This window comes from Altererythrobacter epoxidivorans, from assembly GCF_001281485.1.
Classification (GTDB): Bacteria; Pseudomonadota; Alphaproteobacteria; order Sphingomonadales; family Sphingomonadaceae; genus Erythrobacter; species Erythrobacter epoxidivorans.
The window spans coordinates 560,304-780,473 of sequence record NZ_CP012669.1 but is presented as its reverse complement, the minus strand read 5'-3'; the positions used below and the strand labels follow the sequence as shown (position 1 = coordinate 780,473).

Below are 220,170 nucleotides of genomic sequence, written 5' to 3'. Positions count from 1 at the left end.
AAGGCGCTGTGACAGAAGTTGAGGCTGCGCGGAAAGCGGTCGTCGAGGACGAGAAACTGGACGATCCCCCTTGCGTCGATCCGCCCGGCATTGAGCCAGCTGAAGACGCGGTCGCCTGCCACGGACCTGAGGACCTGGTCCCACTGCCCGCTGTCGAGCCGGGTGCCGACATATTTGAGCGATGGCAACAGCAGGAAGTACTTCATGTCGAGGATGCGCGCGGTGCTGTCGCCGCGTTCGAGGAAGGTGCCAGCCCGGGCGAAGTGATACCCTTCATCTCGAAGCATGGTGCTTTCCATCGCGCCATGAACCTGCGTGCCCGCAGCCCTGATCGTCTTTACGACTTCGCCGACATTGCTTTGCGAGACAGGGCGCGACAGCATCTTGTCGAGCCGCATCCAGTTTTCGTTGACCGCTTCCCACACACCGCTGCTGATCGCGGTGCGGACCATGCGCGCATTGGTGCGGACCGATTTGAACATCTCCCGCACGTTTGCGGGATTGTCCTTGTCGCGCAGGATGAAGTTCCACACCTGGATACCGGTATAGGTGCCGTTGTGTGCCTCGTAGGTCGCTTTCTGCCCTGCCGTCGCGATGACTGATCGCCATTCCTCTTCCGAGGTCATCAGGTCGCGCGTCAGCGCCATGCGCAGCGCGGCCTCCAGCATGCGGGCAGTGTTTTCCGCCCGCTCCAGATAGCGGAACATCCAGAACATGCCGTTTGCAGTCCGGCCTAGCATGGGCGTTCTCCGGCCATCATTCCTTCAGCACCCATGTGTCTTTCGTCCCGCCACCCTGGCTCGAATTGACGACCAGCGACCCCTTCTTGAGCGCGACCCGCGTCAGCCCGCCGGGCGTAATGTCCACCCCGTTCGGCGACATCAGCACGAATGGGCGAAGATCGACATGGCGCGGGGCCAGACCCTTCTTCGTGAAGATCGGACAGGTCGAAAGCGATAGCGTCGGCTGCGCGATGTAGTTCTGCGGCTTGGCTTCCAGCTTCTTGCGGAACTGGGCAATCTCCCGGCGTGACGCCGTCGGCCCGATCAGCATGCCGTAGCCGCCCGAACCGTGCACTTCCTTCACGACAAGCTCGGACAAATTGTCGAGCACGTATTTCAGGCTTTCGGGATCGGCGCACCGCCACGTTTCCACATTCGGTAAAAGCGGCTTCTCGCCGGTGTAGAACTCCACGATCTCGGGCATGAAGCTATAGATCGCTTTATCATCGGCGATGCCGGTGCCGGGGGCATTGGCGATGGTGATCCCGCCTGCCCGATACACGTCCATGATGCCCGGGATGCCGAGCACGCTGCCGGGATTGAAGGTCAGGGGATCGAGATATTCGTCATCGACACGGCGATACAGCACGTCGATCGGCTGGTACCCTTCCGTGCAGCGCATCTGCACCCGCCCGTCTACCACGCGAAGGTCGCTGGCCTCCACCAGCTCCGCGCCCATCTGGTCGGCCAGGAAGGCGTGTTCATAGAATGCGGAATTGTAGATGCCCGGCGTCAATACGGCGACCGTCGGATCGCTCTTCGCGCATTCCGGAGCGCATGCGGCAAGGCTTCGCGCAAGACGGCGAGGATAATCCGAAACGGTTTCGACAGGGACCCGGCTGAACAGCTCGGGAAACATCGACATCATCGTCTCGCGGTTTTCCAGCATGTAGCTGACACCGGAAGGCGTGCGGGCGTTGTCTTCCAGCACGAAGAAATCGTTCGGTCCGGTGCGGACGAGGTCGATGCCGACGATGTGCGTGTAAATGCCGCCCGGCGGATTGAGCCCCACCATGTGCGGCAGCCATGCCTCGTTGTCGCGCAGCAGGCGCGCAGGCAGGCGACCGGCGCGAATGATCTCCTGCCGGTGATAGAGGTCGTAGAGGAAGGAATTGATCGCGCTGACGCGCTGTTCGATCCCGCGGGTCAGGCGCCGCCACTCGCCAGCCGTGATGATACGCGGCACCATGTCGAACGGTATCAGCCGCTCCTCAGCCTCGTTCTCGCCATAGACGTTGAAGGTGATGCCGGTGCGACGGAAAGTCTCGTCAGCCTCTGCATCCTTGCGTTTCAGGTACCCTTTTTCCTGACCGTCGTACCATTCGCAATAGCCCGAATAGGCTTCACGCACGTCGCCATGTTCGTCGCGCATCTCGTCGAATTTGGCAGAGTCCCGATCCATTGATCCCCGAAAGCAAAATGCTGCACTGCAGCGCGAGAATACGCGCTTGGCCCATTAATGAAAGGGATTACTTGCGTTCGAGTTCCCGCAGCACCGCTCCAATGGCCTCCGGATCATAGGAAAAGCCGATATGCGTGCACCTCAAAGCCACGGCACGATCGCGTTCGTGACCGTGGCCGCACGCGCTTCGCGGCGCGATCACGCCATCGCGCGGGCTCCACAATGCGATGGTTTCAACAGGCGGCTTTTCCGCAAGATCGGTTTCTATCGGCGGACGATCGACGCTGTGCCCGGCAATGAACTGGTAGATACGCCAGACGTTATTCGCCCTCGGGTCACCGGAAAACGGCGAGCCCATGGTAATGACCTTCGACACAAGCGCGGGGTGGCGCTTGGCCAACTCACGCGCGAACAATCCGCCGAGGCTCCAGCCGAGCAATACCACCGGCTTGCCGCTGCGCCGCCGCAGATCGAGCAGTCGCCGCTCCAGCCGGTCCATCGTATCTTCCGAAGCACCCCAGTTGAAGCCAAGCCCCCAGCGCTTGGCCTTGTGACCAGCGCGCTCGAGCTGGCTCGCGAGATACCTCATGCGCACCGGATGCGTGGCAAATCCGGGTAGCACCATAACCGTCTGCGGATTGTCGGATTGCGGGATATCGATGGTCCGGAACGGGCGTCTTACCGGCTCCATGACAGCTTCCAGCTCGCCAGCGAACCTGCGCAGGCTGGGGCGCGGCACTTCGTATTCGACAACCTCCCGCGCAAGGGCAAAACGGCGTGCAAGTTCGCTGTCTGCCAGTGCAGCAGGCCGTTGAAAGATGCTGTTTGCGCGCGTCGCCATTACCCAACCAGACTGTAATCGAACTGCAATAAAGCTTCAGAGCTGTGAACGCCCACTGAAGCAAATGCATTCGGGTGCTGTCGGTTTCCGGTCGTATTGTCGCGGGTCGGGCTACATCCCGATTGTAACGCTCAACCGCAATCGCCGATGCGTTCGTGTGTCGTTTTCATCCGGATTGTGGAATCGCCCATGCCCGTCATATTGCCCTGCATCGTCATTTCCATGACCGAACGGGTCGGGGAGCCTTCGCCCTGGAGCTCCATTGTCATGGTGCCCTGCCCTTCCCCGGTGCAAGTCATCTTCGCGTCGATCGAACTACCATCGACGTCGAATTTGCTGAAGGTGCAATTGCTGTCCTTCTGGGACTGTCGCACGGTTTCCTCGAACCCTTTTTCGACGTCTTCCGGCTTCAGGCAGTATTCGTGGCTTTGCGATCCCATCATGTCGCGCATCATCGCCGCGGCCTGCGGCGGTGCGCCGGGAATGTCGATTTCAAGCACTTCCATGCTCACACGGTATTGCCCCGGCTCCGGCTTGATCGCGGCGCCTTCTGCCCGCTTTACAGCTTCTTCGACGCTGATTGCCTCGCCTTCGTCTGGGCTCACATCCGAAGCCTCTTCTCCGCAGGCGGCAAGTGCAAGGGCGGTCAAGGGCATGAGGAACAGCGGTGCGCGCATGAGAAATACTCCCGTTTGATTGCGCTAGCGTATCAGTGACTTGGCGAAGTGCCAACGCGACATTGCGAAGCCGCTATACGTGCCCCATATGTTCGCCCATGGCCGAACTCGTAATTCGCAGAGGATTGGAAGAACCGGACACTAGCGGTGCTTTCGTCCCTCACAAACCCGCTCGCCCGGACAAGTCGGACGGCGGACGTCGCTTCAAACTCGTTTCCGATTACGAGCCTGCCGGTGACCAGCCGACGGCGATTGCGGAACTTGTGGCTGCCGCCAAGGAAGGCGAACAGACGCAAACCCTGCTTGGCGTCACCGGTTCGGGCAAGACTTTCACCATGGCCAAGGTGATCGAGGAATTGCAGCGCCCAGCGCTGATCCTCGCTCCGAACAAGATCCTCGCCGCCCAGCTTTATGGCGAGTTCAAGAGCTTCTTCCCCGAAAACGCGGTCGAATATTTCGTATCCTATTACGACTACTACCAGCCGGAAGCCTACGTGCCGCGCTCGGACACCTACATCGAGAAGGAAAGCTCGGTGAACGAGGCGATCGACCGGATGCGCCACTCGGCAACCCGCGCCCTGCTCGAACGCGACGACGTGATCATCGTTGCGTCGGTTTCGTGCCTCTACGGTATCGGTTCGGTCGAAACCTATTCGGCCATGGTTTTCGACATCAAGAAGGGCGAGACGGTCGACCAGCGCGAGCTGATCCGCAAGCTCGTCGCCCTCCAGTACAAGCGCAACGATGTCGCCTTTGGTCGCGGCTCATTCCGTGTGCGCGGCGACAATCTCGAACTGTTTCCCTCGCACCTCGAAGATACCGCCTGGCGGATCAGCTTCTTCGGTGACGAGATCGAGGACATCAGCGAATTCGATCCGCTGACCGGCAAGAAGGGCTCTGACCTTGCCAAGGTGCGCGTCTATGCGAACTCGCACTACGTAACGCCCGGCCCGACGATGAAGCAGGCCAGCGAGGCCATCAAGTTCGAGCTGCAGGAACGCCTGAAGGAACTGCACGAGGAAGGCCGCCTGCTCGAAGCGCAGCGGCTGGAACAGCGCACCAATTTCGACCTTGAAATGATCGCTGCCACCGGCAGCTGCGCGGGGATCGAGAACTATTCGCGCTTCCTGACGGGCCGCCTGCCAGGCGAACCGCCGCCGACGCTGTTCGAATACTTACCCGAAAACGCACTGCTGTTCGTCGACGAAAGCCACCAGACAGTGCCGCAGATCGGCGCGATGGCGAAGGGCGACCACCGCCGCAAGCTGACGCTGGCCGAATACGGTTTCCGCCTGCCGAGCTGTATCGACAACCGTCCGCTGCGCTTCAACGAATGGGACGCAATGCGCCCGCAGACCTTCTGCGTTTCGGCCACGCCCGGCGGCTGGGAGCTGGAGCAGACCGGCGGTGTCTTCGCCGAACAGGTCATCCGCCCCACCGGCCTGATCGATCCACCGGTCGAAATCCGCCCGGTCGAGGACCAGGTCCAGGATTGCATCGAGGAATGCAAGAAGACGGCGGCGAAGGGTTATCGCACGCTCGTCACCACGCTGACCAAGCGGATGGCGGAAGACCTGACCGAATTCATGCACGAAGCAGGCGTGAAGGTCCGCTACATGCACTCCGACGTCGAGACGCTGGAACGTATCGAGCTGATCCGGGACCTGCGCCTCGGCGTTTACGACGTGCTGGTCGGCATCAACCTGCTGCGCGAAGGGCTCGACATTCCCGAGTGCGGGCTGGTCTGTATTCTCGATGCAGACAAGGAAGGTTTCCTGCGTTCGGAAACCTCGCTGATTCAGACCATCGGCCGCGCCGCTCGTAACGTCGACGGCAAGGTCATCCTCTATGCCGACCGGATCACCGGGAGCATGGAGCGCGCCATGGCCGAAACCGAGCGTCGGCGCGAAAAGCAGCGCGAATATAACGAGGAACACGGCATCACGCCGCAGACGATCAAGCGCCAGATCGCCGACATCGTCGCGCATTCCGCAGCAGCCGACAGCGTCACGATCGATACAGGTGATGACGAGCGCAACAACCTCGTCGGACATAACCTGCGTTCCTACATCGAGGATCTGGAAAAGCGCATGCGTGCAGCAGCAGCCGATCTGGAATTCGAAGAGGCAGGCCGCCTGCGCGACGAAATCCGCCGGCTCGAGAACGACGAACTCGGATTGCCCGAAGGAGAACACAAGGCACCGCGTGTCGGGCGATCTAACGAGGGAAAACCGGGTACCCGCAAATTGCGCTACGGCAAGAGCCAGCGCAAGTGGGGCAAATGATCCGCCCAACCGCGCTAGCGATTCCTTTCTGTCTTACGTTCCTTTCGCTGGCGGCATGCAAGCCGCCACCGACTGACGAGGCAGGTGCGCGCGGCGAACTGGTCGAGCAGCGCAAGGCCCCTTCCCTGCCAATCGATTCCCCTGACAGCAGCAGTGCCATCTGGGCTGCGAGCAAGGTCTCGGGACGCCTGCTGTATGGCAATCCGGGTGAAGCACCGATGCTGGCGGTTACCTGCAACGCAGATGACAATGCGCCGACGCTGACGATCACTCGCTACGTCCTCGCCGACAAGGGCGCGAGCGCACTGATGGCGCTGATCGGCAACGGCCACATCGCCCGCCTGCCGGTCGAGGCGACGCCGCGAAACGACTATTTCCTGTGGGAGGGCACCTTCCCCGCCGACGATCCCGATCTCGAAGTCCTGACCGGCCAGCGCGAAGTAACGATGACGATCCCCGGCGCAGGCATGGTCACGATGAACCCTGACGAAAAGCCGATCCTGCTGATCGAAAGCTGCCGGGCGCCTTTGCTCGAAAAGGACATCGAAGAGGAAGGCGACTTCGCGCTCGACCCTGACGTCGATGCGGACGAGGCGGATAGCGTCCTGAACTAGCGCTTGGCGCGCTCTACCAGCATGTCGCTCGTCAGAACCTGCGGCAGTTGTTCGCCGTCCGTGCCCGGCTCGTACCAAAGGTAGAGCGGCACTCCGGCGGCACCCTGTTCGTTCAGGAAGGTCGTGATTTCCGGATCCGGCCGCGTCCAGTCGCCAACCATGGCCACGACCCCTGCTCGCTCAAAGGCTTCGCGGGTGACTTCGCGCTCTATCGCGACGCTTTCGTTGACCTTGCAGGTCACGCACCAGTCGGCGGTGAACCAGAGGAATACCGGTTGCCCGCTCGCGCGCGCATCGGCCAGCGCATCCCTGCTGAATGGCACGGTTTCGATGATGGTGTCGCGGCTCGCCTGCGCATTCGCATCGTAGCTCGCCGGCAATGCGAACAGCCCGAAAATCAGGAAAGGTGCGGCGATCAAACCGAATGCGGGCCACGCCATCTTGCCGCTTCGCTGCAGGCGACCGACTACCATCAGCGCAATCATCAAACCGACCACGACGACCAGCGCGACAAGCGCGAAACCCTTGCCGCCCAGCCGCGCTGTTAGCCAGATCAGCGCGAGAGCCGTCAGCCCCATCGGAAAGGCCATCGCCTTGCGAAAACGCTCCATCCACGGACCGGGCTTGGGCAGCATTGCCCTCAGGCGCGGGACGAGACCGATCAGCAGGAAGGGCAGCGCAAGGCCGAAACCGAGTGCGGCGAACAGGACCAGTGCTTCCAGCGGAGGCAGCAGCAGGGCTGCACCAAGGGCGACCGCCATGAATGGGCCGGTGCAAGGTGTCGCCACGAAAGCAGCGAGCAGTCCTGTCGCGAACGCGCTCGCCGGGGCACCCTTGCGCGTGAAGGACAGTGACGGAAGCTCGAAAACTCCGGCGAAATTGGCGGTGATCGCAACCGCGAGCAGCATCAGCGCCACGACGACGCCGGGGTTCTGCAACTGGAATGCCCAGCCGACCTGTTCGCCAGCGGCCCTGAGCGCGAGGATCAGCGCGCCAAGTCCAACGCACGCCAGCACGACACCAGCAGTATAGGCGATGCCTTCGCGGCGCGCCTGGGCCTGGCTTTCACCCGCACGTGCCAGCGCCAGTGCCTTGATGCTCAGGATCGGGAAAACGCAGGGCATGATGTTGAGGAGCAGGCCTCCTGCAAGCGCACCGAACAACAGCACCCAGAGCGACGGCGTTTCGCTTTCCGAGCCCGCCATAATTCGAACGCCGCCGGTCGGCACCTCTCCCGCTTCTGCTTCGAAGCGGAAACCGAATTCTCCGAAAGAGAAGATCCCCGAGATGATCGGCGGTGGTTCATCTCCACCCTCCTTCAGCGGGATTTCCACGATGATTGTGTCACCGTCTCGATAGAAGCTTTGCGATGCGGCGTAATCGACGATGCGGACCTGCTCGATAAAGACATGCGGGGCGGCAGGTTCCATCGCCGCAGGCAGCGGAATTGCGATGCGCAAGTTTCCAGCGCGCGTTTCGAAACGACCAGCCTGATCGAGCGGCGGTGCGATTGCCGCGCGCCATTTTGCAAAGCGCGGCTCGGTTACCTCTGCTTTGTCTGAAACGCGCACGACTGCGCGCAAGGTCGCCCATTGCGGCACGCACAAGGTGTCGGAACAGGTGAGCCAATCCGCCCTGACAGATACCGGATAGCTTTCGCCGACCTTCGCCGATGGCGGAATTTCAAACGGGATCAGGACCGCGTGTTCGCCTTCGAACACATGGTTCATCAAATTCGCGACAAGCAGTTTCTGCGGCACCGGAAACTGCGGCGCACCAGCTTTCCAGCCCTCGGGAAGATTCCAGCTCAGCATCAGCCCCTGCCCGGCATCGCCCGGATTGGACCAGTAACCGTGCCAACCCTCCACCGGTTTGAAGTCGATGGCGGCCATGACCGAGGAACCGGGTCGCGTGGTTCCTTCGAACACGAGCTCGGCCGAACCGCGATCCATCTTCGCTTCGGGCAGTGATTGCGCGTGCGCCAGGCTGCCAATCAGCAGCATGAAAAACAAAAACAGCAACCGTGTTTGACGTATCGTGCTTGCGCGCATGGTGGCGGTGGCTCTAGTGCGCTGGTTCATGAGCGACAAGAACGATCTCCTGATCATCGGCGGCGGATTGGTCGGCATGACGCTGGCCCTCGCCGCGGCGAAGAAGGGTTTTTCCAGCCACGTCGTCGACATGGCCGATCCGGACTCCCTGACGAAAGACGGTTTCGATGGGCGCGCCTCCGCGATCTCGACCGCCAGCTGGAACCTGTTTCGCAATATCGGCATCGCCGACGCGCTGGAGCCATACGCATGCCCGATCGCGTCAATCGCAGTGACCGACCAGATGAAGCCCGGACGGCTCGATTTCACACCGGAACCGCACGAAGGTTCGCTTGGCCGCATGTTCGCCAACCGTCAGCTGCGCCTCGCCCTGTTTGAAGCGGCCCGGAACGAACCGCTGATCAACTGGCATGCGCCTGTGCAGGTGGTGAGCCGCGAGCGCGGCGAGTTCGGTGTCGCGGTAACGCTTGCGGATGGACGCAGGCTGGAAGCTGCCCTGATGGTCGGCGCTGAAGGACGTCGTTCGCCGACCCGCGACGAGGCTGGCCTGGTCATGGCGCATTGGGATTACAGCCATCGCGCGATGATCGCCGGGATCGATCACGAAAAACCGCACGACAATGTCGCCTGGGAAATCTTCTATCCGGCAGGCCCTTTCGCCCTTCTCCCGATGCTCGATGGGCCAGATGGCCAGCATCGCAGCGCACTGGTCTGGACCGTGGACGAAAAGGACGCGGCGGGCGTCATCGCCCTGTCAGACCGCGCCTTCACCGCCGAGGTGCAGAAACGCATGGGTGATATACTTGGCAAGGTGACGCTCAATTCGAACCGCACGTCTTATCCGCTCAGCTTCCAGCATACGGCGCGGATTATCGGGGAGCGGCTCGTCCTTGTCGGGGACAGCGCCCACGGGATGCACCCAATTGCCGGCCAGGGCCTCAACCTCGGCCTGCGCGATGTCGGTGCCCTGGTCGAGGTGCTGACCGAAACGCGGCGGCTGGGCCTCGACCTAGGTGATGCGCAGATGCTCAAGAGATACGAGGACTGGCGCGCTCTCGATGCCCTGATGGTCATGGGCGCAACCGACGGCCTGACGCGGCTCTTCGGCGTACCGGGCAGGATTGCTTCTGCGATCCGCAGGTTGGGAATGGCAGGGGTCCAGCGCTCTGGCCTGCTCAAGCACTTCTTCATGGACGAAGCGCGCGGCGTGTCCGGCGACCTTCCGGAAATGCTCCGCGCCTGATCGCGCCGGGGCTGGTGTTATTCTGAACCGGCCGGGCTGAGCTGGTCGATCGGATTTCCTGCGCCGTCGCGTAGCCTGCGCGGTTCGAGGACGGCTGCGGTTTCGATCAGGTCGAGCGCTTCCATCGCCTGTCCATAACGGCGCGCATCGGCGAGCCAGCTTTCAGCCTTGTCCGCGCCGGGAAGGTTCTGCACCTCTGCAATAGCGGAATCCACGCGGCCCGTTTCAAGGAACTGGCGCGCACGGTCGAGACGTTTTTCAGGCTGCGGCGAAGGCGTGCTTTCGCGGCGAACCACGAACAACTGGCCCAGTTCGCGCTGGATGTCGCCCCAGGAATCGACCTTGTCCGCCTTGCTGATTTCGGGGCCGAGGCCATCGAGACGAGCGAGCAACTGGTCCGAAGTGATCGGCTGGCGCGAGAATGTGATGATGGTGCGCACCGCATTGGGCAATGCGTCGCCGAACCTCAGGCGCAACTGGTCTGCAAGATATCCCAGCTCCGCACCACGCTCCACCGCGCGGCGGGTGGCGAATGCGATCAACAGGCCTTCGGCGCGCGCGGCATTTCCGGCGGCAGCCTGCGCTTGCAGGTCGAGCCGGGCAAGACGCTGCTCTGCTGCGGCCAGGCGCTGATCGATGCCGCCTTGCTGTTCCACTACCTGTTCGACACGTTCGGCGGCCTGTTCGGCAGCTGCGCTGGCCGAAGCAGACGGCGTGGGTAAAGGCGAATTGCCGCTAGTGGGCGACGCGCTGGGCGAAGCACCGGCAGGCGAGCTCAGCGCCCCCTGGTCCGTGCCGTTTTCAGAATTCCAGAAAAAATAGCCGACGACAGCCGCGCCAAGCAAGAATGACGCCGCTGCAGCACCAAGGATGGGCTGCAAAGAGGGCTTTTTACGGCGACTGCCGAATCTCGATTCCATTACCGTCCGTTCTGCGACCTTCGGCGCGCCTTCCCCTGCCAGCACGCTCTTTTGACGATTAATTGCACATCTCGCGCGCCAAAGCCAAGAGCGCAGCGTCGTTAGGCTCATTTGAGGGACGCATTTCTCCCCAGCCCTCCCCTGCGGCAGAAAGGATGCGCGGGCCGAGTGCGGCCAGCCTTATCGCACTCCTGTCGATGGAAAACCGGTCGCATTCTTCGGCAAAGTGGCGCGCAGACGCTGCCGAATGAAGGAGGACGACCGCCCCCTCTCTGAGGGTGCTTGCAAGCCGTGCCGACATGGGCAGCGGAGCAATGCGATAGGTCGCGATTTCTTGCACATCGACATGGCGTGGAGGCTGCAATGCGACGTTTTCCTCGCCGGAAAGGCGCAGGAGACGGCGCGCACGAGCAGGCAGGGAGTCCAGCACCGCTTGCAACCCGCCTGTGCCTGTAACCTCGATGTCGAAACCTGCCTCCCTTGCGGCTTCCGCAGTGGTTTCGCCGACAGCCAACACCGGCAGGGAACGCAGCACGTCCAGCGCTTCTCCCCCATGCCGGAACACATTGGCGCTGCCGATCAGAAGTCCGTCGAACTCGTTCGGGTCAGGCACCTGCCATCGGGTGGGCCCCACCTGCGAAAGGGGTTCGCCCGTTACCGCAAGGCCGGCCTCTTCCGCCGCCTCCAGCGTCGCTGTCAGCCCGGGTTCCGGACGGATCGCGACGACAGGCGTCACGTCGATCCATGACCGAAAACGGAAGCCATGCCAGCAGTGAGGCGGCCGAGAAGATCCTGCGCGAACGATTGCACCCAACCAAAATCTTCGGCGGTGCCGCGCGCCTCACCACGAATGGATTGCGAGCCATCCGGGCTGTAGAGCGTGCAGCGCAGGGTCATTGCCGCGCCTTCGCGGCTGGTGAGCATGGCGATGGGGCTGCGGCAATCCCCGCCTAGGCCGGCAAGCAACGCACGCTCTGCCAGCACCGCCTCGTGGCTTTCGCGGTGATCGATGGCGGCAAGCAGCGATTTCACGCGCTCGTCATCGGCACGGCATTCGATGCCGATCGCCCCTTGCTGCGGGGCCGGCATCCATTCCTCGGGATCGAGCCGGGTGCCGATGCCATGTTCGCCTAGCCGGGCAAGGCCCGCTGCGGCGAGAAGCGTGACATCCGCTTCGCCCGCTGCAAGCTTCGACAGCCGGGTTGCGACATTGCCGCGGAAATTGACGACCTCGCAATCGGGCCGGGCATTGAGCAATTGCGCCGCACGCCGCGGTGCGCTGGTGCCAATGCGGCTGCCGGGCAGGATCTGGCGGACGGAATGCGCACCGACCAGCACGTCCGCGACATCGGCGCGCGGCAGGATTGCGGCGATCAGAAGCTGTTCTGGACGGTGCGTCTCTACATCCTTCATCGAATGGACCGAGGCGTCGATCCGCCCTTCGCCGAGCCATTCGTCGAGTTCCTTGGTCCACAGTGCCTTGCCGCCGATTTCGGCCAGCGGCCGGTCGCGGATGCGGTCGCCCGATGCGAGAACGGGCACCAGTTCCACGGCGCTTTCGTCCCAGCAATGGGCGGCGCACAGGCGTTCACGCGTCTCGTATGCCTGGGCCATCGCAAGCGGTGACTGGCGCGTGCCAAGGCGCAGGATCGGTTCGGATGTAGTCTGATCTGGCATGGAGCGCTTGCCCTAGCTTCGCAAAGCCTTAAGGGAAAGCGCGATGACGTTGGTCTTGGGCATAGAATCCAGCTGCGATGAAACCGCAGTGGCGCTGGTCGATACCGACCGAACCATCGTGGCGCAGCGTATCGCCTCGCAAGAGGCGGAGCACGCGCCCTATGGCGGCGTCGTTCCCGAAATCGCCGCACGCGCCCATGCCGAACGGCTGGCACCGATGATCGAGGCGGTGCTCGGCGAAGCGGGCGTCAAGCTCGGCGATTGTGCCGCCGTTGCGGCAACAGCCGGCCCCGGACTGATCGGCGGCGTCATGGTCGGCCTCGTCAGTGCAAAGGCGCTTGCGATGGCTTCCGACGTTCCGCTGATTGCGATCAACCATCTCGAAGGGCATGCGCTCAGCCCGCGCCTGGCCGATCCGGATCTCGAATTCCCCTATCTTCTGCTGCTGGTTTCGGGCGGCCATTGCCAGATTCTCGCGGTCGAAGGCGTGGGCCAGTACCGCCGACTGGCGACGACGATCGACGACGCGCTGGGAGAGGCATTCGACAAGACGGCCAAGATCCTCGGCCTCGGCTATCCCGGCGGCCCGAAGGTCGAAAAGCTCGCGCTGGAAGGCGATCCGACCGCAGTGCCCCTGCCCCGCCCGTTGCTCGGCTCGAAAGAACCGCACTTCTCCTTTGCCGGCCTCAAGAGCGCGGTCCTCCGCGCCCACGAAACCGGCGAGCATTCGGCAGCTGACCTTGCCGCGAGTTTCCAGCAGGCCGCGATCGACTGCCTGATCGACCGTTTGAAACATGCGCTGGCAGAGAGCGGCGCCATGCCGAACCTTGTCGTCGCCGGTGGGGTCGCAGCCAATCGCCGCGTCCGCACCGCGCTGGAGGATTTCGCCCACGCGAACGCGATGGGCTTTTCCGCACCGCCCCTCGCCCTTTGCACGGACAATGCAGCGATGATCGCCTGGGCCGGGTGCGAGCGACTGCCGCTGGGCGAATTCGCCCCGCTCGACTTCGCAGCGAAGCCGCGCTGGCCGCTCGACCCTGACGCAGAACCTGCTCGCGGCGCTGGAGTAAAGGCATGACCGGAACGAAACCGCGCATCGGTGTCTTGGGCGCTGGCGCATGGGGCACCGCGCTTGCCCAGATGCTGGCAAGCGACGGGCGCGAAGTGCTGATCTGGGCGCTGGAGCCCGAACTGGTCGAGGAAATCAACGCCAAGCATTCGAACAGCCTTTACCTTCCATCGGCGAGCCTCGACGAAGGCATCAGGGCAAGCGGCGATCTCAAGGATTTCGGCGGCATCGACTGCATCCTCGCTGTCACGCCAGCTCAGCATCTCGGCTCCATTCTCGGCCAGCTATCGCATAGCCCCACCGACCTCGTCCTGTGCAGCAAGGGGATCGAGGCGGGCAGCGGCCGCCTGATGAACGAGGTCGCGAAGGATGCGCGTCCCGACAGCGCCGTTGCCGTCCTTTCCGGGCCGACTTTCGCACATGAGGTAGCAGCCGGTCTTCCGACCGCCGTCACGCTCGCATGCAGCGGCGGCGAAGACCAGTGGGCGCGGCTGTCGCAAGCCATCGCACGGCCGACGTTCCGCCCCTATTTCTCCGACGATGTCGCCGGGGCAGAGATCGGCGGATCGATCAAAAACGTGCTCGCGATTGCCTGCGGCGTGGTCGAAGGACTGCGACTGGGCCAGAACGCCCGCGCAGCTTTGATCGCGCGTGGATATGCCGAAATGCTGCGCTTTGGCGAGGCGATGGGCGCCCGCGCCGAAACGCTCGCCGGCCTGTGCGGCCTCGGTGACCTCGTCCTCACCTGCACATCCACTTCGAGCCGCAACTTCTCGCTCGGCAAGGCGCTCGGCGAAGGAAGCGATGCGAAGGCGCTGATGTCCGACCGCAGGACCGTGGCGGAAGGGGCTCATACGGCCCCTGTCCTGCGGCAGCTTGCACGCGACAGGCATATCGCCATGCCAATCGTCGATGCCGTGAACGATATTCTCGAAGGGTCCGATCCGGCCCATGTCGTCGCAGGCCTGCTTTCTCGCCCGCTAAAGGCTGAACAGGAATCCGCTGAGTGAGCGCCGCTGACAGCGACGAAGACCTTTCCACCATTGCCAAGGGTGGACGGCAGAACTTCCTCGGGTTCCTGCTGCGGCTCGTCGCGCGCCTGCCTTTCCTGTTCATAGCAGGGCGGCTTTACGGCATGGACACCGTCGGCCGGTTCGCATCGGCCCTCGTGGTCATCGAACTCGTCGCCCTGGTCTGCTCGATGGGGGAGAAGCGCGGCCTCGCCCAGCGCATCACCGATGGCGAAGGCGAACATCCGGCCAATCTCGTCTTCGACGGGATGCTGCTGGCATTGATCTTCTCTGGCATCGCTGCGGCGTTTTTCTGGCTCGTCCCCGCACCGATGTTTCCGAGCGGGCAATATACCGAACTCGACCGGCTGATCGTGCTTGCGATACCGGCCTATGCGCTGACCGAAATCGTCCTTGCAGCACAAGCCTACAAGCACGACATCGCCACCACCGTGCGTGCCCGCGCCATCGTCGAACCATGGACGATCTCGATCCTCGCCGGTGTCTATTTCTTCATTCCCGCCACTTCGGAAAGCGGGCTTTCGCTGGCCTATCTGACATCGATCTATGCCGGCCTGGCGGTCGGCCTGTGGTCGTTCCTTCGCAGTTACGGGCTGCCCAAGGATTGGCGGCCCAAACCGCGGTACATGGGCAAGATCACCTTGCGCGCCCTTCCCCTTGCGACCGCTGACGCAATCGAATGGGGCACGCGCCGCGTCGATATCTTCATCCTCGGCCTGTTTGCAGCGCCTGCCGCGGTCGCCGTCTATTACATGGCCCAGCAGATCGCGAGCCTGCCGCAGAAGCTCAAAACCAGTTTCGAGCCGATCCTGGGCCCGGTCATCACCAAGAACCTGAAGATCAAGAACTACGCAGCCATTGCCAAGCAGGTCTGCCAGGTCGGGTTCTGGATCATCGCGGCGCAGGCAGGGATCGCCCTTGCACTCGGCGTGCCGGGCGAAGCGATCATGGGCCTCATCGGCCCCGATTACGTCGGCGGGACCGGGGCGCTAGCCTTCCTGCTCGCGGCAGAGGTGGTCGCTGCCACTGCGGTCGTCTCGGAAGCAGTGCTGGTCTATGTCGCCCGCGTTCGGAACCTCTGGATTTCCATCGGCACCATCGCCTTGCAGGCGGTCCTCACCATCGTTCTGATCGAGGCGATGGTTGCAGGCGGTTATGGCGAACCGTTCAAGGCCGCCGCCGCGGCCATCGCGCTGATGACCGCGCTTGGCATTGCGAGCCTGATCAAGGCCTTCCTGCTTTCGCGCATATTGGGGCACCGGATCAACAACTGGCGCTGGCCGCTGGTCTGGGCGACGGCGCCTGCGGTCGTGGTCGGTTACCTCGCGACATTGCTACCCGAATGGGCCGAGCTGCTGTTCGGTATTCCGGCGATTCTCGCCACCTATGGCTTCGTCATCTGGCACCGTGGTTTCGGGCCGGAAGATCGCGTGCTTTTCCGCCGCAACGTCGCGCCCCAAGGGGAAGAAGCCGAGGCCTGACAAGCCCTTCCATTCGTCGCTGACAGAAAACGTTCAGTCGTTGTTCAGGGCCCGGGGCCATGTTTTGGCCCTGTCGCCGGACCGGTCTTTCTCTCCCCCGCCCACCGGCAGAGCGACATCGGGATAAGACGTAATAACATAACGCACCCGCGGGGACTGGAGGTTGATATGGAAGGGAATACAACAGTCGAAAGCGGTCGTCCGGCTGCAAAAATCGGAGTGGCCGCGGTGTCGCTGGCGGCATTGCTGCTCGCATCCTGTGCCAGCCAGAAGGATGGCGAACAGATCGTCGTAACCGGAAGCAAGGCCGAAACCGATTACGCCATGGCCGACGAAGCCATGATGCCACCGCCCCCGCCTCCGCCGCCTCCACCGGCCATGATGGCGCAATCCGTCGCCCCCTCTGCCGTGACACGCTCTTATGTCCCGCCGGTCGTCGTGCCGGGCCAGGACAATCGCGAACGTTATGACGGCGAGGAAGTATCGCCGGTGAAGATGGTCCAGGCAGAGCCCGTGTCGACCTTCTCTGTCGATGTCGATACCGGCGCCTATGCCAACACCCGCCGCTATCTGACGCAGGGCCAGTTACCGCCGCGTGCCGCGGTCCGCACGGAAGAGATGATCAATTATTTCCGTTACGATTATCCGCGTCCTTCCGATCGCAGCCAGCCCTTCAGCGTAACGACCGATGTCGCCAAGACCCCGTGGAACGATAACACCTACCTGATGCGGATCGGCCTTCGTGGGTATGATATTGCGCGCAGCGAACGGCCGCCGGCGAACCTCGTGTTCCTGATGGACGTGTCGGGTTCGATGAACAGCCCGGACAAGCTGCCGCTGGTGAAGACCGCGCTTGCCGGCCTCGCCGGTGAACTGTCGCCGCAGGACAGGGTTTCGATCGTCGTTTACGCCGGTGCCGCAGGGCTGGTGCTCGAACCGACCAATGACCCGCGCAAGATCAGGGCAGCCCTCGACAGCCTCGAAGCCGGCGGCTCGACCGCTGGCGGCGCGGGCCTGAAGCTCGCCTACCAGATTGCCGAGGACAATTTCATCAAGGGCGGCGTCAATCGCGTGCTGCTGGCGACCGACGGCGATTTCAACGTCGGTATTTCGGACCAGGATGCTCTGGTCGAAATGATCGAGGACAAACGCGACAGCGGTATCACGCTGACCACGCTCGGCTTCGGTACCGGCAATTACAACGAAGCGATGATGGAACAGATCGCCGACCACGGTAACGGCAATTACGCCTATATCGACAGCGCGCTCGAAGCGAAGAAGGTGCTGGGCGATGAAATGGCATCCACCCTCTTCACCATCGCCAAGGATGTGAAGATCCAGGTCGAATTCAACCCGGCCGTCATCAGCCAGTACCGCCTCGTCGGTTACGAGAACCGTGCCCTTCGCGAAGAAGACTTCGACAATGACAAGGTCGATGCTGGCGATATCGGCGCCGGGCACCAGGTCACTGCCATCTATGAAGTCGTTCCTGCCGGCACCAAGGGCTGGGTTTCGCCCCGCCGCTACGAGGACAAGCCTGCAGCGGCGGCCACGAGCAAGCTTGCCGAGGCCGCGCACGTCAAGCTGCGCTACAAGCTGCCGACCGGCACGACGTCGAAACTGATCGACTATGTCGTGCCCAGAAGCGCGCTCGCCAATGCGAAGGCCCCTCGCGGCGACTTTGCCTTTGCGACCTCCGTTGCCGCCTTTGCGCAATTGCTACGGAAAGACGAGCTCATGATGGGCTTCACCTTCGACGATATCGACCGTCTGGCAGGCAGCCAGACCGATTACTGGCGCCAGGAATTCCTGCGCCTCAACGATGTCGCGCGGTCGATGGATACGAGCCGCAACGGGGGCTGAGGTCACAACACCCCTTTTCGGATGGCCGTGCTCTGGCTAGGGCACGGCCATGTCCGTTCGCCCATCGCTTGCCATCATTGCCGGAGCCATCGTCAGCGGAGCCATCGCTGCAGCCGGAGCACGGCTGAGCGATGAGGGCTTTGTCGAACGCCTCGCCGAGAAGGCTGAGGCTGCAATCACAGAGGCCGGCGGGCGCGGCGTCACAGCCGATTTCACCAACGGCATGGGTTCGCCAACGCGCCACCCGCTCCTTTCTGGGGGCGAACAGCTGGACGAAGGCACGCGGGACAAGATCGCCAAATCGGTCGCCGCGATCCCGGGCGTCGGGGGGATCAGCTGGGCCGACGGAACCTTGCTGGCCGAAGCAGGCGACATTCCGATCTCTCCCCTTCACTGCCAGGACGATGTGAATGCGCTGCTGCGCGCCCGCACCATCAGGTTCGAGGAAGGGTCGAGCGCGATCGACCCGGCCAGCGGAGAGCTGCTCGACGAGGTCGCCGCCGCGCTCAGGCCATGCCTCGGCAGTATCATTTCGATCACCGGCCACACCGATGCGAGCGGACCCGAACCGGGCAATCTCGCCCTGTCGCGCGAGCGCGCCGAGTCCGTTCGCCTCGCGCTGATGAACCGCGGCATTCCCGCTGACGGGTTGCGCGCCGACGGCGTCGGATCGAAGGAGCCGGTCGAGGGTTTGCTTCCGGAAGACCCGGCCAACCGCCGGATCGATTTCGCCGTGGTCGCCACAACCCCGCTTCAACCCACACCGGTCGATACGCCCGGTCCGCGCTGACGGAAGGACACTAATATGCCGATCTGGGCCGAAGTCCTGTCACTCTCGCTGGCCGCCTATGGCACTGGCCTGGCCATCGCCTGGCTGATGTTCGGCCGCGACACCTCTACCAAGGAGTAACCTCCCCATGCCCGAACTCATCGAAGCCTACTGGCCGTACCTGCTCATCGCGCTGGCGATCGGCATTGCCGTGGGATGGTTCATCTTCGTCGCCAATCGCAAGACTTCGGTCACCGGGGAGCGCCGCGATGTGCTGGACGAAGGTGCGGACAGAGCGCAGCGCAACCAGGCCCTGATCGATGCTCCGCCCGCCGCCGCAAACCTTTCGAACCCTGCCAACACGCAGGAGGTCGCCCACGCGACTGCGACGACCGACGCTGAAGCCGGTGCACCGGTTATGCCGAGCGTTCCTGCCGAAAAACCGGTAGTTCACACAGAGCCTCAATCGGGCGGCGACGACCTGACGCGGATCAAGGGCCTTGGCCCCAAACTGGCCGCCATGCTCAACGGGCTCGGCATTTCCAGCTACAGCCAGATCGCGAACTGGTCGGAAGAGGAAGTCGACCGGATCGACAGCGAACTTGGGCGCTTCCAGGGACGCATTCGCCGGGACAGCTGGGTCGAACAGGCAAAGCTGCTGGCAGCAGGCGACGAAACGGGTTTCTCGGCAAAATTCGGCCAGAACGGCTGAATCGGCTCACATCCAGCCCCCGCGGAACGAAAAGCCGGTTGGCGCGTTAGAAGCCAATTGGTGGAAAAATCGCGGGAGGCTGGCCGGATGGGGCAAGCAAGAATACTCGTCGCTGAGGACGAATTCATAATCGCAGCGGATCTTTGTGAAACGGTCAAGGAGGCCGGTTTCAGCGTAGAGGGACCGCATGCCGATATTTCCTCCGCCATGCTCGCCTGCCAGAAATCGCGACCCGATCTTGCGATCCTCGACATCAGGCTCGACGACGGCATCGTGTACCCGCTGGCGCAGAAGCTGATGGACGACCACGTACCGGTGATCTTCCATTCCGGCCAGATTTCGGAAGACGAAGTCCGCAGCCGTTTCCCGGAAGCGCAATCGCTGCGCAAACCGTGTCCGCCCAGCGTGATGATCGATGCGGTCAACCAGGGACTGATAGAAGCACATTAGCACGAACGCAGGACGGGGGTTTTACACCCGCCTCTTCTTGCCTACGATCTCCCGATCTGGATTCCACGGATTGGAGAGTCTCCCATGCGTTTCAAATCGCTCGCCATCGCAGCTGCTTGCGGAATGGCTGCCGCCATCGCCGCGCCCACACCTGCACAGGCACAGGCAGAACCATTTATCGGACAGGTCACCGCCTTCCCCTATACTTTCTGTCCACGTGGATGGGCCGAAGCTGACGGCAGGCTGCTGGAAATCCGCACGAACACTGCCCTGTTCTCGCTCCTCGGCACAAATTACGGCGGCGATGGGCGCACGACTTTCGGCCTGCCCGACCTGCGCGGCAAGCTTTCGATGGGCAACGGAAACAAGTCGGTCGACCTCAAATATTGCATCGCGCTCCAGGGAATTTTCCCTTCCCGCAACTAGGCACTTGCCCGCGCGGGCAAGGTCGTGTCTGACGGTCTGCAACCGCCCCTTGCGAGCCGAACGCGTTGCTGCAAAGGGGACCGAGAAAACAAGTTGCAGGAGAAGCACGTGGCCGGAATGGTGCCGTTCAACTGGGAAGATCCCTTCGACCTCGAAAGTCAGCTGACCGAAGAAGAGCGCATGATCCGTGACGCGGCGCATGGCTTTGCACAGGACGAGCTGCAACCGCGCGTGATCAAGGCGTTCGCGGACGAAATCGACGCTCCCGAACTGTTCCCCCTGATGGGCCAGGCTGGCCTGCTCGGCGCGACCGTTCCCGAAGAGTACGGCGGTGCCGGCGCCAGCTATGTCGCCTATGGCCTGATCGCCCGCGAAATCGAGCGCGTCGATAGCGGATACCGCTCGATGGCATCGGTGCAGTCCAGCCTCGTCATGTATCCGATCCACGCCTACGGGTCGGAAGAACAACGCCAGAAGTATCTCCCCGGCCTCGCCTCGGGCGAACTCATCGGCTGTTTCGGCCTTACCGAACCCGACGCTGGATCGGACCCGGGCGGGATGAAGACCTACGCCAAGAAAGACGGTGACGGTTATTCGATCAGCGGATCGAAGACCTGGATTTCCAACGCCCCTTTCGCCGACGTGCTCGTCGTCTGGGCGAAGAGCGAGGCGCACGGAGGTGCGATCCGCGGCTTCGTGCTGGAAAAGGGCATGGAAGGGCTTTCGGCACCCAAGATCGAAGGCAAGATTTCGCTGCGTGCCAGCACCACCGGCATGATCATGATGGACGAGGTGAAGGTCGGCGCAGACGCGCTGTTGCCCAATGTCGAAGGTCTCAAGGGTCCGTTCGGTTGCCTCAACCGCGCCCGTTACGGGATCAGCTGGGGCGCGATGGGCGCGGCCGAGTTCTGCCTTCACGCCGCGCGCCAGTACGGCCTCGACCGCAAGCAGTTCGGGGTGCCGCTCGCATCGAAGCAGATCTACCAGCTCAAGCTGGCCAACATGCTGACCGATATCGCGCTGGGCCTGCAAGGCTCGCTGCGGGTCGGGCGCCTGATGGACGAAGGCAAGTTCGCCCCCGACATGATCTCGATCGTGAAGCGCAACAATGTCGGCAAGGCGCTCGATATCGCGCGCATGGCCCGCGACATGCACGGCGGCAACGGCATCAGCGAGGAATACCAGGTGATCCGCCACATGGTGAACCTCGAAACCGTCAACACCTACGAGGGGACGCACGACGTGCACGCCCTGATCCTGGGGCGCGGCATCACGGGCATCCCGGCTTTCTGATGCCGCCTTCCCGCCTCTCCCTGTCCTACAATGCCACTCGGTGGCATGTGGGCGGGATGAGGCGCAATCCGTTCCAGCTCGATGCGAACCTGTCGCAACAGCGATATGGAAACCGCGCTTTGCCGCCGTTTTTCACGCCACAGGACTGTGTTCCATGTGTTCCATCCAGTAGGATTTGGTCCTCAATCAGCGAAGCGGTAGGACCCGCAAAGAGTCACCCATGAAGCTCTATGGATATTTTCGCAGTTCGACCTCCTACCGCTTGCGCATCGCGCTCGAGCTGAAGGGCATCGAATACGAGAACATTCCGGTAAACCTGCTCGAATCCGAACAGAAGGGCGAAGGGTTCACCAGCCGCAACCCGTTTGGATCGGTCCCGATGCTAGAAGGCGGTGGGCGCGACCGGGCCCAATCGATGGCGCTGATCGAATGGCTGGACGAAGCCTATACCGAACGACCGCTGCTGCCTGCCGATCTGGAAGACCGCTATACCGCGCGCGAGCTGGCCTATGCGATTGCGACGGAACTGCACGCGCCGCTCAACCTGCCGGTGCTCAAGTACCTGCGCGATCCGCTGGGTCATTCGCAGGAAGAGGTCGGCGTATGGTACCGGCACTGGCTGTCGCGCACCCTCGATCCGGTGGAAGCCCGGCTGGCCCAGCTTGGCACCGGAGACTTCCTGTTCGAACGACCCGGTTTCTTCGAGGTCGTCCTGCTACCGCAAGTCTATAACGCCCAGCGCTTCGACTTCGATTTCAGTGACAAACCCCACATCACGCGCATCGAGCGGGCCTGTCTGGCCCTGCCCGAATTCCAGCGCGCCCACCCAGACAACCAGATAGACAGCCCGGAATATAACGGAGAGGCCCCCCGATGAAACTCGCCACACTCAATGACGGTACCCGCGACGGAAAGCTCGTCGTCGTATCGAAGGACCTGACCCGCTACTGCGCCGCAAGCAACATTGCGCCGACGCTGCAGGCTGCTCTCGACAACTGGACGGATGTCTCTCCGCTGCTGGAGGCGCTCGCTATCGATGTCGAACACGAAGCGGTGCCATGCGATCGCTTTCACGAACGCGAGGCGCATTCCCCCCTGCCCCGCGCCTATCAATGGGCGGACGGCTCTGCCTACATCAACCACGTCGAACTGGTGCGTAAGGCGCGCGACGCCGAGGTTCCGGAAAGCTTCTATCACGATCCGCTGATGTATCAGGGTGGCAGCGACAGCTTCCTCGCCCCGCGCCAGGACATTCCCTTGGGCGACGTCGCCTGGGGCTGCGACATGGAAGGCGAAATTGCCTGCATCACCGACGACGTGCCGATGGGCGTGTCGAAAGAGGACGCCGCCGATCACATCAAGCTGGTGATGCTGGTCAACGACGTGTCATTGCGCGGACTGATCCCGGGCGAACTGGCAAAGGGTTTCGGCTTTTTCCAGTCGAAGCCGGCGAGCGCTTTCAGCCCGGTTTGTGTCACCCCCGATGAACTGGGCGATGCATGGAAGGGCAGTGTCATACATCTGCCGCTGATGGTGGATTACAATGGCGAACCGTTCGGCCGTGCCAATGCCGGGGTCGATGCGACCTTCAGCCTCGCCGACCTGGTCGCCCATGCCGCCAAGACCCGCAATCTTGGCGCAGGGACGATCATCGGTTCGGGCACGGTATCGAACCAGGGCCCCGGCGGCGATCCGGGCAAGCCGGTCAGCGAGGGCGGACTTGGCTACAGCTGTATTGCCGAGATCCGCATGATCGAAACGATCTATGACGGCGCGCCGAAAACCCCCTTCATGAAGCCCGGCGACACTGTGCGGATCGAAATGCGCGACGAGCACAACCACTCGATCTTTGGGGCGATCGAGCAGCACGTGGTCGAGGCTTAGGCTTTCAGCCGCTCCGCATGCCACGCAATGTGGTCGGCCATGAAAGTCGAGATGAAGTAGTAAGAGTGATCGTATCCGTCCTGCATGCGGATGGTCGCATCGATACCGGCATCTTCGCACGCCTTGACGAGCCGGTGGGTCTGGAGCTGCTCTTCCAGGAAGTTATCCGCAGTCCCCTGGTCGACCAGCAGGTCCGGAACCCTCGCTCCGCCTTCGATCAGCGCAACCGCGTCGTATTCCGCCCAGGCAGCGCGGTCACTGCCGAGATAGCGGCCTAGCGCCTTCTCGCCCCACGGCACTTGGCTGGGCGCGACGATCGGTGCAAAGGCGCTGACCGCCTTGAACCGATCGGGATTGCGCAAGGCGATGGTCAAGGCGCCATGGCCGCCCATCGAATGGCCGGTGATGCCCTGGCGGTCCATGTCGACGGGGAAGTTCGCCGCGATGACGCCGGGAAGTTCGCTCTCGATATAGCTGCGCATCCGGTAATTTTCCGACCACGGCGCTTCGGTCGCATCGACGTAGAAGCCGGCACCTTTTCCGAAGTCATACTCGTCAGGGGCGTCGGGCACATCGTCCCCGCGAGGCGACGTATCGGGGGCAACGAAAATCACGCCGTGTTCGGCACATGCCGCGCGAAATTCGCCCTTCTCGGTCACATTGGCATGCGTGCAGGTGAGGCCTGAAAGGTACCAGACCACCGGCAGCTTCGACCCCTCCGCATGGTCAGGCACGAAGACCGAGAAAGTCATCTCGGTGCCGGTCTCAGCGGAGGAATGTTTATAGACACCCTGGGTCCCGCCGAACGCCTTGTTCTCACTCACTGTTTCGAACGTCATCATCTCACTTTCTTCGGTATTACGGCGACCAGAGCTTCGTGCCCCCAATGCCTGATCAAACGCAGGATGTCCTTGCCTGAAAGGCTGACGGTAGCGGTGTTGCGCAGCGGGTGCACATTAACGGTGTCGGCATCGGCCAGAACCTGATCCAGTACGCAGCGAATGCTGCCCGGCGCAGCATTGACCATCGCGAGTGGAGTTACCGACCCGGGCTTGATGCCGATCAGCCGCTCCATGTCCTCTGGCTTGCCGAAGCTGACCCGCTTGCAACCGATCGCCTCTGGCAGTGCTTTCAGATTCACGGGGTCTTCGGCAGGCACGGTGACCAGCCAGAAGTCGCCCGCTGTATCCTTCAGGAACAGGTTCTTCGTATGCGCGCCGGGAATGTCGGCCTTGATCGAACGGCTTTCATCGACGGTGAAGACAGCCTGATGCTCGAACAGCTCGTGCGCGATTTCGAGCGCCGAGAGATCGGACAACAGGCCTTCTTCGCCAGCAATCACTTGATCAGAAGACCACCACTGCGCGGATGCTTTCGCCCGAATGCATAAGGTCGAAACCCTTGTTGATTTCCTCGAGCGACAGGCGGTGCGTGATCATCGGGTCAATCTCGATCTTGCCGTTCATGTACCAGTCGACGATCTTGGGCACATCAGTCCGGCCCTTTGCGCCGCCGAAGGCCGTACCGCGCCAGTTGCGCCCGGTAACGAGCTGGAACGGACGGGTGCTGATCTCCTTGCCGGCTTCGGCGACGCCGATGATGATGCTGGTGCCCCAACCCTTGTGGCAACATTCCAGCGCATCGCGCATGACGTCGGTATTGCCGGTGCAATCGAAGCTGTAGTCGGCGCCGCCATCGAGCATATTGATCAGCGTTTCGACGACATTGCCGACTTCCTTCGGATTGACGAAGTCGGTCATGCCGAATTTCTCGCCCCATTCTTTCTTGGAATTGTTGATATCGACGCCCACGATCCTGCCGGCGCCCGCCATCTTTGCACCCTGGATCACGTTCAGGCCGATACCGCCAAGGCCGAAGACGACGACATTGTCGCCGACCTGCACCTTTGCCGTGTTTGTCACTGCGCCAACGCCGGTGGTCACGCCGCAGCCGACATAGCAGGTCGTATCGAAGGGCGCGTCTTCGCGGATCTTGGCAACCGCGATTTCAGGCAACACCGTGAAGTTTGAGAAGGTCGAGCAACCCATGTAATGGAAGATCGTCTCGCCCTTGTAGCTGAAACGGCTCGTTCCGTCGGGCATCAGGCCCTGTCCCTGTGTCGCGCGGATTGCGCTGCACAGGTTGGTCTTGCCCGAAAGGCACATCTTACACTGGCGACATTCGGGCGTGTAAAGCGGGATCACGTGATCGCCTGGCTTCACGCTGGTTACGCCAGGGCCGATTTCGCGAACGACGCCGCAGCCTTCATGGCCAAGGATCGAAGGGAAGATGCCTTCGCTGTCGAGACCGTCGAGCGTGTAAGCATCCGTATGGCAGATGCCTGTCGCCATGATCTCGACCAGAACTTCGCCCGCCTTGGGTCCTTCGAGGTCAACCTCGACGATTTCGAGCGGTTTTTTCGCTTCGAAAGCAACGGCGGCGCGAGTCTTCATGGCAATCTCCTGCTGGCTTGATGCCGCGCAGGCAGACAGCAGCGCTGCCGTTACGTCAAGCCCTAGAAACCAAGACTTTCTTTCACCGCAGCGTTGACGATTTTGCCCTGATGGACGTTGAGGCCGTTCATCAGATGCGGGTCTTCCTCGCATGCCGTGATGCCGCGATTGGCGAGCGCAAGGCCATAAGGCAGGGTCGCATTGTTGAGCGCATAACTGCTGGTGAGCGGCACGGCACCCGGCATGTTGGCAACGCAATAATGGATGACGCCCTCAACCTCGTAAGTCGGCTCCTGATGCGTCGTCGGGTGCGAAGTTTCGAAGCAGCCACCCTGGTCGATTGCAACGTCGACGAGGACAGCACGCGGCACCATCAACTTCAGCATGTCACGCGTGACGAGGTTCGGTGCCGATGCACCCGGGATTAGGACAGCGCCGACAACGACGTCGGCCTGGCCGATTGCGTCCTCGATAGTCGACATGGTCGAATAACGGGTCGTTACCCGGCCCTGGAACATATCGTCGAGCTGTCGAATGCGGTGGAGCGACTTGTCGAAGATTTCGACATTGGCGCCCAGCCCGACCGCCATTCGTGCAGCCTGTGTTCCCACGACGCCGCCACCGAGGATCACAACCTTTGCAGGAAGCACGCCGGGAACGCCGCCCATCAGCACGCCGCGGCCGCCATTGTGCGCCTTCAACGCCTGTCCTGCTGCCTCGATCGAGAGCCTGCCAGCAACTTCGCTCATCGGGGCGAGAAGAGGCAAACCGCCGCCCGGACCGGTGACGGTCTCGTAAGCAACCGCAGAGACACCCGAATTCATCAATCCGCGCGCCTGCTCCGGATCGGGTGCAAGGTGCAGATAGGTGTAGAGGATCTGGCCTTCGCGCAGCTGCACCCATTCGCTTGGCTGCGGCTCCTTGACCTTCACGATCATGTCCGCGCGCTCGAAAACTTCGGCCGCGGTATCCACGATCTCTGCGCCTGATGCCCTGTAAACGTCGTCCGATTTGCAGATACCTTCGCCCGCATTTGTTTCGACGATGACCTGGTGCCCGGCGGCGCAATACTCGCGCACGGCCTCTGGCGTCAGTCCGACGCGAAATTCGCTGGGTTTGATTTCCTTGGGAACACCGACAAGCATGACTATCTCCTGGGGGCTTTGGCGCGCCCTAGGCTATTGCAAAAGAGGTTACAATCGAAACTAACCCTTGCTTTCACAACTTGCCTTTGGTCTGACGACCGCCAAATACACACAGCAATTTTACGGCCACGAGAGCCAGGAGTTCCGCATGTCCAGCTATCCCGCACTCAAGATGCTCATCAACGGAGAATGGATCGCCAGCGGCGGCGAGGGTTCGATGGACGTCATCAACCCCGCGACCGAAGCTGTGCTGGGCCAGTGTCCCAAAGCCTCGAAGGAACAACTCGATGCCGCGCTCGCCGCTGCCGACGAGGGCTTTCGTGTGTGGAGCGCGAAGCCTGCTGCCGAACGTTGCGCCATCCTGCGCCGTGCCACCGCACTGATCCGAGAACGCAAGGAAGAGATCGCTCGCGTCATCACCGCTGAAATGGGCAAGCCTGTTTCGCAGGCGCTCGGCGAAGTCGCCAGCGCTGCCGAGGTGATCGATTTCCAGGCGGAAGAAGCAAAGCGTGCCGGTGGACGGATGATCCCGCCGCGCAGCCCGCAAATCCTTTCCCAGCAGGTCCACCACGTGCCGGTCGGACCGTGCGTGCTGCTGACCCCGTGGAATTTCCCGATCAACCTGCCCGCGCGCAAGCTTGGCGGTGCACTGGCGGCTGGCTGCTCGGCGATCCTCAAGCCTGCCGAGAACACGCCAGCCGCTGCACAGATGCTGGTCGAAGCGCTGGTGGATGCCGGCGTGCCGAATGGTGTCGTGAACCTGGTCCATGGCGACCCGGGCATGATTTCCGAGCATCTCATCAAGTCGGACGTGACACGCAAGGTGTCCTTCACCGGCTCGACCGCAGTGGGCAAGATGCTCGGAGCGCTGGCCGCACAGGGTATGAAGCGCTTCACGCCCGAGCTTGGCGGCCATGCACCCGTCATCGTGTCCGAAAATGCAGATTTCGCTCACGCCGTCGCGACCTGTGCGACGGTCAAGTTCCGCAATGCCGGCCAAGTCTGCGTGTCACCGACCCGCTTCCTCGTTGCGCGCAGCATGTACGACAAGTTCGTGGCCGAATTCACCGACCGCGTCCGGCAGATCCGCGTAGGTGACGCAGGTGTAGACGATACAGTGGACATGGGCCCCCTCGCCCATGCCCGCCGCGTCCCGGCAATGGATTACATCCTCGAAGACCTTGGCGGAAATCGCGGCGAAGTCGTGACCGGCGGCAAGCGGATCGAGGGCAAGGGATACTTCTACGAACCGACGGTCGTCGCCGGACCGGCCGCAGACAGTCGCCTGATGAACGAAGAACCCTTCGGTCCCGTCGCCGGCATCGTTCCGTTCGACGATCTCGAGGAGGCGGTCTCGATCGCGAACTCGCTTCGCTACGGCCTTGCGGCCTATGCCTTCACCGGGTCGCAGGACGAAAGCTACTACCTCGGCAAATCCTTGCGCGCCGGAATGGTCGCGATCAACCACCTGATCGTCGCATCGCCGGAATCGCCCTTCGGTGGTGTCGGAGACAGCGGCTTCGGGTCGGAAGGCGGCGTCGAAGGCTATCTCGGCTACACCGACACGAAATTCGTGACGGTCGCCAAGTCCCGCTGATCGCGGCGGCGCCCGATCAGTCTTTCGGGCGCTTTCGCTGCAGCCCGGTGCGCTTGCAGCTCGCGACGAGATCGCCGTGCTGGTTGAAGGCTTCGTGCTTGAAGGTGACGATCCCCGCATCGGGGCGTGACTTGGAATCGCGAAGCTCCAGCACTTCGGTCACGATGCGCAAGGTATCGCCATGAAACACCGGCTTCGGGAAGCGGACCTCGTCCCACCCGAGGTTGGCTACCGCCGTGCCCAGCGTCGTGTCTCCGACGCTGACCCCGACCATCAGGCCGAGCGTATAGACAGAGTTCACGATGCGCTGCCCGAACTCGGTGCCCTGCATGTATTCTTCATCGAGATGCAGTTGTGCCGGATTGTGGGTCATGGTCGTGAACAGCACGTTGTCCGTTTCGGTCACGGTCCTGCGGATCGCGTGATCGAACTTCATCCCGACGTGCATTTCGTCGAACCATACCCCTGCCATCGTTAGCTCCTCTGCTGGCGTTGAGCCGCCTGATGGCGAAGAACCCATGCCGGGCGCAAGCTATTCCTTCAGGTCACGGGGCGAGCCAGGCGCGGATGACCAGCCCGACCACGCCGAGCGCGGCGACGCTGCCTGCCCAGATCAACGCCATCCAGCCGAGCCGTTTCCACAGCGGAGCTTCTTTGGCGCTCAATGGTAACCCTCCTCGCCGACTTTCCCGCGGAAGACCCAATATGCCCAACCGGTGTAAGCGATGATCAGCGGCATCGTGATGCCAACGCCGATCAGCATGAAGATCTGGCTGCTTTCGGGCGCTGCTGCGTCCCAGATCGTCACACCGGGAGGCACGACATAGGGCCACATGGTCGCGCCCAGTCCCGCCATGCCCATGAAGAAGAGCGCAATCGACAGCCAGAACGGCTTTGAATGCCGTTCGACGCCAAGCGCGCGCAGGAGGGCGATTGCGACGACAGCCGTCAGTATCGGGACAGGTGCCACGAAATAGATCTCCGGTGCCGTCAGCCAGCGCTCGGTATATTGGGCATTGAGCACGACATTGTAGAGGCTGACCGCGCCCATCAGGATCAGGGTCGCCCACGCGGCTTTCTTGGCGAGCGAGCGTGCATGAGCCTGCCCTTCCCCGTCGAGCTTCCACACCAGCCATGTCGATCCGAGCAAGGCGTAACCGGCGACGGTCCCGATGCCCGTGAGCAAGGTGTATGGCGTCAGCCAGTCGAACCAGCTGCCCGCATAGGATCGGTCCACGACCTCGATCCCTTGCAGCAAGGCCCCCAGCGTCATGCCCTGCGCCATCGCCGCGACGAGGGAACCGCCGGTGAAGGCGGCATCCCACCACCGCCTGTGCCCTTCGTCACGCCAGCGATATTCGAAGGCGACGCCGCGAAAGACCAGCCCAAGCAGCATGGCGATGATGAGCGGATAGGTCGCCGGCAGGATGATCGCATAGGCGAGCGGGAAAGCTGCAAACAGGCCGCCGCCGCCCAGGACTAGCCAGGTCTCGTTGCCGTCCCAAACGGGCGCGATCGAGTTCATCGCCTTGTCCCGCTCCGGCCCCGCCTCGAATGTCGGGAAGAGGATGCCAATGCCAAGGTCGAACCCGTCCATGACAACATAGGCAAAAATGCCAAAGGCGATGATGAACGCCCAGACCACGGTCAGATCGATATTCATCGCGCTTCCTCCTCGTTCCGGGGAAGGACGTCCGGGTCTCCCGGATTCTGTGTCGGCCCAGGCGTGATCCCGGCCGTGCGGATCGGTCCCTTGTCTCCGCGCTTGACGCCCTTCTCGCCTGTTTGCGGGGCGGATTTCATAAGGCGCAGAATGTACCAGACGCCGACGCCGAAGACGGTGAAGTAAACCAGCACGAAGGCGAGTAGCGATGCACCGACTGCCGGCGCGTCGAGCGGACTAGCGGCATCGGCCGTGCGCAGGAGGCCGTAGATGACGTAGGGCTGGCGTCCGACTTCGGTAGTGATCCATCCGGCGATAACCGCGACAAAGCCCGCAGGTGCCAGCAGGATCGCCCCGCGATGGAGCCATTTCCAGTCGTAAAGCTTGCCGCGCATCCGCGCGAGCAGGCTCCAGGCGCCGATACCTAGCATGGCAAAACCAAGGCCGACCATGATGCGGAAGGACCAGAAGACGATACCGACGGGCGGTTCTTCATCGTCGGGTATCGTGTCGAGTCCGGCGAGGGGCGCATCGGCATCGTGCTTCAGGATCAGCGAGGAGGCTTTCGGAATCTCGATCGCATATTTGACCGTCTTTTCCTCGCTGTCGGGAATGCCGAACAGGATCAGCGGCGCACCGTCTGGATGGCTCTGGAAGTGTCCCTCCATCGCCATGACCTTTTGCGGCTGATGCTCCAACGTGTTCAGCCCGTGCATGTCGCCGGCAAAAATCTGGAGAGGCGTGACCAGCGCGGCCATCCACATCGCCATGCTGAACATCTTGCGAGCGTGAAGGTTGGTCCGGTCCTTGAGCAAGTGCCAGGCGCCCACCCCGCCGACGACGAATGCGGTGGTCAGATAGGCCGCCATGACTGTGTGAACCAGGCGATAGGGGAAGCTGGGATTGAAAACGATGTCCCACCAGCTTTCGCCGGGGAGGAACTGGCCGTTCTCTCCGATGATGTGACCGACCGGGGTCTGCATCCAGCTGTTCACCGACAGGATCCAGAAGGCGGAGACGAACGTGCCGAGCGCGACCATGAGCGTCGCTGTGAAGTGCAGTTTCCTGCCGACCTTGTTCATGCCGAACAGCATGACGCCGAGGAACCCAGCCTCGAGGAAGAAGGCGGTGAGAACTTCGTAAGCCATCAGCGGCCCGATGACGGGGCCAGCCTTGTCCGAGAATACCGACCAGTTGGTCCCGAATTGATAGGACATCACGATGCCCGAGACGACACCCATGGCAAAGGCGATCGCGAAGATCTTGAGCCAGTATTTGAACAGGTCGAGATAGAGCTGCTTGCCGGTCTTGAGCCAAAGGCCCTCCAGCACCGCGAGGTAGCTTGCAAGGCCGATCGAAAAGGCCGGAAATATGAAGTGGAAGCTCACCGTGAAGGCGAACTGGATCCGGGCGAGCAGCAATGCGTCTAGCTGGTCGAACATTGGGGCACCTTAATCGAGGCGGAAAGATTGATCGAACGCAAATTTGCGAAGACTTGTTCGATCCTGTGCATGCGTTGAAACGCCCGCTCCTTGGCGAAGCGGGCGTTCCGGGGGGATCAGGCGACCTTGGTGGTACGCAGGTAGGGCTTGATGGTCTCGAAACCCTGCGGGAAGAGTTCGCGGGCATCTTCATCGCTGATCGACGGCGGAATGATCACATCTCCGCCGGGTGTCCAGTTGGCCGGCGTCACAACCTTTGCCCTATCGGCAAGCTGAAGGCTGTCGATGACGCGCAGGATCTCGTCGAAATTGCGCCCCACGCTCATCGGATAGGTCATGACCAGCCGGATTTTCTTGGCAGGGTCGATGATGAAGACCGATCGTACGGCAGCGGTAGCGCTCTGGTCCGGGTGGATCATGTCATAGAGCTTCGCGATGCTGATATCGGGGTCGGCCAGGATCGGGAATTTCAGCGTGGTGTGCTGGGTTTCATCGACATCCTTGATCCATTCGAGATGCTCTTCGACGGTATCGGTCGAAAGGCCCAGCGGCTTCACGTTGCGCTTGTCGAACTCATCGGCGAGCTTCGCTGTCATGCCCATTTCGGTGGTGCAGACAGGGGTGAAATCGGCCGGGTGGCTGAAGAAGAAGACCCAGCTGTCGCCAGCCCATTCGTGGAGGTTGATCTCGCCGGCAGTGCTGTCGACGGTGAAGTTCGGCGCGGTATCGCCAATGTGGAGAGACATGAGGGATTTCCTTTTCGTTTTGCAGTTTTTTCGAGATTTCGAATGCGATCAGTGACTGCCCCGGCCAAAGCCCATGCCGCCCTGACCCATCGTGCCGCCCCGGGCGACGCAGCGCTCGAAAGCGGGAAGATGGCGCTCGCGAGAGGCCCACTGGAGCTTGGAGAGCGTTTCGCGCACGCTGTCGTCCTCGATCGTGGGAAGGAGACGGTCGTAGAGCGCAATATTCTCGATTTCCGCAGTCACGCCCTGCTCGCAGGCACCGAGCAGCGTTGCGGGCACTTCAAGCGTGCCAAGATACGGGTTCGCTTCAGGGTAGCTGACGCCGAGCCGGTCCATTTCCGCCTTCGCCATCGCGGCATGATGCCGTTCGGCCTCGATGATGTTGATGAAGGGCCGCGCTTCGCCATGATTGTCGATGACTGCCGCATAGATTGCTTCGGCACGATACTCGTCGTCGAGCGCGGTCAGGAGAGCCTGGGCATCGCCGTTCACTGCGGCTGCATTGGCCGGTGCCTCTACCCCCGGCGCGCCCGCGGTGGTGATCAGGGCCAAGGCTGCCAGTCCGGTATTTCTCAGATTTTTGCGGGTCATCGTCGGCCTCCTTTGCTGACAGACATCAACTAGGAGGCTGCGCCAAAGATAACCAATTCAATTATTCAATTACATATATCGAACATGCAGATTCCACTAACTGTTTGGGAGCAGCCGCGCAAAACTGGGCTATCGACGCGTAGACCCGCGGCGGGACAGTTATTCAAATCTGAAAGGTTGAGGAACGGTCAGGCGTCGATCTGCTCGGCAATCCTGCCTGCGATCTCGCCGTATCGGGCGGCAATTTCAGAACCCGGATCGGCGAGCACGATCGGTGTGCCCGTTTCTGCACGACGCATGATGACAGGGGCGAGCGGAATTTCTCCCAGCACCTCGATGCCCTTCTCCTTTGCCGTGGCAACTGCGCCGCCATGCCCGAAGATATCGTGCTTGCTGCCGCAATCGGGGCAAACGAACTGGCTCATGTTCTCGATCATGCCGAGGACCGGAATGCCGACCTGGTCGAACATGTCATACGCCTTGCGCGCATCGATCAGGGCGATGTCTTGCGGCGTGGAAACCAGCACGACGCCATCGATCGGGACGGTCTGGACCAGCGTCAGTTGGGCATCGCCGGTACCGGGAGGCAGGTCGACGACCAGCACGTCCAGATCGCCGTCGATGTCCCAGGCAACGCCTTTCAGCAATTGCTGCACTGCACCGATCACCATCGGGCCGCGCCAGATCGTGGCGCGGTCTTCAGGAACGAGATGCCCCATCGAAATCGCCCTGATCCCGTGACGCACGGCCGGCTCGATCCTGTCGTTTTTCGTGAAGCCGGGCTTCTCACCCGCCCCAAGCATCTTGGGAATGCTGGGACCGTAAATGTCGGCGTCCAGCACCCCGACGTTCAAGCCGCGCTGCTTAAGCGCGCAGGCCAGGTTGACGGCGGTCGTCGACTTGCCGACCCCTCCCTTGCCACTCGCGACAGCAATGATCGTCCTCACGCCTTCTAGCCGCTCGGGCGGCGGAGGTGCCGGAGGCTTCATGCCCATCGCAGGCGGGGGCCTGTTGTCGGCCTCTCCCGTAGGTCGATGTGCGGTCAGCACGGTGCGCACCGACTTGACGCCCGAGAGAGCGGAAACGGCAGTCTCGCAGCCTTTCGCCGCCTTCTCCATGACTTCGCGCGCCTGCGGATCGGTTTTGAGGATCAGGGTGACGTTGCCATCCTTGATACCGATATGCTCGACCGCGCCCGAGGCCACGATGTCGCCGCCCGTCAATGGGTGAAGGACGGTCGACAACGCATCGCGGACACGCTTTTCGGTCAATGGTCGCAGCATGTCAGACAGCCTGTTCGCCGTAGTAAAGCGTTACCGCATGCTTGGCTTCGGCGAAGAACAGCCACCGCTCGGCAGTAATGCCGATCTGGCAGGCCATTGCGGCAAGCAGGAACATGATCGTTGTAACGGCGCCGCTGGTGAAGGTGAGCGCAGCAGCGATAGCGAATAGCGGCACGATGAACGCAAGAAGTGTCGCGGTCCGGCGAAGCTTCTCCGCATGCTTGCGGGCAATCCGGAAGCCCATCTCGCGGAGCAGGTAATTGTCGGTATCGTGCGGGCTGGCTGTCATTTCAACCTTGCCCAGGTGACCGAGGCCCGTCGCCGTCCCTGCAGTGCTAACCACCTTTCCGCTGTGGATATGGGACCAGTAACCTCTTTTCACGACCAATCCGGCAAGCAGCAGCGCGACAGAAATTGCTGCGACGATCCTTGCTGCCTCTGCGGCCCCGAACAGCGAGAGTAGCAGCGCCAGGATCACCGCGCCGTTCATCGGTCCGAGCACCAGATAGCCCGCAACCGTCCAGCCATTGTGCCAGGCAGGGATCGTCTTGAGAGAGGCGTAAATCTTGGACGTCGTGAAAACCGTTACCAGGCTCATCACGGCGCCGATCAATCCTGCGATCACGGCGAGCGAGCGATCACCGATTGCGAAGGTCCACATCAGCGCGAAGAGGCCAAGCGGAGCGAAAGTGATGATCGCCGAAACGCCTTCGCGCGAGAGCCAGCTCGACCGCCATTGCGACAGGGCCCGCCAAGCCCGCTCCGGCCGGCCGAGGTGGAATGTCGATGACAGCAAGCCTGCTACAATCAGTCCGAGACCAAGACCGAAGGCGATGATCCCGAACGGCATCGACTGCGGAAGGAGGCCCATCGTGGCAAGCACGGCCAGCCACACCATCATGCCATAGCCTGCGCCGCTGGCGGTGGTGAAAAAGATGACGGATTTCGCCGGATGCATGTCAGCGTTCCTTCACGAAAACATCTTGTCGACCCAGCGCGCGATCAGGCCGGCGCCGTCGCTGCTGGTGTCTGCATGATCGAGCATCCGTGGCGCTTTCCCGTCGTCGCCGCGCTGGCGCGGCCTTGGTGGCAGGTAGCGGTTGACGGGCTTCGTTTCCTGTTCGGGCATCAGCGCATAACCTTCGCGTGCCGCGACCAGTTTCGAAACCTCGCTGTCCGGATCGCCGAGATCGCCGAAACTCCGCGCACCAGCGGGACAGGTGGATACACAGGCCGGTACCCGGCTCTCTTCGGGCAGGTTTTCGTTGTAGATCTTGTCGACGCACAGCGTGCATTTCTTCATCACGCCTTCGTGCTCGTCATATTCGCGCGCACCATAGGGGCACGCCCACGAACACAGCTTGCAGCCGATGCAGGTATTTTCATTGACGAGGACGATACCGTCCTCCTCGCGCTTGTAGCTCGCACCTGTTGGACAGACGGTCACACACGGCGCATCTTCGCAATGGAGACAGCTGCGCGGGAAATGGACGGTCTGGCCGCGTCCCTCCTCGTCCGTCGTTTCATAGGTGTGGACGCGGTTGAACCAGACGCCGTCAGGCTTCTTGCCGTAAGGGTCGTAGTCGGTCAGCGGCGCCATCTTGCCGGCCGTGTTCCATTCCTTGCAGTTCACTGCGCAGGCATGGCAGCCGACGCAGATGTCGAGGTCCACCACCAGCCCCAGTTTCCTGGCCGTTGTCTTGGGAAGACTCGTCATGTGTCTTCCCTCACCCGGTTGCCCCGCCCGTCCCTGATGCCTTCGACCCAACTGTGGTTGGCGGAACGCTGGCCGATGAAATCGCGCAGCGGCGATTTGCCGCCTGTGTCGTCGCCCTTCAGGTCATCCCCGAATTCGAGCGGCCCATCCTGCCCCGAAAACCTTTTGGCAACAGGCTCGAACATCGGTTCGGTTTCGCCTGCTTCTGCCGGGCTGCATTTCCGCAGTCGGACGCGCAGGTCGTACCATGCCGCCTGCCCGGTCACGGGGTCGGAATTGGAGTAGGCCTTGTCGCCCTTCTTGGGCAGAAGCATCTCCGTGATGATGTGATTGAGCAGGAAGCCTCTGGTGAACTCGGGGCTATCCTTGTCGAGGCCCCAGGCACCCTTGCGCTTGCCGATCGCGTTCCATGTCCAGACCACGTTTTCGTTTACGCCGGTCACGAGCTTGACCTGCGCCTTCACCCTGCCGCGGCCGTTCTCGATCCACACCCAGTCGTCATCGGCAAGCTCGTGCTTCGCCGCGAGATTGCGATGGAGATGCAGCTTGTTGGCCGAAGTGATCTGGCGCAGCCAGGCGTTCTGCGAACCCCAGCTGTGGTACATGTGCATGGGGCGCTGCGACAAGGCGTGGACAGGGAATTCTTCGCCGCCCTCGTCCGCCTCCAGGAACGGCTGGTACCAGATAGGCAGCGGGTCGAAATAGGTCTCGATCCGCTCTCGGTGCGCTGGCGGCGGCTGGATTTCGCCATGGCCTCGAGCAGCCAGGCGAAAACGCTGCAAATCCTCGTTGTAAAGATGGAAGGCAATCGGATCGGCATGGCCCAGCCAGCCCATCGATTTGGCATAATCGAGATACTCTCGGTTGGCGAATTTGAAATATTGCGCCGAATGCGGAAGCTCTTCCGACCAGAAGCAGCCATTCTCGATATAGCGTTCGAGCTGGTCGGGATTGACTGCACCGACACCCGATTTCTCGCCATTCTCACCCCGCCATCCGGACAATGGTCCGATCCCGGGGGATCGCTCGTGATTGACGATGTAATCGGAATAGCCCCCGGGATATTTCGGCGACCCGTCGTTGTTCACCATGCCGGGCAGGCCCAACCTTGCGCCAAGATCGAGCAGGACCGTCTGGAACGGCCTGACATCGCGATCGAGCGGAACCACCGGCTGCCTGATGCTGTCCCCTGCGCCATGTGCCGAGGAGATGGGCCGGTCGAGCATGGAAATGCAGTCCCATCTCTCCAGATACGTCGTGTCCGGCAGGATAAGGTCGCAATAGGGTACCGTTTCGGACCAGAAGGCATCGGAATAGATGATCTTCGGGATGACGTATTCGCCGTCGTCGCGCTTCGCCGTGAAGTAACCCAGCGTCTTGGGGATGTTCATCGACGAATTCCACGCCATGTTCGCCATGAACATGAACAGGACGTCGATGCCATAGGGGTCCTGCGTCGCTGCATTGTGCAGCACCATGTGCATCAGGCCGTGCAGCGCGAGCGGATGCTCCCAGCTATACGCCTTGTCGATGCGCAAGGGCTCGCCATACTGGTCGACGATCAGGTCTTCCGGACCGCGCGGAAAACCGAGCGGCGGGCCGGACAGGGGCGTCGCCGCCTCGGCCTTGGGCCAGGCCGGCTTGATACCGGGGGGCACGGGCTTGGGGAACGGCGCCTTGTAACGCCAGCCGCCCGGCACATCGACCGACCCCAGCAATGCCTGGAGGATATGGATGGCGCGGCAGGTGTGGAAACCGTTCGAATGGGCCGAAATGCCGCGCATGGCATGGAACGATACCGGCCTGCCGACCATCTTGTCGTGCTTGCGGCCCCATGCATCGGTCCACGGCTGCTCGATGACGAGTTCCTGCTCGAATGCGACCTCGGCCAGTTCGGCAGCGATACGGCGAGTAACGTCAGCCGGAACACCGGTCGTTTCCGCCACTGCCTCCGGCGAATATTGCGCGTCGAGATAGCGTTCGGCGAGATACTGGAACGACGGGACGACCTTGCGTCCCATCACCTCGCGCTCGCCGGCGAAGGCAGGGGATGCATCTCCACCGGTCGCCGCCTTTGCGCTGCTATCGGCAAGGTCCCACAGCAGCGGAGCACCGTTCTCGTCGCGCAGGAATAGGCCGTCGTCAGGCGCGCCATCCTCGCGGATCACCAGCCACGGAGCATTCGAGTAACGCGCCAGATAGGGAAAATCGATCTTCTCGGCGCGCAGCAGCTCGTGAATGATCGCAAACAGGAACAGCCCGTCGGTGCCAGGGCGGATCCCCACCCATTCGTCGGCGATTGCGCTGTACCCGGTACGCACCGGATTGACCGAGACGAACTTCGTCCCCGGCCGCGTCTTGAGATTGCCGAGGCCCAGCTTGATCGGGTTTGAATCATGGTCGTCGGCGACGCCCAGCATGACGAGATATTTCGTCCGCTCGAAATCGGGCTCGCCGAATTCCCAGAACGCCCCGCCCAGCGTGTAGAGGCCACCTGCCGCCATGTTGACCGAGCAGAAGCCGCCATGCGCAGCGAAGTTATGAGTGCCGAACTGGGTCGCCCACCAACCCGTCAGCGATTGCGACTGGTCGCGCCCGGTAAAGAACGCGAGCTTGCCCGGATCGCGATTGCGCAACTCGCCGAGCCAGTCGGTCGCGAGAGACAGCGCCTCGTCCCACTCGATTTCCTTGAACTCTCCGCTGCCACGTTCTCCGACACGGAGCAGCGGCTTGGTCAGCTTCGCCGGTGAATACTGGTGCATGATCCCGGCGCTGCCCTTCGCGCACAGAACGCCCTTGTTCACAGGATGATCGGGGTTGCCTTCGATATAGCGGATCTTGCCGCTTTTGAGATGAACCTTGATGCCGCAGCGGCAGGCGCACATGTAGCAGGTGGAGGTTTTGACCTCGTCCGAGACTTCCGGCGAGAGCGCAGCCTCTTCCGTGACGGTCTCGAACGGATTCAATCCCATATGCTCGTCTCCCCGCGCAAATCTTTTATATGATGATTTGCTAATGTAGGTATTGCAGCGATGGAGGCGGCACGCAACAGCCTAGGACGTTTATCCCGAGATCGCGATCGGGCGACCGGTCCTTCACGCTCCCAAAATTCTGGATGAAGCCGCGGACACGGGCGCAAAAGCCCTCGCCCGCGGCACGTCGATTTACCCTAGAGCTTGAACTTCATGCCAAGGGTGAATTCCCACTGGTTCATCTTGATTTCGATGTCCCGCCCGGGGTTGGGGCCCATTGGAGTGACCTCGATCCCCGTCACGCTCTCGCCCGGCGAATGCATCAGCGCGAGCTCGAGAGTGCTGCTGTCACCCATTGCGAAGCTTGCACCGGCAGTGAAGTGATCCTTCTGCACGCCGGGTGCGAGCACGTTGATGGTGACATCGTCGCCGGAGATCGGCTGCGAGTTATGCGAATAGCCGAACCGGAAGGCGCTGCCTTCGTCCGGGCGGTATTCGACGCCTAGCTTGTAGGCATCGACGTCATCCCAGCCGAAACCCGGACCATCCGTCGAACCGAACGGCAGCATGACGCTGGACGGATTGTTGACCGAAGTCACATCGGAATAATTGATTCGGCGATAATCGGCCATCACGGTCAGCTGGGGGCTGACGTCGGCAGCGATCCCGACCTGCCATGTCGACGGGATGTCGAAGCCGCCCTGATCCGCGAACAGGCCGGCATATTCGTCGAATTCGCCCATGCTGAACTTGGTCTGGTAGGTCGCGCCGATGCGGAAGCCGGGTGCCGGATCGACCTGCACGCCGACCCTGGCCCCGAATCCGGTCGAATATGACTGTCCATTGTCAGTCAGGTTCGTCGGATCGCTCGATACACCTCCGAACGCTGCAAGCCCGCGTGCGCGGAAACGCTGGACTGCAAAGATTGGTGTGACACCGACCTTCACCGCCCCGAAATCATGCGCGTATGCGGCCGAGAAGAATAGCTGCATCAGGTTCACGCCCGACTTGCCGCCGCAATAGACGCCGTCGCTGGCCGGGAACGGACCTGAAGAGCAGGCCGGGTTATCTACCGCGCTGTAATTGGTGTTGAGGCCGCCATTGCCCGACAGCGAGAAACCGAGCGTACCGTTTTCGCCGACCTTGTAGGCGATGGCGAAATTCGGGATCGGAAATATGTCGACGTTGCTTTCGGTGGTTCCATCCGGAAGGAAGCCGGGACCACCTGTCACCGTAAACTCTCGGTTGGGATTGAACAGGGACAGGGCCACGGCGACTTCGTTTTCATCGAGGTTCGCAAGGCCGGCGGGATTGATCGTGATCGCGGTGGCGTCTCTCGCGTCGGCGACACCGGCACCGGCAACTGCCTTGTGTCTCGCCCCGACACCGTTGGCGAAATAGCCTTCGGTTGCATATGCTTGGCTCGCACCAAGCGTGAGAGCACACAATGCAGCGGCACATTTCATATGTGCCTTCAGTAGCTTACCCATATCATCCTCTCCCCAGAGTTATGGTTTTTATTGCTTCAGACGGGCATCTCCGAATTTCATTTTTGTGCAGGAGCGACCCATCCGGGCAATTACGCGACGCGTTCGATTATGAAGCGATATACGCCTCCGTCTTCGCCGTGTTCGACAAGCTTGTTACCGGTCGTACGCGTGAAGGCTTCGAAGTCCTTCACCGAGCCGGGATCGGTCGCGAGGATTTCGAGCGTCTGGCCATTCTCCAGATCCTTCAGCGCCTTTTTCGCCTTGAGAATCGGAAGCGGACAGTTGAGCCCCTTCGCGTCGAGCGTTGCATCGGCCATGTGAGGTATTCTCCCAATTACATGTAGAGGTTGATGTCGGACTGAAGTGCCGACTCCATCCACGTCGCGGCACCGCCAAGTTCGATACCGTCGATCATATCCTCTTTCTTCTTCTCGAACAGGTCGAGCGTCATCTGGCAGGCGATCATGCGCACATCGGACAGCACGGCAGCCTCGCGCAGTTCCTCGATCGAGGCGACGCCCTTCTTCTTGATCATGTTCTTCATCATCGCGGTCGCACCGCCGGTGACGCCGGGAAGCATGCCGACCAGGTTGGGCATGCCCATGTGCATCCCCATCATCGGCATTTCCATTGCCGGATTGCCGAGCGGCGAAACCTTGAGGTCGAGCTCCTTGTCGAGCAGGCCGAGACCGTAGAAGGTGAAGAACATCGTCACTTCGACATCCATCGCCGCAGCGGTCGTGCCGAGGATGAACGGAGGATAAGCCCAATCGAGCGTGCCCTTCGTACAGATGATCGTCATTTTCTTGGTGTTGTCGAGATTGAGCCCCGCCTCTCCCATGCGTTCCTCCATCGCCAGTTATCGCAATCCGCCGCATTAGCGGTTGCTATATTAGAAAACTCGAAACTATAGATTCAATTCGACCTTGTCCATAGAAGGTGAACAGTCCGTCAAAGGAGCCGTAACTTGGCCGAATTGCAACGCTTTTTGACGAATTCGGCAATCGCGCAGCGCCCTGCAAAGTTTATCGGCGGCGAAATCTACACCCGCCCGTCCTTCGGATCGAATCACCCTCTTTCCTACACCCGCCAGGGTTCTGTCGTGGAGCTGTGCAGGCGCCTCGGCTGGCTCGACGAGGACACCTACCTCCAGAGCCCGATCGCAGATTTCGATACACTGATCCGTGTGCATAAACGCGACTATGTCGCTGCGCTGAGGGCCGCGAGCGAGAGGGGCAGTGTCTCTTCTGCCGAGCGCGAGCAATACCGCTACGGCACGATGGAAAACCCGATATTCAAGGGGGTCTTCGAGCGCGCTTCGACAACTGTCGGCGGTTCTATGCTGGCAGCCCAGATCGCGCTTTCCGGTGAAATCGCATTCCACCCGGCTGGCGGTACGCATCATGGCCGTCCAGACCGCGCCAGCGGCTTCTGTTATTTCAACGATCCGGTCTATGCGATCCTGACCTTCCTCGACGCTGGTCTTACCCGCGTGCTTTATGTCGATATCGACGCCCACCACGGTGACGGCGTGTTCGATCACTTCGAAGGCGACGAGCGCGTCGCCTGCATTTCGGTCCACGAGGCGGAACGCTGGCCCTACACCGGCCTGATCGCGGACCAGTCCAGCCGGGCCCTGAATATTCCGGTGCCATCGGGTGTGAACGACAGCGAATATGCCCTGCTGATGGAGCAGGTCGTCATGCCCTTCGCACGGCGCTTCGATCCGCAAGCGGTCGTCATAACTTGTGGCGCCGATGCGCTGGCGGGCGATCCCCTGTCGCATATGCAGCTGAGCAACAACGCCCTGTGGCAGGCAGCAATCGACCTTTGCGCGCTGACCCCTTCGGCAGTCGTGCTTGGCGGTGGCGGCTATAATCCCTGGACCACAGTCCGGTGCTGGGCGGGATTGTGGGGCCTGCTATCTGGACAGGAATTTCCTGCCGCGCTGCCGCAACCAGCTCGCGAGCTTTTGTCCGGGTTCGACTCCGACCTGGTGGACGAGGATGATATCGAGCCGTGGTGGATCGGAAGCCTGTCCGATCCTGTCACCGCCAGCGAGATTCGCGAAAGCGTGAAATCACTCACATCCGAACTGCGCGAAACGCATGCACTGAGGTGAAAACCGCAGAAAAGCGCGATTTGTGCGCACTATACATTAGCGATACCTAATGTATAACTTGCGAGTCTAGGCAAAGGAAGGGAGAGTCCGTTGCACTGGATGGAAAAGCTTCAGACGATCGAACCGCTGGAAGATGCGGTGTTCGACGCTGGACTGGTCGCTGCCATGGAGCAGCGCGCCGACTACGCCCTGCCCCGTTCGGTTCGTTTTTCCACGCCGACCTTCAAGGAATATCAAAGCGAGGAACTCCAAGGGTGCGGGAAGAACAGCTTCCCCGCCTTTTCGATCACTGCCGGCGGATGCGCCCTCAATTGCGATCATTGCCAGAAGAAGATCCTCGAACCGATGATCCCGGCAACGAGCCCGGAAATGCTCGAACAGAAGGTCCGCGACCTGATCCTGCTGCAGAACCTGCAAGGCTTCCTCCTTTCGGGCGGATCGAACAGGCGCAACGAGATCCGCTACGAACGTTTCCTGCCGGTGGTCGAGAAGCTCAAGAACGAGTTCCCGCATCTCAAGATCGCGATCCACACAGCCCTGCTCGACGAAACGCTGGCCAAGAGCATGGAGAGCGCCGGTGTCGATACGGCCATGATGGACGTCATCGGGGCGCAGGAGACCATCAATCAGGTCTATAACCTCGATCGCCCGGTCGAAGATTTCGAAGCCACTTTGGCCGCGCTTACCTCGACCAGCATGGAAGTCAGCCCGCACATCGTGGTCGGCCTCCATTATGGCGAGATATTGGGCGAAGCGAACGCGCTCGATATCTGTGCGCGCTACGACATCAACGCGCTCGTCCTCGTCGTGATCATGCCATTCTATGCCAAGCCCGGCACGTTCAGGACCCCATCGACCCAAGATGTGGGCAGAATCTTCCTGGAAGCGCGCACCAGGCTTGCCGACAAGAAAGTCCTTCTCGGCTGCGCGCGACCGCCGGGGATGCACAAGCGCGTGACCGATGCCTACGCCGTGATGGCCGGTCTCGACGGGATTGCCTTCCCCGCAGACGGAGCCGTTTCGGTCGCGCAGGCCATCGGCCGACCCTTCGAACAGGAACACGCCTGCTGCTCGATCAAGCTGGGGCAGACGGGTGACAACGCGGTCAAGGTCGCTTGCGCCGCATGAGAGATACAGCATTGGGAGAGTACCGCCGATGAGTTGCCTCAAGAACGAGAACGCGCAGCCTTCTAATGCGGGTGCGGGCGGAGCGGACTTCAATGCGGCGGTCGCGATGCAGCCGCGCATCCCAGATGTCATCGCGCCGGAACTGCGCAATGGCGGCCGGGTCAAGAGCAACGCGGTGTCCCCGACAGGGCTCTATTTGCCCAACAACAATATCCAGACCCCGGCCATGACCTCGCCTGAATATGTGCAGATCAGCACGGCGGCTGCGATGACGCTGGGGCTGATGCCGGGGAGCATGCACGGTTGTTCCTGCACCCGCTGCCTCAACCTGCTCCTGACCTATCCGGAAGGATGCCGCGCCAACTGCGCCTATTGCGGTTTGGCCCGCCACCGCGAGGCCGATCGCGACTATGCCGACCGCAATTTCATCCGTGTCGACTGGCCGGCGGTGCCGATGGAGCAAATCTCGGAGATCGTCGGCCGCGACGGTGCGAACAGCCCGTTCCACCGCATGTGCATCTCGATGATCACCCATCCTCGTTCCGACGAGGACACGTTCACAGTGCTCAAGACATGGACCGACCATGTCTCGCCCGACGACATCCCGGTTTCGATCCTGTCGAACCCCACCACGATGCAGCGCGAGGACGTCTCGACCCTGAAGGACATGGGCGCCGACATCTTCACCGTCGCGCTCGATGCGGTGACTCCCGAAATCTTCGACCGCACCCGCGGCAAGGGCGTGCAGAGCCCTCATAGCTGGAAGAAATACTGGGAGATCCTGGAGGATGCGCGCGACATCTTCGGGAACAAGAAATTCGGCGCGCATGTAATCATCGGCATGGGCGAAACCGAGTTCGAAGCGCTAAGCCTGATCCAGCAACTGGTCGACATGGGCGGTCATAGCCACCTGTTCTGTTTCTTCCCCGAGAAGGGCAGCCTGATGGACCATTTGCCGGCGACGCCGCGCGACCAGTGGCGCAGGGTCCAGTTGGCCCGTTACATGATTGATTATTGCGGCGTGCGGGTCGAACAGATGAAATTCGACAGCGAAGGGCGCGTGACCGACTATGGCCTGCCCGCGGCAGAAACCGACATGATCATCGACACCGGCATCGCTTTCCGCACCAGCGGTTGCCCGGGCAAGTTCCAGGAGGATATTTCCGCCTGCGACCGTCCTTATGGCGACAGTCCCGTATCCGACATCGCAAGCTATCCCTTCCAGCCGGAAGGCGCGCATATGAAGAAGATCCGCAGCCAGCTCGGCCGGACCCGCCCGGGCGAGGAATACGAGGCCGGCGAAGAGTTCGAGAGCCTCTGATGGCGGCGCAGTTCAGGGTCGTCGACACCGGCGTTCGGACGGGTCGCCAGAACATCGCGCTCGACCGCGCCCTGATCGAGGCGCGCATCGCGGGCGAGATTGGCGACACGATTCGCTTCATCGAATTCGAACCATGCGCACTGATCGGTCGACACCAGGATCTGGCGCAGGAACTCAATCTCGAAGCGTGCCGCCAACGCGGCGTACAGACGGTTCGCCGCATGACCGGCGGCGGTGCAATCTATATGGACCGCGGCCAGCTTGGCTGGGCGCTCGTTTGCGACCGCCGCGTCTTCGGGAAAGTCACCCTGCCCGACATTACCGAGAAGATCTGCACAGCGATCGCCGCGGGACTGTCGAAACTGGGCGTCGATGCTCGCTTTCGCCCGCGTAACGATATCGAGATCGAGGGACGCAAGGTTTCAGGTACCGGAGGGTTCTTCGACGGCAATATCCTGATTTTCCAGGGGACCGTGATCCTCGACATCGATCCTGCCGCGATGATGGCGGTGCTGAACGTTCCGCAGGCAAAGCTCGAAAAGCGGCAACTCGCCGATGCGGGTGCGCGGGTCACATCGTTGAAGGCGGAGCTCGGCGAGATGCCCGATCTCGCTGGCGTGAAGGCGGCTCTGCTCGAAGGCCTGGCGGAAGTCCTCGATATCGAAACCATTGCCGGCGAACTCACCGCGCACGAGCAGGCGCTGGCCGACGAAGCCTATGACGACGAAATCGGGACCGAAGAGTTCGTGTCCGAAATCTGCGATCCCGCGCGTGAAGCAGGTGTCATGGTCGGTCAGAACCGGGCCCGCAACCTGACCGCATACCTTCGTGTCGACGGCCAGCGCGACCGCCGGATTCGTGAAGTGCTGTTCGTGGGCGATGTGTTCGTCACGCCGCCGCGCGCACTGCTCGACCTGGAATCGCAGCTGCGCGGGTCCGACCTCGATGATGTGGCGGGCAAGGTCGATGCCTTCTTCGCCGATCCCGCGATCTCGATGCTGGGCCTCGCACCACCCGATTTCGCCGACGCGGTGCACGATGCGATGCAAGTGCCGGCGTGAAGCAACTCACCGTCATCCAGCACACATCGGCGGACTATCTCGGACTGATCGAGGATCACCTTGAAGGCAGGCGCATCCGTTTCCACTATCATCGCCCGTTTACCGAAGCAGGCAAGGTCCCGCCTTTCGAACAGATCGGCGACGGGCTGATCCTGCTTGGCGGTGGCCCCTGGGGTAGCGCCGGGGAACGCGACGTCCCTACCCTCGCCGACGAAATCGCCCTTGCCCGAAATGCTTTCATGCACGGTCTTCCGATCATCGGCATCGGGCTTGGCGCGCAGATCATCGCTCTTGCCTGTGACGGGTCGGTTGAGGCTGGTCCGCTCGAATTCACCCTGCGCACGGCGACCCGCTGCGAGGACGATGCCCTCTGCGGCTTCATGCCCGAAACTTACCTCAACCCGGTGTACATGCGCGATCGGCCGGTGCCGCCGGACTACGCCAGGATCATCTCGCGCGACGAGGCCGGACGCGCTGCCGCGTTCCAGATCGGTGAGAATATTTTCGGTTTCACCGGCCATCCCGGTTTCAAGCGCGCCATGGCCGAGGACCTGATCATGGAATTCGAGGAAGGCCCCGAAAATCCGGGAGCGAATCTCGACGCGCTGGGCAATGCCAAGCACGCCGTTGCCGATGCGCTGGTACCGATCATGACAGGGCTGGTGATGGCTACCAAGCTTATGGAAACAAAGGATTCATAGACCTTGCTTAATTAGCAATTCCTAATATGATGCTTTATCGGGAGTCTCAAAAGGGACACGGAGAGGAGAGGCCGCAATGGCGGAAAAGCTGGTCATCATCATGGCGAATACCGACCCCAGCAATGGCGAGGAACTGGGTGCGCCCATCTTCCAGGCCACGGTCGCGGCCGCGATGGAATACGAAGTCGAAGTGATCTGCACCGCCACCTCCGGCAAGCTCATGAAAAAGGGCGTCGCCGAAAAGCTGGTCGTGAAGGAAGGCTCGCCCAAAACCGTCTATGATTTCATCAAGGACGCGCACGAGGCCGGAGCCAAATTCTTCTGCTGCTCGCCGAATCTCGACCTGTTCGACATGGGCAAGGACGACCTGATCCCCGAATGCTCGGATATTGTCGGTGGGGCCTATCTCATCGAACAGGTCATGGAAGACGACGACGTCCGCGTCCTGACATATTGAGGTGAGCGAGATGGATGCAGCTCACACTTCGACCCGCGTCCAGGAATACATCGGTGACCCGATTGAGGGTACGCAGGAAGTCGACCGTGGTACGCTGGAAGAAATCTTCGGCGACATCCAGTCCGACCTGCGCTTCGACCACGAGCTCAATGGCTGCCTGAACTGCGGCATTTGCACGGCGACCTGCCCCGCCGCCCATTATTACGATTTCAGCCCGCGCGAGATCGTCCAGCTTCTCTGGACCGAAAATCTCGAGGGTATTTATGACGCGATGCAGGAAAAGATCTGGTCCTGCGCGCAATGCTATACCTGTGCTGCCCGCTGCCCCTTCGGAAATTCGCCCGGCGGCCTTGTCATGCTCATGCGTGAGACCGCCATCAAGCACGGGATGGAGAGCGCAAAAAGTGTCCTCCGCCCCTTCAGCCGCGTGATGCTGAAACTGATCTCTACCGGCAACCAGCTGTCGCCGGACATGATCAACCCCGATCATTTCGGTGACTGGGGTCCAAATATCTCGAAGATCGATGCGCCGCTCCAGATCCTTCGTCGCGCGATCCCGATGCCCACGCTGAACACGATCAAGACCGCGTGGGAAACCAATCTCAAGACCTCTGTCGAACTCTACACCATTTGGGAAGAGAGCGGCGTTCTCGACCAGCTCGAAACCATCGATGAAAACCTCTTCGACGTGATCGAAGACATCATGGACGAGAAGCGGGACGAATGGGACGACTTCCTCGAAGAGCAGGAAGACGAAGACGACGACGATTAAGGAACGGCCATGACCAACCCTACCGGAAATGATGGCGAACGCTTTACCGGCCACGGTGCCGAATGGCGCGATTCAAACCTGTCGCCGGCCGAAGCGATGCAGGCGACGAGCTGGGTCGAACAGAAGATCGACAAGCGGTCGATGCTGACCAACAAGGATCGCGTTCACGACATTCGCGACGTCATGTGGCAGCTCGAAAAGGAAGGCGAGATCGTCGTCCACCGGGTCGAAGACCAGCACGCGCCGCGCATCGCGAAAACGCTCTACGGCTGGGAGAAGAAGATCCCGACCCGCCAGCTGTGGCACCACAAGAGCTGCGGCCAGTGCGGCAACATTCCGGGCTATCCCACGGCGCTGCTGTGGATGATGAACGAGATGGACATCCCCTATCTCGACGAGACCGACCAGACCAGCTGCACCGCGTGGAATTACCACGGTTCGGGCATCGGCAACATCGTCAGCCTGGCCGCCGTTTTCCTGCGCAACTTCCACCAGGCATACGTCGCGGCAAAGGCAGAGGGACTGCCTGAGGGGTATTACTATCCGCTCGTCCACTGCGGCACTTCCTTCGGCAATTATAAGGAGGTACGCGAGTATCTTCTGTTGTCATCGAGCCTGCGCGAGAAGGTCAAGGCGATCCTCGGCAAGCTCGACCGGCTGGTCGACGGCAAGCTGCTGATTCCTGAAGAAATCGTCCACTATTCCGAGTGGGTCCATGTCATGCGGCAGGACATCGCCAACCGGCAGCAGTTCGACGTATCGGGCGTGCGCGCAACGATCCACCCGGCCTGCCACGTTTACAAGATGATCCCGCAGGACGTCATCTATGACGACGACGTACTCGACGGAAACCGCGTCGCCGTCTCGACCGGCGTGGTCCAGTCGCTGGGTGCGCAGGTGATCGATTATTCGACCTGGTACGATTGCTGCGGCTTCGGCTTCCGCCACATCATTTCGGAGCGCGAATTCACCCGCAGCTTCGCCATCGACCGCAAGATCAAGATCGCGGTGGACGAAGCAAAGGCCGACGTCATGATCGGCCACGACACGGGCTGCATCACCACGCTCGACAAGAACCAGTGGATCGCCAAGGCGGACGAACGCAACGAAGGCAAGGACTATTCCCTGCCGGTCATCGCCGACATCCAGTTCGCCGCCCTCGCCTGCGGTGCCCATCCCTACAAGATCGTGCAATCGCACTGGCACGCTTCGCCGATGGAACGCTTGTTCGAAAAGATGGGCATCGACTGGGAAGCCCGCAAAGCCGAGTTCGAGCAGTATCTCGAACAGGTGAAGGCCGGGAAACAGGAAAATCTCTACGATCCGCGTCGCCGCATCACCGGAGGCCCGGGTTACATTCCGCCTGAAAAACGCATGCAGATAGGGGCGCAATAATGACGAAACCCGTCCTCGTAGTGGGTGGAGGGCCCGCAGGACTTGCCGCCGCTCATTCGCTGGCCATCGCCGGGCAGCAGGTGGTGGTTGTCGACAAGGCGGACCGCCTGGGCGGCGCGCCGATCCTTTCGGGATATGCGAAGCTTGCCCCCACCTTCGAATGGGCGACTGACGCCATCGGGCCAATGGTCGATCGCGTGGTGAACCACCCTGCGGTGACAGTTCATACCGATACGACGGTAAGCGAGTTTTCCGGCGAGCTCGGCAATTTCACCGCCACGCTTTCGAACGGGCAGAGCGTCGAATGTTCGTCGGCCATGCTGTGCACCGGCTTCACCCACTTCGATAGCATCAACAAGCCGGAATGGGGCTTCGGCACTTTCCCTGACGTGGTTACCACGACGCAGGTCGAACAGATGATCTCCAGCGGCAAAGGCATTCGTCGCCCGTCCAATGGCGAGCCGCCCAAGCGCGTCGCCATCCTGCTGTGCGTCGGTAGCCGCGACCGCCAGATCGGGCGTGAATGGTGCTCCAAGATCTGCTGCACCGTCTCTGCCAAGATGGGCATGGAAATCCGCGAGGAACTGCCGGATTGCCACGTATACATCTACTACATGGATATCCGGACCTTCGGCCTTTACGAGGAAATCTACTGGAAGAGCCAGGAAGAGCATAAGGTAAAATACATCAAGGCGCGTATCGCCGAGGTGACGAGCGACGGTGACAAGGTCATCGTCAAGGGCGAGGACACGCTGGTCAAACGCCCGATCACCATCCCCTTCGACATGGTCGTCCACGCAATCGGCATGGATCCGAACGTCGACAACATGCTGCTTTCCAGCATCTTCGGCGTCGAACTGCATCACTGGGGCTATATCAAGCGGCAGAACAATTACGGCGTCGTCGGCGCCACCAACCGCGACGGCGTGTTCGTTGCAGGCGCCGCGACCGGCCCTGAAACGATCGACGATTCCATCGCGCAAGGGACTGCGGCCGCCATGTCATTGCTGGCATCGCTCGGTCCGCATCTGGAGGCAGCCGAGTAATCCTGTGACGACGCCCGGCGCCCTTCACCCCTACAACCCCGGCGAAGACGAGCTGGGCATCAGACTCGACCTGAGCGGGGAAGCGCTGAAGGCTGCGCTGGCAGGATTGCTGGCGGGCGGAGAACGCCACGGCGGCATCGAACAGGTCGTCGAGGCGATGAAGATGAAGGCATCGCTTTTTGCGGACGCCTTTGCCGATCAGGGCCGCGATCTCACCCCCGAACAGTTCCTCAAGCTGTGCATGTTCATGCCGACAGTCCGCCGCCGCGTGACCGAATATACCGAAGGCGAGCAATTCGTGACCCTGCGGGACGCGCTGGTCGAATTGCAGGAAAAGACCGCGGTCGATTTCAAGGTCGATCGCTTCCAGCAGCATTTTCCCAAGGGTCGCAAGCACCGCTGGATACGCGACCTCGCCGCCGAAGTGCTGCATAATTCGAACATGGAGCTCTATCCGCTCATGACCCGCTGGGTCTGGGACCGGAAGGCCAATTCGGGCGTACTCCGCGAAATCTGGTTCGGCCCCGATGTCGACAACACCGTCATCGACGCACCCGACAATTACGGGATGTACCTGAAACTGCGCGAGGAGCTGTCGGGATACCTGACCGACAACGGCATTTTCCGCGACGTCCCCTTCTATGTCGACCTGCTGTGCGCGCAGGTTTACGCGGGCTATATCAGCTCGCAGGGCAGCGCCTTCCTCAAGGCCGACTTCGCATCCGAGCAGGACAGCTTCCTGTTCGTCCTTCGCCTCGTCGGGCTGGACGGAGTTCCGGCCAAGACGCGCGAACGCGACGATGCTTGCGACGACGATCTCGACCTGTCCGAAATCATGACCACCTCGCGCCTGCTGGGGAACGCCTGAGATGCCCATCCACGAAAAGAGCCTGATCCGTCCGGAAAACCTTTCGACCCACGAGAACCTGGTGATCGACGGCATCGACGTTTCGGGCGACTGGTCGACCTTCATCCGCAGCCGCGTCGTCAACGACTACAACGAAGATTTGCAGGACGAGATCGCCGCCCTGCCCGGCGGCGAGTACATCCACCGCTGCTGGCAGTGCGGATCGTGCACCAACAGCTGCACGGTGAACGCCGAAAATCCCGACTTCAACCCGCGCTACTGGATCTACCTGATCCGCATGGGGATGGAGAGCGAGCTTCTGCGCGACAAGGACATCATCTGGCAGTGCGTCAGCTGCAACAAGTGCACCAGCGCCTGTCCGCGCGACGTCGTGCCCGAAGGAGTAATGAAGGCGACCGCGCACTGGCTGGAAATGAAGGGGCATACGCCCAAGTCGCCGTCGCTCATCTTCGACGAGATCTTCACCGACCAGATCATCGAGCATGGCAAGATCGAGGACGGCCAGGTCCTCGTCGAATTCATGAAGAAGACCGACCAGCCGCTGTTCCAGGACTGGTTCGTCGAAATGGTCAAGAACATGGTCAAGGGCTTCCCGGTCTTCGCGCTGATGAAGATGGGCTGGTCTGCCGTCTTCCACCCGAAGACGAGCGACTGGTCGAAGGCGAGCGCCGCGATCAAGGAACACATCGAGGAAGAAAAGGCCAAGCAGCACCAGGCGCTGGGCCTCGAAGCCGCGGAATAGGACGAGGGAATGCAGGACAACCGTAAAGAGCGTTACAAGAAGGTCGCCTACTACCCGGGTTGCGCGCTCGAGGGGACAGGCCAGCCCTACGATATTTCCACGCGCGCCGTGGGCAAGAAGCTGGGCCTGCAGCTGGAAGACGTAAAGGACTGGAACTGCTGCGGCGCGATGGAGGTCAAGAACATCGACCCCGAGATCCAGACCTACCTGTCGAGCCGGGTGATGAGCCAGGCCAAGCACAAGAACAAGGCCGATGTGGTGATGGCCCCGTGCAACGGCTGCTATCACAATCTCAAGAAGGCCGAGTACGATATCGCCAACAAGCCGAAGTCGAAGGAAACGGTCGAGAAGATTTCGGCCAAGGCCGGGCACGAGGCCTATCACGAAGGCGAGATCGAGACGATCCACGCGCTCGACTGGATCAAGTTCGGCTTTGGCGAAGAAGAGCTGAAAGCCAAGATCAAGGGCGGACTGAAGGGCCTGAAGGTCGCCAATTATTATGGCTGCATGTACACCCGCCCGCGCCACATCTTCCCCGAGAAGGACAAGGGCGGCGACAGCGAAAGCACCAAGAACCCGCATTACATGGATGACCTGCTCGCCGTGGCAGGTGCCGAATGCGTCGACTTCCCGCTCAAGACCGCCTGCTGCGGCGGCGCGCACACATTGTCGGACAGCGACATGTCGACCAAGCTGGTGCTCAATATTCTCGAAGCGGCCGAAGCTTCGGGCGCTGAAGTGATCGCCACCGAATGCCCGACCTGCCATTCGGGTCTCGAGATGCACCAGATCCGTGCATTGAAGCGCCTGTCGAAGGATACGAACGTGAAGATCGTCTACTTCACCCAGCTCCTCGGCCTTGCGATGGGCCTCAGCCCGCGCAAGCTCGGCATCCATGCCAATGTCTCGCAGTCGATCCCATTCCTCAAAGAACGCGGGATCGCCTGATCATGGAAACAACGGCAAGGAGCGTTTCGGACATCGAGCAATGGCTCGATTCAGGCGCCCGCGCCGAAGCCAACCATGCGCATGCAGCAGAGCTGCTCGCATCGGGCGAGGAAGTTCTCGAAAACTGGCTGGTCGCACACGGCAAGATTCCGACCAACGAAACGCGCGAGGGATTTCGCCTGCTCGCCCTTCACCGCCAGGGTGCGCAAGGCGACCCCAGTTTCAACGCCTGCCGCGAAACCTGCCGCGAGCTGGCATATCACTATAACCTAGTCACCTCCGAAGGCGTCGATCACGATGTCAACGGGACGCTTGCAATGATGCGTCTGGTGACAAAACACCTTACCCTGTTTGTCGGAGGAAAATTGCAGGAAGCCGGAATTGGCGATTTCTGCTGTTCCTCCAGGTCCATTCGGACGAAGCCGACCGAGCTTGCTCAATAAGTGGGAGCGTAAAATGCCAAACGTACGTGGATGCCACCTTCCCGACGAACTTCTTTATGACGTCGACAACCACATCTGGGTGTCGGAAGAAGGCGACGGCAATATCAAGATCGGCATGACGATGGTTGCAACGGCGCTTGCCGGTGAACTAGTCGCCTTCACGCCGAAGAAGCCGGGCAAGGCGATCAAGCCGGGGAAAAGCTGCGCCATCGTCGAGAGCGGGAAGTGGGTTGGCCCAGCCAAAACGCTGGCCGGAGGAGAGATCGTTGCCGTCAATGAAGCACTTGTTGCGCAGCCGAACCTTGCAAATGCCGACCCATATGCCAATTGGATGGTGATTTTGGCGCCGGAGGACTGGGCTGACGCGAAAGCGCAGCTTACCCCGGGTACCGAAGTTGCCGGGCCTTACGAGGCCAAGATGGCGGAAGATGGTTTCGAAGGCTGCGGCTAACGCGCGGCAAAGGAGTGCAAAAGTGGACCTGCCCCTGGATCAAATGCAGGCGAATGCGGCGCGCGCAACGTCACTGCTCAAATCCATGGCGAATGAATCTCGACTGATGATTCTATGCCAGCTCTCCGAAAAGGAAATGACCGTCGGCGAACTGACCGAAAAGGTCCCGCTTTCGCAATCGGCCCTCTCGCAGCACCTCGGCATCCTGCGCCGCGAGAAGCTGGTGAAAACCCGCCGGCAGTCGCAATTTGTCTGGTATTCGCTCGCAAGTGGCGATGCGCGTTCGCTGATCGGTTCGCTCTACGAAATCTTCTGCGCCAATTGCGACCCCGACAAGCAGGATTGCGACTGATAGCCGCTGCCACTGCCCCTAGAGGCAGTGGATCAGAACCTTGATCCGTTCTTCGTGAAACGCCTTCCATGCATCGAGGACGGCATCGCCGCCGCCCTCCCCCTTCGCCACGTCGAAGATTGCGGCGATCAGCGGTAGCAACACCTGCTTGATCTCGCCCGTGCGCAAATCGCCGGGGGTCCACCCGATATATAGCGCGTCTTTCTGGAGGGTCTCCGAATCCTGCGCTTCCTGAGCCATTCCCCAGAGGCGATCGATGCGGGCGAGGTCTTCCTTCGCCAGATGTGCCTGAAAATAGCTTTCGCTGTTGCTTGCGATGTTCGAAAGATAGTCGTGCAGGATCACAGCCGAGCCTCCTCCCTTTCCGTGCCGATATCGGGCACCGACGCAATGGCAGTCTCGGCGGCAGGTCCGGCGAGTTCCTCGAACGCGTCATATTGCGACAGGTAAACCTTGCCCGACAGGTCGTGCAGCAGGTGCGAACGCTCCAGCCGGTCCATCACTGGTCCCTTCACCTCCGACAGGTGCAGGCGAACATGCGCATCGGCGAGGCGGCGGTTGAGCGATTCCAGCACCTCAAGCCCCGAAGCATCGATCCCGTTCACAGCCGAACACATCAGCACGAGATCTTTCAGGTCAGGGCGCCGTGCAACTTCGGCAAGGACGAATTCCTCCAGCCAGCGCGAGTTGAGATAGGTCAGCGTTTCATCGACGCGGATGGTCAGAAGATGCGGGACCGTCAGCACAGCGTGCCTCCGCACATTGCGAAAATGCTCGGTTCCTGGAACCTGCCCCACGATTGCCGCATGTGGCCGCGAAGAGTGCCAGACGAACAACGCCAGGCTCAGCGCGACGCCGGTCAGCACACCGGTCTCCACCCCATCCACCAGCGTAACCAGGATCGTCGCGGTGATCGCGATGAAGTCACGCTTGGAATAGGACCACAGTTCCAGCGGCTTGCGCAGATCGACCAGGCTAAGCACCGCGACGATAATGGTTGCAGAAAGCGTTGCGAGCGGCAGGAAAAACAGCAGCGGCGTCAGGAAAAGCGAGGCGATGCCGATCCCGATCGCGGTGAATGCGCCAGCAGCCGGAGTCTCGGCCCCCGCATCGAAATTGACGACCGAGCGCGAGAAACCGCCCGTCACCGGAAACCCGCCCGACACGGCAGAAGCAACATTCGAAGCGCCGAGAGCGACCAGTTCCTGGTCTGGCGCGATGTTCTGGCGCCGTTTCGCAGCCAGCGTCTGGGCAACCGAAACCGACTCTACGAAACCGATGATGGAAATGAAGATCGCCCCAACCAGAAGGTCCGACCACAATGCCGGGGTGAACGCCGGAAGGGCGATCGGCGGCAGGCCGACTGGGATCTCTCCCACGGTCTTCACGCCCTTGTCGGCCAGGCCGAAAACGGTAACGGCGGCGGTCGTCGCGATGATCGCCAGGACCGGGCCGGCCTTTGCCAGCAGGTCCGCCATGCGCGCACCGAGCCCCATCCTGGCCAGCAGAGGTTTTGCCCCCTTCCGGACCCAGAACAGGAAAGCCATAGCTGCTATGCCGATAGCCAGTGTGTAGGGGTTGGTTTCTCCGATATGCGCGAACAGTGCGCGGGCGATCTCGATCAAATTGTCGCCGCCTGAAGGGATGCCGAGGATGTGCTTGAGCTGGCTAGCGGCGATAATGATCCCGCTCGCGGTGATGAAACCGCTGACCACCGGGTGCGACAGCAAGTTCGCAAGGAAACCGAGGCGGAATAGGCCCATCGCAAGAAGGATCAGGCCAGACAGAAGCGCCAGCGCGATCGCAGCGGCAAGGTACTCCGGCGAACCCGCGACAGCGATGTTCCCCGCCGCCGCTGCTGTCATCAGCGACACCACCGCAACCGGCCCTACCGACAGCGTGCGACTGGTCCCGAATACCGCATAGGCGATCAGCGGCAGGATCGACGCGTAAAGTCCGACAACCGGCGGAAGACCTGCCAGAAGGGCATAGGCCAGGCTTTGCGGGATCAGCATGATCGTCACGATCAATGCGGCGACGAGATCGCTTGTCAGTATGCTGGAGTTGTATTCCCTGCCCCATCCGAGGATGGGAAAGAAGCGCGACAGGCCGCCCAGATTTACGAGCGGCCTGCGATGCTTTCTACCGCTATCTGCTACGCCTGTGTCGCTCTGTGTCACTTTAGGCCACCTTTGGGCGAAGCCGGTCGCGCGTCAGAGACGATGGCGCAGAGGCTCCAGGTCGTAACCCGCAGCAGCGGCGCATTTCAGCCGCTCGTCTTCCGATTTGCCCTCGGGATTAGATAGCGCCCAGAGCACCGTCGCCCGCTTGCCCGAGCCGCAATATGCGAAGGCTTCACCGCCGCAATCGCGCAGAATCTTGCCCTGCTCCGCAACCGCCTCGGGTGAGACATTGTCGGGCGTAATCGGGTTGTGGTGAAAGGCAATCCCATGCTTTTCCGCTTCCGCACGGATCTCGTCCGCGCAAGGCTGGTCGGGGCTTTCGCCGTCGGGCCTGTTGCAGATGATCGTCTTGACCCCTGCCTCGCCAAGAGCGGCAACGTCAGCAGGCCTTATCTGTCCGGAAACACTCAGTTTTTCACTAATCGTCTTGCGATCCATGGTTTGCCTTTCACACTTATTTCGGGGTCAGATCAGCCCTTGCCGCAGGTGTTGACACCGATCACTCGGTAAAGCGGGCAGAAGCCGATCAGACTGGTGAGGAGGAATACGGCAGCCACGATGTAGGCACCGGTCGCCAGTCCTCCTGCGAGCGCGCCGGTATAGGCGAGATAAGCGAGTACCAGCGCCACGATGATACGGAGCGTGCGATCCAGTGTTCCCATGTTCTTACCCATTGTACTTCCTCCTTGCTGCCAGAGTTATGATGCCGGATCAGACAGCATTCACCGGTATCTTGATGTAGCTGACGCCATTGTCCTCGGGCTGCGGCAGGCGGCCGCCGCGGATGTTCACCTGCACCGAAGGCATGATCAGTTGCGGCATGGCAAGCGTCTCGTCCCGCTTGGTCCGCATCTCGACGAATTCGTCCTCGGTCACGCCGTCACGGACATGCACGTTTCCGGCGCGCTGCTGGCCGACAGTCGTTTCCCAGGCGTATTCGTCACGTCCCGGAGCCTTGTAATCATGGCAAAGGAACAGACGTGTTTCCTCGGGTAATTCGAGCAGGCGCCGGATAGAGCGATAGAGCTCGCGCGCATCACCGCCCGGGAAATCGGCCCTCGCCGTTCCGAAGTCCGGCATGAACATCGTGTCGCCCACGAAGGCTGCATCGCCTACGATGAAGGCCATGTCAGCAGGCGTATGCCCGGGGACGTGGAGAGCGATGCCTTCGAGCGCGCCGATCCGGAAGGTTTCACCATCGTCGAACAGGTGATCGAACTGCGATCCGTCGCGCTGGAACTCGGTGCCAGCGTTGAACAGCTTGCCGAAGACATTCTGCACCTTGATGATGTCGCGGCCGATGGCGAGCTTGCCGCCGAGCTTTTCCTGCAGATAAGGCGCTGCAGAAATATGGTCGGCATGGGCGTGGGTTTCGATCAGCCAGGTTACTGTCAGATCGTTTTCGCGAACGTATTCGACAATCAGGTCCGCAGACCCGTTGGACGTGCGCCCGGAAGCCGCCTCGTAATCGAGAACTGAATCGATGATCGCGGCTTCCTTCGTCGCCGGATCATGCACGACATAACTGATCGTGTTGGTCGCCTCGTCGAAAAAACCGGCGATCGAGGGACGCTTTGACTGGTCGGCAATTGCATGTTCGATTTGCTGGCGAGCGGCGTCGAGCGCCTTCTGCGCGTCACTCATCTCTCACTCCTGCATCAATTTATGGTCTTATGTATATAATATAGGAATGTGCTTTTATATCCCAAAGTCAAGAGCGCCCGGTCAAAGCACTCACTATCTCGAAGGCATCCGTCATTTCGGATTGGCGGAAACCTGCGATTTTCGTGCAAGCACTTCGAGATTTTCGCTTATTGTGATCGCGAAAATCTCCGACTGACAATAGGTTTGAATAAGTTGCGAAAGATCAGGCCGCTTTGACAATCGCACGCTTGCTTGCCCTCTCTATCAACGATTTAAATGATCGGGCTCTGCGCCTTACCCAGTGCGATCGTGGATCGCCAACCAATGCTTTTCGATTTTTGATAGTATCGAAGCATGTAATTGTCTTGCACGGCGCAAGATGCTGGTCTAGCTTTGGCTGACGATGCCCGAAACCAATCCGTTCCAAGGCGAAATTCGCCCGCTTCACATCGGCGACATAGTCCCGAGATTTGCCGCTCGCAGCACGCAAGGCCCGATCGATCTGGGCGATTACGACGACCAATGGGTTGTCCTTTTCGCGCACCCGGCAGACTTCACCCCTGTCTGCACCAGCGAATTCATTGCCTTGGCACAGGCGGCTGACGAATTTGCTGCACTCGATTGCGCACTGATGGGCATTTCGGTGGATAGTCTGTTCTCGCACCTGGCCTGGATCCGGATGATCCACGAGATGTCGGACGTCAAAGTGGAATTCCCGCTGATCGAAGATCCCACGATGGAAATCGCGCGCGCTTACGGAATGATCGGCGATGATGCCAATGACGCGACGACCGTCCGTTCGACCTACTTTATCGCACCAGGCGGCATCCTGCGCGCATCGGTGACCTATCCGCCAAACGTCGGGCGCTCCATCCCCGAGATGCTGCGTCTGTTACGCGCACTCCAGCAGGCCGACAGCGAGAACGCCCTTGTTCCCGCCGACTGGCAGGTTGGTGACGATCTTCTGAGGATGCCCGAGGAAACCTCCGCCAATCTCTTCAAGCAGGCGAATGCGACCGATTGGTTTTATTCAAAGCTTGGAAGCAAGGGGCGTCGCAATGATTGATCGCGATTTCGATGCCAGCGCCGAGGTGCTGCGCGCGATCGCCCATCCGGTGCGGTTGCAAATCCTTTGCGCGATCAAGGACGAGCCGCATGCCGTCAGCGAGATCGAGGAAATGACCGGGATCGCCCAGCCGGGCCTGTCCCAACAACTCGCAATCCTGCGCAAGGCCGACTTGGTGTCGACCCGCCGCGACGGGAAGAAGATCTATTACCGTGTCGACAGCGACCAGATGCTTGGCGCGAGTGACCTGCTCGATGCATTGGCCGGTTCGACCGACCAGAGACGCCGCGACCGACAAACTGCGCGCAAGCACAGCGGCGGTGGTGCAGCGACCTTCGCGCGCATTCTAGGACGCAGCGGAAACTAACCGCCCAGAGCGGAATTCACCCAGGAAACGATTGCGTGTGGCGGCATCGCACCTGCAGTGCGGGCCACTTCCCTACCCTGCCGGAAGACCGCCAGTGTCGGAATCGACTGGATGCGGTGAGCCGCACCAGCACCCTGCTCCGCATCGGTATCGACCTTCAGCAGCAAAGCCTTGCCAGCAAGCTGTTTGGCTGCCTGCGCATAGGCCGGAGCCATCGTCCTGCAGGGCCCGCACCACGGCGCCCAGAAGTCGACCACGACCGGAACACTCGATTTTGCGACCGTCTTTGCCAGGGCGGCACCGCTAACCGAAGGCGGATCGCCCGGAAACAGTTCAGCCTTGCACTTGCCGCAGCGCGGACCATCGGCAAGCCGTTCCGAAGGTACACGGTTGAGCGCCAGGCAGTTCGGGCAAACCAAAGTCTCTGCCATCGAATTATTCCTCTCGTTCCTGCCCCGCCGGTCCGAACAAAGTGAGCGGCCGCTCGTCATCGCGCAACACGATGTAGATCGCCGGAATGACGAGCACTGTCAGCAGCGTAGAGCTGGCAAGCCCGAACAGCAACGAGATCGCAAGGCCCTGGAAAATGGGATCGGTCAGGATCACGGCCGCCCCGATCATCGCTGCCGCTGCCGTCAGGACGATCGGTTTGAACCGGATCATGCCCGCTTCCAACAGCGTATCGCGCAGGCTCTTGTCCGCGCTTCTCGCATGGCGGATGAAGTCCACCAGCAAGATCGAATTGCGAACGATGATCCCTGCAAGCGCGATGAAACCGATCATGCTGGTCGCGGTGAACGGGGCCTGGAACAGCATATGTCCGATAACGATTCCGACCAGCGTGAGCGGGATCGGCGTCAGGATGACCAGCGGGATCTTGAAGTTGCGGAACTGGCCGACGACAAGGACATAAATCCCGAGCAAGGCCACCATGAATGCAGCGCCCATGTCCCGGAAGGTCACCCAGGTGATCTCCCATTCACCGTCCCACAGCATCGACGTGCCCAGCTCGTTTTCGGGTTGTCCGTTAAAGCGGATTTCCGGTTGCTGAAGGCCGGCGCCCGCCCAGTCGAAGTTCTCGACCGCCTGATCCACCTCGAACATCCCGTAGATCGGAGCCTCGTACCGCCCTGCCAACTCGGCAGTCACCATTGCTGCCCCGCGGCCGTCGCGGCGGAAAATCGATTGCCCTCCTTCGGTGTAGGAGACATCGACGACCTGATCGAGGCGAATGAGTTGCGGGCCCATCGGTCCTTGAGACACCGCGACCGGGGTAGCGCCCAAGGAGCTGCTCCAGCTGCGCTGCGACTGGTCCAGACCAATCTGGATCGGTAGCGGCGGACGACTGAGGCCCTGCGGGGAGTAACCGACGCGTTGATCGCCGAGCAGGGCCCCGATGCTGTCAAAAATCTGGCGTTCGGAAAGGCCGTAATAATCGATGCGGTCCCTATCGGGCACCAGGCGCAACTGCGGGACCGGCTGACCGAAGCTGTTGTCGACGTCGACGATGAACGGGACATCACGGAAGATCTTTTCGACCTGCTCTGCCGTGGCGCGGCGCGTCGCTTCGTCCGGGCCGTATATTTCGGCGAGCAAGGTGGCCATCACCGGCGGGCCGGGAGGGGTTTCGACGACCTTGATCGATCCGCCCTGCGGAAGGGTGATACCGGCCAGCCTTTCGCGAAGGTCGACTGCGACTTCGTGGCTCGAACGCGACCGTTCGCCCTTTTCCGAAAGCGTGACCATCAGGTCGCCCATCCAGGGCTTCGAACGCAGGAAATAGTGCCTGACGAGGCCGTTGAAATTGAATGGGGCGCTGGTGCCGACATAGGCTTCCATCGATTCGACTTCGGGCAATTTCCGCGTCACCGCCGCGGCCTGTTCAAGCACGCCGGATGTCGTTTCGAGACTGGTTCCTTCCGGCAGGTCCACGACGAGCTGGACTTCCGACTTGTTGTCGAACGGCAGCAGTTTGACCGTCACCGCCTTGAAGTAGAACATCGAGCAGGCGAGCAATGTCGCAATGCCTACGGCGACCAGGAAATTGCGCGCCGACTTTCTGTCGCGAATGATGCGCGACGCGACCCGGCCATACAATTCGCCCAGCTTGCCCCCATGGGCATCGTCATGACCATGTGCCAAAGTCCTTCGCGCAAAGCGGATCATCAGCCACGGCGCGATGATAACAGCAACGAAGAAGCTGAACACCATTGCAGCGCTCGCGTTGATCGGGATCGGCGCCATGTATGGCCCCATCAGGCCCGAAACGAACAACATCGGCAACAAGGCGGCAACGACCGTCAATGTAGCAACGATCGTCGGGTTGCCGACCTCTGCCACGGCCTCGATCGCCGCAGTCTGCCGGTCCCGGCCATCATTCATTCCCCAGTGGCGCGCGATATTTTCGATCATGACGATTGCATCGTCGACGAGGATGCCGATCGAAAAGATGAGCGCGAACAGGCTGACGCGGTTGATGGTGAAGCCCATGATGTTGGATGCGAACATCGTCAGCAGGATGGTTGTCGGAATGACGATGGCCGTCACGCCGGCTTCCCTCCACCCGATCGCGAAACCGATCAGGATGACGATGGAAACCGTGGCGAGCGCGAGGTGGAACAGCAACTCGTTCGCTTTTTCATTGGCGGTTTCCCCGTAGTTGCGGGTGACATCGACCGAAACACCCTGCGGAATCAGGACGCCCTTCAGCCCCTCTACCCGCTCGACCACGGCATCCGAGACATTCACGGCGTTAGCGCCTGCCCGTTTCGCGACCGCGAGGCTGACTGCAGGGGTCATCATCCAATTGCCGCTTTCGTCCTGCCGCGACCAGCGCCAGGCGCGGGCCTGCTTCTGCGTGGGCTCTTCGGTAACGGTCGCAACATCGCTGAGATAGACTGGTGCACCTGTAACCGCGCGCACCTGCAGGCTGCGCACATCGTCAGCGCCAGTCAGGTTTTTTCCGGCAACCACAGTCGCTGCGAGCCCGTTCTCGCGCACGGTCCCAACGGGGAAAGTACGGTTGGACTGGGTCGCAGCCTCGATCACATTGCCCAAAGGTACTTGCTTTGCCGCAAGTTTCGCGGGGTCGGGAACGACGCGGATCGCCTGTTCCTGACCGCCCACGATGAAGGTAAGTCCAACGTCATCGACCTTGGCAATCTCGGTCCTCAACCGATCGGCCAGCTCATAGAGCGACTGGTCGTTCCATTCGCCTGGAGCATCCGGTTCCGGGCTGAGTGTCAGGACGACAATCGGCACGTCGTTGATGCCCCGCACGGTGACATGCGGCGGCGGAATACCGACGGGGATACGGTCCATGTTGGCCTGGATTTTTTCGTGGATGCGCGTTGCGGCATCCTCGGCATCCGATCCGACCTTGAACCGGGCAGTGACCATCACGCCGTTGTCTTCGGCCTGCGTGTAAACATGTTCGACTTCGTCCACGCTTTTAACGATAGTTTCGAGCGGCTTGGCCACCACCTCCACCGCATCGCTTGCCGAAAGTCCGGGGGCCGCGACCTGGATATCGACCATCGGCACGCTGATTTGCGGTTCTTCCTCGCGCGGGATTGTCATCGTAGCGATCAGGCCGACGAGGATGGATGCCAGAAGCATCAGCGGCGTAAGAGGCGAATTGATCGTCGCCCGAGTCAGCTTTCCGGATATGCCCAGGCTCATCACGATGCCTTGGCTGGGAGTACGAGAACGTCGCCGGCAGAAACGCCCGAAAGGATTTCGACCTTGCCGGCCTCGCTCGAGGGCGAGGCCTGCACGGGGACCAATGCTGCGGTGTCAGAAGCGGTCCTGACGGTGACATAATCGACCCCGAAACGGGTCACGATATAGTTGGCCGGCACGAGAAGCGCGGACTTGGTCCCGCTTTCGACTTCGGCCGAGAGACGGCGCCCGATCAGTCCTGTGTCGATGCCCGAAACCGTTGCATCGGCACGGACCTGTCCGGCGACGACCGATGGATAAACCCGCGAAATCGAGCCGGTCAAAATCTCCTCGCCCTCGCCGGTCACACGGACTGTGCTACCGGGGCGCAGATCCGAGGCTAGCGATTCCGGCAGGTCCATCCGCAATACGACGGGACCGGAGGTGATCGTCGCAATGGGCATGCCGGGTGCAACCGCAGACCCGGCGGGAATATCAGCCATCAGTACTCGGCCAGTCGCGGGGGCGAGAACCAGGCCCTGCCCAGCAACCGCCTGAACCGCCTGCTGTTGCGCGCGGGCGGCAGCGGCAGCTGCCTGAGCCTGCTGGAGGCGCGCCTTTGCGTAAACGCCGTTGTCGTAGAGATAGCGTACCCGCGCCAGTTCCTGCTCGGCCTGAACAGCTTGCGCACCAAGTGCTGCCGACTGGTATCCGAGTTGGGAATCGACGATCCGACCGATCGCCTGCCCCTTCTTCACATAATCGCCTTCGCTGACCGAAAGCGAGGTCAGGATGCCGGGAATTCGGGCGGTCGCCTGCGCCTGGTCGACCGTCGCGACTTCGGCGCTGACGGAGGTCCATTGCGGAACCTCGACTTGCTTGAGAACGATTGCGGGGCCCTTGGCCGATACCTGCTCTGTGGTCGGCTCGGCAGCTTCGTCGTTGCATGCTGGCAGGGCCAGCGAAAGGACCACGGCGGTCAATACCGGTGCAACCAGCCTCCCTCGTCTGCTCATCCCTCGTTCGGTCATCATTGTCATCTCTCCACGGGCAGCCCGGCCCGGCCCCATGCGCCCATCCCTCCGGCAAGGTGGGTGTCGACAGGCACATCGCCGCACATCCGCAGCGCCTTGGCCGATCGGACCCCGCCGGCACAATTGAGCACGATCGTCTTGTCACCGGCATCCGGCAACTGCTCGGGCGAAAAGCGCGAAAGCGGCAGGTTGATCGCGCCCGGCACGTGGCCGCCGGCAAACTCGCCCGGTTCGCGCACGTCGACGACGATTGCCTTGCGGTCGGCGACCAGGTCGTAAAGCTCGCCAGGGGTCATTTCCTGTATCGGTTTGCGTTTGCCGAAGCCAAACATTCGAAGTCCTTTCGATTATTGACTTGCGAATATCGTGTATGTGTAATATTCGTCAAGGACCAAATGAGGAAGGGAAAGAGATGTCGTTACCGCATATCGTCGTGCTGGGCGCCGGACTCGGCGGCACGATCGCAGCCTACGAAATTCGCGGCGCCACCAAGGGCAAGGCACGCGTCACGGTAGTGAACAAGGGCGAAGACTATTGGTTCGTGCCCTCGAATCCTTGGGTAGCGGTAGGCTGGCGAGAGCCGGAGGCGATCAAGGTCCACCTCCCCCCTGTCATGGCGAAGCACGGTATCGAGTACAGCGGCGTCGGCGCAAAGAAGGTCGATCCGTCCAATAACCGAATCGAGTTGAACGATGACTCGCATATCGAATATGATTATCTGGTAATTGCAACCGGTCCGGACCTTGCCTTTGACGAGATCGAAGGCTTCGGCCCCGGCCGACACACAGTCTCCATCTGCGAAACGGCGCATGCCGCGGAAGCCTACGAGAAATTCGAGGAACTTTGCGCCAATCCCCGCCCGATCGTGGTCGGCGCCGCTCAGGGCGCCTCGTGCTACGGCCCTGCATACGAAATGGCTATGGTGCTCGACACCGAACTGAAGCGCCGCAAGATCCGCGACAAGATACCGATGACCTTCGTCACGCCGGAGCCTTATGTCGGCCACCTCGGCCTCGACGGGGTCGGCGACACCAAGGGCCTTCTCGAATCCGAAATGCGCGATCGACACATCAAGTGGATCACGAACGCCAAGGTCGACAGCGTCGAGGATGGGCGGATCCACATCACCGAGGTGAACGAGGACGGTAGCGAGAAGAAGAAGCACGACCTCGATTTCGGCTGGGGCATGCTCATGCCGCCCTTCCGCGGTGTGCCCGCGCTGATGGGCTTGGAGGGGCTGGTCAATCCGCGCGGCTTCGTGATCGTCGACAAGCACCAGCGCAACCCGACCTATGCGAACGTGTTCGCCCTCGGCGTCTGCATCGCCATCGCACCGACCGGGCCGACTCCGATCCCCGTCGGCGTTCCGAAAACGGGCTTCATGATCGAAAGCATGGTCACCGCAATCGCAGAGAATCTGAAGGAAATCCTCGGCGGACAGGAACCCACGCATGAAGCGACGTGGAACGCGATCTGCCTTGCCGACTTTGGCGATGGCGGCGTGGCATTCGTCGCCCAACCGCAAATCCCGCCGCGGAACACCAATTGGGCTTCCGACGGGAAATGGGTCCATCTCGCCAAGATCGGGTTCGAAAAATACTTCCTGCGCAAGGTTCGCAAAGGAGAGAGCGAACCCTTCTACGAAAAGCTCGCCCTCCATGTGCTGGGCATCAAGAAAATGAAAATGTGACCGGAGCCAATCCATGAACCTCGATCGTGCAGTCCTGGCCTTCGCAGGCCTGGTGGTGACACTCAGCGCAATCCTGTCTGTTACCGTGAACCCGTGGTGGATCGCGCTGACGATCTTTGCGGGCGTCAATATGCTCCAATCCAGCTTCACCGGCTTTTGCCCGGCGGCGATAATCTTCCGCAAGCTGGGCGTGGCAGAAGGCTGCGCGTTTCGTTGAGAGATAGAATGCGGAAACTCGTAACTGTTTCAGGCGCGCTTGCAGCTGCAATCGTCGCGGCGCCTCTCAGCGCCGAAACGCTCGACGAAACGATTGCGCTCGCAGTCAAGCATTCTCCCGCGCTGGAGGCAGCACGCGCACGCGAAGATGCTGCCGATGCTGCCGTGCGTCAGGCGAGTGCCGAACGTAGCCCTAGCGCAAGCGTGCAGGGCCAGTTGGGATATGGCCGCATCGACCCGCAGGGTTTCTTCGGGCTTATGGCGGACAATGTAACACCGCGCGTTGTACAGGTCGGTGCGGAATGGCCAATTTTCACCGGCGGCCGCATCGATGCTGCGATCGACCAGGCCCAGGGCAGCGCTGAAATCGCGCGGATCGGCACGCAGGCGGCCATGCTCGACCTGCGGCTCCAGGTAATTGCAGGATACACTCAGGCACTCGCAGCCAAGCAGGAGGTCGCAAGCTATACTGCCATGACCGGGATGCTGACCGAAGTTCTTCGCCAGTCGCACCTGATGTTCAAGGTCGGCGCAGCGACCTCCACCGATGTCAGCCAGGCCGAGGCGCGCCTTGCAGAGGCAGAGGCCGGACTTGCGGGAGCGCAAGGCACTCTTGCCGAGGCTGAAGCCCGTCTGTCGCAGCTTGCAGGGCGATCCATTTCCGTCGACGCCGAGCTACCCCCTCCCCCGCCCGTACCTGCATCGGCAGACCAGGCCGCAGTGCTGGCGGTGGCCGACAATCCGCAACTGGCGCAGGCGCGCAAGGCGGCAGAAATCGCGGAGGCAGGGGTACGTGCGGCCAAGGCAGAGCGGATGCCGACCGTTGCCGCTTATGCAGAAGCGTCGACTGTCCGCGACCAGTTCTTTCCCGGATACAAGGCCGACAGCGGCAGTGTCGGCGTGCGCGGCCAGTGGAAGTTTTTCACCGGCGGCCGCGACAGCGCAAAACTCGACCGATCAGAGGCCGAGGCCCGCGCAGCTGCAGCCGATGCACGGCTCGCGCAGCAGAATATCGAGATCCAGGCCGTGAGGGCTTTCGAACAGGTGCAGGCTGCCCGCGCGATGCTGGTCGCGGCAGAGAAGCGTTCGAACGCTACCATAGAAGCGCTGCGCAGCACGCGTTTCGAGGTAAAGGCCGACGCGAAACCGCAGCTCGCATTGCTTGACGCGTCGAGAGAAGCGATCGAGGCAGAAACGGCTCGCATACGCGCTGCCGGAAACCTGCTTTCAGCCGCTTACGGACTGCGCAGCATCACCGGCATGGATCTCGGCGAGTAAGCGACGTTCGTCAGGTCCCTTCAGTCGCCGGCCCCACCGGGCACGAAGACTGCGTAAGAATTTTCGTCGCAGTGGCCGACGACCCATTTCTCGCCGACTTTCAGCCAGGCGTGGAACTCCCTCTCGCCTGATCCGTCCTGCCGGGTTCCGCAATAAAGTGCCGAGTTGATCCCGCGCCGCTTGAGCATCCGCCGGGCCGCAATCGCCTGTGGCAGGCAAATGAAGATAGCTGGCGCAATCTGGGAAAAGCGCGCGATGGCTCTCCTCACCCGGTCGACGGTCGCTTTCGTTTCAGTCGAAATTTCGCGAGGGTCGGTCTGATCAGGTGCGGATTGTAGCGGATTCTGTGTCCAGCGTCGCGTTGGCCGTGACCGTACGATGATCGCGGCTGCGACCAGCTGCAACCCGGCCTCGAAGAACATGCCCCAGTCTGCGATAGGCATTTTCGATGCCGTGCGAATTTTGGAAGCAATCCCGGGCATGCAGCGCGTTTGAGCAGGTCCGGACAACCGCCGCAAGCAGTCGCGAGTACCCTGCCGGTTAAATTGCGCCCTTGGCCAATGCGTGGAGGAGCTTGCTCACTAGCCGGGGTGCATCTTCACCCGACGACCAATCGCGCAGGTCGCTGAAGCCATGAACCGTGGCGAGATAATACTGCGCGGCAATGCGGGGATCGCAATGCCTGACCGAACCATCGGCAATTCCATCCGAAATCATGCCGGCGACGCGGTTCACCAGCTGCGTCGATCGCGTGAACATATCCCGCCGAAGCTCGTCCGGCAGGATCTGATAGCTTCCGATGCGCAGCAGCGGTGCATCCGCAGTAAGCTGGTACATCGCAATCGCGGAGGTTGCAGTGGCCAGCGACGCACCTTGCGTCTCCTCGCTCCCGGCGAGATCGAAAGCCCTTTCGAAAACATCGAAACTGGCTTCGAAACAGGCGACCACGAGTTCCGACTTTGTCCGCAGATGGTGGTAGAAACTGCCCGAGCTCAGTCCCAGCTCTGCAGCTATCCGTTCGACCTTGGCGCCGTTGTGGCCGTAACGGTTGATGAGGCGTGTCGCCGCCTCGAGGAATGCTGTCCTTGCATCCTTTTGCCCGGCATCGAGTTCGAGTGACGGGATTTCGCCGGTCTCGCGAACGTCATCCAGGAAGCCATGATCAAAGAGATCGACAAGGTTGCGGCTGGTGCGCGCATAATCCTTCGGCGAGCATCCATATTGCCAGGCGGGCAGCCAGAAGATGTTGCTGGCCAGAATATTGCTCGCAAGCAATTGCTCTGCCCTTGATCGGCCAGGCTTACCGGCAGGGAAGAATCCGGCGATCGTCCGAACCGCCTTGTCGAGATTTTCCTCCAGCGGTTTTCGCGCCCCGTCGGCAATCGACGGAAGATCCGATAGCAGCGCCAGCTGCGTGCCGCCGGCGTTCTGGCGGGCAAATAGGGCGAACTGCGCGTCAATAAGAGCGGCCACCTTCGCACGTTCGTCCGCTTCCTGCGCCGCTTCTGCGACCGAGCGTTCAAGCCAGTTGATCGAACGCTCGAGGCAGGCTGCGACGAGAGCATCCTTCTTCGGGAAGTAATATCCGAGCGATGAGATATCGAGACCGACCTTGCTCGCGACATCTGCCAGTCGCAGCCCTTGCGCACCCTCGCTGTTCAAAAGGGCTGACGCGACATCGATGATGTCGTCCCTGCGGTCAGCAAAGCGCCGCGCCCTCTTCCCGGCGATCCCCATGCGGTCAACCTATTCCAAGTCCGAATTTTGCGCCAGTCGCATTTTTAGGAAATTGCCTATGCGCCAACATGTTCCCTTTTCTTTAGTGTTTTCAGTTATTTCTAAATTCATTTGACTCTCGCATCAGAATCCAAATACGCTCGACGTGGGAGAGGAAAACGAATGGCCAAAATTGCACTCGTCACCGGTGGCGGCTCGGGTATCGGAGCGGCCACTGCGCTCAAGCTGGCCGAAACCGGGTACAGGGTCTGCGTGGCGGACATCGACCGCGAGAGCGCAGAAAGGGTTGCTGCCGAATGCGGCAACGACGCCGAGGCAGTCGAATGCGATGTAACAGACGGTGATGCGGTTGCGGCCATGTTCGCCGAGGTGGCCCGATTGGGGCAATTATCGGCGCTGGTGAACAACGCAGGCGCCGGCGGTTCGCAGACAGGGATCCTCGAATTCGATCTGGAAGGCTGGAATTCCACCCTTCGACTGCTCCTGACATCTGCGGCACTTTGCACCCATCATGCGGCGAAAGCGATGAGCGATGGCGGGACGATTGTGAATGTAGCCTCGGTCGCATCGTTCGGGCCCGGCTATTCGCCGCTCGCCTATGCGGTGGCCAAGGCAGGCGTCCTGCAATTGACCAAGGTGACGGCAGCCGAGCTCGCCCATCGGGGGATCAGGGTGAATGCCGTTTGTCCGGGCATGATCCTCACCGGGATCTACACCGCCGGGTTCAAGGATTTTCCCGCTGCGGCACAGATGGTGGACGCGCATATGCGCAAACAGGCCCCGAAGGCGCAGCCCCTGCAAATCGCGGGGATCCCGGAACACATTGCCGACAACATCGCCCACCTGCTGAGCGACAAGGCTTCGTTCGTAACCGGCACCCACCTGATCGTCGATGGCGGGATGCTGGTCGGGCCACGCCACAGCTGGGATCCGGAAATCTGGGAGCAAAGGCAACAGGACAGGGAGGCGCTCTACGCGTCGGCCATGGCTGCTGCTGCAAACGGGAAATGACGCTGCCGCAAATGGCTGCGCGAGTGGGAGAGAGCAAATGGTGAAAACGAGATACCTGATAGGCGCCGCGACTATGGCAGTCACGGCCGGCATGGCAGCGCCAGCTGCGGCGCAAGATACCTCTGGCACGGCCACCGCAAACGCAGGCGCCGTAGCACCTTCCCAGGACCCGAATGTCATCATCGTGACCGCACAACGGCGCGAGGAAGACCTCCAGGACGTTCCTGTCGCTGTGACTGTATTCGGCGATGTCGACCGTGACCGACTGGGCATCGACACCATTCAGGACATGACCAATGTCACGCCGGGTCTCAGCTTCAACGCGCAGCTCGACAGGCTTTCCGTTCGCGGCGTCGGCCGCCTGACCAACATCATCGGGTCCGATCCTGGCGTCGCAGTCTATAATGACGGGCTCTACACCTCTTCCAATGCCGAAGCGTCGAAGAGTTCCATGTTCGTCCAGTCGGTCCAGATCCTGCGCGGGCCGCAGGGTACGCTGTTCGGTCGCAATTCCGTCGGCGGCGCGATCAACGTCATTTCGAAGCGCCCTGCCGATATCCTCGGCGGCGAATGGCGGCTTTCGGGTGACCGCTATGGCGGCCTGGTCGCCGAAGGCGTGCTGACGGGTCCGATTTCCGATGCGCTCAAGTTTCGTGCCTCGGTCCAGATGGGGCCGCGACCGATCGACGAAGCGTTCAAGAACATCGGCCCCGGTGACGATCAGGGATCGCTCAAACGGATGCTGTTCGAAGGGCAGCTTGAATATGACGCGGGCGATGCGTTCAACCTCTGGCTGAAATATTCGCACGCCGAGTGGGATCACGAACTGTATGGCCAGACCAATCTCGTCACCCCCTATTCGACCGCAGAAATCTTCCCGTCAGGCGCGCTGGTTCCGAATCCCGGCTACGGCTACACCGAAACCAATCCCGGCGTTGACGATCCCTGGACGATCAACCGCAATACTACCAACGAGGATACGCTCAGCCGCAACCACAACTTCGTGGCCAATATGCAGATCGCGCTGACAGACGATGTCCAGCTGAAATACGTCGGTGGCTATTCGCAATATCTCTACACGCTCTATACCGACCTCGATTATTCGTCGGCGACCTTGCGGGACGAGGCAGTCGGCTCCTTCTATGGCTCGTATTCCTACGACCCGACCTACATCCAGCGATATGTCGAGGATAAGAGCTATTATTCGAACGAGCTGACACTCTCGAATTCCGGTGCGGGCGCGCCATTCAACTGGGTGCTCGGCCTCTACCAGTATCACGAACGCTTCAAACAGCCGATTGACTGGTTCCAGGGTGGTGCGGGAACCGACGACATGGCCCTCGCGCTGGCAAACCCGGTGTGCGTCGACGCGGCATTCGGCATCCAGGCCTCCTGCGCGGAAAACCCGCTTCGCTCGTTCTATTCGGGCACGGGTGACCTTGAAATCGATAGTTACGCCGCTTTCGGGCAGGCGGACTTCATGGTGACGGACGCGCTGAAGATCACGGCAGGGCTGCGCTATTCTTCCGACAAGAAGAAGGGCAGCGAAACCTATCGTCTCGTGAACTACAATCCGGTGGGCTCGGCCTACTGCGTTCTGGAACCCTATGGCGTGATCGGTTTCGGTGGCTGCGGCCCCTTCACCGCCGCGCAGGATATCACGACCTATGTCCTTCAGGTGCCGGGATCGGGTCCGCAGGCACGCGAACTCAGTGGAACCTACGACGGTTGGTCGTGGCGCCTCGGGCTCGACTATGAGTTCAGCCCCGATGCCATGATCTACGCCAGCTACAATCGCGGCCTGAAGGCTGGCGGCTTCAACCTCGGCAACTTTGCGGCCCAGCCGGAAGTGAAGAACGAAAAGGTCGACGCGTTCGAGGTTGGCATCAAGACCCGGCCGATGCCGCGGACGACCCTGAACGTTACCGGCTTCTATTACGATTACCGCGACGCCCAGATTCCGATCTCTGTCCCGTTGAGCGCGGCGCTCGGCCTGAACACGACAAACTTCTTCAATATCGACAAGACACGCTCGCTCGGCCTCGAGGTCGAAACGTCATGGAACGTGACCGATCAGCTGGAGCTCACCGGAACATATTCCTATCTCGACTCCACCATCCAGAAGGCACCGCGCCTGTTCGACGATCCGAACCAGCCCGGCACGGTCCTGGTCGATCTGGAAGGCAAGCGTTCACCGACGACGTCGAAGCACAAGCTTTACCTCGCCGGACTGTACGACGTGCCGATCGGCGATGCACACCTGATGTTTGCTGCGAGCTATGCCTATCGCTCCAAGGCTTATTACGATGTTTTCAACTCGGTGACCGGCAAGGCGCCGGGTTGGGACCAGGTCGACGCCCGCGTCACCTATATCGATCCGACGGGCAAGCTGACGCTTATCGGCTATGTCCGCAATGTCTTCGACACCGTGGGGTATATCGGTGCCGCCGGAAATGGCGGCACCAGTGCACCGGGCTACGGCCAGCTATATTCCTACAACCCGCCGCGCCAGATCGGTGCGGAATTGCAGGTTCGCTTCTGATGGCGGGCCGGGCCGCATCCGGTTTTCCGGGTCGGCATGTGGCCCGGCATCCCAATCTTGTCTGCTCAAGGGTTTGGGCCGACCCCCTGCGGGATGAGGGACAACGGTTTCTCCACGCTGTTGCCCTCGCTCTGAGATCAGGCGGTCGGCCTCCCGGCCGATCTGGTGGGCCTTGCGATCATGGTCGCGCTAGTCCTCGATGCCTTCATCGTTCCGGTGATTGGTCATCTCTCCGACCAGACCAGATCGCGCTGGGGGCGGCGGCATCCCTGCACGTTTGCCGCCGCTATCCCCCTTGGCTTGAGCGACCTTTTGCAATGGAACCTGCCCACCGGCGCAGCGATGGCCCGGTGGAGGGCCTGACGATGAACTGATTGGATAAACGGGGGCGAACCGTCGACGACAAAGATCGATGACCTCAAGCAATGGCCGGTAGAAACCGGCGGGAGAGAGTAATGGCGAATGCACCAATGACGGCTGCACCAGCGCGCCTGCCGATCGGCGTAAAGATGTCGCACGGCATCGGATCCATGGCTAACGGATCGCTGCTTTACCTGCGATCGCTGATCCTGCTGTTCTATAGCCAGGTCGTGGGGCTCGATGCCGGACTCGTCGGCCTCGTGATGGGGGCATCCATCATAGTGGACGCCATGTGGGACCCGGCGATCGGACATTTCTCGGACAATCTCAGCAGCAAGCTGGGTCGCAGGCACCTGCTCATGTTCGCAGCGCCAGTCCCAGCTGCGATCCTGATAGCGATGTTCTGGAACCCGCCCGTGGGATGGAGCGATGCCGCTACGCTCGGCTGGTTCGCAGTAACCCTCTTGCTGCTGAACCTGACCTTTTCGTTCTTCGAGGTCCCGGCAACGGCACTGACCCCCGAACTCGCCCCCGGCTATCACGAACGCACCAACCTCGTCGCGTGGCGCTGGGTCCTGGGGACGCTCGGCGCACTGGCCAGCACCGTCATGGGCCTCGGCTATTTCCTGGCGCCGACGGAAGGGACGGTAGGGCAATTGATCCGGTCGGGTTACGGGCATCTGGGCATAGCGGTTGCGATTGTTTGCGTGATCGCGATGTTCATCAACGCCTGTGGCACGCGCCGCTACATCGGGCATCTTTACCAGCCGGAGGACCGGCATGTCCCGATGCTCGCCTCCCTGCACGAGGCATGGGCCACACTGCGCAATGGAAACATGGCAGTGGCAGTCGCGGCAGGGGCGCTGGCGGGAATAGGTTTCGGCATCAGGACTGTGCTCGAGGCCTATATTGCGACCTATATCTGGGCGCTTCCTGCGGCGGCCTTCATGTGGCTGGCACTGGCCAGCTTCATATCCGCTCCTTTCGGCGCGCTGATTGCCGGTATCACTGGGCGAAGGTTCGGCAAGAAAATTGCCTGCATGACCTTGTTCTTCATCGGCACGGCAATCGTGAACCTGCCGCTGCTTCTGCGCATGCTGGACCTCTTCCTGCCCAACGGTTCGCCGATGCTGTTGCCGGTGCTGGTGCTGTTCGCATTCTTTGGCGGCCTTCTGAACTATGGCGGCTTCATTCTCGTCAGCTCGATGATTGCGGACATCGTGGAAGAGGCGCAGGAACGAACAGGCCGGCGTTCGGAAGGGCTGATCACCGCTGCCGACCAGCTTATCCAGAAGGTTATCACGGCAATCGGCACCGCGCTGGGCGGCGCGATCCTAACGATGATCGCATTCCCGAGACAGGCGATCCCGGGACAGGTATCCCAAGTGACGCTGGATGCCCTCGGCTGGTGGTTTCTCGGCCTCGCCTCGATCCTTAGCTTCGCGTCGATCGCAACGTGGAAGTTCTATTCGATCGACCAGACTGCACACGAAGGGCGGCTCGCCACCTTCGGAATGAACAAGGTGAAAGCGACACCCCTATGAGCCATCTCGAACTCGAAGTCGCAGACGGAATCGCGCTGATCCGGTTCGACAACCCACCTCTCCAGGTGATGACGCCGCAGACGATGAACGAGCTCAATGCGATGCTCCCCCGCTTGCAGGAGAGCGATGTGAGGGCCGTAGTCTTCACCGGCAATGCGAAGTCGGGATATTTCATCCGGCACTTCTCGGTCGAGGAACTCGATGACAACACGCGTGGAGAGAATGCAGGCTGGGATCGCAGCATGGATGACGTGCTGTGGGACATCGAGCACCTGCCTGTCCCGGTCATTGCTGCGATAGAGGGCTCAGCCTGGGGTGGTGGCCTGGAATTCGCGCTCGCCTGCGACATTCGGGTGGCAAAGGACGGCGACTGGCGTTTCGGCCTTCCCGAAGTTTCTGTCGGCATCCTTCCCGGTGGCGGCGGAACCCAGCGACTGACCGAGGTGGTCGGGCGCGGGAAAGCATTGGAAATGATGCTTCGGCCAACGCTGGTCGACGCGGCCGAGGCATTCAGGCTCGGGATCTTCGAACAACTGGTGGAACGTGACAGCAGCGACAGCGCACTCGACCGGGCGATGGCGCTCGCGCGCGACATTGCATCGCGCTCTCCCCACGCAGTGCGCCACATCAAGCATCTGGTCAGAAGCGCACAGTCACCGGTGCAAATGGACGACTTGAGGGAGGAGTCCCGGCGATTTGCCGACCTGCTGACGACCGAGGAGGCAAAGCAGGGGCTGTCGGGAGCAGCGGCCAATCACAGGGCGGAACGCAAAGGGCAGTAACTGCCGGCCCGCTGGATCGACGAAGAACGAGGCTCTTTCCCCGCTGAAATCTATCAAATTTTTGTCGGAGGTGACTGGCGGAGAGGGAGGGATTCGAACCCTCGATACGGTTGCCCGTATACTGCATTTCGAGTGCAGCGCATTCGACCACTCTGCCACCTCTCCGCATGTCGGGTGCGCTTGATGGGCCGAAGCCCCGGTCGAAGCGAGCGCGCCCGTTAACCCATGCCCAGCCCCTTGCCAAGCCCCCAATCGTCCGAAAACTGGGGAATCTTCCGAAGCACAGCTTGTTTCGCAGTTGCGAAATCCCATATGCTACGGACTATGGAACGCTCAGTGTTCTTTTCGGCCCAGGCTGGCCGCACGATCGAAGTCCCTCGACATGCTAGCGCACGCTTCGGCATCGGTGATGTCGTCCGCCACCGCATGTTCGATTTTCGCGGCGTCGTGTTCGATGTGGACCCCGTTTTTGCCAATAGCGAGGAATGGTATCAGTCGATCCCGGAAGACATCCGTCCGGATCGCGACCAGCCCTATTACCACCTTCTGGCCGAAAACGAGGAGGGTTCCTACGTCGCATACGTGAGCCAGCAGAACCTGCTCGCCGATCATGGTGCCGGGCCTGTCGACCACCCTCACTTGCCGGAATTGTTCGAACAATTCGACGGTAGCCGCTATCGGATGCGCCGCGCGCTCACCCATTGATCGAGGAACGATTTCCGAAACGCTTTGGTGTAAAGGAGCGTTGATGGACGGCCTCAAATTTTCCCAAGATGCGCTCGACCTCGCCCTCAGGCGTGAATTGAGAGTCGGCGAACGTGTGGTGTGGCAGGCGCGCCCGCTGCCGCGTGTGCAGAAGCTCGCGTTCTGGATTTACCTGTTCGCCATTCCATGGACCGCATTTTCGGTGTTCTGGACTGTCATGGCCGCGCAGGGCATCGAAGCCAGCTCGGGTCCAGGGGGATGGCTCGCATGGGCATTTCCGCTGTTTGGAGTGCCTTTTGTGGTCGTCGGTCTCGGCATGCTGCTGACACCATTCAAGCCGCTTTATGATCGGAACAAGATCCTGTTCGCGGTGACGAACGAGCGTCTGCTGGAAATCCGGCTGCATGGATCACTTTCGGTAAGAAGCGTGCCCACCAGCCGCATCGGTCTGATCGAGCGGATGGAAAATCGCGACGGCTCTGGCTTCCTCAAAGTCGCCATCGGTGTCGGCAAGGATAGTGATGGTGATTCTACAGTCGAGCACATGGCTATCGGCCAGGTCCCCGACGTGATGACAGCGTACGAGAAGATTTCCGAGATCGGTCGACGCGCGATCGAGAAACGGGACCGGTCTCCTCTGGACTAATCCTTGAGCTTCCAGCCCGATTTCAGCACGCGGTAGGTCACGATCCCCATCACGAGGTTCAGCACCAACAGCCCAAGCCCTGCCATGGCGACATGCGCAGCATCACCCATGTCGCTTTGGCCCAGGAAACCATAGCGGAAGCCCGAAATGACATAGAAGAACGGGTTGGCGCGGCTGACTGCCTGGAAAACACCATGAAGGTTCTCGATGGTGTAGAAAGTGCCAGAAAGCAGGCTGAGCGGTGCAATCACAAAGTTCGTGATCGCTGCGTTGTGATCGAATTTCTCTGCCCAGATAGAAGTCGCAAGGCCGAGTATCGAAAGCATCACTGCCCCCATCAGGCCGAACCAGATAACCGCCCACCAATGTTCGACGCCAAGATGGATGCTCGGCCAGAGGACCATCGCGAGAGCCACGGTGCCGCCGACCAGAATGGCGCGCGTCACGGCTGCGGCGATGATACCTGTCATCAGTTCGCCTTCCGACAGGGGCGGCATCAACAGGTCGATGATCGTCCCCTGGATCTTGCCGGACAGCAGCGAGAAGCTGGAATTGGCGAAGGCGTTCTGCATCATGCCCATCACGATCAGGCCTGGCGCGACGAAGGTTGCGAAGGGGGCGCCCAGGACTTCGCGTCCCCCGCGTCCCAACGCGACCGTGAAGATGATCAAGAACAGCAGCGTCGTGACCGCAGGGCCCCAAATTGTCTGCGTGTGCACCTTGAGAAATCGGCGAACCTCCTTAATATAGAGGCTCCACAATCCGATGCGGTTGATGCCGGTGATGATCGGCTGCCCCCGCGGCGGAAACCGGGTTCCCTCCCCGGCATTGTCGATAGCGAGGGATGTGTCCGCAATGCCCATTTCGGTGTTCGGGCTGACAGGTGCTTGATCGGCCATACAGGCGCGGTTAGGGCCATGGGCAGCCGCTGGCAAGCGCGTCGCAGTATTTGAACAGGATTCGAGATTACATGAGTTGGACCGACGAACGGATCGCAACACTCAAGAAGATGTGGGAAGGCGGCGCGACCGCCAGCCAGATCGCCGACGAGCTTGGCGGCGTGAGCCGCAATGCCGTGATCGGCAAGGCGCACCGCCTTGGCCTCAAGGCGCGCCCTTCCCCGGTGAAAGCGAATGACAAGAAGGCTGCGGCCAAGAAGCCGGCAGTCAAGGCGGCTCCGAAGAAACCTGCAGTAAAGGCCGCGCCCAAGCCGGCCGAGAAGCCTATCGCGAAGCCTGCACCCAAGGCTGAAGAGCCGCGTGCAGCTACCGCTGCGAGCAGTTCGGTGCCTTCGCAGCCGGTGCCCAATCCGACGCCCGATCTGCCCAAGATCGTTTCGGTCGGCCCCGGAGGCTTCCTGCGTCAGGGCCCCGGCGACCAGCAGGCACCGATTCCGCCAGCGCCGCCTCGCCGCCTTGTCCCGGCGAAGCCGAGCCCGGAGATTGCCGACAAGACGAGCCTGCTCGACCTGTCGGACAAGGTATGCCGCTGGCCGATGGGCCATCCGGGCGAACCCGATTTCCATTTCTGCGGCGAAGCCGTGAACCCCGGCTTCCCCTATTGCGTCGAACATTGCGGCCGCGCCTATCAGGCACAGCTGCCGCGTGGTGCGCGCCGTCCCCCTCCGCCGCTGCCGTTCGGCGGGCCGCGCGTCCGTTAAGTCAAATAAGTTTTGGGCCTGGCAGTCGCGCGTGATTGCCGGGCCTTTTCGTATCCGGGAGAGAACCGATGCCGATGTCCCTTCACGCCGCCTATGTTCCCAGCGCCCTGCAGATGCTCGGCACCGCACGCCATCTTGTCGACACCGCCGAAAACTGGTGCGGCGAGAATGCCGTTTCGGAAGCCGACGTGATCGCATCGTGCATTCATTCGGACATGCTTCCGTTCAGCTACCAGGTGAAGTGCGTTGCCGAACACACGATGGGTTCGGTCGAGGGTGTTCGCAAGGGTTCGTACAGCCCCGATCTCAACCCGCCCCCGGCAAGTTTCGATGGCCTGCGTGAAAAGCTCGCAGCAGCGACGGAATTCATGGGAGCGCTGACCGAGGAAGAATTCGAGGGTTTTATCGGCCAGCCGATGCGCTTCGAATTCAAGGGCAGCGGCTTGGACTTCAAGGCCGAGGATTTCCTGCTTAGCTTCAGCCAGCCGAATTTCTATTTCCACTGCGCTACCGCTTACGACATCCTGCGGATGAAAGGCGTGCCCGTCGGCAAACGCGACTTCATGGGCCGTATCCGCATTTCCAGTTGAGAATTTCCAGATGAAATCCGCGTTCAAGCTCGCCGCCGCATTCGCAATGCTTTCGGCGCCCTACATGGCTCATGCCGAACTGCCTGAGCCCGTTCGGGCGATGATCGATGCAGCAATCGCCAGCGGCGATGCCAAGAAGGTCGCGACCGTGATCGAGATCGCGAAGCTGACCAATCCGGACGACGCGGAAGAGCTAAGCTCGATCCAGGCTGAATTCGACGAGCAGCAGGCAGTTCTGGCAGCCGAGAAGGCGGCAGAGAAGAAGGAAGCGATCCGCAATGCGGGTCTGTTCGAGAACTGGCATGGCAAGGGAGAACTCGGCGCGTTTCGATCGACCGGCAATTCGAGCAACACAGGTCTTGCGGCTGGTCTGGAACTGAAGCGCGTCGGCATCGACTGGCGGCACAAGCTCACAGGCCGCGTCGATTACCAGCGTTCGAACGGGACGACCACGCGCGAACAATTCTTCGTCGGCTACGAACCTAATTACCGCATATCAGAGCGTTTCTTCGCCTATGCGCTGGCCCAATACGAACGCGACGAATTCCAGGGATTTTCCGGACGGTATGCCGTTTCCGGCGGCATCGGTTACCAGATAATCGAGCGCCCCGACGTCACCCTGTCTGCGAAAGCCGGGCCGGCCTATCGCGTTACCGATTACGTCGACGGCACGAGCGAGAGCAGCCTCGCCGGCTTACTGGGGGTGGATTTCGACTGGAGCATTACCGACCGACTGAAGCTGACGCATGACACCAATGCCGTTGCTGAAACCGGCGGTGCGGCGACAGTGATCGTCGATGCCAACAATACCAGCATCGATCTAGTCACCGGGCTCAATGCAAAGATCAGCGACAAACTGAGCACGCGCTTCTCCTACGCAGTCGAACACGACACCAATCCTCCTGCGGGTTCGGTGAAGACCGACACGCTGAGCCGGGTGACGGTAATCTACGACTTCTAGGGTTTGCGTGCGAACCAGATCGTGTGACGCGGGCCCTTGTTGTTGGGTCGGGCGCGGACTTCGCGCACTTCCACATCGTAACCGGCATCTTTCAGCCGACGCGTGAACTTGTGATCCTGTGCGGCCGACCAGATGGCGAGGATGCCACCGGGGTTGAGCGCATCCTTGGCCTTGGCAAGGCCGGTCCGGGTGTAAAGCCGGTCGTTGGCATCGCGCACCACGCCGTCGGGTCCGTTGTCGACGTCCAGCAATATGGCATCGAATTTGGCGCAGGTTCCATCGTTGGCATCGTCGATCAGGGCCGCGACATCGCACAGCACGACCTCTCCGCGTCGATCACCCAGGCTATCACCGGTCAGGTGAGCCAGTGGCCCTTCTGCCCACTCGAGGATCTCGGGCACGATTTCCGCTACCACCACTTCGCCACCGCTTTCGGGGAGCGCAGCCAGTGCAGCACGGAAGGTGAAGCCCATTCCGTAGCCGCCGATCAGCACGCGGGGGCTGGCCACGCGAAGCTGCTCCAGCGTCAGGATTGCCAGCTGCTCTTCGGAATATTGCATCCGTGTCCCCATCAGCTCGTCCCTGCCGAGCATGATGATGAAGTCGCGGCCGTGACTGACCAAAGTCAGCTCGTCGCCACCCGGAATCTGTGCCGTTGCAATGGTTTCACGCGGTAACATGGCATTATCCTAGTAGATCGAGGGGTAAGGAAAAAGGCCGCAGGGATCGCTCCCCGCGGCCTTTCCTCTCCAACTCGTGGAAGGACTTAGTCCTTCAGGAAGTCCGGAACGTGTGCGGCACCATCGTCACCGCCCTTGTCGCCGTCACGTCCGCCGCGACGACCGCCACGGTCGCCACCACGGCCACCACGATCGCGGTTGCCACGCGGGCCACGACGGTCACCGCCGCCACCTTCGCGCTTTTCGCGAGGCGGACGGGTGTCTTCCAGCTCTTCACCGGTTTCCTGGTCGACGACGCGCATCGACAGGCGGACCTTGCCGCGGTTGTCGATTTCGAGGACCTTGACCTTAACTTCCTGGCCTTCGGACACAACATCGGTCGGCTTTTCGACGCGCTCGTTCTTCATTTCGCTGACGTGGACGAGACCGTCCTTGCCACCCATGAAGTTCACGAAAGCGCCGAAGTCGACGATGTTGACGACCTTGCCGTTGTAGATCTTGCCGACTTCCGCTTCTTCGACGATGCCTTCGATCCACTTCTTCGCGGCTTCGATCTGGCTGAGGTCCGAAGACGAGATCTTGATCACGCCTTCATCGTCGATGTCGACCTTGGCGCCGGTTTCGGCGACGATCTCGCGGATCACCTTGCCGCCGGTGCCGATGACGTCACGGATCTTCGACTTGTCGATCTGGATCGTCTCGATGCGCGGAGCATGCTTCGAAACCTCGGTGCGCGAACCGGTCAGAGCTTTGTTCATCTCACCCAGGATGTGCGCACGGCCGGCCTTCGCCTGTTCGAGCGCCTTGGACATGATTTCCTGCGTGATGCCGGCAACCTTGATGTCCATCTGCATGGTGGTGATGCCTGCTTCGGTACCGGCAACCTTGAAGTCCATGTCGCCAAGGTGATCTTCGTCACCCAGGATGTCCGACAGGACGGCAAAGTCGTCACCTTCGAGGATCAGGCCCATGGCGATGCCGGAGACCGGACGTTCGATCGGAACGCCAGCGTCCATCATCGAAAGACAGCCACCGCAGATCGTCGCCATCGAGCTCGAACCGTTCGACTCGGTGATGTCCGACAGGACACGGATCGTGTACGGGAAGTCGTCATGCGACGGCAGCACGTTGTGCAGCGCACGCCATGCCAGCTTGCCATGGCCCGTGTCGCGGCGCGACGGGGCGCCGAAACGGCCAACTTCGCCGACCGAATAGGGCGGGAAGTTATAGTGCAGCATGAAGCGTTCGTACGACAGGCCTTCGAGACCGTCGATCATCTGCTCGCTGTCCTTGGTGCCAAGGGTAGTCGAGCAAAGCGCCTGCGTTTCACCGCGGGTGAACAGCGAGGAGCCGTGTGCACGCGGCAGGATGCCGACCACTGCTTCGATCGGGCGAACCTGGTCGAGCTTGCGGCCGTCGATGCGGGTGCCGTCCTTGAGGATGGCGCCGCGAACGATTTCCGCTTCCAGCTTCTTCGTCAGCTTGATCGCGGTCATGCGCTGCTGGCCGTCGAATTCCTCCGAAGCGTAGTGCGCCTTGACCTTGTCACGGGCGGCATTGAGCGCGTCCGAACGGGCCGACTTGTCGGTCAGCTTGTAAGCTGCAGCGATATCGTCGCCGATCATCGCCTTGATGGCCGACTTCATCTCGTCATTGCCACCCTGCGACGCGACTTCCCACGGATCCTTTGCAGCCTGTTCAGCAAGATCGATGATCGCGTTGACGACCGGACGGATGTTGTCGTGGGCAAAGGCAACTGCGCCAAGCATTTCGGCTTCGGTCAGTTCCTTGGCTTCCGATTCCACCATCATCACGGCGTCGCCGGTAGCTGCGACGACGAGGTCGAGACGGCCGTCTTCGGCCAGCGCGGCGGTCTGCTTCGGGTTGAGGATGTATTCGCCATTCTCGAAACCGACGCGGCAAGCGCCGATCGGGCCCATGAACGGAACGCCCGAAATGGTCAGGGCAGCCGATGCGGCGATCATCGCCAGGACATCGGGCTCGCACTCGCCATCATAGCTGAAGACCTGTGCGATTACGTTGATTTCGTTGTAGAAACCTTCGGGGAACAGCGGACGAACCGGACGGTCGATCAGGCGGCTGGTCAGCGTTTCCTTTTCGGTCGCGCCGCGTTCGCGCTTGAAGAAGCCACCCGGGATACGGCCGGCCGAGGAGAATTTTTCCTGGTAGTGTACGGTCAGCGGGAAGAAGTCCTGCCCTTCCTTGACGCTCTTCGCAGCGGTGACCGCGCAAAGAACAACAGTTTCGCCATAAGTGGCGAGGACCGCGCCGTCAGCCTGACGGGCAATGCGGCCGGTTTCCAGAGTGAGGGTCTTTCCGCCCCACTCCAGCGATACGGTTTTCGTGTCGAACATGTATTTTCCTTCTGAACCCGCAGCGCCATATTGCGTCGGCGGGGCCTACAGTTCCGGGTAAGCCGTCCCGGTCCGGTTCGGAGCTGTCTGCGCTCCATTTTGCCGCTCTTGCGCCGGATTGCGCGAGAGCCGGATAAACGAAGGGCGGCCCGATCGAGCCGCCCTTACGGAAACTCTTACTTACGAAGACCCAGCTTCTGGATCAGCGCGTTGTAGCGCTCGACGTCTTTCTTCTTGAGGTATGCAAGAAGGTTGCGGCGCTTGTTGACCATCATCAGCAGGCCACGACGCGAGTGGTTGTCCTTGTGATGATCCTTGAAGTGTTCGGTAAGGTTGCGGATGCGCTCGGTGAGGATCGCGACCTGTACTTCCGGACTGCCCGTGTCGTTATTGGCCTGGGCGTTATCCTTGATGATTTCCTGTTTCTTTTCGGCAGTAACCGACATTTCTTATCTCACTTACTCAGCGACATCTGGAAGGTTGAAGCCCCTGACGACCTTCGCCGTCCCAGCATCGAGTTCCATCAGTGCCACCGGAACGTTGCCCAGCATCGCACAATAGAGCCCGTCGCTTTGGGGCATTCCGGAAAGAACCCGGCCCTGACGGGCCGCCTGCGCACTATCCGGATCGAGTTGCAAGGCCGGGATGTCGTCCAGCCCCGCCCCGAGCGGCAGGAGTAGGTCTTGAAGTGGCGCGCCCTTACCGATTTCGTCCAGTTTGTCCAGCGAAATCGCCTGATCCTCGCGGAACGGACCTGCCTTTACGCGGCGTAGATAGGTAACGTGGCCCAAGGTGCCAAGCGCATGCGCGATATCCCGTGCAAGAGAGCGGATATACGTGCCTTTCGATACATGCGCGACCAGCGTCACGCTGTCCGCCAGCTCCAGCGGAGCCGCGGGGTCATAGGGGTCCGGACGTCCGGCCGTCGTGGCAAAGCTGGAGTCGAGCTCGCGAGGGGCCTCGTAATCGCCCGGCATCTCGAGCGAATGGATCGTGACCTGGCGCGGCTTGGTCTGCACTTCCTCGCCCGCCCTCGCCCGGTCGTATGCCCGCTTCCCATCAATCTTCACCGCCGAATAGGCCGGCGGATACTGTTCGATCTCGCCGGTGAAATGGTCGAGTACCGCTGCCACCGCTGCGCGCGGGGGGAAATGGTCCGACCGGCTTGTGACCTCCCCTTCGGTATCCAGCGTATCGGTTTCCTCACCGAACTGGATCGTGAATTCGTAGATCTTGCTGGCATCGAGCATTCGCCCGGCAAGCTTGGTCGCTTCGCCCAGCGCGATCGGCAGCACGCCTTCGGCAAGCGGGTCGAGCGTCCCGCCATGCCCCACCTTCGTCTTCGCATAGCCACCGGTACGCAGGTTACGTTTGACGGCTGCCACCGCCTGCGTCGATCCGAGGCCGCGCGGCTTGTCGAGGATGAGCCAGCCGTGAGGCGCAGGTTTCTTCGTATCCATTGCGATGTGCCCCTAGCCAAACCACGGCTTCCACGCCATGCCCCATTGAATGAGCGCAGATTACGACCTTCTCATCATCGGTGGCGGTATCAATGGCGCAGGGATCGCGCGCGATGCAGCGGGCCGCGGGGCGAAGGTATTGCTGGTCGAGAAGGACGACCTTGCCAGCCACACCTCGAGCGCATCGACGAAGCTGGTTCATGGCGGACTGCGCTACCTCGAACATTTCGAATTTCGCCTGGTGCGCGAAAGCCTGATCGAACGCGAGCGACTGCTGAAGATCGCGCCGCACATTATCTGGCCGCTGCGCTTCGTGCTGCCGCATGACAAGGGGTTGCGGCCCAAGTGGATGCTACGACTTGGCCTGTTTCTCTATGACAATTTGGGCGGCCGAAAGCTGTTGCCGCCGACAAGGACGGTCGATCTGCGCCAGTTGCCGCATGCCGAAATACTCGAGGACCGTCTGATCAAGGGGTTCGAATATTCGGATTGCTGGGTCGAAGACGCGCGACTGGTGGTCTTGAACGCGATGGATGCGCGCGAACGTGGCGCGGAAATCCGTACCCGCACCGAGTGCACCGGCCTGTTGCGCGGCGACACGCATTGGACAGCAATGCTGCATGGCGAGCAGGGCGATGCGCGGGTTACCGCCAGGATCGTGATCAATGCCGCAGGCCCGTGGGTCGACGGCGTTCTCGACAATGCGATCCCGGGGATTAAGCACCAGAACCTGCGACTGGTGAAAGGAAGCCATCTGGTCTTCCCCAAGCTCTACGAAGGGCGTCACGCCTATATCTTCCAGAACAAGGACAACCGCATCGTCTTCGCGATCCCATACGAACACGACTTCACGCTGGTCGGCACCACGGATGCCCTGTTCACCGGCGATCCGGACAAGGTGGAGATTTCGAGCGAGGAAGCCCGCTACATCTGCGATGCAATCAACGAATACCTCAGCGTCGACGTCACGCCTGAACAGGCAATCTGGAGTTATTCAGGCGTCCGTCCGCTGTACGAGGACAATTCCGGCAACAACTCGACCGTGACACGCGACTATGTCTTCGAACTCGACGACAAGGACGGCGCGCCTCCGATCCTGTCGATATTCGGCGGAAAGATCACGACCTATCGCAAGCTGGCAGAACACGCGCTGGAAAAGATCGGCGGCTTTGAAGACAGGTCATGGACCGCGGATGCCTGCCTGCCGGGCGGCGACATCGATCCGGCGCGGTTCGATAGCTTCTTTGCCGAAAAGATGGCGCAGTATCCGTGGTTCGACCCTGAGGGCGTGCGCAGGTTGTTGCGGGCATATGGCACGCGGATCGATCGCATCATTGGATCAGCGGCAGATGCTGGAGATCTCGGCCAGCATTTCGGTGCAACGCTCTACGAAGCAGAGCTTCAATACCTCGTGGAAGAAGAGTTTGCTGCCAGCGCCGAAGATGTCCTGTGGCGCCGCAGCAAGCTGGGCCTGCACATCGATGCCGAAGGTCAGGAACGCGTTGCCGACTGGTTCAGCGCCAGGACCTAACCGGCGATCGCGTCGGCCAGACCGAGATATTTGCGCAGCGCCCAATCGACGGGCTGGCCGATCGTGTTTTCCAGCACGCCGAGCCCGGGCGCGAACCAGGTCAACAGTATCAGCCCCAAGAACAGCAGCATGCCGAACGGGCGAAGCTTTTCGTACAGGTGCACATATCGGCGCGGCATCAATCCTTCGACAATGTGCGACCCGTCGAAAGGCGGAATGGGCAACAGGTTGAAAACGCCGAGGAAGATGTTGATCAGGATGAAGTAGAACAGACCCTGAGCCAGCAGGCCCGGTTCTTCACCGATCGCGAGGCCGATGTCGTTCGCAGCAAGCCCGAGGACGATTGCACCGATGGCCGCGAGAATGAAATTGGTTGCAGGGCCGGCAGCAGCAACTGCCATCATTCCATAACGCGGATTATCCAGTTGATCCTTCCTGACGGGCACCGGTTTGGCCCATCCGAAGATCGGTCCGCTCACCAAGGCGAGAAACCCCGGAACGAGCAAGGTACCGACGGGATCGACATGACGCAGCGGGTTGAGGCTGAGACGCCGCTGTTCGCGTGCAGTAGGATCGCCCAGCCAGCTGGCGACCAGCCCGTGGGCAACTTCGTGAAAGACGATTGCGATGATCAGCGAAGGGATCAGCAAGGCCGCAAGCAGAAGAGTTTCGTTCATATCGCCTAGATATGTGCTGTCTTCGCCAACCGCCAGATCAGACGCTCAAATTCGCGAGCCGAGCGTGATCGACCCGGCTGTCGACCTGCTGCGCAGCGACCGCCTCCCGATTGCTTTAACGGAACTGCAAAGTTGTCGCTCGGTGTGACGATTTAGCCCGCCAAGGCCTGGCTGAAATGCTTGCGGCACAGGGCCACGTAACGGTCGTTACCCCCGATTTCGGTCTGAGCGCCCTGCGAAACGGCAGCGCCGCTTTCATCGACGCGTAGGTTCATCGTCGCCTTGCGTCCGCAATGGCAGACAGCCTTGAGTTCCACGAGCGCATCGGAAATGCCCAGGAGCGCGGCTGAGCCGGGAAACAGTTCGCCCTGGAAGTCCGTCCTGAGGCCATAGCAAAGCACCGGGATCCCGCCCTCGTCAGCTAGGCGGGCCAGTTGCCAGACCTGATCCTTGGTCAGGAATTGCGCCTCGTCGACCAGGACGCAATCGAGCGGTTCGACCTTGTTGGCCGCGCCGATTTCCTGCCACAAATCCGTGTTGGCGTCATATCGATGCGCATCCGCACCCAGGCCGATGCGGCTTTCGATCGCCTTCTGCTCCCCCCGATCGTCCAGCTTGGCGGTCCACAGCATCGTGTGCATTCCGCGTTCGCGGTAGTTAAAGTCCGCTTGCAGCAAGGTCGTCGATTTGCCAGCGTTCATGCTGGCGTAGTAGAAATAGAGCTTGGCCATAGCCCTGGTTATCGCGAGCGGTGCAGTCGCGCCAGATTTGGGCATGAACCCATGCACAGCGCTGACGAATGCCCGGGCTAAATCTTGCCTAGTTCAGCCTTCGGCGCCGGTCATGACGCAACCGGAGGCGGCCATATGAACGGCCTCGCCAGTTGCATCGGCGACCTCGCGGATCCGGCTATCCCTTCCGTAGAGGTCATCCAGCAGTTCGACACCGCCCCGCCCATCGCTGACCGCAGTGAAATAGGCGATATAAAGCGGCAGGGGAGTCGAAAGATCGATCTGGGTGGTCTTCCCGGCCTTTACGATCGCGTCCACCTCTTCACGTGTTTTCACGCCCTCGAGCAGTGTCGCGGCATAGCCGATGGCATCGCCCGTGCGGATACAGCCGTGACTGAACGCCCTTACCTCCTTGTTGAACAGGTCCTTGTTGGGAGTGTCATGCATGAAGACCGAAAAGCGGTTCGGCATCACCAGTTTCATCTGGCCAAGCGCATTGTTCGGCCCGGGCTTCTGACGATATCGGCCATCGCTCCAGACATAACCCCGTGCCCGTGCGAGCGACGGGTTCCGCCGCACGAGAGAACCTACGCTCTCCCTGACAATGCTGTCGGGGATTTCCCACCAGGGATTGAGGATTACCCCCGTGATCGTCGCATCGAATACCGGCGTGGGGGTGGACAGCTTGCCCACGATGACTCGCCAGTTCCCTGCCTTCTCTCCGCCGCGCCACAGATCGGCTTCGAACTTGGCCGTGTTGACCAGGACGTAGTCGCTACCGAGCGATCTGGGCATCCAGCGCCAGCGTTCCATGTTCCGTGCAATCGCAAGGCGCCGTGCCGGATCGCTTTCCTTGGCATAAGCTGCGCGGAGCGCCGAATATTCGGCATGCGCAGGGCGTAGCATCGCAAAAAATGTGTCTAGAGTACCGTCCGCAAGGGCATGGTCGAGCATGGGCGATAGTCCGGCGACACTGTCGGTATCGACGATGTTCCAGCCGCGCTTTTCCGATGCCCCTGCCCTTCCGACGAGATGCATTTCAGCCAGCTTCAGGGCGAGGTTACGGGCTTCCGCTGAAGCCATGGGTGCGCCCCCGGATGCGACCGCCTGATCGAGTTTGCGCGTATCGAGCACCGGCAGCGCATCCTCCGGTGCCGCAGAAATCCAGACTTTGAGCCGCGAGATGTCGGAGCTGGTCCAGCCGGGCACTAGCGATTGGGCCGCCACCGGTCCCGAGACGATCATGAAGAGGCCGAGCAAGGCCATGAAATTTCTCAGCAAACGGTCCATTCCAGTCCCTCGACTTGCTTCACGCCCTTCGAATCCCAATATCTTGAGTGTTACAAAGGGATCGCAACATGACAATCAGCAGGCGTCAATTTATTGGCGGCGGGGTGTCTTTAGGTGCCAGCATACTGACATCGTCCCCATCGTCGATAACCCATCCGGCGGCCAGGCCGGCTTCGATAATCCCCCATTCGCTGCCCGAAGTGCCGCCAGCCATATCGCGCGCATTGGACGCTCTTGCCGGCCATGCCAGCCGAATACCGTTTCGCGACAGGATCGCGGTTGCCGATTACGGCCTCAATTCGGGCCAGCCACGCTTTCACATCGTGAATGTCGAGATGGGCGCGATAGAGGAGTCATACCTGGTGTCGCACGGTCGCGGGTCCGATCCAGAGAACACTGGTCTGGTCCAGCACTTCTCCAATCGCCCCGGATCGAATGCATCCTCTTCTGGCAGCTTCCTCACCGCAAACACCTATGTCGGAAAGCACGGCAAATCGCGCCGGCTTGAAGGACTGGACGAAGAGAACGATCTGGCCTGGGATAGGGCCATCGTCATTCATGGTGCCGAATATGTCGATGGTGCCATGGCCGAAACGCAGGGGCGCGTCGGCCGCAGTCTCGGTTGCTTCGCCTTTGAACGAGGCAAGATCGCGGAAGTCCTCGAGCGGCTCGGTCCGGGCCGTTTGCTCTATTCAACGAAGTGAATGGAATCAGGTAGCGAAGGAGGGACTCTAACACTCGGCACGCGGAGTGTGACACAACCTAGTTTGGATGAGATTCCTGGTAGTGCCTCTGCAGCCACTTCGCCCCATAGTCATTCGATGGGTCACGCATGATCGAGTGCACGTGATTGAAACCGCCATCCGGCGATTTCTCGCGAATAAAGTCGATAAGAACAGATGGTCCCTGCACTCTGAACATATATCGACCTCTTGGCTGGTCGGTTGGTCCCCACCAGGCGAAACGGAGCGCATCCATTCCATCAGCCTCGATTGCTGCGCGTTGGCGTGCGGCTGCCTCGTTCGATGCATCTCCAAGGTATTCGTCCAAGAGATCGTCAAGAAGGCTCATTTGGAACGGGTCCAACCCTGAAGCAGCGATGCCATAGTGCGTTCTGGAATTGCTTTGAATTCCCGGGCCAGCGAAGACGCTCTCATCGACCTCCGCGCCAACCAAGGCCAACTCCAACTGATCTGGACGCAGGGTGCCTAGTAGTGCCAGCGCGCGATCGGCCTCGTGTTGCAAAATCCGCCATCCGGCATAGCGACCTTCAGGGACAACCTGTGGGCTTGCTCCGAGAAACAATGGCACAAACGCGATCCTGCCATGTGATACCGTGATGCTTGCCGCGAAATGGTGACCGGTCAAAAGCCACCCCCACTCTTCATCAGCCGGATCACCAAAAACCCTCACGAAGAATTTTTCGGCGTCATAGTTCTCAGCGAAGGAAGCCGCATTGGCCTTGTTAGGATCATCGTCCTCCATCTCAGCCAGCATCGAATCGACCATGGATCGAAGGACGTCTTCGTGCCACATGATAGTGGTCGTTTTGAGATAACCTTGGCTGGACAACGCCGCTGCAATCATCGCGTGAAATGCCGTTCTCTGGGCTACCGTCATGTCAGCGACAGCAAGCCCGTCACGCGGCGCCATGCTGATGGGAAGATTTGACCATTTAGTTCGGGCATTCACGTCATCGATAGTCGAGACAACCTGGGCGCGTTGCCGCTCATCCAAGGTGGCAATGAAATCAGTTGCCGCGATCTGCATGGCATCGACCCGCGCTTCTTCCAAAGCCAGTTCCGGTCGTTCATGTGCGGAAGCGGAAAGCCCAGAAATAGCTAATAGCGCAGCAGACAGGGCAAAAGGTATTGATAAGGCTCTCATTGCCAATCTCCCCGACCCGATGCGGAGACTATGGCAAGCGCTGCGTTCTGACAAATTCGATGAGAAATTTGGTAGCGGAGAAGGGACTCGAACCCCCGACACGCGGACGGCTCGATGCTTATTCGTTCGGATCAACGCTAAGAAACGCACTCAGAAAACTTGGATCAAAGTGCGTCTCAGCGTCGGGGTCTTTCCGTCAATCGAACTCTGGTTCAGGAGTGTCTACCGCCCCACGCCGTGCAATAAAATAGAGCGCAGTGCCGGCGACCAATAGCGCCACCAAAAGGGCAAAGGCGCTTGCAGGGGCTTGAATGATCGTGAACACCCCGAAAGCGACTGAGACCGCTATAATGGGCCACCAATAGGCGGCGAGATAACCGTCGTGCCGCTCGTCAGAACGGCGCATCAGGATCACAAAGGCCGCAGCAACGACCAACCAGGCGAGTTGAGCTCCCAAGGAAACCATGGTCGCGAGAAAGGTGAAGGCTCCGCTCGCAAGCAGTAGCGCGACCAGCGCCGAAAACAGCAGAATTGCGCGGTCAGGCGTCTGAAAGCGTGGGGAGACTTGCGCGAAGGGTGCAGGTAGCAAGCCACGATAGGCCATCGCAAAAATCACCCTTGGCCCAACTATGAAGTAGCTGAGCGAGTTCGTCGCGATGGAGAATATAGCGGCCAGACTTAGCAGTAGCGCGCCGCTTTCTCCCATGACATTTGCGGCGGCGCTTGCAAGGGGTGTCGCGTCGCCATCGCCTTTCGGCGCACCCGCGGCGATGTAGGCCCATTGCACAGCCATGTAGAAGACGATGATCACACCGAGCGACCCCACCATCGTCACTGGCAGATCGCGGCGCGGGTTCTTGAGTTCGCCAGCTGCATACGATGAGCTGGCGGCGCCCGAAAAAGCAAAATAGACCAACAGCGCTACGCTTTCGAACGCGCCGAAACTCGGCATGTCGAACTCTCTCGCAATCCCGCCTGAGGCGAGAGCCACCACGCATAACACCAGGATCGGACTGATCTTGAGCAAAGTGCCTACTGCCAGCCCACCTACGCCGTTCTTCATGCCGGATAGATTGAGGATAGTCAGTGCAGCCAACAGGAATGCGAGCGCAAGACCACGAGCAATCGGTCGGTCAAAGACAGGAAAGATGACCGAAAGGTAGGACACGAGAACGTAGAGTGTCGCCGCTCTCCCCGCTGCCATGGCGACGACCAACACGCAGCCGATCTGGAAGCCTACGAACGGCCCAAAAGCTGCCTGGCACCACAATTGCGGACCACCCGAAGCGCGGAACATGTTGGAAAGTCGCGCCGAGATAAAAATACTAGCACTGAACAGGACTCCGAATATCAGGAAAAGCCAAGGTGCGAAATTTCCTACTTCGGAATAGAGTATGGCCGGGAGGGCAAAGATACCTGCGCCGATCATGCCATTGACGCTCATCAAGGTAGCGCCCACAGGCCCTACCACTCGCGGCGGTCGCTTGTCTTCTTGCATCGGTAATCCCCCCGTTTAGAGGGAAGGGGCCTGACTACTGTGCGCTTGTCAAAGGCTTTGTGCATTGTTGGGCGTTGCTTCCCAGCATGCCTGGTAGCGGAGGAGGGACTCGAACCCCCGACACGCGGATTATGATTCCGCTGCTCTAACCACCTGAGCTACTCCGCCCCATGAGGGCTCTCGCGGGACCAAACGCCGCGAGCGAGCGGCGCATTTAGGGCGCGGTTACGTCCCGGTCAACACCTTATCACGCGCTTTCACGCCCTCGAAAGGCGAAGTCCCGGACATGGTCCCATGGGCCGCCGACATAATGGAAGAGCGACAACCCGCGGAAGGCGAAATTGCGCGGTTGGATAGTCCCCTCCAGTGTACTCAGCAGCGCCTTGGCCTCGCCAGGACTCACCTTGTTCTGGATAGTGACATGCAGCCGCGGCCTGTGCTGGTCCTGACCTGTCAACATGCCGGTAAAATGCTCCGCGATGCGGTCCCTGATCCGCAGGATACCGTCGCTGGCCAGTTTGAGCGCGGTACCACGGCCGAGCGACATCAGCCCTTCAAGGCGCGCTTCCACGGGTTCGTATTGCGAGGCGATCGCCTTGCAGAGATCGCTCAGTTCATCCTCGCAACTTTGCGGAATGGCATGGAAGAGCGTGACATGAGCTTCGAGATAGTTGCGCTCGGGCGGGAAATGTTCGTTCCTCAGCGCTGTCGCCCATGCATGCAGGTCACGGGGAAGTTGTGCGGTCAGGATCAGCGGTTTGCCGGAAATGCCGCCCTCTCCCTATCGATCATTCCATTTCGCCGCGCTGACGGCGCAGGCGATACCATTCCGATACGTTTGCATTGTGCTCGTCGAGTGTCTCGGCGAATTTGTGGCCGCCGGTTCCATCGGCGACCATGTAAACCGCACTTGTCGCGGCAGGGTCGAGCACGGCCGCGATGCTTTCGCGTCCGGGATTGGTGATCGGCGCCTTGGGCAAGCCCACCATGGTGTAGGTATTATAGTCGTTGACCGCCGCGATCTCGGACTGCCTGATCCGACGACCGAGCGGCTTGCCCTTGGTAATCGGGTAGATGATCGTCGGGTCCGCCTGCAGGAGCATCCCCTGCTTTACCCGGTTGGAATAAAGGCCGGCGACCATCCGCCTTTCAGACGGCTTGCCGGTCTCCTTCTCGACGATCGAAGCGAGGATGAGCGCATCGCGCATGGTGTCAACCGCAATGCCGGGCTTACGTTTCGCCCAGGCTTCGGCGAGATATTTGTCCATCGCTGCCTGCATCCGTTCGACCACGGCCTGGCGGCTTTCGCCCCTCTCGAAATCGTAGGTATCGGGCAGGAGCGACCCTTCCGGTGGGACATCGATTTCGCCCGTCAGCAAAGGCTCGGCCATCAGCTTTTCGAACACCATGATCGAAGGCCAACCCTCGGGGATGGTGACGAAGCGGCGGATCACATCGCCAGACTGGAACGCCTCGAGCATCTCGCCCTGGCTCATGCCCTTGGCGAGCGCGAACTCGCCCGCCTGGATCGGATCGTTGCCGCCAAGAAGCTTGGCCCGCAGCAGGAAGCCGTTGGCCGACGAGATGAGCCCTTCTTCCTCCAGCTTGTTCGCGACAGTGGTCAGCGAAGAACCCGCAGGAATGATGAACGGCGTATCTTCCTCGACCGTCGCAGAACCGAACATGCCACCAGCGAAGACAGCACCGGCGACAAGGACGAGTGCGAGTATGGCCGCGACGAGGCAGCCGCGCCGTTTCACGATCAGTCGACCTTCTTCATCACGAGGCTGGCATTGGTTCCGCCGAAACCGAAGCTGTTGTTCAGCACGGCGTTCACTTCACGCTTCTTTGCGACGAGCGGAACAAGATCGACACCTTCGGTACCCTCGTCCGGATTGTGCAGGTTGAGCGTCGGCGGCACGATCTGGTCGCGCATCGCAAGGATGCAGAAGATGGCTTCAACGGCACCTGCGCCACCCAGAAGGTGACCGATCGCCGATTTGGTGCTGCTCATCGAAGCGCCATTCAGATCGTCGCCCAGCACGCGCTTGACCGCAGCGAGTTCGATCGTGTCGGCCATCGTCGACGTGCCGTGGGCGTTCACGTAATCGATATCGCCCGGCTCCATTCCGGCTTTCTTGAGCGCCATGCGCATAGCCAACTCAGCACCCTTGCCTTCAGGATGCGGGGCGGTGACGTGATAGGCATCGCCCGAAAGGCCGTAGCCTACGACTTCGGCGTAAATCTTCGCGCCGCGCGCCTTGGCATGCTCGTATTCCTCCAACACGACGACACCGGCACCCTCGCCCATCACGAAGCCATCGCGGTCCTTGTCATAGGGGCGGCTGGCTTCCGTCGGACGGTCGTTCATGCTCATGTTGAGCGCGCGGGCCTGCGCGAAGCCTGCGACGCCGAGCGGGTTGACGGTCGATTCCGAACCGCCGGCCAGCATGACGTCGGCATCGCCGTCCTTGATCATGCGCGCTGCATCGCCGATCGAGTGCGCCCCGGTCGAACAGGCAGTCACGACAGCGTGGTTCGGTCCCATCAGGCCGTATTTGATCGAGACCTGGCCACTGATCAGGTTGATCAGGCGCCCGTGAACGAAGTGCGGGCTGACGCGGCCAGGGCCACGTTCATGGAGAACGATGGATTCGCTCTCGATGCCGGGAAGACCGCCGATACCCGAACCGATCGAACAGCCGGTGCGCATTTTCAGGTCGTCATCCATTTCGGTAAGACCGGCATCTTCGAGCGCCTGTCCGGCGGCATCGATGCCATAGACGATGAATGGATCGACTTGGCGCTGGACCTTGTGGTCGACGCGCTTGTCGGGATCGAAGCCGTATTCATGATCTGCCGGTTTGATCTCGCAGGCGATCTGGCATTTCTGATCGGATGCGTCGAAACGGGTGATTGGTCCCGCGCCGCTTTTCCCGGCAATGAGATTGGCCCAGCTCGTTTCGACGTCTCCCCCGAGCGGGGTGACAAGTCCGAGTCCGGTAACAACTACACGACGCATTATCTTCTCCAGCAAAGAAAACAGGCCCAACCCATAGGGCTGAGCCTGTCGAAGCCCTTATCCTGATGCGCCAACCGGCCAGCATCAAAACAGCCCATCGACAAGCTCAGGGCGACGGGGCTGTAAGGTGGGCCTTAGCCCTTGTGTTCTTCGATGTACTTGGTCGCATCGCCGACGGTTGCGATCTTTTCAGCCGCATCGTCGGGGATTTCGACACCGAATTCTTCTTCGAATGCCATCACCAGCTCGACGATGTCGAGGCTGTCTGCGCCAAGATCGTCGATGAAGCTGGCTTCCTGGGTGACCTTGTCAGCCTCAACGCCGAGATGCTCGACGACAATCTTCTGCACGCGGTCGGCAGTATCGCTCATAATTTTCCCTCTACTCTGGGGTTCTTGGAAATTCGACATTTGCCCTAATCAAGGGATCGGGCAAGCGCAAGAGGATAGGGTGCAGTAAGCGTTAGCTCAGGCGCCCTCCCCTTCCTTCTTCGGCGGCTCGACCACACGCAGGTGAAGCTCGCGAAGCTGCTTGAGTTCGGGAACGCTGGGCGCGCCCATCAGCAGGTCTTCCGCCTTCTGGTTCATCGGGAAAAGCGTGATTTCGCGCAGGTTCTGCGCCCCGCAGATCAGCATCACGATGCGGTCAACACCGGCGGCCATGCCACCGTGCGGCGGCGCACCGTACTGGAATGCGCGGTACATCCCGCCGAACTGTTCTTCCACATCTGCCTTCGACATGCCGACGATTTCGAACGCCTTCACCATGGTTTCCGGCTTGTGGTTACGGATCGAGCCCGATGCGATCTCGTAACCGTTGCAGACGAGGTCGTACTGATAGGCGTTGATCGTCAGCGGGTCCTGGTTTTCCAGGGCGTCCATTCCGCCCTGCGGCATCGAGAACGGGTTGTGGCTGAAATCGACCTTCTTCTCGTCTTCGTCATATTCGTAGAACGGGAAGTCGATAATCCAAGCCAGCTCGAACCGGTCCTGGTCGATCAGGTCGAGCTGTTCGCCAACGCGGATACGTGCAGCACCGGCGAGCTTCGCAGCATCAGCCGCCTTGCCGGCTGCGAAGAACAGGCCGTCATTCTCGCCGAGGCCAAGCTCGTCGTAGATCTTCTGCATGTTGTCGGGGCCGTGGTTCTTCGCGATCGGACCGCCGAATTCGCCGCCCTTACGGGTGACGTAGCCAAGACCTGCGAAGCCTTCCTTCCGCGCCCAATCGTTCATGTCGTCGAAGAACTTGCGGCTCTTTTCATGCGTGCCCGGCGCCGGAATCGCACGGACCACGCCGCCAGTGCCGACGATCTTTTCGAACAGGCCAAAGCCCGACTGCGTGAAGTGATCCGAAACATCGGTAATGATCAGCGGGTTGCGCAGGTCAGGCTTGTCGCTGCCGTACTTGAGCATCGCCTCTGCATGCGGAATGCGCGGGAAGCTGCCAGCCGCCGTCACATGCTTGCCATTGGCGAAGGCTTCGAATGTGCCTGCGATCACCGGCTCCATCGTATCCCAGACTTCTTCTTGGGTGACGAAGCTCATTTCGAGGTCGAGCTGGTAGAATTCGCCCGGCAGGCGGTCGGCACGCGGATCTTCGTCGCGGAAACACGGTGCGATCTGGAAATAGCGATCGAAACCGGCGACCATCAGCAGCTGCTTGTACTGCTGCGGTGCCTGCGGAAGCGCGTAGAACTTACCTGCGTGGATGCGGCTCGGCACCAAGAAGTCGCGGGCGCCTTCGGGCGAGGACGCCGTCAGGATCGGGGTCGAAAATTCGTTGAAGCCCGCTGCAGCCATGCGCTGGCGCATGTCGGACACCACGGCCACGCGGGTCATGATGTTCTTGTGCAGCGTTTCGCGGCGCAGGTCGAGGAACCGGTACTTGAGGCGAATGTCCTCCGGATACTCCTGCTCACCGGCCACCGGCATCGGGAGTTCTTCGGCTGCACTCTGCACCGTGATCTCACGAGCGAAAACTTCGATCGCGCCGGTCGGCAGATCCTTGTTCACCGTTTCGGGTGTGCGCGCCTTCACAGTGCCATCGATCGTCACGACCGATTCGACACGCAGCTTTTCCAGTACCGGGAGAGCGGACGAATCTTCGTCCGCGACGATCTGAGTGATGCCGTAGTGATCGCGAAGGTCGATGAAGAGGACACCGCCATGGTCGCGCTTGCGGTGGATCCACCCCGACAGGCGGACGGTCTCACCGACGTTTTCGGCGGATAGCTGTGCGCAATTGTGGGTACGATAGGCGTGCATCTAAAAACTTTCCAATTTCGGAGCTATGGCGCTAAGGGCGCGCCCATCGAAAGGCGTGCGACCCTTGCGCGGGTAACGCGCGCGCTAACAGGGGAAGAGGGTGACTTTGTCAAGGCACCTGACCTCAAATGGGCTTCGGCCCGGGGGCGGTACTCCGCCCGATAAAGACGAAAAGACAAATGAAAATACATGATCTGATTACCACGACCGAGGCGCTTCAGGAACTCTGCGAGAGGCTCGCGAAATCCGATTTCGTGACGGTCGATACCGAATTCATGCGCGAAAACACCTATTGGCCGGAACTCTGCCTCGTGCAGATTGCCAATGAGGAAGAGGCTGCAGCGATCGATCCGCTGGCAGATGGCATCGACCTGACCCCGCTGCTGGACCTGATGTGCAACAACGAGGACGTGCTCAAGGTTTTCCACGCGGGTGGCCAGGATGTCGAGATTATCGTCAATCTCGCCGGCAAGACGCCTCACCCCATTTTCGATACGCAAATCGCGATGATGGCGATTAGCCAGTCCGAACAGATCGGCTATGCCAACCTCGTCGAAAGCTGGCTGGGCTTCACCATCGACAAGGGTGCGCGTTTCACCGACTGGAGCCGCCGCCCGCTGACCGATCGCCAGATCGAATATGCCATCGGTGACGTCACGCACCTTTCCGAAATCTTTCCGAAGATCCTCGAAAAGCTGATCAAGACCGATCGCGGCGCTTGGCTAGATGCCGAAATGGACAAGCTGGCCGACGTTTCGAACTATGTCATCGATCCGGACCAGGCATGGCGCCGGATCCGTTCGCCCGGGCGCAACCCGCAGGTCCTCGGCCGGTTGAAGGCGCTGGCCGCATGGCGCGAAGGCGAAGCGCAGCACAAGAATATCCCACGCGGCCGCATCATGCGCGACGAAACGCTGGCCGATATCGCCAGCCATCCGCCCAAGCAGCAGAAAGACCTCGCCAAGGTTCGCGGTCTCTCGAGCGCCTGGAGGGACAACGACATCGGCAAGCGCCTGCTGAAAGTGCTCGAAAAGGCCGAACCGCTCGACAAGGACGAACTGCCCGAAAAGATGAAGCGTGGCGCACCGCTGGGCAAGGAAGGCGCACTTGTTGCCGACCTGCTCAAGCTGTTGCTCAAGATCAGGGCGCGGGAAATCGATGTCGCTGCCCGCTTGCTGACCAAGGCAGAAGAAATGGAAGCGCTGGCAGCTGGCATCCGCGATCTGCCGGTGCTGCAGGGCTGGCGCTACGAAGTGTTCGGCCGCGACGCACTGGAACTGGTCGAAGGCCGGCTCGCCTTCGCGGTAAAGGACGGCAAGCTGAATATGACGCACATCGACGACATGCCCGAACAGATGACGCAGGCAGCCGAATAAGGACACGGTTTGAGTACTTACCTCCCGACGATCAAGCAGCTGCAATATCTCGTCGCGCTGCACGAGCACGGCCATTTCGGTCGCGCTGCCGAAAGCTGCTTCGTTTCGCAATCGACCCTTTCGGCAGGCATTCGCGAGCTGGAATCGCTGCTGGGGGTAACGCTGGTCGAACGCAGCCGCCGTGTCGTCCGGTTTACGGCGCTGGGCGAACAGGTGGTCGAGAAGGCGCACCGCCTGCTGCGCGAGGCTGAGGAACTGTCCGACCTCGTCCAGGCTGCGGGCAAACCCCTTTCCGGGACGCTCCGGATGAGCGTTATCCCGACGATCGCGCCTTTCATGCTGCCGCACATCCTGCCTCGCCTGAGGAAGGAACGCCCCGAACTGAAGCTGCTGTTGCGCGAGGAAACCAGCCAGGATGCCGTCGAATCCTTGCAGCATGGGCGCGTGGATTGCGTGCTACTCGCGTTGCCGTTCAACACCGGGGAGGTGGAAAGCGCCCACATCGCCGACGACCGGCTGTTCGTCGCCTTTCCAAAGGACGACCCGCGCGATCCCCCCGACCAAATCCCGCCATCCATGATCGACGAGGGGCGCCTGCTCCTGCTCGAGGATGGTCACTGCCTGAAGGAGCACGCGCTTTCGGCCTGCAACCGGCCGGAACTGCGGGCGTCCGCGACCATGATCGGCACTTCGCTGCACACGCTGGTGCAGATGGTGAACAACGATCTTGGGCTGACGATGCTGCCCGAAATGGCGCTCAATGCCGGCATTCTCAACGGAACCGACGTGGTCGCCCGCCCGCTCAAATCGGCGAATGCAAAGCGCGAGATCGCGCTGATCTGGCGCAAGAATTCACCCCGGGCAGACGAGTTCAAGCTTCTCGCAGAGGAACTGAAGGCTGGCTGAGGAAAGGTCACCCGATCAAAGGGCGAGCGACGAAAAACTCGGGACGTTTCTCATCCTCCTCGCCCTCGGATCATTCCTGGTCCTGGTGTTCGGCGGGTTTGCAGAGAATGTATACGCTGGGTTCGGCGCACTCTTCCTGTTGCCTTTCTCGGTTGGCGCGATCTTCACTCTAGCATTCGGCCGCTATTCCCCGGTCGGATGCCTTGTTCCTCCCGTTGCCCTGGGTTTCGGCGCAATAGTGCTGGTCCAGCTAGGGCTGGAAGGCATGGTCTGCATCGCCATGGTCATGCCGTTCTGGTTCGTCGCGGCGCTCGGCGGAGGCGCTGTGGCGCTGTTCTGGCGCTATGCCGCAAGCCGCGAGGGAGAACCGTCCGAGCCAGGCAATCGCACGAACGTCATCGCGCTGGCCGCGCTTCCCTTTGCAATGATCTATGCAGAAGAGATGGCTCCGCCCGCATGGCAGGACGCATATGTCACGCGCAGCATCGAGCTTGCTGCGCCGGCTGCAGAAGTCTGGCCGATGCTGTCGTCGATACCCGACATCGATCCCGGCGAAGGCATGAACACCTTTACGCACGACTGGCTGGGGATCCCGCGGCCGAGCGATGCGCACCTCGTGGAGCGCGATGGCAAACTGGTCCGCAAGGCGCGTTGGGGCGAACATATCCGGTTCGAGGAGATCGTTACCGAAATTCGGCCTGGCGAAAGCATGAAATGGCGTTTCGCCTTCCCCGATACCTCCGTGCAGGATCACACCGATCGCCATGTATCGCCCGATGGCGAGATGCTGAAAATCGTCGGTGGCGGATACCACCTGACGCCTATGGCCGACGGCAAGACACGTCTAACCCTGACCACGCACTATCGCATGCGCAGCCGGCTCAGCTGGTATTTCGGATGGTGGGGCGACCGGATGCTCGGAGATGTCGAGCGCAATGTGCTCGCGATCATCGAGCAACGCGTAATGGCTTGATCATTCAGGCCGTCGCGGCGGTACGCTTGGCTAGTTTGGCTTGGGCGTAACGTTCGAGCTTTCGCGCTGCGAAGATCGGCACGATGACCGATAGAGCGATACCGGCGAGCGAACAGAAACCGAGCCAGATCGCCATCGCGGAACCGCCGGATTCGTACATGGCGTACAGGACCGGAACCGCGAGGATCACGCCGCGCACTTCATTGAAGATGATCGCGACGGCGCCTGCTTTGAAAAACAGGCCGAGAAAGGTTGATAGTGTGGCGCTCATGAGGCCCCACTACGCCTGAATGATTGATAATATGTTGATAGGGGCGCGGAATTCCTCCGCCCCGGTATATGTAACATGTGATGCGCCCGCTTATTTTCTTACGGTTGTTAACTGTAATAGCGCACCAAGCCCGATTTGGTTTCAAATAACCGGACAGAATATGTGGAAGAAACGGAATTCGATTTATGTAATTTGCTCAGAACGACGCAAACTATCTAATCAATCCATATGCTTAAGACCAACCCGCAGGTAATCCCAGCCGGTCATGAGCGTGAGTATCGCGGCGGCCCACAAGGCGACCAGACCCACTGTATGCGGGATATTCGCCGTCACATCGCCAACCGTGACGATCCACTGCGGGAGGCCCTTCCCCAGGATAAGCGAGCCGAGCGACAGGAGCTGAAACGTGGTTTTCCACTTGGCGAGTTTCGTCACCGGGACGGAGACCTGCAACCCGCCTAGGAATTCGCGAAGCCCTGATACCGCAATCTCGCGCACGAGAATTATCAGACCTGCAATCACGTGCATGTCGCCGACGTAGGGCCCACGCAGCACGCCCTGTGCGGTCAGCACGAGAATGACGGCGGCGACCATGATCTTGTCAGCGATCGGATCGAGGAAAATGCCCAGTTTCGATACGGCACCGCTCGACCGAGCAAGGTAGCCGTCGAAATAGTCCGTAATGGCCATCAAACTGTAGAGACCGAATGCCAGGAGATACCCGGTTGCCCAGTCGGGCCACCACAACAGGAAGGCCAAGAACGGCACCGCCAGGATGCGTGACAGCGTGAGCACATTGGGCAAGGTCAACATGCCGACATTCCTAGCGTCAGTCGTCTCGGGGCAAAAGATGCAGCGTTCACCTTGTTCACCGCCGCGCATTGCCCCAATGGTGGCCGTGAGAGGAAATTTTCGGGAAGCCTGATGACCACGTCAACGCATCTACTGCGCCGTCGGCGCTTCCTGCCCCTGTTCTGCACGCAGTTCCTCAACGCCTTCAACGACAATCTCTACAAGACCGCCATGGTGCTGTTTGTCGTCTACTCCGTCTATAACGACGAGAGTGCGGAAGGCATGTTCAGCGCGGTCGCATCGGGCCTTTTCATCTTCCCCTTCTTCATCCTGTCAGCTCTCGCGGGCCAGCTTGCCGATATGCGGGACAAGGCGAAGATCATTCGCACAGTGAAGATGTGTGAGATTGGCCTGATGGTCATCGGTGCGGCCGGCCTCTTCCTGGCCTGGCGCGGTATCATGGTTGAGACCTTGGCCATCCCGCTGCTGCTGCTCGCACTGTTCCTGACCGGCGTCCAGTCGACCTTCCTGGGACCGATCAAATACGCGATCCTGCCCCAGCACCTTCAGCGGGACGAAGTGCTGGCAGGTACTGGCCTGGTGGAGGCCGGCACCTACATAGCCATTCTTGCAGGGACGATCCTGGCGGGCTGGATTCCCGTCGAATGGGCTGCAGCAGGAATTATCGTGACCTCGGTAATCGGCTATTTCAGCAGCAGGCAGATTCCCGCCGCACCGCCGATCGGCGAACAGGCCAAGCTGGACTGGCACATCATCCGTGCGTCTTACGTGCTCGTTCGCAACACGATGCACGACAAGCCGATATTCTACGCCATCATGGCGATCAGCTTTTTCTGGGCCATCGGCGCGGTTCTGATCATCCAGTTCCCGCCACTGGCGAAGAACACACTGATGGCGAGCAAGGAGGTGGCGAGCCTGTTCCTCGTGATATTCTCAGTCGGCATCGCCATCGGTTCTGTGTCCGTGAATGCCCTGCTGAAAGGGCAGGTTTCGGCGCGCTATGCCCCGGCGTCGGTCGTCCTGATGGGAATATTCGTCGTCGCCTTCTATGCCGTTTGCAGGGCTTGGCAGAGCTACCAGCCGACAGAATTGCTGGGCGTTGCAGAGTTTATTGCCTGGCCGCTTGCGATCATGATCCTCGCCACATTGCTCGGCATCGCCATTGCCGGCGGGATGTTCGTCGTTCCGCTTTACGCGTTCCTTACAACGCGTTGCGCACCGGACCAGGCGTCGCGGACAATCGCGGCCAACAACATCGTTAATTCTGGCGCGATGGTTATCGGCTCATTGATTGCGATGGCGATGAACGCGATCGGCATCGCCATGACCGAGCAACTGTTGCTGAGCGCAGGGATGTGCGTGATCGCGGCCTGGCTCGGGCAAAAACTGCACAGGGTCGCTTCGGTTGCCGAAGCGCCCGCACATCATTCTACATGAAGAAGACCATCGCGGCGGCGAAACTCGCGACATAAGCGCTGGCAAAGCCACGCACGTCCTCCTGCGTCAATCGCCAGAGCGATTCAGCAGGATTTTCATATTCGTTGCTCCGCACGTGAGCGGGCAGACTTGCCCGGAACGGGTGGCGGGCGGCTTCATCTGTGAGAACAAGGGCTCTACGCATGTCCCCCGATTAACGAATTCGTAACCATCGCGCTCCCTGCAATTCCGCGGTGTCGCAGCGCGGGACATTAAGCATCACGGTTCATCGTGAATATCCACAGGGCTTCGCCGACCATTGTCACGACAGGTGGATTGCGCACCAATAAGGCCGCCCCGTGATGGAGCGGCCTCTATAGCGCGGCCCTTGGCCGCCGGTGACGCAAGCGTCAGATGTCGTTGCCGAGTTTGCCTTCGACTTCGCCCTTGAATTGCTGGGCCTCGCCCTTGGCTTCCTGCCTGCGACCTTCTGCGCGGGTTTCGGCATCGCCGAATTCCTGCTTCAAATTGCCGATTGCTTCGTTGGTGTTGCCTTTGATCTTTTCGGTAAGTTCGCCCATGGCGTGTTTCTCCATCGCTATGAGACAAGGATTTTCCTCGCCTTCTCAATGGATTAACGGTTGCCCTGTCGGCCCGTTCCCTGAGCTTTCCTTCATCGCGACGAGATGTTGCTTCGGCGCGATGAATGAGGTCACAACCGTAGTCTATTCTCCCGCCAGCTCGAGAATGACCTTCCATTCTTCCGGCGTGAGTTCAGCAACGGACAGGCGGCCAAGACGTATTAGTTCGCAGTCGGCCAAACGTGGCTCCGCCTTGATCTGCTTGAGCGTAACGGGGTTCTTGAGCTTACGTTTGGCCTTTACCTTGACCGCAGCCCATTTGTTCTCGGGATCGGTCGGGTCGGTAATGCCACTCACGCTGATTTCCGCGATACCGACGATCTCGAGCCCTTCGCGAGAGTGGTAGAAGAAGGCTTCCTCACCCACTTCCATCGCGGCAAGATTGTTCTTCGCACGATGATTGCGCACACCGTCCCAGGTGCCTTCGCCTTCTGCAACGAGGTCGTCCCAGCTGTATTTGAATGGTTCGGATTTCATCAGCCAATAGCGCGGCAAGCCAAGTCTCCTGTGTCGGTCAGTCAACGCCTGCTAGCCAAGCGGGCTCTGTGAAGCCACCCCTTCAAGGTTACGAACTCCCGGAATTAACCCGATCTTCAGCAGGTTCGCGCATGAAGTCTTCGGCATAAGAAGAAACGTAGTGATGCAAGGTTTGACGTTATCACTGCCGACATGATGGGGCTCTCGCACTCGGTGTTCAAACTGGCAGAAACGACACGACTTGGCCGTGCCGAGCGCGACCTCGTGACGCTGGGTATCGCGATCGCGGCTATCATGCTGTTCGTCGCGACCGGCGGTCAGGTCCTGCCCGATGTCGTGCGTGCGCTTTCAGGCCACGGGAGCGGCCCGGACCGCTTGCTCGCCAATGCGCTGGTGCTGAATGTCGCGCTGATCATATTCGGCTGGCGGCGGTACCGCGAACTCACCCTCGAGATCGGCGAACGTCGCAAGGCCGAACAGACCGCGCGCCGATTGGCAGAGATCGATCCTCTGACCGGATGCTTCAATCGGCGCAGCATGGCAAGCGTTACAAATGCCCTGCGTCACGACGCATTGTCAGCAGGCCAGTCGCTCGCTTTCGTCATGGTCGATCTCGATAACTTCAAGCAGATCAATGACATGCATGGGCACTCGACCGGCGACAAGGTCCTGAACCGTATCGCCGATGCCCTGCGCGATACCTTGCCGGAAGATGCCGTCCTCGCCCGTCTGGGCGGCGACGAGTTCGCTTTCGTAATGCCGTACAAGCCGGATGACGAGGAAGCGATCGACCGGCAGATCGGCGAAATCTTCAAGCTGTTTGCAACGCCGCTGCTCATCGACATGGTGCGGATCGACATCACCATGTCCATCGGCATCGTGAGCGAAAGCCCGACCGTCGGTCCGGATCTCGACACCAAGGATGCCGAAACACTGATGCACCGTGCGGACATCGCGATGTACCGCGCCAAGAAGCAGGGCAAAAACCGCTTCGTCTGGTTCGAACCCAACATGGAAAACGAGCTGCGTTTCCGCAATGAACTCGAGGCAGGTATCCGCCGCGGGCTGAACCACGCAGAATTCGTTCCTTACTACGAACAGCAGATCGATCTCGAAACCGGTCGGCTGGTCGGGTTCGAAATGCTTGCGAGATGGAATTCGCCCCACCTCGGCCTCGTCAAACCAGAAACCTTCATTCCGATTGCGGAAGAGATCGGCGTCATTGCCGAACTTTCTGAACAGCTGATGGTGCAGGCCTTCGCCGATGCGTCGGAATGGAATCCAGAGCTCACGATATCGGTCAATATCTCGCCACTCCAGCTGCGTGACCCATGGTTCGCACAAAAGCTGCTGAGGCTGATCGTCGAAAACAATTTCCCGGCCCATCGTCTCGAAATCGAGATCACCGAAAATTGCCTGCACGAGGATATCGGCGCAGTCCGTACGATCATGACGAGCCTGAAGAACCAGGGAGTACGGGTCGGGCTGGACGATTTCGGTACGGGGTATTCGAGCCTCGCCACTCTCAAGACGCTGCCGTTCGACAGGCTCAAGATCGACCGCAGTTTCATCGCCGAACTCGGGACCGACGATGTTACCTCGACGATCGTCGATGCCATCGTCACGCTCGGCAAGGGCCTGCAGATGCCGATCACTGCCGAAGGTATCGAGAACAAGGATATCCTGGACGTTCTGCGCCGCATGGGCCGGATCAAGGGCCAGGGATATTTTTACGGACGCCCTGAATCGGCCGAACAGGTGAAAAAGCGCCTCCAGATGCTGGGCCTGCTCGCGGCGAACGACGGCCGTCACGCAGCACCAGCGCTGCCAGATGGCGGCAGCCACCCTCCGCGTGCGGCAGAGGCCTGACAGCCGGTCAGCCGCTCGCTAGGGCTGGACGCGCCCGACACACCCGAATAGAGCCTCGCGCGCTATGCGCGTTTCCTTCACCAAGATGCACGGACTAGGCAACGACTTCGTCATCCTGGACAACAGGAACGGAGGATTGCCCGAATTGACGAATGCCGTGGCAGCGGCACTCGCCAATCGCACGACCGGTATCGGGTGCGACCAGCTGATCCTGCTCGAAAACGACGAGAGCGGCGACAGCGATTTCCGCATGCGAATTTTCAATGCCGACGGCAGCGAAGTCGAAGCCTGCGGCAACGCCAGCCGCGCCGTTGCCTTGCTTCATGGGGAAAGCGCGCGTGTCGCTACTGACGGGGGTCTGATCGCGCTTGAACCGGCAGAAGGCGGCGCACGGGTCGATATGGGAACCCCTCGCTTCGAATGGCAGGACATTCCGCTGGCCTATGCGATGGATACGCTGTCGATGCCGGTCGCCTGGGGCCCATTGGAAAACCCTGCGGCAGTCAACGTTGGCAATCCCCATGTGATCTTCTTCACCGATGATACCGATGTGGTCGAACTCGATGTGCTGGGACCTGAGATCGAACACGACCCGCTGTTCCCCGATCGTATCAACGTAAATGTCGCGACGATCGAAGACCGGACCAACATTCGCCTGCGCGTCTGGGAACGTGGTGTCGGCCTGACCCGCGCTTGTGGAACGGGAGCCTGCGCGACGGCAATTGCAGCGATGCGCCGCGGCCTGGTCGAGCGAAATGTCACGGTTGCCCTCCCCGGCGGTCCGTTGCAGATCGAATGGACGAAGGACAACCGCATCCTGATGACCGGGCCTGCGACGCTCAGCTTTGTCGGGACCTTCGAATGGTCGGACTTCGCGTGAGCGGGGCGGAAGTCGTCTCGCTCGGTTGTCGTCTGAACATCGCGGAAAGCGAACGCATTCGCGCGATCCTGGGCGATGCTTCCGAGACGATCGTGGTCAATAGCTGCGCGGTGACATCGGAGGCAGTCAGGCAGACGAGGCAGGCGATCCGCAAGGCGCGCAAGCAGTATCCAGATGCTCGCCTGCTGGTGACCGGATGCGCAGCCGAAGTAGAGCGCGAGCAGATTGCTGCCATGCCGGAGGTGGACGGGCTGATTGCAAATGAAGCCAAGCTCGATCCCAGGGCGTGGAATGTGCCTGTCGACGCCGCGCCGGTCGTGCCGCAGCACACCCGTGCCTTCATCGCGGTGCAAAACGGGTGTGACCACTCATGCACATTCTGCGTCATCCCGCAGGGTCGCGGGACAAGCCGGTCCCTGACCGTTTCCCAGGTGCTTGCTGAGGTGGAACAGCACCTCGAAATCGGCGCGCGCGAGGTCATCCTGACCGGTGTCGACGTTACCAGCTGGGGCGAAGACCTGCCCGGAAAACCGGGTCTCGGGACACTCGTTGCCACGGTGCTCGACGCTTTTCCAGAACTGCAACGCTTGCGGATGTCGTCGCTCGACGGAGTGGAAATCGACGATGCATTCATCGAGCTGATCTGCACAGAGCCGCGCATCATGCCGCATCTCCATCTCTCGCTGCAGCATGGAAACGACCTGATCCTGAAGCGGATGAAGCGCAGGCATGATCGGGGCGATGCGGTCCGACTGGTCTCACGGATCAGGGAAGCGCGCCCGGAAGTGGCCATTGGCGCCGACCTCATCGCGGGCTTCCCGACGGAAACCGAGGAACAGCACCAGGCCAACCTTTCCATCATCCGCGAGCTCCACATCGTCCACGGGCACATTTTCCCCTACTCGCCCCGCCCTGGCACTCCGGCCGCACGCATGCCGCAAGTCGCGAAACCGGTGATCAAGCAGCGCGCCGCCGAACTCCGTCGGGCGGTGAGCGAAGTTCGTCGGCCATGGCTGGAAGGTCTGGTCGGCACCCCCCTATCCGTTCTCGCGGAAAGTGACGGCTGTGGTTATTCGCAGCAGTTCGCCCGCGTTGCATTGCCCGAAGGCACGGCCCCGCGCACGATCGTGAGCGTAACGCCGACAACACTCGAAGAAGGATTGCTCTCGTGAGCGAGCCCGAAAAGCAGAAAAGCTGGAGCGACCGACTGTTCGGCGGCTTCCGCAAGACGTCTGAACGCCTGTCCGAGAACCTGACCAGCGTGGTCGGCACAGCTCGGCTTGACGATGCCACCCTCGACGATGTCGAAGATGCGCTGATCATGTCCGACCTCGGCCCGTCCGCTGCGCGCCGTATTCGCGAGCGCCTGTCGGACAAGCGTTTCGGACTGGAGATCAGCGAGCGCGAGTTGAAAGAAGCCGTGGCAGAGGAAATCGCGGAAATCCTGCGCCCGGTTGCCAAACCGCTCGAAATAACCGCCTTCCCGCGCCCGCAGGTCATCCTTGTGATCGGGGTCAACGGCAGCGGCAAGACCACGACCATCGCCAAGCTCGCCCACCTTTTCCAGGAAGACGATTACGGCGTCATGCTGGCGGCAGGCGACACGTTCCGCGCCGCCGCAATCGGCCAGCTTGCCACGTGGGCAGAACGGATCGATGTTCCGATCATTCGCGGACCGGAAGGCGGGGATCCCGCCAGCATCGTCTTCGACGCGGTCAAGGCTGCAACCGACAAGGGCACAGATGCGCTGATCGTCGACACCGCCGGCCGTCTTCAGAACAAGCGCGAACTGATGGACGAACTGGCGAAAATCCGCCGCGTCCTCGGTCGCCTCAACCCCGAAGCGCCTCATGATGTCGTCCTCGTGCTCGACGCCACGAACGGCCAGAATGCCCTCAGCCAGATCGATGTTTTCAAGGAAGTCGCCGGCGTCACCGGCCTCATCATGACCAAGCTCGACGGCACGGCGCGTGGCGGTGTGCTGGTCGCGGCTGCCGAACAATATGGCCTTCCCATCCATGCGATCGGTGTGGGTGAGAAAATCGACGATCTGCGCCCCTTTGATCCTGACCTCGTGGCGCGTGTCATTGCAGGAGTAGCCTGATGTCGGACAGCAAGAAAAAAGGCTCGGGCTGGCTCAGCGTTGCAGTCGATTACGGTCCACTGCTGATCTTCCTCGGCGTTTATCGCTACTATGCGCCCGAAGAGGCTGAACCGATCGCGGAAATCGCCGCAGTGGTGCGCGGCACGCTGGCCTTCATGGTCGCGGCCGTTGCCGCGCTCGCGATTTCGAAATGGCGACTTGGCAAGGTCTCACCAATGCTGTGGTTTTCGACGGCCCTGATTGTGGGATTCGGTGCGCTGACCATCTTCTTCGGCGACCCGACCTTCGTCCAGTTGAAGCCCACGATCATATATTGCGGCTTCGGCATCGCACTGCTGGCCGGTTGGATGATGGGCAAGCCACTGCTCAAGACGCTGCTCGCCGCCGCCTTCGAGGGGTTGAGCGACGAAGGTTGGCTAAAACTGTCACGCAACTGGGGCTTCTTCTTCCTCGCTCTTGCGGTGCTGAACGAAGGGCTGCGCGCCTATCTCGACTTTGGCGACTGGCTCGCGGCAAAGCTTTGGGTGTTCCTCCCCGTCAGCTTCCTGTTCACGTTCAGCCAGATCCCCATGCTACTGAAGCATGGTCTCTCGCTCGAAGAGAAAGATGAAGTCCTGAAGGACGAACCACCGACGGGTTCGTGATCGAAGCAATTTGAGGCCATGCCTAGCTATCGACATTCTGTCGGTCCGTTCTCGGTCTTGGTGGCCCTCGCAATAGGCGGCTGGGCCTATCTCACTTCGAATGACCAGCCGTCCGGTTGCTACCGTGTCGATGAATCGCGCGTCCTCGTTGTCACGAACGGGGAGGTCATACTCTACGGCGATGGTGCCCTGATGCAGCGCACCAACATCACCGAAGTCCGCCAGATCCGGGGCTATGTGCTAACGTTGGCATCCGATCTCAATCTCGATCCCATCGAACGATCAGTGACCGAATCCGGAAAGCCTGGGGCTGGCAACAACGCATCGCTGGTCATATTCGAGGATGGCCGCGACGCGCCTCATGCACGCTATGAACCCCAGAATGGTTCTCGCCTCAAATTCTATGAAATCGAATGTGAACCAGCGAAAGCCGCTCGGCGTTAGATTTCGACCTGGCTGCCCAGTTCCACGACACGGTTCGTCGGCAGCTTGAAGAAATCCATCGCGGTTGCCGAGTTGCGCAGCAGCCAAGCAAAAATCTTCTCACGCCACAGCGGCATGGCCGGGTTCTTCGACGGCAGCAGGGTCTGCCGGCTGAGGAAGAAGCTGGTCTGCATCATGTCGAATTCGCCGCCGCACCGCTCCATGCTCTTCAGGCCGAGCGGGACGTCAGTCGATTCCATGAAGCCGTAGTGCAGCACCGCACGGTAGAATCCGTCGCCGAGGTCGTGATATTCGCACCGCTCGTTCGGGTCGACATAGGGAATGTCGGCAATATCGACCGTCAGGATGATGACGCGTTCGTGCAGCACCTTGTTGTGCTTGATATTGTGCAGCAGTGCCGACGGAACGCCAGCCGTGCTCGACGCCATGAAGATCGCCGTGCCCGGCACGCGGGTTGCCGAGTTCTTGGCCGACTTGGCAAAGATTTCGATCGGCAGCGCGACTTCGCTCATCCGCTCGCGCATCAGCTTGCGCCCGCGCGCCCAGGTGGTGAGCAGCGTGAACATCACCAGGCCTACCACCAGCGGGAACCAGCCGCCCTCGGGCACCTTGGAAAGGTTTGCAGCGAAATAGGCGCCATCGACGATCAGGAAGATCGCGACCGCAGGCGCTGCGTACCACCACCTCCACTTCCACACGCCGACGAACAGCACGCCCATCAGCAGCGTGTCGATCGTGACCGCGCCGGTCACGGCGATGCCGTATGCCGATGCGAGGTTCGAGGAATTCTGGAACGTGAGCACCAGGATGATGACCGCGATCATCAGTGCCCAGTTGACCACCGGAATATAGATCTGGCCGCCTTCTGTTTCGCTGGTGTGGCGGATCGACAGGCGGGGGATGTAGCCCATCTGGATCGCCTGATGCGTAATCGAGAAAGCGCCGGAGATCACAGCCTGGCTGGCGATGAAGGTCGCTGCGGTCGCGAGCAAAACAAGCGGCAGGCGCCACTGCTCGTTGGCGAGGAAGAAGAACGGGCTCTGGATCGCCTGCGTCGCTTCTTCTGGCGGCAGACCGATGATCATCGCGCCTTGGCCGAAATAGTTCAGCAGCAGGCACGGCATGACGAAACCGAACCACGACAGACGCATGGGTCCACGGCCAAAATGCCCCATGTCGGAATAGAGCGCTTCCGAACCGGTCACAGCCAGCACGACCGAACCGAGCGCCAGGAACGCCAGTGTGCCGTCGAGGATGAAGAAGTTGACGGCGTGATACGGATTGAGCGCCCAGAGGACTTCCGGGGTTTGCACGATCTGCCACGTGCCCATCCCTGCGATGACAAGGAAATAGACGATCATAACCGGCGCAAACAGCGCGCCGACCTTCGCCGTCCCGCGTTTCTGCAGGATGAAAAGGAATATCAGCAGCACAAGGGCGATCGGAATGACCAGCCGGTCGAGCCGGTGATCGACGACCGTAAGGCCCTCCACGGCCGAAAGGACGGAGATCGCCGGCGTGATCATGCTGTCGCCATAGAACAGCGCGGTTGCGAACACGCCGAGTAGCACGGCTAGCCAGCCATAGCGGGACGAGCTGATGTGGCGCGAAATAAGAGCAACGAGGGCAAGCGAACCGCCCTGCCCCTTGTTATCGGCGCGCATCAGGATCGTGACGTACTGGATCGCAACGACGAGCGTCATCGACCAGAAGATCAGGCTGATGACCCCGAGGACGTGCGCATTGTCGAGCGCCAGCGGGTGAGGTCCGACGAATGTTTCGCGGAAAGCATAAAGCGGGCTCGTCCCGATATCGCCGAAAACGATACCGATCGCGCCGACGGCCAGTGCCGCCTTGGACGCGCCATGGCCATGACCGCCGTTACCGGCAGTGCTGTCGCTTTGTGTGGATGCTTCGCTCATGGCAAAGGATTTCCCGAATTCACCCCGGTACTGCCCCATTCGATTGCTACTGGGTTGCGCGGCAGAGGCTGCGCAAGGCGGCGGCGCTTAGCACTAGCCCTCAGACGGCGCAACACGTCATTCCGGCGCGCCCTGCGCTTCGATCTGGGCGATCAGCATATCCATCTGCCCGATCCGCGCTTCCAGTTGCTCGCGCCACGGGGCGTCATCGGGAGATGCTTCGAGCAGGTTCGCCCAGACATCGCGCGCACCTTTCAGGTCGCCCGATCGCAGCAGAGCAGCCCCAAGGAAGAATGCAGGCCCCGGGTTCCCCGGCAGGTTCGCTTCTGCCCGGGCGTAAGCTTCGGTTGCCGCCGGCGTGACATTGCCGCCCGCATGTTCGACGAGGGCATTACCCAGCGCGAGCCAGCCTTCGCCGTCTTTCGGATTGTCTTCCAGCCCCTTGCGAAGGAGCCGGGCAGCCGCTTCGAAGTCCCCTCGCCGTGCGAAACCATCGGAAACGATCAAGTAGTTCGTGGGCAGGTCGGTCGGGCCGAACAGCGCTCTGCGCGCTTCAACCAGAGCTTCGCCCGACGCCGATTGCGACTCGACTGCTTGCTTGGGGGCAGATGGAAGCTGCGGCGAACCTTGCCAGGCATACCCCGCCAGCCCGAACACCAGCACCGCACCGAGCATGGTCCAGTGACTCCGGCTGACGCGCAGCAGGATTGCAGCGACCAGGAGCGCGCCGACCGCCAGGGCGATGACTGCGAGCCAGATCATGCTTCACCCTTTCGGCGCGAGAGGCGACGCGCAAGCACGATGCCGACGATCAGCATCAGCAAGACCGGAATGGCGAACAGCGGCCATGTCGTCGAACTGAGAGCCGGTTCGTAGCTGACGTAATCGCCATATCGCTCGATCAGCCAAGCGCGGATCGCTTCGGGCTCCTCACCCGCTTCGATACGCGTGCGGACCTGGTGGCGCATGTCACCCGCCATCGGCGCGTCGCTATCGGCAATCGATTGGCTCTGGCACTTGAGGCAGCGCAGCGTTTCCATCAGCGCGCGTGCCTCGGCCTCCTGCGCCGGATCGTCTAGCTGCCGATAGGCATAGGGCGCCGGCGGCATCGAATCCTGCGCCTGCGCCGTCATGCCGAATGGAATTGCCAAGAGCGCCAGAACGAAGATTGCAAACAGCCTCATTCGCCTGCCTCGCGCAGCTTTTCGAGCAGCATGGGCACATCGCTTTCACGGATGTCGCCAATATGCTGGTAACGGATCACGCCCTTGCCATCGATGACGAAGGTTTCGGGCACGCCGGATGAACCGATCTCGAACTGGATCGCGCTGACCGCATCTGAACCGATCCGGCTGTACGGGTTGCCGTTCCGTTCAAGGAAGGCGGCCACATCTTCGGGCCGGTCACGGATGGCAACGCCAATGATTTCGACGCCCTGCTGCTTCAGGGTTTCGAGATGCGGTGCTTCTGCGATGCAGGGCAAGCACCAGCTAGCCCATATGTTGAGCAGGCGCGGCTTTCCGTCCTGGAAATTCGTGGTGGCCGCACCATCCACCCCCTCCATCGCGGGAGGCAGGTCGAATTGCGGCAGGGGTTTTCCGATCATCGTGGAATGGATGAATTCGTCTTTCGGCTGCGACAATTGGTATCCTGCCACGCCCAGGAAGGCCGAGAATAGCGCGAGCGGGACCCAGACCTGCCAGCGGATCATGATACCGCTCCCATGGCCTGTTCGCTCCTGCGCTCCGCTGCCAGAACGCGGATCCTACGCCGCTTGAGGTCGGAAAGAACGCGGCCGATGATGGCCAGAACGCCGCCAAGCGCGACCAGAAGCCCCCCGTACCAGATCAGCGTGACAAAGGGTTTCCACCACAGCCTTAGCTGCCAGCGGCCATCGCTCGCCCGGTCGCCGAGGACTGCGTAAAGCTGTCCGTCCCAGCGGGTCAAAAGTGCGCTTTCGGTCGTTTCCTGGGGCGGAGCCCAGAAATTGCGGGCCTGCGGGTCGAGCCGCACAGGCTCACCGCCGTCCCTTGCTGCAAGAAGATGCCCTTCCAGCGCGGTCCAGTTGGGCCCGGCCACCGGATCGACGCCTTCCAGGGTGACCTGCCATCCGGCGATCTCGGTCGATCCACCGGGCGCAAGCGCTATCAGGCGTTCTTTCGTGAACGCGCCTTCGCTCGCCATGCCGAACAGGGCGATGGCAATCCCGAAGTGCGCGATCACCATGCCCCACGTCGCAAGCGGGACCCGTGTCAGGCGGCGGCCCTTGAGCGGCCAGAAGCTGGCAACCGCAAGCCCGATCGAAATCGCGAGACCCAGCAGGGGCAGCAGGCCCGGCGCTGTGGCTACGCCGATTATCAGGGCGACCGTCACGACGATGGCGACGGTGATCGCGACCGGAACGGAAATGCGCTCGAACTTGTCACCGCGCCAGCGCAGCAAGGGCCCCACGGCCATGACCAGCAACATCGGGATCGCGAAGATCGCGCTCGCCGGGTTGAAGTAGGGCGGCCCGACCGAAACCCTGACGTCAAATGCCTCTGTCAGCAGCGGATAGAGCGTGCCGAGCAGCACGATTCCGAGGATGGCCGACAGCATGACGTTGTTGAAGACGAGCGCCCCCTCGCGGCTGAGGGCGGCGAAGCGCTGCCCCTCCGATACCGAGCCTGCTCGCAAGGCAAAAACGAGCAGTGCGCCGCCGATGTAGAGCGCCAGCAGCGCGAGGATGAAGGAACCGCGCTCTGGATCGACGGCAAAGGCGTGGACGCTGGTCAGCACGCCCGAACGGACGAGGAAGGTCCCGACCATGCTCATCGAAAACGCGACCACCCCCAACATGATCGTCCAGGCACGCAGCGCATCGCGTGCGGCAAGGACGCTGGCCGAATGGAGCAAGGCCGTCGCTGCCAGCCATGGCATGAGCGAGGCGTTTTCGACCGGATCCCAGAACCACCAGCCGCCCCAGCCTAGCTCGTAATAGGCCCAGTAACTCCCGGCAGTGATGCCGATCGTCAGGAAGACCCAGGCGCCCAGCACCCATGGCCGCATCACCCGGGCAAATTCGGGCGTGACCTGCCGCGTCAACAACGCGCCGACGGCGAAGCTGAAAGCGACGGAAAGGCCGACATAGCCAATGTAAAGCGTGGGCGGATGGAAGGCGAGGCCGATATCCTGCAGCAGCGGGTTGAGGCCCAACCCTTCCGGTGCTGGCACGGGAAGCCGTTCGAACGGGTTCGAGCTGAACAACAGGAAGGCATAGAAGCCTAGCGCAACGAAGCCCTGCGCAGCCAATGTCGCCTGCATCGTCCTTTCGGGAAGTCGACGTTCAATCAGCGCGATGAGGCCGCCGGCCAGCGCCATGACCGTGACCCAGAGCAGCATCGAACCTTCGTGATTACCCCAGGCACCGGCGATCTTGAAAATCATCGGCTTCAGCGAATGGGAGTTGGCAGCAACCAGCTTCACCGAAAGATCGGTGACGGCAAAAACCCACAGCAGCATGACGAACGCAAATCCGGCGAGCAGACCCTGCAGGATTGCAGCTGGGCGGACGAGAGGCTGCAATGGTGTTTCGCCTCGCTGCGCCAGGGCGCCGCCGGCCAGCTGCAGGGCAGCGAGTGCCGCCGCGAGCCACAGGGCGGCAAGACCAAGCTCTGCGATCATTCGATCCCTACGGTCGTTTCTTCGGCCATTTTCGCGGCCTGGTGCTGGTCCATTTCCTGCAATTCGCGCGGGACGTAATTCTCGTCATGCTTGGCAAGCAGGTTCGTCGCTTCGAAAATGCCGTCGGCAGCCAGCGCGCCTTCCGCGACCACGCCCGATCCTTCGACGAAAAGATCGGGTACGATGCCGCGATAGCGTACCGGCACCCTCGCTTCGTCCTGATCGGTGACCACGAAAGCGATCGTAACTCCGTCGGGCATGGTTTCGAGCGAGCCCTGTTCCACCATTCCGCCGAGGCGAACGGCCTGGCCCGTTTCAGGCGGATTCTCTGCCATTTGCGAGGGCAGGTAGAAATAATTCGCCTGGTTGCGCAGCGACCATGCCGCGAGCAGCCCTGCAGCCACGAGCACGAGCAACGCGATCACGATCAGCACCAGCCGCTGATGCTTTGCCTTCAGCGCACTCATCGGCCTTTGACCTCGTCACGGCGGCGTTCGGCACGCTTCATCGCAATCCAGCTCCACGCCGCCATCGCGAGTGTTCCGCCAACGCCGACGACATAGGCAGCCAAGACGAAATTCCACTGGTCGAGCGCTTCGTAATTCATGCCGCCTCCATCGCCCTGCGGCGCAGCCGCGCCTCGGTCTGGAAATCGGCGAGCAGCGCCCGCATCCGCGCCAGGACCACGCCGCCGAACAGCAGCGAGAAGCCCAGGACCGCGACCAGCATCGGGACAAGGAATTCGGGGTCGATCGCGCTTTTGCCCATGGTGATCGAAGGAGGTTGGTGAAGCGAATTCCACCACACGACCGAACGGTTGATGATCGGCACATTGACCGCGCCGACAAGTCCGAAGATCGCCGGAATACGCGACGATGCTCCGTCGCGAGCCGCCGCCTGCGACAATGCGATGTAACCGGCATAGAGAAACAGCAGCACCAGCATACTCGTCAGCCGCCCGTCCCATACCCACCAAGTGCCCCATGCCGGGCGGCCCCAGATCGAACCTGTCGCAAGGCAGATGGCGGTAAAGACCATTCCCGGCACCGCCGACGCGCGCGCCGCAATCGCCGCCAGCGGATGTTTCCAGACTAGGAAAACGAGGCTCGAGATCGCAATCGCGCTCCACCCGCCCATGCCGAGCCAGGCTGCTGGAACGTGCAGGAACAGGATGCGCACCGTTTCGCCCATCAGCCTGTCGGGAGAGACGAAGAAAAGCCCCCAGGTCAGCGCCACTGCGCTCAGCAGCAGACCGGACACCATCAGCAAGGGTGTCAGCCAGCGGGCGAGCGTCAAAAAACGTTTAGGATTGGCGAAGCCGTGCATGGGATTATCTTAGGTGCGGCTAATACAGCCGTCCCCGCCCCCCGCAAGACTGCATTTGGTACAAGTCCACTTGTACCGCCTGCATCGTCAGCGTCCGATGAGCTTCTGCGCCATCCTGTCGGCAACAACATCAGCGGTTTCGCCGGAGCTTTCCGAAGCCTGCCAGATTTCTTCGAGACGGCCCGGAATCTGCGCGATCCGCTTGCGAACCTCGTTGATGTCGCAGGGCTCGCCATGCTGGCGGCAGAGGTATTCCATCGCCACCGAGATGATCCCGCCGGCATTGATGACGTAGTCGGGCGCATACAGGATGCCGCGATCGGCAAGCAGCTTGCCGTGATGTGCACGGGCGAGCTGGTTGTTCGCACCGCCTGCAACGATCGGAGCCTCGAGACGCGCGATTCCTTCGTCGTCGAGGATCGCACCGAGCGCGTTGGGGCTGAACACGTCGCAGGCAACGCCCATGATCGCATCCGCTGCCACAGCTTCGCCGCCCAGTTCCTTCGCAAGGGCTTCGGCACGATCTGCATGCATGTCGGCCAGCGTCAGCTTGGCTCCGTCCTTGGCCAGCAGGCGCGCAACGCCGCCACCGACACTACCGGTGCCCTGGATCGCGATGTGGACGTTTTCGACGCTATCCTTGCCCAGCTTGTGGCGGACGGCGGCCTTGATGCCGTGATAGATGCCCATTGCGGTGAACGGGCCGGGATCGCCGCCGGCGGCATCTTCGCCCTCGACCGGAAGGCCGGAGACATGGGCAGTACGCTTCGACACGGCAACCATGTCGGCTTCGCTGATGCCCACGTCTTCTGCAGTGACGTAGCGACCATTCAGAGCCTCGACCGCGTCGCCGAAAGCGGCGAGCAATTCGGGCGTCTTGGTACGGTCCTTATCCGCCAGGATCACGGCCTTGCCCCCGCCGAGCGGAAGTCCGGCCATCGCGTTCTTGTAGCTCATGCCGCGGCTGAGACGCAGCGCATCGCGCATCGCGCTTGCCGGATCGGCATAGTGCCAGAAACGGGTGCCGCCCGCGCCGGGGCCGAGATGGGTCGAATGGAGAGCGATAATAGCAGTCAGGCCGCTGTTGGGCTCGTGCACGAACTGAACCAGCTCGTGATCGTCATAGTCCGCTTCGGTCCAGAATGCCGGCATCGAATTACCCCTTTCAGCCACGCGGCCGGGTAACAGTCTGCTCGGGGAAAATGGGGCGATCGAGGGGTCTCGAACCCCCGACCTCCGGTACCACAAACCGGCGCTCTAACCAACTGAGCTACGATCGCCACAATGCCCCGGCCCGCTGTCGTCGGATGCCGCGCAAGCGGGGCTGATACGCGCCTTGGCCAGCCCGTCAAGGCTCGCCGTAGCGGGGGCGAGCCTGTTGCACAGGCGATCCCGTTTGCAAAGCGAAAACTGCGCGTTGGACCGTCAAACGCAATAATATTTCTCTCTTGCCCGAAGCGTCACCAACCGTAATCTGACGCCGTGCTTGAAAACGGCGAATCTTCTGCAACGAGGCTCCTGTCGACCAACGGCGTCCAGCAGGTTCCAAATCCCAAGATCGAACTGTTCCAGTTGCGCGGGTTCCTCGAGCCTGAATTATGTGCCGAACTCATCGCGCTGATCGAAGCCAACCGCCGGCCGTCGACGATCGCGGACGCCAATGGCGATGCCTATTTCCGCACCAGCGAGACCTGCGACCTCGATCCCGCCAATCCGAGCGTTCGGGAACTGGAAGCAAGGCTTGTGGCCCTGAATGGCATCGACCCGGCATTCGGCGAACCTTGCCAGGGCCAGCGTTATGACGTCGGCCAGGAATTCAAGCCGCACACGGACTATTTCGCGCCGGGTGGTGAGGATTACGTCAAATATTGTTCGGTCGCCGGGCAACGCAGCTGGACTTTCATGATCTATCTCAATGAAGTCGAGGCTGGCGGTGCTACCCGGTTCAAGGTGGTCGGGAAGACATTCCAGCCCGAAACGGGCAAGCTGGTGTGCTGGAACAACCGCCGGCCCGATGGCAGCGTCAATCCAAACACGCTGCATCACGGCATGAAGGTGCGCAAAGGAATCAAATACGTGATAACCAAGTGGTATCGCGAAAAAGAATGGGGATGGTGATGAGCGAATTTAAAGACATCGAACAGCAGCTCCGCACGCGGCTCGACGACCTGCTGCAACGCACCGAGGTGATCGAGGACGACCTTCGCCACCCACTCGACGCGGACTGGGAAGAACAGGCGACCGACCTTGCCGATGACGAAGCGCTCGAAGGCATCGATGACGTATTGCGCGCGGAAATCCAGCAGATCCGGCTCGCGCTGCTCCGCATCGGCAACGGAACCTATGGCACGTGCGCGGTGTGTGGCGACGAAATCAGCCATGCGAGGCTGGAAGCGCGTCCGATCGCTACGCGCTGCATCAAGTGTGCTTCGGCCTGAGGGGCACCCGCCAGGCATGCCTTATCTGCGATTGAAAACGTCGGTGGCCGCTGGCGCAATGTCAGCGATGCTGTCCGGATGTGTTGCCAGCTACATCGACCTGGAAGCCGAACGGGTCGAGGACGAAATCAGGTTCCGGAACCCGAACGCCGGCTTGTTCTCGTCCGATTGCGTCCGCGTGGTCGAAGTCACCAATGTCGAAACACGTGAAGTCGTGTGGGCAGATGGTTCGCGCACCAGTGGATGCCTGTTCGAGACGCCGTTCGCCTATGGCCAGAAATCGGATTTGTCGGATCCGAAAGACTACAAGGCTGCCAAGCCGCTCGAGCCGGGCAATTCCTACGAAATCTTCGTCGAATTGGATGGCGGCGCTGGCGACGGATCTTTCACGATCGCAGCCGATGGCCGCGTAACGAACAGCGGCTGATCCGGGCGCATACGAAAAAGGCGGACCCGTCGGCCCGCCTTCCCCTTGCGATCCGAAGATCGCGAAGCTTGTAAGTCGCTTACTTCTTGAGCGACAGACCACCGAAGCGCTTGTTGAACGCAGCAACACGGCCGCCTTCCTGAACCTGCTGGCGACCGCCCGTCCATGCCGGGTGGCTGGTCGGATCGATTTCGAGCGTCAGCGTGTCGCCTTCGCTGCCCCAGGTGGAGCGCGTCTGGAATTCAGTACCATCGGTCATCTTGACCGTGATCATGTGGTAGTCGGGATGCCCTTCGGCTTTCATGTCTCTTGTCCTTGCTAGCGTTGCCCGGTTCCGACCGGCCATGCTGTTTGCGGGAAAGGCGCGCGCTTAGAGGCGCTGCGCCCGGATTGCAACCTTATTTCGGTGGATCGGCGATCATCGCGGTGAATTCGACCTCGCAGGTCGTCTTGCCTTCGACGCTGGCCTTGCCCTTGAACTTGTAAACGCGGCTGCGCTTCTGGACGAATTCGACCTCCATATCGAGCAGGCAACCGGGCGTCACAGGGCTGCGGAACTTTGCGTTCTCGATACCCATGAAAAACACCAGCTTGCCCGTACCGGACAGTTCGAGCGTCTCGATCCCGAGAATGGCAGCGGCCTGAGCCATTGCCTCGATCTGGAGCACGCCGGGCATGATAGGAGCGCCGGGGAAATGCCCCTGGAAGAACTCCTCGTTCATGCTCACGGCTTTCACCGCGTGAATCCGCTCGCCGAGCTCGATCGTCTTGACGCGATCGACCAGCAGCAAGGGATACCGGTGAGGCAGAGCCTTGAGGATTTTCTGGATGTCGTAATCGGTTACGATCGTTCCGTCGCTCATCGCCCTGCCCCCGATAGCTTTACTTAGCGGCCAGCCGGGGCCTGCGCGCCCTGCTGTTGCTGCTGAGCCTGGCGGGCAGCAGCCTGCTGGGCTGCGACCACGAGGATCTGCTGGATCGCCTGGTGCATTTCGACCGTCTGGCGACGCGGCTGCCATCCGGCCGGAACCGTCGTCGTTACCGACGGAAGACGCGAATCGATCGCTGCGACGATGTCGGTCGTGATGTCGAAACCGTCCGGCGCATACTGGATCGCGTCGGGAGCAATCAGGACCGTAACCTTCTTCGAAGCAAGGACCTGGTTACGTGCATTGACGTAATCGTTCATCAGCTGCTCGATGGCGTAATACTGGGCCATAGCGATCGGCTGGGTCGCGGTCGCTGCCTGCTGTTCCTTCGCCTGAATCTGCTGCACCACCGTCGGGTTTGCAGTGATTTCGGCGTCGCTCAGCTGGTTGTCCTTGTTGGTGTCGAGCGAGATTTGCAGGTTGGTGATCTCGGTATTGAGCTGGTTAACCTGCTGGATATTCGCGGCATAGGTCGTGTTGATCTGCTGGTACGCGTTGGTGCGAGCAGCAGCACGAAGGATCGCCATCGTCGGGTTGCTCGTAGCCATGCCATTGACCTGGGCGGCGACGGGGGCCGGCACGCTGGCGATGACAGCAGTCATGGCGAGACCCGCAGCAAGAGCGGACTTTGAAATAATCTTCATTAGAATTGTGTTCCTACGTTGAACGAGAATTGCTTGGTGTCGTCACCAGGTTCCTTCCTAAGGATCTTGGCGAAATCGATCCTGAACGGACCGAAGGGCGAGTTCCAGTTGACGCCGATACCGACAGCGACGCGAGGCGCCGCAGAATCGCCGACGAAGACTTCGCGGAAGGCGCTGCCCGGACGAATGGCGGGATCGTTGGGATCAGTTGCCGTGCCCGGGTCGAGGGTCAGCAGACCGTCGGCATCGTAGTAATACAGATTACCTTCGTCATCGGTCGCCTGAACGCCGTTCGGATAATCCTGCAACAGCGGCCTGTCGACGGCGAACAACGCACCGACATCGGCAAAGATCGAAGGACGCAGGCCGAGTTCGCGTGCACCGCTGCCCAGCGGGATTTCGAGTTCGGCACGGCCGAGATAGAACGCACGACCGCCCAGCGCGTCGTCCTGGACCTGGTTGCGTTCGGTGATCGGCGTCGGAACGCCATCGACCGTCACGTAAGGCTGGCGCAGGATGCGCGGGCCGATACCGCGAATGTCGAAGCCGCGCATCTGCGGTTCGCCGAGGAAGAAACGATCGGTCAGCAGAACGTCGTCGCGGCCCGGAATGTTTTCGCTCTTGAGTGCGTTGATCGCACCACCTTCCGCCGAAAGCGAGAAGATGAAGCCAGCACCCACTGGCCAGTACTTTGCAGCCTTGCCGCGGACGCGCAGGTATTTCACGGAGCCACCAAGACCGGCAAATTCGGTCGAGAAAGTGACGTTGCTACCGCGGGTCGGGCGCAGGCGGCTGTCGAGCGTATTGTAAGCGAGCGACATGCCGAGGATCGAGCTCGTCCGGTCGCCGATCGCTTCACAGAGATAGCGGCTCGCCTTGAGCGGATCGCAGGTCGATTCGCCGTTGATGGTCGAGAAATACGTCTGCTCGTCCAGGCTCACCTGGTCGTAGTTGAACGTATAGCTGCCGATCAGCGAGATATATTCGGTAAGCGGCACACCGGCACGCATCGAGATACCGGTCGTGGTCTTTTCATACAGGTTGCGACGGTCGGTCGCGTACCGGTTGAAGCTGTTGAAGTCGCGGCGGTAGACATCGACGCCGGCCGATATGTTCCGGTCGAACACATAGGGTTCGGTAAAGCTGAGCTGGACCGAGCGCGAGTAACGTGAATAGTTCACGCTGGCGCCGACGGTCTGGCCACGACCGCGGAAGTTCCGCTGGCGAACCGATGCCGCGAGGATGAAGCTTTCGATCGACGAGAAGCCTGCCGAAAGCTGGAGTTCGCCGGTGGGCTGCTCTTCCACGTTGGCTTCGAGCACGATCCGGTCGGGACCGCTACCGTCGACCTGGGTAATCTCGAAGTTTTCCTGGAAGTAACCGAGCGAATTGATGCGTGCGGTCGAACGCTGGACCGACAGCGAGTTGAACGCATCGCCTTCTGCAATACGGAATTCACGGCGGACGACCTTGTCCTGCGTCAGCGTGTTGCCGTTCACATCGACACGCTCGACATAAACGCGCGGCGCTTCGCGGATCACGAAGTTCACGTCCATGGTGAGATTTTCGCGGCTACGCGTGAAGTCGGGATCGACTTCCGCGAAAGCATAACCGAATGTTCCGGCCAGTTCCTGCAGCTGCTCGACCGTGTTTTCGACCGTTTCTACGTTGTAGTAATCGCCGGTCTTCATCGGCAAGCCCTTGCTCATGGCATCGCTGTCGAAGTCCCTGAGCTGGCTTTCCACTTTGACGTCGCCGAACTTGTAGCGCTCGCCCTCTTCCACCACGTAGGTGATGATGAAGTCGCGCTTGTCCGGGGTCAGTTCGGCCACGGCCGAGACGACACGGAAGTCGGCATAACCTTCGGTCAGGTAGAACTGGCGAAGCTTCTGCTGGTCGAAGGCCAGGCGATCGGGATCGTAGCTGGTATTCGAGCTGAGGAAACTCGTCAGACGCGCCTGCTTCGTGATCATTTCACCGCGAAGCTTGCCGTCGGAGAACTCTTCGTTGCCGATGATGTTGATCTGGCGGACCTTCGACTTCGGACCTTCCGAAATCTCGAAAACGATATCGACGCGGTTCTGCGGCAACTGAACCATTTTGGGCTCCACAGTCGCTGCAAAACGGCCCTGGCGCTTGTAGAGTTCAATGATGCGCGCAACGTCGGCGCGAACCTTCGATCGCGTGAAGATCTGACGCGGCGAGAGTTTGATTTCCGGCAGGATTTTGTCGTTCTTGATCCGCTTGTTGCCTTCAAGGACGATGCGGTTGATCACCGGGTTTTCGGTGACGTTGATTACGACATTGCCGCCATCGTTGCGGATCGAGAAGTTGGAGAACAGTTCGGTCGCACCAAGATCCTTCAGGGCGCCGTCGGCAGCGGCCGAGGTGTACTGCTGCCCGACGCGCAGCTTGATGTAGCTGAGGATAGTCTGGGCTTCGAGACGTTCCGCCCCGACGATGCTGATAGTACGGATCGTGTTGTCGACAGGCTGCTGGACAGCAGTATCGCCCGCCTCACCCGCTTCCGCTTCCTGAGCCCAGGCCACCGTCGGCAAGCCCGTAAGCATCGTTCCGCAAAGCAGGGCAATTGCCAACCGGCCAGCGGGATTCGCCTTCGCCGCACCCGCTTTAACTTGTCCAATCATATTCGGCCTTGTCCCGTCTAACTCTACACCATGACCGTGACGCGCATCGCGACATCACTTGCCGAGACATCGAGCATTTCCCGGCGTATCCGCCGCCATTGCCCGATGGAGAGAAGGCAATCAAGCGGTGTGACCCACCAATCGCCGACCCGATGGCTCCTTTCCCCGGTTAACTCCCGAAAATCGGGAGGGTAACGAGGTCATTCACCGTCACGACGACCATCAACATCAAAACGAGAGCGACGCCGGTGCGATACGCCCATTCCATGCCGCGTGGGCTGACCGGCTTCTTACGGACAGCCTCAGCCGCGTAAAATGCCAGGTGCCCGCCGTCGAGCGCCGGGATTGGCAAGAGGTTGATGAATGCCAAGTTAAGCGAGATCAGCGCTATGAAGTTTATGAAGGGCAATGGCCCGAGGCTGAGCTGCTCGCCGGAATATTTCGCGATCTTGATCGGTCCGCCCATTTCCTGGAGCGAGCGATCGCCCGTCACGATCTGGACGATGCCGGTCACCATCATGCGCACCAGGTCGACGCTGTGTTCGGCAGCCAGCCCCACCGCTACAATCGGCCCGACGGTTTCGAACTTGAACTCCTGCGAGTAGATGCCGAGGCGCCCCATCCGCATCTCGTTGCCGAACCGGTCGCTTTCGACCGCTTCACCAATCGTCACCGGCACGGTGAGAGCGTTCCCGTCGCGCTCCAGATCGATCGAAATACGCTTGTTGGGATAGAGCATCACCTTGTCGGTGATGTCCTGGAATGTCGCGACCTTCTCGCCATCGATGGCAAGGATACGGTCGCCTTCCTCGATACCGGCATCGCGCGCGACCGACACGTCGGCGAAGCGATTGACGACGGTCGTTTCGGCCGGATCGAGCGCCACCGGGCGCCCCATGGCGGTAAAGAATGCCGCAAAAATGGCGATGGTGACGATGATGTTCGTCGCCGGACCTGCGAATACGATCAGCGCGCGCTTCCACAGGCTTGCGTGATGGAAACTGCCCTCGCGTTCTTCCGGAGACGCGTTCTCAATAGCTTCTGCGTCGGGGATGCTCGCCGGGTTCATGTCGCCCTTGAACTGGACGTATCCGCCGAGCGGAATGGCTGCGATCTTCCAGCGCGTGCCGCGCTTGTCAGTCCATCCGATCAGTTCCCTGCCGAAACCGATCGAAAACGCCTCTGCCCCGACGCCGAACCAGCGGCCGACGAGGTAATGGCCGAGCTCGTGCAGGGTCACCAGCGGACCGAGCACCAGCAGGAAGCCTATGACGTACATCCAGAAAGGAGGCGATTCCAACAAGTTAAGCGTTCTCCAACATTGCCTCGGCCCGGACGCGTGCCTCGCGGTCGATCTCGAGAACCTCCGCAAGCGTGCCCGGTGCAGCCGCCGTATAGCGGCTAACCGTGTCCTCCACCAATGCAGCAATACGGGTGAACGAAATCTGACCGCCGAGAAATGCCGATACGGCTATCTCGTTGGCAGCGTTGAGAATGGCCGGCGCCGCGCCGCCCGCCTCGATCGCTTCGCGCGCCAGGCGGGTCGCCGGGAAGCGATCCTCGTCAGGGGCGAAGAAACTCAGTTCGCCAATCGCCGGCAGGTCGAGCGTTTCCATCGGCGTATCCATGCGCGCCGGCCAGGCGAGACAGGATGCGATGGGCACGCGCATGTCGGACGGACCCAGCTGCGCCAGCGTCGAACGGTCGCGATATTCGACCATCGAATGGATCACGCTTTGCGGGTGGACGACGATCTTCAACCGGTCGAGACCGACGGGAAAGAGGTGATGGGCTTCGATATATTCGAGGCCCTTGTTCATCATCGTCGCAGAATCGACGCTGATCTTTGCACCCATGTCCCAGTTGGGATGCGCCACCGCCTGCTCTGGCGTCGCCGCATCGAGCTGCGCCTGTGTCCATGTGCGGAACGGTCCGCCACTGGCAGTCAGCGTGATCCTCGCAACATCGGACAGCCTGTGCCCCTGCAGGCACTGGAAGATCGCATTATGCTCGCTGTCGACCGGAAGCAGCGTCGCACCATGACGGGCGACAGCCGCGGTCATGACTTCGCCAGCCGAAACCAGCGCCTCCTTGTTGGCGAGCGCGACAGTGCCGCCCCGTTCGATCGCGGCCATCACCGGGCCCAACCCGGCACAGCCGACGATAGCGGCAACGGTGATGTCGACCGGGCGAGATGCCGCCTCGCACAGCGCCGCACGGCCACCGGCGGCTTCGATGCCAGATCCGGCCAGCGCTTCGCGCAATTCGGGCAGGCAAGCCTCGTCACCCACGACAGCCAGCTTCGCGCCGAATTCACGTGCCATCTGGGCCAGCTTGGCAACCGAGCAATTCGCGGTGAGTGCCTCGACCTGCCACTCGTTACGGTTGCGCCGGATCAGGTCGAGAGTCTGCTCACCCACCGAACCTGTCGCGCCAAGGATGGAAATTGAGCGGGTCACAACACCCCGCCAACCAGCTGGATAATCGCGAACAGGGCTGAGACGGCGATCAGGCCGTCGGTGCGATCGAATAATCCGCCGTGGCCGGGAATGAGGTTCGAGCTATCCTTCACCCCTGCACGCCGCTTCATCCAGCTCTCGAAGAAATCGCCAGCCTGGGCAACGACGGCGATGACTGCACCTGCTGCGAGAGTCCAAAGCCAATTGCCTTCGATCGTGCGCCAGGCCCATTCGCTGCCACTGGCGCCGTGCTGCTGCATGATGAGGACTGTCGAAACCGTTTCAGCCCCCAGCAGGGCGACGAAAGCGCCGAGTACGCCTCCAAACAAGCCCGCCCAAGTTTTTGACGGGCTGATCTTCGGGGCAATCTTGGGTCCGCCGATGGCCCTCCCCATGAAGTATGCGCCGACATCGACACCGATTACCGACAGGACAAGCGCGAACAGCCAGTATCCGGTGCCGTCCCACCTCAGGATAACGAGGGTGAGGCTGGCAAGCATGAGATAGGCGAGGCCCGCGACGAGCCATACGGCCTTGCCGGCAAGCGATTGAGCAATTGCCGAGGACAAGCGATGCCATTCGGACATGACGCCGCCGGCGACGATCGCCACGAACGACGCCCACCACCATCCGCCGAGCCAGAATGCGACGCCCGCAATGGCGATCATTACGATGGCGGAAACGAAGCGGACCGGCAGGTCGGCGTTTTTCGATTTAGGTTCACCGTCCGCCATAACGTCGCTCCCTATTGGCGAAATCGTCCAGCGCCTGCCGCAGGTGGTCCGGCGTGAAGTCCGGCCACAGCGTGTCGACGAAAAGCATCTCCGCATAGGCCGCCTGCCACAGCAGGAAATTGGACAGGCGAACCTCTCCGCTTGTCCGGATCAGCAGGTCAAGCGGAGGCATGTCATTGGTGTCGAGGTGGGCCGCGATTGTGCGTTCGTTCACTTCGCCGATCGCCGCAGCCTTTGCTGCGGCCCGCGCGATTTCCTGCTGCGATCCGTAATTGAGCGCCACTGCCAGGGTGTGCGAGCCGCCACTGGTCTGTTCCAGTGCATCTTCGAGCATGGCGACGATATCGGGGGCCAGCCCCTGCCAGTCGCCGATGATCTTGAGCCGGACGTCGTTGGCGATGAATTCAGGCAGATCCGATTTGATGAACTTGCGCATCAGGTTCATCAGGTCGTCGACCTCTTCTTCGGGCCGCTTCCAGTTTTCGGAGGAGAATGCGTAGAGCGTCAGGCAATCGAGGCCCATCTCTTCCACGCTGCGAACCAGCTTGCGCACGGCCTCTACGCCGCGCTTGTGCCCCATGGCACGCGGGAGGGCGCGTTTCTTGGCCCAGCGTCCGTTGCCATCCATGATGATGGCGACATGCCTTGCTCGGTTGGGCTCCGCCCCCATCAGCCCTCTCCGGCCTACTCCGACCTCACTGGGTCAGGATTTCCTGTTCCTTCTTCGCGGCGGCTTCGTCGGTCAGCGCGACGTATTTATCGGTCAGCTTCTGGACCTCTTCTTCGCTGCGCTTGCGATCGTCTTCGGAGATTTCCTTCTTCTTCTCGTCGGTCTTGAGCGCTTCCATGCCGTCGCGGCGCACGTTGCGGATCGCGATCTTTGCCTTTTCAGCATACTGCCCGGCGAGCTTCGCCAGTTCCTTGCGGCGTTCTTCGGTCAGGTCGGGGATCGGGAGGCGGATGTTCTGCCCGTCGATCATCGGGTTGAGGCCCAGGTTTGCGTGCGCAATCCCTTTCTCTACCGCGATCATGTTTGCCTTGTCCCACACCTGCACGCTCAGCATGCGCGGCTCGGGCGCCGAAACGGTCGCCACCTGGTTGAGCGGCATCATCGCGCCGTAAACTTCGCACACCACCGGATCGAGCAGGCTGGTGTTCGCGCGGCCCGTCCGCAGGCCTCCAAGGTCGCTCTTGAGAGCTTCGACCGCGCCGTTCATGCGGCGCTCGATATCGGACTTGTCATACTGTGCCATCGATCAGGCTTCCTCTTGTACAATCGTCTGGACGCCGCTGCCATCGAGTACGCGGGCGACGTTTCCTTTTTCGCGGATCGAGAAGACAACTATCGGAATGTGGTTCTCTCGGCAAAGGGCGACGGCTGCCGCATCCATGACCTTGAGATTATCCGACAGAACCTTGTCGTAAGTAATTGTTTCAAAACGCGTCGCATTGGGATCGGTCTTGGGATCCGCGCTATAGATCCCGTCGACGCTGGTTCCCTTGAGCAAGGCATCGCAGTTCATTTCCGCCGCACGAAGCGCAGCGCCGGTGTCGGTCGTAAAGAACGGGTTGCCGGTCCCGGCTGCGAAAATGACGATGCGTCCCTTCTGCAGGTGCCGTTCGGCACGGCGGCGAATATAGGGCTCGCATACTGAAGCCATCGGGATCGCCGACTGGACGCGGGTCTGGACGCCGAGCTGTTCGAGCGCGTTCTGCATGGCCAGCGCGTTCATGACGGTTGCCAGCATCCCCATGTAATCGCCAGTGGTACGGTCAAGACCGCGCGCCGCGCCTGCCACGCCGCGGAAGATGTTGCCCCCGCCGATCACCAGGCAAATCTCGTAGCCTGCGTCCTTTGCCGCCTTCACCTCTTCGGCGAGACGCGCAACATAGGCGGGGTCGATCCCGTATTCCTGCTCCCCCATCAGCACCTCGCCCGAGAGTTTCAGGAGAATGCGCTTCTTGTCTTTCAGGGGCATGGTGAAAACCTGTTCCAGCGGGAGGGGGTGCGGCGCTGCTTAGCTGCGATTGCGGCGAGTGGCAAAGCCTAACGATATCGTCGGCAGCATGAACGTCCGGCAGATGAGAATTAGGTGTCGCTTCCCCTGGTGGGAGGGGAGGTCCCGAGCGTCTTCAAAAGCGACCCGAAAAGGCCGGAACCCTCGCGGTGGACGAGAGCGACGGGCGGCACTCTGGCAGCGTGCAGGAATGCGACAATTAACTTTGTTAAAAACTTGCCCGGTTCTGAAAGATTTTTTCATCCCCGAAACGGAACAACCGCCCGCCCCGGCAGGGACGAGCGGCTGTTCGAGCGGCGCGAGGCGCCGACAATCGGGCTGGATCAGCCGGCGACTGCAGCAGCCACTTCGGCCGCGAAATCGCTTTCTTCCTTCTCGATGCCTTCGCCGAGCTGGTAGCGGACGTAGTCCACCAGCTTGACCGAACCGCCATTGTCCTTGCCGAACTTGGCGACCGTGTCTTCGACGCTGGTCTTGTTGTCCATCACGAACATCTGCGACAGGAGAGCGTTCTCCTTGGCAAACTTCTTGATCGCACCGTCGACCATCTTGGCCTGGACTTCGGCAGGCTTGCCGCTTTCGGCAGCCTTTTCCTGTGCGATCGCACGTTCGCGTTCGATCACATCGGCATCGAGGCCTTCAGCGTTCAGCGCCTGCGGGAACATCGAAGCGATGTGCATCGCCAGCTGCTTGCCGAAGGGTTCGAGAACGTCTGCCGACAGGTCGCTTTCAAGAGCGACGAGAACGCCGATCTTGCCGAGGCCGTCTGCAGCAGCGTTGTGCACGTAAGGAACGATCGAGCCCTGCGACACCGAAACGCTCTTCACGCGGCGGACCTGCTGGTTTTCACCGATGGTCGCGACGTTGTCGGTCAGCTTGTCGGCAACAGTGCCGCCGTCAGGGTATGCAGCCGACTTCAGCGCGTCGACATCGTCGCTCGAAAGCGAGAGTGCCGCCTGGGTCGTCTTGCGTACGAAGTCCTGGAACTTGTCGTTCTTCGCAACGAAGTCGGTTTCCGAGTTTACTTCGACGGCAACGCCCTTGGTGCCTTCGACGGCGACGCCGACGAGGCCTTCTGCAGCGGTGCGGCTCGACTTCTTCTGCGCGGTCGCAAGACCCTTTGCGCGAAGTGCGTCGACAGCAGCTTCGATGTCGCCGTTCGATTCTTCGAGAGCCTTCTTGGCGTCCATCATGCCCGCGCCGGTCTTTTCGCGCAGGGCCTTCACATCAGCGGCAGTAAATGCAGCCATGAGATTTTCCTTTTCAAATCGTATTCGGGCACCGGGGCCCTGGTGGGGACGCCCGGCGCACTAGGGGGTGTTCGTGACAGCCGTGTGGCGTGTCAGGCAGTCGCTTCAGCCGGCGGCTGTTCCATCGCGCCGACATCGACGCCGGAATCGGCAACTGCGCCGCCGCGACCCGAGGTCGCCGCTTCGCTGATTGCGTCGCAATACAGGCGAACGGCGCGAGCTGCGTCGTCGTTACCCGGAACCGGGAAAGCAATGCCCGTCGGATCGACGTTGGTGTCGAGAACCGCGATCACCGGAATGCCGAGAACGGCCGCTTCCTTGATGGCGAGGTCTTCCTTGTTGGCGTCGATCACGAACATCACGTCCGGGATGCCGCCCATGTCGCGGATACCGCCGAGCGAAAGTTCCAGCTTGTCCTTTTCGCGGGTGAGCTGAAGGACTTCCTTCTTGGTGAGGCCCGAAGTCTCGCCCGAAAGCTGTTCTTCAAGGGTCTTGAGACGCTTGATCGACTGCGAGATCGTCTTCCAGTTGGTGAGCATGCCGCCCAGCCAGCGGTGGTTGACGAAGTGCTGGCCCGAAGCGCGAGCTGCTTCTGCGATCGGCTCCTGAGCCTGGCGCTTGGTGCCGACGAACAGGACCTTGCCGCCGGCGCGGACGGTCTGCTCAACGAAGTCGAGAGCGCGCGCGAACAGCGGAACGGTCTGCGACAGGTCGATGATGTGAACACCGTTGCGGGCGCCGAAGATGTACGGCTTCATCCGCGGGTTCCAGCGGTGGGTCTGGTGGCCGAAGTGTGCGCCGGCCTCGATCAATTGCTGCATGGTGACGGTAGGAGCCGCCATAGGTAATTTCCTTTCCGGTTATGCCTCTGGAAGACTGGAACCGACTGCGGAGACCCCGCTGCGGCACCGGTATGTATGCCTTCCATGTGGATTTCCCGCCCATCTCCTGCCCCGTGAATCGAGGCATTTCATGTGCGGAAGGCGCGCCCTTAGCGAGGGATTCGGCAAAAATCCAGCCTCAATTCGTCGCACGCAGGATTCACCACGGCGCATTTTCGCCTTGACACGGCGGAACAAAAAGAGAACATTGCCATCAGACACGGAACGGACCGCGTCAATCAGGGTTTTCCCCTAGTCATGCACAGCTTGTCAACAGGCTTGCCGACAGACCGAAAGTGAGACTGACGATGATTGCTTATCTGCCGATCGCCCTGTTTGCCATCGCCCTCGTGGCTGTGATCGCCGTGCTGGCGGACACTATGGTCCGTGCCCGCAACGTCGTCATTGCAATGCGCGTAGAAGAACGCGCCTTCAAACAGGCGCCGCGTCCGGTCGATGTCGTTAAACTGCGCCCTGCGGCGGCAATCCAGCGGAGCGCTATGCGCCGCCCTGCGCCGAGGCTGCCTCGCGCCGTTGCCGCCTGATCCGTCCGTAACGGACCAGGCCCACAGGAACGAGCGCGAGATATCCGAGGCAAATCACGATCAGCGTCCACCAAGGTTCGAGTAGCAAACCGCCGCCGAACAGGATGCCGACGAGCGCAAGGAATTCGAGCCTGATATTGCGCCGCGGCCTGATCGAAGACCAGCTTAGGGTCGCAATGTTCGAAATCAGCAGGAACGCGATCAACGCAACCCAGATCGCAAGATAGAACGGGTTGCGGAACTCTGCGATTCCCGTCTCAAGCCAGAAATAGACCGGAAGAAATGCCAGCCCCGCCCCAACAGGCGCAGGTACACCTGTCAGGAACCCAGCCGACTTGTGCGGCTGGTCGTCGAGATCGATTTGCGCATTGAAGCGCGCCAGCCGCAGGGCCATGCACACCGCGAAAGCGAGAGCGGCAAACCATCCGAGCCGGGGAAAGTCCTGCAGCGACCACATGAACAGGATCAGCGCCGGCGCGACCCCGAACGACACGTTATCTGCCAGACTGTCGAGCTCCGCACCGAAGCGCGACTGGGCCTTCAGCAAGCGTGCGATTCGGCCATCGATGCCATCGAGCACGCCTGCAAGGATGATCGCAATAACCGCGAAATGCCATTCGCCACTGACAGCGAAACGGATCCCCGTAAGGCCCGAACAAAGCGCTGCTGCGGTGATCGCGTTGGGCAGCATGGTGCGCAACGTCAGCCCGCGCGTCCCCTTGCCTACCGGAATTTCGTCTTCTGCGGCCTTGGGCCCAACGCGTGGCAGGTCCGGGTCATGGCTCACTGCGCGATGCCCTCGATCAGTTTCTGCGTGCCGACTTCCGCGAGCATCGTTTCGCCCGCAATCACCTTCTGGCCAAGCAGCACCTTGGGATCGGTACCGGCGGGAAGATAGACGTCGACGCGGCTACCAAATCGAATCAATCCGACCCTCTGGCCAACTGCGAGCAGGTCGCCAGGCTTCACGAAGGGAACGATACGCCGCGCGACAAGGCCCGCGATCTGGGTGAAACCGATCATCATGCCGTCGGGCCGCTCGATCAGGATGTGCTGGCGTTCGTTTTCTTCGCTCGCCTTGTCGAGATCGGCGTTCATGAACTTGCCGGGCATATAGACGACGCGCTGAACGGTGCCGCCGATCGGCGCACGATTGATGTGCACGTCGAACACGCTCATGAAGATGGAGATACGTGTCACCTTGCCTTCAGGCAGGCCGCGAGTACCCGATCCATCGTCGACGGTCAGTTCGGCAGGCGGGTCGACCTCCTGGATGAGCGATACGAGCCCATCCGCCGGCGACACGATCAGGTCGTCTGACTGCGGCACCACTCGTTCGGGATCGCGGAAGAAGGCAAGCACGCCCAGCGTCAGGAAGGCGAGCGGCCAGGCGATCGTCTCCCACGCAAAGAACGCCGTCAGCAAGCTGAGTGCTGCCGTGATCAGTCCGAATTTGCGACCTTCGGGATGGATCGGCGGCCAGCTCCAGCTGACATCACCGCGCCCTTTGTTATCGAGTATTTCTCCAGCCATCGCTGCGATCTAGTCGCAAGAGGTGGCAGTAACAAGGCGCTGATCGCAATCGCCCGTGCAAGACGCTGCGTTTTAGCATGCGGTTAACCAAACTTCCCTATCAGCGGCGAGGCATGCATTATGGGGCTGAAATGACGCGCGATCATCGAATGCTGGACCGGTCTTTCCGGGACCTGTTGTGGGACGACGTACCGGTGCTCGCCATCGCGCTCGCCCTGTTCTGCATCGAACTCGCCATCTTTCTCTACAATGGAATTGCAGTCGGGCTGGAACTCGCCGTGGTCAACGCACGGCTCTATACAGCGGCCGGTTTTGCAATGCTGGTTATCGACATGGCGCTGTTGCTGATCAGGAACCGGCCCGATCGGCCGACCATGTTCCTGATCGAGACCTACATGCGCCGGCTGCGCAGCCCTGTCTTTCTGGCCGCCCTGCCCATTTTCGCATTCGTCATCGTGTTCATGCCATTCTTTTCGAAGATGAAGTCCATGATCGCGCTGTTCAACGACTTCTCTTGGGATCCTGCCTTCATCGCGTGGGACCGGTTCATCTTCTTCGGTTACGATGCATGGGAAGTGCTGCAGCCAGTGCTCGGCTATCCCTACGTCACCGCGGCACTTGCAGTAGCCTATCATCTGTGGATGCTGCTGATTTACGCGGGGACGCTGTTCTTCGTCTTCTACCAGGCAGCAGCCGGTTTCCGCCGCGAATACCTGCTCGGTTTCTTCCTTATCTGGACAGTCATCGGCAACGTGCTTGCGACCATGCTTGCGTCCGTCGGCCCATGCTTCGTCGGCCCGATCCTGGGCATGAACACATTCGATGCGCAGATGGCCTATCTCAACAAGGCGAACGAAACGGTTCCGATCATGACCCTTCGCGTGCAGGAACTCCTGTTGGGCTGGTATCACGAGGGTGAAAGAGGTCTCGGCAGCGGCATCACCGCGATGCCGAGCATGCATGTCGCCATGGCGATGCTGTTCTGGCTCGCCGTCCGCCGCGTGTCACCTGCAGCAGGCAAGCTGTTCTTTGCCTTCTTCGTGGTGATCTGGGTCGGCTCGGTCCACCTTGCCTATCACTATTTCGTCGACGGCCTCGTGTCGGTCGTGGCGACGCTGATCCTGTGGCAGATTTCGCAGGCGATCATCAAGTGGTGGGACGCGCAGGCTTTTGCCCGGCGTCAGCCCACCTTGCGCACAAATACCGTCCCGGCTGAATAACCCGCACCGAAGCTACAGATCAGGCCGGTATCGCCGACCTGCAAATCCTCGCTGTTGAGATGGAATGCGATGATCGAGCCTGCGCTCGACGTATTGCCATAGGTATCGAGCACCGTCGGACTCTCGTCCGCGTTGGCCTCGTGCCCCAGCACACGGTGCGCGATCAGCCGGTTCATCCCCGCGTTGGCTTGATGCAGCCATAGACGCCGCAGACCTTGCGGATCGATCTCCAGCCGGGTGGCCTCATCGATGATCATCTGCGCGACCATCGGCACCACTTCCTTGAACACCTTGCGGCCTTCCTGAACGAACAGCTTGTCCGGCATATCGGCGGTTTCCGGATGCGCGCGATTGAGGAAGCCGAAATTGTTGCGGATATTGTTGGAGAAAACGGTCTTCAGCTTCGTGCCGAGGATGTCCCAATGCTGTGCCGGTGCAACCGCCTCGTCCTCGACCAGTACCGCGGTTGCCACGTCACCGAAGATGAAGTGGCTGTCGCGGTCGCGCCAGTTGAGGTGGCCCGAGGTGATTTCAGGGCTGACGACCAGCACGCTCTTCGCGTTTCCTGCCCGGATATAGTCCGTGGCGGTCTGTATCCCGAAGGTGGCAGAGGAGCAGGCGACATTCATGTCGAAGCCGAAACCATCGATGCCCAGCGCATCCTGGATCTCCACCGCCATCGCCGGATAGGGGCGCTGCATGTTGGATGCGGCGCACAGCACGGCATCGACGTCCTTCACATCGCGCCCGGCCCGCTCCAGCGCATCGCGGCATGCCTTCACGCCAATCTCGGCAAGGATCGAAAGCTCTTCGTTCGGACGCTCTTCCCAGCGCGGTGCCATGATCTCTGGATCGAGAACCGGCTGCTTGGTCATCACGTGCCGCGCCTTGATACCGCTCGCCTTCTCGATGAATTCGACTGAGCTCGGCTGCAGCGCCTCGATCTCACCAGAGGCGATCGCTTCGGCGTTGCGGCTGTTGAAGAGTTCGACGTAGCGGTTGAAGCTTTCGACGAGCTCTTCGTTCGAAATGCTGTCGGCAGGCGTAAACAGGCCCGTGGCGGAAATAACGGGCTTGCCCGTTATGACATCGGAAGTCTTTTGCATGACGCGGCTCGTTAATCCTGCCTTGCCATCTGGGCAAGAGCGATAGCTTCGCGTCGTGAGAGTTGCGGGTGGTGGACAGGGCTGGATTCGAACCAGCGTACGCTTGCGCGGGCAGATTTACAGTCTGCTGCCTTTAACCACTCGGCCACCTGTCCACACCAGCAAGGTCGGGAATTCGGGGCTCGCAAAAGCGACACCCCGTTGCCGAGAGGCGCCCCTTTGGCGAAGCGACGCTTGCCTGTCAATGGGGCGACTGGCAGGAGGGCCAAATCCTATCAACGAAGCGAGAGATTCAATGGCCAAGTCAGAGCGCAAGCGCGCGCTCAGGGGACGTGCAGGACGTATGAAGGGTGGGCGCGGTTCAGGCCGTGGCACCTCCGGACACACGCGCCTGTGGGGACGTCACGCGGTAGAGGCCGCATTAAAGAACCCTGCCCGTCAGCATCGCAAACTGTGGGCGACCCGTGAGGGAATCGAATCGCTCGACGGCGAACTGCCGGCCGATTTTCCTGTCGAATATGCCGATGTCCAGGACCTGGCGCGCCTTGTCGCCAAGGATGCGCCGCACCAGGGGCTCGTGCTGGAATGCGAACCGCTCGAAGATGTTTTCCTCGACGAGGTGCTTGGCGGCGAGGCTGACCGCCCGATCGTCGTCCTCGACCAGGTGACCGATCCGCATAATGTGGGCGCTATCATGCGCTCGGCTGCAGCATTCAACGCCGCAGCCATCGTGACGCAGGACCGGCATGCTCCGCCCGAATCGGGAGTGCTCGCGAAGTCCGCTTCGGGCGCGCTCGAAACCGTGCCTTGGGTGCGGGTCGTCAATCTTGCCCGCGCGCTCGATGAACTGGCAGAGAACGGATACTGGCGCATCGGCCTGACGGGTGCCGCCGAGGCAACGCTTGCCGAAGCCCTGCCCGCCGGACCTGTCGCTCTGGTCCTCGGCGCCGAAGGCGAAGGCATGCGCCACAACATCGAGGTCCATTGCGACGCACTGGCCAAGCTGCCAATTTCGAGCGTGATGGAGAGCCTCAACGTTAGCAATGCTGCAGCAATTGCCTTGTACGCGGTGACCACACGCAATTCCTGAGGGGGGATGAATTATGAAATCGCGGATCCTGCTCGCACTTTTCGCGCCGTTGCTGCTGACGGGATGCCTGCTTTCGCCGGGCAAGTTCACTTCACAGCTTTCGCTGATGAAGAATGGCAGCTTCAGCTATTCCTATGCCGGTGAAATCCAGATGCTCGCCTTTTCCAAGCTCGCCGAAATGGCCGCGGATGAAGAGGAGGAGTTCACGGCAAGCGATTGCTATGACGACGACTTCAACGATCGTCCCTGCACTGAAGGCGAAATAGCCGAGCAGAAAGCCGAATGGGATGCCAACGCCGACGTGCGCAAGGCCAAGAAGGCGAAAGAAGCGGAACAGATGAAGATGTTCCTCGGCGGGATCGACCCGTCGAGCCCGGAGGCAGCAGAAGAGTTCGCAGAGAAGCTTTCGCGCCAGAAGGGATGGAACAAGGTCACCCACAAGGGTGACGGGTTGTTCGAAGTCGATTTCAACGTGTCGGGCCAGCTCAGCCACGACTTCGCATTCCCGATGATCGAAAAGATGCCGATGGGGGCCAGCTTCGTCAGCGCGATTCTGCGCAAGGACGGCAAGGTGCGTATCGATGCAGACGGTTTCGCTGCCCAGGGCGCCGGCAATCCCATGCAGGGCATGATGAGCGGCGCGATGGGCCTCGCCCAGCTGAAGTCTTCGGAAGGGGAAGGATCGCCGAACATGGTCCTGCCCGAAGGAACCTTCACCGTCATCACCGACGGTGCGATCCTGGCGAACAACACGGATGAGGGGCCGTCGCGGAATGCCGCGGGTCAGCAGGTCCTGACCTGGGCTGTTTCGCCGCGCACAGAGGCTGCACCGACCGCGCTGATCGACCTGTCGGACTGACAGCCAACGCCCGGTTTCTCCGGGCTATCGGCCAAAGAAAAACCCCGTCGGTCTGACCGGCGGGGTTCTTCTTTATCAGGTAGCGCGGTGTTTCCCGCGCAGCCAGCGCAGTCTTAGTTGACGGCGTCCTTCAGGCCCTTGCCAGCCTTGAACTTGGGCTGGTTCGATGCCTTGATCGTCATCGGTTCGCCGGTGCGCGGATTGCGTCCGGTCGAAGCCTTGCGCTTGGCCACAGAGAACGTACCGAAGCCGACCAGTCGCACTTCGTCACCGTTCGACAGCGATTTGGTAATGGCGTCGAAAACGCCTTCGACCGCACTCGAAGCATCGCTCTTCGAAAGACCGCTGGAATCGGCAACCGCGCTGATCAGATCGTTCTTGTTCATCGTATAAAAACCCCCTCTTTGAATTTGAAATCGGCTTGCCCGGAGCGGCAGCGCGAAAGACCGCAAATGAGCCGTTTTTCCGCAGGGTGTCAAAGGCAAATCTGCCGCAAAAACGCCAATTAAGAGTAGTTCTTGTCGTTTTGCGACGAACCGTTCGCGTTCTTGTCATTCATTTGAGTGACAAGCGTCCCGGAGGCCGAATAGACCGGCCTCCGAGTCGCTGCAGCGCAACATTTCAAAATAAAATCAATGCGCCGTTTGAGATGCGTCACCGGCAGGGGCTTGGCCAACCGGCTGGCTGGCCAGGTCGTCGGCCTCGGTCCACTCGATCGGTGCCGGAATTGCGGTCAGCGCATTTTCCAGGACCTGGTCGACATGGCTGACCGGAATGATCTTGAGACCCTGCTTCACGTTCTCGGGAATTTCCGCGAGATCCTTCACATTGTCTTCCGGGATCATGACCACCTTGATGCCGCCACGAAGGGCCGCCAGCAGCTTTTCCTTCAGGCCACCGATCGGCAGCACACGGCCGCGTAGAGTGACCTCGCCCGTCATGGCCACGTCGGGCCGCACCGCAACGCCGGTCAGCGCCGACACGATGGATGTGACCATGCCGATACCCGCGCTCGGTCCATCCTTCGGCACCGCACCTTCGGGAAGATGGATGTGGATGTTCTTGCGCTGGAAGATCGACGGCTTGATGCCATAGGCAGGCGCCCGCGCCTTCACGAAGCTGAAGGCGGCCGCGATGCTCTCGCTCATCACGTCGCCCAGCTTGCCGGTCGACTTGATTTCGCCCTTGCCCGGCGTCGTGACGCTTTCGATGGTCAGCAGTTCGCCGCCCACTTCGGTCCATGCGAGACCGGTCACCGCGCCGACCTGCGGTTCTTCTTCGGAGACGCCGTGCTTGAACTTGCGCACACCGGCAAAGTCGGAAAGGTTTTCAGGCGTGATGGTGACGCTGTCGGTCTTCTTCTCGAGGATCTGGCGCAGCGACTTGCGCGCCAGCCGCGCAATTTCACGCTCCAGCGTACGAACGCCGGCTTCGCGGGTGTAATACCTGATCAGGTCGCGCAGCCCGTCCTCGGTCAGCTCGAACTCACCCTTCTTGAGGCCATGAGCGTCGATCTGCTTCTGGATCAGGTGGCGCTGGGCGATCTCGACCTTTTCGTCCTCGGTGTAACCTTCCAGCCGGATGATCTCCATACGGTCGAGCAGCGGCTGCGGCAGGTTCAGGCTGTTCGCCGTGGTGACGAACATGATGTCCGAAAGATCGAGGTCGAGTTCCAGATAGTGATCCTGGAACTTGCTGTTCTGTTCGGGGTCGAGCACCTCGAGCAGGGCCGACGCGGGATCGCCGCGGAAGTCCTGTCCCAGCTTGTCGATCTCGTCGAGCAGGAACAGCGGGTTCGAAGTCCCGGCCTTCTTCAGGTTGGAAACGATCTTGCCCGGCAGCGAGCCGATGTATGTGCGGCGGTGACCACGGATCTCGGCCTCGTCACGAACGCCGCCAAGCGACTGACGCACGAATTCGCGGCCGGTCGCCTTCGCGATCGACTTGCCGAGGCTGGTCTTGCCCACACCGGGAGGGCCGACGAGGCACAGGATCGGCCCCTTCAGCTTGTTGGTGCGCGCCTGGACGGCGAGATATTCGATAATGCGGTCCTTGACCTTCTCCAGCGCGTAGTGATCCGCATCGAGGATCTCCTGCGCCTTGCCGATGTCCCGCTTCAGGCGGCTCTTCTTGCCCCAAGGCAGGCCGAGCAGCACATCGAGATAGTTGCGGATGACGGTCGCCTCGGCACTCATCGGCTGCATGCTCTTGAGCTTCTTGAGCTCGCTTTCCGCCTTGGCCTTGGCTTCCTTCGACAGCTTCATGGTGTCGATCTTGGCCTGCAATTCGGCCAGTTCGTCGCCATCCTCGCCGTCGCCGCCACCCAGCTCGCTCTGGATCGCCTTCAACTGTTCGTTGAGGTAATATTCGCGCTGGGTCTTTTCCATCTGGCGCTTCACGCGGCCACGGATCTTGCGCTCCACCTGCAGCACCGAAAGTTCGCCTTCCATGAAGGACATTACCATCTCGAGACGCTTCAGCGGGTTCGGCTCGGTCAGCAGCGCCTGCTTGTCGGCAACCTTGGCACCGATCGCAGCGGCAATCGTATCCGACAGTTCTCCGGCATCATCGACTTCGCTCAGGTCGGCACCGGCATCTTCACCCAACTTCTTGTTGAGCTTCGCATATTCGCCGAATTGTTCGACCACCTGCCGCATGAGCGCGGTAACTTCGCTGCCACCGACAGTTTCGGCCGGTTCGGGTTCGACTCCGGCGACGACATAGCCGTCACGCGGTTCGATCGACTTGATACGGGCGCGCTCGCTACCTTCGACGAGCACGCGAACCGTACCATCGGGCAGCTTCAGCATCTGGAGGACCTGCGCGATCACGCCGACGTCATAGAGATCGTCACGCTCGGGATCGTCGCAGCCCGGATCGAGCTGCGCCAGCAGGAAAATGTCCTTGCTAGCTTCCATCGCAGCTTCGAGCGCAGCGACCGATTTGTCGCGGCCGACGAACAGCGGGACGACCATGCCGGGAAAGACGACGATGTCGCGCAGGGGAAGAAGGGGATATTGTGCAGTCATAGATTTTCCGTCGCGGCCATTTGGGCCTGCGTTTGATCCGAATATGGGTAGCCGCCACCGGCCTCGCAATGCCGCATCGATGTTAATTGTGGATGGCGCCGCGTCGACAACTCCCGAGGCCCCTCAGGGTCGTTTCAGTCGCTCTCGGGCGTCTTTCCGCCGGCGTCCTGCAAAATGCTTCGCGCGGTCTCTTCGAAGCCGCCGGCTAGGTCGGTATCGACTGAAAGGAACGTCTTCCCGCGCTGGATCTGCTGGTCGTAAAACCCGGCAGAAACCCCATCCACATCGTGGTCGGTGAGCATCTTGGCAATGGCGCCTCCTGTCGCACCTATGATGCCCGAGATGGATGCGACCGACGTAATGGCGGAAGAGGCGATGGCCCCTGCCGCCGCGATCGGCCCGACTCCCGGCACGGCGAGCACGGCAACGCCCAGAACGGCACCGGCGATACCACTGCCGGCCACCGCACCTGCGATGCTCACCGTGGAGTGCCCTTCAGGCCAGCGCGTTTCCGTATCCATGAACTGGCTCGCGCGGAACAGCATGGAGACAGCCTCGGGCGGAATCCCCTCTGCCCGCAACCGCTCTACCGCTGCATCGGCCCGTTCGCGGCTGTCGAACACTGCGGTGACGACGTGGGAGCGCGTCTCGCTCTCGATATTGACCGCCTTGTCAAAGGCTGCGGCGAACATTTCGCGTTCGCGCTCAGAACGAAAGACGATGCGCAATCCGGCGCTGTCGTGCAGGCGCTGGACGCTGGGGGTTTCGACTTTCTGGAACAGGGTGCGCATTAGCATCTGCGTCGTGGTCGGTCGCATACGCTGGTTGGTGCCGCGATTGATCCATTCGACCTCGCAGGGTCGCGGATGGTCAATTGGCAGATAATTGATCGCAGGCAGGTCTGCTGCCTTGATCACATAAGCCGGACCAATGTTGTCGGCTGCCTTCCCCATGCCCCCGCCATATCGGTGTTGCGAAGGGGAAGACTAACTCAGTCCGCCAATTAGTTATTGCATCTATACGACAAATTTTATGAAGTTTCGGATTCGCAAATTGCGCCGATTGCAGCGCGCACTTTGCAATTCGAACTATCCCATGCCGGGAAGGTTGAATCCCGGGGGCAGACCCATACCGCCTTGCATTTTCTTCATTTCTTCGCCCGAGACCCGGTCTGCCTTGTCACGCGCGTCGTTGAACGCGGCAGTGACGAGGTCTTCGACCATCTGCTTTTCTTCGGGCTTCATCAGGCTTTCGTCGATCTCGACGCGAAGAATGCGTCCCTTGGCCGTGGCATGAACCTTGACCAGACCGCCGCCCGACTGGCCCTGGACTTCGATGCCGTCCAGCTTGGCCTGCATCTCGTTCATTTGCGTCTGGATCGTTTCGGCGGCCTTCTGGGCTGCCTGGATCATTTCTTCCATCGATTGCATCGTTCTACCTGTTCCATTTCCTGCCGCCCGCCTGGGCAACGACAGCCTTGTCATCGAGTATCTCGGCATCGGGAAACGCTTCCAGCGTTGCCTTCACCAGAGGTTCTTCGCGGAGCGCGGCATCGGCAGCCGATTTCTCCGCCTCCTCCTGCTCCCTCAATGTGGGCGTTCCGGCGTCGTTTCCAAGTTCAACCTGCCACCGCATGCCGGTCAGCTTGAACAGGGCATCGCGAATTTCCGGACCGATATCCTCCGAAATGCCTTCAGGCACGGCATAGACGAGCCGTCCGTCGGCAATTTCGATTACCCGCACCCAGTCGCGCATCATCTGGGCGACGCGCAGCTGTCCGTCGTTGTCGATCCGCTGCACGAGTTGTGCCCAATCGACCGACGCGCTCGCGGCTGGCGCAGTTGAGGAGCTAGAATCCGACGACGGCGCTGCCGCAGCGACAGGCCCGCGCTCAGCCAGTTCCTCGATCTTCTTCGCCAGCTTGCCGGGATCGGGCAGATCGGCAGCATGCAGGATACGCAGCAAGGCCATCTGCGCGGAGACAAGCGGATCGGGGGCCTGCCTGACTTCTTCATGCCCTTTCAGCAGCAATTGCCACAGGCGGTGGAGCTGGCCAGGCGTGAGGCGTGAAGCGAATGCGCCCAATGCCTCGCGTTCTTCGGCTGTCGGGGCATCGGCTTCGGCACCGGAAACCTGCGCCAACGTCACGCGGTGGATCAGGTCCATCAGCGAACGCATCAGGGCAAGCGGTTCGACGCCAAGCGCATATTGGTCCGCGACCGCCGCCAGCATTTCCTTCGCTTCGCCGTCCAGCAGCAACTGGAGCAGGCGGCGCTGGGCGCTCTTGTCGGCTAGGCCCAGCATGTCGCGCACACGCGATGCCTTCACCTTGCCCTCTTCGTCGAGGTCGGCATGGGCGATTGCCTGGTCGAGGATCGAAAGCCCGTCGCGCACCGATCCCTCGGCAGCATTGGCAACGATGTTGAGCGCCTCTGCTTCCGCCTCGACGCCTTCTTTCTCGCAGACGTTGGCAAAGTGTTGCTGCAGAAGTTCGGCGGGAATGCGCCGCAGGTCGAAACGCTGGGTACGGCTGAGAACCGTAACAGGCAGCTTTTCGACCTCGGTCGTCGCGAACAGGAACTTCACATGCGCCGGCGGTTCCTCGAGCGTCTTGAGCAGCGCATTGAAGGCGTTGCGCGACAGCATGTGGACTTCGTCGATGATGTAGATCTTGTAGCGCGCCGAGACGGCCGCATAGCGCACTGCCTCGATAATCTCGCGCACGTCATCGACGCCTGTATGGCTTGCCGCGTCCATCTCGATCACGTCGATATGGCGCCCTTCGGCAATGGCCGTGCATGGCTCGCAAACGCCACACGGGTCGATCGTCGGCCCGCCTTGGCCGTCAGGTCCGATGCAGTTCAGGGCCTTGGCGATAAGGCGCGCGGTCGATGTCTTGCCGACACCGCGCACGCCGGTCATCAGGAAGGCATGCGCCAGTCGGTCGCGTTCGATTGCATTGGCAAGAGTGCGAACCATCGCATCCTGCCCGATCAGCTCGCTGAACGTCTGCGGGCGGTATTTGCGCGCAAGAACGCGATAGGGCTGATTGGTCGTGCCGGCAGGCGGCGACGTTGCAGGCTTCGCCGTTGCAGGGGAGATGGCAGGCTGATCCGTTACCGGTGCAGGAACGGGCGAAGGTTCGGGATCGCCGAACATGGCGGATTGCCCCGCTGCCTCGAGTTCCTCGACAGTCGGCTTGGCCTGTTCTTCGCCGTCCTCCCACGGAGGAACGTCGGCATTGTCCGGTGAATCACCCATGTCTGATTAGGTAGGCGCTAAGTGCCCGTTTGTCGAAGCCCTGATTAGCCACTATCCTCCGCTTAGGCTCGCAAAGGTGGGGGAGTTCGATGTCGGTCAATGCGGGACGTTTCGCCGCGGGATACCAGGGCCCGGTGGTCGTGTTCGTGATCGGCATGCGGATCAACAATTTCCTCAAGTTCGGCAAATGGCTACCTGTCGCAAAAGCCATGCGCCCCATGATCGAGGAACTCGCCGCCCAGCCGGACAGCGGATTCCTGGGCGCAGAGACGCTTCGGCAGGGAATGCGAACCGTGCTGCTGATTCAGTACTGGCGCGATTTCGACAGTCTCGAAAGCTACGCGCGCGACCGTGAACAGAAACATTGGCCGGCATGGCTGGCCTTTAACAAGGCGATCGGCAGCGATGGTACGGTCGGCATCTTCCACGAGACCTACATGGTGCCGGCCGGTGGATACGAAACGATCTATGGCAACATGCCCGACTGGGGCCTTGGCAAGGTGCGCGGGCTCGTCCCGGCGACCGGTTCGCGCAACGAAGCGCGCGACCGGATGAAGGCCACGGCGAAAATTTGAGCTTCTTGGAAAATCAAAGGAGCCGGCCGACCCGTCGCAATCCACCTGGGCTGCTTCCTTCCGGACCTGACCCGGTGAGCGAACGCAAACGTCCGACCGACTCCCGGGCGGCCATATGGCGGCGATTTATCGTAATTTCAACTGCGCAATTGCGCAGCAGGCCTTAGCGGAAATTGTCGGCGTAGGCCTGCAGCTTCAGCGTCTTGGGCGGCGTGGCGTGAACGCGCGCGACAATGCCGTAACGTTCGGCATATTCCTTCGCGGCTTCCTTGCTCGGGAATGTCAGCTGCACTTGCGACTGCGTGTCACCGCTGCCGGTCCATCCCATCAGGGGGTCGGCGCGGCGCGCTTCGGACTGTTCGAATTCGAGCACCCACTCGTCGGTGCGGGCCTTGCCCGATTGCATGGCGCTCTTGGGGCGCTGATAGATTCTCGCACTCATGTCCGGCCCTGTAATTCAGCCCTCGCTCTTTGAAAAGGCGTTCTTGGTCTTCAAACTCGGCTTTTCGGTCCAGGGTTCCTCGGGCCAGCGATGCTTGGGGTAACGCCCCTTCATGTCCTTGCGCACATCGTCCCAGCTTCCCCTCCAGAAATTGGGCAGGTCACGGGTCGACTGGATTGGCCGTCCTGCAGGGCTGGTGAGTTTCAGCAGCAAGGGCGTTTCGCCGATCATCGGATGATGATCGAGCCCGAACAGCGCCTGCACGCGAACTTCGGTCGAGGGGGCATCGTCGCCGGTATAGTCGATGGCGTGGGTCGTCCCGGCCGGTGACGTGAAATGACGGGGCGCATCCTTGTCCAGCCGCTGCCTCTCGTTCCAGTCCAGCACGCCGAGGGCCGCATCGACGAGCGCCCCTTTCGCTACACCCAGATCGCGCCTTCCGGCGAGCAAGGGCCGCAACCACAGGTCGGCCGACAATGCGAGAGCTTCGATGGTCAGCCCATCGACACCGGCAAACCGGGCACGGGCCAACAAGTCAGGCGGAAGCAGTTCCCCCAGCTTGTCCACCGCCTTTTCCACCAGCTTCTCCACAAGCGCTTGCGGATCGGGTTCCGGGTCGGGACCGCTCGATATCGTGATCGATCCAAGCCGCTTTTCCAGCCGCGCTTCGACCCTCTTCTCGCTTTCGTTCCAACGGATCACCGATCGCTTTTCGATCAGGTAATGAAGATGCTGCTCGATTTCCTGCACCGTTAGCTCAGCGGCTGCAGTGATCCGCGCGCCCTTCGCCTGCCCTTGCGCATCCCCGATGATAATCCATTCCGCCCGCGCCAGCGACGATGCCGGGTCAAGCTGGAATCCGCGCCCGCCTGCTGCAAGCCATTGCTCGCCGCTCGCATCGCGGCGCTTCGCGATGAAGTCGGGTCGCGCAAAGGCAAGATGGACAGCTGGATTGATCGGATTTTCACTCGCGCCCGAAACCAGGCGTTCTGCCGCCTTGGCCCACCGCGAAGCTAGCTTGCGCGAAGCCTCTGCCCGGGCGCTCCTGTCGCTATTCCAGCGGTCGAGCCGATGCAGCAGGTCTTCCCCGCGCCCTCCGAGTCCACGTTCCTGCGTCAGCAGCACCAGTTTGGCCGCATCAAAAGCCTGATCGATCTCGGCACCGAACAGCACCGCCGCACCCGACACCGGGTCCATCGGCAGGGTCGCAATCTGGCTGCCCCAGGGCGTGATCCGCCCCTCTTCATCGAGTGCGCCCAAGGCTCGCAGAGCATGGCGTGCGGCCTCCACCGATGCTTCTGGCGGCGTGTCTATCCAGGGCAGCGAAGCGGGCTCGGTCGTGCCCCATTTTGCGAGCGAGAGTACGAGCGGTGTCAGATCCGCCGTCTCGATCTCTGGCGGCGAGAATTCGGGCCGGCCAGCATGGCCGTGCTGTTCCCACAATCGGTATGCGATGCCCGGGCCCTGCCTTGCGGCACGCCCTGCCCTTTGAGCCGAAGCCGCCTGGCTCGCACGTCTCGTGACGAGATGGTTCGTACCTGCCGCCTTGTCGTATTCGGCCATGCGCGAAAGGCCGCTATCGACCACCACGGAAACGCCGTCGAGTGTCAGCGAGGTTTCGGCGATGGCCGTTGCCAGAACGATCCGCCTGCGCCCTTGCGGATCGCGGCGGATCGCTGCGCGCTGGCCAGCAGGTTCGACCTGCCCGTGAAGCGGCAGGACCGGCGTATCGGGAAGTCGCTCTTCCAGTCGCTCCCGCGTTCGCTCGATTTCGCCGACACCTGGAATAAAGGCGAGGATATCGCCATCCGTCTCGCGCCAGGCATGCATCACCGCCCCTGCAACCGCATCCTCGACGCGCGCATCGGGAGATGTTCCCAGCCACCTGATTTCGAGCGGATGGGACCGGCCCTCGCTCTCGATAACGCGGGCACCTTCGCCCAATAGCCCCGCGAAGCGAGCGCCGTCGATGGTCGCGCTCATGACAAGCACCCGCAGGTCATCTCTCAGGACAGCACGGCTCTCCAGTGCAAGCGCAAGGCCAAGGTCGCTGTCGAGGTGCCGTTCGTGCGCCTCGTCGAACAACACCGCCGAAACGCCGGCCAGTTCAGGATCGTCGATGATGCGGTTGACGAAGATCGCCTCGGTCACCACCAGCACGCGGGTTTTCGCAGACTGCTTGCTGTCGAGGCGGGTCAGGTAGCCGATCGTCTCGCCAGGCTTTTCGCCCAGCATTTCGGCCATCCGCTCGGCCGCAGCACGGGCTGCAACCCTTCTTGGCGAAGTGATGATGATCTGGCCCTTGCACCAGTCTGCATCGAGCAGAGCCGGTGCTACCGCGGTCGTCTTGCCAGCACCGGGAGGCGCGACCAGAACGGCAGCACCATCGCCGGCCATCGCGGCGCGAATATCCGGCAACACGGCTTCGATGGGCAATGCGGTCATGGCATCGCCCATGAACGATCTCATCCCATGGGGTAAGGGATATCTTTGGTGACCTTGTGGATCGCCTTCATCGTATCGGCATCGAGTTCGAGGTCGGCAGCTGCCAGGATCGGGTCGAGCTGGTCGAAGCTGGAAACGCCGACAATAGTTGATGCGACGAAGTCGTGCTGCTTCGACCAGGCAACGGCCATTGTTACCGGATCGAGCCCTGCTTCCTTGGCGATCCCGGCGAACCGCTCGGTCGATTCGAGCGATTTCTCGTTTACGAAACGGCGTCCCATCGCCGCCTGCCGGCCTTCCATGCCGAGATAGCGGGTGAAACGGGCACCTTCCGGACGCCCGCCATTGTTGTACTTGCCAGACAGGACGCCGCCCGCGATCGGCGAATAGGGGATCAGGCTGACCCCTTCCTTGCGGCAGACCTGCGCCAGTTCGTCTTCGAACCGGCGGTTATTCATGCTGAAATTGTTCTGGATCGTCTGGTAACGCGCTGCACCCAGCTTTTCCGAGGCGGCGATCGATTTCATCAGGCCCCAGCTCGTTTCATTCGAGCAACCCGAGATGCGGATCTTGCCCTCGCGAACCAGCTCGTCGAGCACCTCCATGGTTTCTTCGTAAGGGGTGTCGTGATCGGGCCAATGGGTCTGGTAGAGGTCGATGTAGTCGGTCTGAAGCCGCGTCAGGCTCTCTTCGACCGCAGTGCGAATGTTGCGCCGGTCGAGCGCGGTCATGCCGGAACGCTTGGGACTGCGGAACCATACATGGCTCGGGCCGCTGACCTTGGTCGCAATGATCAGGGCATCGCGCGGCTTGGTCTTCATCCAGCGCCCGACGATATCTTCCGTCCGGCCGACCCATTTCGCATCGGGCGGCACGGGGTAACCCTCTGCCGTGTCGTAGAAGTCGATTCCTGCATCGAAGCAGGCGTCGAGGACGCGAAACGCCTCGGCCTCGTCGGTCTGGCTGCCGAAAGTCATCGTTCCCATGCAGATATCGGAAACGACAATGGCCGATTGGCCCAAACGACGACGTTGCATTGATTTCTCCCACCTATCGGCCGCGCGCACCGAGAATGGAGCCGCAGCATTCAAAAAAAGACTATCCGCAGAACGCTCGGCTCTGCAAGACATTCGTCAGCTTTTAGAATTCAAGGTATGGGAGCGGAAACTTCCGTCAGTATCCGCGAGCGACCGCGAACTGCGCCGCTTCGGCCATCGCCTGGCGCGCCTTCGAATCCGGGAAGATCGAAATCGCATCGATCGCGCGCTGGGCGAAATGACGCGCACGTTCGCGCGTGTCGTCGAGCGCGTTGTGGCGCCCGATCAATTCGATCGCATGTTCCAGATCGGCGTCCGAAGAACGATGGCCCATGATCGCGTCTTTCCAGAACCGGCGTTCGTCCTCGCTGCCACGCGCATAGGCGAGGATGACCGGAAGCGTCATCTTGCCTTCGCGGAAATCGTCGCCGCGATCCTTGCCCATTTCGGCAGCATCGGAATCGTAGTCGATCGCATCATCGACCAGCTGGAAGGCGACGCCCAGATTACGGCCGTAGTCTTCCAGAGCGCGTTCCTGTTCGTCACCGCACTCGGCCACGACCGCACTGATCTGGCTGGCAGCAGCAAAGAGGGCTGCGGTTTTCGCGCCAATGATCTGGAGATAGCGTTCCTCGCTGGTTTCGATCTGCCGCTGGGCAGTCAACTGCGAGACCTCGCCTTCGGCGATCACGGCGCTGGCGTGGCTGAGTATCTTGAGAACACGCAGGCTGCCGTCCTCGGTCATCAGTTCGAAGGCGCGGCTGAACAGGAAATCGCCGACCAGAACGGTCGCAGGATTGCCGAAGATGATGTTCGCTGCTGCCTTGCCTCGGCGCAATTCGCTGCCGTCGACGACGTCATCGTGAAGCAGCGTTGCGGTGTGGATGAACTCCACCGCAGCGGCCAGCTTGTGATGGCGGGTCCCCTGGTATCCGACAAGCTCCGCGCCGGCGAGCGTCAGCATCGGCCTCAGGCGCTTGCCACCGCCGCTGATCAGGTGCCCTGCAAGTCGCGGGATAAGCGGAATTTCGCTCTGCATCCGGTCGAGAATGACGGCGTTCACCGAATTCATGCCATTCGCCGTCAGCGAGAGCATCGGATCGAGCGTAGGACGCTTGCGCGGGAGAGGAACTACCTCGGCGGTCATGGCCTGCGCCATGGCCAAGAGGAGCTTGCTTGGCAAGCGCGGATTTGCTGCTAGCGTAGCTGTCCTATGTCCAGTGAAACGCCCTATTCGCCGCATGCAACCGCCGAAAACCAGACCGGAAGCGATCCGGTCCTTGCCGGTTTTCGCAAGAGCATAGACAACATCGACGCCGCACTGATCCACATGCTGGCAGAGCGTTTCCGCATTACCCAGGCGGTGGGCGCATACAAGGCGAAGGTCACCCTCCCCCCGGCCGATCCCGACCGGGAAAAACGGCAGATCGAAAGGCTGCGCCAACTGTCCGAAGATGCCGACCTTGATCCCGAATTCAGCGAAAAATTCCTGCGCTTCATCATCGATGAGGTGATCCGCCACCACGAGAAAGCGCGGGGAGCCGCGCAAGATTGATGCGGCGATACTGGGTCGCACTCGCTGTAGCTTCTTTGGCTGCAGGGCCTCTGGCCGCGCAGGAAACCAATAGGGCTGCGCCCTCGATCAGGATCGCCCCGCCCAAGCCGTTGTCCGAGAAGGAGCGCCGCGAACTCGACGCGCATGAACGCCGGATGGAAGCCGCAATGAAGGAACGCGGCATGTTCGGCATGATGACGCTCGACATGGACCGCGACCAGCGCATCGTCCTGTGCGATCAGGTGGCACAATTCCAGGTGAAGATGGCCGCCACGGCCGCAAACGGCAGCACTCGGACGGAGCGGCTGCGCAATGCCTGGAAGCTGACTTCACGCGTTTCGCCCGCCATGCGCGACGTGCGGGATTCGATGCCGCCGCTCAAGCTGAAAGGCTACGAGAAGGAGGCGATGCAGGCGATCGGAATGATGAGCATGGCGCCTGTCCGGGCTGACGCGCAATTCGACAAGGCAGACCCTGCCGATCTCATGCAAGCTTTCGCAGGTGGGCTCGCCGCAGATTGCCAGGCGCTGCTTGACGAGATGGGGATACCGGAGGCTTCTGGCGAGGCGCCACCGGAATTCCTTGAGCGTGAAAGCCGTTTTCGCTGGCGGGACATGGACTACGAACAGGCATTCGAGGGCACGGACCTAGCCCCCTTCGCTGCCCGGATATGCGCCGCTGGCGGCCCTCCCGATCTGAACGGCGCCGACCTTAGCCAGCGCGGGAAGCATGGTGTTTCGCTTCTCGACTGGGCCCTCGCCTGCAAGGATAAGGGCGCGTACACTGCCATTCTCGATGCCGGGTTCGACATTTCCGTGCCCGGCCAGTTCGAAGACCCGGCGATCGTTCGCGCAGCTGAAGAGAGCGACACATGGTTTCTTAGCCAGTTGCTGGATCGCGGAGCGGATCCAAACACCTCAGGCCGCAGGCAAACTGCAGTGGAAGCGGCATGGAATGCAGGCACGACCGACTGGGACAACTGGAACCTCGCGGGATACGAAATGCTCCGCGCTGCAGGGGCGTCTCTGAACCATGCGGAGTTCAACAAATCTATGTGGCGACGGTTTACGACCCACGCAAAGTGGGACCTGATCCTCGAAAACTGGGAAGAGTTCGACGGAGATTTTGTCTCGCTTGCCGCTGCGGCAGATTCGTTTCGATCTGGCGGTGCACGAGGCGACAAGGCAGCCCATGCCATGTTGATCGCGAAGTTGGAGGCTGAAGGCGTCTGTTTCCCGATCAAGCCGCTGATGGAGTACAAGCGCGATGAACGCGGCTATTTCATCCAGGACAATTGCGGGGCCGCCCCAGCCAACTAGGCAACCCGCGGTAGGGAAAGCTTCACCAGCAGGCCACCGAGGTCCTCGCTCTCGTCGAGTTCGACCGAGCCACCATAGATTTCCGCGACATCGCGCACGATCGCAAGGCCAAGGCCGGTGCCAGGCTTGCCGGTATCGAGCCGCGCGCCGCGATCGAAAATGCGCTCCCGATCGCCTTCGGGGATGCCCGTCCCGTCGTCTTCGACCCAGATCACGCACTGTTCCGAAGTGTCATCCGCATCGACTGTGACGAACACGGTCCCGCCGCCATATTTCGCAGCATTTTCGATCAGATTGCCGAGAATTTCGTCGAGGTCCTGCCGTTCGATCATCACTTCGACGAGGCGGTTTCCTGCAATGTCGATCCGGCTGTCAGGGTAAAGACGCTCGACAGCGCGCCGCACCGCTTCGGCGCTCTGGAACACGCGTGCGCGCGCGTGACCCACGGCCCTGCGACCTACCGCCCTCGCCCGCGCGAGATGGTGATCGACATGCCGCTGCATTGTGCGCGTTTCGCGGATCACGGCATTGCCTAGGTCGGGTGCCCGCGCTGTGGCCGCATTGGTCAGGACAGTCAGCGGAGTCTTGAGCGCATGAGCCAGGTTGCCTGCATGCATGCGGGCTTCCTCTGCCTGCTGCTCGGTATGCGCCAGCAGCGAATTGATTTCTTCCACCAGCGGTTCGACTTCGGTCGGAAGCGGCTCTGTAATCCGGTTCGCGCCGGTCGTCCTGAGGTTCTGGATCGCTGCACGGACGCGCCTGAGCGGCGAAAGGCCATAGCGGATCTGCAGCAGGGTCATCAGGAACAGGCCGAGACCGAGGACCGCAAAACTCCACACCAGGATCGAACGGATGCGCGAGTTCTGCGCTTCGAGCTCCTCGGTCGCGGAAGCCACGGCGAAGGTCCAGCGCGTCTCGCTGCCGGGAAGGATCACAGTCCTTTCGACCATGCGCAGCGGCTCGGTCGGGAATTGCCCCGAGGCATAGAAATGCGGCTCGCTGTCGAAATGGTCGCCCTGAACCTTGAGGGTGCGATCCCACAGGCTGCGGCTGGGGAAAGTTTCCTGCCCCTTGCCGCTGATCTGCCAGTAAACACCGCTGTTGGGTTCGAAGAAGCGCTGGTCGCCGAGCTGGCTGTAGAGGAAGACCTCGCCCTCCGGCCCGATCTCTGCCGAAGCGATCAGGGCGGTCAGCACATATTCGAGCTGGTCGTCGAAATTGCGTTCGACGAGGTTGGTCAACGTGCGATCGAGCGCGATGCCCCCACCCAGCAGCAGCACCGCGATCCAGCCGGCCGCGATGATCGCCATGCGCCGGGCAATGCTGCCCTGCGTCGCAATTTCGACAACGGTTTCTGATTCCTCGACCGGCGCGCCAACAGGCGCAGCGACACCTGCGCCAGCTACGGTCCTGTCCGCAGGGAGGGTTCCCTTGTCAGGCTCGCGGCTGGTCGGCGGGGTCGTCGAGGCTGTATCCGAGGCCACGGATCGTCGTGATTACATCTGCGCCGAGCTTCTTCCGGATGCGCGTCACGAACACTTCGATAGTGTTCGAATCGCGGTCAAAATCCTGGTCATAGATATGCTCGATGAGTTCGGTCCGGCTGACCACCTTGCCCTTGTGGTGCATGAGGTAGCTCAGCAGCTTGTATTCCTGCGCCGTCAGCTTGACCGGCTCGCCCTTCAGCGTGACACGGCCCGACCGGGTGTCAAGTCGAACATCGCCTGCGGTCAGTTCAGCCGAGGTGTTGCCCGATGCACGACGGATAAGTGCGCGCAATCTCGCGATCAGTTCTTCGGTCTGGAAAGGCTTGGCGAGATAATCGTCGGCACCCGCGTCAAGGCCAGCGACCTTGTCCGACCAGCTGTCACGCGCGGTCAGGACCAGCACCGGGAAGGTGCGGCCTTCCTTGCGCCACATGCCCAGGACAGTCAGGCCATCGATTTCCGGCAGGCCGAGGTCGAGGATCACGGCATCGTATGCCTCGGTCGAACCGAGAAAGTGGCCGTCCTCGCCATCGGTCGAAAGATCGACGGCGTATCCGTTCTGCTCGAGCGTCGATTTGAGCTGGTTACCCAGCGTGGGTTCGTCTTCGACGATCAGTATGCGCATGTGTCCCCGTTACCTTTGTCCAGAATGCGGGCCGTGTTGGGCTTTTGAGGGAAACGCGTCAAGCAACCACAAGGTTTCATGCGGCGCGAATATCGGCGCAGCGACTACCGCGACCTGTTGATGATCCGGCCGGTGCGAGCGTCAACGTCGACATAGGAGACGCGGCCGTCACGGATGAATTTCAGGCGATATGCGCGTGCGGTCGCATCGTAGGCCGGGCCCAGATATTCGCTGCCACGCATCTGCGGCAGGACCCGGCGCTCGATCTCGCGCAGCGACAGGACATTGCCCGCCTTCATTTCCTTGCGCGCTTCGCCCTGATCGTCGCGACCCTGCGCCTGCGCAGGTGCGACCACCAAGCCGGAAAGGGCCAGGACGAATGGAAGGACAAAAAGGTTTTTGCGCGTCATGATGACACCCTGCCTATGCGACCAGCATTGAACAAGTTCTGAATGCAGGTGTTGCCCCGCATTCAGAAATGCCCGCAGGAATTACTGCATCTCGTATTTCACGGTGATCTGCACGCCGGTGCCTACTTCGCCCGGTTCGATGGGGGTGGCCGCATCTGCCGAAGATCCGCTGACCGTGATCGCGCGTTCCATTACCGGAACGGGTCCATACGACTGGAAGCTCTCCGAAACCTCCAGCAGTTTCACGTTTCCGTAGCCTGCCATGCGCGCATATTGCTCTGCCATCTGGCGACCGCGTTTGAAGGCGTTGCCGCGCGCCACGTCCTTTGCCTTCATGTCGTCTTCCAGCATGAAGTTCGGACCGTAGATGTTGTTGGCACCTGCAGCGACAAGCGCGTCGAGCACTTCACCGGAACGCTTTAGGTCGCGCAGTTTCACGTTCACCTGGTTGTTGACATTATAGCCGCTGAAGGTCTGCTCGCCCGTTTCGCGGTTGTAATTGTACTGCGGGTTGAGATTGAAATTGCTGGTCTGGATATCCTTGCGCGCAATGCCGAGATCCTTCAGCCGAGCGATCAGACGGTCCATCGCATCGGCATTCATCCGCACCGCCGCCTGTGCCGTCGGTGCACGGGTCGTGACCCCTGCACCAATCTGGGCGACGTCGGGCGCTGAACGAACGACTTCGTTGACGGTCAGTTCGACCACCGGGTTCTGCGCCTGGATCTGCACCTCTGCAGCACTGAGCGGTGCGGCAATCGCAGCGATTGCCAGAACAGGAAAAGCTTTATGCATCATGGGGTTCGTCTCCTCTGCACCGACAAGGGTGCTCTCTTGACCATTACGGCTGAATGAACCGTCTTGTTCCGGACGCAGCGAACGCCTACCTGCCGCGCCATGGCACAACCCCCGATCCTGTCCTGGGAAGGTCTCGGCCTTCAGCAAGGTGGCCGCTGGCTATTCGGCGGCCCCGATTACGAGGATATCGACCTCCATATCGGACCGCGCGACCGGCTGGCTCTCATCGGTCGCAACGGCGCCGGCAAGACCACGCTGATGCGCCTGATCGACGACCGGATCGAGGCGGATCGCGGCATCCGCAAGATCAAGCCCGGTACGCGCATCGTATTTCTCGAGCAGGAACCCGATTTCAGCGGTTTCAACACTTTGATGGATTTCGCCCTCGGCGGAACTCACCCGCCTGAACGCCACGAGGTGGAATCGATTGCGGGACAGCTCGGTATCGACATGGATCGCCCGGCGAATACCGCAAGCGGCGGCGAACGGCGGCGAGCGGCAATCGCGCGGGCGCTGGCGCAGGACCCGGACCTATTGTTGCTGGACGAGCCGACCAACCACCTCGACCTCGGTGCGATCGACTGGCTCGAAGACTGGCTTTCTCGCTATCGCGGCGCATTCGTCGTGATCAGCCACGACCGCACATTCCTGAAACGCCTGACCAAGGCGACGCTGTGGCTCGACCGTGGCACCTTGCGCCGCAAGGAAGTCGGTTTCGGTGGTTACGAAGCGTGGGAAGAACAGGTCTATGCCGAAGAGGCACGCGCTGCCGAAAAACTCGATGCCAAGTTGAAGATCGAAGCGCACTGGCTCGAACGCGGCGTCACCGCCCGGCGCAAGCGCAACCAGGGCAGGCTGGAAAAACTGTGGCAGATGCGCGCAGCCCGCGCCGCCATGATCAGCACCACGGGCACTGCCAAGCTCAAGCTTGCCAGTGACGAGGAATTCAAATCGAAATCGGTGATCGTCGCCGAGAAAGTTTTCAAGAGCTTCGGCGATCGCGCCGTGATCAAGGACTTCTCGCTCCGCATCCAGCGCGGTGACCGGATCGGCATCGTGGGTGCGAACGGCGCGGGCAAGACCACGCTGCTGAAGCTGCTGACCGGAGAGATGCAGCCAGACACCGGCAAGGTCGAGATTTCGAAGAAGCTTTCGGGCGTGATGATCGACCAGCAACGCAGCTTGCTGGAGCCAGATCGCACCGTGCGCCAGATCCTGGCCGAAGGCGGCGACTGGGTCGATGTGCGCGGCATTCGAAAGCACGTGCAGGGCTATCTCAAGGAATTCCTGTTCGACCCGAAGATCGTCGACACCAAGGTTGGCACCATGTCGGGCGGCGAACGCTCGCGCCTGCTACTGGCGCGAGAATTTGCCCGCACGGCCAATTTGCTGGTGCTGGACGAGCCGACCAACGACCTTGATCTCGAAACGCTCGACCTGCTGCAGGAAGTAATTGCGGATTTCGAAGGTACCGTCCTGATCGTCAGCCACGACCGCGACTTCCTCGACCGCACGGTAACGATCACGCTTGGCCTCGACGGTTCGGGCCGCGTCGATGTGGTCGCCGGTGGTTACGAGGACTGGGAGGCCAAGCGGCGCGCGCCGCAGCATCAGGCCAAGGCAAAACCTGCTGCCGCGAAGGCCGAGAAACCTTCCGCACCCCCGCCGCCGAAATCTGACAAGCTGTCTTACAAGGACCAGCGCGATTTCGAACTGCTACCGACCCGCATCGAGGAACTGGAAGCCGCCATCGCGAAGGGCGAAGCTATCCTGTCCGACCCTGATCTTTACACCAGCGATCCGCAGAAATTCGCGACGATCAGCAAGGGCATCGAAAACGCGCGGGCCGAAAAGGATGCGGCAGAGGAACGCTGGCTCGAGATCGCCGAGCGGGTCGAGGGTTGAGCGAACCCGGGATCGAAACCTTACGGCGCGAGGTATCGGCGTGCCGAACCTGCGAGGCGCACCTGCCGCATGGCTGCCGTCCGGTGGTGCAGATTTCATCGACCGCGCGAATTCTGATCATCGGTCAGGCACCCGGATCGAAGGTCCACGCCAGTGGCACGCCGTGGGACGACAGGAGCGGCGACAGGCTCTGCGACTGGACCGGTCTGACCCGCGACCAGCTTCATGATCCAGCGATGGTCGCAATCGTACCGATGGGCTTTTGTTATCCGGGCAAGGCTTCGGGCGGCGACAAACCGCCGCGCAAGGAATGCGCACCGCAATGGCACGAGCGCGTACTGCAGGCGCTACCGGAGGCACGGCTGACATTGCTCGTAGGCACCTATGCCCAGGCATACTACCTGCCCGAAACGAAACACCTCAGCCTGGCCGACAGGGTCGCGAACTGGCACACTTTCCTGCCGAAGTTCCCCTTGCCTCACCCGTCATGGCGCTCGACCATTTTCATGCGCGACAATCCATGGTTTGAGGCCGAGGTGTTGCCGGAGCTTCGAGGCCGGATCGCTCAGTTGATACGATAGAAATCGGCCACCCGGTCGAGCGCCAGCTTCAGCACCAGCTTCCCCGACCGCGCCGGCCAGCCGAGCGATCTTTCCGCATCGGGCAAAGCCTCGCAGGAGCAGACGACGCGCCAGAGCACGTCCTGCAGCCCCCGGCCCGCCTCCGCGAGCGCGCCATCGAAGCGGGCCTTTGCCGCGACTTGCCGCTCCATCGCCGACAGCTCTGCATCGCCGGTCGTCCGGGCCCTGACCGGGTCCCAGCGCATGGTCACGCTCGGCCCAAGATTCGCCCTCTCATAGTCCGCTCGCAGTCGTTCTCCTGCCTGGAACAGGCGATCATCCAGATGCCCTCGCGAATGGAGCCAGCCGAGTGGAGATTCCGAGAGGTTCACCGTGACGGTGCGCCGCTTCCCCTTGGCATTGCCCCCGCTGCGCGGGCCTTCTTCGGTCAGTTCGCGTTCGACAAGCTGGCGCTGCATGCAAGTGTCCTCCTGTGCATCAATCGGACCCGTGCCTTGCAATCGCCCATATGCTGTAGGAAAGAAAAATCACCATTCCGGTTAAAGGGAGCCTTGAGGTGATCAACCGCATCCGCGACATTCGCAAGGGCAAGGGAATGACCCTCGCCGAACTCGCCGAAGCCTGCGTCCCGCCGACGACCGCGCAAACGATCGGCAGGCTCGAGACAGGGATGCGCAATCTGTCACTCAAGTGGATGGAGCGGATTGCCGCTGCTCTTGGCGTCGATCCCGAAACGCTGGTCCGGTCGGAAGGCGGCGAACATCCGATGGTCGTTGCCGCGCTCAAGAGGAGCGGGCCAGAAGCTCTGGCCAAACCGAGGGAAGCGCTCTCGCCTACCGACCTTGGCGGGGAAGGCGCACTGACCGTGTTGGTCGTCGAAGACAGCGTTGGCGAATTTCGCCCCGGGGACATGATCTGGCTACGCCAGGTCCCCCCGGAAGAAGCACCGCGAGCGATCAACCGCGACGTCCTCGTCCCCCGTCCGGGCGGTCGTTTCTATTTCGGCAGGCTGATCGACCGGCAGGGCGATTTTGTCGGCATCCTGCCACCGGGCAGCGGCCAGAAACAGCAGGTCGTCGAAGGACCGCCATGGATTGCGATTGCGGAAATGCTGGTGCGCCGGCTTTGAAGCATGTCCTGTCGCTTTCGACGCTGTTCCCGAACGCGGCAAATCCCCGCTTCGGCCCCTTTGTCGTGCAGTCGTTAGCGGCCCTCGCCGCAAGAGGGGATTGGCGGGTGACCGTGGTCAACCCGCTCGGCGTCCCGCCGATTGCACTGGGGCGCTATCGCAAGCTCGCAAAGATACCGCCGGTGGCTGAAGAACGCGGCCTGACAGTCCACCGGCCGCGCTTCAGCCTGATACCGCGCTTCGGAAATCGGTTGAACGCGCGCGCCATAGTCCGCGCAACGCTACCCCTGATCCGCGAAATCCATGCGCGCGAACCGATCCACCTGATCGATGCGCAATTCTTCTTCCCCGATGGCCCTGCCGCTGCATGGATCGCCGAAGAGATGGGTATCCCGCTGTCGATCAAGGCACGCGGATCGGACATTACCTTTTGGGGCGGCAAGGATTTCGCTCGTGAGCAGATGCTCGCCGCAGCGGAGCGCGCGACGGGGTTGCTGGCGGTGTCGGAAGACCTCAAGCGCCAGATGATCGAACTGGGAATGCCCGCGAGCAAGATCGCGGTCCATTACACCGGCCTCGACCGCGACAAGTTTCGACCTCTGGACCATGCAGGGCTAAGACAGCGACTGGCCCGCGAACTCGGCTTCGACATGCCGGAAAATGCGCCGCTCTTCGCGAGCGTCGGCGCATTGATCGAACGCAAGGGGCAGGACCTCGTGATCGGGACGCTGACGGCAATCCCCGATGCCCGCCTGATATTGGTCGGAAAGGGTGAGGACGAAGATCACCTGAAAGCGCTCGCAAGGGACCTCAATGTGACAGAGCGGGTACATTTCGCAGGCGTGGTCGATCACGACCTTCTGCCGCTGATCCTGTCCGCGGCCGATATCATGATCCTGCCGACGCGAAGCGAAGGACTTGCCAATGCATGGGTGGAATCGCTTGCCTGCGGTACGCCTGTGATCACCACCGATGTCGGCGGCGCGAGCGAGCTGATCAAGGACGAGACAGCCGGCCTGTTGGTAAAGCGCGACATCGACGTTATCGTTGCAGCAGCGAGGCGCTTGCTAGCCGACAAGCCAGCTCCACAGGCGGTGGCCGCCAGCGTCGAGCACCTCAGTTGGAAGAACAACGCAGCCGAACTTGCCGCCCATTACGAGCGGCTCGTCGGCTAGCGCAGTCAGCCTTCGCCGCGAGCCACCCGCTCCTGGCGATCGGCAACGGTTTCATCCGGCACGAAGCTGTCGGACGTCACGCCCAGCCACACCAGCAGCGGCGCTGCCATGTAGATCGAGCTGTAGGTACCGACGAAGATACCGAGCGTGATCGCCGCGGTCAGACCGAACAGGCTGGCCGGTCCGAACAGCAGCAGCGGAACGAGCGCAACGAGCAGCGTCAGCGAGGTCATCACGGTACGCGCCAGGGTCTCGTTCACCGACAGGTCGAGCAATTCCGGAACCGGCATCTTGCGATACTTCTTCAGGTTCTCGCGGATACGGTCATAGACGACGATCGTGTCGTTCAGCGAATAGCCGATGATCGCGAGGATTGCGGCGATGATCTGGAGGCTGAATTCCATCTGGAACAGCGCGAACATCCCCAACGTCAGCGAAACGTCGTGGAACAGCGCGAACAGTCCGCCGACGCCGAACTGCCATTCGAAGCGGATCCAGATGTAGATTGCGACGGCGATCATGGCAGCGATCAGTGCGAGGACTGCATCGTTGCGGAATTCGCCAGCCACCTTGCCCGACACGGTGTCGTTACCGTCGCGCCGGACGTTCGGGTATTCGGACTGGATCTTGGCAATCACCTTGTTGCCGATTTCCGTCGCGGCGCCCGGCACGCTTTCCGCCTCTTCAGGCAGACGAACGCGGATCGAGACCTGGTTTTCCGCGCCGAAACGCTGGATGACAGGATCGCCATAGCCGAGCGAGCCGATCTTCTCGCGCAGTTCCGCAATGGGAGCCTCTGCACGCTGTTCGAAGGTCACGCGGACTTCCTGGCCGCCGGCAAAATCGACGCCGTAATTGATGCCTTTGGTCAGGACGAGCGCCCAGCTGGCCGCAATCAGCAGCAGGCTGACGACGAAGAAGGGAACGCGCCATTTCAGGAACTTGATGTTGGTATCGTCGGGGACGAGCTTGAGCAGTTTCATGTTCCGGTCCCCTTACAGACTTAGGTCGCTGGGCCGCGCCTTGCGCAGCCATCCGGCCACCCACATACGGGTGAGCGTCACGGCGGTGAAAACGCTGGTGAACAGTCCGATCACGAGCACGACGGCAAAGCCGCGTACCGGGCCCGAACCGAACAGGAACAGCAACACGCCGGCGATGAAGTTGGTGACGTTGGCATCGTAAATCGCGCGGCTGGCTTCCTTGTAGCCAGTCTCGATCGCGGTCACGACGCGCCGTCCGCGTTTTCGTTCTTCCCTGATGCGTTCGTTGATCAGCACGTTGGCGTCCACCGCCGCACCGATGGTCAGGACGAAACCGGCGATACCCGGCAGCGTAAGCGTGGTGTTAAGGCCCGCCATGATGCCGAGGATCATCAGCACGTTAAATACCAGCGCGATCGTCGCATAGACGCCGAAGCGACCATAGCTGCCGATCATCAGCACGACGACCGCGACGGAACCGATCATCATCGCCAGCAGGCCCTTGCGGATCGAGTCGGCACCGAGATCGGGACCGACGGTGCGTTCCTCGATCACGGTCAGGTCGACAGGCAGCGCGCCCGAACGGAGCGAAATGGCGAGGTTGTTTGCGCTTTCAGGGGTGAAGCCGCCCGAAATCTGCGCCGAACCACCCAGGATCGGTTCGCGGAAATACGGCGATGAAATAACTTCGCCGTCGAGGATGATGGCGAAGGACTTGCCGACGTTCTCGGTCGAAAGCTTGGCGAACTTGGCACCGCCCTGCTGGTCGAACTGGATGTTCACGACCGGCTCGTTGGTCTGCTGATCGACACCCGCTTGCGCATTGGTCAGGCTGTCGCCGCGGATACCGCCAAGGCGGCGAACGGCAACCGTTTGCCCGGCAAAATCCGAGGTTTCCGAATAGTTATAGATCTGGCTTCCCGGAGGGGCGATGCCCGCCGCCACATCCGTCGGGAGGGCGCTGGCATCGACCAGCTTGAATTCGAGCTTTGCCGTCTGGCCGAGCAGTTCCTTGAGCTGATCGGGATCCTGAAGGCCCGGAACCTGCACCACGATACGTGTATCGCCCTGTCGGATGATGGTCGGCTCGCGCGTTCCAAGGGCGTCGATACGCTTGCGGACCACTTCGGTCGCGCTGTCCATCGCGTCAGAAACTGCCTGCTCGATGCCATCGTCGGTGGGCGACAGCACCATACGCTGACCGTCGACAACCTGCAGGTCCCATTCGCGGGTCAGGCCATTGCCATTGACGATCGGCAGCAGGAGTTCGCGTGCACGATCGAGATCGGCGGGATTGTCGAGCATGAAGCTCATCTGGCCGCCCGTCGTCGCGACATCGCCAATGCGAATCCGCGGTTCCGCATCGCGCATCAACGAACGGACCGATTCTTCCATGTTTTCCAGACGCTGCGCAGCGACCTGGTCAGCACGCGCCTCGAGCAGGATATGGCTGCCGCCGGCAAGGTCGAGACCGAGGTTGATCTCGGGATCGGGGAGCGAGTCGGGCCAGCCGACACCGGCGGTCGAAAACAGCGAAGGCAGCGCGGCAAGGCACGCGACCAGCGTCAGCCCCCACAGCCAGATCTTACGCCAGGTCGGAAATTCGAGCATTGGTAGCGGACCCTATCCGTTCTTGATTCAGTCGTTTGCCGCGTTGCCACCCGGGGGAATGATGTCCCCGATGGTGTTCTTGACCGCCTTCACGCGGACGCCCTGCGCCAGGTCGAGCTCGACATAGTTGTCGTCAACCTTTGCCACGCGTCCGACGAGACCGCCGGCAGTAACGACCTGATCGCCCTTCTTGAGGCCAGAAACCCGTTCCTGGTGCTCTTTCTGCCGCTTCATCTGCGGACGGATGATGAGGAACCAGAAGATCAGCACCATGCCGACGATTGGGGCCCACTGGACCCATGCGGGGGGCGCTTCGGCGCCAGCCGTTGCAGCAAGAATTTCGAGCATCATGAAAGCCTGTCAGAACTTGTGTTTTACATTGCGAAGGGTGCTTCCGGTGGCTGCAGACGCAGCGCCGGATCCTCCCCTAGAGCGCTAAGTGGGCGCGACTAGCAGCATTGCAAGGCGACCACAATCGCACAGAGGAAAAGCGTGACCGGGAAGCCACGCTGCGCGTTCGACGCTTGCCAGTGCCGAACGCGCAGCCTATAGGGCCGCCCTCCACTGGATCCGGGACGTGGCGCAGTCTGGTAGCGCACTATACTGGGGGTGTAGGGGTCGCTGGTTCGAATCCAGTCGTCCCGACCAGTGGAAAATCCCCATACGACACCGTCTTGCACCTCCCCCTCATGCGCCGTAACGCCGCGCAGGAGAGGAATGACCGATGCAATCAGACGCCACCCTTCCCCGGCCCCTTCCCCGAATGCGCAGTTGGCTGTTCGCCCCCGGCGACAGCGAGAAGAAAATGACGAAGGCGGCAGATGGCGCCGCCGACATCGTCCTGCTCGACCTCGAAGATTCGGTCATGCCGGAAGGGAAGCCCGCGGCGCGCGAGCTTGTGCGCCAGTTCCTCGAGAGCCGTGACGATCGCCAGCGCCTGTGGGTGCGGGTCAATCCGCTGTCATCGGGCGAAATCGAAAACGACCTCGACGCGATCATGGCCGCGAGGCCCGGCGGCATCATGCTGCCCAAGGCAGAGGGCCGCGCCGATGTCGAGGCGCTCGATACCTTGTTGACGAAGGCAGAGGCTGCCTCCGGGATTGCAGAAGGATCGACCAAGGTCGCCGCGCTTGTGACAGAGACTGCGAAGGCGATGTTCCATTGCGGCGATTACGAAGGCGCACCGCGCCTCGTCGCCATGAGCTGGGGCGCGGAAGACCTCAGTTCCGCCCTCGGCGCCCGGGTCCAGCACCGCGAAGATGGCAGCTACATGCCGATGTACGAGATGGCGCGCAATTTCTGTCTTCTGGGCGCAGTCACGGCGGGGGTCGTGCCGATCGAAACGGTCATGCCGGAATTTCGCGACCTCGATAAACTGTCCGCCCGCGCCGACATGGTTCGCGGCCAGGGATTTCGCGGCATGCTCGCGATCCATCCGGCACAGGTCGATCCGATCAACACCGCCTTTACGCCCAGCGCCGAAGAGATCGCCCATGCACGCGCCATCGTGCAGGCTTTCGCCGACAATCCAGGCGCAGGGACGGTCGGCCTCAACGGCGCGATGGTCGATATTCCGCATCTCAAGCTGGCACAGAAACTGCTCGCAGAAGCAGGCGAATAGGGCGCGATTTTCCTACTTGAACCGATTTGGTTAGTTCCTTTGCGATTCGCAGCAAAGGAGCGCCCCGCCATGTCCGTTCTAGACAGCCTGATCGGCCCGATCGCCTCGATCATCGACAAGATTATCCCCGACAAGGAAGCCCGCGCCAAAGCCAAGCTCGAACTTCTCAAGCTGGAGGGGACGCAGGAAATGCAGCTGATCGAGGCGCGGCTTCAGGCGATCGTTGCAGAGGCGCAATCGGATGACCCCTGGACCAGCCGCGCCCGTCCCAGTTTCCTCTACGTGATGTACGCGCTCATCCTGCTCAGCGTGCCGATGGGAGTGATCGCCGCCTTCGACCCGATATCGGCGCGCGCCATCGGAGAAGGCATGACTGCCTATCTCGGCGCCCTGCCAGAGGCGCTCTATGCCCTCTTTGGCACCGGCTATCTCGGCTACACGGCGGCGCGCCAGTGGGGAAAGGTCAAAGGCGTCGACAAATAGGACAGCGGCGCGCTAACCAGCGCGCATGAGCAACGCGTCCAATCTCGTCTATGTCCTCAACGGGCCCAATCTCAACCTGCTCGGCACGCGCGAGCCGGAAATCTACGGATCGGATACGCTCGACGACATTGCCGGCATGCTGGAAGACCGGGCACAAGAACTCGGCCTCGAGATCGAAATGCGCCAGACCAATCACGAAGGCATGCTGGTCGACTGGATGCACGAGGCCCAGGCAGAAGGCGCGCGAGCCATCATCATCAATCCTGCCGCCTATACCCACACCTCGATCGCGCTGCTCGATGCGGCCAAGTCGATCCGCACTCCCGTGGTCGAGGTGCACCTGTCCGATCCGATGACGCGCGAGAGTTTCCGCCACACGTCCTACATCGGCATGGCGGCGGCAAAATCGATCACCGGACAGGGTGCAAGGGGCTATGTTCTCGCTCTTGAAGCGGTCGCCAACGGCGAAATCTGACCCCCTGCCCCTTGCCAGCCACAATTCGCGGAGATAGTCGCGTCGGCAACCAACAGTCGACGGGGCAAATATGGCCGAACACAAGGCAACTGGACGCCCGAACGCAAAGAAGGGGTCCGGCATGAATGTTGATACGAAGCTGGTTCGTGAACTGGCTGAACTGCTCGGTGAAACCGGGCTTACCGAAATCGAGGTCGAAGACGGCGATCGCAAGATCAAGGTTTCGCGCGGGGGCGGCATGGTCGCTGCCGCTGCGAACTTCGCACCCGCACCGGTAGCCGCCGCTGCACCGGCCGCCGCTGCTGCGGCTCCGGCGCCTGAAGAAGCGGCGAGCGCCGATCATGCAGATGCACTGAAATCGCCGATGGTAGGCACGGCCTATCTCGCGCCCGAACCCGGTGCCGACAATTTCGTGAAGGTCGGCGACACCGTGAAACAGGGCGACACGCTGCTGATCGTCGAAGCGATGAAGGTGATGAACCCGATCGTTTCCGACAAGGCAGGCACGATCAAGGCAATCCTGATCGACAACGCCCAGCCGGTCGAATTCGACCAGCCGCTCGTCGTCATCGGATAATCTGCGAATGGCAATTACCCGCATATTGATCGCCAATCGCGGCGAAATCGCGCTGCGCATCCATCGCGCCGCGCACGAGATGGGTATCGAAACCGTCGCGGTGCACTCGACCGCCGATGCCGATGCAATGCATGTGCGACTGGCAGACCACGCGGTCTGCATCGGCCCGCCTTCGGCCACCGACAGCTATCTCAATATCGCCAACATCATTTCCGCAGCCGAATGCGCGCATTGCGACGCGATCCACCCGGGCTATGGCTTCCTTTCGGAAAACGCCAAGTTCGCGGAAATCGTCGAAGCGCACGACATTGCGTGGATCGGGCCGAAGCCCGAACATATCCGCACGATGGGCGACAAGGTCGAGGCGAAGCGCACCGCCGGTGCACTCGGCCTGCCGCTGGTTCCCGGATCGGACGGCGCTGTATCGGACATCGGCGAAGCGAAGAAGATCGCTGCCGAAATCGGCTATCCCGTGATCATCAAGGCTGCCAGCGGCGGCGGCGGTCGCGGCATGAAAGTCTGCGACAGCGAGGACAAGCTCGAAACGCTGATGAAGCAGGCGGGGAGCGAGGCGAAGGCCGCATTCGGTGATGCTACCGTCTATATCGAGAAATATCTCGGCAACCCGCGCCACATCGAATTCCAGGTTTTCGGCGACGGCAATGGCAATGCAATCCACCTCGGCGAACGCGACTGTTCGCTGCAGCGCCGTCACCAGAAGGTCCTGGAAGAAGCGCCCTCGCCCGTCATCAGCGACGAAGAACGCATGCGCATGGGCGAAGTCTGCGCCAAGGCGATGCGCGATATGGGTTATCGCGGTGCGGGGACGATCGAATTCCTGTGGGAAAACGGCGAGTTCTATTTCATCGAAATGAACACCCGCCTGCAGGTCGAACACCCGGTGACCGAAGCCATTACGGGTCTCGACCTGGTGCGCGAGCAGATCCGTATTGCGGCTGGCAAGCCGCTGTCGGTCACGCAGGAAGAGCTCGAGTTCAAGGGGCACGCGATCGAATGCCGCATCAATGCGGAAGATCCGTTCACCTTTGCGCCTTCGCCGGGCAAGGTCACCTATTACCACGCGGCTGGCGGCATGCATGTCCGTGTCGATTCAGGGCTCTATGCCGGCTATTCGATCCCGCCCTATTACGACAGCATGATTGCCAAGCTGATCGTTTATGGCCGCACCCGCGAAGGCTGCATCATGCGCCTGCGCCGCGCGCTGGAAGAAATGGTGGTCGAAGGGGTGAAGACCAACATCCCGCTGCACCAGGAATTGCTGCACCAGGACGATGTGCTGTCGGGCGACTATTCGATCAAATGGCTCGAAGAGTGGCTGGCAGAACGGGATAGTTGAGTATGAGCGATCCCGGGATCATTGCTATCGACGATACGCAAGCGGCCCGGGTCCTCGACATCATGACCCTCGCGTTCGCGCGCGATCCCGTCGCCCGCTTCTGGTGGTCGCAGCCCGACCAGTACCTCTATTGGTGGCCGCGCTGGGTCATGGCGATCGGCAGGAATGGCTTTGGCCATGGCGGCGTCGATGCGCTGGCCGATTTCAGCGCCGCAGCCATATGGCTTCCTCCCGGCATACAGACCGATCCGGCCGATATCGCGGCGCTCGACATGCCCGGCGGCGATCCTGAGGAAGAAGCGCTGGGCAATGCCTTGCAGGCCGAAATGGCGCGCTATCACCCGCAGGAAGACCACTGGTATCTCTGGACGCTGGGCACCGATCCGGCCTTTCAGGGCAAGGGACTTGGCGGGCAATTGCTGGAGCATCGACTGGACGTGGCCGACGATGCGGGCATTCCCGCCTATCTCGAGGCATCGAGCCCGGGCCTCGTCCCATTCTACAGCCGCTATGGTTTCGAGCAGGTCGGCCTGATCGAGGTTTCACCCGTGCCGCCGCTGGTGCCGATGTATCGCAAACCGCGCTGAAAGCGCCGCCAACGTCGCGGCTAGTCGATTTTCGGTTCGCCCTTGCGAAACCAGCGCTTCAGTCGCCAGATGTTCGCCAGATTGAGCAGCGCGAAAAGCAGCAGAGCAAGGGTGCCAGCCACGATCATCTCAACATCGGTTCGAGGTCCCGGGGCGAAATCCTGCGTCAAAGTTGTGATGAGCAGCAGGACCGCGAGGAAGGCATTTAGGCAAGGCCACGCGATCAGCGCCCAGCGACGCTTCTCCATGAGCGGACCACCCCGAAGCCAGAGCGGCAATCTCTTTCGCTTGGGCAATGTGCGGTCGAGGTGGCGCGCGAAGGCGAACTGCGAGCCCACGATGATGGCTGACGAAACGAGAAAGCCCGCCGTCGCGAACATGTCAGCCAACCGTGACGCCGCGCGATCGTGCCGCCTCTGCGAAAGCGGCAGCCATTTCTTGGTCGACATTCTTGATTTGCACCGGAGGCGCCGCTTTCGGCCAGATGGAGATTTCCGACTTCAGGCCGCTCTGGTGGATCCGCACCTTGTCGATATCGCCCCATGCCAAGGGGTCGCGGTTGATCTGGCGGTGGAACGCGACCGAAGTTTCGCCTGCCCGGATCGCGAAGGGATCACGAAAACGCTGAACACTTCGCCGGATTTCCCATGCAAGGGCGGCGAACAGCCCAAGCAGCGGAAGGCTGATGCCGTTCCACCTCGCGCTGGCCAATTTCATCAGGAGCTTGCTGTTGCGGGCATAGGCTTCACGCTCGGCAGGTACGAAGCCTTCATCGAAGCCCGCGAGCAATAGCCAGATCGCGACCGGAACGATCACAAGCAGGACCAGGCCGGTAAAACCGTTGCGCCACTCCACCCCGCAAACGGGGTCATTGCCTGTATGCATCAGCCGAGCGGAACACCCGGTTCGTGCTTGGCCGTGCGGATCGTCAGCGATGTCTTCACGCTTTCGACATTGGGCGCTGGTGTCAGCTTGCTGGTCAGGAATTCCTGGAAGCTCTGCAGGTCCTGGCTCACGACCTTGAGGATGAAGTCGATTTCACCGTTGAGCATGTGCACTTCGCGCACTTCGGGCAGTTCGCGCATGGCGTCTTCGAATTCGCGAAGCGCGCTTTCGGCCTGGCTCTTGAGGCTGACCATGGCGAAGACAGTAATCGCAAAGCCCAGTTTCGACGGGTCGAGATCGGCGTGATAACCGCGGATTACGCCATCTTCCTCGAGTCCGCGTACGCGGCGAAGGCATGGCGGGGCCGTCAAGCCGACCCGCTGGGCCAGTTCGACATTGGTTACGCGGCCTTCTGCCTGAAGTTCGGCAAGCAGCTTGCGGTCGATTTCGTCAAGATTGGCCATAAACGCGCCCTAACAATTCCCGGCAATTTCGGGACCCTGCAATGAAACATGCTCCATATAGCATGGAAAGCTAATTTTATTGTTCTTGCCAGCAATTGTCCCGCTTTGCAACGCAAGGCAAAACCGCATCTCCTACATCTTGTGTAAATTGCTACTGCTCCAGATTGTCCAATGGGCGCTTCTGCGCCATCGACGAATGCTGGAGACGCGATGTTCTTTGACGACCGCCTTGCTACTGTGCTGCGCCACCGCGCTGCCGGCGAGCATGCGGCGCGTACGCAGTTCCGGCAGCTCCTCGATCTGCTCGGCAACCGCAAGTACGGGCGCGACGAAAGCCTGGTTGCTGCCGCCTGGCTGAGACTGGGCGCGCTGGGCGAACAGATTCCCTCTGCCGAGCGGGCACGCATGGTCAGCGAACGCGGCTGGCGTTTCCGCAGCCCGGAACTTGCCGCTCACCTTGCCGAAGACGAGCCCGACGTCGCGGCCGCTGCCCTGTCCCGCGCGGACCTCGAAGAAGACGACTGGGAAGCGCTGATCCCGCGATTGCCGGTAAGGGCACGCGGCTTCCTGCGATTGCGCAAGGACTTGCCGCCGCGGGCAGAACGCATTCTCGAAACGCTCGGCATTCGCGATCGCGGCCTGCCGCAACCGCTGGTCGAAGCGATGACGAGTGCGCCTGTCGATGACGGCGGCGATGTTGCCATCGCAAGCGACGCTGATGTCGAAACGCTAGAGCTCGACCAGGAAGCACTGGAAGAGATAGAGCAGCCAGCCGAAGAGGCTGAACCCGAAGCACCGCCCGCTCCGGTCCAGACCACGCGCAATGCGCAGGAAAAGAGCGAGATCGCCGCGCTGGTCGAACGCATCGCGCAGTTCAAGCGCGACCGCGATGTCGCGCCGCCCGCTGTCGACACGTCCCCGCGCCTCCCTCTGGGTGAGGCTCCGCTTCCCGGAGAGCGCGCGATTACCGGCTTCGGTTTCGTCGCCGACACTGCAGGGCGCATCGAATGGGCCGACGCACATGTCGCGCCGATGGTGATCGGCAAAAGGCTGATGCCGCCGCGCCGCGTTGGCGAACTCAATTCGGCCGGACCGATTGCGCGCGCCTTTTCGCGCCAGCAACCGATTGAAGGGACACCGATCCAGCTCGACGGAGCGCCGCAGATCCACGGCGAGTGGATCGTCGATGCGCACCCGCGCTTTGCCCGTTCGGGCGGTCGGTTCCACGGATATGTCGGTCGCTTCCGCCGTCCGGCGCCGCCCGCAGCCGATCTGACAGCCGCGCACGAGGCCGATCGCATTCGCCAGCTGCTGCACGAATTGCGCACGCCTGTGAACGCGCTGCAGGGCTTCGCCGAAGTGATTCAGCAACAGCTGTTCGGTCCTGCGCCCAACGAATATCGCGCCCTTGCGGCGTCCATCGCGGGCGACGCAGCGCGCATTCTTGCAGGTTTCGACGAGCTGGAACGCCTGGCCAAGCTGGAAACGGGCGCCCTCGTCCCCGAACCCGGCGAAACGGATTTCAAAGGCCTGCTCGCCGCCATGACCGAGCAATTGCAGCATGTCCTGTCGCCGCGCATGGCAAGCCTCGATCTCGAAACCGCCGTGCAGGGCGAAATGAGGATCGCGATCGACCAGGACGATGCAGAGGCGCTGGCGTGGCGTATCCTCGCCACGCTCGCCGGGGCTGCCGGCGCAGGCGAGGCCTTGCGGCTGGAGCTTTCGCGTGAAGGCTCTCGCCTGTCGCTCGCCTGCGAGCTTCCTGCCCAGATCGTGTCCGAAGAAGACGTTTTCGCAGCGCAGGTCAAATCGACCAAGAGCGGCATCAGCGCCGGGCTTTTCGGCGCCGGTTTCAGCTTCCGGCTGGCACGGGCGGAGGCCCGCGCCCTGGGCGGCAATCTGGTGCATGACGAGGATCGGATCATACTGACGCTCCCACTCTTGACCGTCAGCGAGCCACTGCCTAGCCCTGACCTCGGCCAGCGAAGCGAGGCGGACGCCGCCGAAAACTGATGCTGGCCCTCATGAGAGGGGCAGTCCTATTTCAGCGATTTCCATGCTGGAGCCGCCGCGCGGCGATGCGAAAGCCCGGTTCAGGCCGGACTTCGGCCAGCGCGTCCTGCTGACCGTCGATACCGAAGAAGAATTCGAATGGGGTGGTGCCTTTACCAAGGACGATCACGGCCTGTCGCACGTCGCCCAGATCCGCCAGTTCCAGGCGTTTTGCGAAGGGCTCGGCGTGGTGCCGCTCTACCTGGTCGACTGGCCGATCGTGATGAACGAACGCGCGGTCGAAGTGATCGGGGAATCGGTCAAGCGTGGCCTCGCAGAAGTCGGCGTGCAGCTGCACCCGTGGGTCAATCCTCCGCACGAGGAGGAGGTCAACGCCTTCAATTCCTATGCCGGCAATCTGCCGCACGATCTCGAGCGGGCGAAGTTCTTGCGCCTGCGCGACGAGATAGAGGCAAAGACCGGGGTCGCGCCTTTGACTTACCGCGCCGGGCGTTACGGACTGGGCCCGAATTCAGCACAAATGCTGATGGATGCTGGCATTGCGATCGATACCTCGGTCCGCTCCAATTTTGACTATCGCGCAGGGCATGGTCCCGATTATTCGAGGCACCCGCTCGAACCCTATTGGGTCGATACGGAACACCGCCTGCTCGAACTCCCGGTAACCTCGGTATTCTGGGGCATGCTGCGCCGACAGGGGCCGGTGCTGGCACCATTGCTGGCGAAGATGCCGATGGTCGGCAGCGCCTTTTCGCGCCTGGGCCTGCTTGAGAAAATACCGCTGACCCCGGAAGGGGTAACGGCGGAAGAGGCGCTGCGAGGCCTGGACATGGCAATCGACGATGGCCTGCCGATCATCGTGCTGTCGTTCCACAGTCCGTCGCTGGCGGTCGGTCACACCCCCTATGTGCGCACCGAGGACGACCTCAACGAGCTCTACGACTGGTTCCGCCAGGTTTACGCCTATTGCGAGCGTTACGGCGTCAAGCCGACGAGCATTGCGGAGATCATGCAATCCACGATTGTATGACATGAATGCACAAGCGTGCTTGTCACCTGCCCGCGCCCATTGTAGGGCGCACGCCGCATTGCTGAAAACCGGCGGGAGGGCCTGTAGCTCAGTTGGTTAGAGCTGGCCGCTCATAACGGCTAGGTCGCGGGTTCGAGTCCTGCCGGGCCCACCATCGGTGGACAGCATTGTGAAACATCGGTCGGGGAGTGGCGCAGCCTGGTAGCGCACCTGTTTTGGGTACAGGGGGTCGCAAGTTCGAATCTTGTCTCCCCGACCAGTTTCACAATCGCGGAAGGAGCCACCGATGAGCACGGCGACCGCGAAAATCCATCAACTCGATAAGCATGCGATCTGGGCCATTGCCCTGCCCGCCATGATCACGAATGTCGCCACGGCGCTGATAGGCGTGGGCGACATGTGGATCGTGGGTCGGCTTGGAGATGCGCCAACACAGGGCGCGGTCGATGTCGGAGCGAGGCTGTTCGCCGTCCTTTTCACCGGCATGAATTTCCTGAAGACCGGCACGACCGGCCTCGTCGCGCAGGAGGGCGCGCGTGCCGGTGCGGAACCGCAGGTCATGGTGCTGGTACGCGGGCTTTATGTCGGCGCGATTATCGCGGCCATCCTGCTGCTGGCCAAGCCGTTCCTGCTGCCCTTCGCCCTCGATGCGCTGGGTGCAGAGGCCCGCGTTCGCGATGCGGCGGCGATCTATACCGAGATCCGTTACTGGGCGGCGCCCGGCGTCATGTTCAATCTCGCGCTGATCGGCTTCCTTGTCGGTCGACGCCAGATGACGGCAATTCTCGTGTTCGAGGTCGCCTACAACCTGCTCAACGTCGGCCTCGGCCTGTTCTTCGTGCTCAAGCTGAATTGGGGCATCGCGGGCATCGGCTGGTCCAGTTTCATCGCCGAATATGCAAAGCTCATCGCCGTCGCGGCGTTCGTTTTTCGCGGGCCGGTGATCGCTCACCTGCTGAAATGCCTTTCGAAACTTCCGTTCGACTGGAAGGGGCTGAAGCCGTTCCTCAGCATGAACCGCGACCTGTTCCTGCGGACCATGATCCTGACGATCTCTCTGGCGGCGCTGACAAGACTGGGTGCGGAGCGCGGACCGGTGGTGCTGGCCGCCAACGGCATCATCTACCAATGCTTCATCTTCTCCGCATTGCTGCTCGACGGGTTCGAGAATGCGGCACAAGTGCTGAATGGAGAGAGGTTGGGCGCCCGCGACCGGGACGGGTTTTCGGGATACGTGCGGGCGATATTGCTGCGCGGGATCGGCGCGGCAGCGATCGTCTCGCTGATGTTCCTGCTGTTTGCCGAACCGATCGTCGCGAGTTTTGCAGCCACCGATGCCGTCGCGGCAGAAGCGGCCGCGATGAAGGTATGGCTGGTACTGATCCCCTTTGCCGGTGTGGCCAGCTTCATCTTCGACGGGGTCTATGTCGGGGCCAGCTGGACCCGGGCATTGTTGCTAACGATGGTCGGGGCGACGGTCGCCTACTGCCTATCGCTGTGGCTGACATGGCCGCTGGGCAATCACGGGCTGTGGCTCAGCTTTACGCTGTACCTCGCCCTGCGCGCAGTGCTGCAAATGGTGCTGCTGCCCCGCCAGATGGCGCGGACTTTCCCGCAAGATTAGCCCGCCTTGGCGCGGCGCTCTTGCAGCTCGACAGGCGCAATGGCCGGAGCTGGCGGCTCGTGGTCTGCCGGCATGTTGGTCGCTTCCACCCGGTTCCGTCCGCCGTCCTTCGCGCGGTAGAGCAGTGCGTCCGCACGTCCGAACAGGCGGCGGTAACTTTCCTTGCCGGTCCACTGGGTGACACCGAAACTGGCCGTCAGGTGGATATTGCTGCTGATGCTTTCGTGCTTCGTCTGCGCAAAGGCGACACGAATACGGTCGGCGAGGCGTGTCGCCTCGGTCTCGTCGCAGTTCCACACGAGGATGCAGAACTCCTCGCCGCCGATGCGACCGGTGATGTCGCAGCTGCGCACGGTGCCATCGATCAGCTTGCCGAAGCCCGCGATCGCCTGGTCACCGGCAAGATGGCCCCACAGGTCGTTCACCTGCTTGAAGTGGTCGATATCCGCGACGACCAAGCTCACCGGCACATCGGCGACCTTGGCCTTGTCGAGCATCGTGGCGAGATCGTTTTCAAAGGCGCGGCGATTGCGCAGCCCCGTCAGCAAATCCCTTGCCGAAGTCTCGCGCATAGAGCTGACGAGGTCGGACACGCAGGCACCGATCAGGGTGATCGCGGTCACCAGCGACATGATCGCCAGCGCCACGTTGAGCACCGAGTAATAGATGGACTCGCGATAGTCCCCGGTCGCGATCGAACCTTCGACCAGCAACGTCAGCACTGGGCGGACGAAGAAGTTGATCGATGACGCGACGAACAGCCAGATCACCAGCACGTCGAACAGTTCGCGTCTGCGCGAATGCATCAGCGTCAAGGCTCCGCCTGCGAACATCACGCCGTAACCTGTGTTTACGATGTAGAGCCGGGGCGCAATGTCGTCGGACACGACGACCGCGACCGCGAGGACCGCAGCGGCGACCGCATAGGTCAGCATGATCGGGCCGAAAAACAGGCGCTGGTGGATCCGCTCGGCCGCGCCCCACAGCACGCACACGGTGCCGAGCGTATAGAAGGCCTGGGTCACGTGGAATGTGAACGGCGATTCTTCCGCCATCAGGTGGGTTGCGCTGAAGCCCAGCGCGAAGAAGAAATAGCTTGCGGCGAAAGCCAGGACATAACGGCCCATCCCCCCTCGCCACCACAGCAAGAGGAAGGTGAAGACAAACACCATCGCCATGAGCGGCGTGGTCAAGCCTATGATTTGTGGAGCCATTCAACCCTTCCCAAACGTTGCCTGTGAATAGCGTCACAAGGTTAAGAGGTCGTTGAGGCTATTCATCGCGCGCGCAGTCTTTCGCGATTGCGCTGCGACCGCGCCTCCAAATGCCCTTGCGCTTGCCCTTGCCCCCCGCAGGCCCTATCTGCGCCAGCGAACCTCCAATCACTGACAAGATTCCTTCGAAGGACCCGCCCGATGGCCGCGCAATACGCCTATGTCATGAAGAACATGACGAAGACTTTCCCCGGTGCCCAGAAACCGGTGTTGAGCAATATCAACCTGCAGTTCTACCAGGGTGCCAAGATCGGCATCGTCGGTCCCAACGGCGCGGGTAAGTCGACCCTGATCAAGATCATGGCCGGCATCGACAAGGACTTCACCGGCGAAGCCTGGGCGGGCGAGAACATCACCGTCGGCTATCTGGAACAGGAGCCCGAACTCGACGAGAGCAAAACCGTGCTCGAAAACGTCAAGGACGGCGCGCGCGAAATCGCCGACATGGTCGAACGCTTCAATGCGATCGGCATGGAAATGGGCGAAGAAGACGCCGACTTCGATGCGCTCAGCACCGAGATGGCCGAACTGCAGGACAAGATCGACGCCGTCGACGGCTGGACGCTCGACAATCAGCTCGAAATCGCGATGGAAGCGCTGCGTTGTCCCCCGGGCGACTGGCCGGTCACCGACCTGTCGGGTGGTGAAAAGCGCCGCGTGGCCCTTACCCGCCTGCTGATCCAGAAGCCTTCGATCCTGCTGCTCGACGAACCGACCAACCACCTCGACGCAGAATCCGTCCAGTGGCTCGAAAACCACCTCGCCGAATATGCCGGCGCCGTGCTGATGATCACCCACGACCGCTACTTCCTCGACAACGTGGTGGGCTGGATTCTCGAACTCGACCGCGGTTCGTACTATCCATACGAAGGCAACTACTCGACCTATCTCGAGAAGAAGGCGAAGCGCCTGGAGCAGGAAAACCGCGAGGAAAGCGGCAAGCAGAAGGCGCTCAACCGCGAACTGGAATGGATCCGGCAGACCCCTGCCGCGCGCCAGACCAAGTCGAAGGCGCGTATCCGCAAGTTCGAGGAACTGCAGAACGCACAGGAAAACCGCCAGGTCGGCAAGGCGCAGATCGTCATCCAGGTGCCCGAGCGCCTCGGCGGCAAGGTGATCGAGGCCAAGAACATCTCCAAGGCCTATGGCGACAAGCTGCTGTTCGAAAACCTGTCCTTCATGCTGCCCCCGGGCGGCATCGTCGGCGTAATCGGCCCCAACGGTGCGGGTAAATCGACGCTGTTCAAGATCCTGACCGGCAAGGAAACGCCCGACAGCGGCACGGTGGAAATCGGTTCGACCGTCCACCTCGGCTATGTCGACCAGAGCCGCGACCACCTCGATCCCAAGAAGAACGTGTGGGAGGAAATCTCCGACGGCCTCGATTACATGAAGGTCAACGGACAGGACATGAGCACGCGCGCCTATGTCGGTGCGTTCAACTTCAAGGGTGCCGACCAGCAGAAGAACGTCGGCAAGCTGTCGGGCGGTGAACGCAACCGCGTCCACATGGCCAAGATGCTGAAGGAGGGTGGCAACGTCCTCCTGCTCGACGAACCGACCAACGACCTCGACGTCGAAACGCTCGGCGCACTGGAAGACGCGATCGAAAACTTTGCCGGTTGCGCCGTGGTCATCAGCCACGACCGCTTCTTCCTCGACCGTCTTGCAACGCACATCCTCGCCTTCGAAGGCGACAGCCATGTCGAATGGTTCGAAGGCAACTTCGAAGCTTATGAGGAAGACAAGCGCCGCCGCCTGGGCGACGCTGCGGACAGGCCGACTAGGTTGGCGTATAAGAAGCTTACGAGGTGAAGATGCCGGAGCGCCGTTGCCTTCTTTGCCTTACTCTCGCCACTTCACTGTTCGGATGCAGTGATGTGGCGACCGAGGCCCAGGCAGCGAAAAATGAAGGTCGGGTGATCAACAACGAGATGATGACTTCGATGTATCCAGAGACATTCAGACTTGGAGACCCCCAATACCTTGAGCGCGACTTCGAAGCGGGCGCGGAATTTATATGTGATGAGATCAAGGAAAAACGCGGGGAGGATATTTGCGCGTCCTCAGATATTAACTGGCGTTAAGCGCATTTCCTAATCCCAATTCAGCATCACCCCAGGAAATCGTCCAGCCGTGCGAGGCTCGATTGCCAATGCCCGCGGTGGTGATCGATCCATTGCTCCAGGTCGTCGAGGCCTGTCGGATCGACCCGGCACATCCGGACCCGCCCCTTCTTCTCGGTTTTGACGAGCTGGCAGGATTCGAGGATCGCGATGTGCTGGCCGATCGCTGTCTTGGTCACACCCAGCGCCTGCGCGAGGTCGGAGATAGAACAGGGGCTCGCCGCCAGCAGGTCGAGGATCGAACGCCTGCTCCGCTCGCCCAGCGCGTCGAGCACCCGCCCCATGTCTTTCGGTTCAGCTTCGCTCGTCATTGAACGGGCAGTGTAGCTTCCATCGCGGAAAGCAGGAACTCCCATCCCATCTTGCGCATCTCCGGCCCGTCCGATCCTTCGAAGAACGCCGCCTGGTGGGTCACCGCGAGACGGCTGCCGCCTGCATTGTCGCTGAATTCGAGAGTGATGACAGCGCTCGAAATGCAGCGGCCGTCCAGATCCGTCGTCTGGTAGAACACGATGCGGTTGTCCGGCTGGATTTCGGCATATTCGGACGACCACTGAAGCACGGCGCCAGCAATCGGCGTGGAAGGAAGCATCTTGGCCCGAAGCACCTCGCGGCCGCCGCGCGTAAAATCGAGGCGGTATTCAAGCTTCTCGTGCGTCGGGCTTTCCGCATACCAGGCTTCTTTCTTGGCAGCATCCGCGAAGGCGGAAAACAGGTCGCCAACCGGGCAGTCATACGCCTTTTCGATCGTGAACCGGTCGTGGGTAATCTCGAAATCGCTGATTGCTCTCTCCTTTGATGAAGTTTTGACTTCACTAAACTGCGTGACGCAATAGTCAAGTCAATACTTCACTGTTGATCGATCACGTGGTGCGTTTGACTTCCCCCGCCATCCTTTGCGACAATGGCCGGCAAGGCGCTCGATCCGCGAGTGCATTCCCTGACGGCGCATCCAAACCCCGCGCCGCGAACACAAATCCCAAAAGGATATTTATGGCTACTCCCAACAACGGTGACACCGTGACCATCGACTACGTCGTCAAGAAGAGCGACGGCACCGTGGTCGGCAGCACCGAGCAACACGGCGCGCAGGACATCAGGCTCGGCGGCGGCGAAATCTTCCCGCAGGTCGAACAGGCGCTGACCGGCATGAGCGTGGGCGACCACGAAAGCGTCGCCATTCCCAGCGACAATGCATTCGGCCCGCGGCAGGACGCACTGGTTATCGACATCCCGCGTGCCAACCTGCCGCCGGAACCGGCCCCGCAGCCGGGCATGGCGATGCAGGCACAGTCGCCCGACGGCCAGCCGCTGACGCTCTACATCGTCGAAGTCGGCGAAGAGAGCGTGAAGGCTGACGGCAACCACCCGCTCGCGGGCGAGGACCTGACCTTCGACATCACCCTGCGCGAGATCAAGCAGGCCGCATAAGCTGACCGGACGGGCGACTGGCGAAACGTGCCGGTCGCCCTCCCCCCTTTTTCCTACTCCGCCTGCGCACGCTATTCCGGCGTCATGCGGCAAATCCCATCATCGTTAGAATCGCCAATTTCCGCGCTTCCCGGCGTGCGAAAACGCCTGTGCGCAGCCCGCAGGATTTCATGGCTAGGACTGTGTTCCATGTGTTCCATCCGTGCGCCACGTGCGACGAATTGAGCAGGTTCACGGTGCAAGCCAACGCCCCTGCAATGCCCCGTCGGCAAGGGTGAACTGCGCACGCCGGTGCCCCGCGTGCGAAAGGAAGAACCAGTCCACCTCCTGCAAGTCGGCGATGATGACGGCAAAGTTGGGCCGCGCGGGCACCAGTTCATCGTCCGTCGGCTCAATCCCCTCGAATTGCGGTGGAAGGCCGGACGTCATCTGGGTGGAGCGAGTGCCGGGCCCTTCTCCCAGGTAACAGCGGCGCGCAAAGTTGGTGCCGGCTTCCCACGCGGCATCGGCAATCGGCCCCTCGGTCTCGATCCTAGCCACGCCCTTGATCCGGATCTGCACCTTTGCACTGCGATCGTAGAACAGCACGCCGACGCGGGGATCGGCTCGAATGACATCGCATTTGGGCGAACGGTTGTCGGTGTGGAAGCGCAGGGTCCAGTCCTCCGCATCGAAAGCGCGTAGGACCAGCACGCGCGCATCGGCATCGCTCGTCGCCAATGTGGCAAGATGCATCGGCAGGTGGCGGTCGGTCGCCGCCCTTTCGAGCCGGCGGATGAAGTCGTCTCTGACGGCATCGAGTGTGTCGAACATGGCGCCAGCCTTCCTCTCGCATCACCGCGAAGTCAATCGCGCATCGTTCATTCCAGGTACGAGAAAGATGAACGGGAGGGTAACCAAGCGGTTCAGATACCGGTCATGCCCGTAGCCATAGAAAGGCTCATCTACATTCGGCCGCAGGTGGTGGGGCGGCATTCTATGGAGCCGAAAATGAACAAGTTAATGAAGGGATCTGCGCTTTCCGCTCTCGCAGCAGCCATGGTGCTCACCGCACTGCCGGCAGAAGCGATCGCCCGCGAAAAGCGTGACGACGCCGAACGAAGCGTCAACAATCGCGGCAAGCAGTTTCGCGAGGCGCGGCAGGATCGCAGCGCCCAGCGTACCGAGCAGCGTTCGCAGCGGACCGAAAGCCGCGGTGATCGTGGTGGTGACCGCCAGGTAGAACGCCGCGCTGCCCCTGTACGGGTGACCCAGGACCGCGAAGCTCGCAACTCGCGTGACTGGAACCGTTCGGACAGCCGTTCGCAGACCGCGCAGACCCGCTCGGGCAGAGACTGGAATCGCTCGGACAACCGTTCGCAGACCGCCCAGACCCGCTCGGGCAGCGACTGGAACCGTTCGGACCGCAGTGACCGTCGCCAGGCGGACAATCGCTCGGGCCGCGAATGGAACCGAGACGGCAACCGCACGGAACGCCAGCGTGACAGCGCGACGACGACCCGCAACCGCAGCTATAGCGACCGCGATCGCAACAGCACCTATCGTGACGGCTATCGTGACGGTCGCCGCGCCGAAAACCGCAATGATCGCTACGAACAGCGCAATGCCTATCGTTCGGGTTATCGCGATGCCAGCAGGCACGACCGCGACCGTGACTATCGCAAGGGTGACTACCGCCGTTGGGATCGCAACAGCTGGCGCAGCAACCACCGGTACAACTGGTACGATTATCGCCGGGCGAACCGCAATCACTACCGGATCGGGCGCTATTACTCGCCCTATCGTTACCACAGCTACAGCCGGATCAGCATCGGGTTCTATCTCGACAACCTGTTCTTCGGCAGCCGCTACTGGATCAACGATCCGTGGGATTATCGCCTGCCCGAAGTCTACGGCCCCTATCGCTGGGTCCGCTATTACGACGATGTGATGCTGGTGAACGTCTATACCGGCGAAGTGGTCGACGTGATCTACGACTTCTTCTGGTAAGCCTCAGCAGGCGGCGCGCCCCCTTCCCCCTTCCGGGTGCGCCGCCTCGCAAAGGACGACCGACTGGAGCACATTCGGTCGTTCCTGCCCCCCGCCGACGCTGTTGGCGGGGGTTTTTGTGTCCTGCTTCCGGCTGGGCCTAGCGGCTGCCGCCGAACCACATCCGCGAAAGGCCGGGGATCTTGTCGATGAAGCTGTGCTTCAATGCGCCGAGGACATGAAGGATGATCAGGTAGATCATGATCGACCCGCCGGTCGCGTGCGCATCGAAGATCGCCTTACCCGCTTCGGGGTTTTCGCCGACCGGCAGCATCGGGATTGTGAAGATGCCGAAGAAATCGATCGGACGTCCGGTCAGCGAACTGGCCAGCCAGCCGCCGATGGGCAGGCCGATCAGCAGGATGTAGAAAATGACATGTACGGCCTTGGCGAGCGTCTTTTCCCATCCCGAAGCCTGTTCGGGCATGGGCGGAGGCTTGTGACCGAGCCGCCAGGCAAGGCGGCCCAGGCTGAGGACTAGGATCAGCATGCCCAGCGCCTTGTGATTGCCGAATACCTCTGCCTTTTCGGGCATCTGGAGGTGTTCGGCCGTTTCGGCAATCCGCCAGTTCACGATCACGAGGATCGCGATCAGCCAGTGGAAGATGATCGCGACGGTCGAATATCTGGAAGACGAATTGGCCGACATGTGTAATCCCCTAGGTCTATCTGAGTGCGGTTGTAGCATCCGCGCCTGCCACGGCAAGCTGGCGTATCGGTTGCCGACTTGCCCGCATGGCTTTGATCGCTATGGGTCATGACATGAGCGCCAAGAATGAGATTATTCCTGACAAGGACGCACTCGCCCGCGTCGGAGAAAGCGTACGCAAGCGCCTGAAGGCAGATCCGCAAGTCTATCAGGTCGAGACCGACAAAGCCGAAATCTTCGCTATCGGCGACTTCCTGAGCGCTGAAGAGTGCAAGCGCCTGTGCACGATGATCGACCTGGTGGCCAAGCCTTCGACGCTGCATGAACAGGATTACGCAAGCGGGTTCCGGACATCCTATTCCGGCGATCTCGACCCTTCCGACAGCTTCGTCAAAAGCATATCGCGCCGGATCGACGACCTCCTCGGCATGGCGCCGAAATGCGGCGAAGCGATCCAGGGGCAGCGCTACCTTCCCGGGCAGCAGTTCAAACCGCACAACGACTGGTTCTACACTTCCGAGAAATACTGGGAGCTCGAACGCAAGCGCGGCGGCCAGCGTTGCTGGACGGCGATGGCATTCCTCAACGAGGTCGAGGAAGGCGGAGAGACGCATTTCACCGAAGTCGGCATCAAGATCGAACCGAAGCCCGGCGTCCTGCTGGTATGGAACAACGCCCTGCCCGACGGCACGCCGAACGAGGGCACGATTCACGCAGGCACCCCCGTCCTGAAGGGCGCCAAATACGTGATCACCAAATGGTATCGCACCCGCGAGTGGAAGTGACCGCTCAGGCTTTCGCCAAGGCTTCCGCGATCAGCTTGCGGCTGTTCTCGACACCGTAAAGCGCGATGAAGCTGCCCATTCGCGGCCCCTGCTCGCTGCCGAGCAGCGTCGCGTAGAGCGCCTTGAACCAGTCGCGCAAATTGCCGAAGGCAAATTCCTCGCGCTTGCCGATCTCGTAAACCTCGGTCTGGATATCCTCCGCGCTTGCGTCGGCGGGGGCCGTCGCGAGATAGTCATCCAGCGCTTTCAGGGCTGCCGCCTCGTTCGCGGCTGGCGCTCGCTTGTTGAGCGTCGGAGCGACGAAATCGCGATTATAGGCGAGCGCAGTCGTCACCAGGACGTCGAGCTCAGGATGCTTGGCCGGATCGGCATCGTCGACGTAATTGGCAAGGTATGACCAGACGGATGCACGGTCCGCCTCTGCGCCGAGCACCCCGACGAGATTGAGCAGCAGGCCGTAGGTCACAGGCAGGGTGTCGCCTGCACCGGGCGCTTCTTCAGCCTGGTACCCGCCATTGACGCGCAGCAGGTGCCAGACCGGATTGCCGAGCTGCTTGTCGAGATCCTGTTCGGCGAGCCGTTCGCGGAACTGCCAGTAGTCGTCCACCGCGCGCGGGATCACGCCCACGTGCAGCTGCTTGGCGCTCTTGGGATTGGGGAAGATGTAGAAGCCGAGGCTCTCTTCGCTGCCGTATTGCAGCCATTCCTCGATCGAGAGGCCGTTGCCCTTGGACTTGGAAATCTTCTCGCCATTCTGGTCGAGGAACATCTCGTAGATCAGGCCTTCCGGCTTGCGACCGCCCAGCGCCTGCACGATCTTGCCCGACTGCACGCCGCTGTCGGTCAGATCCTTGCCGTACATCTCGTAATCGACGCCCAGCGCATACCAGCGCATCGCCCAGTCGACCTTCCACTGCAGCTTGGACATACCGCCCAGCGCAGACTGTTCAACGACGGTGCCATCCTCGTCGGTGAAGCGGATCGTGCCGGCCTCGGCATCGACGACTTCGACGGGGACCTGCAGAACGCGGCCCGTGCCGGGCGAGATCGGAAGCACCGGCGAATAGGTCTTGCGACGTTCTTCACGCAGCGTCGGCAACATGATGTCGAGGATCGCCTGGTTCTTGCGCAGCACCTGGCGCAGCGCATCGTCGAAGCGACCCGAATTGTACATGTCGTTCGCGGCGATGAATTCGTACTGGAAGCCGAAGCGGTCGAGGAAGTCGCGCAGCATCGCGTTGTTGTGCGCAGCGAAGCTTTCATGCCCCTTCTCGAAAGGGTCGGGCACGCGGCTAAGCGGCAAGTGCAGGTTTGCCTCGAGCAGCGCCTGGTTCGGCACGTTGTCGGGCACCTTGCGCAGGCCGTCCATATCATCGGAAAAGGCGACGAGGCGCGTCTTGCCGTCTTCGGGCTTTGCACCGATCAGCGCCTCGAAGGCGCGGCGGACCAGCGTGGTGCGCAGCACTTCCTGAAAGGTGCCGATATGCGGCAGGCCGCTGGGGCCATAGCCGGTTTCAAACAGGACCGGAGAGCCGTCGGGCTTCACGCCATCGGGATAGCGTTTGAGCAGGCGCTGCGCCTCCTGGAAGGGCCAGGCCTTGGACACACGTGCGGCTTCGATCAGATCGGTCATGCTCATGGGCTACGCCTTTGCCGCTCCGAAGCCATTTCGCAAGCGCGAAGTGGAGGCGCTCCGCAATGGAAATCCTACTGGATGGAACACATGGAACACTGTCCTGGAGCGAAAAACCGACCCTTTCGCAAATACGGATTCTGGCGCAATCGGAAGGCGGAGAACGGGCCGGTTCATGCCAGCTGCCATACGCGTGTCGCCGGAAGTAGGACAGCAACAGCCTTCGAGGATTGGAAGCGAACGGCGGTCGGTCGGCTAACGACCCGATTGCCGACGTTGCACATAAGGGTATGTTGGACGGATGTGGCGGTCGCATTTCGTTGTGCTGGATGAAGAGCCAAGCGAGCAAGGCCTCGCGCGGGTCAAAGACGGCTATCAGCTCTGGCACGAAAGCCGCACCGGGCTCTATTTCCTCACCGCGCACAGCGAACCTCTAGGGAGCAGGCCCAATTTCAGCGATTTCCTGGACAGGGGGATCTGCAGCAAGGCTGACATCAGCCCGATCGAAAGCCTGCTGGCGGGCGAATTGGCCGAACTCGACCTGCGGAAATACGAAGTCAGCGCCGATCTGATTCACAGCGCGGCCTCACTCTCGAAGCAGCTTGGCATGCGGGTGCTTGTGGCTGAAGACACCGATGACGAATACGGGATGGCGGTGCTCGCGGAGGATGGCAGGTTGCACTATCTGCGGTTGCGCACCACGCTAAAGGATGCGCCCGACGACGAGTGCGGGGTTGAAGTGGTTTATCGCCCGGAAACCGGCTTTGAGATCGACCGCGATCCGGCAGGTGATATTTATGGCCTTGCTCAAACCGCAATTGACGATGCGTTTGGGGTGGCTGGGCTCAACCTTGTGAATTTCAGCGATCACAAACCAACACGCGAACAAGCCAAGCAACGTGCGACCGGCCAAGGCGTTTCGATATCAGCCTATCTCGACAGTTACGGCGTATTCAAACGGATCAGCCACAGACCCGCGCAGCGCACGACCCGCGAGAAGCTGCTGTTGCCGTTCCGAATATTGATGACACTGCTTGTCGTCCCGTTTTTCCTTGTCGGGCTGATGGCCTATGCAATCTTCTTTTCAGGCAGACGAGGCCGAAACGGCGAGATCAACGAAAACTATATCGTTCTGATCGGCGTCGCTGTGCTGGCACTGCCGATCTGGGGGCTGGTCCGGTTGGTTGGCGCCATGTCGGGAAGTTGAGCGCAAAATCAGCTCGACCAATTTTTGATCTCTTTCACCATCGTGCGTGAGGGTGGGCCGACCGCTTTCCATCCGGAAGCGGCCATTCGCTGCCAGCCCTGACACGATCTGAGAGCCGCCCTTCAAGAAATGCGGCTAGGCGGAGAATGGGCCAGTTCATGCCGGCCGCTGTACGCGTCTCGCCGGAAGTAGGACAGCAACAGCCTCTGGCAAATTGCGTGCGAGTAATCGCCAATTGCGCTCAACATCCGGCTGCGGGAATTCGCGAGGGACGTCACCATTTCAGGCACTCGGGCACTTTTTTAATAATTTCCTCGCGGGACTTGTAATTTTTTTGCACGCTGCTATATCGAAATTGCCAAACGTCGTTTGCGACGGATATTGATTGCCGAAAGCGTCGCACAGGCGCGTTACCGACACCTAATCCATTTCATCCTTCCTGGCTCCGCAGCGGAATTCGTCCGTGCGGGTGATTTCTCGTACGCTAGGATGTTTTGTTGGCGAAAGAAGAGCTCATAACGATGGAGGGCGCGATCGACGAGATCCTGCCCGATGGTCGCTTCGGCGTCACCCTCGACAATGAGCATCGCCTCATCTGCTACACCGCAGGCAAGATGCGTCGCTACCGCATCCGTTCGGTCGTTGGAGACCGCGTACACGTCGAAATGACGCCATACGATCTGAGCAAAGGCCGGATCGTCTTCCGCGAACGAACTCCAGGGCCAATGCCCGCCGGTGCTCGGAAGCGCGGATACAGGCGCTGAGATTTTAAGAAGGCGGCGGGAAGACCCTGCCGGACATACAAAAAATGAACACTATGAATGTGTGCGATACGTCGCGCCCTAAGCTTTCAATGCGTTACGGCGCCATTCACGCGCAGAGCGGGGGCCGGGATAATAAAAATGCCGGAACCATGGCGACCGCGGAATTGCGACGTGTCGTCGCAACCATGATCGACTGAGCCATCAACACCACTCGCGGCCATGCTTCAGCATCCCGCCACCGCAGGAGAACTGACATGGACCTCAACCACCAATATGCCCAGCACCAACGTGCCCTCATGGGTGCCGACTGTGCCGCAAACGATGACGACCGCCTCGCCAAACTGGCGAAGGCTTCGCACATTGCCGGGCGCATTAGCAAATTCCAGCACGGGCTTGGCGCAGCCGCAGCCTGTGCCTGGAGCAAAGCACAATTTGCCAATCCGGCAACCCTGACAAAAGGCTCCAAAGCGGCTCACTAATACGGGAGGCTTCTGCCGCCCAAAGACATGCTCACGTTGAATTTCGACGGATATCGACGCTTGGCGAGACATTCGGAAACTTCCGGTCTCGCGCCAACACGACGACGAATTCCTTTCAATTGACGACTTGACGCACGAACCCAGCTCGCAATCGCGCCAGCCGGAAACAAAGGTTTCTTGAAAGGAAACGAAATGACTACTGGTACAGTAAAATTCTTCAACAGTGACAAGGGCTACGGCTTCATCCAGCCCGAAGATGGCTCCTCAGACAGCTTCGTCCACATCTCCGCCGTCCAGGCGGCAGGGATGACTACTCTCGATAAAGACCAGCGCCTCAACTACGAGGTCGAAACCGGCCGCAACGGCAAGGAAAGCGCGGTCAATCTATCCGCTGCAGACTAATCAGCTTACCCGAGTTCCTCTGGCGTGCTTATGCGACCCAGCACGCCAGAGGGACACCCTGATCTGATCCAGACTTGGGAGATGCACATTGTACCAATCGTTCGAATTCTACGAAGCGCGTGCAAAAGAAGCAGCTCTCGAAGCGGAAGCGGCAACGCTCGAGAACGTCAGGCAACGTAGCTTGCGCGCCGAAAAATCCTGGACAGGGTTGGCAGAACTGGCGCTAAGATTAGAGCTGGAACGCGCAAAGGCAAAGCAATCCAAGGCTGAAAAGCAAGATTCCGAGCCAGATCTGCAATTGTTGAAGTTGAGCTAGAGCTAGCTCGCGATGACTTTACCCAAAGGATTTGCCATGTTCCGCCGAACCGACGGAACGACAGCTGCTTGCCGGGTTTCGGCAATCCTTTTTGTTGGCAGGAATGAACGCGGTATCGTTCTGAACTTCGCGGGCGGCGCACAAGTCAATGTTCATGAAGATTTCGATGAAGTGATGGCCCTGCTGTCGCAGGAAACCTGAGCGGATACAGCTGCGTCAGCATTTTACGCTAACGCACACATTCTCCAACTCTTGTACGCGATCTGAGAGGCCCCTAAAAATTAGGGCAATTCGACCGTATCCTTCACCGTTCCATAGACAAAGCTGGTGTTGATCGTGGCGATGCCGGGCGTTTCGCGCATGAAAGGATCATGAGCGCCTAACCCCGCCGCAACGATGCCGAGCAGCAGCCTTGCCGGGCAACTTGCCCCCTTACCTTGTGGTCATGCCTGCCCTTACCAACTCGATGCCCTCGGCCAGGTTCGCAATATATCCGATCGACAGCTCGGTCATGGGGCGCAGGTCTTCCGATCCTCTTTCACCGATCTCCCAGAAACCGTTCTCGTCCCTGGTGATCCACGATTTCGCCTCCATCTTTGCGAGTTTGCGACGGACGGACTCTCTTGGAATACCAGTGATCTGCGAAATCGAGTGAGTGTTGAGCGGCCTTCGGAAATCGATGTTCCGATGCGCCAGAAGATCCGCATAGGTGAACGATTTGGGCAGTTCGTCCTTGGGCAGGAGAGCAGCCCCGATCACGGCCAGGATCAGCATGGAGTCGAGGTCGCCATCGAATGCGTGTCTTAGTCCGCTGAGCAGAGCGATCAGTCCCTCGACGTGACGGGGCCACAAAATCGCGAAATTTTCCTCTGCGATATTCAATCACTTAACCCTGTACCAACTGCCACAGACCAGTCCTTTTCCTACATGCGCCCATTTTGGGCAACGACTATCTGGAAAATGTGAACGTTCCGAGAGATTAGGTTCGTCAGGGTCGCTAATTCCGCTTGACTGGGGATTGGCAAATGATTGATCGCGTCGTTCGGTATGGGGTGATCGGCCGTGGCCGTTCATGGCCCGCGCTTGCTTTGCGACGCGGGATTTCGTGCATTCTGTTCGCGGCAGCACCCGCCGCATATTCACAGGATGCGATTGCGGAAGGTCCCGCCCCAGAAAGCGACAAGACCGAAATCAAGTTCACCCTCGAGGGCGGCATCAACGCGGTTGCCGAAACGAACCTCTATTGGAACCTGGCCGACAAGTTCGCCCCTTCGGCTGATTTCGATTCCGACACTCAATGGCTCGAAATATACGCAAAGCCAGGGGTCGAACTCACTCATACGCTGGACGGATCGGGCGAGATTTACGGGGGCTTTTCGGTCGTGGCTTCCACCACGCTCGGAACCGATGCCTTCGACAAGAGCGACACCGGGCGCGTCACGATCGAGGAAGCTTTCCTGGGCTTCCGCACGGGCACTGTCGAAACCGGCCAGTTCGACCTCTCCGCAGGCGCTCAGGAACTCAAGCTTGGCACAGGCATGCTTATTTCCAACGGCGCATCCAACGGCTTTGAACGTGGCGCCGTGAAGCTGGGGCCGCGCAAGGCGTGGGAACGGACGATCATCGCCCGCTATCGAAAGAAGGGCCTGACCACCACGGCCTTCTTCATCGATCCCAACGAACTGGCGTCGAACAACACCAAGACCCACAGCGTCGGCGCGGACATCCGCTACGACCTCGATCGGACCGATTTCGTCGGCGTTACCTATGTCAACGTCCTCCAGTCAGGCGCACCGTATCCGCAGGCCGCGCCAGCAGGGGTCGGTCCACCGAATTTCCTCGACGGCGGCCGCGATGGCCTGAACGCGATCTCGTTCTACGGGCTGGTTCACCCTGCAAAGGGCAGTCTTCCGGGTTTCTACATCGGCCTTGATGGCGCTTACGAATGGAACGGGCGCATCGATCTCGAAGCGTGGGGCGGGCGCGTGAAGATCGGCCATGCCTGGAACGACAAGCCGTGGCGTCCCGACCTGTCCTATTCCTACCAGACGTTCTCGGGCGATGATCCGGATACGCCCGAGCTGGAACGTTTCGACCCGCTTCATTACGAAGGCTCCCCCGCCAGCTGGGCGACGGGATCCAAGGCGGCGCTCGTATTCATCAACTCGAACGTCCAGTCGCATCAGCTGACCTTGCGGACGATGCCCAGCCCCAGGGATTTCCTGACGCTGCGCGCGGCCCACATCAGGGTCAACGAACAGCGCAGCCCGATCCAGTTCGGCCAGGCGACGAGGCTTGAGATCACCGACGAGCTCGGCAGCGTCATTTCGGGTGTCACAGCCAACCATCTCGCCGACGATTTCTTCGTCGAATACACCCGCATCCTGACGCCGAATATCTTCCTTACGGGCGGCTTCAGCATCTCCGTTCCCGGCAAGGGGATCGAACATGCATTCGGCGGCGACGCCCCGAACTGGACCGGAGGTTTCGTGAACGTCGTCGTGAATTTCTGATTGCAGACAAACGCGCCGCATAGCTCGGCATGACTAGAATGAAGGAGAGGAAACCATGAAGCAGAATGTTATCAAAGCCCTCGCGGCGGGCGCGCTTGTAATGACCGCCGCTTCGCCTTGGCAGGCGGTTGCCCAGGACGAGGGAGGCGAGGCACTGAGCCAGGAAGAACAGGTCGATAACGGGCTGAAAAATTTCGGCTATATTGCCGGTCTTTCGCGCGGCTGTGTGGCCGAAAGCCAGCAGGTCGCATTCGAACGTGACGTGCTGGACATGCACGCTTCGATCAGCAGGCTTCTCGGCGTGGATCGCGCATTCCTGTTCTCCGCAGCATTCGGTTACGGAACGAGCGTGGCAGTCGAAACTGAGAACTGCGCCGAAATCCTCCGCCAGTACGAAAAGCGCAGCGCCAAGTTTCGCAATGCGGCACAGGGAGGCTGAACGATGCCGACCAAGATACTGATGATGCTCGGTGGAGCTATCGTCCTGACCGCGATCCCCGTTCGGGCCGAGGCGCAGAGCTGGGAAGTGCGCCGGGAGATCCGCGAAGCCAATCGCGAAGTGAACCGCGAACGGCGGGAAGCTGACGAACGCATCCGGCGATGCAAGGACAAGGAATGCGTCGAGCGCGAGTACCGCAAGGCCAATCGCGAAGTCGCCCGTGAACGCCGCGAAGCAAGGCGCGAAGTGAGCCGCGAAATCCGCGAGGATTATTACGACCGCTTCTATCGCGGCAACGGACGCTGGTGGCGCGATGGACGGTACTGGACCCGCGATGACTATCTTCGCCGGTATTACAAGCGACGCGACAATGACGGCGTTGACGTGCTGACCGGCGTGCTCGTCGGAGCGGCCGTTATCGGCGTGATTGCCGCAGTAACGGACGACGATTGAGGCCTCGAACAGGGAGTTATTCCATGCGTTTCATTTCCAGACTTCCCGCGATGGGGCTTTCGCTTGCCGTCGCTGCAGGCCTCTCGGCTTCGGCACTGGCCCAGCAGGGCCAGCCGCCCCTGTCGGCAGAGGAATCCGATCCGCGCGTTCTCGGCTGGATGGTCGGCTCTCCGCCGCCAGCCGACAAGATCATTACCCAGCCGGATTCGGTTTATTTCAGCTTCCCGCGGCTGCGGTGGAGCGTCTGTCACCTGCGCGAATTCCTCCCGACCGAAGAAATCAGCCGGGGCCTCGGTGCGCCGGTTCCTCTGTCCTACCTGACGCCCGACGAGCTCACGCAGTATGCGGAAGAGATCGACGCCCTGACCTTCACGCCGATGAATTCGGACGGGCAGATGACGTGGAAGGATTCGCTCGGCGCCAATTACACCGACGGCATGCTGATCATGCACAAGGGCCGGGTCGTCTATGAGAAATACTCGGGCTGCCTGAACGAGGATGGCAAGCACGCCGCCATGTCGATGACAAAGTCGCTGACCGGCCTTCTCGCCCAGATCCTCGTGGCCGAGGGCACGCTCGATGAAACCAAGCGCGTCATCGACATCATTCCCGAAATCAAGGGCAGCGCCTTCGCCACTGCGACCGTGCGCGAGGTCATGGATATGACCACCGGCGTCAAATATTCGGAAAATTACGCCGACCCCAATGCCGATATCTGGGTCTATTCCCGCGCGGCAAGCCCGCTGCCCAAGCCCGAAGGATACAAGGGCCCGAATGGTTATTGGGAATATCTCCAGCAGGTGCAGCCCGAGGGGCGGCACGGTGACGAGTTCCATTACAAGACGATCAATTCCGACATGCTCGGCTGGATCATTACCCGGGTCACCGGAAAGGAAGTGACCCAGCTCGCATCCGAACGGCTGTGGTCGAAGATGGGCGCGGAACAGGCCGCATACCAGACGGTGGACGGCAAGGGCGTACCCTTCGCCGGTGGCGGCCTCACCGCCAGCCTTAGGGACCTCGGCCGGCTCGGCCAGCTCATGCTCGACGAGGGAGTGATCAACGGCAAGCGCCTGTTCCCTGCCGAGGTGGCACGCCGGATCCGGCAAGGCGGCGATCCGTCGAAATTTGCCGGCTTCCCGACCATCCCCAACGGCAGTTACACCAGCCAGTGGTGGGTCTTCCACAACGATCATGGTGCCTATGCCGCACGCGGGGTGCATGGCCAGACCATCTATGTCGACCCGACAGCAGAAATGGTGCTGGTGCGCTTCGCTTCATTCCCGACAGCAGCGAACGGCAGGATCGATCCTACCTCGCTGCCCGCTTACCAGGCGGTGGCCGAATACCTGATGGCGAAGGACTGAGGCCGCCCTAGAAGAGGAGGCCGGATTGGCTGTTTCAAGGATAATCGCGCTGTGCTTCGCGGCGTTCTGGTCGCTCGCGTTCGCTCATGTGGCAAACGCCCAGGACGTCGCGGAGGAGACCGTCACACCGGCTGCCGAGGAAACAGCAACGGACGCGGGCAAGGAAGACCTCGTCACCCTTGTCACGCGCCCCGAAATATCCAATCCGGAACTGGCGCACCTGCTCGTGCCGCTGACCGCGGATGAACTGCGACAGGTCAGCGACGCCTGGCTCGGCCTCGTTCGGGCCAAAACCGAGGAGATTGCTCGCGCGCAGGCAGATCGGATCGGCGGTGGAGATCCATCGGACCAGGCGAAGATCGCGAAGATAATCACGCTGGTCGAGCAGCGCGCCAAGCTGCTCGAGAAGTTCACCCTGGTGGTCGATTCCCTCGAAAGGAAGGGCGGCGATCCGGATCAGGTCGCAGGCCTGCGGGCCTATCGCAACGGCATCCTGTTTGAAGAAACTTCGCAGGCAAGTGCCAAGGCCCTGTTCGGCTCGATGATCGAGTGGCTCGGTAGGCCTGATGGCGGGATAGCCTTGCTGAAAAGGGTGCTGGTCGCACTCCTTGCCCTCGGGGCGATCGTGCTGGTGGCACGGGTGGCGAAAGGTTTCGTCAGGCTCTGGATCGGGCGCTTCACCCGTGTATCGAAGCTGCTCCAGGCCTTCATCGTGGGGGCATTCTTCTGGCTGTTCATCCTCGCCGGCATCGTCATCGTCCTTGCTTCGATCGATGTCGACATCACACCCCTTTTCGCGCTGATCGGGGGCGCATCCTTCATCCTCGCCTTTGCCTTCCAGGACACGCTCGGCAATCTTGCGAGCGGGCTGATGATCATGATCAACCAGCCCTTCGACGAAGGAGATTATATCGAGGTTGGCGGTGTCGGCGGCACGGTGCGAAACGTCAGCATGGTCGGCACGACCGTTGCGACGCCCGACAATCGCATCATCGTTGTCCCTAACAAGAACGTCTGGGGTAATGTCATCATCAACGCGACAGCCAGCGACACGCGCCGCGTCGACCTGGTCTTCAGCGCTTCCTACGACGATCCCATCCAGGATGTGCTGGACGTCCTGCAGGAACAGGTCGCATCCCATCCCAGGGTCCTTGCCGATCCCGCACCCGATATCCGGCCGAGCGAACTTGGGCCTAGCACCGTCGACTTCGTATGCCGGCCGTGGGTGAACGCAGACGATTACTGGGATGTGAAATGCGACCTCACCCAGCGCGTGAAGGAAGCGTTCGAAGCGCGTGGACTTTCGATGCCATTCCCACAGCAGGACATCCACGTCAGAAGCTTGCCCGAACCCGGCAGATAGGAAGCGATCGCGGCAAAGCGGATTTCGTTGGTCAATTCAAACACTGACCTGCCGCCAAACGATGCAGGACCCCCGCATCGAGCCTAGGGCAATTCGACTGTATCCTTCACCGTCCCATAGACGAAGCTGGTGTTGATGGTCGCGATGCCGGGCGTTTCGTGGAGCGTTTCGCGCATGAAGGCCTCATAGGCGTCGAGCCCCGCCACCACGATCTGGAGCAAGTAGTCCGAGCTCCCCGTCATCAGGTGACAAGTGAGGATTTGCGGCGTCTCGCGCACGCGCGCTTCGAAAGCTTCGACGACTGCCCGGTCATGCCGGGCGAGCGTTACCTGCACGAAAGCGGTGACAGGATAGCCTGCCGCCTCGCGGTCGACGATCGCGACGTATCGGTCGATCACGCCTGCGCTTTCGAGATTCCGCACACGGCGCAGGCAGGGCGACGGTGACAGGTTCACCCGCTCTGCCAGTTCGGCGTTCGTCAGCCTGCCATCGCGTTGCAACTCGCGTAGAATCTGGCGATCTTTCGCGTCCAATCGATCCTCCCTTGGCATAATCTGCCAATTATCATGACAATATTGGCAAACTTCGCAGGGAAATGCCAGACCGACATCGCTATATTCGCCTCAAACCTTTCAAGAGAGGCATAAGTCATGAGTCGCACCACGCTTTCCGGTTTTTCGAGCCGCGCCATCCATCACGGGTATGACCCGGCAGAAAACATGGGCGCGCTGACTCCGCCGATGCACATGGCCTCGACCTTCGCCTTCGAAAGCGCCGAACAGGGCGGCGCAATCTTTGCAGGCGAGCAGCCGGGCTATTTCTACAGCCGGATTTCGAACCCGACGCTCGACCTGCTCGAGCAGCGTCTCGCCTCGCTCGAGGGAGCAGAGGCCGCTGTCGCGACTGCCAGCGGCATGGGTTCGATCACTGCCGTCATGTGGACGCTGCTGCAGGCGGGCGACGAGATCATCACCGACAAGACACTTTACGGCTGCACCTTTGCCTTCTTCCGTCACGGCCTGGGCAAGTTCGGGATCAAGGTAACGCATGTCGACCTGACCGATCACGACGCGCTGGAAGCCGCGATGAATGATCGTGTGAAGGTCGTCTATTTCGAAACACCCGCCAATCCCAACATGCGGCTGGTCGATATCGCAGGCGTGAGCGAGATCGCGCATGCCGGCGGCGCGACCGTCGTGGTCGACAACACCTATGCCACCCCCGCCCTCACCCGTCCGGTCGAACTGGGCGCGGACATCGTCGTCCACTCGGCCACCAAATACCTTGGCGGTCATGGCGACCTCGTCGGGGGCATGGTCGCCGGCGATGCAGAAACGATGCAGAGAGTGCGGCTCGAAGGCCTGAAGGACATGACCGGCGCCGTGATGAGCCCGTTCACCGCAACGCTGATCATGCGCGGGCTCAAGACCCTGTCGCTCCGCATGGAACGCCACAGCCAGACCGCGCTTGCGGTCGCCCGCTGGCTGGAAGCGCAGCCGCAGGTTTCGGCAGTGCATTATCCGGGTCTCGAAAGTTTCGACCAGCACGATCTGGCGAAGCGCCAGATGGCCCTTCCCGGCGGCATGATCGCCTTCGACCTTGCCGATGGATACGACCAGGGCATCCGCTTCATGAACCGGCTCAACATGATTGTGCGTGCCGTTTCGCTCGGTGATGCCGAAACGCTGATCCAGCACCCCGCCAGCATGACGCATTCGACCTACACGCCGGAAGAACGTGCCGAGCACGGCATCGGCGAAGGTCTGCTGCGCCTGTCGGTCGGGCTCGAGGATGCGGAAGATATTTTCGCCGACCTCGCGCAGGCGCTGGCCGCATCGGAAATGTCGATCGCCGCATAAGTCGGCACAATCGGGCTAAAATGCCGGGCAACAGCTTGCCCCGCGTTCCGTTTGTGTTCTAACGCCGGAGGGGTGAGCCCAGCACTCCCCCTCCCCGCACTTCACGCCAGCCACAGCGGCACCTGGCTGCGTCCGGCCAACGGGTCGACCGGCGCGGTGTCGAAGGGCGAGGCGATCATGGCAGCGGCCGATACGCCGGTGCTGATCGTCAATGCCCCTCTGGTGGCGAGCAGGTTGGGATACCCCGACCTGTCAGGACTCGACCTGCTGGAACTGTTCGCATTCGTCCACCCGGCGCGGTTCTGCGTGCCGACGCCGCGCGGACTGGCGCAGGCTCTCGACCTCGATGCTCCCGAAGGGGACGAGCACGTTCCGCTGTTCCTGCAGCAGGCAGCCGCACGCCTGATCGAAAATTGCGAAAGCGCTGACTGGCCAGAGCGCGAAGGCGCATGGTCTGCGCTGCAATCGCTCGTCCGGATGCGCTGGCCCTGGGCGCAGGTGCTTGCGCCACATGTGGCCAAGCCCGAGCGGGCGGAAAAATGGCTGTTCTCGCGCCTGCCCGAATGGGAGGAAGCAGCCGAGCGGCCCGCCCCTTCGCAAGTCGTTCTCAGCGATGCACAGGTGCTGGGCGAACTCGACCACCTGACGGGCGAAGGATCGGAACGGCGCGAGGGGCAACGCGCCTATGCCACCGATGCCGCCCGCACGTTTGCACCGCGTGACAAGCGCGGCGTACCGCACCTTTTGCTGGCGCAGGCCGGCACTGGGATCGGCAAGACGCTCGGCTATCTCTCGCCTGCCTCGCTCTGGTCCAAGGAGGCTGGCGGGACGGTTTGGGTTTCGACCTATACCAAGAACCTCCAGCGGCAGCTTCGCCGCGAAAGTCGAAGGGCCTGGCCTTCGGAACGCCCCGACGGATCGCAGCCCGTGGTCGTCCGCAAGGGACGCGAAAACTACCTCTGCCTGCTCAATCTCGAAGACGCGCTGCAGGGCGGGTTCTCCGGCAGGCCGGCGATCCTTGCGCAACTGGTGGCGCGATGGGCAGCCTATAGCCAGGACGGCGACATGATCGGCGGCGACCTGCCGGGATGGCTCGGCACGCTGTTCCGCAAGCGGGGGATTGCGGCACTCACCGACCAGCGCGGCGAATGCATTTACGCAGGCTGCCCACATTACCGAAAATGCTTCATCGAACATGCCGCCCGCGCCAGTGCGCAGGCCGATCTGGTCATCGCCAATCACGCGCTGGTCATGGTCAATGCCGCGCGCGGACGCGACCACGCGCAGCGCCCGACCCGCATTATCTTCGACGAAGGGCATCACGTTTTCGAGGCAGCGGATTCGATCTTTGCCGCCGCGCTGACCGGGCAGGAGGCGATCGAGCTGAGGCGCTGGATCATCGGCCCCGAACGCGGCAGCCGCGGGCGTCGCCGGGGCCTCGCTGCGCGGCTTGCCGACGTCGCAAGCTATGACGAGGATGGCGGCGAAGCGGTCGAGGATGCGATCGAGGCCGCCCATGCGTTGCCTTCCGATGGCTGGATGCAACGGCTGCACGACGGCGAGCCTTCAGGTCCGCTCGAGGCACTGCTCGCGGCCGTCAGGGCAACGACCTACGCCCGCGACGAGAGCGGCAGCCAGGAGGCGGGATACGGCATCGAAACCGAGGCATCGGGCCTTACCGGCGAATTGATCGAGGCGGCGGGCGATGCTGCAGAGGCGCTCGCCGCGATCCGCAAGCCGCTCATGAAACTCGGCACACGGCTCGAGGCCATCCTCGCCGATGCGCCCGACTGGCTTGACGCGCAGGGCCGTGCCCGGATCGAGGGCGCGCGGCATTCGCTCGGCTGGCGGGTCGATCTCGTCGCGGCATGGGAATCCCTGCTGGACCGGCTGGGCGGCCCGGCCGATCCTGAGTTCGTCGACTGGCTTGCGGTCGATCGCAGTCCCGGATCGTCTGCCGGCGTGCGCGAATTCGACATCGGCATACACCGGCACTGGCTCGACCCGATGAAGCCGTTTGCCAAAGTCGTGCTAGAACCGGCCCACGGCGTCATGCTTACCAGCGCGACACTGACCGATCGAACGAACGACGGCGACCCTTGGGAATCGGCCATCGCCAGATCGGGCGCCGAGCATGTGGAAACCATGCCGCTGCTATCTGCTGCGGAAAGCCCGTTCGATTATGCCAGCCGGGCCGAAGTCCTGATTGTCACCGACATTCGCAAGGGCGACCTGCCTGCCCTCGCCGGAGCCTATGCCCGCCTGATCGAGGCTTCGGAAGGCGGTGTGCTGGGCCTGTTCACCGCGATCCGCCGGATGCGCGCCGTGCATGGGCGGATTGCTGACCGGCTCGCGCGGGCGGGCCTGCCGCTCTATGCCCAGCATGTCGATCCGATCGACACCGGCACGCTGGTCGACATCTTTCGTGACGATCCGCGTGCAAGCCTGCTCGGGACCGATGCCCTGCGTGACGGGGTCGACGTGCCCGGCCATTCGCTGCGCTGTGTCGTGATGGAGCAGGTGCCATGGCCGCGCCCCGATATTCTTCACAAGGCACGCAGGGCGGCAGCGAAGGACAATGGCGGGGGCGGTAATGCCTATGACGACCGGATCATTCGCGCCCGGCTGGCCCAGGCATTCGGACGGCTGATCCGCCATGGCGAGGACAGCGGACACTTCGTCGTCCTGTCGCCTGCCTTCCCCAGCAGGCTGCTGACCGCATTCCCGCCGGGTACGCCCGTCATACGTTTGACGCTCGAGGAAGCTTTACAACGGGTCGCTGCTGGTGTTTCGGGAGAAGAGGCACCGACAAGCGCCAGTGCCGAGGCAAAGGAAGAGGAAGACAGCTGACGTGAAGATCATCGGTCTTCTGAGGCATGCAAAGTCCGATTGGGACGATATGTCGACGCGCGATTTCGATCGCGGCCTGAACGATCGCGGCCGCAAGGGCGCCGCGCTGATTGGCGACTACATCCGCAATCACGGGATCAAGTGGGACGTGATGGTCGCCAGTCCGGCCGAACGGGTGAAGCGGACGATCGCTTCTGCTTTTCCCGAAGCGGAGCCGATTTACGATTCGCGCCTTTACCTCGCCAGTTCGGAAACCATCATGGAGGTGATCGCCGAACACGCAGGCGATGCAAAGGCCATCCTGGTGATCGGACATAACCCTGGCTTGCAGGAAGTCCTGTTCGACCTCGTTTCGCCCCAGAACGAAAACGAGTTGTTCGACCAGGCCGCGGCGAAGTTTCCCACCGCAAGCTATGCCGTCTTCGAATGCGATATCGACGACTGGAGCCAGCTGAAGAAGGGCTGCGGGAAACTCGAACACTTCGCCCGCCCGCGCGATCTCGATCCGGAGCTTGGCCCCGAATACTGAGTCTGGAGCTCAGCTTCCGGGCAAGAGGACGCGTGGCCCCGCGCCCCGTTCCGCCCACTTGTCTTCGGCATTGTAGAGCGCGCACTTTTTCAGGCTCAGGCAACCGCAACCGATACATCCGTCCAGATCCTCGCGCACTTTTTCCAGTGCAGCGATCTGGCTGTCTATGCGCCGCTTGATCCCGCCGCTGATCGCCTGCCAGTCCCTGGCATTGGGAGTGCGTCCCTGCGGGAGCTTCCTGAGCTCTTCCTCGATTTCCGTCAGTGCAAGGCCGAGCTTCTGGGCAATCAGGATGAAGCTCAGCCGCCGTATGTCGCTCCTGAAATAGCGCCGCTGGTTCCCGCTCGTGCGAAAGGGTTCGACCAGCCCCTTCTCCTCGTAGAAACGGATCGCAGAGACGCTTAGGCCGGTACGCCGGGCAAGGTCGCCGATGGTAAGAAGGTCGTTCGCTTTCATCGATCACAGCGATAGGGAGTTTTATCCTTGACCTCAAGTTAGGTTGAGGTTGCATTGAGATGTCCATTGCCAACGCGCGCCGCAATCATGGCGCAACAGATGGAAGGACATTCAATGCCGAAGGGAACGATCGAACACGCCAACCTGACCGTGACGAACCCGGAAAGAAGCGCGGAGCTGTTCAAGCAATTGTGCGGCTGGCACGAACGCTGGAGCGGGCCGTCGATGATGGGCGGCAGGACGATCCACGTCGGATCCGAAAGCGCCTACATCGCGCTCTACACCAACGACACGGCGAAAGGCGGTTATTCAAAGAGCCAGCCTTTGAACCACGTAGGTCTGCTGGTCGACGATCTGGGCGCGGCGGAACGGGTCGTGATCGCCGCCGGACTGAAGCCGTTCGGGCATGATGATTACGAACCCGGCAAGCGGTTCTATTTCTTCGACTGGGACGGGATCGAATTCGAGGTGGTCAGCTATGAATGAGTTCTATTCCGACCGCCCGCATTTCCATCGTCACAGCAGGCGGGATTGCCCGCCGCGCGACCACGCTTCGCCTGTCCGGTCGAGCAGGACCTCACCCGCCCATGGCACGCACAACTCGCGCGCTTCGGGCGGGCTGCCGGACACCCAACCGGCGTAATTTTCCGGCGAAAGGATGACCGGCATGCGGGTATGGCATTCGGCCGCAGCCCCGATACTGTCGGTCATCACCATCGAATAGCAATCGCCCCATTCGTCGGAATGACGCCAGACACCCGCGCAGGCGAACAGATCGTCACCGGGCAATGAAAGCCAGGTGCGCGTCATCTTGCCCTTCGGTCCCTCGGCTTCTGCCCAGGCAGTCAGAGGGATCAGGCAGCGCCGTTCTTCGAAGCTGTAGCGCCAGAAGAAGCTGTCCAGTTTGTCGGTGCGCGTGTTGTTCACCGGCTTGGGCTTGAGCGGTTGCCCTTTCTTGCCCTTCATCTGGAGCGGGAAGCCCCAGGTCATCTGGCGCACCTTGCCCTCAGCGACGACCGCGCCGGGATAGCCGGGATAGACCTCTTCCCCGAAATTCGCGCCGCCCAGTTCCTCGACCGCGTTGAACCATTTGGCGACCTCGTCCTTGTTCTTGGTCATGCGGTAGAGGTTGCACATGGTTGATCGTCCTCAGGCGTTGCCGACGATGAAACAAGCTGCGGCCATCAGCGCGCCAGCCCAGCGGTTCGAGCGGAAACGGGCGAGCGGATTGTCCGGATCTGCGGGATCGAGAGTTGCGACCTGCCACGCCAGGTGAAGGCCGACGGGCAGCAGGGTCAGGAGGGCAACCACGTCCTCGCGATAAAGCCAGAAGCCCAGCGCCCAAAGACCGAGTGCCGCGGCGTAGAAAACCGCGACGCCAGAGGTCACTCGCCCGCCGAGCCTGAGCGCGGAAGACTTGATCCCGACCAGCGCATCGTCCTCGCGGTCCTGCAGGGCATAGATCGTGTCATAGCCGATGACCCACAGCGCTGCCCCCGCATAGAGCGAAAGCAGCGCATCCCAATTGTCGCTACGCAGGGCTATCCACCCTACCGGCAACGCCCAGGTGAAAACCATTCCGAGCCACGCCTGCGGCCACCAGGTGATCCGCTTCATGAAGGGATAGGCGGCCACCAGGGCCAGGCTGGCGACGGCAACAATCTGCGCCACCCAACGCAATTGCAGCAGCACGACGAGCCCTACCGCGCAGAGGGCAAGCAGCCACGCCCAGGCGAGCTTGCGACTGACCCTACCCGATGCGACCGGGCGGGATGCCGTGCGCGCGACCTTCCGGTCGAGATCGGCATCGACAATGTCGTTATAAACGCAGCCCGCACCGCGCATGGCGATGCTGCCGAGCAGGAACCAGCCGATCAGCGTCCATTGCGGGCCTGCTCCTGCCAGCCAGATCCCCCAGGCTCCGGGCCAGAACAGCAGCCACCAGCCGATCGGCCGGTCGAACCTTGCAAGCTGTGCTAGGTCACGCGGCAATTGCGGCAGGCGCGCCACGAGCCCGCGATGCTCGCTGTCGGGGACGACCTGTTCGTTCACGACGCCTGCGCCTCTTCGCGCTTGGCAGCGCGCCATCCCAGGATCGCCAGCCCGAACATGGCCACGTTTCCGACCGCATCGAGCATTCCGACAGAATTCAGCACCGGCACGACGCTGTGGAAGTACCAGTCGAACACGAAGAACGGCAGCAGTATGACCGCAAATGCGAGGAAGCCCTTGCTCGTGTATTTTACGACCAGTGACATCAGCCCGAAAATGCACGCCTGCGCGCCAAAGCAGGCCATGGCGAAAGTCACGAGGAAACTGCTGTCGCGATATTCGGGCATAACGGCGATGTCGATCACGGACTGGGGCGCAAGCAGCGCCCATCCGCCCAGGACCAGGAAAATGGCAGCGATCAGGCGCTGTGCGACAAGCGAGGTCATTGCTTCCCTCTAGCGGGCCACGGCCTGCTCGTCTAACGCCGCGATCATGACTGCCACTCCTGCCTGGCCGCCCAAGAGCGCACCGCGCCTGTTCGTCGAACACGAGCTTGAAAAAGATGCGCAGGTGACGATCGAAGGGCCGCAGGCGCATTACCTCGGCCGCGTGATGCGGGTGAAGGAGGGCGATACCGTTATCCTTTGCGACAACGTGACCGGCGAATGGGCCATGCAGGTGGCCCAGGTGACCAAGCACAGTGTGCATGGACTGGTCACAGGGCAGTTGCGCCCGCGCGAGGAAGTGCCCGACTTCTGGCTGTGCCCCGCCCTGCTAAAGAAAGACCGTTTCGGCACGGTGCTCGAAAAAGCGACCGAACTGGGCGTTGCGGCAATCATGCCCGTCGTCACGCGCCGGTGCGTTGCGGACAAGCTCAACCCCGACCGCGCCCGGACCATCGTCGTCGAGGCGGCCGAACAATGCGCGCGCACCGCGCTGCCCGACGTCGGACCCGTGGCGAAACTGGACGCGCTGCTGCGCGACTGGCCCGAAAACCGGATCTTGTTCTTTGCAGACGAAGAAGGCGGCGAGCCTGCAGCCGATGCGTTCTGTTATGCCGAAGGACCGGCGGCGCTGCTGGTCGGCCCCGAAGGCGGCTTCGACGATGCCGAACGCGAGGCGATCCGTGCCCATCCCAATGCCCGCCCGATCAGCCTTGGCCCCCGCATCCTGAGGGGCGAAACAGCAGCCATTGCAGGCATCGCGGTATGGATGGCCGAGGCTGGTGACTGGCTCGACCAAGAATAATTTTCTTCCCTCGCAAGGTCCGGTTGCTTATCGCCACCGGCCATGAGCACGCGCGACAATTCCGCCAAGGATGATCCGATCATCGAGAGCCGCGACCAGCTGGTCGAGCCGATGCAGGCTGGCGAAAAGCCGAAATCGGCCTGGCGCATCGGGACCGAGCACGAAAAGCTCGTTTACAAGCGCGACGATTTCCGCGCCCCGTCCTACGACGAACCCGGAGGTATCCGCGATATCCTCATGAGTTTGCAGCGTTTTGGCTGGGAACCAGTCGAGGAAGGCGGCAAGGTCATCGCGATGCGGGGCGAGGATGGCACGGTCAGCCTCGAGCCTGCCGGGCAGCTCGAATTGTCGGGCGCACCGCTTGAAAACCTGCACCAGACCTGCGCCGAAACCGGGCGCCACCTGCAGCAGGTAAAGGAAGTGGCCGAAGCTTTCGACGTCGGTTTCCTCGGCCTCGGCATGTGGCCCGACAAGACCCGCGAAGAACTGCCGATCATGCCGAAGGGCCGCTACGAGATCATGATGCGCCACATGCCGCGCGTGGGTGATCTTGGCCTCGACATGATGCTGCGCACCTGCACCATCCAGGTCAATCTCGACTATTCGAGCGAAGCCTGCATGGCGAAGAAGTTCCGCACCAGCCTCGCGCTGCAACCGCTTGCAACGGCACTGTTTGCGAACTCTCCCTTCACCGAAGGCAAGCCCAACGGCTTCCTGTCGTTCCGCAGCCATATCTGGTCCGACACAGACCCGCATCGCACGGGCATGTTGCCCTTCGTGTTCGAGGACGGCTTCGGATACGAACGCTATGTCGACTACATGCTCGATGTGCCGATGTACTTCGTCTATCGCGACGGCAAATACATCAATGCGGCGGGGCTCAGCTTCCGCGATTTCCTCGACGGCAATCTGTCGGTCCTGCCAGGCGAAAAGCCGACGCAGAGCGACTGGTGGGATCACTTGTCGACCGCCTTTCCCGAGGTCCGGCTCAAGAGCTTCCTCGAAATGCGCGGAGCCGACGGCGGCCCGTGGAGCAGGATATGCGCTCTGCCCGCTTTCTGGGTCGGAATCCTCTATGACGATGCGGCGCTCGATGCGGCATGGGACCTCGTGAAGGACTGGACGATGGAAGAGCGTGAGGCGCTGCGCAATGCCGTGCCGAAGCTGGCGCTCGACGCCGAAATTCCGGGCGGAAGGAAGCTGCACGACCTTGCGAAGGAAGTGATGGCGATTTCGCGGCAGGGGCTGGTTTCACGCGCTCGCATCAATTCGAGCGGCGACAACGAAACCGGATTTCTCGAAACGCTCGACGAAATCGTCGCCAGCGGGAAGGTCCCGGCCCAGCGCCTGCTCGACAAATACCACGGCGAGTGGGGCGGCGATATCAAGCGCGTCTACAAGTACAGCTTCTGATGATCCTGGTGCTCGGAACCGTACGCCTCGCGCCCGACAATCTGGAACGCGCACGTGCAGCGATGGACGCGGTCATTTCCGCCAGCCGGGCAGAAGACGGCTGCATCGCCTATTCCTATGCGCAGGACGTCCTCGACCCGACTATCGTTCACGTGGTCGAAAAATGGCGGGATCGCGAAACGCTCGACGCACATTTCCGCACGCCGCATCTGCAGGAATGGCGCGCGACCTGGGACGATATCGGCATCACCGACCGCAAGCTGACGATTTTCGATATCGACGAAGGCTCGCCGATCTAGCGAATGCTTACTCGGCGGGTTCTGCGACCGCGACGACCGGCCTGCGCCTGATCGCACGTGTCAGTTTTCCAATACGCGCCGTGATCGTGCCGTGCTGCTCCATCCAGGTGTGGTATTCGCGATACTTCGCATCTTCGCCCAGCAGGTGCGCCTCTTCCGTTTTTGCTCGCCAGAAATAAATCGCGTTCACGCACAGCAGGAAAAACGTGTTGCGCACGGCATCCGTCATCGAACCGTTCGTGACGAGGAACGGCATGACCGAGCACCACCAGAACAGGTTTTTCGAAAGATAGGCCGGGTGCCGGGTGAAGCGGTACGGCCCGTTGGTCAGCACGCCGCGATAGGTCAGGTTGGAAAAGCGGATGCCGAAGGCGACCGTCGCCCAGGCATAGATGGCAGTCAGGAACACTAGCAGACCCGCCCAGGCCCACAGCAGGACCGGGTGGCCGCCGAACCAGTGGCTCCAACCGGCGACATTGTGCTCGTAACTCAGGACGTCGCCATTTCCGATCACGCCCCAGACGAAGGGCGGATAGCAGATCAGCGCGGCGAGCCAGCCGGCAACGAAGGGGTTTCCGCTGCGAATATGGGAATCGAGCGGGCGCAGCGTGACAAGGTAACCGACCGTTCCGATCTGAACGTCGATCAGAAACAGCAGCGCGATCAGCACCATGCCGATCTGCACCGGATCGCCCATCATGGCGGGAAGGTCGGCCTCCACAACTTGCTGGAAACCGCCGGGCAGGATGGAGATCATGAAGGCGCCGAAGAAGCCCTTGATGATCCAGGCCCGCCAGTGCTTCTTGACCTCGTACGCATCGTAAGGCTCGCGCCCGATCAGCATCGCCCCGAAATGCCAGGCATGGTCCCGTGGTTCGACCATGAAACGATCGAGCCAGATGACGTAGGGGACCGAAAGCACAAACAGCGGTATCGCAGCCGTCTTGAGCACATCCATCGCGAACAGGTAACTGCCATTCCAGTACCAGCGACACAGTGCATAGAGCGCGGCAAGCCCTGCCCAGGTCGCCCACAGACCGGCGATCTTGACGATTGAAATGTCGAGGATGTCGGCGACGGGGCGCTTCAGGCCCCAGTCGATGCCGGTGGATGCACGCCGATGGGTCTTGTCCACCAGCAGCGACCAGACGATCATCGGGACGCTGGTGAATAGCATTGCAGTGAGCGCGGCATGCGGGCCCGAGAGCACCTGGTGCGGCCCGTCAAAGCCCAGCCATTGCGAGATCATCGGGAATGTGCGGCAGAAGAGGATCCACGCGAACAGGCCCAGCAGCCCGGCAAGCCCTACGCCGGCCGAGACATCGCTGGGTGGCGGGCCACCTTGCACTTGCGATTGCTTCGTCATCCTTCGCGCGTGTTAGCGCGAAAGGGTTAAGAGGCCGGTAAGAACGAAAGGAGGCAGCGACACTGCCTCCCATCGCACGAACGATCAGCGATAGGCGTGGATACGGCCGCTATCGTCGAGGATATACAGCATGTTGTCCGCGACCACCGGTGCCAGGCTGACGGCACTTTCGAGATCGGCATATTGCTGCGCCGAACCTTCGCCGGTGCTGATGCGATACAGCAGCCCGCGCGAGCTTGCCGCCCACAGGTTGCCACCGGCGAGGACCGGACCGGTCCAGAAGATCTGGCCCTTCTTGTCTTCCTCGTCCTTGTACTGCTGCAGCTGGGTGATCCAGCGAACGCGCCCGCTCGAACGGGCGATCGCCAGAAGGCGCGCATCGTCGGTCAGGGTGAAAATCCATTCACCGGCGATTGCGGGGGTCGAAATGCCTGCGAGGTTGAGTTCCCAGATACGCTGCCCGGTAACCAGTTCATATGCCGCCATGCGCCCGCCCTGGCCCAGCGCATAGACCCGGCCCGAATCGATGATCGGGTCGGCGTCGATGTCGGTCAGCGAACCCACTTCGGTGGAAATCGACGTACGCGCCAGGGCATCTGCCCACAGCACGCGGCCGTTTTCGTAGCGATAGGCGGTCAGTTCGCCCGAGGAATAACCGGCAATCACCGTGCCCTGCCCTGCAGCAGGGGCAGCAACGCCGAACACGCCGGCCTGCGTTGCCGAACCCGATTCCTGCCACACCTGCGAACCATCGTTCGCATCGAGCGAGAAGATCTGGTTGTCCTGCGTCATGACGTAGATCTGGCCGAAGGCGATGGTCGGCGATCCGCGCAGCGGACCTGCGGGCTGCACCTTCCACAGCTGCGTGCCGGTATCGGCGTTCAGCGCAACGACTTCGCCGATGCCGTTGGTGGCATAGACTTTTCCGTCGGAAATGCTGGCGCCGCCACCGAAGGCCGAGCTTGCCAGATTACCGTCGATTTCCATCTTGTGGGTCCAGAGCTTTGCCCCGGTCTTCGCATCGAAGGCATGGATGACGCCGTCGGTATCGACGACGACCAGCTTGCCCGCGCCGACAACCGGAGCAGCAGCAAGGCGACGCCGATCGCTTGAACCGGCGATATTCGCGGTCCATGCGCGGCTCGGGCTGTCGGCAAGCGCGAGATGGCCGTAGGACTTGCTCGCGGAACCGCCAGCCTGGGCCCATTCGCCATTGGCCTGCGCCGGAGGAAGAACGACCGAAACGCCAGCGAGCGACGGATCCACCTTGGCACCGCTTTCGATGCGTGAAAGGATCGGCGTGCGTTCGCCTACCGTGGGGGTCGACTTCTTGTCTCCCCCACCGAACAGGCCGCCGCTACAACCGGCCAGCGCCGTTGCGAGCAGTGCCGCGGTAAGTGCGTTTCGGGTCATCGATCTCTTCATCATCACCATCGTTTCCAATTATTATTCGCTGCCCTGGCCAGCGGGGATGCCCGTTCCGGCGCCCTGTTGTTCCAGCAGTTCGTCAACGTCCTCGACCGCGTCGATCCCGAGCAGTCCGGCCATCTGGCGGGCGCGCGACTGGAGCGTTTCGGGCACGTCGTCCGATTTCGCGATCTCGCCGAACAGCGTGCCTGCCTGCTTCCGATCACCCTTTTCGAGATAGGCCATGGCGACGAGTTCGCCCGCGCTTCCGAAATAGGCGTTCCCGGGAACGGCCATCGGCTTGAGCTTCGCAATGACATCGTCGGGCTTCATATTGTCGTAATTGGCAGCAACTTCGCGGATCCGGGCAAGATCACGCAGTGCGGCAGGCGCGTCTTCGTTTCCAGCGACTTCAGCGAAGATCTTCACCGCGTCCGCATTCTTGCCCTGCTCCATCGCGACACCGGCTTCGATCAACCGGGCAGAAGCCCACGCCCCGCCTTCGCTGTTTGCAGCAAGCGCAGCCGCCTGCTGGGCAGCACTGTCGAGATTGCCAGCGTCCAGCTGGTCGAGCGCGCCAACCAAGGCTTCGGACTGTTCTTCCATCTTTCCTTCGCGCTGCGAATCCCAGAAAAGGTAACCGGCAAAGGCGATCAGCCCAACGACGAGCAGGACGAGCAAGGGGCGGCCATAAGTCTTCGCCAGACGTGCGTATTCATCCTGACGTACGGCGTCGTCGATTTCACGCATCAGGACATCGTCCTGTGCAGCCTGACGCTCTGCCATTTTTTCTTCGCGGGACTTATTGTTAGACGGGGTCAGCGCCACTGTGCGGCTCTTCCTTAATTCTGGTACCGGGTTGGGCGCCGCTTTTAGGGGCGCTGCGGCGCATCCGCAATGGCGCGTTCACCCTGTCCACGGCCAGTTGAACCGCAGGTGAAGCAGGCGCGCGCAAAACTCACGCGATTTCGCTGCCTATCGCGCGCGAATACAGCCTGCGATAGGCATCGATCATCGCTGCCTGATCGTAGTTTCGCTCCGCATGCTGCCGGTTCGCCTCGCCAACGATCACGCGCAGCGCCTCGTCTTGCGCGAGCGTGTGCAGCGAGGAAGCCAGGGCCGCATCGTCGCCGATGGCGGTAATGAACGGGACATTGTCCGCCGAAACCATGTTGGCGACATCGCCGACGGCAGGTGCCGCGACCGGTCGCCCGGCTGCCATCGCCTCGACCACCGAGATGGGAAACTGCTCGCTGCCCGACGACAGCGCGAAAATGTCGAACAGGCCGACCACGCCCGAAGGATCGGCCACATATCCCGGCAAGTGGACGCGGTGGCCAACCTCCAGTTCGTCGGCCGTTTGCCTGATGCGCTCTTTTTCCGGTCCCTCTCCCAAGATGACGAGCTGCCATTCCTCGGGCAGGTCGGCGAAGGCGCGGACAAGTGCAGGAAGCCGCTTCACCGGGCGGAGGCCGGCGAGCGTCCCGACCCATTTTTCGCCCTCGTGCTTCACCACTCGAAGCGTGTCGGGCGCAGGATCGTGACGGTATGCGGCGATGTCGATCCCGTTCGCGATCCGCTTGACCCGCCCGATGGGCTGTTCCCATTCGGTCAGCGCGATTTCCTCGAGCTTTTCCGACGGGACGACCAGCGCCGCAGTCTTGCCCAAGGCAATCTTGCGATACCAGTTGCGCGTCTTCTTGCGCTTGTCCGCTTCATCTTCGTTGAAGCCATCCTCGTGATGGATCAGTGGCGGCAGGCCGAGGGCCTCGCTGAAAAGCGTATGCGCCATCGCGACATCCATCGCGCCCCAATTGTAGGTGAGGACGAGGTCGAAGGGCTTCATCGCCTGCGCCAGCTTCAAGAGCCGCCCGGGCAAGGGCTTGCCCCGCAAAGCAGGAAAATCGGGCGCAAGATCGACCTCGATCGACCGGTCGATCCGCTCGGCCGCGCCCAGTTGCTGCGGATCGCCCGAAACGATGGTGTGGCGAACGCCCCGGCCCATCGCGTTGATCAGCTGGACGCAGCGCAGTTCCTTGCCCCCGGCGGAGAAGGTCGAATGGCAGTGGAGAATATGCGGCTTGTCCGCGCCCATCGCGAGGCTCACGCGATGCGGGCCAGCAATTCGTCGATCGCCGCGACGCTTTCCGGCTCGTCGAGAGTGGGCGCATGGCCGACACCGGCCACGGTCACCGACTTCATGTCGCCATGCCGCCGCGCCATTTCCGCCACGGTTTCTTCCGTAAGAAGGTCGCTCAGTTCACCGCGCAGCAGCAGGAGCGGCGCGCCCTTCAGTGCGTCGAAGGCCGGCCACAGGTCCGGCGGCGCAGCGTTGTCGGTATCCTTGAACGGTTCCGCGATAGCCATGTCGTAATCGAAGCTGATGCGTCCGTTCTGTCCCAGGACCATGGTCCGCTTGGCCATTTCGAGCCAGTTGTCGATCGTGAAATTGGGGAAGGCGTCCGACTGGATTTCCTGCAGCGCACGCGCCGCATGCATCCATGTCGGGAAACTGCGCCCCTGCCCGACATAGCCGCTGATCCTCTCGATACCGGCCGTCTCGACCTGTGGACCGATGTCGTTGAGCACCGCGCCTGCAATCTGCCCAGGGGCCATCGCCGCCATGAACATCGTCATCAACCCGCCCATCGAAGTGCCGATGGCAATCACCCGTCCCAGCTCCAGTTCCGCGAGAAGCGCCTGGACGTCGGCGACATAAACCAGTGGCGTGTAGGTCGCGCTGTCCTTGGCATAATCGCTCAAGCCGCGGCCACGCATTTCGGGGACGATGACCCGCCGATCCCTGGCAAGATGATCCGCAAGTTCCTCGAAATCGCGCGAGTTTCGCGTCAGCCCATGCATGCAGAGCGCCGGGACCGCAGACGATCCTTCCGGCCCCGGATAGTCGCGATAATGCAGCTGCAGGCCATCGGGACTTGTCCAGTAACGGTCGCTGTAGGGCTGATCCATGCGTTTACGAAGGTCCCGAAATCTTGGAATGTCGAATGTGTCACCCGGCACTGCACTTGCGCCGCGTATCGCTCAACCCCACTATCGCGATATGCGAGCAGAACCGCAAGCCGCCGAATATCGGCCCGATACGCCTATCGACCGCCTCTCCGACTGGCTGGCAGATCCCGTCGCTCCGGCAGACTTTCCGCAAGCCAAGGTGCGTTTCCGAAACGATCGGCACGCTGCCACCGTCGGGCTGGCGGCAATGGAGGACGATAGCTGGACCCGCCATTTCGGCCGCTTCGCCCCCTTGCCCGGCAATCTGCCGCACCCGCTTGCGATGAAATATCACGGGCACCAGTTCCGCGTTTACAATCCCGAAATCGGCGATGGTCGCGGCTTCCTGTTTGCCCAGATGCGCGATGGCGACGGCAGGCTGCTCGACCTCGGCACCAAAGGATCGGGAACGACGCCCTACAGCCGGACCGCCGATGGCAGGCTGACCCTGAAGGGCGGTGTGCGCGAGATTCTCGCCACCGAGATGCTCGAGGCGCTGGGTGTCTATACCTCCAAGACTTTTTCGCTGGTCGAAACGGGCGAGGAGCTTGTCCGGCACGACGAACCTTCGCCCACGCGTTCTTCCGTGATGGTGCGGCTCAGTCATGGCCACATCCGCATCGGGACCTTCCAGCGATTGCTCGCCCTGGAAGAGCGCGAGCACATGGCCGCGCTGGTCGATTACTGCCTCGAACAATATCCGGGACCGCCGCCGCCCGAAGATGCCCCGGGGCGCGACGAACCGGCAGTCGTGATGATGCACCAGCTGGTGGAACGACTGGCCGACCTCGCCGCCAGCTGGATGGTCGCAGGCTTCGTCCACGGCGTGCTCAACACCGACAACATGAACATTTCAGGCGAGAGCTTCGATTATGGCCCGTGGCGATGGCTGCCAGCCTGGGAGCCGGGCTTTACCGCCGCATATTTCGACCAGAACGGCCTTTATGCCTTCGGGCGGCAGCCAGAGGCATTGCACTGGAATTGCGGCCAGTTTGCCGTCGCCATGCGCATGCTGACCGATGCCGAGCCCCTGATAGCGGCCATGAACCGCTTCGGCCCGCTCTACATGGAAGCGATCGGCAAGCGCTGGTGCTGGCGTCTTGGCGTCAAGCCCGGCGATCCCGAGCAGAATGCGAAACTTGTCGCAGCGAGCGAGGCTGCCTTGCGCGAAAGCAAGGCGCAGCCAGACGATTTCTTCTACCGCCACCGCTTCGGACGCAGTGCGGAAGGGAGCCTTGCCCAAGCACTGGAAGGTTTCGTGCGGGTCGAGGACGACCACGATTACTGGTCCGAAGGCGCGGTTGAAAGCATGCTGATCGACGAGGTCGAGACGATCTGGTCGGCCATCGACGAACGCGACGACTGGCAGCCATTACACGACAAGATCGCGCGCATTCGCCGCATGGGCGATGCCCATGGCGAACCTCCGATTGCCCCTGCCCGATTGGGCATCAGTAGGGGCTAATAAATGAACCCATGCTCTTACTATGTTAACCAGTTCCGGTTAACGAGCAGGCAGGGAAGATAAGAATAGATCGCTGTGTCAGAGTTTTCGGTCATTTCACGCGAACCTGCGACCGGACTGGTGTTCTGGGAAAAACAGGTCAGCGACGTAGCCTTCGCAGTTGAGAAGGCCCGCCACGCATGGCCGGCATGGGCAGGCGAACCGCTTGCCAATCGTATCGAACTGATGCGCAGGTTTGCCAACCAGGTCCGCAGCGAGAGCGAAGAATTTGCAACTCTCATCGCGCGCGAAACGGGCAAGCCCATGTGGGAAGCCCGGACCGAGGTGGATTCCGTCATCGCCAAGGTGGAAATCTCGGTTCGCGCCTATGCCGAACGCACCGGCAAGAAGAAGCTCGACAGCGCGCTGCAAGGCACCTCTGCGGTCCGCCATAAGCCACATGGCGTGATGGCGGTCCTTGGCCCCTACAATTTCCCCGCTCATCTTCCCAACGGTCACATCATCCCCGCGCTGATTGCGGGCAACACGATCCTTTTCAAACCGAGCGAGAAGACATCGGCGACCGGCGAATTCCTGGTCAGCCTGTTCCACAAGGCAGGCGTACCCGAAGATGTCGTGCAACTGGTTGTCGGCGGTGCGGAGACCGGAAAGTGGTTGATCTCGAATTCGGGTATCGACGGCGTACTGTTCACCGGATCGGTGCAGGCAGGCCTAGCCATCAACCGGCACCTGGCGAGCAATCCGGGCAAGATCGTCGCCCTCGAAATGGGCGGCAACAACCCGATCGTGGTGATCGACACCCCTCTCTATACCGACGTCGCTTCGCTTATCGTGCAGAGCGCCTTCACCTCGGCAGGGCAGCGCTGCACAGCTGCACGCCGCCTGATCGTGCTCGAGCATCTCTACGGCGCGGTGATGGACGAGGTTTTGAAGCTGACGAAGCGGCTCGTGATCGGCGAACCCTTTGCCGATCCGGCACCGTTCATGGGCCCGGTGATCGACAACGAGACTGCGGACTTGCTGTCCGAGAGTTTCCTTCACCTCATCACCAATGGCGGCAAGGCGCTGGAATACATGCGCAAGCCGGATGAAAAGCTCCCGTTCCTCACGCCAGGGATCGTGGACACCACGAACATGCGCGACCGGCCCGATATCGAACTGTTCGGACCGATCCTGCAGGTCATTCGCGTGCCCGATTTCGACGCAGCCATTGCAGAGGCAAACAACACCCGCTTCGGCCTGTCGGCATCACTGATCGGCGGAAACCCACAGGATTACAATCGCTTCTGGGCCAATGTGCGAGCCGGTATCATCAACTGGAACCGGCCGACCAACGGCGCTTCCTCTTCGGCACCGTTTGGCGGCGTAGGCCTTTCGGGCAATCATCGTCCGGCCGCATATTATGCCGCAGATTACTGCGCCTACCCTGTCGCAAGTACCGAGATGGACCAGCCCCGCGCCAATATCGGCATCGGACTGAAGGACGCCTGATCAGCCCTTTGCAAGGCGCAGCGCGATGTCGACGGCGACCAGCCCGTCCCCTGTTTCCCTCATCTGCACATGAAGCTGCGATCCGTCTTTGTTGCGGCCGATGATGGCCCTTTCAGCGTCACCGACAAGAGCCAGATCGAAGCCGAGCCGCTTGGCATTGGCATAGTGAAACAGCGCCACGTCCTCGATTTCCATCGGGGTGAGGTAACGTACGATCCGCACTTGGCATCCGGCTCTGTCGCTTCCGGCTGCATCCATGACCGATCCGCGCACCACGATATCGGCATATTGCGGCAGGTCGGCGGCCCAGATCGCACTCGTTCCGAGATCATTCGCGCAACCGCTTGCAAAATCGATCCTTTCCGCAACGTCCAGCGCTGTCATCGCTCCGACCAGATCGGGCAAATCGTCGGTCGGTTTGGGCTCCGGCAGATTGGGAATTGCCCCCCTTTCGAGAAGGAGCAGGCGCGACGCATCGCGCGCCGCGGCAATCGCGCGCTCGCTACGATCGACGGGCGGCAGCGTCTGTTCGTAATTGACCGTCAGAGCCGCGTTTGCCTCGTTCAGGGAGGCGAGGTCGGGATCGGTCATCAAGGGCGCGTTGAACGCGCGCTGGATCAGCGGATCTGCCGGGGCCCCGGTCGCTTGCTCCGTTTCCTCGTCGGAACACGACGCAAGCGTTGCCAGGGCGCACAGTGCACCTGCCATCATCCAAACCTTGTGCGCAGATTGTCTCACGCTGCCGATATCGCCTCATTTCCGGAAGCGCCGGACATGCCACGACAGGGTTAATATTTCGGCTTCCGCAAACGGATGAAAGCGCCCCCTTGCCCTAGGCAAGAGGACGCTCTCCACGGTCTGGTGGGGACCGCGCCAGGGTCATTGGTGGGAACGACCCAAGTCGATTATTCGGTTTACCTGCTCAGCGGCAGCGGGTGTCGCTGCGGTCGATCGCGCGGCCAAGGATCGCACCGCCAGCTGCGCCCAGGATCGCGCCCAGCGTCCGGTCGCCGCCACGACCAGCCAGTTCGTGACCGGCCAGCGCGCCAACGCCAGCACCGATCAGGAGGCCGGTGGTGCCGTCTTCCTTGCGGCAATAGTAACGATCATCGCGTCCACGCCAGATGCGGGTGTCGCGTCGGACCGGCTCGCCATAGCTGGAGTAATAGCGCCCGCTCTGGCCGTAATAACGATCATCGTGATGGCGGCGATGCTTGCGCTTCTTGCTGTGTTCAAAACCCATGTCGCCCATCACATGCATGGTGGTCGCCTGCGAGGAATGCGGGGCGATATCGGCAGCTTCGGCAGGCATGGCAACGACCATGGTTAGGCTGGCTGCAGAGAGGATGGCGGCTTTCTTGGCGGTCTTGAACATAAAAAATTCCTTGGTCAGCGGCGGACACCACCCGCACTTGTCTATTCGAGAGGTTCAGGATTACCGCCCCAAACCTGAACCGTTTGCAACGCGCCGTGCAGGAAAGTTCACTTGCGACGAACCGAAACGAAATGGCCGACGAGCTGTGAGAAATGATCGCTTGTGAGGGACACAAAGGGGCCCTAACGGCGCAGAGAATGACACAGAGCAATCCTGAGACGCCGAAATCGGGTGTATCGGCGGCCATCGCCGCCTACACGATCTGGGGATTCCTTCCGCTCTACCTGCTCACCGTGAAATCGGTCCCGGCGATGGAATTCGTCGGTTGGCGAATCATCTGGACGCTGCCGATCTGCATCGTGATCGTGCTAGTCCGCGGACAGCTGCCGGATCTGCGAGTAGCTTTCGCCGACAGAAAGTCGCTGATGGTGCTCGCGGCGAGCGCAACCTTCATCGGGATCAACTGGCTGGTCTATGTCTGGGCGATCCAGAACGGCAACGTCTATGCGGCAAGCCTCGGTTACTACATCAACCCGCTGGTCAACGTCCTGCTGGGCACCATCGTGCTCAAGGAAAAGCTGACCCGGCTCCAGTGGGCGGCCGTAACCATAGCCGGGATTGGCGTCGCGGTCCTGATCGCAGGCGCGCTGACCACCCTTTGGATCAGCCTGACGCTCGCCTTCAGCTTCGGCACCTATGGCCTGATACGAAAGCAGGTTGCGGTCGGATCCCTGCCCGGCCTCACCATCGAAAGCGCAATCCTGCTGCTGCCCGCCGCCGTGGTCGCGGCATGGTACGCGGCGAGCCCTGCCGGATCGTCCTTCACCGTGTCGCCGGTGCTCAGCTTCGCGATCATCGCAGGCGGCGTTGTGACCGCCATACCCTTGCTGCTGTTTGCAGTCGCAGCGCGGCGCATGGATTATTCGACGCTTGGCTTCTTCCAGTTCCTGGCGCCGACAATCGTGTTCATCCTGGGGCTGACGGTGTTCGAGCAGCCGCTGAAGCCTGTCCAGGCGGTCAGCTTCGGATTCATCTGGGCCGCGATCGCCCTGTTCGTCTGGGATATGCTGGCGCGCCGACGCGCCGCAAAACCGGCCTAACCTTCTATCGTCCAGCCGATGGTTTCACCGGCGTGGAACGGCACGATCACGTCGCCTGATTCGACCAGATCCAACTGGTCCGGCACGCCTTGCGCCTTGCGCGTCAGCGTCACCGTCTTGTCGCTCACCGGCAGGCCGTAGAATTTCGGCCCGTTGAGCGACGCGAAAGCCTCGAACTTGTCGAGCGCATTTTCCTCGTCGAACACGGCAAGATAGCTTTCGAGGGCATAGGGCGCGTTGAAGATACCTGCGCAACCGCAATCCGATTCCTTTGCGCCCTTCGTATGCGGCGCGCTGTCGGTGCCGAGGAAGAACTTGGCCGAGCCGGACGTCGCCGCCTTGCGCAGCGCCAGCCGGTGCGCCTCGCGCTTGGCAACCGGCAGGCAATAGGCGTGCGGCCTGATGCCGCCGACCAGCATGGCATTGCGATTGATGTGAAGATGCTGCGGCGTGATCGTGGCTGCGACATTGTCGCCCGCCGCCATCACGAAATCTGCTGCCTGTGAGGTGGTGATGTGTTCGAAAACCACCTTCATCCCCGGAAAATCTGCGACGATGCGCGACATGTGGCGTTCGATGAATTCCGCCTCGCGGTCGAACACGTCGACATCGGCATCGGTCACTTCGCCATGCACGCAAAGCACGATGCCCGCTTCCTGCATCTTTTCGAGCACCGGATAGATCTTCGCGACATCGGTCACGCCATGCGCGGAATTGGTGGTCGCATTGGCGGGATAAAGCTTGGCAGCAGTGAACACGCCGTCAGCCGCGCCGCGTGCCAGATCGTCCGCATCGGTTCCATCGGTGAGGTAGCAGGTCATCAGCGGTTCGAAGTCGAGTCCTGCCGGAACCGCATCGAGGATCCGCTGGCGATAGGCGATTGCGCTCGCCGTATCGGTCACGGGCGGGGTCAGGTTCGGCATCACGATCGCACGACCGAACTGGCGCGCGGTGTAGGCCACGACATCGCGGAGCATCGCCCCGTCGCGCAGGTGAACGTGCCAGTCGTCGGGGCGGCGGATCGTGAGGCTGTCTGTCATCGCAGTCCCATTAGGGCCGCAGGAGCGATCTTTCCAGTCGTCAATCGGCGCGAAGCGGCCACGGGCACTTGATTGCCCGGCGCAAGATGCCACCTTGCATGCGATGACAGCGACACGCCTTTTCGACCGGACCGTCGTCCGCCTTTCGCCGACCGAAGAGGGAGAGGACGTCGTCGCCTTCCTCCAGGGTCTCGTCACCAATGATGTGGCGCGGCAATTGCCTGTCTATGCCGCGCTGCTGACCCCTCAGGGCAAGACGCTGTACGATTTCCTGGTCTGGCCCGCCGGGCACGGCGAGGTCCTGCTCGATTGCGAGGCCGCGATTGCCGACGATCTGGTAAAGCGGCTGTCGCTCTATCGCCTGCGCCGCAAGATCGCGATCACCCGCGACGACGAGGTTGCGGTCCACTGGCAGAAAGAGATGGGCGATGGCGGCGCCGCCGATCCGCGCCTCGCCGACCTAGGGCAGCGCTGGCTTGCACCGGCAAGCGAGGACGACCATTCCGCCGATGCCGACTATCGCAAGCACCGGCTATCGCTCGGCGTGCCCGAGGGGCAGGCGGAAATGGGCGATATCCTGTGGCTCGAAACCAACGCCGTCGAACTGCACGGGGTCGCCTTCGACAAGGGCTGTTACATCGGTCAGGAAAACACCGCCCGAATGAACTGGCGGCAGAAGGTCAATCGCAGGCTGGTCGTGGTACCGATCGCCGATTCAGACGAGAAACGGCGCAGGGTCGCCTATGAAAACGTGGGCCTGGCTGTCGACCACGTGCGGGTCGAGAATATCGACCCCGGACACGCGCCCGAATGGATGAAGCCGGGGCTCAGCCCGGCTCCTTGATCGTATCGAGCGTGCCTTCGAGCATGCGCTGGGCACGGTCGCGGGCGGCCGTTTCGGGCAGGCCGAGCGAACGCGATAGCGCCGACCCGATCAGCGCATCACCCATCGCCATAAGCACCAGGGCCAGCGTTTCTTCGTGCACCATGGTCACGCTGCCATGAGCCTCTGCTTCTTGCGGGGCAATGTCGTCGACCAGCTGGTGGATCGTCTCGACAATCGGCGTTAGCGCGTCTTCATTGCCGGTCAGGATCATCCAGCTGGTAAGGGCGCCCGCCCCTTCCTTGTCGAAAGCGTCGAAGGCCAGGTCCACGACCTCGCGCGGCGATCCAAGCCCCGCCCTGCTCGCTTCGACGGCCTGTTTGATCGTCTCGCACACCGTTTCGGTGATGTGGCGCGCCAGTTCCTTTTGCAGGCCGGAAGCTGACCCAAAATGGTGCAGCAGGTTCGCGTGCGTGCGCCCGACGCGCGATGCAACAGCCTTCAAAGTGACCGATTGCGGCCCTGTTTCGATCAATAAAGCGCGTGCTGCTTCCAGCGCAGTACTTCGGGATTCTTCGGGTGTTAACCGCTTGCGACTTGCCATGAAATCTTATGCCTAATAGAATCTTACCCGTGACCGAGCAGACGAACCTTGACCTATCGCCCCAGACTGCGCCCGGCAAGAGCGCGGCCGAAACCGTCAACCCCTCTGCGTTTTCCTTCGCCAGCGCGACTCCGGAAGAGCATGAGCTGATCGTTCGCGATCGCCGATTCGACCGAAAGGCGCTGGTGCCGCGATGGTGGCACTCCAACGATGCGGTGGCGACGGCATGGTACAACTCGGTATCGGCCAGCCTGCCGCGCGGCGAGGCGTTCTTCATCGAATCTCTGCGCGAATTCCGCGAAGGCCTGCCGCCGCGCCTTGCGGGCGAGATCAAAGCTTTCACCGCTCAGGAAATCAACCACACGCGCGAACACGTCGCCTTCAACCGCCTCGTCGCCGATCACGGCTACAATGTCGAAAGCATCGACCAGGGGATCAAGGCGATGTTGGCGCTGGCCGAAGGGCGGCCCAAGGAATTCAACCTCGCCATTTCGGTCGCGCTCGAACATTTCGCCGCCGTCATCAGCAAGCAGTTGCTGACGAAGCCGGAATATCTCGACGGCGCCGATCCGGTCGCTGCCGATGTCTGGCGCTGGCACGCCACGGAAGAGATCGAGCACAAGGGGCTGATGTACGACGTCTGGCTTCATGCCACGCGCGACTGGTCGAACTGGAAACGGTACAAGACCCGCGCGATGGTCGCCGCGCTCATCACCAAGAAGTATTTCGGCAACCGCATCCGCGATGCCATCGGCCTGCTCGAACAGGACGGCTACAGCCGCCGCAAGGCGAAATGGAGCCTCTATGCCTTCCTGTGGTGGAAACCGGGCATGATGCGGCGGATGTTCTTCGAATGGGCCGCAATCCTGACGCCGGGCTTCCATCCGTGGAACCAGGACGACCGCTCGCTGATCCGGAAATTCGACAGCCCCTATACCGATGCGGTGATGCCGGCGGAGTAACGATTTCGCAACTCCGACCCCTTATTGACATCAATGTAAGTAACCGCTATTTACATCGATGTTAGTAAGCAATTCACCGGAGTCGCTCGAATGAACGCACCCGCTAAAATCGATCTGGACCACGGTCCGGCCAATAATACCCCTACCCCCGCCGACCTCGAGATCACGGTCCGCGACCGCCGCTTTGCACGCGGTATCGAGGCGCGCCGCTGGTGGCTGAACGGGGATCCCGTCGCGACTGCGTGGATGAACGCCCTGTCGGCAACCTTCCCCCGCGGCGAAGCCTTCTTCATCGAATCGGTGAAAGCATTCCGCGATGGTGCCGATCCCAAGCTGACGGCGGAAATCCGTGCTTTCGTGAAGCAGGAAATCAACCACACCCGCGAACACGTCGCCTTCAACCGCATGGCATCCGACCACGGATACGACATCAAGGCGATCGACAAGCGGGTCGAGGAAATGCTGGCCCAGCTCGAAGGCCGCCCGCAAATCCTGAACCTCGCCGCGACCATGGCGCTGGAACACTTCACCGCAATGCTTGGCCACGAACTGCTCAAGAACCCGAAGTACCTGGAAGGTGCAGACGGCGATCTGGGCGACCTGTGGCGCTGGCACTCGGCCGAGGAAGTCGAGCACAAGGGCGTCGCCTATGACACCTGGCTGCACGCCACCCGCGACTGGAGCCGTTTCCGCCGCTGGCGCGTGAAGAGCCTGATGATGCTGCTCGTCACCGTGCGCTTCATCAAGCACCGCAGCGAAGACACGATGGAACTGCTGGCGCAGGACGGCCTCAAGGGCTGGAAATGGCGCCTCAAGCTGGCCCAGTACCTGCTCGTGAAGCCGGGCTTCCTGCGCCGCATCCTGCCGGGCTGGCTCGCCTACTTCATGCCGGGCTTCCACCCGTGGAACGAGGACGATCGCAAGCTCATCAACGTCTATGAAGGCGACTTTCAGGACGCTTTGATGCCGGCAGAGTAATTGCACTCGCACCGATAGCAAAAGGCCCCGCAGCGATGCGGGGCCTTTTTCGTTTCAGGCTGCTTGTGGCAGCTCCATGACCGGTCCGTCGAGATCGAGCTCGAATTCGACCGAGGGTATTTCTGCCCCGCGCGCCAGGCTGTGGCGCGGCCTGACCTTGCCGGTGGGACGGAACCCCACCTTGCGCAGGACCTTGCCCGAATTGGGGTTGTCGACAAAGTGCCCCGCCGTCAGCCGCCGGTAGCCGATCATGCGCGCAACTTCGATCACGCCCTTCGCGGCCTCTGTGGCGTAGCCCTTGCCCCAGTGATCGCGCGCGATCCAGTAACCGATCTCGGGCGAGCCATCGTTGTCGCCCATCCCGGCGCTGCCGATCACGCCGTGGCCGGGAATGGTCACGAGGAAGTGCGGGAGATAGGGATCCTGTTGCATCGAGGCGAAGAATTTCGCGTCGTCTTCGCGGTATGGCCAGGGCGCGCGGGCGAGATTTCGCACGACGCCCTCGTCCGTCATGGCGGCATGGATGGCCTGCCAGTCTTCGGGGAAACCGGGTCTCAGAAACAGTCTTTCAGTGCGATGAAACATCGTACTTCTCCCTATTGGTCCCGCGCCGGGCTCCTATTCCGGCCGCGTGACAATTGCATTGCGACGAAAGCGAATTTCGCCGGCGAGAGAGGGAGAAACGACAAAAGGGAGACGGGTCGGCCCCATCTCCCTCTAGATCTGCCGGTGATTAGCCCGGCTGGGACCGTTCCGTCTGGACGGTCCCGTTATCGAACCGTCCGTTTATTCGGCTGCTTCCATAATCGCGTCTACCGACACGTATTTACGGCCAAGCTTGCCGGTGTGGAATCGGACTACGCCGTCGGTAAGCGCGAACAGCGTGTGGTCCTTGCCCATGCCGACATTGGTCGCCGGGTAGAACTTGGTGCCGCGTTGGCGCACGATGATGTTGCCGGCGACCACACCCTGGCTGCCGAACTTCTTTACACCGAGGCGACGGCCGGCTGAGTCGCGACCGTTACGCGATGAACCGCCTGCTTTTTTATGTGCCATCGTCCGTAATCCTTACTTCTTGGCTTCGGTCTTTTTGGGCGCTGCCTTCTTGGCAGGAGCCTTCTTGGCCGGAGCTTTCTTCTCGGCAGCGTCAGCCTTCGGAGCGGCCTTCTTGGCAGGAGCCTTCTTGGCTTCGGCCTTCGGCGCGTCTTCCTTCTTGGCA

General features: G+C 61.3%; 233 protein-coding genes, 7 tRNA genes and 1 other RNA gene (2 of these 241 running past the window's edge). 111 read left to right on the top strand and 130 right to left on the bottom strand.

Features of this window, described 5'->3' with window-relative positions; all coding sequences use genetic code 11:
* The 4 genes from AMC99_RS04015 to AMC99_RS04000 all read right to left on the bottom strand — a co-directional run.
* Nucleotides 1-740: the 5' portion of an alpha-E domain-containing protein gene (locus AMC99_RS04015; protein WP_061923083.1), read on the bottom strand. It extends 205 nt beyond the left edge of the window; 740 of the gene's 945 nt are visible here — the first part of the coding sequence; the start codon lies at nt 738-740; its stop codon lies off the left edge, out of view.
* A gap of 16 nt (nt 741-756) precedes the next feature.
* Nucleotides 757-2,184 (bottom strand): circularly permuted type 2 ATP-grasp protein, encoded by a 1,428-nt coding sequence (locus tag AMC99_RS04010; protein ID WP_061923080.1) that lies wholly within the window; start codon nt 2,182-2,184, stop codon nt 757-759.
* A gap of 67 nt (nt 2,185-2,251) precedes the next feature.
* Entirely contained in the window at nt 2,252-3,025 is a 774-nt protein-coding gene (locus AMC99_RS04005; protein ID WP_061923077.1) for an alpha/beta fold hydrolase, read from the bottom strand.
* Nucleotides 3,026-3,156: 131 nt separating this feature from the next.
* Nucleotides 3,157-3,702 carry a DUF3617 domain-containing protein gene (locus AMC99_RS04000; protein WP_061923074.1) on the bottom strand — a complete coding sequence of 182 codons (546 nt, stop codon included), beginning with the start codon at nt 3,700-3,702 and terminating at the stop codon, nt 3,157-3,159.
* A gap of 98 nt (nt 3,703-3,800) precedes the next feature.
* On the opposite strand from AMC99_RS04000, the gene uvrB reads away from it, so the two are divergent.
* Nucleotides 3,801-5,987: an excinuclease ABC subunit UvrB gene (gene uvrB, locus AMC99_RS03995; protein WP_061923071.1), complete on the top strand. Its 2,187-nt coding sequence runs from the start codon at nt 3,801-3,803 to the stop codon at nt 5,985-5,987.
* On the top strand, nt 5,984-6,601 hold the full coding sequence (locus AMC99_RS03990; RefSeq protein ID WP_061923067.1) for a hypothetical protein: 618 nt from the start codon (nt 5,984-5,986) through the stop codon (nt 6,599-6,601). Before uvrB ends, AMC99_RS03990 begins: the two co-directional genes overlap by 4 nt.
* On the opposite strand, the gene AMC99_RS03985 is transcribed toward AMC99_RS03990, so the two are convergent.
* Nucleotides 6,598-8,604 carry a protein-disulfide reductase DsbD family protein gene (locus AMC99_RS03985; protein WP_232301505.1) on the bottom strand — a complete coding sequence of 669 codons (2,007 nt, stop codon included), beginning with the start codon at nt 8,602-8,604 and terminating at the stop codon, nt 6,598-6,600. The two genes, AMC99_RS03990 and AMC99_RS03985, sit on opposite strands and share 4 nt — an antisense overlap.
* A 76-nt stretch (nt 8,605-8,680) precedes the next feature.
* Between AMC99_RS03985 and AMC99_RS03980 the strand changes: the two genes are divergently transcribed.
* Nucleotides 8,681-9,895, top strand: a complete 1,215-nt coding sequence (locus AMC99_RS03980) for a UbiH/UbiF/VisC/COQ6 family ubiquinone biosynthesis hydroxylase (protein ID WP_061927702.1) — start codon at nt 8,681-8,683, stop codon at nt 9,893-9,895.
* 17 nt (nt 9,896-9,912) lie between these two features.
* On the opposite strand, the gene AMC99_RS03975 is transcribed toward AMC99_RS03980, so the two are convergent.
* The 3 genes from AMC99_RS03975 to hemC form a co-directional block, all read right to left on the bottom strand.
* Complete coding sequence (locus tag AMC99_RS03975) at nt 9,913-10,740, bottom strand: MICOS complex subunit MIC60 (protein WP_232301504.1); 828 nt, start codon at nt 10,738-10,740, stop codon at nt 9,913-9,915.
* A 133-nt stretch (nt 10,741-10,873) separates the two neighbouring features.
* Nucleotides 10,874-11,551, bottom strand: coding sequence for a uroporphyrinogen-III synthase (locus tag AMC99_RS03970; protein WP_061923062.1), 678 nt, complete (start codon nt 11,549-11,551; stop codon nt 10,874-10,876).
* Nucleotides 11,548-12,492, bottom strand: a complete 945-nt coding sequence (gene hemC / locus AMC99_RS03965) for a hydroxymethylbilane synthase (RefSeq protein WP_083440082.1) — start codon at nt 12,490-12,492, stop codon at nt 11,548-11,550. The genes AMC99_RS03970 and hemC overlap by 4 nt, the downstream gene beginning before the upstream one ends.
* A gap of 43 nt (nt 12,493-12,535) precedes the next feature.
* Here hemC and tsaD point away from each other — a divergent pair, with 43 nt between their 5' ends.
* The 11 genes from tsaD (at nt 12,536) to AMC99_RS03910 (ending at nt 23,470) form a co-directional block, all read left to right on the top strand.
* Nucleotides 12,536-13,570, top strand: coding sequence for a tRNA (adenosine(37)-N6)-threonylcarbamoyltransferase complex transferase subunit TsaD (gene tsaD, locus AMC99_RS03960; protein WP_061923059.1), 1,035 nt, complete (start codon nt 12,536-12,538; stop codon nt 13,568-13,570).
* Complete coding sequence (locus tag AMC99_RS03955) at nt 13,567-14,571, top strand: NAD(P)H-dependent glycerol-3-phosphate dehydrogenase (RefSeq protein ID WP_061923057.1); 1,005 nt, start codon at nt 13,567-13,569, stop codon at nt 14,569-14,571. The genes tsaD and AMC99_RS03955 overlap by 4 nt, the downstream gene beginning before the upstream one ends.
* On the top strand, nt 14,568-16,073 hold the full coding sequence (locus tag AMC99_RS03950) for a lipopolysaccharide biosynthesis protein (RefSeq protein WP_061923054.1): 1,506 nt from the start codon (nt 14,568-14,570) through the stop codon (nt 16,071-16,073). Before AMC99_RS03955 ends, AMC99_RS03950 begins: the two co-directional genes overlap by 4 nt.
* A 168-nt stretch (nt 16,074-16,241) precedes the next feature.
* Nucleotides 16,242-17,936 (top strand): vWA domain-containing protein, encoded by a 1,695-nt coding sequence (locus AMC99_RS03945; RefSeq protein ID WP_061923050.1) that lies wholly within the window; start codon nt 16,242-16,244, stop codon nt 17,934-17,936.
* A 49-nt stretch (nt 17,937-17,985) separates the two neighbouring features.
* Nucleotides 17,986-18,726, top strand: coding sequence for an OmpA family protein (locus AMC99_RS03940; RefSeq protein WP_061923047.1), 741 nt, complete (start codon nt 17,986-17,988; stop codon nt 18,724-18,726).
* Between the two features lie 127 nt (nt 18,727-18,853).
* Nucleotides 18,854-19,417 carry a hypothetical protein gene (locus AMC99_RS03935; protein WP_061923044.1) on the top strand — a complete coding sequence of 188 codons (564 nt, stop codon included), beginning with the start codon at nt 18,854-18,856 and terminating at the stop codon, nt 19,415-19,417.
* 87 nt (nt 19,418-19,504) lie between these two features.
* The gene (locus AMC99_RS03930) at nt 19,505-19,867 is read left to right on the top strand and encodes a response regulator (protein ID WP_061923041.1); all 363 of its coding nucleotides are present in this window, start codon (nt 19,505-19,507) and stop codon (nt 19,865-19,867) included.
* An 84-nt stretch (nt 19,868-19,951) separates the two neighbouring features.
* Entirely contained in the window at nt 19,952-20,293 is a 342-nt protein-coding gene (locus AMC99_RS03925) for a phage tail protein (RefSeq protein ID WP_083440081.1), read from the top strand.
* Between the two features lie 117 nt (nt 20,294-20,410).
* On the top strand, nt 20,411-21,586 hold the full coding sequence (locus tag AMC99_RS03920; protein ID WP_061923038.1) for an acyl-CoA dehydrogenase: 1,176 nt from the start codon (nt 20,411-20,413) through the stop codon (nt 21,584-21,586).
* Nucleotides 21,587-21,806: 220 nt separating this feature from the next.
* Entirely contained in the window at nt 21,807-22,463 is a 657-nt protein-coding gene (maiA, locus tag AMC99_RS03915; protein WP_061923035.1) for a maleylacetoacetate isomerase, read from the top strand.
* Entirely contained in the window at nt 22,460-23,470 is a 1,011-nt protein-coding gene (locus tag AMC99_RS03910; protein ID WP_061923032.1) for a fumarylacetoacetate hydrolase family protein, read from the top strand. Before maiA ends, AMC99_RS03910 begins: the two co-directional genes overlap by 4 nt.
* Here AMC99_RS03910 and fghA read toward each other — a convergent pair.
* The 4 genes from fghA to ald all read right to left on the bottom strand — a co-directional run bounded on the left by fghA (nt 23,467) and on the right by ald (nt 27,068).
* Nucleotides 23,467-24,309 (bottom strand): S-formylglutathione hydrolase, encoded by an 843-nt coding sequence (gene fghA, locus AMC99_RS03905; protein WP_061923029.1) that lies wholly within the window; start codon nt 24,307-24,309, stop codon nt 23,467-23,469. The genes AMC99_RS03910 and fghA overlap by 4 nt on opposite strands.
* Nucleotides 24,309-24,788, bottom strand: coding sequence for a prolyl-tRNA synthetase associated domain-containing protein (locus AMC99_RS03900; protein WP_232301503.1), 480 nt, complete (start codon nt 24,786-24,788; stop codon nt 24,309-24,311). The genes fghA and AMC99_RS03900 overlap by 1 nt, the downstream gene beginning before the upstream one ends.
* A gap of 28 nt (nt 24,789-24,816) precedes the next feature.
* Entirely contained in the window at nt 24,817-25,923 is a 1,107-nt protein-coding gene (locus AMC99_RS03895) for an S-(hydroxymethyl)glutathione dehydrogenase/class III alcohol dehydrogenase (RefSeq protein ID WP_061923026.1), read from the bottom strand.
* Nucleotides 25,924-25,985: 62 nt separating this feature from the next.
* Nucleotides 25,986-27,068: an alanine dehydrogenase gene (gene ald, locus AMC99_RS03890; RefSeq protein WP_061923023.1), complete on the bottom strand. Its 1,083-nt coding sequence runs from the start codon at nt 27,066-27,068 to the stop codon at nt 25,986-25,988.
* 148 nt (nt 27,069-27,216) lie between these two features.
* Between ald and AMC99_RS03885 the strand changes: the two genes are divergently transcribed.
* Entirely contained in the window at nt 27,217-28,665 is a 1,449-nt protein-coding gene (locus tag AMC99_RS03885; protein WP_061927692.1) for an NAD-dependent succinate-semialdehyde dehydrogenase, read from the top strand.
* A gap of 16 nt (nt 28,666-28,681) precedes the next feature.
* Here the strand turns inward: AMC99_RS03885 and AMC99_RS03880 are convergent, their stop codons facing one another.
* From AMC99_RS03880 to dsrE2, 13 genes are all read right to left on the bottom strand, one after another.
* Nucleotides 28,682-29,137: a MaoC family dehydratase gene (locus AMC99_RS03880; protein ID WP_061923020.1), complete on the bottom strand. Its 456-nt coding sequence runs from the start codon at nt 29,135-29,137 to the stop codon at nt 28,682-28,684.
* A 73-nt stretch (nt 29,138-29,210) separates the two neighbouring features.
* Nucleotides 29,211-29,330, bottom strand: coding sequence for a DUF2474 domain-containing protein (locus AMC99_RS13845; RefSeq protein ID WP_157058247.1), 120 nt, complete (start codon nt 29,328-29,330; stop codon nt 29,211-29,213).
* The gene (gene cydB, locus AMC99_RS03875; protein ID WP_061923016.1) at nt 29,327-30,328 is read right to left on the bottom strand and encodes a cytochrome d ubiquinol oxidase subunit II; all 1,002 of its coding nucleotides are present in this window, start codon (nt 30,326-30,328) and stop codon (nt 29,327-29,329) included. Before cydB ends, AMC99_RS13845 begins: the two co-directional genes overlap by 4 nt.
* Nucleotides 30,325-31,770 carry a cytochrome ubiquinol oxidase subunit I gene (locus AMC99_RS03870; protein WP_061923013.1) on the bottom strand — a complete coding sequence of 482 codons (1,446 nt, stop codon included), beginning with the start codon at nt 31,768-31,770 and terminating at the stop codon, nt 30,325-30,327. The genes cydB and AMC99_RS03870 overlap by 4 nt, the downstream gene beginning before the upstream one ends.
* Before the next feature lie 116 nt (nt 31,771-31,886).
* Nucleotides 31,887-32,516, bottom strand: a complete 630-nt coding sequence (locus tag AMC99_RS03865; RefSeq protein ID WP_061923010.1) for a peroxiredoxin — start codon at nt 32,514-32,516, stop codon at nt 31,887-31,889.
* Nucleotides 32,517-32,564: 48 nt separating this feature from the next.
* Entirely contained in the window at nt 32,565-33,107 is a 543-nt protein-coding gene (locus AMC99_RS03860) for a ferritin-like domain-containing protein (RefSeq protein WP_232301502.1), read from the bottom strand.
* Nucleotides 33,108-33,295: 188 nt separating this feature from the next.
* Nucleotides 33,296-34,390, bottom strand: coding sequence for an Mrp/NBP35 family ATP-binding protein (locus AMC99_RS03855; protein ID WP_061923007.1), 1,095 nt, complete (start codon nt 34,388-34,390; stop codon nt 33,296-33,298).
* Nucleotide 34,391: 1 nt separating this feature from the next.
* Nucleotides 34,392-35,348, bottom strand: coding sequence for a dimethyl sulfoxide reductase anchor subunit family protein (locus AMC99_RS03850; RefSeq protein ID WP_061923005.1), 957 nt, complete (start codon nt 35,346-35,348; stop codon nt 34,392-34,394).
* Between the two features lie 12 nt (nt 35,349-35,360).
* On the bottom strand, nt 35,361-36,107 hold the full coding sequence (locus tag AMC99_RS03845) for a 4Fe-4S dicluster domain-containing protein (RefSeq protein ID WP_061923002.1): 747 nt from the start codon (nt 36,105-36,107) through the stop codon (nt 35,361-35,363).
* The gene (locus tag AMC99_RS03840) at nt 36,104-39,079 is read right to left on the bottom strand and encodes a molybdopterin oxidoreductase family protein (RefSeq protein ID WP_061922999.1); all 2,976 of its coding nucleotides are present in this window, start codon (nt 39,077-39,079) and stop codon (nt 36,104-36,106) included. The genes AMC99_RS03845 and AMC99_RS03840 overlap by 4 nt, the downstream gene beginning before the upstream one ends.
* A gap of 197 nt (nt 39,080-39,276) precedes the next feature.
* A complete protein-coding gene (locus AMC99_RS03835) occupies nt 39,277-40,569 on the bottom strand; it encodes an OmpP1/FadL family transporter (RefSeq protein ID WP_061922996.1) in 1,293 nt (430 codons plus the stop codon).
* 89 nt (nt 40,570-40,658) lie between these two features.
* The gene (locus AMC99_RS03830; RefSeq protein ID WP_061922993.1) at nt 40,659-40,886 is read right to left on the bottom strand and encodes a sulfurtransferase TusA family protein; all 228 of its coding nucleotides are present in this window, start codon (nt 40,884-40,886) and stop codon (nt 40,659-40,661) included.
* Between the two features lie 17 nt (nt 40,887-40,903).
* Nucleotides 40,904-41,422, bottom strand: coding sequence for a sulfur carrier protein DsrE2 (gene dsrE2, locus AMC99_RS03825; RefSeq protein ID WP_232301501.1), 519 nt, complete (start codon nt 41,420-41,422; stop codon nt 40,904-40,906).
* A gap of 114 nt (nt 41,423-41,536) precedes the next feature.
* Here dsrE2 and AMC99_RS03820 point away from each other — a divergent pair, with 114 nt between their 5' ends.
* The 15 genes from AMC99_RS03820 (at nt 41,537) to AMC99_RS03750 (ending at nt 54,376) form a co-directional block, all read left to right on the top strand.
* Nucleotides 41,537-42,691 (top strand): acetoin utilization protein AcuC, encoded by a 1,155-nt coding sequence (locus AMC99_RS03820; RefSeq protein ID WP_157058246.1) that lies wholly within the window; start codon nt 41,537-41,539, stop codon nt 42,689-42,691.
* A 99-nt stretch (nt 42,692-42,790) separates the two neighbouring features.
* Complete coding sequence (locus AMC99_RS03815; RefSeq protein ID WP_061922991.1) at nt 42,791-43,819, top strand: radical SAM protein; 1,029 nt, start codon at nt 42,791-42,793, stop codon at nt 43,817-43,819.
* A gap of 28 nt (nt 43,820-43,847) precedes the next feature.
* The gene (locus AMC99_RS03810; RefSeq protein WP_083440080.1) at nt 43,848-45,140 is read left to right on the top strand and encodes a radical SAM protein; all 1,293 of its coding nucleotides are present in this window, start codon (nt 43,848-43,850) and stop codon (nt 45,138-45,140) included.
* Nucleotides 45,140-46,201: a lipoate--protein ligase family protein gene (locus AMC99_RS03805; RefSeq protein WP_061922988.1), complete on the top strand. Its 1,062-nt coding sequence runs from the start codon at nt 45,140-45,142 to the stop codon at nt 46,199-46,201. Before AMC99_RS03810 ends, AMC99_RS03805 begins: the two co-directional genes overlap by 1 nt.
* Nucleotides 46,198-46,902, top strand: a complete 705-nt coding sequence (locus AMC99_RS03800) for a glutamine amidotransferase-related protein (RefSeq protein WP_061922985.1) — start codon at nt 46,198-46,200, stop codon at nt 46,900-46,902. The genes AMC99_RS03805 and AMC99_RS03800 overlap by 4 nt, the downstream gene beginning before the upstream one ends.
* Before the next feature lie 76 nt (nt 46,903-46,978).
* Complete coding sequence (locus AMC99_RS03795; RefSeq protein WP_061922983.1) at nt 46,979-47,359, top strand: DsrE family protein; 381 nt, start codon at nt 46,979-46,981, stop codon at nt 47,357-47,359.
* A gap of 10 nt (nt 47,360-47,369) precedes the next feature.
* Nucleotides 47,370-48,131 (top strand): 4Fe-4S dicluster domain-containing protein, encoded by a 762-nt coding sequence (locus tag AMC99_RS03790; protein WP_232301536.1) that lies wholly within the window; start codon nt 47,370-47,372, stop codon nt 48,129-48,131.
* A gap of 9 nt (nt 48,132-48,140) precedes the next feature.
* Entirely contained in the window at nt 48,141-49,526 is a 1,386-nt protein-coding gene (locus AMC99_RS03785) for a heterodisulfide reductase-related iron-sulfur binding cluster (protein ID WP_061922982.1), read from the top strand.
* The gene (locus AMC99_RS03780) at nt 49,526-50,572 is read left to right on the top strand and encodes an FAD-dependent oxidoreductase (RefSeq protein WP_061922979.1); all 1,047 of its coding nucleotides are present in this window, start codon (nt 49,526-49,528) and stop codon (nt 50,570-50,572) included. Before AMC99_RS03785 ends, AMC99_RS03780 begins: the two co-directional genes overlap by 1 nt.
* Nucleotides 50,573-50,576: 4 nt before the next feature.
* The gene (locus tag AMC99_RS03775; protein WP_061922976.1) at nt 50,577-51,440 is read left to right on the top strand and encodes a hypothetical protein; all 864 of its coding nucleotides are present in this window, start codon (nt 50,577-50,579) and stop codon (nt 51,438-51,440) included.
* 1 nt (nt 51,441) lies between these two features.
* A complete protein-coding gene (locus tag AMC99_RS03770) occupies nt 51,442-52,182 on the top strand; it encodes a 4Fe-4S dicluster domain-containing protein (RefSeq protein WP_061922973.1) in 741 nt (246 codons plus the stop codon).
* A gap of 9 nt (nt 52,183-52,191) precedes the next feature.
* The gene (locus AMC99_RS03765; protein ID WP_061922970.1) at nt 52,192-53,130 is read left to right on the top strand and encodes a CoB--CoM heterodisulfide reductase iron-sulfur subunit B family protein; all 939 of its coding nucleotides are present in this window, start codon (nt 52,192-52,194) and stop codon (nt 53,128-53,130) included.
* Nucleotides 53,131-53,132: 2 nt separating this feature from the next.
* Nucleotides 53,133-53,573 carry a hypothetical protein gene (locus AMC99_RS03760; protein ID WP_061922966.1) on the top strand — a complete coding sequence of 147 codons (441 nt, stop codon included), beginning with the start codon at nt 53,133-53,135 and terminating at the stop codon, nt 53,571-53,573.
* Nucleotides 53,574-53,586: 13 nt separating this feature from the next.
* Nucleotides 53,587-54,024, top strand: coding sequence for a biotin/lipoyl attachment domain-containing protein (locus AMC99_RS03755; RefSeq protein WP_061922963.1), 438 nt, complete (start codon nt 53,587-53,589; stop codon nt 54,022-54,024).
* Between the two features lie 22 nt (nt 54,025-54,046).
* A complete protein-coding gene (locus AMC99_RS03750) occupies nt 54,047-54,376 on the top strand; it encodes an ArsR/SmtB family transcription factor (RefSeq protein WP_232301500.1) in 330 nt (109 codons plus the stop codon).
* Nucleotides 54,377-54,394: 18 nt separating this feature from the next.
* Here AMC99_RS03750 and AMC99_RS03745 read toward each other — a convergent pair whose 3' ends face one another.
* The 5 genes from AMC99_RS03745 to AMC99_RS03725 are packed head-to-tail and all read right to left on the bottom strand — an operon-like array spanning nt 54,395 to nt 58,203.
* Nucleotides 54,395-54,721, bottom strand: a complete 327-nt coding sequence (locus AMC99_RS03745) for a hypothetical protein (protein ID WP_061922960.1) — start codon at nt 54,719-54,721, stop codon at nt 54,395-54,397.
* Complete coding sequence (locus tag AMC99_RS03740; protein ID WP_232301499.1) at nt 54,718-56,556, bottom strand: SulP family inorganic anion transporter; 1,839 nt, start codon at nt 56,554-56,556, stop codon at nt 54,718-54,720. Before AMC99_RS03740 ends, AMC99_RS03745 begins: the two co-directional genes overlap by 4 nt.
* A gap of 33 nt (nt 56,557-56,589) precedes the next feature.
* A complete protein-coding gene (locus AMC99_RS03735; protein WP_061922957.1) occupies nt 56,590-56,997 on the bottom strand; it encodes a protein tyrosine phosphatase family protein in 408 nt (135 codons plus the stop codon).
* 32 nt (nt 56,998-57,029) lie between these two features.
* Nucleotides 57,030-57,233, bottom strand: coding sequence for a YgaP family membrane protein (locus AMC99_RS03730; protein ID WP_061922954.1), 204 nt, complete (start codon nt 57,231-57,233; stop codon nt 57,030-57,032).
* 37 nt (nt 57,234-57,270) lie between these two features.
* Complete coding sequence (locus AMC99_RS03725) at nt 57,271-58,203, bottom strand: MBL fold metallo-hydrolase (RefSeq protein WP_061922951.1); 933 nt, start codon at nt 58,201-58,203, stop codon at nt 57,271-57,273.
* A 403-nt stretch (nt 58,204-58,606) separates the two neighbouring features.
* Here AMC99_RS03725 and AMC99_RS03720 point away from each other — a divergent pair, with 403 nt between their 5' ends.
* Together AMC99_RS03720 and AMC99_RS03715 are read left to right on the top strand one after the other, a co-directional pair.
* Nucleotides 58,607-59,269, top strand: coding sequence for a peroxiredoxin (locus tag AMC99_RS03720; RefSeq protein ID WP_061922949.1), 663 nt, complete (start codon nt 58,607-58,609; stop codon nt 59,267-59,269).
* The gene (locus AMC99_RS03715; RefSeq protein ID WP_061922946.1) at nt 59,262-59,636 is read left to right on the top strand and encodes an ArsR/SmtB family transcription factor; all 375 of its coding nucleotides are present in this window, start codon (nt 59,262-59,264) and stop codon (nt 59,634-59,636) included. The genes AMC99_RS03720 and AMC99_RS03715 overlap by 8 nt, the downstream gene beginning before the upstream one ends.
* On the opposite strand, the gene trxC is transcribed toward AMC99_RS03715, so the two are convergent.
* The 4 genes from trxC to AMC99_RS03695 are packed head-to-tail and all read right to left on the bottom strand — an operon-like array spanning nt 59,633 to nt 64,662.
* On the bottom strand, nt 59,633-60,067 hold the full coding sequence (gene trxC / locus AMC99_RS03710) for a thioredoxin TrxC (protein ID WP_061922943.1): 435 nt from the start codon (nt 60,065-60,067) through the stop codon (nt 59,633-59,635). The genes AMC99_RS03715 and trxC overlap by 4 nt on opposite strands.
* Before the next feature lie 4 nt (nt 60,068-60,071).
* Entirely contained in the window at nt 60,072-63,317 is a 3,246-nt protein-coding gene (locus AMC99_RS03705; protein WP_061922940.1) for an efflux RND transporter permease subunit, read from the bottom strand.
* Complete coding sequence (locus AMC99_RS03700; protein WP_232301498.1) at nt 63,317-64,330, bottom strand: efflux RND transporter periplasmic adaptor subunit; 1,014 nt, start codon at nt 64,328-64,330, stop codon at nt 63,317-63,319. Before AMC99_RS03700 ends, AMC99_RS03705 begins: the two co-directional genes overlap by 1 nt.
* Nucleotides 64,331-64,332: 2 nt before the next feature.
* Entirely contained in the window at nt 64,333-64,662 is a 330-nt protein-coding gene (locus AMC99_RS03695) for a rhodanese-like domain-containing protein (protein ID WP_061922937.1), read from the bottom strand.
* Between the two features lie 80 nt (nt 64,663-64,742).
* Between AMC99_RS03695 and AMC99_RS03690 the strand changes: the two genes are divergently transcribed.
* The 3 genes from AMC99_RS03690 to AMC99_RS03680 are packed head-to-tail and all read left to right on the top strand — an operon-like array spanning nt 64,743 to nt 67,514.
* Complete coding sequence (locus AMC99_RS03690; RefSeq protein ID WP_061922934.1) at nt 64,743-66,020, top strand: NAD(P)/FAD-dependent oxidoreductase; 1,278 nt, start codon at nt 64,743-64,745, stop codon at nt 66,018-66,020.
* 13 nt (nt 66,021-66,033) lie between these two features.
* The gene (locus AMC99_RS03685; protein WP_061922931.1) at nt 66,034-66,237 is read left to right on the top strand and encodes a YgaP family membrane protein; all 204 of its coding nucleotides are present in this window, start codon (nt 66,034-66,036) and stop codon (nt 66,235-66,237) included.
* 8 nt (nt 66,238-66,245) lie between these two features.
* Nucleotides 66,246-67,514 (top strand): TolC family protein, encoded by a 1,269-nt coding sequence (locus AMC99_RS03680; RefSeq protein WP_061922928.1) that lies wholly within the window; start codon nt 66,246-66,248, stop codon nt 67,512-67,514.
* A 20-nt stretch (nt 67,515-67,534) separates the two neighbouring features.
* Here AMC99_RS03680 and AMC99_RS03675 read toward each other — a convergent pair whose 3' ends face one another.
* A complete protein-coding gene (locus AMC99_RS03675; protein WP_198143566.1) occupies nt 67,535-67,957 on the bottom strand; it encodes a lasso peptide biosynthesis B2 protein in 423 nt (140 codons plus the stop codon).
* A gap of 97 nt (nt 67,958-68,054) precedes the next feature.
* On the bottom strand, nt 68,055-69,251 hold the full coding sequence (locus AMC99_RS03670) for a TetR/AcrR family transcriptional regulator (protein ID WP_061922922.1): 1,197 nt from the start codon (nt 69,249-69,251) through the stop codon (nt 68,055-68,057).
* Between the two features lie 162 nt (nt 69,252-69,413).
* On the opposite strand from AMC99_RS03670, the gene AMC99_RS03665 reads away from it, so the two are divergent.
* From AMC99_RS03665 to AMC99_RS03645, 5 genes are all read left to right on the top strand, one after another.
* A complete protein-coding gene (locus AMC99_RS03665) occupies nt 69,414-70,262 on the top strand; it encodes an SDR family NAD(P)-dependent oxidoreductase (protein ID WP_061922920.1) in 849 nt (282 codons plus the stop codon).
* Between the two features lie 73 nt (nt 70,263-70,335).
* Entirely contained in the window at nt 70,336-72,804 is a 2,469-nt protein-coding gene (locus tag AMC99_RS03660) for a TonB-dependent receptor (protein WP_061922917.1), read from the top strand.
* A gap of 180 nt (nt 72,805-72,984) precedes the next feature.
* On the top strand, nt 72,985-73,167 hold the full coding sequence (locus tag AMC99_RS03655) for an MFS transporter (RefSeq protein WP_157058351.1): 183 nt from the start codon (nt 72,985-72,987) through the stop codon (nt 73,165-73,167).
* Between the two features lie 92 nt (nt 73,168-73,259).
* The gene (locus tag AMC99_RS03650) at nt 73,260-74,708 is read left to right on the top strand and encodes an MFS transporter (RefSeq protein ID WP_061922911.1); all 1,449 of its coding nucleotides are present in this window, start codon (nt 73,260-73,262) and stop codon (nt 74,706-74,708) included.
* The gene (locus AMC99_RS03645) at nt 74,705-75,490 is read left to right on the top strand and encodes an enoyl-CoA hydratase/isomerase family protein (RefSeq protein WP_061922908.1); all 786 of its coding nucleotides are present in this window, start codon (nt 74,705-74,707) and stop codon (nt 75,488-75,490) included. The genes AMC99_RS03650 and AMC99_RS03645 overlap by 4 nt, the downstream gene beginning before the upstream one ends.
* A 75-nt stretch (nt 75,491-75,565) precedes the next feature.
* Here AMC99_RS03645 and AMC99_RS03640 read toward each other — a convergent pair.
* A tRNA-Ser gene (locus AMC99_RS03640) sits at nt 75,566-75,655 on the bottom strand.
* A 159-nt stretch (nt 75,656-75,814) separates the two neighbouring features.
* On the opposite strand from AMC99_RS03640, the gene hspQ reads away from it, so the two are divergent.
* Both hspQ and AMC99_RS03630 read left to right on the top strand, forming a co-directional pair.
* On the top strand, nt 75,815-76,195 hold the full coding sequence (hspQ, locus tag AMC99_RS03635; protein ID WP_061922905.1) for a heat shock protein HspQ: 381 nt from the start codon (nt 75,815-75,817) through the stop codon (nt 76,193-76,195).
* A gap of 43 nt (nt 76,196-76,238) precedes the next feature.
* The gene (locus AMC99_RS03630) at nt 76,239-76,841 is read left to right on the top strand and encodes a hypothetical protein (protein WP_061922902.1); all 603 of its coding nucleotides are present in this window, start codon (nt 76,239-76,241) and stop codon (nt 76,839-76,841) included.
* On the opposite strand, the gene AMC99_RS03625 is transcribed toward AMC99_RS03630, so the two are convergent.
* Complete coding sequence (locus AMC99_RS03625) at nt 76,838-77,740, bottom strand: ABC transporter permease (protein WP_083440076.1); 903 nt, start codon at nt 77,738-77,740, stop codon at nt 76,838-76,840. The genes AMC99_RS03630 and AMC99_RS03625 overlap by 4 nt on opposite strands.
* A 71-nt stretch (nt 77,741-77,811) precedes the next feature.
* Between AMC99_RS03625 and AMC99_RS03620 the strand changes: the two genes are divergently transcribed.
* From AMC99_RS03620 to AMC99_RS03610, 3 genes are all read left to right on the top strand, one after another.
* Nucleotides 77,812-78,501 (top strand): GcrA family cell cycle regulator, encoded by a 690-nt coding sequence (locus AMC99_RS03620; protein WP_061922899.1) that lies wholly within the window; start codon nt 77,812-77,814, stop codon nt 78,499-78,501.
* A gap of 68 nt (nt 78,502-78,569) precedes the next feature.
* Entirely contained in the window at nt 78,570-79,091 is a 522-nt protein-coding gene (locus AMC99_RS03615) for a DUF1993 domain-containing protein (protein ID WP_061922896.1), read from the top strand.
* A 10-nt stretch (nt 79,092-79,101) separates the two neighbouring features.
* Nucleotides 79,102-80,052, top strand: a complete 951-nt coding sequence (locus AMC99_RS03610; protein ID WP_061922893.1) for a DUF481 domain-containing protein — start codon at nt 79,102-79,104, stop codon at nt 80,050-80,052.
* Here the strand turns inward: AMC99_RS03610 and AMC99_RS03605 are convergent.
* From AMC99_RS03605 to truB, 4 genes are all read right to left on the bottom strand, one after another.
* Complete coding sequence (locus AMC99_RS03605) at nt 80,049-80,732, bottom strand: polyamine aminopropyltransferase (RefSeq protein ID WP_061922891.1); 684 nt, start codon at nt 80,730-80,732, stop codon at nt 80,049-80,051. The two genes, AMC99_RS03610 and AMC99_RS03605, sit on opposite strands and share 4 nt — an antisense overlap.
* Nucleotides 80,733-80,818: 86 nt before the next feature.
* On the bottom strand, nt 80,819-83,107 hold the full coding sequence (gene pnp / locus AMC99_RS03600) for a polyribonucleotide nucleotidyltransferase (RefSeq protein ID WP_061922888.1): 2,289 nt from the start codon (nt 83,105-83,107) through the stop codon (nt 80,819-80,821).
* 176 nt (nt 83,108-83,283) lie between these two features.
* Entirely contained in the window at nt 83,284-83,553 is a 270-nt protein-coding gene (gene rpsO / locus AMC99_RS03595) for a 30S ribosomal protein S15 (RefSeq protein ID WP_061922885.1), read from the bottom strand.
* A 12-nt stretch (nt 83,554-83,565) separates the two neighbouring features.
* A complete protein-coding gene (gene truB / locus AMC99_RS03590) occupies nt 83,566-84,567 on the bottom strand; it encodes a tRNA pseudouridine(55) synthase TruB (RefSeq protein ID WP_061922883.1) in 1,002 nt (333 codons plus the stop codon).
* Nucleotides 84,568-84,616: 49 nt separating this feature from the next.
* Between truB and glpD the strand changes: the two genes are divergently transcribed.
* Nucleotides 84,617-86,098 (top strand): glycerol-3-phosphate dehydrogenase, encoded by a 1,482-nt coding sequence (gene glpD, locus AMC99_RS03585; RefSeq protein ID WP_061922879.1) that lies wholly within the window; start codon nt 84,617-84,619, stop codon nt 86,096-86,098.
* Here the strand turns inward: glpD and AMC99_RS03580 are convergent.
* From AMC99_RS03580 to AMC99_RS03570, 3 genes are all read right to left on the bottom strand, one after another.
* Nucleotides 86,095-86,775 carry a site-2 protease family protein gene (locus tag AMC99_RS03580; protein ID WP_061922876.1) on the bottom strand — a complete coding sequence of 227 codons (681 nt, stop codon included), beginning with the start codon at nt 86,773-86,775 and terminating at the stop codon, nt 86,095-86,097. The genes glpD and AMC99_RS03580 overlap by 4 nt on opposite strands.
* Before the next feature lie 152 nt (nt 86,776-86,927).
* A complete protein-coding gene (locus AMC99_RS03575) occupies nt 86,928-87,506 on the bottom strand; it encodes a thymidine kinase (protein ID WP_061922872.1) in 579 nt (192 codons plus the stop codon).
* A gap of 93 nt (nt 87,507-87,599) precedes the next feature.
* Nucleotides 87,600-88,796 (bottom strand): L,D-transpeptidase family protein, encoded by a 1,197-nt coding sequence (locus tag AMC99_RS03570; RefSeq protein WP_232301497.1) that lies wholly within the window; start codon nt 88,794-88,796, stop codon nt 87,600-87,602.
* Nucleotides 88,797-89,020: 224 nt separating this feature from the next.
* On the opposite strand from AMC99_RS03570, the gene AMC99_RS03565 reads away from it, so the two are divergent.
* A complete protein-coding gene (locus tag AMC99_RS03565; RefSeq protein WP_232301496.1) occupies nt 89,021-89,500 on the top strand; it encodes a murein L,D-transpeptidase catalytic domain family protein in 480 nt (159 codons plus the stop codon).
* 58 nt (nt 89,501-89,558) lie between these two features.
* Here AMC99_RS03565 and AMC99_RS03560 read toward each other — a convergent pair whose 3' ends face one another.
* The 8 genes from AMC99_RS03560 to aspS form a co-directional block, all read right to left on the bottom strand.
* Nucleotides 89,559-90,683 carry a DUF3500 domain-containing protein gene (locus AMC99_RS03560; protein ID WP_083440073.1) on the bottom strand — a complete coding sequence of 375 codons (1,125 nt, stop codon included), beginning with the start codon at nt 90,681-90,683 and terminating at the stop codon, nt 89,559-89,561.
* 196 nt (nt 90,684-90,879) lie between these two features.
* On the bottom strand, nt 90,880-92,181 hold the full coding sequence (locus AMC99_RS03555) for an APC family permease (protein ID WP_083440072.1): 1,302 nt from the start codon (nt 92,179-92,181) through the stop codon (nt 90,880-90,882).
* 91 nt (nt 92,182-92,272) lie between these two features.
* Nucleotides 92,273-92,349: transfer RNA gene (locus tag AMC99_RS03550), tRNA-Met, on the bottom strand.
* Between the two features lie 79 nt (nt 92,350-92,428).
* Nucleotides 92,429-92,884 carry a 2'-5' RNA ligase family protein gene (locus AMC99_RS03545; protein ID WP_338021465.1) on the bottom strand — a complete coding sequence of 152 codons (456 nt, stop codon included), beginning with the start codon at nt 92,882-92,884 and terminating at the stop codon, nt 92,429-92,431.
* An 85-nt stretch (nt 92,885-92,969) separates the two neighbouring features.
* A complete protein-coding gene (gene mltG, locus AMC99_RS03540; RefSeq protein WP_061922860.1) occupies nt 92,970-93,941 on the bottom strand; it encodes an endolytic transglycosylase MltG in 972 nt (323 codons plus the stop codon).
* 2 nt (nt 93,942-93,943) lie between these two features.
* Nucleotides 93,944-95,203, bottom strand: coding sequence for a beta-ketoacyl-ACP synthase II (fabF, locus tag AMC99_RS03535; protein ID WP_061922857.1), 1,260 nt, complete (start codon nt 95,201-95,203; stop codon nt 93,944-93,946).
* 134 nt (nt 95,204-95,337) lie between these two features.
* Nucleotides 95,338-95,574: an acyl carrier protein gene (locus tag AMC99_RS03530; RefSeq protein WP_057883643.1), complete on the bottom strand. Its 237-nt coding sequence runs from the start codon at nt 95,572-95,574 to the stop codon at nt 95,338-95,340.
* A gap of 96 nt (nt 95,575-95,670) precedes the next feature.
* Nucleotides 95,671-97,467, bottom strand: a complete 1,797-nt coding sequence (gene aspS / locus AMC99_RS03525) for an aspartate--tRNA ligase (RefSeq protein WP_061922854.1) — start codon at nt 97,465-97,467, stop codon at nt 95,671-95,673.
* 179 nt (nt 97,468-97,646) lie between these two features.
* Here aspS and rnd point away from each other — a divergent pair, with 179 nt between their 5' ends.
* The 3 genes from rnd to AMC99_RS03510 all read left to right on the top strand — a co-directional run bounded on the left by rnd (nt 97,647) and on the right by AMC99_RS03510 (nt 100,722).
* Nucleotides 97,647-98,843 carry a ribonuclease D gene (gene rnd / locus AMC99_RS03520; RefSeq protein ID WP_061922850.1) on the top strand — a complete coding sequence of 399 codons (1,197 nt, stop codon included), beginning with the start codon at nt 97,647-97,649 and terminating at the stop codon, nt 98,841-98,843.
* A 9-nt stretch (nt 98,844-98,852) separates the two neighbouring features.
* Nucleotides 98,853-99,749: a LysR substrate-binding domain-containing protein gene (locus AMC99_RS03515; protein WP_061922848.1), complete on the top strand. Its 897-nt coding sequence runs from the start codon at nt 98,853-98,855 to the stop codon at nt 99,747-99,749.
* A 139-nt stretch (nt 99,750-99,888) separates the two neighbouring features.
* Entirely contained in the window at nt 99,889-100,722 is an 834-nt protein-coding gene (locus tag AMC99_RS03510; protein ID WP_157058244.1) for an SRPBCC family protein, read from the top strand.
* A gap of 4 nt (nt 100,723-100,726) precedes the next feature.
* On the opposite strand, the gene AMC99_RS03505 is transcribed toward AMC99_RS03510, so the two are convergent.
* Both AMC99_RS03505 and pgsA read right to left on the bottom strand, forming a co-directional pair.
* Nucleotides 100,727-100,993, bottom strand: a complete 267-nt coding sequence (locus AMC99_RS03505) for a hypothetical protein (protein WP_061922842.1) — start codon at nt 100,991-100,993, stop codon at nt 100,727-100,729.
* A 219-nt stretch (nt 100,994-101,212) separates the two neighbouring features.
* Nucleotides 101,213-101,806, bottom strand: a complete 594-nt coding sequence (pgsA, locus tag AMC99_RS03500) for a CDP-diacylglycerol--glycerol-3-phosphate 3-phosphatidyltransferase (RefSeq protein ID WP_061927671.1) — start codon at nt 101,804-101,806, stop codon at nt 101,213-101,215.
* Between the two features lie 111 nt (nt 101,807-101,917).
* Between pgsA and AMC99_RS03495 the strand changes: the two genes are divergently transcribed.
* Entirely contained in the window at nt 101,918-103,243 is a 1,326-nt protein-coding gene (locus AMC99_RS03495) for an MFS transporter (protein ID WP_061922839.1), read from the top strand.
* On the opposite strand, the gene AMC99_RS13840 is transcribed toward AMC99_RS03495, so the two are convergent.
* From AMC99_RS13840 to AMC99_RS03485, 3 genes are all read right to left on the bottom strand, one after another.
* Nucleotides 103,236-103,427: a hypothetical protein gene (locus tag AMC99_RS13840; RefSeq protein WP_083440071.1), complete on the bottom strand. Its 192-nt coding sequence runs from the start codon at nt 103,425-103,427 to the stop codon at nt 103,236-103,238. The two genes, AMC99_RS03495 and AMC99_RS13840, sit on opposite strands and share 8 nt — an antisense overlap.
* 205 nt (nt 103,428-103,632) lie before the next feature.
* Nucleotides 103,633-103,803, bottom strand: coding sequence for a CsbD family protein (locus tag AMC99_RS03490; RefSeq protein ID WP_061927669.1), 171 nt, complete (start codon nt 103,801-103,803; stop codon nt 103,633-103,635).
* Nucleotides 103,804-103,947: 144 nt separating this feature from the next.
* Nucleotides 103,948-104,340, bottom strand: a complete 393-nt coding sequence (locus AMC99_RS03485; protein WP_061927667.1) for an EVE domain-containing protein — start codon at nt 104,338-104,340, stop codon at nt 103,948-103,950.
* A gap of 192 nt (nt 104,341-104,532) precedes the next feature.
* On the opposite strand from AMC99_RS03485, the gene AMC99_RS03480 reads away from it, so the two are divergent.
* From AMC99_RS03480 to AMC99_RS03455, 6 genes are all read left to right on the top strand, one after another.
* Nucleotides 104,533-106,209, top strand: coding sequence for a putative bifunctional diguanylate cyclase/phosphodiesterase (locus AMC99_RS03480; RefSeq protein ID WP_232301495.1), 1,677 nt, complete (start codon nt 104,533-104,535; stop codon nt 106,207-106,209).
* Nucleotides 106,210-106,273: 64 nt separating this feature from the next.
* Entirely contained in the window at nt 106,274-107,089 is an 816-nt protein-coding gene (gene dapF / locus AMC99_RS03475; RefSeq protein ID WP_061922836.1) for a diaminopimelate epimerase, read from the top strand.
* Entirely contained in the window at nt 107,071-108,261 is a 1,191-nt protein-coding gene (mtaB, locus tag AMC99_RS03470; RefSeq protein WP_232301494.1) for a tRNA (N(6)-L-threonylcarbamoyladenosine(37)-C(2))-methylthiotransferase MtaB, read from the top strand. The genes dapF and mtaB overlap by 19 nt, the downstream gene beginning before the upstream one ends.
* Nucleotides 108,258-109,193 carry a signal recognition particle-docking protein FtsY gene (gene ftsY / locus AMC99_RS03465; RefSeq protein ID WP_061922833.1) on the top strand — a complete coding sequence of 312 codons (936 nt, stop codon included), beginning with the start codon at nt 108,258-108,260 and terminating at the stop codon, nt 109,191-109,193. The genes mtaB and ftsY overlap by 4 nt, the downstream gene beginning before the upstream one ends.
* On the top strand, nt 109,193-109,837 hold the full coding sequence (locus AMC99_RS03460; RefSeq protein ID WP_061922831.1) for an inner membrane-spanning protein YciB: 645 nt from the start codon (nt 109,193-109,195) through the stop codon (nt 109,835-109,837). The genes ftsY and AMC99_RS03460 overlap by 1 nt, the downstream gene beginning before the upstream one ends.
* 60 nt (nt 109,838-109,897) lie before the next feature.
* On the top strand, nt 109,898-110,281 hold the full coding sequence (locus tag AMC99_RS03455) for a hypothetical protein (protein WP_157058243.1): 384 nt from the start codon (nt 109,898-109,900) through the stop codon (nt 110,279-110,281).
* Here AMC99_RS03455 and AMC99_RS03450 read toward each other — a convergent pair.
* The 10 genes from AMC99_RS03450 to AMC99_RS03410 all read right to left on the bottom strand — a co-directional run bounded on the left by AMC99_RS03450 (nt 110,278) and on the right by AMC99_RS03410 (nt 118,472).
* The gene (locus tag AMC99_RS03450) at nt 110,278-112,203 is read right to left on the bottom strand and encodes a potassium transporter Kup (protein WP_061922825.1); all 1,926 of its coding nucleotides are present in this window, start codon (nt 112,201-112,203) and stop codon (nt 110,278-110,280) included. The genes AMC99_RS03455 and AMC99_RS03450 overlap by 4 nt on opposite strands.
* 117 nt (nt 112,204-112,320) lie before the next feature.
* Nucleotides 112,321-112,965, bottom strand: a complete 645-nt coding sequence (locus tag AMC99_RS03445; protein WP_061922822.1) for a tetratricopeptide repeat protein — start codon at nt 112,963-112,965, stop codon at nt 112,321-112,323.
* Entirely contained in the window at nt 112,962-113,387 is a 426-nt protein-coding gene (locus AMC99_RS03440; protein ID WP_061922820.1) for a cytochrome c-type biogenesis protein, read from the bottom strand. Before AMC99_RS03440 ends, AMC99_RS03445 begins: the two co-directional genes overlap by 4 nt.
* Complete coding sequence (locus AMC99_RS03435; protein WP_061922817.1) at nt 113,384-113,914, bottom strand: DsbE family thiol:disulfide interchange protein; 531 nt, start codon at nt 113,912-113,914, stop codon at nt 113,384-113,386. The genes AMC99_RS03440 and AMC99_RS03435 overlap by 4 nt, the downstream gene beginning before the upstream one ends.
* Nucleotides 113,911-115,866: a heme lyase CcmF/NrfE family subunit gene (locus AMC99_RS03430; RefSeq protein ID WP_061922814.1), complete on the bottom strand. Its 1,956-nt coding sequence runs from the start codon at nt 115,864-115,866 to the stop codon at nt 113,911-113,913. Before AMC99_RS03430 ends, AMC99_RS03435 begins: the two co-directional genes overlap by 4 nt.
* Nucleotides 115,863-116,333 (bottom strand): cytochrome c maturation protein CcmE, encoded by a 471-nt coding sequence (gene ccmE, locus AMC99_RS03425; protein WP_061922811.1) that lies wholly within the window; start codon nt 116,331-116,333, stop codon nt 115,863-115,865. The genes AMC99_RS03430 and ccmE overlap by 4 nt, the downstream gene beginning before the upstream one ends.
* On the bottom strand, nt 116,330-116,473 hold the full coding sequence (locus tag AMC99_RS14080; RefSeq protein ID WP_198143565.1) for a hypothetical protein: 144 nt from the start codon (nt 116,471-116,473) through the stop codon (nt 116,330-116,332). The genes ccmE and AMC99_RS14080 overlap by 4 nt, the downstream gene beginning before the upstream one ends.
* Nucleotides 116,470-117,192: a heme ABC transporter permease CcmC gene (gene ccmC / locus AMC99_RS03420; RefSeq protein WP_061922808.1), complete on the bottom strand. Its 723-nt coding sequence runs from the start codon at nt 117,190-117,192 to the stop codon at nt 116,470-116,472. The genes AMC99_RS14080 and ccmC overlap by 4 nt, the downstream gene beginning before the upstream one ends.
* Before the next feature lie 87 nt (nt 117,193-117,279).
* Nucleotides 117,280-118,344, bottom strand: coding sequence for a Leu/Phe/Val dehydrogenase (locus AMC99_RS03415; protein WP_061922805.1), 1,065 nt, complete (start codon nt 118,342-118,344; stop codon nt 117,280-117,282).
* 51 nt (nt 118,345-118,395) lie between these two features.
* Nucleotides 118,396-118,472: transfer RNA gene (locus tag AMC99_RS03410), tRNA-His, on the bottom strand.
* Between the two features lie 202 nt (nt 118,473-118,674).
* Here AMC99_RS03410 and AMC99_RS03405 point away from each other — a divergent pair.
* From AMC99_RS03405 to AMC99_RS03395, 3 genes are read left to right on the top strand one after another with little or no spacing between them, the layout of a single operon-like run.
* Nucleotides 118,675-119,310 carry a prolyl hydroxylase family protein gene (locus AMC99_RS03405; protein WP_061922802.1) on the top strand — a complete coding sequence of 212 codons (636 nt, stop codon included), beginning with the start codon at nt 118,675-118,677 and terminating at the stop codon, nt 119,308-119,310.
* Nucleotides 119,310-119,630 (top strand): TraR/DksA family transcriptional regulator, encoded by a 321-nt coding sequence (locus tag AMC99_RS03400; protein ID WP_061927661.1) that lies wholly within the window; start codon nt 119,310-119,312, stop codon nt 119,628-119,630. The genes AMC99_RS03405 and AMC99_RS03400 overlap by 1 nt, the downstream gene beginning before the upstream one ends.
* A 58-nt stretch (nt 119,631-119,688) precedes the next feature.
* The gene (locus tag AMC99_RS03395; RefSeq protein WP_061922799.1) at nt 119,689-120,057 is read left to right on the top strand and encodes a hypothetical protein; all 369 of its coding nucleotides are present in this window, start codon (nt 119,689-119,691) and stop codon (nt 120,055-120,057) included.
* A 79-nt stretch (nt 120,058-120,136) separates the two neighbouring features.
* On the opposite strand, the gene rpmE is transcribed toward AMC99_RS03395, so the two are convergent.
* The 12 genes from rpmE to rpsB form a co-directional block, all read right to left on the bottom strand.
* Nucleotides 120,137-120,361: a 50S ribosomal protein L31 gene (gene rpmE, locus AMC99_RS03390; protein WP_061922796.1), complete on the bottom strand. Its 225-nt coding sequence runs from the start codon at nt 120,359-120,361 to the stop codon at nt 120,137-120,139.
* Nucleotides 120,362-120,455: 94 nt separating this feature from the next.
* On the bottom strand, nt 120,456-120,920 hold the full coding sequence (gene fabZ, locus AMC99_RS03385) for a 3-hydroxyacyl-ACP dehydratase FabZ (RefSeq protein WP_061922794.1): 465 nt from the start codon (nt 120,918-120,920) through the stop codon (nt 120,456-120,458).
* A gap of 23 nt (nt 120,921-120,943) precedes the next feature.
* Nucleotides 120,944-121,630, bottom strand: coding sequence for an OmpH family outer membrane protein (locus AMC99_RS03380; RefSeq protein WP_061922791.1), 687 nt, complete (start codon nt 121,628-121,630; stop codon nt 120,944-120,946).
* Nucleotides 121,630-124,278 (bottom strand): outer membrane protein assembly factor BamA, encoded by a 2,649-nt coding sequence (gene bamA / locus AMC99_RS03375; RefSeq protein WP_061922788.1) that lies wholly within the window; start codon nt 124,276-124,278, stop codon nt 121,630-121,632. The genes AMC99_RS03380 and bamA overlap by 1 nt, the downstream gene beginning before the upstream one ends.
* A 169-nt stretch (nt 124,279-124,447) precedes the next feature.
* The gene (rseP, locus tag AMC99_RS03370) at nt 124,448-125,581 is read right to left on the bottom strand and encodes an RIP metalloprotease RseP (RefSeq protein ID WP_083440069.1); all 1,134 of its coding nucleotides are present in this window, start codon (nt 125,579-125,581) and stop codon (nt 124,448-124,450) included.
* A 1-nt stretch (nt 125,582) separates the two neighbouring features.
* A complete protein-coding gene (dxr, locus tag AMC99_RS03365) occupies nt 125,583-126,737 on the bottom strand; it encodes a 1-deoxy-D-xylulose-5-phosphate reductoisomerase (protein ID WP_061922785.1) in 1,155 nt (384 codons plus the stop codon).
* The gene (locus AMC99_RS03360) at nt 126,734-127,471 is read right to left on the bottom strand and encodes a phosphatidate cytidylyltransferase (RefSeq protein WP_061922774.1); all 738 of its coding nucleotides are present in this window, start codon (nt 127,469-127,471) and stop codon (nt 126,734-126,736) included. Before AMC99_RS03360 ends, dxr begins: the two co-directional genes overlap by 4 nt.
* Nucleotides 127,458-128,141, bottom strand: coding sequence for a polyprenyl diphosphate synthase (gene uppS, locus AMC99_RS03355; RefSeq protein ID WP_061922771.1), 684 nt, complete (start codon nt 128,139-128,141; stop codon nt 127,458-127,460). The genes AMC99_RS03360 and uppS overlap by 14 nt, the downstream gene beginning before the upstream one ends.
* Before the next feature lie 25 nt (nt 128,142-128,166).
* Nucleotides 128,167-128,724 (bottom strand): ribosome recycling factor, encoded by a 558-nt coding sequence (frr, locus tag AMC99_RS03350; RefSeq protein ID WP_061922768.1) that lies wholly within the window; start codon nt 128,722-128,724, stop codon nt 128,167-128,169.
* Nucleotides 128,725-128,727: 3 nt separating this feature from the next.
* Nucleotides 128,728-129,450 (bottom strand): UMP kinase, encoded by a 723-nt coding sequence (gene pyrH, locus AMC99_RS03345; RefSeq protein ID WP_061922755.1) that lies wholly within the window; start codon nt 129,448-129,450, stop codon nt 128,728-128,730.
* A gap of 362 nt (nt 129,451-129,812) precedes the next feature.
* Nucleotides 129,813-130,739 (bottom strand): translation elongation factor Ts, encoded by a 927-nt coding sequence (gene tsf, locus AMC99_RS03340; RefSeq protein WP_061922752.1) that lies wholly within the window; start codon nt 130,737-130,739, stop codon nt 129,813-129,815.
* 92 nt (nt 130,740-130,831) lie between these two features.
* Nucleotides 130,832-131,581 carry a 30S ribosomal protein S2 gene (rpsB, locus tag AMC99_RS03335; RefSeq protein WP_061922749.1) on the bottom strand — a complete coding sequence of 250 codons (750 nt, stop codon included), beginning with the start codon at nt 131,579-131,581 and terminating at the stop codon, nt 130,832-130,834.
* Nucleotides 131,582-131,928: 347 nt separating this feature from the next.
* Here rpsB and AMC99_RS03330 point away from each other — a divergent pair, with 347 nt between their 5' ends.
* Nucleotides 131,929-132,165 carry a hypothetical protein gene (locus AMC99_RS03330; protein ID WP_061922746.1) on the top strand — a complete coding sequence of 79 codons (237 nt, stop codon included), beginning with the start codon at nt 131,929-131,931 and terminating at the stop codon, nt 132,163-132,165.
* On the opposite strand, the gene pssA is transcribed toward AMC99_RS03330, so the two are convergent.
* Nucleotides 132,119-132,856 (bottom strand): CDP-diacylglycerol--serine O-phosphatidyltransferase, encoded by a 738-nt coding sequence (gene pssA, locus AMC99_RS03325; RefSeq protein WP_083440198.1) that lies wholly within the window; start codon nt 132,854-132,856, stop codon nt 132,119-132,121. The genes AMC99_RS03330 and pssA overlap by 47 nt on opposite strands.
* A 92-nt stretch (nt 132,857-132,948) precedes the next feature.
* Nucleotides 132,949-133,698, bottom strand: coding sequence for a phosphatidylserine decarboxylase (locus tag AMC99_RS03320; RefSeq protein WP_061922743.1), 750 nt, complete (start codon nt 133,696-133,698; stop codon nt 132,949-132,951).
* A gap of 131 nt (nt 133,699-133,829) precedes the next feature.
* Between AMC99_RS03320 and AMC99_RS03315 the strand changes: the two genes are divergently transcribed.
* Nucleotides 133,830-134,918, top strand: coding sequence for a phosphatase PAP2 family protein (locus tag AMC99_RS03315; protein WP_198143564.1), 1,089 nt, complete (start codon nt 133,830-133,832; stop codon nt 134,916-134,918).
* Here the strand turns inward: AMC99_RS03315 and AMC99_RS03310 are convergent.
* Complete coding sequence (locus AMC99_RS03310) at nt 134,879-136,024, bottom strand: beta-ketoacyl-ACP synthase III (protein ID WP_061922737.1); 1,146 nt, start codon at nt 136,022-136,024, stop codon at nt 134,879-134,881. The two genes, AMC99_RS03315 and AMC99_RS03310, sit on opposite strands and share 40 nt — an antisense overlap.
* A gap of 69 nt (nt 136,025-136,093) precedes the next feature.
* Nucleotides 136,094-136,179: transfer RNA gene (locus AMC99_RS03305), tRNA-Tyr, on the bottom strand.
* 140 nt (nt 136,180-136,319) lie between these two features.
* On the opposite strand from AMC99_RS03305, the gene rlmB reads away from it, so the two are divergent.
* Complete coding sequence (gene rlmB, locus AMC99_RS03300) at nt 136,320-137,114, top strand: 23S rRNA (guanosine(2251)-2'-O)-methyltransferase RlmB (RefSeq protein ID WP_061922734.1); 795 nt, start codon at nt 136,320-136,322, stop codon at nt 137,112-137,114.
* Between the two features lie 13 nt (nt 137,115-137,127).
* On the top strand, nt 137,128-137,973 hold the full coding sequence (locus tag AMC99_RS03295; RefSeq protein WP_061922731.1) for a hypothetical protein: 846 nt from the start codon (nt 137,128-137,130) through the stop codon (nt 137,971-137,973).
* A gap of 113 nt (nt 137,974-138,086) precedes the next feature.
* On the opposite strand, the gene AMC99_RS03290 is transcribed toward AMC99_RS03295, so the two are convergent.
* The 5 genes from AMC99_RS03290 to AMC99_RS03270 form a co-directional block, all read right to left on the bottom strand.
* Nucleotides 138,087-138,359, bottom strand: a complete 273-nt coding sequence (locus AMC99_RS03290; RefSeq protein ID WP_061922727.1) for an HU family DNA-binding protein — start codon at nt 138,357-138,359, stop codon at nt 138,087-138,089.
* Between the two features lie 246 nt (nt 138,360-138,605).
* Entirely contained in the window at nt 138,606-141,002 is a 2,397-nt protein-coding gene (gene lon, locus AMC99_RS03285) for an endopeptidase La (RefSeq protein WP_061922724.1), read from the bottom strand.
* Nucleotides 141,003-141,136: 134 nt separating this feature from the next.
* The gene (locus AMC99_RS03280) at nt 141,137-141,955 is read right to left on the bottom strand and encodes a hypothetical protein (RefSeq protein ID WP_061922721.1); all 819 of its coding nucleotides are present in this window, start codon (nt 141,953-141,955) and stop codon (nt 141,137-141,139) included.
* A gap of 135 nt (nt 141,956-142,090) precedes the next feature.
* A complete protein-coding gene (locus AMC99_RS03275) occupies nt 142,091-142,432 on the bottom strand; it encodes a YbaB/EbfC family nucleoid-associated protein (protein WP_061922718.1) in 342 nt (113 codons plus the stop codon).
* A gap of 4 nt (nt 142,433-142,436) precedes the next feature.
* Nucleotides 142,437-144,263: a DNA polymerase III subunit gamma/tau gene (locus AMC99_RS03270; RefSeq protein ID WP_061922715.1), complete on the bottom strand. Its 1,827-nt coding sequence runs from the start codon at nt 144,261-144,263 to the stop codon at nt 142,437-142,439.
* Between the two features lie 89 nt (nt 144,264-144,352).
* Between AMC99_RS03270 and AMC99_RS03265 the strand changes: the two genes are divergently transcribed.
* Nucleotides 144,353-144,838: a DUF4188 domain-containing protein gene (locus tag AMC99_RS03265; RefSeq protein ID WP_061922713.1), complete on the top strand. Its 486-nt coding sequence runs from the start codon at nt 144,353-144,355 to the stop codon at nt 144,836-144,838.
* A 12-nt stretch (nt 144,839-144,850) separates the two neighbouring features.
* Here AMC99_RS03265 and ffs read toward each other — a convergent pair.
* From ffs to AMC99_RS03240, 5 genes are all read right to left on the bottom strand, one after another.
* An RNA gene (ffs, locus tag AMC99_RS03260) (signal recognition particle sRNA small type) lies at nt 144,851-144,945 on the bottom strand.
* A 56-nt stretch (nt 144,946-145,001) separates the two neighbouring features.
* Nucleotides 145,002-145,280, bottom strand: a complete 279-nt coding sequence (locus AMC99_RS03255) for an ETC complex I subunit (RefSeq protein ID WP_061922710.1) — start codon at nt 145,278-145,280, stop codon at nt 145,002-145,004.
* Nucleotides 145,281-145,295: 15 nt separating this feature from the next.
* Nucleotides 145,296-147,737 carry an ATP-dependent helicase HrpB gene (gene hrpB / locus AMC99_RS03250; protein ID WP_232301493.1) on the bottom strand — a complete coding sequence of 814 codons (2,442 nt, stop codon included), beginning with the start codon at nt 147,735-147,737 and terminating at the stop codon, nt 145,296-145,298.
* Nucleotides 147,738-147,745: 8 nt separating this feature from the next.
* Entirely contained in the window at nt 147,746-148,762 is a 1,017-nt protein-coding gene (locus AMC99_RS03245) for an aldo/keto reductase (RefSeq protein ID WP_061922707.1), read from the bottom strand.
* Between the two features lie 136 nt (nt 148,763-148,898).
* Nucleotides 148,899-149,909 carry a polyprenyl synthetase family protein gene (locus tag AMC99_RS03240; protein ID WP_061927653.1) on the bottom strand — a complete coding sequence of 337 codons (1,011 nt, stop codon included), beginning with the start codon at nt 149,907-149,909 and terminating at the stop codon, nt 148,899-148,901.
* Nucleotides 149,910-149,975: 66 nt separating this feature from the next.
* Between AMC99_RS03240 and AMC99_RS03235 the strand changes: the two genes are divergently transcribed.
* Nucleotides 149,976-150,317 (top strand): chorismate mutase, encoded by a 342-nt coding sequence (locus AMC99_RS03235; RefSeq protein WP_061922703.1) that lies wholly within the window; start codon nt 149,976-149,978, stop codon nt 150,315-150,317.
* Nucleotides 150,318-150,352: 35 nt separating this feature from the next.
* On the top strand, nt 150,353-151,636 hold the full coding sequence (locus AMC99_RS03230) for a hypothetical protein (protein ID WP_157058242.1): 1,284 nt from the start codon (nt 150,353-150,355) through the stop codon (nt 151,634-151,636).
* Here AMC99_RS03230 and AMC99_RS03225 read toward each other — a convergent pair.
* The 4 genes from AMC99_RS03225 to AMC99_RS03210 all read right to left on the bottom strand — a co-directional run bounded on the left by AMC99_RS03225 (nt 151,633) and on the right by AMC99_RS03210 (nt 154,956).
* Entirely contained in the window at nt 151,633-152,946 is a 1,314-nt protein-coding gene (locus tag AMC99_RS03225; protein ID WP_083440197.1) for a sensor histidine kinase, read from the bottom strand. The two genes, AMC99_RS03230 and AMC99_RS03225, sit on opposite strands and share 4 nt — an antisense overlap.
* Before the next feature lie 124 nt (nt 152,947-153,070).
* Nucleotides 153,071-153,748, bottom strand: a complete 678-nt coding sequence (locus tag AMC99_RS03220; RefSeq protein ID WP_061922697.1) for a response regulator transcription factor — start codon at nt 153,746-153,748, stop codon at nt 153,071-153,073.
* A 104-nt stretch (nt 153,749-153,852) separates the two neighbouring features.
* A complete protein-coding gene (locus AMC99_RS03215) occupies nt 153,853-154,158 on the bottom strand; it encodes a PepSY domain-containing protein (protein ID WP_061922695.1) in 306 nt (101 codons plus the stop codon).
* Between the two features lie 81 nt (nt 154,159-154,239).
* Nucleotides 154,240-154,956 carry an SIMPL domain-containing protein gene (locus AMC99_RS03210; RefSeq protein WP_061922692.1) on the bottom strand — a complete coding sequence of 239 codons (717 nt, stop codon included), beginning with the start codon at nt 154,954-154,956 and terminating at the stop codon, nt 154,240-154,242.
* A gap of 99 nt (nt 154,957-155,055) precedes the next feature.
* On the opposite strand from AMC99_RS03210, the gene AMC99_RS03205 reads away from it, so the two are divergent.
* A complete protein-coding gene (locus tag AMC99_RS03205) occupies nt 155,056-156,861 on the top strand; it encodes an ABC-F family ATP-binding cassette domain-containing protein (RefSeq protein ID WP_061922689.1) in 1,806 nt (601 codons plus the stop codon).
* Nucleotides 156,858-157,442 (top strand): uracil-DNA glycosylase family protein, encoded by a 585-nt coding sequence (locus tag AMC99_RS03200; RefSeq protein WP_232301492.1) that lies wholly within the window; start codon nt 156,858-156,860, stop codon nt 157,440-157,442. Before AMC99_RS03205 ends, AMC99_RS03200 begins: the two co-directional genes overlap by 4 nt.
* On the opposite strand, the gene AMC99_RS03195 is transcribed toward AMC99_RS03200, so the two are convergent.
* Entirely contained in the window at nt 157,427-157,900 is a 474-nt protein-coding gene (locus AMC99_RS03195; protein ID WP_061927647.1) for a DUF6456 domain-containing protein, read from the bottom strand. The two genes, AMC99_RS03200 and AMC99_RS03195, sit on opposite strands and share 16 nt — an antisense overlap.
* 98 nt (nt 157,901-157,998) lie before the next feature.
* Here AMC99_RS03195 and AMC99_RS03190 point away from each other — a divergent pair, with 98 nt between their 5' ends.
* Nucleotides 157,999-158,571 carry a helix-turn-helix domain-containing protein gene (locus AMC99_RS03190; protein WP_061922686.1) on the top strand — a complete coding sequence of 191 codons (573 nt, stop codon included), beginning with the start codon at nt 157,999-158,001 and terminating at the stop codon, nt 158,569-158,571.
* Between the two features lie 107 nt (nt 158,572-158,678).
* A complete protein-coding gene (locus AMC99_RS03185; protein ID WP_232301491.1) occupies nt 158,679-159,746 on the top strand; it encodes a glycosyltransferase in 1,068 nt (355 codons plus the stop codon).
* Between the two features lie 5 nt (nt 159,747-159,751).
* Here AMC99_RS03185 and secF read toward each other — a convergent pair whose 3' ends face one another.
* From secF to yajC, 3 genes are read right to left on the bottom strand one after another with little or no spacing between them, the layout of a single operon-like run.
* Nucleotides 159,752-160,729, bottom strand: a complete 978-nt coding sequence (gene secF, locus AMC99_RS03180; protein ID WP_061922677.1) for a protein translocase subunit SecF — start codon at nt 160,727-160,729, stop codon at nt 159,752-159,754.
* Between the two features lie 12 nt (nt 160,730-160,741).
* Entirely contained in the window at nt 160,742-162,340 is a 1,599-nt protein-coding gene (gene secD, locus AMC99_RS03175) for a protein translocase subunit SecD (RefSeq protein ID WP_061922674.1), read from the bottom strand.
* Nucleotides 162,341-162,367: 27 nt separating this feature from the next.
* Nucleotides 162,368-162,688, bottom strand: a complete 321-nt coding sequence (yajC, locus tag AMC99_RS03170) for a preprotein translocase subunit YajC (RefSeq protein WP_061927645.1) — start codon at nt 162,686-162,688, stop codon at nt 162,368-162,370.
* A 223-nt stretch (nt 162,689-162,911) separates the two neighbouring features.
* Between yajC and AMC99_RS03165 the strand changes: the two genes are divergently transcribed.
* The 7 genes from AMC99_RS03165 to AMC99_RS03135 all read left to right on the top strand — a co-directional run bounded on the left by AMC99_RS03165 (nt 162,912) and on the right by AMC99_RS03135 (nt 167,440).
* Nucleotides 162,912-162,988, top strand: a tRNA-Pro gene (locus AMC99_RS03165).
* A gap of 115 nt (nt 162,989-163,103) precedes the next feature.
* Nucleotides 163,104-163,961: an HpcH/HpaI aldolase/citrate lyase family protein gene (locus AMC99_RS03160; RefSeq protein WP_083440066.1), complete on the top strand. Its 858-nt coding sequence runs from the start codon at nt 163,104-163,106 to the stop codon at nt 163,959-163,961.
* Between the two features lie 69 nt (nt 163,962-164,030).
* Nucleotides 164,031-164,444 carry a holin family protein gene (locus AMC99_RS03155; protein WP_061922670.1) on the top strand — a complete coding sequence of 138 codons (414 nt, stop codon included), beginning with the start codon at nt 164,031-164,033 and terminating at the stop codon, nt 164,442-164,444.
* Between the two features lie 25 nt (nt 164,445-164,469).
* Nucleotides 164,470-164,919 carry a type II 3-dehydroquinate dehydratase gene (gene aroQ, locus AMC99_RS03150; RefSeq protein ID WP_061922667.1) on the top strand — a complete coding sequence of 150 codons (450 nt, stop codon included), beginning with the start codon at nt 164,470-164,472 and terminating at the stop codon, nt 164,917-164,919.
* Nucleotides 164,920-165,040: 121 nt separating this feature from the next.
* On the top strand, nt 165,041-165,496 hold the full coding sequence (gene accB / locus AMC99_RS03145) for an acetyl-CoA carboxylase biotin carboxyl carrier protein (protein ID WP_061927639.1): 456 nt from the start codon (nt 165,041-165,043) through the stop codon (nt 165,494-165,496).
* Between the two features lie 7 nt (nt 165,497-165,503).
* A complete protein-coding gene (accC, locus tag AMC99_RS03140) occupies nt 165,504-166,853 on the top strand; it encodes an acetyl-CoA carboxylase biotin carboxylase subunit (protein WP_061922665.1) in 1,350 nt (449 codons plus the stop codon).
* A 2-nt stretch (nt 166,854-166,855) separates the two neighbouring features.
* On the top strand, nt 166,856-167,440 hold the full coding sequence (locus AMC99_RS03135) for a GNAT family N-acetyltransferase (protein ID WP_061922663.1): 585 nt from the start codon (nt 166,856-166,858) through the stop codon (nt 167,438-167,440).
* Nucleotides 167,441-167,460: 20 nt separating this feature from the next.
* Here the strand turns inward: AMC99_RS03135 and AMC99_RS03130 are convergent, their stop codons facing one another.
* From AMC99_RS03130 to AMC99_RS03120, 3 genes are read right to left on the bottom strand one after another with little or no spacing between them, the layout of a single operon-like run.
* Nucleotides 167,461-167,829, bottom strand: coding sequence for a hypothetical protein (locus AMC99_RS03130; protein ID WP_157058241.1), 369 nt, complete (start codon nt 167,827-167,829; stop codon nt 167,461-167,463).
* A complete protein-coding gene (locus tag AMC99_RS03125) occupies nt 167,822-168,325 on the bottom strand; it encodes a hypothetical protein (protein ID WP_157058240.1) in 504 nt (167 codons plus the stop codon). Before AMC99_RS03125 ends, AMC99_RS03130 begins: the two co-directional genes overlap by 8 nt.
* Nucleotides 168,325-168,789, bottom strand: a complete 465-nt coding sequence (locus tag AMC99_RS03120) for an Lrp/AsnC family transcriptional regulator (RefSeq protein ID WP_061922655.1) — start codon at nt 168,787-168,789, stop codon at nt 168,325-168,327. The genes AMC99_RS03125 and AMC99_RS03120 overlap by 1 nt, the downstream gene beginning before the upstream one ends.
* Before the next feature lie 210 nt (nt 168,790-168,999).
* On the opposite strand from AMC99_RS03120, the gene AMC99_RS03115 reads away from it, so the two are divergent.
* The 5 genes from AMC99_RS03115 to AMC99_RS03095 all read left to right on the top strand — a co-directional run bounded on the left by AMC99_RS03115 (nt 169,000) and on the right by AMC99_RS03095 (nt 173,456).
* Nucleotides 169,000-170,802: a histidine kinase dimerization/phospho-acceptor domain-containing protein gene (locus AMC99_RS03115; RefSeq protein ID WP_061922652.1), complete on the top strand. Its 1,803-nt coding sequence runs from the start codon at nt 169,000-169,002 to the stop codon at nt 170,800-170,802.
* 43 nt (nt 170,803-170,845) lie between these two features.
* On the top strand, nt 170,846-171,832 hold the full coding sequence (locus AMC99_RS03110) for a polysaccharide deacetylase family protein (protein ID WP_198143563.1): 987 nt from the start codon (nt 170,846-170,848) through the stop codon (nt 171,830-171,832).
* A gap of 77 nt (nt 171,833-171,909) precedes the next feature.
* A tRNA-Ile gene (locus tag AMC99_RS03105) sits at nt 171,910-171,986 on the top strand.
* Nucleotides 171,987-172,014: 28 nt separating this feature from the next.
* Nucleotides 172,015-172,091: transfer RNA gene (locus AMC99_RS03100), tRNA-Pro, on the top strand.
* A 27-nt stretch (nt 172,092-172,118) separates the two neighbouring features.
* Nucleotides 172,119-173,456 (top strand): MATE family efflux transporter, encoded by a 1,338-nt coding sequence (locus AMC99_RS03095; RefSeq protein WP_061922646.1) that lies wholly within the window; start codon nt 172,119-172,121, stop codon nt 173,454-173,456.
* Here the strand turns inward: AMC99_RS03095 and AMC99_RS03090 are convergent.
* On the bottom strand, nt 173,453-174,670 hold the full coding sequence (locus AMC99_RS03090) for a GGDEF domain-containing protein (RefSeq protein WP_083440065.1): 1,218 nt from the start codon (nt 174,668-174,670) through the stop codon (nt 173,453-173,455). The two genes, AMC99_RS03095 and AMC99_RS03090, sit on opposite strands and share 4 nt — an antisense overlap.
* 201 nt (nt 174,671-174,871) lie before the next feature.
* On the opposite strand from AMC99_RS03090, the gene ettA reads away from it, so the two are divergent.
* Nucleotides 174,872-176,545 carry an energy-dependent translational throttle protein EttA gene (gene ettA / locus AMC99_RS03085; protein ID WP_061922640.1) on the top strand — a complete coding sequence of 558 codons (1,674 nt, stop codon included), beginning with the start codon at nt 174,872-174,874 and terminating at the stop codon, nt 176,543-176,545.
* A 65-nt stretch (nt 176,546-176,610) separates the two neighbouring features.
* Nucleotides 176,611-176,817, top strand: coding sequence for a hypothetical protein (locus AMC99_RS03080; protein WP_157058239.1), 207 nt, complete (start codon nt 176,611-176,613; stop codon nt 176,815-176,817).
* Nucleotides 176,818-176,843: 26 nt separating this feature from the next.
* Here the strand turns inward: AMC99_RS03080 and AMC99_RS03075 are convergent, their stop codons facing one another.
* Both AMC99_RS03075 and AMC99_RS13835 read right to left on the bottom strand, forming a co-directional pair.
* Entirely contained in the window at nt 176,844-177,167 is a 324-nt protein-coding gene (locus AMC99_RS03075; protein WP_061922635.1) for an ArsR/SmtB family transcription factor, read from the bottom strand.
* Complete coding sequence (locus tag AMC99_RS13835; RefSeq protein WP_232301534.1) at nt 177,164-177,571, bottom strand: SRPBCC domain-containing protein; 408 nt, start codon at nt 177,569-177,571, stop codon at nt 177,164-177,166. Before AMC99_RS13835 ends, AMC99_RS03075 begins: the two co-directional genes overlap by 4 nt.
* Nucleotides 177,572-177,849: 278 nt before the next feature.
* Here AMC99_RS13835 and AMC99_RS03065 point away from each other — a divergent pair, with 278 nt between their 5' ends.
* Nucleotides 177,850-178,287, top strand: a complete 438-nt coding sequence (locus AMC99_RS03065) for an FKBP-type peptidyl-prolyl cis-trans isomerase (RefSeq protein WP_061922629.1) — start codon at nt 177,850-177,852, stop codon at nt 178,285-178,287.
* 231 nt (nt 178,288-178,518) lie between these two features.
* Here the strand turns inward: AMC99_RS03065 and AMC99_RS03060 are convergent, their stop codons facing one another.
* Nucleotides 178,519-179,100, bottom strand: a complete 582-nt coding sequence (locus tag AMC99_RS03060) for a pyridoxamine 5'-phosphate oxidase family protein (protein WP_061922625.1) — start codon at nt 179,098-179,100, stop codon at nt 178,519-178,521.
* Between the two features lie 177 nt (nt 179,101-179,277).
* On the opposite strand from AMC99_RS03060, the gene AMC99_RS13830 reads away from it, so the two are divergent.
* Nucleotides 179,278-180,276 (top strand): RcnB family protein, encoded by a 999-nt coding sequence (locus tag AMC99_RS13830; RefSeq protein WP_232301490.1) that lies wholly within the window; start codon nt 179,278-179,280, stop codon nt 180,274-180,276.
* A gap of 139 nt (nt 180,277-180,415) precedes the next feature.
* Here the strand turns inward: AMC99_RS13830 and AMC99_RS03050 are convergent, their stop codons facing one another.
* Nucleotides 180,416-180,964 carry a cytochrome b gene (locus tag AMC99_RS03050; RefSeq protein ID WP_061922622.1) on the bottom strand — a complete coding sequence of 183 codons (549 nt, stop codon included), beginning with the start codon at nt 180,962-180,964 and terminating at the stop codon, nt 180,416-180,418.
* Nucleotides 180,965-181,077: 113 nt separating this feature from the next.
* On the opposite strand from AMC99_RS03050, the gene AMC99_RS03045 reads away from it, so the two are divergent.
* On the top strand, nt 181,078-181,749 hold the full coding sequence (locus tag AMC99_RS03045) for a prolyl hydroxylase family protein (RefSeq protein WP_083440194.1): 672 nt from the start codon (nt 181,078-181,080) through the stop codon (nt 181,747-181,749).
* Nucleotides 181,750-181,753: 4 nt separating this feature from the next.
* On the opposite strand, the gene AMC99_RS03040 is transcribed toward AMC99_RS03045, so the two are convergent.
* Nucleotides 181,754-183,388, bottom strand: a complete 1,635-nt coding sequence (locus AMC99_RS03040; protein ID WP_061922619.1) for a lysine--tRNA ligase — start codon at nt 183,386-183,388, stop codon at nt 181,754-181,756.
* 520 nt (nt 183,389-183,908) lie between these two features.
* On the opposite strand from AMC99_RS03040, the gene AMC99_RS03035 reads away from it, so the two are divergent.
* Nucleotides 183,909-184,589 carry a hypothetical protein gene (locus tag AMC99_RS03035; protein WP_157058238.1) on the top strand — a complete coding sequence of 227 codons (681 nt, stop codon included), beginning with the start codon at nt 183,909-183,911 and terminating at the stop codon, nt 184,587-184,589.
* A gap of 497 nt (nt 184,590-185,086) precedes the next feature.
* Nucleotides 185,087-185,353, top strand: a complete 267-nt coding sequence (gene infA, locus AMC99_RS03030) for a translation initiation factor IF-1 (protein WP_061922613.1) — start codon at nt 185,087-185,089, stop codon at nt 185,351-185,353.
* 224 nt (nt 185,354-185,577) lie between these two features.
* Here the strand turns inward: infA and AMC99_RS13945 are convergent, their stop codons facing one another.
* On the bottom strand, nt 185,578-185,742 hold the full coding sequence (locus AMC99_RS13945; RefSeq protein ID WP_157058237.1) for a hypothetical protein: 165 nt from the start codon (nt 185,740-185,742) through the stop codon (nt 185,578-185,580).
* Nucleotides 185,743-186,024: 282 nt separating this feature from the next.
* Here AMC99_RS13945 and AMC99_RS03020 point away from each other — a divergent pair, with 282 nt between their 5' ends.
* From AMC99_RS03020 to AMC99_RS13940, 3 genes are all read left to right on the top strand, one after another.
* A complete protein-coding gene (locus AMC99_RS03020) occupies nt 186,025-186,234 on the top strand; it encodes a cold-shock protein (protein ID WP_061927635.1) in 210 nt (69 codons plus the stop codon).
* A gap of 88 nt (nt 186,235-186,322) precedes the next feature.
* Nucleotides 186,323-186,550 carry a hypothetical protein gene (locus AMC99_RS03015; protein ID WP_061922607.1) on the top strand — a complete coding sequence of 76 codons (228 nt, stop codon included), beginning with the start codon at nt 186,323-186,325 and terminating at the stop codon, nt 186,548-186,550.
* A 12-nt stretch (nt 186,551-186,562) separates the two neighbouring features.
* Nucleotides 186,563-186,751, top strand: a complete 189-nt coding sequence (locus AMC99_RS13940) for a hypothetical protein (protein WP_157058236.1) — start codon at nt 186,563-186,565, stop codon at nt 186,749-186,751.
* Nucleotides 186,752-186,982: 231 nt separating this feature from the next.
* Here AMC99_RS13940 and AMC99_RS03010 read toward each other — a convergent pair whose 3' ends face one another.
* Nucleotides 186,983-187,432 carry a hypothetical protein gene (locus AMC99_RS03010; RefSeq protein ID WP_061922605.1) on the bottom strand — a complete coding sequence of 150 codons (450 nt, stop codon included), beginning with the start codon at nt 187,430-187,432 and terminating at the stop codon, nt 186,983-186,985.
* A 143-nt stretch (nt 187,433-187,575) separates the two neighbouring features.
* On the opposite strand from AMC99_RS03010, the gene AMC99_RS03005 reads away from it, so the two are divergent.
* The 5 genes from AMC99_RS03005 to AMC99_RS02985 are packed head-to-tail and all read left to right on the top strand — an operon-like array spanning nt 187,576 to nt 192,685.
* Nucleotides 187,576-189,063 carry an alginate export family protein gene (locus AMC99_RS03005; RefSeq protein ID WP_157058235.1) on the top strand — a complete coding sequence of 496 codons (1,488 nt, stop codon included), beginning with the start codon at nt 187,576-187,578 and terminating at the stop codon, nt 189,061-189,063.
* 55 nt (nt 189,064-189,118) lie between these two features.
* Nucleotides 189,119-189,502 carry a hypothetical protein gene (locus AMC99_RS03000; RefSeq protein WP_061922602.1) on the top strand — a complete coding sequence of 128 codons (384 nt, stop codon included), beginning with the start codon at nt 189,119-189,121 and terminating at the stop codon, nt 189,500-189,502.
* 3 nt (nt 189,503-189,505) lie between these two features.
* Nucleotides 189,506-189,955 carry a hypothetical protein gene (locus AMC99_RS02995; protein ID WP_061922599.1) on the top strand — a complete coding sequence of 150 codons (450 nt, stop codon included), beginning with the start codon at nt 189,506-189,508 and terminating at the stop codon, nt 189,953-189,955.
* Between the two features lie 23 nt (nt 189,956-189,978).
* Complete coding sequence (locus AMC99_RS02990; RefSeq protein WP_061922596.1) at nt 189,979-191,322, top strand: serine hydrolase domain-containing protein; 1,344 nt, start codon at nt 189,979-189,981, stop codon at nt 191,320-191,322.
* A gap of 25 nt (nt 191,323-191,347) precedes the next feature.
* The gene (locus AMC99_RS02985) at nt 191,348-192,685 is read left to right on the top strand and encodes a mechanosensitive ion channel family protein (RefSeq protein ID WP_061922593.1); all 1,338 of its coding nucleotides are present in this window, start codon (nt 191,348-191,350) and stop codon (nt 192,683-192,685) included.
* An 83-nt stretch (nt 192,686-192,768) separates the two neighbouring features.
* Here AMC99_RS02985 and AMC99_RS02980 read toward each other — a convergent pair whose 3' ends face one another.
* Nucleotides 192,769-193,218 (bottom strand): Lrp/AsnC family transcriptional regulator, encoded by a 450-nt coding sequence (locus AMC99_RS02980; protein ID WP_061922590.1) that lies wholly within the window; start codon nt 193,216-193,218, stop codon nt 192,769-192,771.
* Between the two features lie 117 nt (nt 193,219-193,335).
* Between AMC99_RS02980 and AMC99_RS02975 the strand changes: the two genes are divergently transcribed.
* The 3 genes from AMC99_RS02975 to AMC99_RS02965 all read left to right on the top strand — a co-directional run bounded on the left by AMC99_RS02975 (nt 193,336) and on the right by AMC99_RS02965 (nt 197,923).
* A complete protein-coding gene (locus AMC99_RS02975) occupies nt 193,336-194,544 on the top strand; it encodes a methionine gamma-lyase (RefSeq protein WP_061922587.1) in 1,209 nt (402 codons plus the stop codon).
* A gap of 72 nt (nt 194,545-194,616) precedes the next feature.
* Nucleotides 194,617-197,394, top strand: coding sequence for an ATP-dependent DNA helicase (locus tag AMC99_RS02970; RefSeq protein WP_061922584.1), 2,778 nt, complete (start codon nt 194,617-194,619; stop codon nt 197,392-197,394).
* Between the two features lies 1 nt (nt 197,395).
* A complete protein-coding gene (locus tag AMC99_RS02965; RefSeq protein WP_061922581.1) occupies nt 197,396-197,923 on the top strand; it encodes a SixA phosphatase family protein in 528 nt (175 codons plus the stop codon).
* Between the two features lie 9 nt (nt 197,924-197,932).
* Here AMC99_RS02965 and soxR read toward each other — a convergent pair whose 3' ends face one another.
* Nucleotides 197,933-198,379: a redox-sensitive transcriptional activator SoxR gene (soxR, locus tag AMC99_RS02960; protein WP_061922578.1), complete on the bottom strand. Its 447-nt coding sequence runs from the start codon at nt 198,377-198,379 to the stop codon at nt 197,933-197,935.
* 114 nt (nt 198,380-198,493) lie between these two features.
* On the opposite strand from soxR, the gene AMC99_RS02955 reads away from it, so the two are divergent.
* Nucleotides 198,494-198,865 (top strand): VOC family protein, encoded by a 372-nt coding sequence (locus tag AMC99_RS02955; protein WP_061927631.1) that lies wholly within the window; start codon nt 198,494-198,496, stop codon nt 198,863-198,865.
* A 30-nt stretch (nt 198,866-198,895) separates the two neighbouring features.
* On the opposite strand, the gene AMC99_RS02950 is transcribed toward AMC99_RS02955, so the two are convergent.
* The 3 genes from AMC99_RS02950 to AMC99_RS02940 are packed head-to-tail and all read right to left on the bottom strand — an operon-like array spanning nt 198,896 to nt 200,817.
* Entirely contained in the window at nt 198,896-199,516 is a 621-nt protein-coding gene (locus AMC99_RS02950) for an SOS response-associated peptidase (protein WP_061922576.1), read from the bottom strand.
* Between the two features lie 12 nt (nt 199,517-199,528).
* The gene (gene ubiA, locus AMC99_RS02945; RefSeq protein ID WP_420805558.1) at nt 199,529-200,431 is read right to left on the bottom strand and encodes a 4-hydroxybenzoate octaprenyltransferase; all 903 of its coding nucleotides are present in this window, start codon (nt 200,429-200,431) and stop codon (nt 199,529-199,531) included.
* The gene (locus tag AMC99_RS02940) at nt 200,428-200,817 is read right to left on the bottom strand and encodes a hypothetical protein (RefSeq protein ID WP_061922570.1); all 390 of its coding nucleotides are present in this window, start codon (nt 200,815-200,817) and stop codon (nt 200,428-200,430) included. The genes ubiA and AMC99_RS02940 overlap by 4 nt, the downstream gene beginning before the upstream one ends.
* A 46-nt stretch (nt 200,818-200,863) precedes the next feature.
* On the opposite strand from AMC99_RS02940, the gene AMC99_RS02935 reads away from it, so the two are divergent.
* From AMC99_RS02935 to AMC99_RS02925, 3 genes are read left to right on the top strand one after another with little or no spacing between them, the layout of a single operon-like run.
* A complete protein-coding gene (locus AMC99_RS02935; RefSeq protein WP_061922568.1) occupies nt 200,864-201,619 on the top strand; it encodes a 16S rRNA (uracil(1498)-N(3))-methyltransferase in 756 nt (251 codons plus the stop codon).
* 42 nt (nt 201,620-201,661) lie between these two features.
* The gene (locus AMC99_RS02930; protein WP_061922565.1) at nt 201,662-203,032 is read left to right on the top strand and encodes a glutamate--cysteine ligase; all 1,371 of its coding nucleotides are present in this window, start codon (nt 201,662-201,664) and stop codon (nt 203,030-203,032) included.
* Nucleotides 203,032-203,331 carry a putative quinol monooxygenase gene (locus tag AMC99_RS02925; protein WP_061922562.1) on the top strand — a complete coding sequence of 100 codons (300 nt, stop codon included), beginning with the start codon at nt 203,032-203,034 and terminating at the stop codon, nt 203,329-203,331. Before AMC99_RS02930 ends, AMC99_RS02925 begins: the two co-directional genes overlap by 1 nt.
* Before the next feature lie 7 nt (nt 203,332-203,338).
* Here AMC99_RS02925 and AMC99_RS02920 read toward each other — a convergent pair whose 3' ends face one another.
* The 5 genes from AMC99_RS02920 to AMC99_RS02900 form a co-directional block, all read right to left on the bottom strand.
* Nucleotides 203,339-204,697 carry a methyltransferase family protein gene (locus AMC99_RS02920; RefSeq protein ID WP_061922559.1) on the bottom strand — a complete coding sequence of 453 codons (1,359 nt, stop codon included), beginning with the start codon at nt 204,695-204,697 and terminating at the stop codon, nt 203,339-203,341.
* An 84-nt stretch (nt 204,698-204,781) separates the two neighbouring features.
* Nucleotides 204,782-206,110 (bottom strand): outer membrane protein assembly factor BamB family protein, encoded by a 1,329-nt coding sequence (locus tag AMC99_RS02915; protein ID WP_338021453.1) that lies wholly within the window; start codon nt 206,108-206,110, stop codon nt 204,782-204,784.
* A 33-nt stretch (nt 206,111-206,143) separates the two neighbouring features.
* Nucleotides 206,144-206,890, bottom strand: a complete 747-nt coding sequence (locus tag AMC99_RS02910; RefSeq protein ID WP_232301489.1) for a tetratricopeptide repeat protein — start codon at nt 206,888-206,890, stop codon at nt 206,144-206,146.
* Nucleotides 206,891-207,062: 172 nt separating this feature from the next.
* Entirely contained in the window at nt 207,063-208,199 is a 1,137-nt protein-coding gene (locus AMC99_RS02905; RefSeq protein WP_061927627.1) for a glycosyltransferase family 4 protein, read from the bottom strand.
* Nucleotides 208,200-208,207: 8 nt separating this feature from the next.
* Entirely contained in the window at nt 208,208-209,074 is an 867-nt protein-coding gene (locus AMC99_RS02900; protein WP_061922553.1) for an alpha/beta fold hydrolase, read from the bottom strand.
* 91 nt (nt 209,075-209,165) lie between these two features.
* Here AMC99_RS02900 and AMC99_RS02895 point away from each other — a divergent pair, with 91 nt between their 5' ends.
* Complete coding sequence (locus AMC99_RS02895; protein ID WP_061927625.1) at nt 209,166-210,578, top strand: protein adenylyltransferase SelO family protein; 1,413 nt, start codon at nt 209,166-209,168, stop codon at nt 210,576-210,578.
* A 75-nt stretch (nt 210,579-210,653) separates the two neighbouring features.
* Nucleotides 210,654-212,069, top strand: coding sequence for a succinylglutamate-semialdehyde dehydrogenase (astD, locus tag AMC99_RS02890; protein WP_061922550.1), 1,416 nt, complete (start codon nt 210,654-210,656; stop codon nt 212,067-212,069).
* Here the strand turns inward: astD and AMC99_RS02885 are convergent, their stop codons facing one another.
* Both AMC99_RS02885 and AMC99_RS02880 read right to left on the bottom strand, forming a co-directional pair.
* Nucleotides 212,070-212,780 (bottom strand): hypothetical protein, encoded by a 711-nt coding sequence (locus AMC99_RS02885; protein WP_061922547.1) that lies wholly within the window; start codon nt 212,778-212,780, stop codon nt 212,070-212,072.
* A gap of 211 nt (nt 212,781-212,991) precedes the next feature.
* A complete protein-coding gene (locus tag AMC99_RS02880) occupies nt 212,992-213,444 on the bottom strand; it encodes a glycine zipper 2TM domain-containing protein (protein ID WP_061922543.1) in 453 nt (150 codons plus the stop codon).
* Nucleotides 213,445-213,641: 197 nt separating this feature from the next.
* On the opposite strand from AMC99_RS02880, the gene rarD reads away from it, so the two are divergent.
* Nucleotides 213,642-214,544, top strand: coding sequence for an EamA family transporter RarD (rarD, locus tag AMC99_RS02875; RefSeq protein ID WP_061922541.1), 903 nt, complete (start codon nt 213,642-213,644; stop codon nt 214,542-214,544).
* Here the strand turns inward: rarD and pyrC are convergent.
* Nucleotides 214,541-215,584 carry a dihydroorotase gene (gene pyrC / locus AMC99_RS02870; protein WP_061922538.1) on the bottom strand — a complete coding sequence of 348 codons (1,044 nt, stop codon included), beginning with the start codon at nt 215,582-215,584 and terminating at the stop codon, nt 214,541-214,543. The two genes, rarD and pyrC, sit on opposite strands and share 4 nt — an antisense overlap.
* 103 nt (nt 215,585-215,687) lie before the next feature.
* Here pyrC and ygfZ point away from each other — a divergent pair, with 103 nt between their 5' ends.
* Nucleotides 215,688-216,428, top strand: coding sequence for a CAF17-like 4Fe-4S cluster assembly/insertion protein YgfZ (gene ygfZ, locus AMC99_RS02865; RefSeq protein WP_061922535.1), 741 nt, complete (start codon nt 215,688-215,690; stop codon nt 216,426-216,428).
* Here ygfZ and AMC99_RS02860 read toward each other — a convergent pair.
* Nucleotides 216,412-217,011: a TetR/AcrR family transcriptional regulator gene (locus AMC99_RS02860; protein WP_061922532.1), complete on the bottom strand. Its 600-nt coding sequence runs from the start codon at nt 217,009-217,011 to the stop codon at nt 216,412-216,414. The genes ygfZ and AMC99_RS02860 overlap by 17 nt on opposite strands.
* A 29-nt stretch (nt 217,012-217,040) precedes the next feature.
* On the opposite strand from AMC99_RS02860, the gene AMC99_RS02855 reads away from it, so the two are divergent.
* Entirely contained in the window at nt 217,041-217,973 is a 933-nt protein-coding gene (locus AMC99_RS02855) for a metal-dependent hydrolase (RefSeq protein WP_232301488.1), read from the top strand.
* A 90-nt stretch (nt 217,974-218,063) separates the two neighbouring features.
* On the top strand, nt 218,064-218,951 hold the full coding sequence (locus tag AMC99_RS02850; RefSeq protein WP_061922529.1) for a metal-dependent hydrolase: 888 nt from the start codon (nt 218,064-218,066) through the stop codon (nt 218,949-218,951).
* A 54-nt stretch (nt 218,952-219,005) separates the two neighbouring features.
* On the opposite strand, the gene AMC99_RS02845 is transcribed toward AMC99_RS02850, so the two are convergent.
* From AMC99_RS02845 to rplU, 3 genes are all read right to left on the bottom strand, one after another.
* Nucleotides 219,006-219,536 (bottom strand): GNAT family N-acetyltransferase, encoded by a 531-nt coding sequence (locus AMC99_RS02845; protein WP_061922527.1) that lies wholly within the window; start codon nt 219,534-219,536, stop codon nt 219,006-219,008.
* Nucleotides 219,537-219,737: 201 nt separating this feature from the next.
* Nucleotides 219,738-220,007 (bottom strand): 50S ribosomal protein L27, encoded by a 270-nt coding sequence (rpmA, locus tag AMC99_RS02840; RefSeq protein ID WP_061922524.1) that lies wholly within the window; start codon nt 220,005-220,007, stop codon nt 219,738-219,740.
* Between the two features lie 12 nt (nt 220,008-220,019).
* Nucleotides 220,020-220,170, bottom strand: partial view of a 50S ribosomal protein L21 gene (rplU, locus tag AMC99_RS02835; protein ID WP_061922521.1) — the end only. The gene runs 329 nt beyond the window's last position; 151 of the gene's 480 nt are visible here — the last part of the coding sequence; its start codon lies off the right edge, out of view; its stop codon occupies nt 220,020-220,022.

Excerpts from the sequence above, each read along its gene's own strand:
- AMC99_RS03610 (WP_061922893.1), top strand. The coding sequence starts at position 79,102 with ATGAAATCCGCGTTCAAGCTCGCCGCCGCATTCGCAATGCTTTCGGCG.
- AMC99_RS03870 (WP_061923013.1), bottom strand. The coding sequence starts at position 31,770 with ATGTTCGACCAGCTAGACGCATTGCTGCTCGCCCGGATCCAGTTCGCC.
- AMC99_RS03135 (WP_061922663.1), top strand. The coding sequence starts at position 166,856 with ATGAGCGATCCCGGGATCATTGCTATCGACGATACGCAAGCGGCCCGG.
- AMC99_RS03255 (WP_061922710.1), bottom strand. The coding sequence starts at position 145,280 with ATGAGTGCGAGAATCTATCAGCGCCCCAAGAGCGCCATGCAATCGGGC.
- AMC99_RS03990 (WP_061923067.1), top strand. The coding sequence starts at position 5,984 with ATGATCCGCCCAACCGCGCTAGCGATTCCTTTCTGTCTTACGTTCCTT.
- AMC99_RS03760 (WP_061922966.1), top strand. The coding sequence starts at position 53,133 with ATGGAAACAACGGCAAGGAGCGTTTCGGACATCGAGCAATGGCTCGAT.
- AMC99_RS02910 (WP_232301489.1), bottom strand. The coding sequence starts at position 206,890 with ATGGCAGAGCGTCAGGCTGCACAGGACGATGTCCTGATGCGTGAAATC.
- AMC99_RS03660 (WP_061922917.1), top strand. The coding sequence starts at position 70,336 with ATGGCAGTCACGGCCGGCATGGCAGCGCCAGCTGCGGCGCAAGATACC.
- rpmE (WP_061922796.1), bottom strand. The coding sequence starts at position 120,361 with ATGAAAGCCGAAGGGCATCCCGACTACCACATGATCACGGTCAAGATG.
- ccmE (WP_061922811.1), bottom strand. The coding sequence starts at position 116,333 with ATGAGTGCGCTGAAGGCAAAGCATCAGCGGCTGGTGCTGATCGTGATC.
- AMC99_RS02850 (WP_061922529.1), top strand. The coding sequence starts at position 218,064 with ATGAACGCACCCGCTAAAATCGATCTGGACCACGGTCCGGCCAATAAT.
- AMC99_RS03885 (WP_061927692.1), top strand. The coding sequence starts at position 27,217 with ATGTCCAGCTATCCCGCACTCAAGATGCTCATCAACGGAGAATGGATC.
- AMC99_RS02925 (WP_061922562.1), top strand. The coding sequence starts at position 203,032 with ATGATCCTGGTGCTCGGAACCGTACGCCTCGCGCCCGACAATCTGGAA.
- AMC99_RS03240 (WP_061927653.1), bottom strand. The coding sequence starts at position 149,909 with ATGACCGCCGAGGTAGTTCCTCTCCCGCGCAAGCGTCCTACGCTCGAT.
- AMC99_RS03835 (WP_061922996.1), bottom strand. The coding sequence starts at position 40,569 with ATGGGTAAGCTACTGAAGGCACATATGAAATGTGCCGCTGCATTGTGT.
- rpmA (WP_061922524.1), bottom strand. The coding sequence starts at position 220,007 with ATGGCACATAAAAAAGCAGGCGGTTCATCGCGTAACGGTCGCGACTCA.
- trxC (WP_061922943.1), bottom strand. The coding sequence starts at position 60,067 with ATGGCAGAGACTTTGGTTTGCCCGAACTGCCTGGCGCTCAACCGTGTA.
- aspS (WP_061922854.1), bottom strand. The coding sequence starts at position 97,467 with ATGCACGCCTATCGTACCCACAATTGCGCACAGCTATCCGCCGAAAAC.
- AMC99_RS03650 (WP_061922911.1), top strand. The coding sequence starts at position 73,260 with ATGGCGAATGCACCAATGACGGCTGCACCAGCGCGCCTGCCGATCGGC.
- AMC99_RS02935 (WP_061922568.1), top strand. The coding sequence starts at position 200,864 with ATGACTGCCACTCCTGCCTGGCCGCCCAAGAGCGCACCGCGCCTGTTC.
- rarD (WP_061922541.1), top strand. The coding sequence starts at position 213,642 with ATGACACAGAGCAATCCTGAGACGCCGAAATCGGGTGTATCGGCGGCC.
- fabF (WP_061922857.1), bottom strand. The coding sequence starts at position 95,203 with ATGCGTCGTGTAGTTGTTACCGGACTCGGACTTGTCACCCCGCTCGGG.
- AMC99_RS03670 (WP_061922922.1), bottom strand. The coding sequence starts at position 69,251 with ATGGGGATCGCCGGGAAGAGGGCGCGGCGCTTTGCTGACCGCAGGGAC.
- rpsO (WP_061922885.1), bottom strand. The coding sequence starts at position 83,553 with ATGTCGGTTACTGCCGAAAAGAAACAGGAAATCATCAAGGATAACGCC.
- AMC99_RS03860 (WP_232301502.1), bottom strand. The coding sequence starts at position 33,107 with ATGACCCGCAAAAATCTGAGAAATACCGGACTGGCAGCCTTGGCCCTG.
- AMC99_RS02955 (WP_061927631.1), top strand. The coding sequence starts at position 198,494 with ATGCCGAAGGGAACGATCGAACACGCCAACCTGACCGTGACGAACCCG.
- AMC99_RS04005 (WP_061923077.1), bottom strand. The coding sequence starts at position 3,025 with ATGGCGACGCGCGCAAACAGCATCTTTCAACGGCCTGCTGCACTGGCA.
- AMC99_RS03490 (WP_061927669.1), bottom strand. The coding sequence starts at position 103,803 with ATGGGCGAACTTACCGAAAAGATCAAAGGCAACACCAACGAAGCAATC.
- rpsB (WP_061922749.1), bottom strand. The coding sequence starts at position 131,581 with ATGGCGGCTCCTACCGTCACCATGCAGCAATTGATCGAGGCCGGCGCA.
- AMC99_RS03280 (WP_061922721.1), bottom strand. The coding sequence starts at position 141,955 with ATGGGGAAGGCAGCCGACAACATTGGTCCGGCTTATGTGATCAAGGCA.
- AMC99_RS03265 (WP_061922713.1), top strand. The coding sequence starts at position 144,353 with ATGTCGGTCAATGCGGGACGTTTCGCCGCGGGATACCAGGGCCCGGTG.
- AMC99_RS02920 (WP_061922559.1), bottom strand. The coding sequence starts at position 204,697 with ATGACGAAGCAATCGCAAGTGCAAGGTGGCCCGCCACCCAGCGATGTC.
- AMC99_RS03695 (WP_061922937.1), bottom strand. The coding sequence starts at position 64,662 with ATGTTTGGCTTCGGCAAACGCAAACCGATACAGGAAATGACCCCTGGC.
- AMC99_RS03570 (WP_232301497.1), bottom strand. The coding sequence starts at position 88,796 with ATGGACCGTTTGCTGAGAAATTTCATGGCCTTGCTCGGCCTCTTCATG.
- AMC99_RS03205 (WP_061922689.1), top strand. The coding sequence starts at position 155,056 with ATGGCACAACCCCCGATCCTGTCCTGGGAAGGTCTCGGCCTTCAGCAA.
- pyrC (WP_061922538.1), bottom strand. The coding sequence starts at position 215,584 with ATGACAGACAGCCTCACGATCCGCCGCCCCGACGACTGGCACGTTCAC.
- AMC99_RS13830 (WP_232301490.1), top strand. The coding sequence starts at position 179,278 with ATGAACAAGTTAATGAAGGGATCTGCGCTTTCCGCTCTCGCAGCAGCC.
- tsf (WP_061922752.1), bottom strand. The coding sequence starts at position 130,739 with ATGGCTGCATTTACTGCCGCTGATGTGAAGGCCCTGCGCGAAAAGACC.
- AMC99_RS03040 (WP_061922619.1), bottom strand. The coding sequence starts at position 183,388 with ATGAGCATGACCGATCTGATCGAAGCCGCACGTGTGTCCAAGGCCTGG.
- AMC99_RS03310 (WP_061922737.1), bottom strand. The coding sequence starts at position 136,024 with ATGCAAAAGACTTCCGATGTCATAACGGGCAAGCCCGTTATTTCCGCC.
- AMC99_RS03625 (WP_083440076.1), bottom strand. The coding sequence starts at position 77,740 with ATGGCCGATCAAGCACCTGTCAGCCCGAACACCGAAATGGGCATTGCG.
- AMC99_RS03715 (WP_061922946.1), top strand. The coding sequence starts at position 59,262 with ATGATTGATCGCGATTTCGATGCCAGCGCCGAGGTGCTGCGCGCGATC.
- cydB (WP_061923016.1), bottom strand. The coding sequence starts at position 30,328 with ATGAATATCGATCTGACCGTGGTCTGGGCGTTCATCATCGCCTTTGGC.
- secD (WP_061922674.1), bottom strand. The coding sequence starts at position 162,340 with ATGCTCGAATTTCCGACCTGGCGTAAGATCTGGCTGTGGGGGCTGACG.
- AMC99_RS03575 (WP_061922872.1), bottom strand. The coding sequence starts at position 87,506 with ATGGCCAAGCTCTATTTCTACTACGCCAGCATGAACGCTGGCAAATCG.
- AMC99_RS03765 (WP_061922970.1), top strand. The coding sequence starts at position 52,192 with ATGCAGGACAACCGTAAAGAGCGTTACAAGAAGGTCGCCTACTACCCG.
- AMC99_RS03530 (WP_057883643.1), bottom strand. The coding sequence starts at position 95,574 with ATGAGCGATACTGCCGACCGCGTGCAGAAGATTGTCGTCGAGCATCTC.
- AMC99_RS03160 (WP_083440066.1), top strand. The coding sequence starts at position 163,104 with ATGCGCAGTTGGCTGTTCGCCCCCGGCGACAGCGAGAAGAAAATGACG.
- AMC99_RS02990 (WP_061922596.1), top strand. The coding sequence starts at position 189,979 with ATGCGTTTCATTTCCAGACTTCCCGCGATGGGGCTTTCGCTTGCCGTC.
- AMC99_RS03045 (WP_083440194.1), top strand. The coding sequence starts at position 181,078 with ATGAGCGCCAAGAATGAGATTATTCCTGACAAGGACGCACTCGCCCGC.
- AMC99_RS03735 (WP_061922957.1), bottom strand. The coding sequence starts at position 56,997 with ATGGATCGCAAGACGATTAGTGAAAAACTGAGTGTTTCCGGACAGATA.
- aroQ (WP_061922667.1), top strand. The coding sequence starts at position 164,470 with ATGAGCAACGCGTCCAATCTCGTCTATGTCCTCAACGGGCCCAATCTC.
- AMC99_RS02905 (WP_061927627.1), bottom strand. The coding sequence starts at position 208,199 with ATGGGCGCGGACAAGCCGCATATTCTCCACTGCCATTCGACCTTCTCC.
- ald (WP_061923023.1), bottom strand. The coding sequence starts at position 27,068 with ATGCTTGTCGGTGTTCCCAAGGAAATCAAACCCAGCGAATTTCGCGTC.
- AMC99_RS03435 (WP_061922817.1), bottom strand. The coding sequence starts at position 113,914 with ATGATCCGCTGGCAGGTCTGGGTCCCGCTCGCGCTATTCTCGGCCTTC.
- AMC99_RS03850 (WP_061923005.1), bottom strand. The coding sequence starts at position 35,348 with ATGCATCCGGCGAAATCCGTCATCTTTTTCACCACCGCCAGCGGCGCA.
- AMC99_RS14080 (WP_198143565.1), bottom strand. The coding sequence starts at position 116,473 with ATGAATTACGAAGCGCTCGACCAGTGGAATTTCGTCTTGGCTGCCTAT.
- AMC99_RS03320 (WP_061922743.1), bottom strand. The coding sequence starts at position 133,698 with ATGGCTGGAGAAATACTCGATAACAAAGGGCGCGGTGATGTCAGCTGG.
- AMC99_RS03360 (WP_061922774.1), bottom strand. The coding sequence starts at position 127,471 with ATGGCGGACGGTGAACCTAAATCGAAAAACGCCGACCTGCCGGTCCGC.
- AMC99_RS02895 (WP_061927625.1), top strand. The coding sequence starts at position 209,166 with ATGCGAGCAGAACCGCAAGCCGCCGAATATCGGCCCGATACGCCTATC.
- AMC99_RS03315 (WP_198143564.1), top strand. The coding sequence starts at position 133,830 with ATGACGCGCGATCATCGAATGCTGGACCGGTCTTTCCGGGACCTGTTG.
- AMC99_RS03845 (WP_061923002.1), bottom strand. The coding sequence starts at position 36,107 with ATGACGAGTCTTCCCAAGACAACGGCCAGGAAACTGGGGCTGGTGGTG.
- lon (WP_061922724.1), bottom strand. The coding sequence starts at position 141,002 with ATGACTGCACAATATCCCCTTCTTCCCCTGCGCGACATCGTCGTCTTT.
- AMC99_RS03295 (WP_061922731.1), top strand. The coding sequence starts at position 137,128 with ATGAAATCGCGGATCCTGCTCGCACTTTTCGCGCCGTTGCTGCTGACG.
- pyrH (WP_061922755.1), bottom strand. The coding sequence starts at position 129,450 with ATGCCCCTGAAAGACAAGAAGCGCATTCTCCTGAAACTCTCGGGCGAG.
- AMC99_RS03795 (WP_061922983.1), top strand. The coding sequence starts at position 46,979 with ATGGCGGAAAAGCTGGTCATCATCATGGCGAATACCGACCCCAGCAAT.
- AMC99_RS03430 (WP_061922814.1), bottom strand. The coding sequence starts at position 115,866 with ATGATCGCAGAGCTTGGTCTTGCCGCCCTGTGGCTCGCGGCGGCACTC.
- AMC99_RS03580 (WP_061922876.1), bottom strand. The coding sequence starts at position 86,775 with ATGAACGAAACTCTTCTGCTTGCGGCCTTGCTGATCCCTTCGCTGATC.
- AMC99_RS03120 (WP_061922655.1), bottom strand. The coding sequence starts at position 168,789 with ATGGCCAATCTTGACGAAATCGACCGCAAGCTGCTTGCCGAACTTCAG.
- AMC99_RS03895 (WP_061923026.1), bottom strand. The coding sequence starts at position 25,923 with ATGAAGACTCGCGCCGCCGTTGCTTTCGAAGCGAAAAAACCGCTCGAA.
- truB (WP_061922883.1), bottom strand. The coding sequence starts at position 84,567 with ATGGATACGAAGAAACCTGCGCCTCACGGCTGGCTCATCCTCGACAAG.
- AMC99_RS03220 (WP_061922697.1), bottom strand. The coding sequence starts at position 153,748 with ATGCGCATACTGATCGTCGAAGACGAACCCACGCTGGGTAACCAGCTC.
- AMC99_RS02975 (WP_061922587.1), top strand. The coding sequence starts at position 193,336 with ATGAGTCGCACCACGCTTTCCGGTTTTTCGAGCCGCGCCATCCATCAC.
- uppS (WP_061922771.1), bottom strand. The coding sequence starts at position 128,141 with ATGGGGGCGGAGCCCAACCGAGCAAGGCATGTCGCCATCATCATGGAT.
- AMC99_RS03460 (WP_061922831.1), top strand. The coding sequence starts at position 109,193 with ATGTCGGACAGCAAGAAAAAAGGCTCGGGCTGGCTCAGCGTTGCAGTC.
- AMC99_RS03195 (WP_061927647.1), bottom strand. The coding sequence starts at position 157,900 with ATGCAGCGCCAGCTTGTCGAACGCGAACTGACCGAAGAAGGCCCGCGC.
- AMC99_RS02880 (WP_061922543.1), bottom strand. The coding sequence starts at position 213,444 with ATGTTCAAGACCGCCAAGAAAGCCGCCATCCTCTCTGCAGCCAGCCTA.
- dapF (WP_061922836.1), top strand. The coding sequence starts at position 106,274 with ATGCGCGTTTCCTTCACCAAGATGCACGGACTAGGCAACGACTTCGTC.
- AMC99_RS03270 (WP_061922715.1), bottom strand. The coding sequence starts at position 144,263 with ATGGGTGATTCACCGGACAATGCCGACGTTCCTCCGTGGGAGGACGGC.
- accC (WP_061922665.1), top strand. The coding sequence starts at position 165,504 with ATGGCAATTACCCGCATATTGATCGCCAATCGCGGCGAAATCGCGCTG.
- AMC99_RS03805 (WP_061922988.1), top strand. The coding sequence starts at position 45,140 with ATGGCGGCGCAGTTCAGGGTCGTCGACACCGGCGTTCGGACGGGTCGC.
- AMC99_RS03810 (WP_083440080.1), top strand. The coding sequence starts at position 43,848 with ATGAGTTGCCTCAAGAACGAGAACGCGCAGCCTTCTAATGCGGGTGCG.
- AMC99_RS02915 (WP_338021453.1), bottom strand. The coding sequence starts at position 206,110 with ATGACCCGAAACGCACTTACCGCGGCACTGCTCGCAACGGCGCTGGCC.
- AMC99_RS03555 (WP_083440072.1), bottom strand. The coding sequence starts at position 92,181 with ATGCAAGAAGACAAGCGACCGCCGCGAGTGGTAGGGCCTGTGGGCGCT.
- AMC99_RS03865 (WP_061923010.1), bottom strand. The coding sequence starts at position 32,516 with ATGTCTCTCCACATTGGCGATACCGCGCCGAACTTCACCGTCGACAGC.
- ettA (WP_061922640.1), top strand. The coding sequence starts at position 174,872 with ATGGCCGCGCAATACGCCTATGTCATGAAGAACATGACGAAGACTTTC.
- AMC99_RS03020 (WP_061927635.1), top strand. The coding sequence starts at position 186,025 with ATGACTACTGGTACAGTAAAATTCTTCAACAGTGACAAGGGCTACGGC.
- AMC99_RS03910 (WP_061923032.1), top strand. The coding sequence starts at position 22,460 with ATGAAACTCGCCACACTCAATGACGGTACCCGCGACGGAAAGCTCGTC.
- AMC99_RS03700 (WP_232301498.1), bottom strand. The coding sequence starts at position 64,330 with ATGATGACCGAACGAGGGATGAGCAGACGAGGGAGGCTGGTTGCACCG.
- ygfZ (WP_061922535.1), top strand. The coding sequence starts at position 215,688 with ATGACAGCGACACGCCTTTTCGACCGGACCGTCGTCCGCCTTTCGCCG.
- AMC99_RS03495 (WP_061922839.1), top strand. The coding sequence starts at position 101,918 with ATGACCACGTCAACGCATCTACTGCGCCGTCGGCGCTTCCTGCCCCTG.
- glpD (WP_061922879.1), top strand. The coding sequence starts at position 84,617 with ATGAGCGCAGATTACGACCTTCTCATCATCGGTGGCGGTATCAATGGC.
- fghA (WP_061923029.1), bottom strand. The coding sequence starts at position 24,309 with ATGACGTTCGAAACAGTGAGTGAGAACAAGGCGTTCGGCGGGACCCAG.
- frr (WP_061922768.1), bottom strand. The coding sequence starts at position 128,724 with ATGGCACAGTATGACAAGTCCGATATCGAGCGCCGCATGAACGGCGCG.
- AMC99_RS03505 (WP_061922842.1), bottom strand. The coding sequence starts at position 100,993 with ATGAGCGCCACACTATCAACCTTTCTCGGCCTGTTTTTCAAAGCAGGC.
- AMC99_RS03680 (WP_061922928.1), top strand. The coding sequence starts at position 66,246 with ATGCGGAAACTCGTAACTGTTTCAGGCGCGCTTGCAGCTGCAATCGTC.
- AMC99_RS03720 (WP_061922949.1), top strand. The coding sequence starts at position 58,607 with ATGCCCGAAACCAATCCGTTCCAAGGCGAAATTCGCCCGCTTCACATC.
- AMC99_RS02845 (WP_061922527.1), bottom strand. The coding sequence starts at position 219,536 with ATGTTTCATCGCACTGAAAGACTGTTTCTGAGACCCGGTTTCCCCGAA.
- AMC99_RS02885 (WP_061922547.1), bottom strand. The coding sequence starts at position 212,780 with ATGATGGCAGGTGCACTGTGCGCCCTGGCAACGCTTGCGTCGTGTTCC.
- AMC99_RS02950 (WP_061922576.1), bottom strand. The coding sequence starts at position 199,516 with ATGTGCAACCTCTACCGCATGACCAAGAACAAGGACGAGGTCGCCAAA.
- AMC99_RS02940 (WP_061922570.1), bottom strand. The coding sequence starts at position 200,817 with ATGACCTCGCTTGTCGCACAGCGCCTGATCGCTGCCATTTTCCTGGTC.
- AMC99_RS03560 (WP_083440073.1), bottom strand. The coding sequence starts at position 90,683 with ATGAGAGCCTTATCAATACCTTTTGCCCTGTCTGCTGCGCTATTAGCT.
- AMC99_RS03605 (WP_061922891.1), bottom strand. The coding sequence starts at position 80,732 with ATGTTACCGCGTGAAACCATTGCAACGGCACAGATTCCGGGTGGCGAC.
- AMC99_RS03770 (WP_061922973.1), top strand. The coding sequence starts at position 51,442 with ATGCCCATCCACGAAAAGAGCCTGATCCGTCCGGAAAACCTTTCGACC.
- AMC99_RS03630 (WP_061922902.1), top strand. The coding sequence starts at position 76,239 with ATGGACGGCCTCAAATTTTCCCAAGATGCGCTCGACCTCGCCCTCAGG.
- rnd (WP_061922850.1), top strand. The coding sequence starts at position 97,647 with ATGAAAATACATGATCTGATTACCACGACCGAGGCGCTTCAGGAACTC.
- AMC99_RS03235 (WP_061922703.1), top strand. The coding sequence starts at position 149,976 with ATGTCCAGTGAAACGCCCTATTCGCCGCATGCAACCGCCGAAAACCAG.
- AMC99_RS03920 (WP_061923038.1), top strand. The coding sequence starts at position 20,411 with ATGGTGCCGTTCAACTGGGAAGATCCCTTCGACCTCGAAAGTCAGCTG.
- yajC (WP_061927645.1), bottom strand. The coding sequence starts at position 162,688 with ATGCTCGAAATTCTTGCTGCAACGGCTGGCGCCGAAGCGCCCCCCGCA.
- hspQ (WP_061922905.1), top strand. The coding sequence starts at position 75,815 with ATGGAACGCTCAGTGTTCTTTTCGGCCCAGGCTGGCCGCACGATCGAA.
- AMC99_RS03675 (WP_198143566.1), bottom strand. The coding sequence starts at position 67,957 with ATGCCTATCGCAGACTGGGGCATGTTCTTCGAGGCCGGGTTGCAGCTG.
- AMC99_RS03125 (WP_157058240.1), bottom strand. The coding sequence starts at position 168,325 with ATGCATACAGGCAATGACCCCGTTTGCGGGGTGGAGTGGCGCAACGGT.
- pgsA (WP_061927671.1), bottom strand. The coding sequence starts at position 101,806 with ATGTTGACCTTGCCCAATGTGCTCACGCTGTCACGCATCCTGGCGGTG.
- AMC99_RS03245 (WP_061922707.1), bottom strand. The coding sequence starts at position 148,762 with ATGCAACGTCGTCGTTTGGGCCAATCGGCCATTGTCGTTTCCGATATC.
- AMC99_RS03445 (WP_061922822.1), bottom strand. The coding sequence starts at position 112,965 with ATGATCTGGCTCGCAGTCATCGCCCTGGCGGTCGGCGCGCTCCTGGTC.
- AMC99_RS04000 (WP_061923074.1), bottom strand. The coding sequence starts at position 3,702 with ATGCGCGCACCGCTGTTCCTCATGCCCTTGACCGCCCTTGCACTTGCC.
- AMC99_RS03725 (WP_061922951.1), bottom strand. The coding sequence starts at position 58,203 with ATGAGTGACGCGCAGAAGGCGCTCGACGCCGCTCGCCAGCAAATCGAA.
- AMC99_RS03115 (WP_061922652.1), top strand. The coding sequence starts at position 169,000 with ATGTTCTTTGACGACCGCCTTGCTACTGTGCTGCGCCACCGCGCTGCC.
- AMC99_RS13840 (WP_083440071.1), bottom strand. The coding sequence starts at position 103,427 with ATGCGTAGAGCCCTTGTTCTCACAGATGAAGCCGCCCGCCACCCGTTC.
- AMC99_RS03380 (WP_061922791.1), bottom strand. The coding sequence starts at position 121,630 with ATGAAGATTATTTCAAAGTCCGCTCTTGCTGCGGGTCTCGCCATGACT.
- AMC99_RS03665 (WP_061922920.1), top strand. The coding sequence starts at position 69,414 with ATGGCCAAAATTGCACTCGTCACCGGTGGCGGCTCGGGTATCGGAGCG.
- AMC99_RS03400 (WP_061927661.1), top strand. The coding sequence starts at position 119,310 with ATGAGCGAATTTAAAGACATCGAACAGCAGCTCCGCACGCGGCTCGAC.
- AMC99_RS03935 (WP_061923044.1), top strand. The coding sequence starts at position 18,854 with ATGCCCGAACTCATCGAAGCCTACTGGCCGTACCTGCTCATCGCGCTG.
- AMC99_RS03780 (WP_061922979.1), top strand. The coding sequence starts at position 49,526 with ATGACGAAACCCGTCCTCGTAGTGGGTGGAGGGCCCGCAGGACTTGCC.
- AMC99_RS03755 (WP_061922963.1), top strand. The coding sequence starts at position 53,587 with ATGCCAAACGTACGTGGATGCCACCTTCCCGACGAACTTCTTTATGAC.
- AMC99_RS03730 (WP_061922954.1), bottom strand. The coding sequence starts at position 57,233 with ATGGGTAAGAACATGGGAACACTGGATCGCACGCTCCGTATCATCGTG.
- AMC99_RS03840 (WP_061922999.1), bottom strand. The coding sequence starts at position 39,079 with ATGGGATTGAATCCGTTCGAGACCGTCACGGAAGAGGCTGCGCTCTCG.
- AMC99_RS03210 (WP_061922692.1), bottom strand. The coding sequence starts at position 154,956 with ATGATGCATAAAGCTTTTCCTGTTCTGGCAATCGCTGCGATTGCCGCA.
- AMC99_RS03485 (WP_061927667.1), bottom strand. The coding sequence starts at position 104,340 with ATGAAATCCGAACCATTCAAATACAGCTGGGACGACCTCGTTGCAGAA.
- AMC99_RS03090 (WP_083440065.1), bottom strand. The coding sequence starts at position 174,670 with ATGGCTCCACAAATCATAGGCTTGACCACGCCGCTCATGGCGATGGTG.
- AMC99_RS03705 (WP_061922940.1), bottom strand. The coding sequence starts at position 63,317 with ATGAGCCTGGGCATATCCGGAAAGCTGACTCGGGCGACGATCAATTCG.
- secF (WP_061922677.1), bottom strand. The coding sequence starts at position 160,729 with ATGAAACTGCTCAAGCTCGTCCCCGACGATACCAACATCAAGTTCCTG.
- ccmC (WP_061922808.1), bottom strand. The coding sequence starts at position 117,192 with ATGCACGGCTTCGCCAATCCTAAACGTTTTTTGACGCTCGCCCGCTGG.
- AMC99_RS03275 (WP_061922718.1), bottom strand. The coding sequence starts at position 142,432 with ATGCAATCGATGGAAGAAATGATCCAGGCAGCCCAGAAGGCCGCCGAA.
- AMC99_RS03685 (WP_061922931.1), top strand. The coding sequence starts at position 66,034 with ATGAACCTCGATCGTGCAGTCCTGGCCTTCGCAGGCCTGGTGGTGACA.
- AMC99_RS03480 (WP_232301495.1), top strand. The coding sequence starts at position 104,533 with ATGATGGGGCTCTCGCACTCGGTGTTCAAACTGGCAGAAACGACACGA.
- mtaB (WP_232301494.1), top strand. The coding sequence starts at position 107,071 with ATGGTCGGACTTCGCGTGAGCGGGGCGGAAGTCGTCTCGCTCGGTTGT.
- AMC99_RS03615 (WP_061922896.1), top strand. The coding sequence starts at position 78,570 with ATGCCGATGTCCCTTCACGCCGCCTATGTTCCCAGCGCCCTGCAGATG.
- tsaD (WP_061923059.1), top strand. The coding sequence starts at position 12,536 with ATGACGTTGGTCTTGGGCATAGAATCCAGCTGCGATGAAACCGCAGTG.
- AMC99_RS03620 (WP_061922899.1), top strand. The coding sequence starts at position 77,812 with ATGAGTTGGACCGACGAACGGATCGCAACACTCAAGAAGATGTGGGAA.
- AMC99_RS03000 (WP_061922602.1), top strand. The coding sequence starts at position 189,119 with ATGAAGCAGAATGTTATCAAAGCCCTCGCGGCGGGCGCGCTTGTAATG.
- AMC99_RS03945 (WP_061923050.1), top strand. The coding sequence starts at position 16,242 with ATGGAAGGGAATACAACAGTCGAAAGCGGTCGTCCGGCTGCAAAAATC.
- AMC99_RS03815 (WP_061922991.1), top strand. The coding sequence starts at position 42,791 with ATGGAAAAGCTTCAGACGATCGAACCGCTGGAAGATGCGGTGTTCGAC.
- AMC99_RS03440 (WP_061922820.1), bottom strand. The coding sequence starts at position 113,387 with ATGAGGCTGTTTGCAATCTTCGTTCTGGCGCTCTTGGCAATTCCATTC.
- bamA (WP_061922788.1), bottom strand. The coding sequence starts at position 124,278 with ATGATTGGACAAGTTAAAGCGGGTGCGGCGAAGGCGAATCCCGCTGGC.
- hemC (WP_083440082.1), bottom strand. The coding sequence starts at position 12,492 with ATGCCAGATCAGACTACATCCGAACCGATCCTGCGCCTTGGCACGCGC.
- AMC99_RS04010 (WP_061923080.1), bottom strand. The coding sequence starts at position 2,184 with ATGGATCGGGACTCTGCCAAATTCGACGAGATGCGCGACGAACATGGC.
- fabZ (WP_061922794.1), bottom strand. The coding sequence starts at position 120,920 with ATGAGCGACGGAACGATCGTAACCGATTACGACATCCAGAAAATCCTC.
- AMC99_RS02930 (WP_061922565.1), top strand. The coding sequence starts at position 201,662 with ATGAGCACGCGCGACAATTCCGCCAAGGATGATCCGATCATCGAGAGC.
- AMC99_RS03980 (WP_061927702.1), top strand. The coding sequence starts at position 8,681 with ATGAGCGACAAGAACGATCTCCTGATCATCGGCGGCGGATTGGTCGGC.
- accB (WP_061927639.1), top strand. The coding sequence starts at position 165,041 with ATGAATGTTGATACGAAGCTGGTTCGTGAACTGGCTGAACTGCTCGGT.
- AMC99_RS03415 (WP_061922805.1), bottom strand. The coding sequence starts at position 118,344 with ATGCCGGCATTCTGGACCGAAGCGGACTATGACGATCACGAGCTGGTT.
- AMC99_RS03785 (WP_061922982.1), top strand. The coding sequence starts at position 48,141 with ATGACCAACCCTACCGGAAATGATGGCGAACGCTTTACCGGCCACGGT.
- AMC99_RS03330 (WP_061922746.1), top strand. The coding sequence starts at position 131,929 with ATGATTGCTTATCTGCCGATCGCCCTGTTTGCCATCGCCCTCGTGGCT.
- AMC99_RS03065 (WP_061922629.1), top strand. The coding sequence starts at position 177,850 with ATGGCTACTCCCAACAACGGTGACACCGTGACCATCGACTACGTCGTC.
- AMC99_RS03855 (WP_061923007.1), bottom strand. The coding sequence starts at position 34,390 with ATGCTGCGACCATTGACCGAAAAGCGTGTCCGCGATGCGTTGTCGACC.
- AMC99_RS02995 (WP_061922599.1), top strand. The coding sequence starts at position 189,506 with ATGCCGACCAAGATACTGATGATGCTCGGTGGAGCTATCGTCCTGACC.
- AMC99_RS03225 (WP_083440197.1), bottom strand. The coding sequence starts at position 152,946 with ATGGCGATCATCGCGGCCGGCTGGATCGCGGTGCTGCTGCTGGGTGGG.
- pssA (WP_083440198.1), bottom strand. The coding sequence starts at position 132,856 with ATGCTGCCCAACGCGATCACCGCAGCAGCGCTTTGTTCGGGCCTTACG.
- AMC99_RS03450 (WP_061922825.1), bottom strand. The coding sequence starts at position 112,203 with ATGAGCGAAGCATCCACACAAAGCGACAGCACTGCCGGTAACGGCGGT.
- AMC99_RS03930 (WP_061923041.1), top strand. The coding sequence starts at position 19,505 with ATGGGGCAAGCAAGAATACTCGTCGCTGAGGACGAATTCATAATCGCA.
- AMC99_RS03655 (WP_157058351.1), top strand. The coding sequence starts at position 72,985 with ATGGTCGCGCTAGTCCTCGATGCCTTCATCGTTCCGGTGATTGGTCAT.
- AMC99_RS03830 (WP_061922993.1), bottom strand. The coding sequence starts at position 40,886 with ATGGCCGATGCAACGCTCGACGCGAAGGGGCTCAACTGTCCGCTTCCG.
- AMC99_RS03940 (WP_061923047.1), top strand. The coding sequence starts at position 17,986 with ATGTCCGTTCGCCCATCGCTTGCCATCATTGCCGGAGCCATCGTCAGC.
- AMC99_RS03395 (WP_061922799.1), top strand. The coding sequence starts at position 119,689 with ATGTCAGCGATGCTGTCCGGATGTGTTGCCAGCTACATCGACCTGGAA.
- AMC99_RS03955 (WP_061923057.1), top strand. The coding sequence starts at position 13,567 with ATGACCGGAACGAAACCGCGCATCGGTGTCTTGGGCGCTGGCGCATGG.
- AMC99_RS03215 (WP_061922695.1), bottom strand. The coding sequence starts at position 154,158 with ATGACGCGCAAAAACCTTTTTGTCCTTCCATTCGTCCTGGCCCTTTCC.
- pnp (WP_061922888.1), bottom strand. The coding sequence starts at position 83,107 with ATGTTCGACACGAAAACCGTATCGCTGGAGTGGGGCGGAAAGACCCTC.
- AMC99_RS03060 (WP_061922625.1), bottom strand. The coding sequence starts at position 179,100 with ATGTTCGACACACTCGATGCCGTCAGAGACGACTTCATCCGCCGGCTC.
- AMC99_RS02860 (WP_061922532.1), bottom strand. The coding sequence starts at position 217,011 with ATGGCAAGTCGCAAGCGGTTAACACCCGAAGAATCCCGAAGTACTGCG.
- AMC99_RS03095 (WP_061922646.1), top strand. The coding sequence starts at position 172,119 with ATGAGCACGGCGACCGCGAAAATCCATCAACTCGATAAGCATGCGATC.
- AMC99_RS03645 (WP_061922908.1), top strand. The coding sequence starts at position 74,705 with ATGAGCCATCTCGAACTCGAAGTCGCAGACGGAATCGCGCTGATCCGG.
- AMC99_RS03110 (WP_198143563.1), top strand. The coding sequence starts at position 170,846 with ATGCTGGAGCCGCCGCGCGGCGATGCGAAAGCCCGGTTCAGGCCGGAC.
- AMC99_RS03925 (WP_083440081.1), top strand. The coding sequence starts at position 19,952 with ATGCGTTTCAAATCGCTCGCCATCGCAGCTGCTTGCGGAATGGCTGCC.
- soxR (WP_061922578.1), bottom strand. The coding sequence starts at position 198,379 with ATGAAAGCGAACGACCTTCTTACCATCGGCGACCTTGCCCGGCGTACC.
- AMC99_RS03880 (WP_061923020.1), bottom strand. The coding sequence starts at position 29,137 with ATGGCAGGGGTATGGTTCGACGAAATGCACGTCGGGATGAAGTTCGAT.
- dsrE2 (WP_232301501.1), bottom strand. The coding sequence starts at position 41,422 with ATGGAGGAACGCATGGGAGAGGCGGGGCTCAATCTCGACAACACCAAG.
- AMC99_RS03290 (WP_061922727.1), bottom strand. The coding sequence starts at position 138,359 with ATGAACAAGAACGATCTGATCAGCGCGGTTGCCGATTCCAGCGGTCTT.
- AMC99_RS03005 (WP_157058235.1), top strand. The coding sequence starts at position 187,576 with ATGATTGATCGCGTCGTTCGGTATGGGGTGATCGGCCGTGGCCGTTCA.
- rlmB (WP_061922734.1), top strand. The coding sequence starts at position 136,320 with ATGGCCAAGTCAGAGCGCAAGCGCGCGCTCAGGGGACGTGCAGGACGT.
- AMC99_RS03050 (WP_061922622.1), bottom strand. The coding sequence starts at position 180,964 with ATGTCGGCCAATTCGTCTTCCAGATATTCGACCGTCGCGATCATCTTC.
- AMC99_RS13940 (WP_157058236.1), top strand. The coding sequence starts at position 186,563 with ATGACTTTACCCAAAGGATTTGCCATGTTCCGCCGAACCGACGGAACG.
- AMC99_RS03690 (WP_061922934.1), top strand. The coding sequence starts at position 64,743 with ATGTCGTTACCGCATATCGTCGTGCTGGGCGCCGGACTCGGCGGCACG.
- uvrB (WP_061923071.1), top strand. The coding sequence starts at position 3,801 with ATGGCCGAACTCGTAATTCGCAGAGGATTGGAAGAACCGGACACTAGC.
- AMC99_RS03790 (WP_232301536.1), top strand. The coding sequence starts at position 47,370 with ATGGATGCAGCTCACACTTCGACCCGCGTCCAGGAATACATCGGTGAC.
- AMC99_RS03155 (WP_061922670.1), top strand. The coding sequence starts at position 164,031 with ATGTCCGTTCTAGACAGCCTGATCGGCCCGATCGCCTCGATCATCGAC.
- AMC99_RS03075 (WP_061922635.1), bottom strand. The coding sequence starts at position 177,167 with ATGACGAGCGAAGCTGAACCGAAAGACATGGGGCGGGTGCTCGACGCG.
- hrpB (WP_232301493.1), bottom strand. The coding sequence starts at position 147,737 with ATGGGCGATGCCATGACCGCATTGCCCATCGAAGCCGTGTTGCCGGAT.
- maiA (WP_061923035.1), top strand. The coding sequence starts at position 21,807 with ATGAAGCTCTATGGATATTTTCGCAGTTCGACCTCCTACCGCTTGCGC.
- AMC99_RS03985 (WP_232301505.1), bottom strand. The coding sequence starts at position 8,604 with ATGCTGCTGATTGGCAGCCTGGCGCACGCGCAATCACTGCCCGAAGCG.
- AMC99_RS02900 (WP_061922553.1), bottom strand. The coding sequence starts at position 209,074 with ATGGATCAGCCCTACAGCGACCGTTACTGGACAAGTCCCGATGGCCTG.